A 180,285-nucleotide genomic window follows, 5' to 3' on the forward strand; every position below is an offset into this window, starting at 1 on the left:
CGCCAGCCCAGCCCAGCAGTGCCCCGGCTGCCAGCACGACAATGGCGTAGTAGCCGAGGGCGACCTTGGCCGGCGCCGACCGCGTCGCCTCGGGCTGATCGACCGATGAGCGGCTGGTGTCGATGACGTCGACATGAGTGATCGTGAGGTAGACAACCGCGGCCGCGATGGTGATCAGGAAGATCGCACTGGTTATGCCGTATCCGAGCCCGAGCCCGTGATCGGTTACCGGCGAGGCGAACCAATCGCCGAGATTGGCGCCGAGCGGCCGGGTCAAGACATACGCGGCCCAGAACGACAGCACCGCATTCACCCCCAGACGCCACCCGATGACGACCGCGACGATGAGTCCGGCAGGGACAAGAACCGATACCCCGGGGCTCCATCCGGTAGCCGCCAGCGTCCAGTCGCCGGCGGCAGTACCCAACGCGAAGGTGACCAGCACGGCCAGCCAATAGAACAGCTCACGGGGCAACGTGATGATGCTGTGGATGGACAGCGTGCGCTCCCGCGCGAACCACACCCCGAACACCACCGCCAGCACGCCTGCGAAGACGCTCGTGCTCAACGCCAGAGGCACCCCGAATTTTTCGGTGAGAATGTCGGTGTACAGGGTGCCGGTCACGCTGAGCACCACAACTGTCAGCCAATACACCAGCGGCACATAGCGATCCAGCCTCAGCTGAACGGCCAACGTCACAGCGAGAACCACGGTGAAAATCAATGCCGTCCACACCAAGCCGACGCCAAGGCCGGTGTTCACCCAGTCGGCGAAGCTCTCCCCGACCGTGGTGCAAAGGACCTTGATGAGCCAGAACCAAACGGTGACCTCAGGTACCTTGCTCAGCGTCACGCGTCGCATGCGAGGCTGTCGCGCATCGGTCATGCCCACCGAAGGTAGATATCGGTTCCTGAACCGACGCTGAGGGACTCGACATCAGGCACACTGCAATTGGTAGCGACGGCATTCAGGAGGTCGCGTGAGAATTCTTCTAGTGGAGGACGAGCCCGGGCTGTCGACGGCTCTGTCCGCCGGGTTGAAGGCCGACGGCTTCGTGGTGGCCACAGCCTCTGACGGCATCGAGGGCCTGCACGAAGCCGCCTCCAACGCCTACGACGTGGTAGTGCTGGACATCATGCTGCCCGGGCTCAGCGGCTACGAAGTACTGAGACAGCTACGGGCACAGCGTATTTGGACACCGGTACTGATGCTGACCGCCAAAGATGGCGAATACGACCAGACCGACGCCTTCGACCTTGGCGCCGACGACTATCTGACCAAACCATTTTCGTACAAGGTGCTGGTGGCACGGTTGCGCGCGCTGATCCGGCGGGGCGCACCTGAACGGCCGGTTGTTCTCACCGCGGGGACGTTGCTGCTCGACCCCTCCCGCCGCGAAGTGGTCCGTGGAGAAACTTCGATCACATTGACTCCGCGCGAGTTCGGCGTGCTCGAATTCCTAATGCGACACAAAGACACCGTCGTGTCCAAGGCCGAGATTCTGCGCGGCGTGTGGGATGCGCACTACGCCGGGCCCGACAATGTGGTCGAAGTGTACGTCGGCTATTTGCGCCGGAAGATCGATATTCCGTTCGGCACCAACACAATTGATACCGTACGCGGAGTCGGATATCGGCTATTGCCGTGACGGCAATAGCACCCGCACCACCGTGCCGCCACCAGTCCGTTCCTCGATGACGACGCTTCCACCGTGCGCGGAAACGATCTCCGCGACGATCGACAATCCGAGTCCGGTGCCACCGCCGCGGCGCGAGCGCGCGGAGTCCAGCCGAACAAACCGGTCGAATACCCGAACTCGGTCGGCGGCGGGAATTCCCGGACCGTCGTCGCTGACCAGGAGTTCGGCAAGGTCGCCCTGGGTGTGCACCGATACCTCGACCATTGAGCGGGCGTGCAGGTCGGCGTTGTCCAACAGATTTCGCAGCACCCGGGTGATGGCCCCGGTATCGCCGAAAATCCGGGTGGGCAGCAGGTCGGCAGTGACGGTGTGGGCTGTTTCGCGTCGCAACCGCGCAGTCTGCTCCTCAGCCAGGACATCCAGATCGATCTCGTCGGCGCGCAGCGTCAGTCCCCGCTCGTCCGCCCTGGCCAGCAACAGCAGATCCTCGACGAGCGCGCGCATCCGGTAAGCCTCCGGGATAAGGGTTCCGGAGGTCAGCTCTGTATTGAGCAGTTCGGGATGCGCCTGCCCGACCTCCAGCGCCGAAATGATAGCCGCCAGCGGACTTCTCAATTCATGCGACGCGTCGCCGACGAATCGACGCTGAGCGGTATGGCCGGCTTCGATGCGGCCGAGCATCTCGTTCATGGTGGCCGCCAGCGCCGAGATCTCGTCGTGAGCCGACGGCATGGGCACCCGCTCGGTGAGATCTGACGTCGAGATGTCCGAGACCCAGTTACGGATGGCTTCCACCGACCGCAATGAGCGCTTCACCACCCAATAGCTGACGATGGCAGCTGCGGCGAAGATGACCGGCGCGGACACGACGAGAAGCAGCGCAACCGTTTTGAGCGTCGAGTCCACCGCCTCACTGCCACTGCCTACCAGAATTGTGTAGTCACCCGTCGGGGTCTGCGTGCGCTGGCCGCTGATCCGCATGCTGTTGTCGCTGCCGCCGGCCGCGACTCCGGTGCGTAGGCCCAGGCCGAAGTCGGCAGTCGGGGCCAGCGGTGTAGCCGGTGCGTGGGTTGAACGGCGCACCACTTGATCGGCCTGGTTGATCACCTGGACGGCGACCACCCGCTGACCGGTGGCAAACAACGAGGCATCCAACTCGTCAGGCGCATCATCGCGCAGCGCCGATATCAGGCTGCCGACGCGGTCAGCGGCCGCATAGTCCACACTCCGCAACAGCGTCGTGCTCAGAACCGCGATCAGCCCCAGGCCGGCGATCAACAGCGCGATCAACACCACCGATCCCGATACCACCGCCGAACGGGCGGCAATCCCCCAGTGTCGCGGCCCCCAGTATCGAAGCCCACCGCCGCTGCCCATGCCTGTGGACTGTAGGGCTGTCGGCGCACATCCGGTACCGCCGATCCGTTCTTGGCGATCTTTCAGCCCGCGCTTGCCAAACTCCACACGCCCGACCGCCTAACGCTGCGACCAGGGCCAGTTGAGAAGGAAGACGGAAGTAGCCATGCGGGCGATCACTCGAGGTACCAAGAATCTCTGCGTCCAGAGCGGGCGTGCATAGCGTGCACAAGCTCATTCGCGCCGTGGTCGGGTTGTGCCTGACCCTGACGGCCATGGTGGTCACTTGCACCGGCACCGCACAGGCCGGGTTGGACAACGAACTAGCTCTGGTTGACGGCCAGGATCGGACGTTGACTGTTCAGCAGTGGGATACGTTCCTCAATGGTGTGTTTCCGTTGGACCGCAACCGGTTGACCCGTGAGTGGTTCCACTCGGGCAGGGCCAAGTACAAGTGCGCGGGCCCGGGCTGCGACGAGTTCGCCGGCACCTTGGAGCTGGGTTACCAGATCGGCTTCCCGTGGTCGCTGGGTGTGGGCATCAACTTCAGCTACACCACGCCGAACATCCTGTTCGACCAGGCCAGGTGGTACGGGCCGACGCCGTTCAACTCGATCATTACGCCGAACCTGTTCCCGGGTGTGTCGATCTCTGCCGACCTGGGCAACGGTCCGGGTATCCAGGAGGTCGCGACGTTCTCGGTGGATGTCTCCGGCCCCGCTGGGGCGGTGGCGGTGTCCAATGCGCATGGCACGGTGACCGGTGCTGCCGGTGGGGTGCTGCTGCGCCCGTTCGCCCGCTTGATCTCCAAGGCCGGTGACTCGGTGACCACCTACGGCGAACCCTGGAACATGAATTGACCGCCCGCGCAAGTTCGCCGAATACGCCACGCATGCGAGCACACCCACTCGCGCCGTGGCCGGAAACACGCACCCGACACACAATCAGCAAACATCACGCGGTGCTGCTTCGGCCACGTCGTCGGCCAGGGTCGACGCTTCCGCGGTGACCACGGCAGCGAAGTCTGGAGAGCCAAACCGATTGAGTTACAAAATGGCCACGTACAGCCCATCTGCAAGTTTTCAGGAGCTGCCAAGCCAACTCCAGGCAATCATCTCCCCGGACACGCAGGAGGTGCGCAGACACCTCGGTGCCGGTAGGGTCTCAAGCAAACTTCACTTTGCTCGCTACTTTTCGCTTATTGCGACCGAATCTGCGAATTTCAGCAATTACTTAGGCCGTAAACAGCAAAATTTGCCGTTCAGTCAGGTATGACATACTGCAGCTTTGCTCTAGAGAAGGTGGTCGTCGCGTGAGGTCGCAGAAACATCTGGCTACCGCATGCGGGCTGATGGCCGTCACCTTCCTGGTCTGCGGTCCGAGCACCGCGGTGGCTTTCGCACATCCCAACAACGATTCCGGTGGCGGTTCATCGTCCCCGGGGTCCTCGGGTTCCTCAGGCGCGGCCGGGTCTGGGGGCAGCGCCTCCCACGGCGGCGCTTCCGGCAGTGATTCGTCGAGCGGCGGCACATCCAGCACCACCACATCGAGCACCGGTTCTGAGAGCGGCAGCACGAACGCGGCCGGCGGGACGGGTTCGTCCACCACGAGCACATCCACCCCGAGCATCTCGACCTCAGCCGGCAGCACCTCGTCGACCAATACCTCGACCAGCCCCGGGGCGCCGTCGTCGATCACGATGAGCCCGCTCGGCGGCATGACCGGTCAGTTCACGCACGTCGTCGGCCAGCTCAACACCCAGATCAACAACCAAATCAAAGACACGCTGCCGCGCCTCGCTGAGGCCGCACGCAACGCGGGCCCCAGCACCCCACTCACCACCAAGAGCAACTCGGCGGCGGCCAATGCCGGGTCGTCGCCAAACTCGTCCTCTTCTTCGTCGAACGCAACAGGCAGCGTCACTCAGCCTTCGACCACAACGTCCGCATCGGCCAACACCTCAACCGCGACGCCGTCAATTCCTGGCATCCCTCTCACCCCGGGAGCCGTCGAACAGGCGATCGTTTCCCAAGTTCCGTGGGCTGTCGCGTCAGTGCCGCTCACTGCCCTCGACCTGGTCAAGGTAGGGCTGCCTTTGGTGACCAACGCGATTCCGCTCCCCGGCCTGGCCGCGCTGCCGCTGTTCGCCGACGCTTTGATCATCAACCCGCTGGAGGCCACCGTCACCGGACTGGCCAGCGCCGCGTCGACGCTGCCGTTCTTCTCGCCCAACCTGCCGACAACCGTGACGACGGTACAGATGACCAACCAGAACTTCCCGCGTACGACCGCCCTCGCCACCTCACCCAACCCGCCGCTTGCGCCGAGTGTGGATGCGACCAGAATCAGCAACGCGCCGACGCCGGTGGCAACCGCAAAGGCACCAACCCCAACACCCGCGCCCGAACACGTCTTCGCCGCCGACAACCATGTCGTCGCGCAGCCCGAATTCCGCAGCGGTTACCCGGACTACCTGCGCGCGGCCGGTATCGGCGAGGTTGCGGCCGTCGCTGTGCCAGGTTTCGCCGGCATCATGACCATCACTGCAGCCGGCGGACTCCTCGGATACCGTCAGGCTCGGGCCGGGCATGCCGCATCGCCCAGCAACGCAGCACGTTTCATGAGCTGACCAGCCAGGAATACCGGCGCCGCCCAGCCGGTTGGGACTCGTTATGACCGAACACGCTGAGCTGAGCCCCACCGACTGGGTACGCGAGCAGACCGAACGTATTCTGGCCCAAGGCACCACCGATGGCGTCGAGATCCTCGACCGCCCGGTGGTGCTGTTCACCACCACTGGTGCCAAGTCTGGCAAGAAGCGGTTGGTGCCCCTGATGCGCGTCGAACACGACGGTCATTACGCGCTGGTGGCCTCCAAGGGCGGAGCCCCTGAGCACCCGTCGTGGTACCACAACGTCAAGGCCAATCCCGCGCTGACAGCGCAGGACGGCGACAAGGTCGTGGAACTGACCGCCCGCGAACTCGAAGGCGACGAGCGACAGGTGTGGTGGGGCCGTGCCGTCGCCGCCTACCCGCCGTATGCCGAGTACCAGACCAAGACCGACCGACTGATCCCGGTATTCGTCGCGGAATAGTCGTCAGAGGGATATCTGGCTGGCGGACTCCAGCAACGCCTGTTCAAGCTGGCTGTCCGGCACGTCCTGCAGGCCGGGGTCCATGGCACTGCCATAAATTCCGGCAATGAGGAGCGACATGGCCACCCTGGTTCGGGTGTCTTCGTCCGCCATGCCTAGTACCTTCTTGAATCGCTGATTGATGGCGTCGCACTCGTCGTTGGTGCTCACCAGGGAGTCGATGGCCGGGTCGCGGTAAAAGATAGCGGTGACCCGACGGTGCCGGACGGCTAGTTCAACCAACCCGGCGACGGCGGCCTTGCGCCTCGCCGGCCCGGCCGGCGAGGCCTCCACCTCTGTGATCAGTTGGTCGATTTCGGCATACATCGGGCGGATGACGGCCAGGACTATGTCGTCCTTGCAGTGGAATTGGTAGTAGACGGATGCCTTACTGACGCCAAGGTGGTCCGCAATCATCTGCAACGAGGTCCCGTTGACCCCGTGCTCAGCGAAGAGGACCAGCGCCGCGTCGATGACGCGCGCCCGCGCCGACCCGCGCGGTGATACCGACTTGGCCAATCAACTCTCCGTTGCCCTCGAAGTTTCCCCGGTCACGCCGGATAACAGGCTGTCACGTGCATCACATAGATGCCTCAATGTGGTGGTCGACCTGCTGAAATTCATTCGATTAACTTGTCTAAGTTTACCTTGGTGGCTACGCTAAATCTGCCGATCGGCAGATTAGATGTCACGGGCGGCGACGACGCAACACCACGTGCCATCGCCCCTGTCCGGGCGATCCGCGGGGTGCGCGCCTGGCAGATTGTCAGGCGGTTCGACATACGGGAGGCCAGCAATGACCAGAGTGATGACCGCATGAGCCGCGTGGTCAAGCGCATGTGGATCCCGCTGCTGATCCTGGCCGTGGCCCTGGTCGCCGGATTCACCGTGCAACGCGTACGCACCTACTTCGGCCAAAACCCCGTCATCGTCACCCCGCGCAACTTCGCCGACGACGCCAAACCGTTCAAGCCCAAGGTCGTCACCTACGAGATCATCGGTGAACCCGGCGCCTACGCCGACATCAACTACCTTGACCTGGACGCCAAGCCTCAGCGCATCGATCATGCAGAGCTCCCGTGGAAGCTGACCCTGTCGACCACTGCGCCGGCCGCCTCGCCCAACATCGTGGCCCAAGGCAACGGCGACTCCATCACCTGCCGCGTCACCGTCGACGATGAGCTCAAAGACAACCGGACGTCCAACGGCGTGCACGCCCAGACCTTCTGCCTGGTGAAATCTGCATGAGCACCCACACCCATAACAACGCCGACGTGCCCACGGTCCTGATCCCGAAAGCTGAGCCCCAGCGCCACAGCGGTATCGCGCGACTGATCCGCACGATAGCCATCCCGGTCATCATCGGCTGGATCGCCGTCATCGCCATCCTGAACACCGTCGTGCCGCAGCTCGAAGCGGTCGGCAAGATGCGCTCGGTGTCGATGTCACCGGCCGACGCGCCGTCGATGATCGCGATGAGGCAAGTCGGGTCGGACTTCAAGGAGTTCGACTCGGACAGTTCGGCCATGGTGGTGCTCGAGGGGCAGCAGCCGCTCGATGCCGCTGCGCACGAGTACTACAACAAGATCGTCGCCAAGCTGCAGGCCGACCCCGCGCACGTCGAACACGTCCAGGACTTCTGGAGCGACCCGCTGACCGCCTCGGGCTCTCAGAGCGCCGATGGCAAGGCCGCCTACGTGCAGGTCTACCTGCGCGGTAATCAGGGCGAGACCCTGGCCAACGAGTCGGCCGAGGCCGTCGAGAAGATCATCAACAGCGTCCCGCCGCCACCCGGCGTCAAGCCCTACCTCACCGGTGCCGCGGTTCAGGCCTCGGACATGAACGTGGCCGGCGACCGCAGCATGCAGATGATCGAGGGCGTCACGTTCGCGGTCATCATCGTGATGCTGCTGCTGGTGTACCGATCGATCGTCACCGTGCTGATTGAACTGCTGATGGTCGTGCTGCTGCTGTCGGCGGCCCGCGGCGTGGTCGCCATGCTGGCCTTCTACAAGATCATCGGCCTGTCGACCTTCGCGGTGAACCTGCTGGTCACCCTGGCCATCGCGGCAGCGACCGACTACGCCATCTTCCTGATCGGGCGCTATCAAGAGGCGCGCGGTGCCGGCGAGGACCGGGAAAGCGCGTACTACACCATGTTCCATGGCACTGCGCACGTCATCCTGGGCTCTGGCCTGACCATCGCCGGTGCCACTTACTGCCTGCACTTCACCCGGTTGCCCTACTTCCAGACACTCGGTGTGCCACTGGCCATCGGCATGGTTGTCGTGGTGTTGGCCGCCCTGAGCTTGGGCCCCGCCCTCATCACCGTGTTCACCAAGTTCGGCAAGACACTCGAACCCAAACGTGCCATGCGGGTGCGCGGCTGGCGCAAGATCGGCGCTGCCATCACCCGCTGGCCCGGGCCGATCCTGGTCGGCGCCATCGCACTATCGCTGGTCGGCCTGCTAACCGTGCCGGGCTATCGCACCAGCTATGACGACCGCAAGTACCTGCCCAAGGATCTGACGTCCAACGAAGGTTTCGCGGCCGCCGACCGGCACTTCTCCCCGGCCCGCATGAATCCGGAGCTGCTATTGGTCGAATCCGACCACGATCTCCGCAACTCGTCCGACTTCCTGGTGATCAACAAGATCGCGAAAGCTGTTGTGGCCGTGCCGGGTATCGCCCAGGTGCAGGCCATTACGCGGCCGCAGGGCACGCCGATCGAGCACTCGACCATCCCGTTCACCCTCGGTATGCAGAGCACGGTTCAGGTGATGAACCAGAAGTACCAGCAGGACATGATGAAGGACATGCTCAAGCAGGTGTCCGACATCCAGGTGAGCATCGACACCATGACCAAGATGCAGGGCATCACGGTTCAGATGGCCGCCATCATGCACAGCATGGTCGGCAAGATGCACGGCATGGTGGCCGACGTCCAGGACCTGCGGGACCATATCTCGGACTTCGACGACTTCTTCCGTCCGATCCGCAACTACCTGTACTGGGAACCGCACTGCTACGACATCCCGGTCTGCCACTCGATGCGCTCGATCTTCGACACCCTCGACGGCATCGACACCATGACCGACGACATCCAGAGCATCCTCCCGGACATGGACAAGATGGATGCCCTGATGCCGCAGATGGTCGCGATCATGCCGCCGCAGATCGAGACCATGAAGAACATGAAGAAGTACATGCAGATCATGTACGCCACCCAGAAGGGCCAGCAGGATCAGCAGGCCGAGGGGTCGAAGAACTCCAGCGCCATGGGTGAGGCCTTCGACAAGTCCAAGAACGACGACTCCTTCTACCTGCCGCCCGAGGCCTTCGACAACCCCGACTTCAAGCGCGGCATGAAGAACTTCATCTCGCCGGACGGCAAGTCGGTGCGGTTCATCGTGCAGCATGAAGGAAACCCCCTGACACCAGCGGGAATTCAGCGCATCGACGCCATCAAGCAGGCCACGAAGGAGGCGATCAAGGGCACCCCGCTGGAGGGCTCCAAGATCTACCTGGCCGGTAGCGCCGCGACGTTCAAGGACATGGCCGACGGTTCGCAGTACGACCTCTTGGTGGCCGGAATCTCCGCGCTGGCACTGATTTTCATCATCATGCTGATCCTCACCCGCTCGGTGGTGGCAGCGGCGGTGATCGTGGCGACGGTGGTGGTGTCACTGGGTGCGTCGTTCGGCCTGTCAGTGCTGATCTGGCAGCACCTCGTCGGCCTGGAGCTGCACTGGATGGTGCTGGCCATGTCGGTGATCATCCTGTTGGCCGTCGGCGCGGACTACAACCTGCTGCTGGTGTCCCGGTTCAAGGAAGAGATCCACGCCGGGCTCAATACCGGCATCATCCGCGCCATGGGCGGCACCGGTTCGGTGGTCACCTCGGCCGGTCTGGTGTTCGCGTTCACCATGATGTCCATGGCGGTCAGCGAGCTGCACGTGATCGGCCAGGTCGGAACGACCATCGGTCTGGGTCTGCTGTTCGACACCCTGGTCATCCGCAGCTTCATGACGCCGTCTATCGCGGCGCTGATGGGCAAGTGGTTCTGGTGGCCGCAGATCGTGCGTCAGCGGCCCAAGCCGGTGCCGTGGCCTTCACCCAAGAAGGTGGCCGAGCCCGTCACAGTTGGCTAGCCCTTCGCCGCTGTTGCGGTTTGTGACGAAATTCAGCAGATTTTCGTCATAAACCGCAACGTCGGCGGAGCAAGCTCACCACTGATCCCAGGGCACGCTCCAGTCGCCGTTCTGCCACAACTGCAATGGCTTGCCGCCTGTGTTGCGCACCTCCACGACGTCGCCAGGTACCGAGAAGTTGTAGAACCACACGGCGTTGTCGTGGTTCAGATTCAGGCAGCCGTGGCTGGTATCGGTGTTGCCTTGCGCCCACACAGTGGCGTCGAGCTCGTGCAGATAGATCCCATCGGTGCTGACTCGCACCGCATACGGAATGGACTCCTTGTAGCCCAGGTGCGAATTGATCGGCAGCCCGTACGTAGACGAATCCATGACCACCGGGTTGGTCTTGTCCAGCACCGTGTAGGTACCCGGCTGAGTCCAGAAACTCAGTGACTTGCCGTTGACGGTTTCGGTGCCGCCTCGCCCCATGGACGTCGGCATCTTGCGCACCAATGTGCCACCGTCGAACACGCTGACCTGCTTGGTGGCATCGTCGGCGATCGCCAGATGCGAGGCACCGATGGTGAAAGTCGGTCCGCCGCCGACGGATACCACCGTGCCCGGCTCCCAGTACTGCGGCGGACGGAAGTGCGCGGTCTCATTGTTGACCCAGTGCCACGCGCCGGCCACCGGCGGATTGGCTGTCACCGCCATCTGCTGTTCGGCAGCTGCATGATCAACCGGACCGTCGAAATGCGCCACGATAACCGTTCCCACCCCATAGGTCGCGCCGTCCCGGATCGGCGCACCGGAGGTCATCGCGAACGACACCGGCGGCGGGCCAGGAGGCGGAGCATCGTCATCGGCGAAGGCCACCCCTGCGGGTGCCCACAAGACCAGAGCCGACATGACCACAACCGACGCACGCGCTATCTGCATGGCGTAACAGTACCGATGAGATAGGCCCGCAACGGCCGGCGACACCAGCGCCGAGAGTGCCGTTCATGACGAAAATCCCCTGTATTTCATGACAAACCGCAATGTCAGTAAGGCCGACTTCTCACAGCGCGTAATGCTGGCGGGACCTGCGGGCAGGTGACAGACTCACCGACGTGCCAACAACCGGCCCGTACTCGGCCGCGCGGGGTTCCACCCGTCCGGCCGAACAGGCGCTTGCGCACACAGCTGGACCAGCACTTACCCGCCGTGGCTTCCTGGCCCTGACCGCCGCTACCGCACTGCTGGCAGCCTGCAGCAAACCGGAACCGTCGGGCACCGTCGCCGGCGACGGTTCGGTGACCATCAGGCACATCTTCGGAGACACCAACATCCCCGGGCCACCCAAGAAGGTGGTCAGCGCCGGGCTCACCGGCCAGGACGAACTGCTGGCGGTCGGGTTCGTGCCCATCGCGGTGACCGAATGGTTCGGTGGTCGGCCATCGGCGGTGTGGCCATGGGCCGAAGCACAACTCGGCCAGGCCCAACCGACTGTGTTGAACCTGGCCGACGGTATCCAGGTGGACCAGATCTCCGCGCTGAAGCCCGATCTGATCATCGCGACCAACGCCGGGCTGGATTCGGATACCTACCAGAAACTCTCGACTATCGCGCCGACCGTCGCACAGTCTGGGCAGGACGCCTTCTTCGAACCGTGGAAGGACCAGGCCACCGCGATCGGCCAGGCTGTCTCCAAGGCCGACGAGATGCAGAAACTCATCGACGGTGTAGGCGCCAAGTTCACCAACGCAGGTAAGGCCAGCCCGGCACTGAATGGCCGAAAGGTATTCCTGGTCAGCGGAATTCCCTCACCGGCCGGCGTCGAGGTGGTACCGGCCGGCTGGCGCACCGAATTCCTCACCGAGATGGGCATCGGCACGCCTGCCGGGCTTGACCCATTCACCCATGGGCAGCACGCAATGGTCCCGCACGACCAGATGGCGAATGTGTTCAGTGGCGCCGACGCCTTGATCTGGACCGTCGACGCCGACGACCAGCAGACCGCAATCCTGGCGGACCCGACCGTAGCGCAACTGAGCCAGGTCAAGAACAACCGCATCGTGTTCGCGGGCAAGGACTTGTCCGCGGCAATCGCGTTCGCCTCGGTGCTGTCCTACCCCGCCGTCGCCGACCAATTGCCGCCGTTGCTGACCAAGGCGCTCCGATAGCTCGCGGCCCTGCCAAAATGATGCAGTGACCGACACCCAAACCCCCGAGCAGCACGCGCGCTTCGCTCAGGTCGGATCGGCTTATTATCCGGCGCTGGTAGCGGTATTCACCGCCTTGGTGATCATCTCCAACGTCACCGCTACCAAGGGCGTCGCGTTCGGCCCGATCATCACTGACGGCGGCTTCATCGTGTTCCCGCTGACCTACATTATCGGCGACGTGCTGTCCGAGGTGTACGGCTTCAAGGCCGCACGACGGGCGATCTACCTCGGGTTTGCCATGAACATCCTTGCAGCGCTTACCTTCTGGACAACCATCTATCTGCCGGCAGCCGACTTTTACCCGAATCAGGCGCATTTCGAGAACGTGGTGCACGCCTATACCCAACTGATCGTGGCCGGTCTGGCCGGCTTCATCGTCGGGCAGACCATCAACGCGTGGGTAGTTGTGGCCATCAAGGAGCGAACCAAGGAAAAGCACCTGTGGGCCCGATTGGTGGGGTCGACGTTCGCCGGACAGCTCGGCGACACCCTGGTTTTCTGCGCCATCGCCGCCAACGCCATCGGCATCAGCACGTTCCACGACTTCGCGATCTACACCGGGCAGGGCTGGCTGTACAAGACGGCTGTCGAGGTGGTGTTTCTGCCGGTGACCTACCGGTTGATCGGCTATATCAAGCGGCGCGAACCGACCTACCTGGCCGCGGTATGAGCAGGCACTAAGGCTCTTCTGGCGAGGTCCTAAAGAAATCGCTAAACGTGCCTACTCGCGAGTAGGTTGATGTGATGACCGTCACAACAGAAGTGGTGAGCACGACAATACTCGGCACCGTCCGTGACTATGGTGATCAAGCGCTGCTGCTCGAATTCGACAGCACCGCTCAGGTTTTGGCCTGGACCGACACTCTGCACAAGGCCGGGCTACCCGGTGTGCTCGACATCGTGCCAGGCGCCCGCACCGTCCTGCTGAAACTGGCCAGCCCGGGGCACCAAACCCCTACCCGGCAGCGGTTGTCCAAGCTCCGCCTCGACGGGCCCACAGCCGAGTCCAATGCCCCTCATCAGGCACCGCACCGTCCCGACATCGTCATCGATGTCAGGTACGACGGCGAAGACCTCGACGCGGTAGCGCAGCTGACGGGCCTCCCGGTGGCCGAGGTCATCGCCGCGCACTCCGGCACCCCGTGGCGCGTCGGATTCGGCGGATTTGCACCAGGTTTCGCATATCTGGTGGGCGGTGACCCACGCCTGCACGTACCGCGCCGATCCGAGCCGCGCACCCGCGTCCCAGCCGGGTCGGTAGGCCTGGCAGGCGAGTTCAGCGGCGTTTACCCACGGGAGAATCCGGGCGGCTGGCAGCTGATCGGCCGCACCGACGCCGTCATGTGGGACATCGATCGGGAGCAGCCCGCATTGCTGACACCCGGCATGTGGGTGCAGTTCCGGGCGACGGCGGTGCCGTCAATGCGTCCGGTAGGGGGAGTCCGATGAGCGCGACGCTGGAGATTCTCAAGACCGGGCCGCTGGCCCTGCTCGAAGACCTGGGCCGGCCCGGCCTGGCGCACATGGGCGTCGGCCGGTCCGGAGCGGCCGACCGTCGGTCACACACCCTGGCCAACCGCCTGGTGGCCAACCCGCACGACGGGACCACCATCGAGGTGACGTTCGGCGGCTTCTCGGCACGGGTCCGCGGTGGCGGGAAGGAAGGCGTCGCCATCGCCGTCACCGGAGCAGACGCAAACCCGTCGGTCAATGGAATCCCCTTCGGCACCAACAGCATTCACTACGCCCATGACGGTGAAGTGATATCGCTCGGAGCGCCACACACCGGCCTGCGCAGCTATGTGGCGGTCCGCGGCGGCTTCCAGGTCGACCCGGTGCTGGGTTCGCGCAGTTACGACGTGATGTCGGCGATCGGGCCGCGCCCGCTGCAGGTCGGCGACGTGCTGACGATCGGCGAGCACACGTCGGATTTCCCGGAGGTGGACCAAGCCCCGGTCGCTGCCATCACCGATAACCTGCTGGAACTGCTGGTGGTACCAGGCCCGCGCGATGACTGGTTCATCGACCCTGATGCGCTGGTGCATACCGAGTGGGTGGCCACCGACCGCAGCGACCGGGTAGGCATGCGCCTGAGCGGCCGTCCGCTGCAACTCCGGTGGCCAGACCGGCAACTGCCCAGCGAAGGCGCATCTCGCGGTGCAATCCAGGTGCCGCCCAACGGTTTACCGGTGATCCTGGGTCCCGACCACCCGGTAACCGGAGGCTATCCGGTGATCGGAGTGGTGGCCGACCAAGATATCGACAAGGTGGCCCAAATGCGACCCGGGCAGCACGTCCGGATGCACTGGTCTCGGCCACGCCGCCCGTTCGGCGGCTGAAGGCTGGCGGGTCGCCACGCAACCCTGTAGAACCAGAGGTGTGCACCCCACGGATACCTCGCGTGCTCGCTCGGTCCACACCGCGCGGTTGATCCACACCTCTGATCTTGATGCCGAGACCCGCGAGGGCACCCGGCAGATGGTCATCGAGGCGTACGAGGGGTCGTTCTCAGATGCGGACTGGGAACACTGCCTGGGCGGCATGCATGCGCTGATCGGCCACCACGGCGCTGTCATCGCGCATGGTGCGGTGGTGCAACGCCGGCTGATCTACCGCGGCACTGCGCTGCGCTGCGGCTATATCGAAGCCGTTGCGGTGCGCGAGGATTGGCGCGGCAGAGGTTTGGCCACCGCCGTGCTCGACGCGCTCGAGCAGGTGATCCGCGGTGCCTACGAGATGGGCGCGCTCAGCGCCTCCGAGACCGCGCGGCACATCTATACCAGCCGGGGCTGGAAACCCTGGCAGGGCTCGACGTCGGTGTTGGCGCCGGCTGGGGTCAACCACACACCCGAAGGCGACAACTCGCTGTTTGTGCTGCCAGTCGCGGTGCAAGTCGACACCACGGCCGAGATCACCTGCGATTGGCGAGAAGGCGACGTCTGGTGAACCAGATGTGACCAGCGACTCACCTCCACGCGCGGGTAGACACGGTCGGGCAATGGCCGGGTAACCGCACCGAAACACGTCATCAGTTCACTAGACGCATGAGTGAGCTCGATCAGGCCCCGCTCACCGGATTCCGGGTGGCGGTGACCTCTGCACGCCGCGCCGATGAGCTGAGCACATTGCTGCGCCGCCGCGGTGCGACAGTCGTCGCCGCCCCGGCGATCAGCATGGTTCCGCTGCCCCACGACGAAGAGCTGCGGACCAACACCCGCGCCCTGATCGATATCCCACCCGACATCTTGATCGCGACGACCGGAATCGGCTTCCGCGGCTGGATATCGGCCGCCGACGACTGGAATGCCTCCGACCCGTTGCTCAACGCCCTGGGCCGGGCCCGCATCGTGTCCCGCGGCCCCAAGTCGACCGGTGCCCTGCGTGCCGCGGGTTTGCCCGAGGAATGGTCAGCGGAATCCGAGTCGTCCCGTGAGGTTCTGGAATACCTGCGACGCGACGACCTCTCGGGTCTGCGCATCGCCGTCCAGTTGCACGGAGCTACTGACGAATGGGACCCGTTCCCCGAGTTCCTCGACGAATTGCGCAATGCTGGAGCACAAGTCGTGCCGATCCGGGTATATCGGTGGCAACCGGTACCGCTCGGCGGTCCGTTCGACGCACTGGTGTCCGACATCGCCGAACGGCGGTTAGACGCGGTCAGTTTCACCTCGGCGCCGGCGGTCGCGGCGACCCTGATGCGCGCCACCGACCTCGGAATCAGCGAACGGGTGCTCGATGCGTTTCAGACCCAGGTGCACGCCATGTGCGTCGGCCCGGTGACCGCACGTCCGTTGGTGCGGCTCGGGGTACCGACATCGGCTCCGGAACGCATGCGGCTGGGAGCCCTGGCCCGCCACATCGCCGACGAACTGCCGGTACTGCAAGCGCGGCAGTTGCGGGTGGCAGGGCACCGGTTGGAGATTCGCGGCAGCTGCGTCCTGGTCGACGGCGTGGTTCGCGAACTGTCTCCGGCCGGCATGGCCACCATGCGCGCTCTCGCTGTGCGCCCCGGCACTGTAGTGTCCCGCCGGGAGCTGCTGGCCGCGCTGCCGGGCAGCGGATCGGACACCCACGCCGTCGAGACCGCGGTGCTCCGGCTGCGAACTGCCTTGGGCGACAAGCACATTGTCTCGACGGTTGTCAAGCGCGGCTATCGGCTGGCCGTCGACGAGTTCCCGGCGGGTGTGGCATGAACCCGGTTCTGGTAGCCCACGGCACCCGCAAAGGTTCGGGCGTCGCGATGATCGAGTCCTTGTCCACGTGCGTCAGTGAATTGCTGGGCCGGGAGGTACGGACGGCCTTCGTCGACGTGTTGGGTCCCAGCCCAGCCGAGGCACTGGCTGCGCTGCCATATGGACCTGCCGTGGTGGTTCCCGCCTTCTTGTCTTCGGGGTATCACGTGCACGTCGACATCCCAGCGGGCATCGCCGCCAGTGGTCACCCGGATGTGACGGTGACCCCCGCTCTGGGCCCGGCCGTTGAGATGGCTCGGGTGCTGTCCGACCGTTTGATCGAATCTGGTTGGCAGCCTTCGGATTCTGTGGTCCTGGCCGCGGCCGGCACCACTGATCCGCGGGCCCTGAGCGATCTACGCCGGGCGGCCGCGATGCTGTCGGCGACGGTGGGCAGCCGGGTCGAATTGGCATTTGCGATCCAGGGCACGCACTGGGTGGCTGATGTGGTGGCCCGGCTGCGGGCACGGGGCTCCCGGCGTGTGGTCGTCGCGTCATACCTGTTGGCGGACGGGCTGTTTCAGGACCGGCTGTACAGTTCGGGAGCCGACGTGGTGACCTCGCCGCTGGGCGGGCATCCCGGGGTGTCGCGGTTGGTCGCGTCGAGGTTCCGGATGGCAAGGGTGTCGCTGGCGGCCTGAGCCATGTGGTTCGCGGGCGAAACCCCGGACACCTGACAATACTCGAGGCATGGCCGAGCGGCTCAATGGCGAACCCGCTGACGACCCGGATGGCGATGTTGCCCTGGACACCTACCGGTTCCTCCGCGGCGGTCTGGTGGTCATGGTGGTCATGCTGGCCGGCTCACTGCTCGTGGAGCGGTCACATGCCACCTGTTGGCAGACCTCAATCAGCGCTTACTACTTCACCACCGCGCACGCCATCTTCATCGGCGCACTGTTCGCCATCGGTGCCATGCTCATCGTGTATCAGGGCACCAGTGACACCGAGAACACGCTACTGAACCTCGCCGGCGTCCTGACCTTCGTGATCGCGACAGTACCCACCACGCGACCCGTATTGCTGTGCAACGCTGACGATCCCACGGTGAGCACCAGCAGCACCGCGATACTGCTCAACATCTGGACGGTCGCGGTGACACTCGCGTTGTCACGTGTCGCTTCGTGGTGGTTGTTCGGGCGCGGTCGGACTCCGCGGCGCGACAGGCTCGCCACGGCCGCAATCTGGCTGCAGCGCATCATCCTCGGAGTCGGAGTCGTCGTGCTCGTGGCGGCACCCGACTGGTTCCGCGCCAACGGTCATGGCATCGCCGCAACGGTGATGTTCGCTGCGATCGTCCTGACCGTCGTCAACACCGCATTCGGCACCCGTCCCACGTGCGGGCCGCACTACCGCCGTATCTACCAAGCCATTTCAATCATCATGGCCGTCACCTTGGTGACCACGGTGGTTCTGCATCAAGTCTTGGACGGTTTCAACCATGCCGTGCTGGTCGTGGAGGTGGCGTTGATCGTCGAGTTCGCCGCGTACTGGGTAGTGCAGACCATTCAGGATGACCACTGCACGCGGTGACGCATGCTCACGCCGCCAGATCGTCGGCGGGCAACTGCCCGATCTCGACCAAACCGGCCCATACCCGCACCGGATACACCGGCAGCCGCACCTCCGGGTCGTCCAGGCACACACCGTCGTCAAGAGCGAAGGCCTGCTTCTTGATCGGGCTCTGCACGCACGCCCGGCCCGACCGGTCACCGACGATACCGCGAGACATCACGGCGGCTCCGGAGAACGGGTCGATGTTGCCGACCGCATGCAAGGACCCGTCGTGCAGCCGGAATAATGCAACCTGACTGCCGTCGGGCATCAACACCCCGGCGCCGCGACCCGGCACCAGGCCGTGATACGAACAGGCCGCAGTCCAGACCGAATCATCCTGTGACTTGACGGTTTCTCCGAGATCAAGAATGGTCATGATGGTCTCCTAATCTGCTTTGACGGGTCGGAGGGTGGGCATGCCGATCGGCACCTTGCGGCCGTTGTGCTTGGTGAATTCGATGGTGGGGTCAGCCACCCCCGGAGCGTTGACGAACGAGACGAACCGGGTCAGCTTCTCCTTGTCCTCGAGCACGCCTTTCCACTCGCATGAGTAGCCCTCGACGTGCCGGGCCATAGCTGCCTCGAATTCGCTTGCCAGCCCGAGAGAGTCGTTGCAGACCACATCACGCACGTGGTCCAGACCCTGCGCCTCGACCCAGGGTGCTGTGCGCTGCAACCGGTCGGCGGTGCGGATGTAGAACATCAGGAACCGGTCGATGTAGCGAACCAGCGTCTCGTCATCCAGGTCGCCGGCCAGCAGTTGGGCATGGGCGGGGGTCATGCCGCCGTTGCCGCCGACGTACAGGTTCCAGCCGTTCTCGGTGGCGATGACGCCGACGTCCTTGCCCCGGGCTTCGGCGCACTCCCTGGCGCAGCCGGAAACCCCCATCTTGATCTTGTGCGGGGAACGCAGACCGCGGTAGCGCAGTTCCAGGTCGATGGCCATCTGCACCGAATCCTGTTGTCCGTACCGGCACCAGTCGCTGCCCACGCAGCTCTTGACCGTCCGCAACGACTTGCCATAAGCCTGCCCGGATTCCATGCCGCCGTCGACCAGCCGGCGCCAGATTTCCGGCAGTTGATCCACCCGAGCGCCGAACATATCGATACGCTGACCACCGGTGATCTTGGTGTAAAGACCGAAGTCCCTGGCGATCTCGCCGATCAGGATCAGCTGCTCCGGCGTGATGTCGCCGCCGGGCACCCGAGGCACCACCGAGTAGCTACCGTTCTTCTGGATATTGGCCAAGAAGTGGTCGTTGGAGTCCTGCAGCCCGGCCTGCTCGCCGTCCAGGATGTGGCCGCTACTGGTGGACGCCAGGATCGAGGCGATCGCGGGTTTGCAAATGTCGCAACCCTTTCCAGTGCCGTAGCGTGCGATCAGCCCGGAGAAGGTCCGCAACTCAGTCGCCGAGATGATCTGGAACAGCTCGGCACGGGACTGGCTGAAGTGCTCACACAGCGCGGTGGACTGCTCGACACCCTGGGCCTCGAGCAGCTGCTTGAGCAGCGGAACGCATGAGCCGCACGAGGTTCCGGCCTTGGTGCACGATTTCAGTGCTGGAACGTCGGCGCAGCCGCCCTCGATCGCGGAGCACAGGTCACCCTTGGTGACGTTGTTGCAGGAGCAGATCTGCGCGGCATCCGGCAGGGCGCCAACGCCCAGTTGCGCTGTACCCGAACCGGACCCGGCCGGTGCGATCAGAGACAGCGGATCACCGGGCAACTGCTCGCCGACCATGGGACGCAGCACGCCATAGGCCGACGCGTCGCCGACCAGAATGCCACCCAGGAGCGTCTTGGCATCATCGGACAGCACCAGCTTGGCGTAAGTCTGGTTGACCGGGTCGTTGACCACGACCTGCAGGCTGTCGGCCGTAACGCCTTGGGCGTCACCGAAACTGGCGACATCGACACCGAGCAGCTTGAGCTTGGTGGACATGTCCGCTTCGGGGAATTCGGCACCGCCGCCCAACAGCCGGTCGGCCACCACCTCGGCGGTCGTGTACCCGGGCCCCACCAAGCCATAGCACCGCCCGTCAACCGCGGCCACCTCACCGACGGCGTAGATGTCGGGATCGCTTGTCACACAAGATAGATCGGTCAGCACACCGCCGCGCTCAGCCATCTCTAGACCGGCGGCGCGAGCCAGCTCGTCACGTGGGCGAACCCCGGCCGCGAAGATCACCAGGCCGGCATCGATCAGGGTGCCGTCGTCGAGCAGAACCCGAACCTCGTCACCCAGTTCCTCGATGGCATCGGTGCCGACACCCAGATGCACCGTGATGCCCAGATTGCCGATCATCCGGGCCAGCAGAGCACCACCGGCGTCGTCCAGCTGCTGGTTCATCGGACGCGGCGCCCGCTCCACGATATGAGCCTGTAAACCCGCCTGCCGCAAAGCATTTGCCGCTTCCAGACCAAGCAGGCCGCCGCCGATCACCACACCGGTGGCATTACCGCGTTCGGTGGCCCGGGCCATGTCGGCACGGATGGCGTCCAGGTCGTCGAGAGTCCGGTAGACGTGGCAGGCACTATGGTCGTGGCCCGTCACCGGCGGCACGAAGGCATAGGAACCGGTGGCCAGCACCAGTTTGTCGTAGCCGATGCGCCGCCCGGACTCGGTCAGCACCGTCTTGGCGGCCGGGTCGATGCTGGCTGCTTTGTCGCCGAGCACCACCTCGACCAACGCGTCACCGGCATAGTCGTTGCCCGGCAAGGCCAGTCGTGCCCGATCCCAGTGCTCGGTGTAGGCGGTCAACCCGACCCGGTCGTAGGCGGCGTCGGCTTCCTCGGACAGCACTGTGACGAGCCACTGCCCGTCACCGTCGCGGGCGCGCAGGGCTTCGACGAGTCGGTGCCCGACCATGCCGTGGCCGACGACCACAAGGTTCTTCGCTTCCATGCCATGAAAGGTAGGAAGCCGATATTGCGGTTGATGGCGCCGAGTGTGAATCGACCGTCACGCTCTTCTCACCGCTCACGCGGCCCCGGTGTGAGCCGGCGCGCCGAAAACGACGCTTTGGCTGCTTTTTCTCGCACTTTGCGGCCCGTTTGTCCCTTTCGGCGGGAAAGGGCGGGAATTAACCCACGCCGGCTGGGGGGACGGTGGTGTTGGGAGCGTACGGGTTGTAAATCGTGGTGGCCGTGGTCGTGGTTGTAAACGGATAGGTGCTGGTTGGCGACACCGAGGTCGTCGAGGACTCCGAAGTATCGGTGTCCGTGGTGGTGGTCTCGCTCGACGTGGTGGTTGGCGTCGTCGTGGTCGTCGTCGTTGTTGTCGTGGGAATTCGTGAGGTGGTCGAAGAATGCGTTGCCGTCGGGACCGGCCCCACCGGCCCTTGCTGTTCGGAATCCTCCGAGGTCTGAACCACCTGGTAGATCAGCACGATCAGCAGCACCGCCGCGGCAATGCCGCCGACCCATGCGAGGGCCTCTTGGCCCTGGTCGTCATTGCCCATCGTCCGGATAGTACGGACAGCTACAGACCTACGGAAACGCTCCACACCGCCGGCAGCTACCAGGGCAGTGCAAAACAGCTAACGCCAGCGGGCCAGAATCTCCTCGGCCCGGGCGGACAATGCACGCTGCAGGAACGGCCCGAAGCTGATGCGGCCAACACCCAGCGGCCCGAAGGTGGCCGGGTCGTCCGCATCCGGAACCGCAATGGCGTTGACCGGCAACGGCAGTTCGGTGGTCAGCCTCTGCAGCGTTTCGGCGTCGTGTCGGCCGACCGGGTAGAGGCAGTCGGCCCCGGCCTGCGCGCACAACTTCAGCCGCGCCACCGCTCGCTCCACCCGGTCAGCTTCGTCGCCGTCCTGCCGCAGAAACAGGTCGGTGCGGGCATTGATCACCACATGAACACCGGACGCATCTGCCGCTCTTCGCAACTCGGCGACCAGGTCGGCATGCTCCTGCGGTTCGCGCAGACGCTTGCCCTCCTTGTGCACGGTGTCCTCAATGTTGAGGCCCACCGCGCCTGCAGCCAGCAAACCGTCGATGATCCGCTGCGCCGGCTCTCCGTACCCGGATTCGACGTCGACCGACACCGGCACCGGCACTGCTGAGGTGATCTGCCCAACCCGCGTGGTCAGGTCCTCGAACAACATGCCCTCGCCATCGGGCTTGCCCACCGAATCCGCCACTGGGTGGCTGCCGACGGTCAGCGCCCGGAAGCCGCAGGCCACCGCTAACGTCGCCGACCAGGCATCCCACACCGTCGGCAGGATGACCGGGTTACCCCGCTTATGCAGCGTCAACAGCGCCGCAGCGCGCTGTGCCAAGACCTCATTCGACATGGACCCAACCTACCTTCAACGTGATCCGTCTCACTTTCATCTCCGGTTGTGACTAGCATCCGGTGTCGTACTGTGATCCGTGACACCTTCAGCCCAAGGAGGTCGCCCTGATGTCCACCACTACCGAGCTCGCCGAACTGCACGAACTCATCGGGAGTCTGCGTCGCTGCGTCACCTCGCTGGCCGCCAAATACGGGGATTCCCCCGCTATGCGGCGCATAGCGAACGACGCTGAACGCCTGCTCAACGATATCGACCGACTCGATATCGATACCGAAGAACTGGAGTTCAGCCGAGGTATCAAGCATCAGCATCAGGCCACGGAGAAAATCGGGATACCCGATCACGACTACTCCAGCGACTTCTGGCGCGACGTCCAAGACGGCGGTGTCGGCGGCTGATCGCCGCCAGGCGGGGCCGGGCAGACAGAGTTCGGCATGGCCCCGTACCACCATCCACCACCGGAAGCTGACACAGCTCAGCGCGACCGCAATTGGAATCGAGGCTTTCACTAGTGAGCGCACCCGCCGCCAACCGTCCCGGTACCGGCGTCTTCTCCCCGACGCGTGCGCAGATTCCAGAGCGCACCCTTCGTACTGACAACTGGCTGAAATCCCCGATCCTCATCGACCTGGGTTTCGCCGCCTTCGTCATCTACGCGACGGTGCGGGCCTTCCTGCAGCAGAACTACTACGTCAAAGAGTTCCACTACCTGACGCCGTTCTACTCGCCGTGCGTCAGCAAGGGCTGCATCCCCGAGGCCAGCCACTTCTGGCCACAATTCCTGCCCGATGTGTGGTGGCTGCCGTATGCGGCGCTGTCCCTGCCCTTCCTGCTGCTGTTCCGGTTGACCTGCTACTACTACCGCGGCGCCTACTACCGCACGGTGTGGCAGTCCCCGACGGCCTGCGCTGTCGCCGAACCGCACGCCAAGTACACCGGTGAGACGCGGTTCCCGCTGATCATCCAGAACACGCACCGGTACTTCTTCTACATCGCCGGCCTCATCTCGGTGATCAACACCTACGACGCGATCATCGCCTTCCAATCGCCGCAGGGCTTCGGCTTTGGTCTGGGCAACATCGTCTTGCTCGTCAACGTCGTGATGCTGTGGGTGTACACCCTGTCCTGCCACTCGTGCCGCCACGTCACCGGTGGCCGGCTCAAGCACTTCTCCAAACACCCTGTGCGGTACTGGATTTGGACTCAGGTCAGCAAGCTGAACACCCGGCACAAGCTGTACGCCTGGATCACCCTCGGCACGCTGATGTTCACGGACTTCTACATCATGCTGATCTCGATGCACCCCAACTGGGATCTGCGATTTGTCGGGCACCTCATCTAAACCCCTTGAATCTCAACGCAATTCACAACTATTTGGAGTTATTTCATGGCTGAACTCGAACGGCACGAATACGACGTTGTCGTGATCGGCGCCGGCGGGGCTGGACTGCGCGCTGTCATCGAGGCCCGGGAACAGGGCCTGCGCGTCGCGGTGGTGTGCAAGTCCTTGTTCGGAAAGGCCCACACCGTGATGGCCGAGGGCGGCTGTGCCGCCTCGATGCGCAACGCCAACGAGAAGGACAACTGGAAGGTGCACTTCGGTGACACCATGCGCGGCGGCAAGTTCCTGAACAACTGGCGGATGGCCGAGCTGCACGCCAAAGAGGCTCCGGACCGGGTCTGGGAGCTGGAAACCTATGGCGCACTGTTCGACCGGACCAAGGACGGCCGGATCAGCCAGCGCAACTTCGGTGGCCACACCTACCCGCGACTGGCGCACGTCGGTGACCGCACCGGCCTGGAGATCATCCGCACCATGCAGCAGAAAATCGTCTCGCTGCAGCAGGAGGACTACGCCCAGACCGGCGACTACGAGGCCCGGATCAAGGTGTTCCACGAGTGCACCATCACCGAGCTGGTCAAAGATGGGGACAAGATCGCCGGCGCGTTCGGCTACTGGCGCGAGTCCGGCCGCTTCGTACTCTTCGAGGCACCCGCGGTGGTCCTGGCGACCGGCGGTATCGGCAAGTCGTTCAAGGTGTCGTCCAACTCCTGGGAGTACACCGGCGACGGACACGCCCTGGCGCTGCGCGCCGGCGCCACGCTGATCAACATGGAGTTCATCCAGTTCCACCCGACCGGCATGGTCTGGCCGCCCTCGGTGAAGGGCATCCTGGTCACCGAAGGTGTGCGCGGCGACGGCGGAGTGCTCAAGAACTCCGAGGGCAAGCGCTTCATGTTCGACTACATCCCCTCGGTGTTCAAGGGGCAGTACGCCGAGACCGAAGAAGAAGCCGACCAGTGGCTCAAGGACAACGACTCCGCGCGCCGTACCCCCGACCTGCTGCCCCGCGACGAGGTGGCCCGCGCCATCAACTCCGAGGTGAAGGCCGGTCGCGGCACCCCGCACGGCGGCGTGTACCTGGACATCGCTTCGCGTATCCCCACCGACGAGATCAAGCGGCGGCTGCCGTCCATGTACCACCAGTTCATGGAGCTGGCAGAGGTCGATATCACCAAGGACGAGATGGAGGTCGGTCCGACCTGCCACTACGTCATGGGTGGCATTGAGGTGGACCCGGACTCCGGCGCAGCCCGGACCCCGGGCCTGTTCGCCGCGGGTGAGTGCTCCGGCGGTATGCACGGCTCGAACCGGCTCGGCGGCAACTCCCTGTCCGACCTGCTGGTGTTCGGCCGGCGGGCCGGCCTTGGTGCAGCCGAGTACGTCAAGGCACTGCCCGAGCGGCCGACGGTGTCCGACGAGGCGCTGGCCACCGCATCGCAAGAAGCGTTGGCGCCCTTCGACGAACACCCCAGCGCGGAAAACCCGTACACCCTGCACACCGAGCTGCAGCAGGCGATGAACGACCTGGTCGGCATCATCCGCACCAAGGACGAGATCGAGCAGGCGCTGCTGAAGCTCGATGAGCTCAAGCACCGCATGCACAACATCACCGTCGAAGGACACCGCCAGTTCAACCCCGGCTGGCACCTGGCCGTCGACATGCGCAACATGCTGCTGGTCAGCGAATGTGTTGCGCAGGCCGCGCTGGCTCGCACCGAGAGCCGCGGTGGCCACACCCGCGACGACTATCCGGAGATGAATGCCGACTGGCGCAACACCCTGCTGGTGTGCCGGGCCGATACAACGGGAGCCGGGGACTCGATTGTTCCCTCGGTCACCGTCACCCCGGAGCAGCAGCTGGCGATGCCCGTCGAGCTGCAGGCCTGCTTCGAGCTGTCCGAACTGGAGAAGTACTACACCGACGCCGAACTGGCCACCCATCCGGAATGGAGCAAGTGATGAGCACCAGCTACCAAGCCAACCTGCGGGTCTGGCGCGGCGACGACACCGGCGGCGGACTCGATGACTTCAAGGTCGAGGTCAACGACGGTGAGGTGGTGCTCGACATCATCCACCGCATCCAGGCCACGCAGGCGCCCGATCTGGCGGTCCGGTGGAACTGCAAGGCCGGCAAGTGCGGGTCGTGCTCGGCCGAGGTCAACGGCCGTCCGCGGCTGATGTGCATGACCCGGATGTCGACGTTCGATCCCAACGAAACCGTGACCATCACCCCGCTGCGGGCCTTCCCCGTGATGCGCGACCTGGTGACCGACGTGTCGTTCAACTACGAAAAGGCACGCCAGATACCGTCTTTCGCGCCGCCGAAGGATCTGAAGCCGGGCGAGTACCGGATGCAGCAGGAGGACGTCGAGCGGTCGCAGGAGTTCCGCAAGTGCATCGAGTGCTTCCTGTGCCAGAACACCTGCCACGTGGTGCGTGACCACGAGGAGAACAAGCAGGCGTTCGCCGGGCCCCGGTTCCTGATGCGTGTCGCCGAACTGGACATGCATCCGCTGGACACCCTGGACCGCAAGGACATGGCACAGGACGAGTTCGGTCTTGGCTACTGCAACATCACCAAGTGCTGCACCGAGGTGTGCCCCGAGCACATCAAGATCACCGACAACGCGTTGATCCCGATGAAGGAGCGCGTCGCCGACCGCAAGTACGACCCGATCGTCTGGCTGGGCAACAAGCTGTTCAGGCGATAGCTTTTCGGCGGCACGCCTGCCGGTGTGTCGCCACACCCGAGACGGCTGCGAGGGTCATTGACTCTCGTAGCCGTTTCATTTTCCGAGGTGGCGGGTATTGCTGATCGGCGTAGGCTCGAAACCACTTGAAGTCCAGTGCTTGAAGTGCAGCCAATCCGCAAAGAAGGCAGCCGTATGAGCCAAGAAACCAAGAGCGTCAACGATATTCGGACCGCGATCCGCGAACTTTCGCTCCGCGCGGACCTAGCCCGCAAAGAAGGCAGGCCCGACGACGCCGCCGAACTCGAGCAGCGCGTTGCCGGCTACCGGCAGGAACTGGCCGCCCGTCCCTGACAGTGATTTGTGCACTATTTAGCTCCGTGAGCGCACTTTTTCGTGCACAAATCGCACGGTTGGTTACGCTTCCAGCCGCCGGAATGCGCTGCGGTGGAACACAATCGGCGCAACGTCCGGATTGGCGACGATGTCGCTGATCGCCAGCACCACGATGGTGTGGTCGCCGGCCGGGACAAGCTGCGCGATTGAGGTCTCCAGCCAGACGCTGGTGCCGTGGATGAAGAGCGCCCCGCTTTCCCGCGACTCTGTCTCCATACCGGCGAATCGGTCACCGGTCTTGGCGGCGAGGGTGCGAGCCACCTCGTGGTGCCCCTCGCCCAGCACGCTGATGCCCAGCGCCGGCAGGTCCTTGAGCTTGGGCCAAGTGGTCGAGCTGTTTTGGATACAGAACGACACCAGCGGCGGATCCAGAGAGACCGGGACAAAGGTGCTAGCAGCCAGCCCCACCTTGATCCCCTCGACTTCCGCGGCGATGGCGACGACCCCGATCGGGAAACATCCGAACGCCTCGCGCAGGGTGGTCGGGCTGAGATCTGTGCCGTTCATGACACGACCATATTCACTCGCATCGGCGGACGCTCGACAGGGTCCCACTGCGCGGGCGCAGAACGGATCATCAAGCGCGCAGCGCTTAGATGACGTCCCCGCGTCAGCACATGGGGGCAGTAACCTGGCTCCTCATGTGGATCCCGCTCCTGGTGATGGCCGCCGCGGTCAGCCTGGAACCATTCCGTGTCGGGATGGCGATCCTGATGCTCAACCGGCCACGGCCGCTGCTGCACCTACTCACCTTTTTGGCCGGCGGTTTCGCCATGGGCCTCACCGTAGGCGTGACGGTGCTGTTCGTCCTGCGACCGGTTTTGCGGTCCGCACACTTCACCCTGCCCAGAGTGCAATTGGTGGTGGGTGCGTTGGTGCTGGCGCTCGCTGCCGTGGTCTACGCAAGCGCTGCGACCGGCCTGGGGCGGCCAAGCCCCGACAGGGAGCCCGGACGGTTCGAGGCGCGCATCCGACTCATGGCGGGTAACCATTCACCGTGGACGTCTGGGGTTGCAGGCCTCGGTATCGCGCTGCCGTCCGTCGACTATCTGGCCGCGCTGACGCTCATCGTCGCCTCCGGCGCCGCGGCCAGCACCCAGTTCGGTGCCCTGCTGCTGTTCAACGTGGTGGCGTTCGGACTGGTGGAGATGCCGCTGATCTCCTACCTGGTGGCCCCGGACCGCACCCGCGACGCACTGGCTGTCTTGCACAACTGGCTGCGGACGGAGCGCCGACGTCGCGTCGCCACACTGATGGCCATCGTCGGCGCTGTGCTGCTGCTCGCGGGGTTTGCCGGTCTGTGAGTGCACCTTCTGGGTGGTCCTGACCTCGCCGGCCAAACTACGAGACCACCATTGCCGAGTCAGCACAACGATTGTGGGTAGCCTGGCGCCATGCCGAACGCGTCAATCCTGTCAGTACTTCGCGAACGCGCTGACCGCACTCCAGACGAACTCGCCTTCAGGTTCACCGAGTACGACATTGACCCCGACGGCGTCGCCGAAACCCTCACCTGGTCACAGCTTTACCGCCGGACCCTGAACGTCGCGGACGTTGTCAGCCAAAATGGTTCGCCCGGTGACCGGGCGCTGATCATCGCACCCCAGGGGCTGGCTTACATCGTGGCGTTCCTCGGTGCGATGCAGGCTGGTTTCATCGCGGTCCCGTTGTCGGTTCCGGTGCCGGGGTCGCACGACGAGCGGGTCAGCGCCGTGGTCACCGACACGTCGCCGACGGTGGTGCTGACCACCTCCGCAGTGTTCGAGATAGCCGCGCAGTATGTGGACGACGGCGCCGCCGTGATCGCCACGATCGCCGTGGACACCCTGCATCTCGACGCGGACGCCCCTGTCAGCTCGGAGGTACCCGAAGGCCCGGATATCGCCTACTTGCAGTACACCTCGGGGTCGACGCGGCTGCCGGCCGGCGTGATGATCTCGCACCGCAACCTGCACATAAATTTCGACCAGCTGATGGCCGAGTACCTGGCCCACTACGGTGGCCGGTTCCCGCAGGGAGCCAGCCTGGTCTCCTGGCTGCCGTTCTATCACGACATGGGACTGATGCTGGGGATCGCTGCACCGATCCTCAGCGGGCACCTGGCCGATCTGATGAGCCCCATCGCGTTCCTGACCCGCCCGGCGCGCTGGCTGCACACCATGGCCCGGCACGAGAAACCCTGGTCGGGCGCGCCCAACTTTGCTTTCGACCTCACCGCCAGGCGGACCACCGACGCCGAGCTGGAAAACCTTGATCTCAGCGGGGTCATCGGCATCATCAACGGAGCCGAACGCATCCACCCGGACACCCTGGTCAAGTTCAACGAGCGTCTTGCTCCCGTCGGTTTCCGCCCTGAGATGGTGGCCCCGTCGTATGGGCTCGCCGAGGCCACGGTGTACGTCGCAAGCGGCGGTGGCGGCTTGGCCCCGAAAGTTGTCGAGTTCGACGCCGACGAGCTGTCCCAAGGCACCGCTGTGCGCAAACCCGGCGGTGCGCCGCTGCTGCAGTACCGGCTGCCGGCCTCACCCCTGGTGCAGATCGTCAACGCCGACACCTGCCAACCATGTCCGAACGGCATCGTCGGCGAAATCTGGACCCACGGCGAGAATGTCTCCGCGGGCTACTGGCGCAAACCCGAGCAGACCGGGTCCGCATTCGACGCGACGCTCGTGGCACCGCACGCAGAGGTCCCTGAGACTGGTTGGCTTCGTACCGGGGACCAGGGCTTCATCTCCGAAGATGATCTGTTCATCGTGGGACGTATCAAGGACATGCTGATTGTGCGGGGCCGCAATCACTACTCCGAGGACATCGAAGCGACGGTACGCAAGATCACCCGCGGCCGGGTGGCTGCCATCGCGGTGCCGGACGAGGAGACCGAGAAGCTGGTGACCATAGTCGAGCTGAAGAATCATGCGGGCAACGCCGGCGCGGAAGACCTCGACATCATCAAAAACGATGTGATAGCGGCGATTTCACGTTCGCACGGTTTGCAGGTCGCCGATATCGTGCTGGTCGAGCCAGGGTCGATCCCGACCACTACCAGCGGCAAGATCCGTCGTGCGGCCTGCGCGGAACAGCACCGGCACGATCAGTTCGTACGACTGGACGCATAACCGGAGTAGCGGGGCGTCGCGGCGCCCCGCTACGTGATCAATGGTCGCTGGGGCCGTGGTTCAGTACGTACTGCAAACTCGACATCAGCTGCGAAACCGGATCGGCACCGCCACCGAAGGCGGCCTGGGTGGCCGGCGCGGTGACCGCCGCAGGGTCATAGCCGTGCACCGGATCCACCTCGATCGGAGCGGTTGCCGGATCATCGTTACGCGAATATCCGGAATCGACCATGGGTTTCATGACCTGGTCGAGATGGTTCATGTCGGCTTCGGACATGCCGAGATACTTGAACGGCACCACCAACGGCAGGTGCTGCTCAGGAATCAGGTACGTCGTGGTTTTCGCGCCGCGCGAGTTGACAGTCGTCACCACGTTCTGCGGCGGCACATTGCTCGGATTGGTGAACGCCACCGCGGTGTGACCCGTCGCCAAACCGACGACCGCGTTCAACAGCGCCATCAGATTGTCCGGCCGGTCCGGCCAGTCGGCGATGCTGTCGTACGCGGAAACGAATTGGTAAGTGTCGTACTGACTTTCAACCGGTGGTTTCATCGTGTAGTCAAGTGCGGGCACGACGCTACCGACGGGGAAGTTCTGCTGAAGGAAGCTCTGACTCCAGGGATTGACCCCCAGCGGGTCGCCATATGTCGCAAAGGACAACTCGTTCTGCGGCGGAGCGGTCGGGTCACTTGCCAGCCTGTCCTGCACGGCGTGCAGCACCATCGCGCCCTCGGACAGGCCGATAGCGGTACCCTTCCCGCCGGACCGGATCGCGTTCTCCAGGTTGCCCTCACCGACATCGACCGACTCGCCGATGCTCGGGCCGTCCAGTCCGGCGACGGGCATCTGGGCATCGATTTTGTCGATACCCGGGATCAATCGGCCGAGCACGTGGCCCTGAACCTGCCCCGCCGGATAGTTGACGATCTGCCGATCCAGACCCGGGAACCAGGCCGCACCCGTTCGCCGGATGTATTCGTCGTAGGGAATTCCCATGACGTGCGCCCCGCCCAGCGCGTACCCCCTACCCGGCGTGCCCAGCGGTGACGCGCCGTCGGGTGACACCGGGTCCGTCAACCCGTCATCCGCCGCCGCGATCCCGAAAGCGAAAGGCCCTGCGGTACCTAGGGTCAACAGCGCGGTAACCGTGGCGACTAGCTTCTTCATGCCTGACTGCTCCCCTGCGATCTCGGTCGTGATGGCCACCAGTTCGCCTTTCCGACCAGCGTAGCCATAGCGGGCACCGTGATGGTCCGCACCAAGAAGGTGTCCAGCAGAATCCCAGCGCCGATGACGAACCCACCCTGAACCACGGTACCGATGCTGGAGGACAACAGGCCCCACATCGACGCGGCGAAGATCAAACCGGCCGCGGTGATGACACCGCCGGTCGAGGTCAGGGTCCGAATGATGCCGTAGCGCATGCCATGTGGAGATTCATCACGCATTCGTGAAACGAACAGCATGTTGTAGTCCGCGCCAACCGAGACCAGCACCACGAACGCCAAAGGTGGCACCGTCCAATGCAACGGCTGGTGTAACAGGAATTGGAAAGTCGCCACCCCGATGCCGAGGGCTGCGAAATACGAAATCACCACTGAGCCAACCAAATACAACGGGGCAACCAGCGAACGCAACAGCAGCATCAGGATCAGGAGAACGACCGCGACGGTCATGATGATGATGAACCTGATGTCGTCCCGGTAGTAGTCGCGGGTGTCCCGCAACGCGACCGGGTATCCGCCCATCGATACCGAGGCATCGGCCAGTGTGGTGTTCGGCTGTGCTCCGTGGGCGGTGTCCCGGATTTCGTTGACCTGATCCATCGCCGCGGAACTGAACGGATCGAGTTTGGTGAGCACCAGGTACCGCACCGAGTGCCCATCGGGCGAGATGAACATCTTGGCGGCCGACTTGAAGGCATCCAACTGCAGCACTTCCGGCGGGATGTTGAACCCTGCCATGGAAGGCCCGGCGGCATTGTGCTTCATGGACAGCAGGAACGCCCCCGCCTGTTCGAGCCCGGTACGCATCAGCTTGATCTGGTCGACGACTTCGTCGACCCCGTTGGACACTTCCCGACTCCCGCTTGCGGAGCGATCGGCGCCTTGCCGCAGCTTGGCCAGATTGGCCTGCGCACCCTCCGGGGTGTCCATCCCCATCGAGTGCATCACCTTGGTGAGGTTGGCCAGAGCAGCATTGAGTTGGTTCAGCGAGGCGTTGAGGCTCTGTTTGTCCTGCATGGACTGCAATTGCCCGGCCAGTTGGTTGATTTCGTCGATGGTTCCGTCTTGACGTGCGTCTTCCAGGCGCTGAAAATGGCCGCGGGTTTCGGCGCACGACGGATCCAGGTCGCAGGTGACGTTGCCCTGGAGGGCGGCCAGCACCGGACCCACCCAGGCGAACATGTCCTTGGCCGCGGTGTAGTTCAGGCCGAGGGTGTTGCCCAGCTTGTTGACAGAGTTGATGAGCTGGGCCGCGACCTCGACGTTCTTCACCAGTTTCTCGCCGCCATACTGGCCCTTCATCGCCGAGAACGCATCGATGGTCGACTGGATACTCGCGGCGATCTGGTTGACCTGGCCGCGCACATCACCGAGGTTGCTCGACAAGGTGTTGGCGCCCTTGGCCAGTCGGTTCAGATCACTGGCCCGCTGGGCGATCTGGTTCGACCCGTCGGAGAGTCGATCACCGACGATGCCCGCCTGATAGGTGGCCCGGAATTCCGGCGGCACCGTTCCCAGTGGGCGGGTAATGCCACTGACCATGGCGATATTCGGCAACTGGCTGATCCGGGAGGCCATCTGCTCCAAGTCGGCCAGCGCCTGGGGGGTGCGCAGGTCATGCGGAGACCGGACCAGAACGTACGACGGGATGGATTGGTTGAGGTTGAAGTGGCGTTCCAGCGCGGCGTACCCCACCGAACTCGGAGCCCCGGCCGCGACGGCCTTGCGATCGTCGTAGTTGTAGTGTGCGAAGCCCGCGAGACTGGCCAGCACGAACAGCACCAGCAGACTGGCGACAAGGTGCACTCGCGGCCGGCGCACAATGCGGATTCCGGAGCGGCGCCACAACTGCGCAGTCAGTTCCCGCCGCGGCTTGATCCAGCCCCGCGGTCCGACGATCACGAGGATCGCCGGCAGCAATGTGAGTGCGGCGAGATACGCAACCCCGACCCCGATCGCCGACGACACGCCGACAGTGGAGAACACCCCCATCCGGGCAAAACTGATTCCGAGAAAGGTAACTCCCACCGTCGCTGCGGAGGCGGTGATCACCTTGCCGACCGAGGTCAACGCCCATCGCACCGCATCATCGGTGTCGACATCGTCGGCGTCGACACTGCCGCCAGGGTCGGAACTTGCGCTCTGCCGCACATAGTCGTGATAGCGGCTGATCAAAAAGACGGCGTAATCCGTTCCCGCACCGGCGATCATCGCGCTCAGCAGGATGATCGCCTGGTTCGACACACCCAAGCCGGTCAGCTGGGACAACCCGGCGACCACCGACTGCGCGATCACCAGGGACATTCCGATGCCGGCAAGCGGCAACAGCATGGTGACCGGATTGCGGTACACAACCAAGAGGACGAGAAGCACCAGGACACCGATCGCGATCTCGATCGGCAACCGGTCGTGTTCGCCCGCGACGGTCAGGTCGGCGACGGTGGCCGCCGGTCCGGACAGATGTACTTCGAGCGGACTGCCCGCGGTCTGCTGCTTGACGATGCCGGCGACCCGATTGAAGGCCGCATATGACTGCGGAGTGCCCAACGCACCGGCCAACCCGACCGGCACGACCCAGGACTTGTTGTCCTTGCTCGTCATAAACGAACGCAGGGCCGGTGTCTCGACAAAATCCTGCAACATCACGACGTCGCGCTGATCGTCACGCAGCGCCCCCACCAACTTGCGGTAGGTGACCTCATGATTCTTGTCGAGGCCGCGCTCGTCGGTCAGGACCACTATCAGCAGATCATCTGAACCCGGTTCCTGGAATGCCTCGTTCATCTGCCGGGCCGCGACACTCGAGGGCGCGTCAGCCGGCAGCATGGACAGCGGATGTTTCTGCGCCATCTCGTTCAGGCTCGGGAAAGTCAAGGGCAGTGCAACGGCCAGCGCAACCCAGAGCCCGACCAGCGCCCATGGCCACCGCACCACGAAATCGGCTAGCCGTCGCACATCGCTCCCACCTTCGATCCGTGCAATCGGGTGGACCCGGTGCTCTCTGTCATGGGTTCTAGCCGCGCAATCCGCTCATAGGTGTCAGCAGCATGTCACCACTGCCCTGTGTCGGCGACCCGCTTACACACAGCCTTCATCACCGCTATGTATCGGGCGACCGACTTCTGGGCCACCGGGTTATCCGGGAACATGACCTCCATGACCGTGCCGCCGTCGTATCGGAATATATAGACCGTCAGTTGATACGAGAATCGTCCGTCGGAGTAGATCCCGATATTGTCGGCATAGCCCAACTCGGTCGCGGCGAGTATGGCATTGAGTGGCGCGGCGCCACCATGTAAGAAGTTCGAGACCGGAAAGTTCGGGCGGGGGTTGTCCAACCACGGCACCAATTCCAGAACGCGGTAGTACGGAACCCGCGCCAAGCTCTGACCTGAATCAAAAGAAGCCTGCGCAGTCCACGCTGCTTCAGCGAATGTGGTCGCGGCGATAGGGACGGTGATCGGCACCAAGCCGGTGAACCAACCCTGGGTCATGAAATTGTCCGTGGTCCTGCGTGTGTCCCTCGGGGTGAGGCCGTAATATGTTGCAGCCCCGGTTAATTCATGTTCTGCCATGGCCGTGCAGGCAAACAATCCGCCGACGAACCGGGCACTCGCCGCGGCGCAAGCCTCCTCGAATCTTTCGGTCTGTTCGGCGTCCAACAACATTTCTCCGACCATGTCTGCAACGGTCGGTTCAGTCGGGTCGCCCAGCGGCAACGGGAACTCGGGAAGAGTGCCATTGTTGTTCTCCGCAAACTCGACCCATGCTTGGACCTCAGGCGAATCCAGCGTCAAAACCGACGTGGACTCGCGCTCGTGGAGACAGAATTCGTCAAAGCTGCCGGCATCTGGCATCGCCATCGGTTGGCCAGTATCGGTCAATGAGGTGTACATACCGTGGGCCTCGAGCATGGTGATCCCGATCAACGCCGCATCCCCGTGAACGTGGTCGATACTTGCATAAAAATTAAAGCTGTCCTCGCCCTGAACAATGCCGAAAGAGAAGCAACCCCATTCCAGGGGACTCGGTATATCCACGATGTGGTTGCGCGCTTCTTCAGCGCCCATTTCACCGTTGACTATCGGCTCGAATTCAATATCGGAAGGATCGGGAATAGTGCGTCTGACAATGTCGCCGGAACCGTCGTACTCGAACCAACTCCGATACGTATCGTGGCGCCGCAAATATGCGTTGAGCCCCTGATTCATCGCTGAAATATCGCAATGACCAGCCACTTCACACGTAGCGATGATCTGCCGTGAATAGTCGAGCCCGGCAGCTTCCTGTTTGTAGACGCCACGAATATGCTGAGCCTGCATATAGCTGACCGGCACCGCACTGACAGGCGCTTGCCGCGCCTTTTCCATAGCCGCATTCGTCGGGTGCCAGGATGTCACAACCCCTGGCCTCGGCGACCAATCATCGATTGTGCCGATCGTAATCTTCCCGATCTGCAAGCTTCCCCTCCCGAAAATTTGAACGGCTGCCACTGTGGTCCGCAACGCTGCCAGCTTCATCAACATACCCCGGGATTGCGATGGCCGCCGCCACGCCCGGATCGGCATGGTGCGAATGTTAGCTGGGCTCAGCTCGATACAGCGGCATCCAGCTGAATCCGTCCTGACCGTCCGCTGCCAGGGCACTGCGACAACTGACAGGAAAGCTCCACCTTCAGCAACGCGCGTGCAATACTGACCCAACGGGAGGCGAGCCAGTCGTCGATATCGAAAGATGCGCTGGCCGTGGCCGTTCGGAAGATGGTTCTACCGCTGAAGCGGTCTCCTGCACGACATCGGCACTTCACCGAACCCGACGCAGGGGGACAATTTGATGGCAAACACCGAACCTCAGACGGAGCAGTCGTCGCGATTCGCGATCATCGGCTACGCGGCACGTTTTCCCGGGGCCGACGATACGGACGCATTCTGGGAAATCCTGCGCGACGGCAGGGACGCGGTATCCGAAGTCCCCGAAGACCGATGGAATGTCGACGAATTCTTCGACTCGGATCCTGACGCCCGCGGGAAGATCGTCACCCGCCGAGCCGGCTTCATAGACGACGCAACAGGTTTCGATGCGGCGTTCTTCGGAGTGTCGACCCGCGAAGCCAAGATGCTGGACCCGCAGCAACGGCTGCTACTCGAGATGGCCTGGCGGGCGGTGGAACACTCCGGTACGGCTCCCTCTGCGCTGGCCAACACCCGGACCGGCGTGTTCGTGGGACTGGCCACCCACGACTACCTGGGCATGGCCTCCAGTGAGTTGACCTACCCCGAGATCGAGGCCTACATGGCCATAGGTACCTCCGCTGCGGCCGCCGCGGGCCGGATCAGTTACCGACTGGGCCTGCAGGGCCCCGCGGTCACCGTCGACACCGCGTGCAGTTCGTCGTTGGTGGCCATCCATCAGGCATGCCAGGCGCTTCAGCTTGGCGAGTGCGACCTCGCACTGGCCGGCGGAGCCAACGTCATCCTCAGTCCCGCGACCATGATCACGTTCTCGCAGTCGCGCATGCTGGCTCCGGACGGCAAATGCAAGACGTTCGACGCATCCGCGGACGGTTACGTACGCGGTGAAGGCTGCGGCGTCATCGTGGTGAAGCGGCTGGAGGACGCGATTCGCGACGGTGACCGGATCCGGGCCGTCATCCGTGGCAGCGCCATCAACCAAGACGGCGCCTCCGGTGGCTTGACCGTGCCCAATGGTGTTGCCCAGCAACGGGTTATTGCCGCAGCACTCGACCGCGCCAAACTGGCGCCGGGCGACGTCGGCTACCTGGAGGCACACGGCACCGGCACCTCCCTGGGTGATCCGATCGAGGTCCAGGCCGCAGCCGCGGCATACAGTCCCAGACGCGACGCCGACCAGCCACTGCTGATCGGGTCGGTCAAGACGAACATCGGGCACCTGGAAGCTGCCGCCGGAGTCGCCGGGATCATCAAGGTGGTCCTGTCTTTGGAGAACCAGGAACTGCCGAAGCATCTGCACTTCCAGAAGCCGTCGCCACACATCCCGTGGGATCGGATCCCGGTGCGGGTCGTCGACGAGGCCACTGCCTGGGAACGCGGCGACCGGCCACGCGTCGCGGGCGTCAGCTCGTTCGGGTTCTCCGGCACCAACGCGCACGTCCTCATTGAGGAGGCTCCCGTCCCCTCAGGCGAGGCCGCCACCGAGCAACCCGACGACCGGCGGTTCATGGTGCTGCCGCTGTCGGCCCGCACGCCGGCTGCCTTGTTGCAGTCCGCCGAGGACTACCGCGACTGGTTGAGCGAGCATCCGGAGGCCACCTTGGCTGACGTGTGCCTCACCGCCGGAGCCGGTCGCGCCCACTTCGAGCATCGAGCCGCGCTGGTGGTCAATTCGACGGATTCAGCCCGCGAGTTGCTCGACGCACTTGCCGACGATCGCCCGGCAACAGGTCTGGTGCGGGGCAACAGTTCCGACAAACCGAAGACGGCCTGGCTGTTCCCAGGTCAGGGCAGCCAGTACGCAGGCATGGCAAAGGAACTGTTCGACATCGAGCCGATATTCGCCGAAACCATGACCCGGTGCGCGGACGAGGTTGCGGACATTTGCCGGGGCGAGCGAAGCGACGGTGGATATACAGGAAAGCCGTTGCTGGACATCATTTTCGACGCCGACGGGGAGGACACCCTGCGGCAGACCAACTACGCCCAGCCGGCACTGTTCGCGGTGGAGATGGGGCTCGCCCGGCTCTGGCAGTCCTGGGGCTTCGAACCGGATGTGGTGCTCGGGCACAGCGTGGGTCAGTACTCAGCGGCATGTGTTGCCGGGGTGTTCAGCATCGAGGACGGCGCGCGACTGCTCGCCGAGCGGGGCAGGCTGTTCGGAAATCTGCCTGCGGGTGGGCGGATGGCCGCAATCTTCGCTGCCGCCGAGCGCGTCGAGCGCCTTACCGATGAGCACCCCAGCCTGTCGGTGGCCGCCTACAACGGTGCCAACACTGTGCTGTCCGGGCCCGCGGCGGACCTGGAACGCGCGGTAGCCGGGCTGACCTCCGACGGTGTGCGGTGCGACTGGCTCGACACCAGCCACGCCTTCCACTCTGCGCTGCTGGATCCGGCACTCGACGAATTCGAGTCCTACGCAGGTCAATTCGAATTCGGCGCGCCGCAGCGGATTCTCGTGTGCAACCGGACCGGGGCGGCGCTGGGCCGTAACGCCAAACTGGACGGCGCATACTGGCGCCGTCATGCGCGGCAGCCGGTCGAATTCGCCAAGAGCGTGGCGACTCTGGCCGAACTCGGCTGCGCCGTGTTGCTCGAAGTCGGTCCGCAGCCGGTGTTGACCGCTGCAGCCTTGCGGGCCTGGCCGGACCCCGCGACAACCCCACAGGCGGTTGCGTCCCTGCGCCGTAAGGGCGCCGACCATCGCCAGGTCACCGAAGCCCTGGCCGCTGCCTACACCGCAGGCCACCTCCCCGACTTCGCGGCAGTCCGGCAGGGTTCCGCTCATAAGTTCGATCTGCCCACCTATCCGTTCCAGCGTCGGCCATTCTGGTTCCGCGACAAGCGGATTCAGCCGTCCACTACTGCTCAGCAGGGCGTGGGTATGCGCACCGATGCGGTCCGACTGCTCGAGGACGGGCAGATCGACGAGCTCGCCGCACTGCTCGATGGTTCAGGCACCAGCCTGACCACCGCGGAGGTGCTGAACAGGCTTGCTGCACAACATAATCAGCAACGCAACGCGCAGTCGATTGCCGATGCCCGCTACGAGATCCGTTGGGAACAGTCAGGGGCAGCCGCCGACGGCCGCGAAGGTTCCGCTTGGATCCTCATCGCCGACGGTTCCGAAGTTCCGGCGCCTCTGCTGGACGCGCTGTCTGGGCAGGGCCATCGGCACCGCGTGCTCGGACTGCCGGTGTCGGATACAGACGAGCAGCGACTCGAAGCGGAATTGCGCGCCGCGGTCGACGACGAGCCCACGGCCCGCATCCTGCACATCGCGGCACTCGACACCGAAGGTGCACCCTCGATGCAGTCGGTGCTGCGGATGCAACATCGCGTCCTCGGCGGCACCCAGCGGTTGTTGCGCGCCACGGCCGCAGCCGAACTGCGCTCGCCCATCTGGGTGATAACCCGTGGCGCGCAACGGGTTATCGACACCGATTCGGTGTCACCCGAGCAGACCAGCCTGTGGGGATTCTGCCGATCGGCCGCACTCGAATACCCGCAAATCTGGGGCGGCCTGGCGGATCTGGCCGGCACCAGCACCGACTCCGACAACTGGTCACGACTGCTCATGCAGGTGATCGCGGCGCCGCGCGGCGAGGACCAACTCGCGCTGCGGGCGTCCGGGGTTCATGTCCCCCGACTGGTTCGGCGTACCAGCCAGCCCAACCCCAAGACGCTGGAATTACGTTCCGATGCAACATATCTGATTACCGGCGGGCTTGGGTCCCTCGGTTTGGAAATCGCCGGTTACCTAGCTGCACACGGCGCCCGGCAACTGGTGTTGACCAGCCGACGAGCGCCCGGCGAAGCCGCACAGAGCCGCCTCGACGCGCTACGCGAACAGCACCAGTGTGAAGCCCGGGTGATCACGGCCGATGTCGCCAACCCGCACGACGTCGCACGCCTCCTGGCAACGGTGCGGGCCGATCTGCCGCCGCTGGCCGGCATCGTGCATGCCGCAGGTGAGAACAGCACCACCCCGTTGACCACCCTCGAAGACTCCGACGTGGATCGAGTGTTTTCCGGAAAGGTCTGGGGTGCTTGGTATCTGAGCGAGGCGAGCGCAGAGCTACAGCTGGACTTCTTCCTGTGCACCTCGTCCATCTCCGCGGTGTGGGGCAGCTACGGCCAGACGGCCTACAGCGCGGCCAACGCCTTCCTTGACGGGCTGGCCTGGCGACTGCGCGAGCAGGGGATCCCCGGGCTGAGCGTCAACTTCGGCCCCTGGTCGGCAGGTATGGCCGATGCCGAATCTCGCGCGCAGCTCGACCGCCGCGGGGTCCGCACCCTGCGGCCCGCCGATGCCCTGGCCGGAATGGCTGACGCCATGGCGGCCGACGGCACCGATCGGCCGGCCCAAGCTGTCGTTGCGCGGCTGGACTGGGCTCGGTTCCTGCCCATTTACCTGCAGGCCGGGCCGCGTGCACTGCTGGCCGGGCTGGCCGCCGAAGTTCCCGAATCGGTATCGGCGGTCGGCGCCACTGGTCCAACCGGCAACACCCGACTGGTCGAGCAGCTCATCGCAGCTCCGGTGCAACAGCGCAAGAAGCTCGTGCTGGAGTATCTGCGCGATGCCGTCGCTGAGGTGACGAGTATCGACGCGGCCGAAATCCGCGAGGAGACCGGCTTTTTCGACCTCGGCATGGATTCCCTGATGGCCATCGAACTGCGCCGCAAGCTGGAACATGCCTTTGGCGCGGGACTGCCGGCGACCCTCGCCATGGACCATCCGCGTCTGACCGACGTGGCGGACTACCTGCTCGACGACATACTCAACCTCAATGAGCGGGTCGGCGCCAAGGCCACCGCTCAGCCTGTCTCCCCCGCGACGGCCGCTGACGAGCCCATCGCAATCATCTCGGTCGCCTGCCGTTTCCCGGGCTCACCGAATCCAGATGCCTACTGGCAGGTGCTGTCTGACGGCGTCGACGCGATCCGCGAGATCCCCGAAGACCGCTTCGACATCGACGAGTTCTACGACCCGGATCAGCAGACACCGGGAAAGATCTACACGCGCTCGGGCGGATATCTCGACAGCGTCGACGGTTTCGATCCCGAATTCTTCGGTATTTCCCCGCGTGAGGCCATCTGGATCGACCCGCAGCAACGCCTGATGCTCGAAATCGCCTGGGAGGGCCTGGAAAGAGCAGGCTACGCACCAGCCTCGTTGCGCGGCAGTCGAACTGGCGTATTCATTGGCGTCGGCGCCAACGAGTACTCTCACCTGCTGTCGGGCAACTCCGTCGAGAACCTCGAAGCCCACTTCATCACCGGCAATGCGCTCAACGCCATCTCGGGCCGGGTCGCCTTCACCCTCGGCCTCGAAGGGCCCGCGGTTGCCGTGGACACGGCATGCAGCTCCTCGCTGGTCGCAGTCCACCAAGCCAGCCAGGCCCTGCGCTCGGGCGATTGCGACATGGCCCTGGCCGGTGGCGTGAACGTCCTGTTGAGCCCGGCGTCCATCGTTGCCGCCTCCCGCGCCCGGATGCTGGCACCCGACGGCCGGTGCAAGACGTTCGACGCCTCCGCCGACGGCTACGTCCGCGGTGAGGGCTGCGGTGTCCTCGTGCTCAAGAGGCTCAGCGATGCGCAGCGCGACGGAGACCTGATCTGCGCGGTCATCCGCAGCAGCGCGGTCAACCAGGACGGCGCATCGAGCGGCTTGACCGTGCCCAATGGTGGTGCACAGCAACGGCTTATCAACACAACGCTGGCGCGCGCCGGCCTCACCGGTGCCGACATCGACTACCTCGAAGCGCACGGCACCGGCACCCCTCTGGGCGACCCGATCGAAGTTCAGGCCGCTGCCGCCGTCTACGGCGCGGGCCGGGATCCGAACCGGCCGCTGCTGATGGGCACGGCCAAGACCAACATCGGGCACCTCGAGTCCGCAGCGGGTGTCGCCGGTCTGGTCAAGGTCGTGTTATCGCTGCAGAACGAACTGCTGCCGCAGAACCTTCACTTCCAGAACCCGTCACCGCACATTCCGTGGGACTCGCTGCCCGTTCAGGTCGTGGACCAGGCGACACCATGGCGCACCAATGGCCGCCCGCGGCGGGCCGGCGTCAGTTCCTTCGGATTCACCGGCACCAACGCGCATGTCCTGCTCGAAGAGGCCCCGGCACAGTCGACGACCCCGGGCGGGGATTTGCCGGCTGACGCACCGGAAACCACTGACGTCCAACGTGAGCCGGTTTGCATACTGCCGCTTTCCGCACGGTCTTCGCAGGGACTCGTGGCGTTGGCGCAGCAATACCAGGCGTGGCTGGACGCAAACCCAGAGGCCTCGATCGCCGATGTCTGCTATACCGCCGGCGCGGGACGATCGCACTTCGAACACCGGGCCGTGGTGGTAACCAACTCCGTTCACGAAGCCAAGGGACTGCTCCAGGATTTGGTGGCGAACCGCCTCCGGCCAGGTGTGCTCCGTGGCGAATGCACCGACCCACCGACCACCGCGTGGTTCTTCCCCGGACAGGGCAGCCAGTATCCCGGCATGGCGCGCGAGTTGTTCGACACCGAACCGGTCTTCGCCGATACCGTCCGGCAGTGCGCGGAGGCTGTCGACGGCATCCTCCCCCGCCCGCTTCTGGAGGTGATCTTCGATACCGGCCGGGAAGCCGCAGAAACCTTGCGCCACACCTCGTTTGCCCAGCCGGCGATCTTCGCCGTAGAAATGGGTCTGGCCCGGTTGTGGCAGTCGTGGGGCATCGAACCCGACGTGGTGCTGGGGCACAGCGTCGGCCAGTACGCGGCTGCCTGCGTGGCCGGCGTGTTCAGCCTCGAAGACGGGGCCAGGCTGATCGCCGAACGCGGCCGACTCTTCGGTAGCCTGCCCGCCGGCGGTCGCATGGTCGCGGTCTTCGCCGACCCCGAGTACGTGGAACGGGCCGCCGACGCGTTCCCGCGCGTCTCGGTCGGTGCTTACAACGGGCGCAACACCGTGCTGTCGGGCCCTGGCGAGGATCTGGAACAAATCGTCGCGGCTTGCAGCGAGGATGGCTCGCGGTGCACCTGGCTGGAGACCAGTCACGCCTTCCACTCAGAATTGCTGGATCCGGTGCTCGACGAATTCGAGTCGTTTGCAAAGCAATTCGAGTTCGCAGTCCCGACCCTGCCGTTGGTCTGCAACCGGACCGGGGCAGTGCTCACTGCCGGGACACCGCTCGACGCACCCTATTGGCGGCGGCACTCGCGCCAGCCGGTGCAGTTCACCGAAAGCGTTCGCACCGTTGCGGCGCTGGGGTGCTCGGTGCTGATGGAGATCGGTCCGCAACCGATCCTGACCGCAGCCGCTCTGGGTGTCTGGCCCGACTCCGCGGAGGCGCCCCGGGCGATCGCTTCACTGCGCAAGGGTGCCAACGCACAGCGGCAGATCGCCGAAGCGCTTGCCACGACCTACATCTGCGGGCACCGGCCGGACTTCGCCGCCAAGGGCCGCGCACAGGGACAGCGACTGGAACTACCCACCTACCCGTTCCAACGCCGCCGCTTCTGGCCCAAGACCACTGGTGTCGTCGGCATGAGTTCCGGCGCGGTGTCGGCATCCGGAATCCTGGGCAGTGCAAAGGATCTGGCGAGCGGTGACACGATCTACAGCAATGTGCTGTCGGTCAAGACGCAACCGTGGCTGGCCCACCACGTCATCTACGGCACCGTCGTCGTCCCGGGTGCGACCTACGCGGCGATGGCTCTGGCTGCGGCCGGAGCCCCGGCCCGGGTCAAGGAAGTCTTCTTCTACGAACCGATTATCCTGCCCGAGAAGGCTTCTCGCGAGACGCAGCTAACCCTGCGTCCGGTCGAGGACGGCTGGAAGTTCCAGGTGCACAGCCGACCCAACGGGGTTCGAGAAGCCGAGTGGTCGTTGAACGCCGATGGCACCTTGCTCAGCGGCGTTGACGAGGCTATTGCCACAGACGGCACACCCACCCCGGTGGACGAGGTCGTCGAGAAGTTCGAGCGACTCCGCCCGCAGCAACTGTTCGAGACTTTCAGCGACATGGAATTGTCCTGGGGCCCAACCTGGTCCACCTCGCTGAAGTCGTTGTGGGTCGGCGACAGGGAGGCCATCGGCGATGTCTCCATCGGTGACGAGCTCGCCGAACATCTGAGTTCCGAACCGATCCACCCAGTGCTACTGGACCTCTGCACCGGCGTTGCCTTCCCCGCATTCCCCGCGCTGCTCGCTGTCGAACACGGCATGCACGACCTGTTCTTGCCACTGCGTTACGGGCAAGTCGAGTTACGCGAGCGGATGCCACGGCGGTTCTACTGCCGGGCGCGTTGGCATGAGGCCGAGGTCACCGGCGAAACCCAGGTCTTCGACATCGATTTCGTGGATCGGGCCGGCAATCGACTGGGCGGCATCAGCGAGTTCACCGTCAAGCGTGCGCCTCGCGAGGCACTGCTGCGCGGTCTGGGCGGCGACACCACCCGACTGCTGTACACCGTGGGCTGGCAGGAGGGCGCCGCACCCGGCGGCGATGCCGGTGGCGCCAACAACGCCGGTGGCACCTGGCTGGTCGCCGGATTCGATGAACTCGCGACCGCCCTGCCAGGGGCAGTCGTCCTGGATCAGTCCTTGGATGCGCAAGCGTGGCAGCAGGCATTCGCGCAAGCCGCAGAACGCGGCGCACCGGTCACCGGGATCGTCTGGCGCAGTGCCGACCGTCCAGATACCGACGCGGCAACACCCGAACTCGAGGCACGTCTGGAGGCCGAGGTTGGCACGCTGCTCGGGGCAGTGCACAGCGCTCTGGCCGAAGACAAGCTGAACCTCAGCGGCGGGCTGTGGATCGTCACCGAACGAGCCGTGGCGACCGAGCCCGGTGAGCCGGTAGACCCCGCACAGGCCGCGCTCTGGGGCCTCGGGCGCACGATCATCGTCGAGCAACCGACCTTACGCTGCCGGTTGATCGACCACGACGGATGCGACGGCGCCGCGAACTGGCTGGCGGGTGTGCTGGGCACGCCGCTGAGCGAGTCCGAAATCGCGTTGCGGCAAGGGCGATTCCTGGTGCCCAGGCTGATGCATTGGTCGCGTAGCGGTCATCTCCCGATGCCCCGCTCGAGTGACTACGAACTGGCGCCTACCGAACGCGGTGCGATCGACAACCTGCGATTGACCGAGAAAGAGGTGACCCCGCCCGCCGCCAACGAGGTTCAGGTCCGGATCGAAGCCGCCGGCCTCAACTTCCGCGATGTGCTCAACGTGCTGGGTCTGTACCCGGGCGATCCCGGGCCGATCGGCGGTGACCTCTGCGGTGTGATCACTGAATTGGGTTCTGATGTAACCGGATTCGAAGTGGGACAACGGGTCTTCGGATCCATGCAAGGAGCATTCGCCAGCCGACTGAACGTGCCGGAGCAGTTGCTGGCCGTGGTACCGGACGGCATCACCGCAGTCGATGCCGCGACGCTGCCCGCTGCCGCCCTGACGGTACGGCTCGCGTTCGACTGGGCGAAGCTCAAGCCCGGCGACCGGGTACTGATCCATGCCGCCAGTGGCGGCGTGGGCCTGGCGGCGGTCCAAATGGCCCGACAGCACGGTGCGACAGTCTTCGCCACCGCGAGCGCCTACAAGCGCGCGACGCTGCGGGCGATGGGTGTGGAGCACGTCTACGACTCGCGCTCAACAGATTTCGCCGGTCAGATTCTCGCCGACACCAACGGCGAGGGCGTCGACGTCGTGCTCAACAGCCTGACCAATGCGGGCTTCATCGAGGCAACGGTGCGGGCCACCGCCAAGGGCGGCCGGTTCGCCGAGATCGCCAAGCGCGATATCTGGACTCCCGAACAAATGGCCGCGGTGCGTCCCGACATCGAGTACGAGGTCATCGCGCTGGACGTGACGATGATGACGGACCCCGAGCACATCCGAAAGCTGATGTCCGAGGTATCGGAGGGGCTGGCCAAGGGCGAATGGACGCCGGTGCCTGCCGAGGTCTATCCGCTGACCGAAGCCAAAACCGCGTTCCGCCGGATGCAGCAGGCGCGGCACATCGGCAAGATCGTCGTCCAGATGCCGAAACCGCTTGCCCCACGCGGTGATCGGAGTTATCTGGTCACCGGCGGCCTCGGCGCGCTCGGCTTGCATACGGCGGCCTACCTGGCTCAACTCGGCGCCGGCGACATTGTGTTGACCAGCCGGCGAGAACCGGGTGCCGACGCACAACGTGCCATTGCCGCCATGATCGAGCGCTTCCACTGCCGGGTTCACGTCTTGTCCGCAGACGTCGGCAACGAGGCCGAACTCACGAAGCTGCTGGACCAGATCCGGACGGAACTGCCGCCATTGGCCGGTGTGGCACACCTGGCCGGCGTACTCGACGACGCGCTGATACCGCAGCAGAATCTCGAACGATTCCGGACGACCTTGGGCCCCAAGGCCTTCGGCGCGCTTCACCTCCATCGGTTGACGCAGGACGACGACCTCGAGTTCTTCATCGTGTTCTCGTCGGCTTCGGCGGTGCTGGGTTCTCCGGCCCAGGCCAACTACGCCACCGCCAATGCGCTGCTCGACGGACTCGTTGCGCACCGTATGGCGCAGGGCCTGCCCGCGACCTCCGTCAACTTCGGGCCCTGGGGCCGCGGCGGCATGGCCAGCTCACAGGCCGCGATGGCCAATCTGAGCGCCCAAGGCATGATGCCGCTGGAGCCCTCGGCAGCCCTCAGCGCACTCGGCGAGGTGATCCGCCACGGCACCGGTCAAGCGACCGTCCTCAAGGCAAACTGGCAGCGCGCGGCAAAGATGCTCGGCGGGATCCGGCCGCCGCTGCTCGACCACGTGCTGCCCAGCGACGCTGCCGCGGCGACCGGCGACAGCGAGCTGCTTCGCCAGTTGCAGGAAATTCCCGTGAGCCAGCGGGCCGGATTCATCACAGAGTTCCTGCAGCGCGAGGTACAGGGCTTCCTGCGGCTCGCCCAGCCGCCCGCCGCAACCAGCCGGTTCCTGGATCTGGGGACCGACTCTCTGATGGCGGTCGAACTCCGCAACCGGTTGTTCGGCCAGTTCGGAGGCAAGTTCGACATCAGCCCGACCGCGATTTTCGACTACCCGACCCTGGGCGAGCTTGCGGGGCACCTCGCCTCTCAGCTGCCCGATTCGGATGCGCCGGCCGAAGCGCCATCAGAGGAGTCATTGCAAGAGCCAGAGGCAACCGAGTCTGCCGAACAGCCGACGGAAACCCCGGCCGCAGAGGCACCCTCGCTCCCTGCAGCTGAGTAGAAGGTGTCGAGACTGCGGTTTTTGGCGCGATTTCGATGATTTCGCGCCAAAAATCGCAGTCCCGTTGAAAGCAACACCTGCCCCACATACCCCATCTGAACCGCGTTTCCCGCCTGTCAAAAGTTTCCGGTGGCGGACGTCACATCATGGCTAAACTGCAGGTCAGTAGGCGTAAATTGGATCTCTAGCAGCCCCGCCCAACCACCTGGTCGGTTAGCTGCAGAAGATTTGCTCACAACAGCTTTGCGATGAAGTTACCGAGCGGTATAGTTCCGGGCAGTTACTGGTGGGTAACTTATTCCGAGTACCCAACCGCAAGTGGCGTTCTTATCAAGGAGGAAAAGTGGGCCACTACAAGAGCAATGTCCGTGACCAGGTGTTTACCCTGTTCGACGTCCTCGGTCTCGACAAGGCGTTGGGCGCAGGTTCGTTCGAGGACCTGGACGCCGACACCGCCAAGGAAATGATCAGCGAGATGGCCCGGCTGGCAGAGGGCCCGGTCGCCGAGTCGTTCGCCGATGGCGACCGCAACCCCCCGATCTTCGACCCCAAGACCCACACGGTGAAACTCCCCGAGTCGTTCAAGAAGTCGGTGGCCGTGACCATCGACGGCGGCTGGAACAAGGTGTCACTCAGCGAGGAGCTCGGCGGCGTGCCCGCCCCCAAGGCTCTGTTGTGGGCACTCAACGAGCACATCCTTGGCGCCAACCCCGCGGTGTGGATGTACGCCGGCGGCGCCGGCTTCGCGCAGATCTTCGCGCACAACGGCACCGATGAGCAGAAGAAGTGGGCCGCCATCTGTGCGGACCGGAACTGGGGCGCCACCATGGTGCTCACCGAGCCCGACGCAGGTTCGGACGTCGGCGCCGGCCGCACCAAAGCCATCAAGCAGGAAGACGGCTCCTGGCACATCGACGGCGTGAAGCGGTTCATCACCTCCGCCGAGGCCGACGACATGTTCGAGAACATCTACCACCTGGTTTTGGCCCGCCCCGAGGGCGCCGGCCCCGGTACCAAGGGCCTGTCGCTGTTCTTCGTGCCGAAGTTCCACTTCGACCATGAGACCGGCGAGCTGGGCGAGCGCAACGGCGTCTTCGTCACCAACGTCGAGCATAAGATGGGCCTGAAGGTCTCGACCACCTGCGAGCTGACCTTCGGCCAGCACGGCACGCCCGCCAAGGGCTGGCTGGTCGGCGAGGTCCACAACGGCATCGCGCAGATGTTCGACGTCATCGAGCAGGCTCGAATGATGGTGGGCACCAAGGCTATTGCCACACTGTCGACCGGCTACCTGAACGCTCTGGCCTACGCCAAAGAGCGCGTGCAAGGTGCCGACCTGACCCAGATGACGGACAAGGCCGCACCGCGCGTGACCATCACGCACCACCCGGACGTGCGCCGCTCGCTGATGACCCAGAAGGCCTACGCCGAGGGCATGCGTGCGGTCTACATGTACACCGCCACCTTCCAGGACGCCGAGGTCGCCAAGGCCCTGCACGACCTGGACGCCGACATGGCGATGCGGGTCAACGACCTGCTGCTGCCGATCGTCAAGGGCTTCGGTTCGGAGACCGCCTACGCCAAGCTGACCGAGAGCCTGCAGACCTTCGGTGGCTCCGGCTTCTTGCAGGACTACCCGATCGAGCAGTACATCCGCGACGCCAAGATCGACTCGCTGTACGAAGGCACCACCGCCATCCAGGCGCAGGACTTCTTCTTCCGCAAGATCATTCGGGACAAGGGTCAGGCCCTGGCCTACGTCGCGGGCCAGATCGACTCGTTCATCAAGAACGAGACCGGCAACGGACGCCTGAAGGCCGACCGCGCCCTGCTGGCCACCGCGCTGGAGGATGTCCAGGGCATGGCCGCCACCCTGACCGGCTACCTGATGGCCGCGCAGGAGGAACCCAAGAGCATCTACAAGGTGGGTCTGGGTTCGGTGCGGTTCCTGTTGGCTGTCGGCGACTTGCTGACCGGCTGGCTGCTGCAGCGTGAGGCCGCCGTAGCCATCGAGCGTCTCGACGCGGGTGCCACCGGTGACGACAAGGCGTACTACGACGGCAAGGTTGCGGCCGCGTCGTTCTTCGCCAAGAACATGCTGCCTTTGCTGACCAGCACCCGCACCGTCATCGACACCCTCGACAACGAGGTGATGGACCTCGAAGAGGCTGCCTTCTAAGAACCGCTCATACGAAGTGGCCCCTGGGTTGATCCCGGGGGCCACTTCGTTTTTGACCACCGCTTGTGGCCGATCACATTTCGCAAGGACCTGCGTTGTTCGTGTCACTATCGCGTCGTCGGCGGCGGCGGATCATGCTTGAGATATGACCAACCTCGCCAACAACTTGACCGCTGCGGCACAACGCAGCCCGGCCCTCGTGGCCCTGCGGTGCGATGATCAGACATACACCTACGAAGAGTTCGACCGCGCCGCAGCGCGAATGGCCACCTTGCTGGGGCAGCTGGGCGTCGGCGTGGGTGACCGGGTCGGCATCATGCTGCCCAACACACCTGCTTTTGCCATCGTGTTCTACGGCGCCATGTGCGCCGGCGGCGTAGCGGTTCCCATGAACCCGTTGCTGAGCGCCCGGGAGATCGAGTTCTACCTGTCGAACACCGGCGCCAAGGTACTGTTCGCCACCCCGGCGTTCGCCGGCGCCGCACGCGAAGGCGCTGAGCGCGCCGGCGCGATCTGCGAGCTGGTCGACGACGAAACCCTGCTGGCCCAGATCGCCGATCTGCCCGAGCGGGCCGGCGCAGCCGAACGAGCCGACAACGACACCGCTGTCGTGCTGCACACCTCCGGCACCACCGGTCACCCCAAGGGCGCTGAACTCACCCACGGGGGCCTGGGCCGCAACGCCGAGGTATGCATCACGACGCTGTTCGGCACCGACGGCAACGACGTCATCATGGGCTGCCTGCCGCTCTTCCACGTGTTCGGCTTGACCTGCGGCCTCAACAGCGCAGTCCTGGCCGGGGCCACACTGACCCTGATCCCGAGGTTCGATGCGGCCAAGGCCCTTCAGGTGATCGAGCGCGACGGCGTCACCATCTTCCAGGGCGTCCCGACCATGTACTCGGCACTGCTCGCGGCCGCCGCCGAACTGCCCGAGGACAAGGTCAAGAAGGCCGTCAGCACGCTGCGACTGTGCGCATCCGGCGGTGCCGCCATCCCGGTCCAGGTGATCCGCGACTTCGAGAACGTCTTCGGCTGCGCGATCCTCGAGGGCTACGGCTTGTCCGAGACCTCCCCCGTCGCCTCGTTCAACCACCCGGACAAGCCACGCAAGGCCGGTTCGGTGGGCACGCCGGTGCAGGGTGTCGAGATGCGCGTGGTCTTGGAGGACGGGACAACGGCACCGCAAGGCGAACCGGGCGAAATCCAGATTCGTGGCCACAACATCATGAAGGGCTACTGGAACCTGCCCGAGGCCACGGCCGAGGCGATCAATCCCGAGGGCTGGTTCTCCAGCGGCGACATCGGCAAGGTCGACGAAGACGGCTACTACTACATCGTCGACCGCAAGAAGGTGCTGATCATTCGCGGCGGCTTCAATGTCTACCCACGTGAGGTCGAAGAGGTGCTGTATTCACATCCGGACGTCGCCGAAGCTGTCGTCGTCGGCATGCCGCACGAAACGCTCGGCGAGGAGGTCGGCGCCGCCGTCACCCTCAAACCGGGCGCCACCGCCGATGCCGACGCCTTGCGCGAGTACGTCAAGGGTCAGGTGGCCGCGTACAAGTACCCGCGCCGCATCTGGTTCGTCGATGCCCTGCCCAAGGGGCCGACCGGGAAACTGCTGCGTCGCGAAATTAAAGTTCCCCCAGTCGAATCCGCGAACTGAGCCGGGGTCAGGTGACCAGACCGCCTACCAGGTCACCGATCAGGTAGGTGGTCGCCAGCGCCAGTGCGCCACCAATCACGTTGCGCGCCACAGCTTTCCCTGCGGGAGCACCGCCCAATCGGGCGGACAGCACCCCAGTGAGGGCCAGTGCCAAGAGCACTGCAGCCATGGTCACCGGCACCCGCAACGACACTGGCGGCAACAGGATCGCGACCAACGGCAACAAGGCACCTGCCGTGAACGAGAGGGCCGATGACGCCGCTGCTGCCCACGGGTTGGCCAGATCGCCTGGCGCGATACCCAATTCGACCGCTGCGTGCGCGGCGAACGCATCGTGATCGGTCAGTTCCTTGGCTGCGGTGCGGGCCGTCGCTACCGACAGACCTCGGCCTTCCAGAAGTCCGGCCAGCTCGTCGAGTTCAGCCTCAGGGTCCTCGTGCAGTTCGCGGCGCTCCTTGGCCAGCAGCGCACGTTCGGTGTCTCGCTGGGTGCTTACCGACACGTACTCGCCCAGCGCCATCGACACCGCACCCGCAACCAGACCGGCCACGCCGGCGGTGAAGATAGGACCGCGCTCGACCGTCGCGGCAGCAACACCGACCACGATGCCCGCTGTCGAGACGATGCCATCGTTGGCGCCGAGGACACCTGCGCGCAACCAATTCAGCCTGGACGAGACCGAACCGCCGTGGGGCTCGGCCGGGTGCGACAACCTCGCCATAACCGAAACGCTATGCGCCCGAGCGCAAATCCGCTAGCAATCGAAGGCTTGCCAAACTCGGCTTGCCAAACTCACTAAGAATCGAGGGGCTTGAGCACCGCGCGGGTCCGGGCGCGACCCTCGGCATCGGGGTCGAATGTCACACCGACATATTCATCGACGCCGGCGGCCTTCAGTTCGGCAAGCCGGTCCCGGACTGTCTGTTCATCACCGATGATCGCGACGTCCTCGGGGCCGGCGTAGCCCTCGCGGTCAAGCATGGCGCGGTACGACGGCAGGTGCCCGTACATGGCGAACTGTTCGGCGGCTTGTTTACGAGCAGCGTCGACGTCGTCGGTGACCGAGATCGGGATGGCCGCCACGACACGCACCGCGTCAGGCCGGCCTGCATCGGCTGCGGCTTGGCGCAGGGTCGGGCCGATGTGACCACCCAGGGTTTTCGGCCCGGTCATCCAGGTCACCGTGCCCGCAGTGCGACGCCCGGCGATCTTCAACAGCTGTGGGCCCAGCGCGGCGATGTACACCGGTGGGTTCGGTGCACCGGGAATCATCAGCGAGCCCCGCGCGGTCACTGTCTCACCGGTGGCGTTGACCTGCTCGCCGGCCAGCAGTGGCAGCAGTCCGTCGAGGTACTCGCCCAGTCGGCGCACCGGCTTGTCCCACGGGATTCCCCACATGCCCTCGGTGACGGCCTGATGCGTCATACCGAGTCCGAGCAGCAGTCGCCCGCCGGACATCTTGCTGATGGTCAGCGCGCGCTGCGCCAGCAGCATCGGGTGTTGATTCTGGATGGGCAGCACGCCGGTGCCCGCTTCGATGCCGTCGACCTGGTGTAGGGCGACGGCCAGAACCGTGAGAAGGTCCGGCTCATAAGGCATCTGGGCGAACCAGACCCGGCGGAAACCCTCGTCGCGCAGCTGGGCGAGGAATGCGATCGTGTCGTCGACCGGGGAACTGAGGCCGCTCAACGAACCGAAAATGCTGATCTGCATGAGACGCTCCTTCAGACAGGTCTGAGTCACCTCTGAGTATCGAACCATGAACAGTCAGCGACTAGCGAAGGCGGACGGCGCGTGAGTACTCAGCGAGTAGCGAAGGCGGATCGTGCGTGAGTAGCGCCACCGCAGAAACGGCCCGGCTGCAGTACCTCGGACCCAACTGGTTCGCCTCGGTGATGGGCACCGGCATTGTGGCCACCGCAGCGGCGACGCTGCCAGTCCAGTTACCCGGGCTGCGGGCGTTCACCGAGGTGGTCTGGGTGATCGCCTCGGCACTGCTGGTGGTCTTGCTTATCGCGGTGGCGGTGCAATGGATCCGGCATCCCACGGTGGCCCGCGGCCAGGTCCGTAATCCGCAGATGGCGCATTTCTACGGGGCAGCGCCAATGGCCCTGCTGACCGTCGGGGCCGGTGCCGTGCTGGTCGGCCGGGACCTGATCGGCCAGCGCCTGGCAGTGGACCTGGACTGGGTGCTGTGGACCGCGGGCACGGTCGGCGGCCTGTTCACCGCGATGAGCATCCCGTACCTGATGTTCACCCAGCTGGAGGTCAGCCCGGACGCAGCGTTCGGCGGCTGGCTGATGCCGGTGGTGCCGCCGATGGTCTCGGCGGCCACGGGCGCCATGCTGATCCCGCATATGGCACCAGGCACCGGTCGCACCACCATGTTCTACGGCTGCTTCGCCATGTTCGGTCTGTCCCTGGTCGCGGCGCTGGTGATCATCACCCTGATCTGGAGCCGGCTGGCGCACTACGGCACCTCGGGTTCGGCCCGGGTGCCGACGCTGTGGATCGTGCTCGGGCCGCTGGGACAGGGCATCACCGCGGCGGGCCTGTTGGGCTCGGTGGCGGCAATGGCCGTGACACCCGAATTGGCTTCCGGGATGAACGTTTTCGCTGTGCTGTTCGGTGTGCCGGTGTGGGGTTTCGCGGTGCTGTGGATCAGCATTGCCACCGCGTTGACGGTGCGCACGATGCGTCGAGGCATGCCGTTCGCGTTGACCTGGTGGAGTCTGACCTTCCCGGTCGGCACATTCGTCACCGGAACCTCACAACTGGCCTTGCACACGGGGTTACCGTCATTTCGGGTGGCCGCCGTGGTCACCTACGTCTGCCTGCTGTCCACGTGGACTCTGGTGGCGGTGCGCACGTTGCGCGGCAGCGTCAGGGGCAGCTTGTTCGCCCCGGCGGGCGGACCCGATGCGGCACAAAAGGACCCGAGATGATCCCCACTGCCCGGGTGTACGACCCGATCGACCCTGCTCAGCCGGCCCGGGTATTGGTAGACCGGTTGTGGCCCAGAGGAATTCGCAAGGACGATCCGCGGGTGGGCACCTGGATGCCGACCGTCGCGCCGTCCAGCGAGTTGCGCACTTGGTATCACCACAACCCGGATCAGTACGACGACTTCGCCGCGCGGTACCGCGAGGAGCTGGAGACCGATCCGGCGCTCGAGCAGCTACGGGCGCTGCGTCCGGTCACCCTGGTAACCGCGAACCGGGACGTCGCGCACAGTCATGTCCCGGTGCTGGCGTCGATGCTCGAGTAAAGACGTAAGAGCCCCGCGTTGCTTGCCAGGTCGGGGGGGTCGGATAGCAACGCGGGGCACTTGGGGTATCGCTGCGCGTCCGCCGGGCGTTACACCGGTCTCAAACGCACTGAAAATTGGTGCGAATCACGCCTCCAAAATCGCAGTCACGCCTTGCCCGCCGGCGGCGCAGATGGAGATCAGGCCGCGCACCGGCTGTCCTGTCTCCTTCTTCTTCTCGGCGAGTTGCTTGGCCAGCTGGGCCACGATGCGCCCACCGGTCGCGGCGAACGGGTGCCCCGCAGCCAGCGACGAGCCGTTGACGTTGAGTTTGGACCGGTCGATTGCCCCCAGCGCACCGTCCAGGCCGAGCTTGTTCTTGCAGTAGTCGTCGGACTCCCAGGCCGTCAGCGTGGCCAGCACCACGGAGGCGAATGCCTCGTGAATCTCGTAGAAATCGAAGTTCTGCAGCTTCAAGCCGTTGCGCGCCAACAGTCGCGGCACTGCATAGGTCGGCGCCATCAGCAGACCATCGGAGCCGTTGACGTAGTCGACCGCTGCGGTCTCCGAGTCGACGAAGTAGGCCCGCACCGGGATGTCGCGCTCGGCGGCCCACTCTTCGGACGACAGCAGCGCCACCGACGCGCCGTCGGTGAGCGGGGTCGAGTTGCCGGCGGTCATGGTGGCGTCGCCCAGCTTGACCCCGAAGACGGGCTTGAGCTTGGCCAGCTTTTCGGTCGATGAATCTGCGCGCAGGTTGTTGTCCCGATACAGACCCAGGAACGGGGTGACCAGGTCATCGAAGAAGCCGCGGTCGTACGCAGCGGCCATGTTCTGGTGGCTGGCGGCGGCCAGCGCATCCTGGTCAACCCGCTTGATGCCCATCTCCTTGGCGGTGATGGCGGCGTGTTCCCCCATCGACAAGCCGGTGCGGGCCTCACTGTTGACCGGGATTTCGACGCCCACTGCGGCGGGCAGCTTACCGACCAGTTTGAGCCGGTCGACGTTGGACTTGGCCCGGCGCACACCCAGCACCACGCGGCGCAGGTCGTTGCCGAAGGCGATGGGCGCATCCGAGGCAGTGTCCACACCACCGGCAGCGGCCGCCTCATAGCGGCCGGCCGCGATGCCGTCGGCTGCGGCGATGGCCGACTGCAGACCGGTGCCGCAGGCCTGCTGCAGATCGAATGCCTGGGTGTAGGGCGAAAGCGAGGTGCCCAGCACGCATTCGCGGATCAGATTGAAGTCGCGACTGTGCTTGAGCACGGCGCCGCCGATGACCGCGCCCAGGCGTTCGCCTTTGAGGTTGAACCGGTCGATCAGGCCGTCCAAGGCGGCGGTGAACATGTCCTGGTTGGAGGCATTGGCATAGGCGCCGTCGGATCGTGCGAAGGGAATGCGATTACCGCCGAGGATCGCTACCCGGCGTCGGCTGTTGGTTTCGGCCACGGTTTTCTCCAGTTCTCTGGCGCGGAATTGACAAGGCAGGATGGACGATTGAAGCTCATAGTACCCACGGTTCTTACTCCGGAGTAAGTTCGTCCCCGACACACGCCCCACAGAAAGGCTCGCAGTGGCTGACGTCCTCTCCCAACTCCTGACCTCTGGCCCGGGTTCGTTCCTGGCCAAGCAACTCGGTGTGCCGCAGCCCCAGACGCTGCGCCGCTACAAGGCCGGCGAGCCGGCCCTGGCCGGCCCGCTGCTGATCGGCGGGGAGGGCCGCGTCGCTGAGCCGCTGCGCGCCGCACTTACCGACGACTACGACATCGTCGGTAACAACGTGGGCGGCCGCTGGGCCGACTCGTTCGGCGGGCTGCTGTTCGACGCCACCGGAATCACCAAGCCCGAACAGCTCAAAGCGCTGCACGAGTTCTTCACCCCGGTGCTGCGCAACCTGGCAGCCAACAGCCGCGTCGTCGTCGTCGGCACCACGCCGGATGAGATCAGCAACATCGACGAGCACATTGCCCAGCGCGCGCTGGAAGGCTTCACCCGCTCACTGGGCAAGGAACTGCAGCGCGGCGCCACCATCGGCCTGGTCTACCTGTCGGCCGACGCTGCGCCCGCCGCGTCGGGTATCGAGTCCACCGTCCGCTTCCTGTTGTCGGGCAAGTCGGCCTACGTCGACGCCCAGGTCTTCCGGGTAGGCGCAGCCGACGCACAGGCCCCGGCCGACTGGGACAAGCCGCTGGCCGGCAAGGTCGCACTGGTGACCGGCGCTGCTCGCGGCATCGGTGCCGAGATCGCCCGGGTGTTCGCCCGGGACGGCGCCGCCGTGGTGGCCATCGACGTCGAGGCAGCCGCCGACGCGTTGTTCGAGACGGCCGCCGCTGTCGGCGGCACCGCGCTGACGCTCGACGTCACCGCCGAGGACGCGGTCGAGAAGATCGTGGCACACCTTGCGGAGCACTTCGCTGATCACAACGGCGGCAAGGCCGACATCCTGATCAACAACGCCGGCATCACCCGCGACAAGCTGCTGGCCAACATGGACGACGCGCGCTGGAACTCGGTGATCGCGGTGAATCTGCTTGCCCCGCAACGGCTTGCTCAGGGCTTGGTGGCGGGCGGCACCATCGGTTCCGGCGGCCGAGTGGTCGGCTTGTCCTCCATGGCCGGTATCGCCGGCAACCGCGGCCAGACCAATTACGCCGCCACCAAGGCCGGCATGATCGGCATGACCGATGCACTCGCACCGGTTTTCGCCGAGAAGGGCGTGACCATCAACGCCGTCGCGCCTGGCTTCATCGAGACCAAGATGACCGACGCCATCCCGCTGGCCACCCGCGAGGTGGGCCGTCGGCTCAACTCGCTGTTCCAGGGCGGGCTGCCCGTAGACGTCGCCGAGCTGATCGCGTACTTCGCCAGCCCCGCGTCAAATGCGGTGACCGGCAACACGATTCGGGTCTGCGGCCAGGCCCTTCTGGGGGCGTGACGATGAGCGCTTGCGCGAAGAGCAAGGGGCACTGATGGCACAACCGAATGGTCTTTTGAACATGGCACGGGCGGTGGCGGGTGCGCTGCCGTTCGTGTCACGCGGCGATTCCTTGCCAACCCGCACCGCGACGGTGTCCGGTCTGCGCATCGACCCAGCCAACGTGGCCGCATATGCCGCCGTCACCGGGCTCCGGTTCGGCGACACGGTGCCGCTGACCTACCCGTTCGCGTTGACCTTCCCGACCATGATGTCGCTGGTCACTGGGTTTGACTTTCCTTTTGCTGCAATGGGTTCGGTGCACACCGAGAACCACATCACCCAGCACCGGCCCGTCAAGGTAACCGATGTGCTGGACGTCGCGGTGCACGCGGAGAACCTGCGGGAGCATCGCAAGGGCCTGCTCGTCGATCTGGTCACCGACATCAAGGTGGGCAACGATCTGGTGTGGAGCCAGGTCACGACGTTCCTGCACCAGCAGCGCACCAGCCTGTCCGACGAGCCGAAGCCGGAACCGGCCAAGGCGCCAAAGCTGCCGCCGCCCAACGCGATTCTGAGCATCACGCCAGGCCAGATTCGGCACTACGCCGACGTCGGTGGGGACCACAACCCGATCCACACCAGTTCGATCGGCGCCAAACTGTTCGGCTTCCCGACCGCTATTGCACACGGAATGTTCAGTGCTGCAGCGGTTCTGGCGAACATCGAAGGACAGCTGCCAGACACGGTGCAGTACTCGGTGAAGTTCGGCAAGCCGATTCTGTTGCCGGCCAAGGTCGGGTTGTACGTCGAGCAGACCCCCGAGGGGTGGGGTCTGGCTCTGCGCAACCTGTCGAAGGGTTATCCGCACCTGACCGGGACTATTTCCTAACGACGAGTGTTGGCTTGTGTTCGATGACCTGCTGATTTTCGAACGCAAGCCAACATTCAGCCTTGACCCACACCGAGATCGACGAAATGGCCGGATCTAGTCGGACAAATCGGCCGATACGTCCGTTTGGGCGGGGATAGAACCAGCTTCGGCGCGCCTGCCCTTCAGGCCGCGCCAGAACAGGTTGATCATCAGCTCGGCGGCATCGTTGGCCGAGGTGTCACCCGCGCTGACGCGCGTGGCGATGGCCTCACCGGCCCCCACCAGCGCCACGGCCATCATCTCGAAGTCGCTGTCCGGGTCGGGGTTTCGGGTGCCCGCGCTGAGCAGGCGGGCGACCAGATCGATGATCCGGTCTCGACCCTCACGCACGGTGTGCGCGAATGCTTGCGAGCTGGTGGCCTGCGTGTACAGCACGATCCAGGACGCCCGATTCACGTCGATGTAGTTCATGAACGAGAGCACTGCATTGCGCAGTAGTTCGCGCGGAGTCAGCGTGAAATCGATGTCGCCGCGGACGGTCTCGACGAAGCGGTTCAACTCCCTATCCAGGCACGCGCTGAACAGTTCTTCCTTGGAGCCGTAGTACAGGTACAGCATCGGCTTGGAGATCTCGGCTTGTCCCGCGATCGCATCCATGGACGTTTCGTGATAGCCGTTGATCGAGAACATCTGCACGGCGGCGTCGAGCATCTGTTGTTCGCGAACGGCCCGGGGCAGCCGCTTGGTTCCACCTGCCATCAGATCACCTCACACATTTGGTGCTCGGGCCCTTCATCGTGGCCACGCGCACAAACGACCGATCGACCTGGCCCCGGTCCAGTTCGTCGGCATTGACTGCCTTTTCCAACCCATCCAGCACTGCGGGCACCTCGTCGGTGGTCACCCACAACGCGATATCCGCACCCGCCTGCAACGCCTTCAGCACGGCCGCAGCCACGCCGTACCGCTCGTTGATGGCGGCCATGCTGGACAGATCGTCGGTGAAGATGACCCCACTGAAAGGCGGTCCGCCGTCCCAGCCGTGCCGCAACAGGTCGTAGGCAGGCTTGCTGAGGCTGGCCGGGTCATCACCGGTCAGGCCCGGCACTTCCAAGTGCCCGACCATCACCGCAACCGGCGCCTGGGTGGCCAGCGTCCGGTACGGGACCATGTCGTTGGTCTTCAGCTCATCCAGCGGCGGCGTCGTCACCACGCCGGCGGTGTGCGAGTCGCCCGACCCGTGCCCGTGGCCCGGGAAATGCTTGAGCACCGGCAACAGCCCGGCGTCGCGCAGCCCCTGGGCGTAAGCGCCGGCGAACTTGGTCACCTGGTCCGGCGTCGAACCGAACGACCGGTCACCGATCACCGCGTCATCCGGCTCGTCGGTGACATCGGTCACCGGTGCCAGGTCGATGGTGATGCCCATGCTCTTCATCTTGACGCCACGGTCCCTGGCGATGTCGTGAACTTGCTCAGGTGTCTGGGTCTGCGACAACACCCGCGGCGAGTCCTGCGTCCCGATCCGCTTCTTCAGCCGCGAGACCCGGCCGCCCTCTTCGTCCACGCTGACCGCCAACGGCAGCGCGCCTTCGGCCTGCAGCGCTGGCAGGGTGCCGTCGTCGAAGATCGACAGGTCGGTCCAGCTGCCGATGAATATGCCGCCCACCTCTTGGTTAGCGACCACCGCACGGGCATCGGCCGAGTCCTTGACCCCCACCATCAGCAACTGTGCGAGCTCCTGGCGCAGCGTCAGCTTGCCGATCAACGCCTGCGGGTCGCACGGGGGCGCACTGGGCGGCGCCATCTGCTTGGTCGTAGCGGCCTGACCACTCGGCGAAGTCGGCGCCGCGGGATGGTTGGTGGACTGTGAGCAACCGGCCAACAAACCGGACACCAATGTCAGTACGCCGAGAGCGCGGGGCAGGAACATGGGTTTCGAGCCTAACCGGTCACCGGGGCCGCACGACGGATCGTGCTAGTTTGAGCCGCATGGACCGCTACCTCGTGCCCGCCGGAGCCAGCATCGTGGTCGGTCTGCTGCTCGGTGCGGCAGCGGTCTTCGGAACCACGCTGATGCTGCAGCAAGACACCAAGCCGACGCTGCAATCGGGCGATCCAGCGTCATCGGTGCTCAACCGCGTCGAATACGGCAATCGCACCTGAATCCGCCGCGCCGCTGTCGCGGCGCTGGTTGTGGGTCGTCAGCGCGGCCGCACTGGTCCTGACGTTCGCCCAGTCACCGGGCCGGGTCTCGCCAGACACCAAACTCGATCTCACCGCTAATCCCGCGCGTTTCCTGGCGCGGGCAGCCGATCTCTGGAGCAGCGACCTGCCGTTCGGGCAGTCCCAGAACCAGGCGTACGGCTACCTCTTCCCGCACGGCGCGTTCTTTCTGATTGGTGACGTCCTCGGGCTGCCCGGTTGGGTGACGCAGCGGCTCTGGTGGGCGCTGCTGCTGGTCGTCGGGTTCTGGGGGCTGCTGCGGGTGGCCGAAGCATTAGGTATCGGCAGTACCTCGTCCCGTGTCATCGGAGCGCTGGCGTGCGCCCTGTCCCCGCGAGTGCTGACGACGCTGGGCGCGATCTCGTCGGAAACCCTGCCCATGATGCTGGCGCCGTGGGTACTGCTGCCGGTGATCCTTGTGTTTCGCGGGGATCCTCGGGTTCGAATGCTGGCTGCGCGCTCGGCGGTGGCCGTCGCACTGATGGGTGCGGTCAACGCGGTCGCGACCCTGACCGGGTGTCTGGCCGCGATCCTCTGGTGGGCCGCGCACCGCCCCAACCGGCTGTGGTGGCGATTCACCGCGTGGTGGTTCGGGTGCACTCTGCTGGCCGTGCTGTGGTGGGCGGTGGCGCTGGTGCTGCTCGGCCGGATCAGCCCACCGTTCCTGGACTTCATCGAATCCTCGGGCGTCACCACCCGGTGGCTGTCACTGACCGAGGTGCTGCGCGGCACCTACGGTTGGACCGCGTTCGTCGCCACGAACGCCACCGCGGGGTCCTCACTGGTCACCGGTTCGGTGGCGGTTCTGGCTACGACGTTGGTGGCCGCCGGTGGCCTGGCCGGTCTGGCCATGCCGACCATGCCCGCGCGCGGTCGGCTGATCACCACGCTGCTGGTCGGGTTGGGCCTGCTGGCGGTGGCCTATTCGGGCGGGCTCGGTTCTCCGGTGGCCCACCAGGTTCAGGTGTTTCTCGATGCCGGCGGCACCCCGCTGCGCAACGTGCACAAGCTCGATCCCATACTGCGGCTGCCGTTGACCTTGGGCCTGGCCCACCTGCTGGGCCGACTGCCGCTGCCGGGTACCGCTGCGCGGCGCGATTGGCTGAATGCGTTCGCCCATCCGGAGCGGGACAAACGCGTAGCGGTGGCGATGGTGCTGCTGACCGCGTTGGTCGCGGGCAGCTCGCTGGCCTGGACCGGGCGCCTGGCCGCGCCCGGTGCGTTCCGGGCTATTCCGCCGTACTGGCACCAGACCGCCGACTGGCTGGACGCCCACAGCGCCGACCATCCGGGCCGCGTACTGGTGGCCCCGGGTGCGCCGTTCGCCAACCAGGTATGGGGCAACACACATGACGAACCGCTACAGGTGCTCAGCCATGGCCCATGGGGTGTGCGCGACTCGATTCCGCTGACCCCGCCGGAGACCATCCGTGCACTGGATTCGGTGCAGCGCCTGTTCGCCACGGGCCGACCGTCGGCGGGGTTGGCTGACACCCTTGCCCGACAAGGCATTTCGTTTGTGGTTTTGCGCAACGACCTGGACCCCGACAACTCCCGGTCAGCCCGTCCGCTGCTCGCACACCGAGCGATCGAGGGTTCACCGGGACTGACCAAGGTGGCCCAGTTCGGCGACCCGGTCGGCCCGGGCAAGGTCCCCGGTTTCATCGCCGACAGCGGCCTGCGTCCGCGCTACCCGGCGGTCGAGATCTATCGAGTGGACATCTCTGGCACCACCGGCCCCTACCTTGCCGACACCGAGGCCATGGCCCGTGTCGACGGCGGACCAGAGGCCTTGTTGCGGCTCGACGAACGTCGTCGTCTCATGGGTGAAAAGCCCTTGGGCCCAATGCTTTTGACAGCCGATGCGCAGCGTGCGGAGCTACCGGTCCCCCTCGTCACCGTCACCGACACGCCGTTGGCCAGAGAAACCGACTACGGACGGGTGGACGACCACTCGTCGGCGATCCGCGCACCCGGCGACCCGCGACGCACCTATAACCGGGTCATGGACTACCCAAGTCCCGGCGCCGACACCGTGTTCGGACAGTGGCCGGGTGGGCGGATCACCACCTCGAGTTCGTCGTCGGACTCCACGGCACTGCCCAATGTGGCTACCGCGGCCGGCCCGGCTGCGGCCATTGACGGCGACCCGTCCACAAGTTGGGTGTCCAACTCGCTGCAATCGGCTGTGGGGCAATGGCTTCAGGTCGACTTCGACCATCCGATCACCAATGCTACCGTCACGCTGACCCCGAGCGCGACAGCAGTGGGTGCCCAGGTGCGTCGCATCGAGGTGTCAACTGCGCACGGCACCAGCACAATTCGGTTCGACCAACCCGGAAAGCCGCTGACCGCGGCCCTTCCCTACGGCGAGTCCTCCTGGGTGCGATTCACCGCAACCGGTACCGACGACGGCAGCCTGGGCGTGCAGTTCGGCATCACCGATTTCTCCTTTACGCAGTACGACGCGTCGGGCTTTGCCCATCCGGTGAGCTTGCGGCACACCGTCGATGTACCCGGACCGCCCGCGGGATCAGCTGTGGCCCAATGGGATTTGGGCAGCGACCAGCTGGGCCGGCCGGGTTGCGCCGATAGTCACAACGGAGTTCGGTGCGCCGCGACCATGGCTGAGGCTCCCGAGGAGCCGGTGAACATGAGCCGCACGCTGACGGTGCCCACGCCGACCACGGTGACGCCGACTGTGTGGGTGCAGCCGCGACAAGGGCCGCACCTGGCAGACCTGGTCCACCAGCCGGGCACCACGCGGGCCATCGGCGAGGCCGACGTCATCGACGTCGCCGGCTCGGCCTATGCGGCCACCGACGGCGACCCCCGCACCGCGTGGGTGGCCCCGCAGAACATCGTGCAGTTCCGCACCGCTGCCAACCTGACTGTGAAGCTGCCATCCACGACAACCGTTGCCGGACTGCGCCTTTCACCGAGTCAATCGGAACTGCCCGCTCATCCGACACTGGTGGCCGTCGACCTCGGTAGCGGACCTCAGGTCCGCCGGCTCACCGGTGACGGTCCGCAGACCCTGTCACTCAAGCCGGCCTCGACCGACACCGTAAAGCTGTCGATCCTGGACTGGCGCGACGTGATCGACCGCACCGCACTGGGATTCGATCAGGTCAAACCACCCGGCCTGGCCGAGGTCAGCGTGCTGGACTCGCACGGGGCACCGATCGCACCGGCCGATGACGCCACCAACCGGCGGCGTGAGATCACGCTGCCCTGCGGGCGCGGTCCGATCGTCGCGATCGCCGGGCAGTTCCTACAGACCTCGGTGCACACCACCGTCGGTGCACTGCTGGACGGACAGCCCATCACCGCGCAGCCGTGTCAGTCGGGACCGCTGAACCTACCTGCCGGACAGCAGGAGTTGGTGATCAGTCCCGGACCGGACTTCACCGTCATCGGTGCCCGCCTCACTGCATCGTCGACTCAATTGTCCAGTGCGACAACCACACCTGCGCACGTCGAGCAGTGGACCGCCGACCATCGGGAACTCCAGGCGCCGCAGTCTCCGGTGCAGCGGGTCCTGGTGGTGCCCGAGAGTGTCAACCCCGGTTGGACCGCCCACACCGCCAACGGGGTAACCCTCAATCCCGTGACGGTCAATGGCTGGCAGCAGGGTTGGGTGCTGCCGGCCGGGACGTCCGGGACCATCACGCTGACCTTCGCCTTGAACACGCCGTATCGAATCGCGTTGTTCGGGGGCCTGGCGCTATTACCCGTCCTGGCACTGCTGGCGCTCCTGCCGGCACGCCGTCGCAGCCCGGATGACCCGCCGCCACGCCCCTGGCAGCCGCCGCGGGCCGTGGTGATTACCGTCCTGCTCGGCTTCGGAGCACTGGTGGCCGGTGCGGTCGGTGCTGCGGTGGTGGCTGCCGGTATCGGTGTGTGGCATCTGCTGCGGACCCGGCCGCGGTGGCTGAACGCCTGGACGGTGGGGGCCGCGGCCGGAGGTTTGATCATCGCCGGCGCGGTGCTCAGCGTGTATCCGTGGCGTTCCGTCGACGGCTACATCGGCCATTCGTGGCGCGTGCAATTACTGGCGCTGATCTCGGTGACGACGGTCGCGGTGTCACTGCTCAGCGAGCAGGGACCGGCTCCGGAAGATCAGTGATCGAGCTGTCCAAAGGTGTTGGCACACCACGGGATTTTCGCAACTCCCAGCGGCGCAACGCTTCCCGGCAGGGGGACTCGATCAGTGCGTAGCTGACCGCGGCGATCGCCCATCCGAACAGCAGCGTCAGCGTCAGCACAGTCGGCATGTGCCCGTTGAAGGGGAACTCACCGATCACCGGGAACACCATGGCCAGGGCAGCCAGGTGCCAGATGAATAACCCGTAGGACCAGCGGCCCAACGTCACCATGACGGTGCTGCCGAGAATTCGGTGCGACGTGCCCGGGGCATCGAGCACCAGCGGAGCCAGCAGGCTGCCGGCAACCACCGCACCCATCGAGGTCTTCACCACCACCTGGCTGACAGTGCCCGGGGCCAGGCCGATGTTGCCGGCCAGCGGCGTTGCGGCGATGACGAACGCGACGGCAGTGATGGCCGCCAACACCCAACGACGACGCGCCAGCCGGTGCGCCCAGCCGACCGGCTCCACGGTCAGTTCCGCCAGCAGCATTCCGGCGGCGAACCAGGAGAACAACGCCGGCAACCAGTTCATCTGGTTGACCCCGAACGGCAGATGCCAGGGCAACGCCGGCCAGGCGAAGCTGGCCACCCCCAGCAGCGCGATCGTCGGGATCCGTGCTCGCACCGGCAGTTGCCGCGCCAGCAAAGCGAGGATGGGCAGCACCAGGTAAAAGCTGACCTCGACGGCCAGGCTCCACATCTGTGTCAGCCCCGAGGTCAGGGTCAACGGCACGTACACCTGGGTCAGCGTCAGGTTGGCCAGCCACACCGTCAGGTCCGCATCGGCGTCGGGCAGCAGCGTGAGGATCACCACAACGGCGACCACGTACGCGGGCATGATCCGGACCAGCCGGGACCTCAGATAGTGCCCCGTCGGCGGCCGGCGTCGCAGACCGCGGGCCGCGGCCGCATGGCCACGCCACAGCAGGAAACCCGACAGTGCGAAGAACACCGCCACAGCCAGGTCGAAGCGGGTGAACAAGCGGCCGTACCAGCCACTGCTGTTGCCGGTCTGGAACGCCACGTGAGTCAGCACCACGCCCATGGCGGCCGCGGCTCGCATGCCCTCCACAGCGGGCAGGAAGCTGCGGGTGCCACTCACCTGATCGCCGATTCCTGCATGCTGCACGTGCTCCAGTGTGCCGGTCGAAACGCGTTCGGCCGAACCGGCCACCCTAGGCTGTCCTCCACTCAGGCCCCGGACTCGACTCTGAGCGTCAGCCTTACCTTCGACTGTTAGGGTCAGTCGGATTGCTATGTGGCTGGCAGAGGAAGTAAGGAGCACGGTTTGAACCGCGCCGTTGGGCCGCGTATCGCGGCCTGCGTCTTGTTGGGGCTTGGTGCCGCCCTACTGATCGCCGCTCTGCTGTTGACTACCTACACCTCGGGCAGAATTGCCAAGGTGCCGTTGGATATCGACACCACGTTGGTCAGTAACGGCACCGGTACTGCGCTGGACCCGGCGTCGCTGCTCGGCGAGAAGTTCGTCATCAACAAGAACGTTCCGCTGGCTATGCAGCAGCAGATCAGCGTCGAGTCGCCGGCCAACGCCGACGTGGTGACACTGCAGGTCGGCAGCACGGTGCGACGCACCGACAAGCAACAGGACAACGGCCTGTTGCTGGCACTGGTCGACACCGTGACCATGAACCGCAGGACGGCTATGGCGGTGTCCGGCGCGACCGGCTCGGTGCAGAAGCCTCGGACCATCGAGGACCAGAACCCGCCGACCAACGTCGCGCTGCCGCATCAGGGGCTGACGTACCGGTTCCCGTTCAACACGGAGAAGAAGACCTACCAGGTCTTCGACCCCATCGCGCAGAAGGCATACGACGCCAACTACGAGGGTGAAGAGGACATCAACGGGCTCAGCGCCTTCAAGTTCACCCAGAACGTCGGGTATGACGCCGACAACAAGCTCGTTGAGCCGATCAAGTACGCCTCGCTGTATGACAGGGACGAAGACAGCTCGGTGACCGCCCGCGCCTCACTGTGGGGTGTGCAGTCCGCCGACCCCGAAGAGCAGATCACCATGCAGCGCTACTACGCGGCGCAGCGCACCTACTGGGTGGATCCGGTGTCCGGCACCATCATCAAACAGAAGGACCACGGGTTCCACTACTACTCCCGGGATCCGCTCAAGCCTGAGGTGCCGTTCGCCGACTACACCGTGACCTCTACCGAGCAGACGGTCGAGTCGCAGGTGGCCAGTGCCCATGGTGAGCGCGACCGGCTGGCTCTGTGGGGCCGGATTCTGCCGATCACATTCGGCGGGCTGGGTCTGGTGACCCTGGTTGGCGGTGCGTTGCTTGGCGTCTACGGCCTGCGGTCACAAGCCGCCCTGATCGACCCGGGTCTCGACGCTGCCGGGCACGGCTTCTTCGGCCGACGTGAGATGGATTCTGGACCGATGCCGGCCGCCGAGGCGAAGACCGAGAAGCTGCCGACCCAGCGTCCAAGCGATCTGCCACCGGACCGGATCTGATCGTTTTTCGTCGTGCCCTGCCAGCGCTGTACGCGCTGGGGCTGACGCTCGCAGTGACGGCGCCGCTACTGGCGCCCGGATACCTGCTGCTGCGTGATGCGGTTTCGACGCCGCGGTCGTATCTTTCGGACTTCGCGCTGGGTTTGTCCGAATCCGCGCCACGGGCACTGCCGCAGGATTTCCTGGTGGCCGTGCTGTCGCACGTGGTCGACGGCGGCGTGGTGGTCAAGGTCCTGCTGATCCTGGGGATCTGGCTGGCCGGCTGGGGTGCGGCGCGGCTGGCTGCTTGGGTTGTCGACGCCGGTCTTGGTGGACAGCTGGTGGCTGTGACCGTGGCCGTGTGGAATCCCTATGTCGCCGAGCGGCTGTTGCAGGGGCACTGGAGTCTGCTGGTCGGCTACGGCTGCCTGCCCTGGGTCGCGGTTGCGGCGTTGCGTCTTCGCGATTTGTGCACGATTTCTGGCGCTGAGCGCACCAAAACGTGCACAAATCTCGTGTTTTGGATTGCTTTGGCGGGGCTGACGCCGACCGGATTGCTCCTTGCGGCCATCGTGGCGCTGGTGTGCTGCCGGACTTGGCGGTCTGTTTGGGTGGTTCTGGCGACTTCGGTGGCTGCTGCCCTGCCGTGGTTGGTGGCGACGGTGGTGGCCAAGTCCGTGTTGCCGGTCGCCAGCGCCGGGGTGTTGGCCTTCGCGGCCCGCGCCGAACCCGGGCTGGGGACGCTGGGCAGCCTGGCCGGGCTGGGCGGCATCTGGAATTCCGCTGCGGTACCGGCCTCCCGCACAACGCTTCTCGCTGCGGTGGGGACGGCGGCACTGCTGATCGTGGTGGCGTGCGGTTGGCGTCGGGCCTGGAGTTCGCGGGCTCGGCCACTACTGGTGATGGCGGTTTGTGCGGTGGTGTTGCCGGCACTGCTGGCGACCGACGCCGGGTCTTCATTCCTGGATTGGGTGATCCGGCTGGCGCCGGGAACCGGCGTACTGCGCGACGGACAGAAGTGGGTGGCGCTGGCAATGCCAGGCTATGCGGTGACCGGCGCGGCCGCAGTAAAGGTGCTACGGCGTTGGCTGCCAGCGACTTTCGCTGCTGCGCTCTGCTGCATCGCGGTCTTGGCAGGACTGCCCGACCTGGCCTGGGGCGTGGGCGGCCAAGTTCGATCGGTGCACTATCCGGCTGGTTGGTATGCGGTTGCGGCCCAGATCAATGCCGATCCACGACCGGTCGCGGCGCTGCCACCTGATGTGATTCGCCAATTCCCTTGGGCCGGAACAGCTCCTGCGTTGGACCCGTTACCACGCTGGGTGTCGGCCGAGGTGCTGGCCACGGGCGATCTGATGATCAGCGAGCGGACGGTGCCCGGTGAAGGAGCCCGAGCGCGGAATGTCCAAGGACTGCTGTTGCGCGGAGCGTCGGCTGCTCAGCTGGCTTCCGCTGGGGTGGGCTGGGTTGTGGTGGAGGGCGACGCGCCGGAGTTGTCACTGCCGATAACCTACCGGGACAAGGACATTGCGCTGTATCGAGTGGGCGGGTCTACACCCGGCGCGTCCGGACGGGGACTGTTGATCGCCGCGCACCTGGTGTGGTTGGGCATGCTGGTCGCTGGATTGGTGGGGATGGCTACCGCACGGGTTCGCCGCAGCTGATCCCGTCAGTCGATCGGCGTGCGGGCAGGCGGCGCGTGCGCCTCCCGCCAGACTGCGTCAAACGCACCGAGTACATCGACCATGCCGACTAATTCTATTCGGGGCCGGTGGCGCTCCGGGCGCCAATTTCGGAGCTCATCAAACCGGGCCGTGGATAGACCCCGTCAGACCACCCCGTTGACGAACGTCCCGGCCTGTACCGCCTCTGCAACGGACAGCATCGCCGAAGCACTTTGCGGCCAAGAGAATTCACCGGCGCGAAGCTGAGCTTTCACGCCCAACTGCTCTCGCAACACCGCGTCAGTCAGCAGAGTCTCCAACGCCGACACCAATCCTCGGTGGTCGTCCACCAGCAGACCAGTCACGCCGTCGACCACAGAATCAGTCAGCCCACCCGAGGACCGGTAGCCGACGGTGGGCACACCGTGCTGCGCGGCTTCAATCACCGCAAGCGCCCAGCCCTCTTTGCGCGACGGCAGCGCGTGTACCCAAGCCTGTTGCAGCAGATGGTGTTTGACGGATTCAGAGACGTGCCCGTGAAAGGTCACCGCCGAATCGATACCCAACAACGAAGCATGCGCCTCCAGCCGATCCGCCCACCAACCGTTGCCCACCACGTCCAGATGCAGCCCGGGCACTGACGGCAACAACTCAGCGACGGCGTCCAGCACATCTTCAATCTGCTTGTGCGGTACCAATCTTGAGAGCACCACGATGCGCGGGGCGGTTGACCGCAGCACCGACAAGGACGCAGCGGGTGCCTGATCTACGCCGTTGCGCACCACGGCAATCCGCGAGGAATCCACACCCAGATCAACGAGATCCCGGGCCGAGGGCAATGACACCGTCACGTACTGATTGCCCCGGTGCAGGCGTGGGGAGAGCCGGGATTCGACGAACCAGCCGAACCGGCTCATCAGCCGACCAGCCATCGGCCACTGGTCACGGTGGCAGTGGTGCACCAACACCACCGAGCGCCGACCGTAGGCCAGCCGAGCCAGGAAGGGGATGCCGTTCTGCGAATCGACCACTACGTCCGGCCGCACCCTGCGCAGCGGCCCCAGCCCGACCCGAGCCAGGACCATGGCCAAGCCGGCCCAGATGTACACGGTGTGCCGGCCGCCGCCGCGGCTGATCCGCACCCCGTCGACCACCTCGCGACGCCGTGAGCCTGGGTACCGGGCGGTGCGCAGCGTCACCTCAACACCTGAGTCCGCCAGCAGCGCACCGATGCGCTGTAGATAGGTTTCACTGCCGCCACCCTGGGGGTGGCCGGTGTCCCGCCAGCAAAGGAGCAAAACAGACCGGACCTCAGCAGGAGATCCGGCGAGCTGGTTGGGACGCTCAGGCATCGGGCATCTCATGCAGGGTACCGGCCAGTACGGTTGCCAGATGCACAGCTCCACGGCTCGACGGGCGACGCTGGCCCGTTCCGTCCGGCTGCTGAGTGAGTTCAAATACGAGCAACCCGACCCGGCCCGGTTCTACGGCGCACTGGCCAAAGACACCGTCGAGATGGTCGATGCGCTCTGGCACGACGCGACCGGCACGTCCCCGACGAACACCATCGTGCTCGATATCGGCGGCGGCCCTGGCTATTTCGCCACCGAGTTCTCTGGCGCCGGCCACAGATACATCGGCGTCGAGCCCGACCCTCGCGAAATGCACGCAGGCCCGGCAGGTCAGCCCGACGGTGCCGGCACCTTCATCAGGGCCTCCGGCATGGCATTGCCCATCGCCGACGGCAGCGTCGACATCTGCCTGTCCTCAAATGTCGCCGAGCACATCCCCGACCCCTGGCTGATGGGCCGGGAAATGCTACGGGTCACCCGGCCCGGCGGGCTGGTGATCCTGTCGTACACGGTGTGGCTGGGCCCCTTCGGCGGCCACGAGATGGGGTTGACGCACTACTTGGGCGGGCGACGGGCCGCCGAGATGTACACCCGCAAACACGGCCACCGGCCCAAGAATGACTACGGCTCGTCACTCTTCGCGGTGTCGGCGGCCGACGGACTCGCCTGGGCCCGCAGCACCGGGGCTTTGCTGACCGCATTCCCGCGCTACCACCCACAATGGGCATGGCGGGTGACGTCTCTACCGGTGTTGCGGGAGTTCCTCACGAGTAACTTGGTGCTTGTTCTCCGGCGGTGAACTGCAACAGGTTCTCGTTTTGCAGGATCCTGAGTAGTGTGACGCTCATGACACCGGCTACGCGAGGAGCACACCGATGACCCAGAGCACGACCTTCAAGACCGAGTGGGACCAGCTGTTCATCGGCGGTCAGTGGACTCAGCCGTCGACGGCTGAGGTCATCGAGGTGCACTCCCCCGCCACCGGGGAACGGGTCGGCAAGGTGCCGCTGGCCTCGGCGGCCGACGTCGACGCTGCCTGCGCCGCTGCCCGCAAGGCCTTCGACGAGGGCCCTTGGCCGAAGATGTCGCCCGCCGAGCGCGCCGCCGTGATCACCGAAGCGGCCAAGCTCATGACCGAGCGCGCTGACGAGTTCAAGCATCTGCTCGCCGCCGAGACCGGCCAGCCGACGACCATCGTCGACATGATGCAGTACGGCGCCGCCATGTCGTCGTTCAATTACTACGCCGCGCAAGCCGCCGAGAAGTTCCAGTGGAGCGACATCCGCGACGGCATCTACGGCCAGACGCTGGTCACCCGCGAGCCGATCGGCGTGGTCGCCGCGATCGCCGCCTGGAACGTGCCGTTCTTCCTCGCCGCCAACAAGCTGGGCCCGGCGCTGCTGGCCGGTTGTACCGTCGTGCTGAAACCCGCCGCTGAGACTCCGCTGTCAGTGTTCGCCATGGCCCAGGCTTTCGCCGACGCCGGCCTGCCCGAGGGCGTGCTGTCCATCGTCCCGGGTGGTCCCGAAACCGGCCGAGCCCTGACCGCAAACCCGGAAATCGACAAGTTCACGTTCACCGGCAGCTCGGCGGTGGGCAAGGAGATCGGCAAGATCGCCGCCGAGAAGCTCAAGCCGTGCACGCTGGAGCTCGGTGGCAAGTCCGCCGCGATCATCCTCGAGGACGCGGACCTGGACTCGACACTGCCGATGCTGCTGTTCTCCGGCCTGATGAACAGCGGCCAGGCGTGCGTCGGTCAGACCCGCATCCTGGCACCCCGCTCCCGCTACGAAGAGATCGTGGAAAAGGTCGCCGCGGCAGCCGCCGGCATGCAGTGCGGTCTGCCCGACAACCCCGCCGCCATGATCGGCCCGCTGATCAGCGAGAAGCAGCGTGAGCGCGTCGAGAGCTACATCAAGAAGGGCATCGAGGAAGGCGCGCGCGTCGCCGTCGGCGGCGGCCGTCCCGAGGGCCTGGATTCCGGCTGGTACGTGCAGCCCACGGTGTTCGCCGACGTCGACAACTCGATGACCATCGCCCAGGAAGAGATCTTCGGGCCGGTGCTGTCGATCATCCCGTTCGACACCGAGGAAGACGCCATCCGGATCGCCAACGACTCGGTGTACGGGTTGGCGGGCAGCGTCTACACCACCGACATTCCGAAGGCCATGAAGATCGCCGCGCAGATCCGCACCGGCACCTACGCGGTCAATATGTATGCGTTCGATCCGTGCGCGCCGTTCGGCGGTTACAAGAACTCAGGCATCGGCCGGGAGAACGGACCGGAGGGCATTGAGGCCTACTGCCAGGCCAAGAGTGTGCTGATGCCGTTCGGCTACAGCCCGGAGTAAAACTTGATCGTCCGGATGGCCATCCGTACCCGCGCCCTTCGCCCCTCGGAGGACTCGGACGGGTGGCCATTCGGCTTTTGATTGCCAGGTTCCTCACACCTCGACAACCTGTCCGTGACTGGTAGCGTCACGCGCGTCCATAGCTCGTTGCTGTAATCACCTGGAGGAACACACGGCAGTCTCCGTTGATCTCGAGAAGTCGCTGGACAAGGCGTACGAAGACAAGTCGCTCAAGGACATCCTCGACGCATCGCCCGCCGCCCTGGCCGGGCTGACCGACAAGCACGCCGAGATTCTTGCCGAGTCATTCCACATCAAGACCGTTCGTGACCTGGGCTCCAACAAGTTCTTCAAGCTGGCCGCCGCGCTGGCCGCACTGGAGCACGCCGGCTGAGCCACGCCGTCAACCACCCAAGGGGCGCTGAGTCTACGAAAGAATCAGCGCCCCTTGTTAATTCAGATACGAGCTCGACGGACCGCCCTCTAGGCTCCGATCCGGCACCAGAAAGCATCCCCGGCCCGATTACTGTTGCCCGGTGAGCGAATTCGATGCGCTACGGGCCGACGACAGCGAACTAGCCGTGCTGCGCGACAGGTTGCGCAAGTTCTTGGCCGACGATGCCGAACAATTCGGCTGGGAGCCCGCGGTCGACTGCTGGCTGTCGAGATGGGACACCGAGTTCAGCGCCCGACTGGCCCAAGCCGGCTTCATCGGGCTGACAATTCCGGTCGAATACGGCGGACAGGGACTTAGCCACCTGCACCGCTACGTCGTGACCGAAGAGCTTTTGGCGTGCGGCGCTCCGGTGGGGGCGCACTGGATCGCCGACCGACAGGTCGCGCCGGCCCTGCTGACCTACGGAAACGAGGAGCAGCGCCGCCGACTGCTGCCCCGAATCGCCTCGGGCACTTGGTTTTCCGCAATCGGGATGAGTGAACACGGCGCGGGCTCCGACCTGGCCGCAGTCACCACCCGGGCCACTCGCACCGATAACGGCTGGGTGCTCAACGGCTCCAAGGTATGGACCAGCGGCGCGCACCTCGCCCACCAGATCGTCGTGCTGGCACGCACCAGCCCATTGGACCCGAACCATCGGCACGCCGGGTTCAGCCAGTTCATCGTGCCCACCGACACCCCCGGCGTCACCATCGAACCGATCATCCAGATGAACGGCGAACACCATTTCAACGAGGTGCTGTTCGACGACGTCGTGCTGACCGATGCCGATCTGCTCGGCGAGGTCGGCAACGGCTGGCACCAGGTGACCGCGGAGCTGGGCTTCGAGCGCAGCGGCCCCGAACGCTTTCTGTCAACGGCCACACTGCTTTTCGACATCATTCAGGCGTTGAACGACCGGACCTGCACCGAGGTCGGCGACTTGCTGGCCAGGCTCATCTCGCTGAGGCAGCTTTCGATCTCGGTGGCGCGAGAACTGACCGCGGGCCGCGACGCGTCGGCCCGCGCGGCCATGGTCAAAGACTTGGGCACCCGGTTCGAGCAGGAATCCGTGGAGATCGCCGCGGAACTGCTGGATCGCTATGAAGGACCCAGCCAGCCCCGGTTGCAAACCATGCTGGACACCGCGCGGGTGCACTCGCCGCTGTTCACCCTGCGCGGCGGCACCAACGAGGTACTCCGCGGCATCGTGGCTAAGTCGGCCGCCAGATCCGCAGGGCAGCAACCGGTTACAGGCGATTTTGCCGAACTCCAGCAATTGGCCGATCAGATCGGGCTACGCGGCCTGGACACCCGGACGCTGCCGGCGGTCTTCGATGCGACGTTGTGGCGCAACGCCGAAAGCTCTGGGCTGACCCGACTGATCGATACCGAGGGCGCCGGGCCGGCCGCGTCGGCGGTCGTGTTGGGCACCTTGGCCCAGCATGCAGCCGCGGTACCGCTGGCCGAAACAGACGTGCTGGCAACGTGGTTGGCCGCCCAGGCGGGACTCACCGTTCCCGATACCGGACCGCTGACGGTGGCCTATGCCCGCGTCGACAGCTACCGACCGGTCGGCTCAGCCGACGGCGACCGACTGGTCGGCTCAGCCGACGACGACCGACTGGTCGGCTCAGCCGAAGGTGTCCCGTGGCCGCGCAGCGGGCCGGTAGTGCTGGCCGTCCGCGCCCCCGATGCACTGCATGTCGCGGTGCTGAACAGCCCCGACATCACCGCAGAGCACCACAACCTGGCCGGCGAACCACGCGGCACCATCGAATTCGACCTCATAGCTGCCGAAACCGTCCGACTGCCAGTGACCGTTGCCGACGAACTGTTGGTCCGCGGCGCCTGGGCCCGGTGTCTGCAGATCATCGGCGCGTTCGATTCGGCCGCCGCGTTGACCGTGACCCATATCGGGGCACGCACTCAATTCGGCAAGCCGCTCGGCGCCTTCCAGGCCGTCCAGCATTCGGTGGCGACCATGCTCGGGGAGATGGAACAAGCCCGGGCCGCTACCCGACTGGCGGTGCAAGCCGCCGACGACTTCGGGTTCGGCGATGCCCGCACCGGCTACGCGGTGAACGTGGCCAAGGTTGCCGTCGGGCGCGCCGTCAGCCCCGTCACCACCATTGCGCACCAGCTACATGGCGCCATCGGCACCACAGCCGAACATCCTTTATGGCTCGCCACCTTGCGGGCGCGCAGTTGGGCCGACGAATTCGGCAGCACCGGCTGTCACGCCCGCCGACTCAGCGAACTCACTCACGCCACGCAACCCTGGGATGTGACGGTGGGACGCATCCGGCCCTGACTGTGACTCAGGCCTAAATCCGCTGTCGATGTGCTGTTCGGCGGACTGTGACGTCAGCTACTGCGACACCAGCGGTAACACGCAACCATTGGCACATGCGAAAAATCAGCAGCGCGCTAATTGCCACTGCCATCGCTGCAACCGCCCCAGCAACGGCAGTGCTGGCCGGAGCCGCACCGGCATCCGCCGCCACCGTGCATCGAATGACCCTCTTCACGGCGATGTACACCTGCGACTTCCAGCACTTGGACTACGTGAGCTTCGCCCATCCGGGCACGTCGACCGCCGAGATCACGTCCGACGGGAACACCGCCGTCGCACACATCAACATGACTTCGGGAACCAACGATGCGCAGTACGCGGTCCGGCTCATCCCCGCCCCGCACGGCGCAATGGGCTGCCAGGCCGGTGACCCAAGCATCACAACCGGCACACTGCAGACCGACAGCTTCGGCAACGGCAGCGCCACGGTGCAAGCCCCAGTGCGGTCCGGCACCACCGGCATGTGGGTCGCGGTCGATATGCCGTCGGCGCACTCACAGACGCCATCCGAGAGCTACAGCTCGAATTTCATCGCCCCGGTCTAACCCCGCTGGCCAATGTCGGCAGGCACCCGGTAAGAAAGGACCCATGTCCTACCGGGAGACAACGACTGTGCGCCGATCGCTTGGCCGCAGCAGTGTGACACTGGCCGCGCTACTTTTGATCGCCGGTTGCTCCGGCCACAAGACCGCGACGCAGCCGACATCCACGCCTTCAGATACGGCCGGCCAGAGCGCAGCGGCCGCGCCGAACCTGCCGCCTGGCGTCACGCCGCCTGCCGGCCCGCCGTCGGGTCCATCGGACTCGGGTCAGTTGGACGGTGGCACATGCCTGCAACTCACCGGCGCCGTGGTGAACCTGGTCTCGGGAGCGACCGGCGACGACACCGCCAAGGCCGCTGACACCATCAAGGGCTTCAACCCGCCGCAGGATGTGCTGGCAGCCGTGGCGCATTTCGTCGGCACCAACGGCCTGCACACCGACGACCCGGACCGCAATCAGTACAGCCGGGCCATCAACAATTGGGTGGAGAAGAAGTGCCCGGTGTAGTCGGTCGCGACTAGCTGCCCTTCACGTCGGCCATGCCTTTCGGTGACCGCTCCGCAACCACCAGCGGACTGCTGGCGGTGATGCTGATCACTCGTGCCCAAACCCCGTCAGCGGACCATTACCATAGAAATTAGAACGTGTTCTAATTTTTCTCGGCGTCTGGAGGAAACCCGTGGTCAAGCTCCCCGAAATCACCAAATTCGACCCGGGCCTGACCGAGAAGGTCATGGGGATTCTCCGACCGCTGCTGAAGGCCTATCACCGCACCGAGGTCCGCGGGCTGGAGTACATTCCACTCGGCGGCGCGCTGGTGGTCAGCAACCACTCCGGCGGCATGATGCCGGTGGACGTACCGATCTTCTCGGCGCACTTCTATGAGAAATACGGCTACGACCGGCCGGTCTACACCCTGAGCCACGCCATGTTGATGATGGGCCCGACGGGAGACTTCTTCCGCAAGACCGGCTACATCCTGGCCAGCCATGAGAACGCCGACGAGGCCCTGCGCTCCGGCGGCCTGGTCGTGGTGTTCCCCGGCGGCGACTACGACGTCTACCGGCCGTCGACGGATGCCAACACAATCGATTTCGACGGGCGCAAGGGATACGTCAAGGCCGCGATCAATGCCGGTGTGCCGATCGTGCCGATGGTCGGCATCGGCGGCCAGGAGACCCAGCTGTTCCTGACCCGTGGCGAGGGGATCGCCAAGGCACTCGGCCCCATCGCGCGCGCGGCGCGCACCAAGGTGGTGCCGCTGTCCTTCGGCTTCCCGTTCGGGTTGTCTGCCGTGCTGCCCGTCAACCTGCCGTTGCCGTCGAAGATCGTCATGCAGGTGCTGCCGCCCATCGACATCGAGGCGGAGTTCGGCGAACAACCGGACATCGACGCCGTCGACGCCAAGGTCCGCGCTGTTATGCAGGAGACCCTCAACGAGCTGGCCGAAGAGCGCCGCTTCCCGGTCGTGGGCTGACCACGTGGGCATCACCGACGACCTGGCCGACGCCGCAGGCCTGGTCAGCACCATGGTCCGCGCCGGCATCATCGCGCCGCTGCGCCCGGACAAGTACCTGCGCATCGCCGCCGCGATGGCGCGGGAGAACATGGGCATCACGTCGGGCTTCGCCAGCTCGGCGCAGCGGTGCCCGGATCGCCCTGGGCTCATCGATGAGTTGGGCACACTGACCTGGGCCCAAATCGACCGCCGGGCCGATGCCCTGGCCGCCGCACTGCAGACCCTGCCGTCGGCGAAAGTCATCGGCATCATGGCCCGTAACCATCGCGGGTTCGTCGAGTCGCTGATCGCCGCCAACCGGATCGGCGCAGATGTGTTGCTGCTCAACACATCTTTCGCCGGGCCGGCGATGGCCGAGGTGGTCACCCGGGAGAAGGTCGACGTGGTGATTTACGACGAGGAATTCACCGCAACGGTGGACCGGGCGCTGGCCGACCAACCGATGACCGCACGGATTGTCGCCTGGACCGATACCGACGACCACCCGCTCACCGTTGAGCAGCTGATCGCCGACCACCTCGGGCTGACACCGAAACGCGCCGGACACAAGAGCCGAGTGATCCTGCTGACCTCCGGCACCACGGGAACCCCCAAGGGCGCCAAGCATTCCGGCGGCGGACCCGACACGCTGAAGGCGATCCTGGACCGCACACCCTGGCACGCTGAGGAAACCACGGTGATCGTCGCGCCGATGTTCCACGCCTGGGGTTTCTCCCAGCTGGCGTTCGCCGCGTCGATGGCGTGCACCATCGTCACGCGCCGCAAGTTCGACCCGAAGGCCACCCTGGCCCTGGTGGACAAGTACCAGGCCACCGGATTGTGCGTGGTCCCAGTGATGTTCGACCGGATCATGGAACTGCCGGACTACGTTCGCAACCGCTACAGCGGACAGTCACTACGGTTCGCCGCGGCATCAGGCTCGCGGATGCGCCCCGACGTGGTGATCTCCTTCATGGATCAGTTCGGCGACGTCATCTACAACAACTACAACGCCACCGAAGCCGGCATGATCGCCACTGCAACCCCGGCCGACCTGCGGGCAGCACCGGACACCGCGGGCCGACCTGCTGAGGGCACCGACATCCGCATTCTCGACGCCGAACGCAATGAGCTGCCGACCGGCGAGGTGGGCACCATCTTCGTGCGCAACTCCACCCAGTTCGACGGCTACACCTCAGGTGCCACAAAGGATTTCGATGCGGACTACATGTCCTCGGGTGATATCGGTTACCTGGATGCGGCAGGCCGACTGTTTGTGGTGGGCCGCGACGACGAGATGATCGTGTCGGGTGGAGAGAACGTGTATCCGATCGAGGTGGAAAAGACCCTCGCGGCACACTCCGACGTCGCCGAGGCTACGGTGCTGGGTGTCGATGATGAGCAGTACGGGCAGCGCTTGGCGGCGTTCGTCGTACTGTCCGGCGACACCACCCCGGACGAATTGAAGGCGCACGTGCGAGAGAACCTGGCCAATTACAAAGTGCCGCGATCGATCACGGTGCTTCCCGAACTTCCGCGCAACAGCACCGGCAAGATCGACCGGCGCGAACTGAAGGGCCTGATCAATGGCACGTAAACGAACCATCCTGCGAGCCTGCGTCGAGTTGCTCAACGCCGCCAACGCGGCCACTCCCCTGACCCGCTCCGGAACCCTTGGCCTATACGCCTTTTCGTATGGCTGGCCGACCAGCGAGGCCGCCCCGCTCGTACTCGGCGCCTCCGCACTGTCCGCCGCTCGTCGCGGTCGACGCGGCGCCTTCAGCGGTACCGGCGGCCGCATTGCGTTGGCTATCACCGCGGCCTCATGGGCCGTGCTGGCGTTCATCACCGCCCGCGACCGACGTTCCAAGCGCGCGTTCGAAGAGCCGCTGCGCGAACTGATGGGTCCGGACTATGCGGACCTGGCGGAAGCCGGCGCACCCCGCCCGGTCGGCCTGCTGCGCACCATGTGGCGGTTGCGACGCAAGTACAACGCGCACACCGTGCAGTACGGCCCCCATCGTGCCAACACCGCAGACATCTGGCGCCGACCAGACCTGCCACTGGACGGCAAAGCGCCTGTGCTGCTGCAGGTTCCCGGTGGGGCGTGGATGATCGGCAACCGGCGGCCCCAGTCCTACCCACTGATGAGCGAGATGGCCGAACGTGGCTGGATCTGCGTGTCGATCGGCTACCGAATCAGTCCGAAGCATGCCTGGCCGGCGCACATCATCGACGTCAAGCAGGCCCTGGCCTGGGTCAAGGAGCACATCGCCGAGTATGGCGGCGACCCCGATTTCGTGGCCATCACCGGCGGCTCTGCCGGTGGGCATCTGTCCTCGCTGGCAGCCCTGACGCCCGGAGACCCGCAGTGGCAGCCGGGATTCGAAACCGCCGACACCTCTGTGGTGGCCGCGGTTCCGCTGTATGGACGCTACGACTGGTTCAGTTTCGACGGCCCCGGGCGCAAGGAGATGATGGACATCCTGCAGCGGGTCATCGTCAAGAAGCGATTCAAGGCCGAGCCGCAGGTGTTCCGGGACGCCTCGTCAGTGGCCCGGGTTCACCCTGATGCCCCACCGTTTTTCGTGCTACACGGAGAAGACGACACGCTGATCCCAGTGGTCGAAGGCCGGGAGTTCGTGGCGGCCCTGCGCGCGGTGTCCAAGGCGCCGGTGGCCTACGCCGAGATTCCGCACGCTCAGCACGCATTCGACTTCTTCGGCTCGGCGCACGGGCATTACACCGCGGACGCGATCGCGCACTTCCTTGAGTGGGTCCGCGCAGGCAAAGCCAACTAACCGCCCAATCGGACAAACGGGCCGCAAAGTTCGACTGGAACCGGCGATTTCGACGGTTCCGGTGTCAGTCGCCCCGCGGGCTGTAACTCGCGGCGTGGGCCGCCGGCGGCGCGGCGGCCGGCTCTACTGCGCCATAGCGGTCTCGATGACCGTCAACTCCTCGGAAAGCCCTGCGACAGCACGGATTTTCTTGAAATCGGCAACCATCGCGTCGGTGACCTCGTGCGGGTCGTCAACGGTGGCGCCGTCCGAGATCACCGAGATGTTGAGCTGGTCGACATAACTCCAGACAGTTATGTTCAGCCCGCTGCCGGCGGTCAGCGGCCCCACTGAATAGATCTCCGTGACCGTCGCCCCGCCCACCTTGCCGATTTCCCGCGGACCCGGCACGTTCGAGATGTTGAGGTTCAGCACCTTGTTCTGGCCGTCCTTTTCCGACAGCCTGCGGAACAGCGACTCCACCGGCGCCGGCGGCATGTACGCCGCCCACCGGGCCACCAGTTCCGGGCCGATCAGTTGGTGACTCTCCTTGGCCAACATCGCCGCCTCGCGGGCCTGCTGCACCCGCTGTGCGGTGTCCTCGACGTCCACCGGCAGCGCCACCAGCACACCGCTGAACCTGTTGCCGGAGATACGATCCGGCGAGAAGTCGAAGCTCATCGGTACCGAGGCGAGCAGTGGGTGATCGGCGGCGCCGTCGTACTTGAGCAGCAGTTCGCGCAGCGCGCCCGACGACATCGCGAGCACCAGGTCGTTGATGGTCACGCCCAGCTTCTTGCTGGTTTCTTTGACGTCCGCCAACGCCAATGTGGCTGTGGCAAAACGTCGTTCGGGCGTGAGCATGTGGTTCATGAAGCTCGGCGGCGGGGTGAACGGACGGGTCAGCTCCGGGGACAGCTTGCGTGAGCTGCGGCGTACCCGCCCCATGCCGTCGGCGGTGTACTTGACGACGCCCGGGAACCGCTTGATCTGCCGCATGTGGTCTGCGAATGCCGAGCGCACCAGCTCACCGTTGCTGGGCGCAGGGTCAGTGAGATACGAATCCTGTTCGCGCTGTGGACCTTCCGTTATGTCCATACCGCGGGCCAGCAGGTTCGCCGACGCGACGCCGTCGGCCAGAGCATGGTGAACCTTGCCGACCACGGCGATGCGCCCGTTGGCCAGGCCCTCGACGAAGTACATCTCCCACAACGGCCGGCTACGGTCCAGCGGGCTGCCGGCGATCTGGCCGATGGCTTCATCCAGTTCGCGTCGGCCACCTGGAGCGGGCAGCTGCCATGGCCTGATGTGGTAGTCCAGGTCGACTTCGCAGTTCTCCCGCCACATCGGGTGATGGAACTTGAACGGGATGTCCACCAGCTGGTAGCGGAACGGTTCAAGCTTGTGCAACCGGCTGTGGATCACGTTGCGGAAGTCGTCGATCCCGAACGTCCGCCCATCCAGGCGAGCCAGGTCGATGATGGCAATCTTGAGGGTGTGCATGTGCACGTTGGAGGTTTCCGTGTACAGCAGGAATGCATCCCAACCGCTCAGTCGCTTCACTCGAATCTTCCTGTCGGGAGGCTAGATAACGGCTTCGACGCTGCGCTGAGTCTGGTTCCGGTGTACCTCGTTGAGGAACAACCCTATGGCAGTGGACATCGATCCGGTGCGAGCACCGTCGGTCATGTCGAAGCCATGCCCGGCACCCGGCATCTCGATGTAGCTGACCGGCGCCTGCGACACCCCGCGGAGCCGTTGCACGAAGTCCCGCGCCTGGGCCACCGGGATGACGGTGTCGCCGCTGCCATGGATCACCAGGAACGGAGGCGCATCCCGCCGTACCCGAGCGATCGGTGATGCGGCGCGGTAGATCTCGGGGTGTTTGTCGATCCGGTGTCGGACGACGACCCGCTCCAGAAAGTCCACGAAGTGCTCCCGCTCGGGCGTCGACCGGTCTTCCCAGTCGTAACGGCCGTAGATGCCCACCACCGCGTCGACGGAGGTGTCCGAGCCCTCCGGCAGATCAGCCTGCAGTTCCGGATCGTTTGCAGTCAGGCCAGCCAACGCGGCCAGGTGCCCGCCGGCCGAACCACCTGAAATGGCAATGAAATTACGGTCGCCGCCGAACTTGTCCACATTCGCCCGGGCCCACGCTATCGCGGTCTTCACATCGGTGATGTGTTGCGGCCAGCGGTGATTCGGCGCAACCCGGTAGTCGATCGACAGACACACCCAGCCCCGTTCGGCCAGGTGGCTCATCAAGGCGTAGCCCTGCAGCAGGCGGCTGCCGTGCACCCAAGCCCCGCCGGGCAGGTAGATCAGCACCGGTGCGGGCGCGCTTGGCAGTTCGTCGGACCGCCAGACGTCCAGCAGCTGCGCAGGATCGTCGCCGTAGCGCACCGACGTCCGGTGGACCTGGCGGCGGTGCTCAAGCGCCTTCAACACCGGCGGGGTGCGCTCGGGCCGCGGCCAGGTGATGTCCAGGTCGGCGGCGGGCACCACGCCCTGCAAGGCGGCCCGCGCCACCTCGGCGACACTGTCGCGCTCCTGCTTGCGAACCTCGGCGATGCCGGGGGTCAACAGGGTCCGGGCCGTCGACGCCCAGAAACCGGGGACCTGCCGCATGCCCCACAGCGTCATGGCCGTGGCGCCGCCAAACGGTTCCAGGTGTTTGCCGATAACGGGCAGTGACGCTGCAGCCACACTCATGGCCAGCAGGTGGTCCGACGGCCCGGCCCGCAACAGCCAGCGAAGGCGCGTTGCCAGTGTCGGTCCGGGATCGCGGGCGTCCGGTCGAGCCGTCATTGCGCGAGCGTACACCGGGGACCCGGTCCAGATTGGGCAGCTTCGGCAGTTCCGGCATAGTTCGCTGGGACACTTCAGCGCCGCGCCGAAGTGTGAACTGCATCACAGCTGGTACGGGCTGGTTCCACGGCTTCCCGTCGTGTTTACAGTTGACTCGTGGGCAACTCAGCACTGGCAATTACCGACGAACACAACGACCTGGCGGACTCCGCATCCGGCCTGCTCAAGCGGCTGGGCAGTCGCGCAGCGGCCCGGGCCAGCCTGGACGGCGGCTCGTCGCACCCGGCCGAATTCTGGACCGCTGCGGCCGGCCTGGGATGGCAGGGCCTGGCGATCCCCGAGGAGTTCGGCGGATCCGGCTTCGGGCTCCCCGAACTTGCCGTGGTGCTGGAGGTGCAGGGCCGCGAACTGTGCCCCGGCCCGTTCTTGCCCACGGTGGCGGCCGCCACGGTGATCGACCGCTGCGCCCCGGATTCGGTTCGCGCCCAACTGCTTCCCGGCCTGGCCGATGGAAATACGGTGGCCGCCTTGGGATTGTCCGGGCGGGTGCACATCAACGCCAATACGGTCTTCGGTGAGAGTCATGCGGTGCTCGGCGCTCCGGACGCCACCCTGCTGGTTCTGGTGGCCGGCGATGACGTGGTGATCGTGGATGCCAAGGCCCCTGGAGTCAGGGTCACCCCGCTGGAGTCCATGGACACCACCCGCAGCATCGGTTCAGTCTCCCTGGAACAAGCTGCCGCAACAGCAATACTGCACGGGGCTGCGGCTCAGGCGCGCACCGCTTTTCGTATCCTGGCGGCCGCGGAGGCGGTCGGAGTCAGCTGGGCCGCGCTGGACATGGCCGTCGAATACGCCAAGGTGCGTGAGCAATTCGGCCGTACCATCGGCACCTTCCAGGCGGTCAAACATCACGCCGCCAACATGCTGGTCAACGCCGAACTGACCACCGCCGCGACCTGGGACGCGGCCCGCGCCGACAATCTGGACGATGCCCACTTCGGGGCCGCGGTGGCTGCGGTACACGCCGTTCGTACCCAAATCTTCAACACCGAGAACAACATTCAGCTCCATGGCGGCATCGGATTCACCTGGGAACACGATGCACACCTCTACCTGCGCCGGGCCCGCACGCTGGCCGCAGTCACTGCCGACGGTGCCGATGCCTTGGCCGAGATCGTCGAGGCCCAGCGCGCCGGACAAGCCCATGGCGCATCTTTCGCACTGCCCGAGGAGGCCGAGGCACACCGGACGGCAGCCCGCGAAGCCGTGGCGACCCTGCGTTCACTACCCGAGGACAAGCGGCGCGACTTCCTGGTCGACTCAGGCTATCTGGTGCCGCACTGGCCCAAGCCGTGGGGCCGCGACGCCGGGGTGCTCGAGCAGTTGGCCATCGAAGAAGAGTTCGCCGGCGTTGAGCGCCCCGACATGGGCATCACGGGCTGGGTCACTCTCACCATCGCCCAGGCCGGCACCGACGACCAACGCGAACGCTGGGTGTACCCGGTGCTGCGGGGCGAGATCATGTGGTGCCAACTGTTTTCCGAGCCCGACGCCGGCTCCGATGCGGCGGCCGTGCGCACGAGCGCCAAGAAGGTCGATGGAGGCTGGCTGGTGACCGGCCAGAAGGTGTGGACCAGCTTGGCGCAGCATTGCCAATGGGGTCTGGCAACAGTGCGTACCGACCCGGACGCACCCAAGCACGCTGGTGTCACCATGATGGCGATCGATATGAAAGCCCCTGGTGTCACGGTGAATCCGCTGAAGGGGTTGACCGGCAACGCGCACTTCAACGAGGTGTTCTTTGACGAGGTGTTCGTACCCGACACCGACGTGGTGGGCGACGTGAACTCCGGCTGGCTGGTGGCCCGGGCCACGCTGGGCAACGAGCGACTCTCCATCGGTGGCGGCTCAGGCTCCCAAACCGGTTTTACCGCTGACGATCTGATCAAGCTGCTGGATTCGACGTCTGATATTGACAGGTACCTGCAGCGGGCCGGTGAGGTGATCGCCGAAGGGCACACTCTGCGTCTGCTCAACCTGCGCCGGATCAGCCGGGCCATCGCCGGTACCGGACCCGGCCCGGAGGGCAACGTCACCAAGCTGGTGGTGGCCGAACAAGGTCAGCGCCTCACCGAGCTGGCCATGAAGTTGGCCGGCCCTGCTGCGGTGACGGGTCAGATGCCGGTGCTGGCCCAGTCCTACCTCGGCTATCGCGCGATGACCATTGCCGGCGGCACCTCCGAGATCACCCGCAATACCATCGCCGAACGCATCCTGGGGCTGCCCCGCGATCCGTTGCTGAAATAGCATCCGGACGCGCCCGGCGACCCGCATCACGACTCGATGGAGATCAACACCCTTCGTGGCGCTCGGTCGCCGGGTATGTCAGGCTCTAAATATGACGAGCGAGCGCAGCTGAGACCGGTGGCCCCGGAGCAAACGCCGCCGCTCGACGATCCCGGCACAGCCGGCGATCTTGACGCCGCCGTGGCAGCTCTGCGGGCCAAGTGCCCGCAGCCCGCAGCAAAGCCGCACAACTCCAAGACATCCCATCGGGGCCTGCTGGCTTTGCTGCTCTGCGCTGAGTTTGTCGGCGGCGTGTTCGCGTTGTTCGCCGCCAACCAGGAAGCTCGCCCGTCGGCCTCCCCTGATAGCCAGGCCAATGGGGTGTACGTCAATGCGCACAGCGGAAGTTGCCTGGTGTGGCCGCCCGATGCGCCCGAACGCCCGTCGTTTGTCCAGTGCGCCGGTCCGCACCTGTTCGAGGTCGTCAAGACCGTCGACGTCGGCAGCGACCCGGAGCCGTGTGAACTGGCGGTGCGCCACTACCTGGGACCGCACTACGACCCGAACAGCCGGTTCACCCCGGCAGTGTTAAAGGCCGGCGAATCGGGCGGTTCGGTCGGCGGTGACCGAAAGTTGTTGTGCGGACTGCAACTCCTGGGGCCCGACGGCAAGCCGGTGCCGTTCAGCGGGCAGATCGCAGGCCAGGACCAGTCACGCACCTGGCCGCCGGGCACCTGCCTGGGCATCGACCCGCAGACCAACTCGCCCACCTCGGCTGCCGTCGATTGCTCCGAACCGCACTCGCTCGAAGTCGTCGGCATGGTGAATCTCGGTGAGCGGTTTGCTGGTACGCCGTCGGATGCCGACCAGCAGGCCGAATTAGGTGAGCAGTGCACACAGCTGGCCAAGGCGTATCTGGCACCAAAAACGTTGTCGGCCACGGGCTGGGAGGTGACCTACCATGCGATCACCCCGACCAGCTGGGCGGCGGGCAGCCGCCAGGCGTCATGCTCATTGGGTCCTGAAACCCCCGAAGCGGTCACCGGAAGCGTGAAGTCGCACGCCACCGCACCCGGTTTCACCGAGGAGCCCACTGCAACCCCGACGACGAGCACATCCGCTCCTCATCGCACCACCACTGAAACCACCACCGCACCAACGGTTTCCGCGCCCGCGACGACCGCGACTGCTCCTGCTACGACGACCGCACCGGTCACTGCGACCACCGCGCCCGCACCTGTGCAAAATCCTGCGCAGTCACCGACCACCCAGGTCCTGAACGGGCCGCCGGGCGGATTGCCGCAGCAGGTCATCCAAATTCCCGGGTTGCCGCCCGTCACCGTGCCTACCATGCCCGGCTGACCTGCCCACCCAAACGGAGGGGCCTAGCGGATAGCACGCTCCAAGTCCGTCAGCGCATCTTCCAGATGACCCAACAGTCTCTGCAAGCGCGGCACACTGTGCCGACAGCCCACCAGGCCGAAGTCGAGATTGTCGGCGTTGTTGGACATCGTGATGTTCAGCGCCAACCCGTCGAGCGCAATGGACAGCGGGTAGTTCCCGTCCAGCCGCGCACCCTTCATGTACAGCGGTGCGCGTGGCCCGGGCACGTTGGAGATGACGATGTTGAACGGCGGCGGCGTGGCGGCTACGAACCCGGGCACCGCGGCCAGCCCCAGCGGGGCAATCATCAACGCCGACAACGCCATTCCCTCAAGCTTGGGCAACTCGGCGAATAGCTTCTTGTTGCCGCTCATCGACTCGTTGACCTGCTTGAGACGCTCGGCCGGGTCGGCGACGTGGGTTGCCAGGTTGCACAGAACGGTGCCCACCTGGTTGCCCCCGGAATCGGTGTCGCCCTTGGCACGGAGGCTCACCGGCACCATGGCTATCAGTGGGGTGTCGGGGAGTGAATTCTGCTCCAGCAGGTAAGCCCGCAATGCACCGGCACACATCGCCAGCACCACGTCGTTGACGGTGACACCGGCTGCATTCTTGATGTCCTTGACCCGCTCCAACGGCCAGGACTGCCCGGCGACCCGACGCGCACCGCCGATCTTGACGTTGAACATCGTCTTGGGTGCGCGGAACGGCAGCGTCAGTTGCTGCTCCAGTAAGGCTGCCCGGGCGATCTTCAGCGTCGAGGGGGCAAACCCGCCGACCGCGCTGATCGCATCGGTGAGCGAGCGACGCAGCGACGAGTCCGGTCGTATTCGCTTGCGGTGCGGCAGATCCCACGGAACTCGCAGCTCTGTGTCATTCGGGTCCTCGGACAGTGAGCGCTGCGCCAGACGCTGCGCCGAGATGCCGTCGATCAACGCGTGGTGGAACTTGGCGTACACCGCGAACCTGCCGTCGGCCAGGCCCTCGATGATGTGCGTCTCCCACAACGGGCGGTGCCGGTCCAGCAGGCTGGTATGCAGGCGCCCGGCGAGCGCGAACAGTTCACGAACCCGACCCGGTGTCGGTAGCGCAGAGCGGCGAAGGTGGTAATCAGTGTCGACATCGTCGTCGTAGGTCCACGCGAAGTTGGTGATGCCGCCAAATATGGCCGCCGGATGTTTGCGGTACGCCGGCTGAAAATTCTTGTGGGACAACATGTCCTGGTAAACGTCGAGTACGAATTCGGGCCCAGCGCCGTCCGGTGGGGTGTACAGCTGCAGACCCGCGACGTGCATCGGGTGCTCGCGGGATTCACCGACCAGGAACATCGCGTCGGTCGGGGACATCAGCTCCATCGGCTAAGTGTCACACGCCCATATTCATCGGCGGGCACAGTTGCTCGGCACGGTGCCGAGATCGACGAAATGGCGGGTTTTATTCGCACAAAGCGGCCCATTTGTGGAGCTTGACGACGGCCGGTGCAGTAGCAGCTCACCGAGAGCCCGCAGGATGAAGAACACGAACAGACCGCAGACTGCGTAGACGAGGAACAAGCCAGGTCCGGCGTTCTGCAGTCGGCCACCGGCACCCAGAAACAGCCCGGTTCCGATCGCGCCGCCGATTGCGATCATCTGCAGCTGACGCGGCTTGAGGGTGTGGTGGTAGCCCTGGTCCTCGGCGGTCAGGCCGGGCGCAAACGAACTGGGTGTCGTCGTCATGGCGATTCAGTGAACACCCATGACCCCGCGCACGCAGGAAAACCCGCCGGGGACCCCACGGCCGAAGCGATGGCCAGTATCGTCGTTGACGTGCCTCGTCAAGCAGATGCCCTCGCCTTCCATCCTGAGCTGGAAAAAGCCGCCCGGTTCCTGCCGCGCCGCACTTTCACCCCGGCCACGCTGCGGGTCGTCCGCGCTTTGACGTCATTGATGGACCGCAAGACCCCCGATGGTGTCGAGGCACTGACGCTGACCTCCGGGGTCGGCGTGCGGCTGCACCGGCCGCCGGCCGGCTCCGACCGCGGCGGCGCACTGTTGTGGATTCACGGGGGCGGGTACATCGGCGGCAGTCCGGCGCAGGACGACGTACCGTGCCGGCGGTTCGCAAGCGAACTCGGGATCACCGTCGCCGCGGTGAAGTACCGGCTGGCACCGGAGCATCCGTACCCGTCTGCGTTGGAAGACTGCTACGAGGCGCTGCGCTGGCTGGCCGCACTGCCCGGCGTGAACCCGGCGCAGATGGCCATCGGCGGTGCCAGCGCCGGCGGCGGCCTGTCTGCAGCACTGGCACAGTTGGCTCTCGATCGCGGTGAGATTCCTTTGTTGGCACAGCTTTTGGTGTACCCGATGCTCGACGACCGCTCAGCCACCGCACCGGGCATGGACCACCCCCTCCATCGCCTGTGGACCCAGAAAGCCAACGGCTTCGGCTGGAGCGCCTACCTCGGTAATGCCAACCCCGACGTAGCCGTCCCCGCCCGGCGTGCCGATCTGTCCGGCCTGCCGCCGGCCTGGGTCGGTGTCGGCACCCTGGATCTGTTCCACGATGAGGACGTCCGGTACGCCGAGCGGCTACGGGCCGCAGGTGTGCCATGTGAGCTCGAAGTGGTGCCGGGTGCGTACCACGGATTCGACGGCATCGCTGCCAAAACGCAGGTAGCGCGGTCATTCTTCGCCAACCAGGTCCAGTTCCTACGCAGCGCGTTTGCCTCCGCCGCTGTCAGTTGACGGGCACCCGGTAAGCATTCCTTCTGGCGCCTAGAAGCAGACCTTCAAGTCGTCCTGCCTCCTGGGAGAAGCTCGCCGCCGAAAACGGTTTGCGCAAGCCGACATTGGCGGAACTGGTCGGTGCTGGAGATCAACACGCGGACTTTGCCTTCGCCTACGGCGCACCCGCGGGACCGACGGGCTTCGTCAGCACGGTCAAGCTGCGGCAGGCCGGCTTCGCCGGCGAGGTCGACACCACCACGTCGTTCCAGCGCGCGCTGCAGACCGTGATCGATCAGAAATTCCTGCCTTCGGATGGCTAGCAACGTCCCATTGACCCCCGCACCGGCCTACACTCTTCTCGGCGACGAGTTCAAGATCACTGGTCAAGGCCGGGGTGTAGGCGATGGTGCGTTCGTACGGTGTGGTGTCCGCAGCTATTGTCGGCTGCCTTGTTCTGGTGCTGACATGTGCCACTCACGCCGTCGTCCAATTGGCGGCCTACACCGCATTGATCATGGGTGGCACCTGGGACCCCGTACCGGATGCCGGCTACGTGTCGAACGTGGACTCGGTGTACATCGCACCTAATTTCCCGAAGTTCAGCCCGGCCAACCCCACCTACACCGGGACGAGCTTGTACACCCCCGAACAGTTCTGGCCGGCGACCGGACCGACCGACATGACCGAGAACCAGTCGGTGGCCGCCGGTCTGATCGACCTGCAGAACGCGATGGCCAGCCAGTTCGCTTCCGGCAACAGCGTGGCGGTCTTCGGCTACTCGCAGAGTGCCGAGATCGTCACCATGGAAATGAACCACCTGGCCACCCTGCCGGCCAACCAACAACCCAATCCGACTCAGCTGTCGTTCGTCCTCGTCGGCGACCCCAACAATCCGAACGGCGGGCTGCTGACCCGCTTCCCCGGCTTCTACATCCCCATACTCGATGTGTCCTTCAGCCCGGCGACCCCGCCTGACTCGCCCTACGCCACCGCCGTCTACACCCTGCAGTACGACGGCATCAGCGACGCTCCGCAGTACCCGCTCAACCTGCTCGCCGACCTGAACGCATTCCTCGGCTACTTCTACGTGCACGGAACCTACCCGGGTCTCACCTCAGCGCAGCTGGCCACCGCCCAGAAGCTCCCCACCTCACCGGGATACACCGGGAACACCTCGTACTACCTGATTCCCACGACCACCCTGCCGCTGCTGGATCCGCTGATCCAGATCGGAGTGCCCAAGCCGGTGATCGACCTGGTCCAACCGGTGCTCAAGGTCCTGGTCGATCTGGGTTACGGCAACGGGTACGCCGACGTGGTCACGCCCGCCGGGCTGTTCCCGAACGTCAACCCGCTAACCGTGCTGACGAACCTGTCCCAAGCCGCCGTCCAGGGCGTCACCGCGGCGCTGGCCGACATCGGAATCCAGCTACCCGCAGCAGCCACCCCGACAAAGCCGATCAGCACCACCAGCCCGGCAGCCGCTGTCGCCGGAAAGACCCTCGCCACGGCAACGACCCCCGCTCTCAAGCCGCTCGCCCCCAAGGCCCTCACCGCGAAAACACTGAACACGCCGACCGCGTCAACGACGCCGACCAAAACCGCGACAGCCGTGCCGCCCGCGCCCAAGGACACCCTCGCCGCACCCGCCGTCAGCGTGGCGCAGAACCGCAGTTCAACCAGTCAGGCCGACACCACCAGTTCGTCGCACACGTCGCACAAGCTGCAGGATCGCAGCCAGCACACCGACCCGGGCACCCACCCCAACACGCAGAACGACAAATCCCACTCCAACCACAGCCAGCACTGACGCGCCATACTCTCCCAGTGGAACTCCGCGAGTTACGTGCCTTCCTGGCCGTCTCCGAAGAGGGTGGTTTCTCGGCCGCGGCCCGGCGGCTGCATATCAGTCAGCCCGCCCTGTCGCAGGCGATCGCCGGTCTGGAACGCCAACTCGGCGTGCAACTGCTGACCCGGCAGAGTTCGGGCGTCATACCCACCGAGGCAGGCCTGACACTGATCACCGAGGCTCGCGCCGTGCTGGCCCGGCACGACCAGGCTGTGGCTGCGCTGGCACGACACACCGGATCGCCGGACACCGCATTACGCCTCGGCGTGCCCATCGAGCTCCCGACCGACCTACTGACAGCCCCGCTGGCTGCACTGACCGCCGCACACCCGGACATTCGCGTGCTGCCGCGGCACCTGTCCACCACCGCGCAATTCGAGGCGCTGAGCCGCAGCGAACTGGACGTGGGTCTGGTCCGCGAACATCCGGTGGGGGCTGAGCTGGACGCGTATCTCGTTGCGCGCGAACAACTCGGGGTCCTGGTGTCGCCACAGATCGCCGCCTCCTGCGCCAGCCCCGACGGGATCCGGCTCGATGCCCTGGCGGGGCTGGACTGGGTGGGTTTCCCCCGGTCCGGCAGCCCCGCCTGGTACGACGAGATCATCGCCATCTTCCGCAGCCACGGCGTGCAGCCGGGGCTCGCCGAGCAGACCGTGACAGCCGCGATCGCCGACGTCAAGATCGCCGCTGTCGCCGCGGGCGGGGCCTTCGCCCTGGCGCCGCCCGACTGGTCTCAGCCGATTCCGGACACAGTCAAATGGCAACCGCTCGCCGGCCATCCGCTGATCCGGCGGACCTGGGCGGTGTGGCCGGCGCAGTCGCACCGCCGCGACATCGCTACCTTCGTGGCCGGCTTCGGCGGCACCTGAAATACCGTCGCCGTCTCCGGCAACACACGAGCTATCGCCCTACCTTTTGGGTGCCATCGGATACATCGATGGCACAACGGATTACCCCTGGTACAGCGGCGTTGATCTCCGGTGCAGGACAACCCCGAACCCGGAAGGACCGCACTGTGACCATTCAAACCAACCGCACCGCCGCGGTAGTGGCCAAGCTCCCCGTCATCGATACCATCGCCGCGGTGCTGGGTCGTTACGGCTTGGTGGCCGTCATCGGCTGGATCGGCGCATTGAAGTTCATGAACTTCGAAGCCCACCAGATTCAGCCCCTGGTTGCGCACGCACCGCTGATGGGCTGGCTCTACGACGTCTTCTCTGTCCGTACGTTCTCGACACTGCTGGGCTTCTTCGAGGTCACGGCGGCGGTACTACTGGCCGTCAAGCCGTTCGCCCCGAAGATCTCGATCCTGGGCAGCCTGATGTCAATCCTGTTGTTCCTGAACACCATCAGCTTCCTGTTCAGCACCCCGGGTATCGGGGAACCCGCTGGAGGCGGCTTCCCCGCCATCTCTATGGTGGGCGAATTCCTGTTGAAAGATGTTCCGCTGCTGGGGCTCTCGTTCTGGACCCTGGCCGACGCGATCCGCGCCGCCTACCGCCGGGACTAGCTGGACCAACTTCGCCGAAAAGGTGAGGGCCGAGTACGCGCCATTGCGCACCCGGCCCTCGTCGCTGCGTATCGATCAGCGCGCCCGCTCGGCGAGGTTGCGGTCCACTTCTTCTTTCCACAAGCCGAAAGCGTGTTTGGTGTCGACTTCCAACTCGAAGCGTGCCGTCATGTCCTCGGTGACGTCGGCGGCATCGACGTAGAACTGCTCGTACCACCGTCGATGCTGATACACCGCACCGTCTTCCTCGGTGAGCAACGGATTGTCAATGCGGGTCTTGTGCTTCCAGATTTCGACGTCCTCCATGAAACCTTCACTGAAGGACCGGTTCATCGCCGCGGCCAGACGGCCCGCCTTGTCCACCGGCAGGCCCGGCATCTCCTGCACAGCGACACCCCATTGCAGCACAAAGGAATTGTGGCTCACCGGGTAGTGGCAGTTGATCAACGCCACCTCGACGGTGAAGTCCGGGCCAAGATCGTTGTGCAGCCAGTTGATCATGTAGGCCGGGCCGAAATACGTTGCCTCAGAACGCAAATATGTCCCGTCCCAGACGTTGTCCGGGTCGGCCATGTAGTCCGGTCGCGGCTTGGACTCCATGAACTGGCTGGCGGTGTGGCCCTCGATGACGTTCTTGAAGAACGTCGGGTAGGCGTGGTGGATGTAGAAGAAGTGCGCCATGTCGACGTTGTTGTCGACGATCTCGCGACAGTGTGACCCTTCGATCAGGATCGAATTCCACTGCCACGGAGACCATTTCCCTTCGAGGTAGCCCTCGATGGTGGGCGGCGTCAGCTCCGGGCCGGGTGTCGAGCCCTCCGGATCGTTCCAGATCAGCAGCTGGCCGTTGACCTCAGTGGTCTGCCAGGCCCGGGTGCGGGCCAGCCGCGGAGTGCGCTTGGCGTACGGCACCAGCTTGCACTTGCCGTCACCGCCCCAGCGCCAGTCATGGAACGGGCAGGCGACCTCGTCGCCCTTGATGGTGCCCTGCGACAGATCGCCGCCCATGTGCCGGCAGTAACCGTCGAGCACCTTGAGCTCACCGTTCGAGTCGGCGAACACCACCAACTTGGTGCCGAATGCCTCGATGGAATGAGGCTTGCCGTCCCGGAACGTCTCGGCCAGGCCGATGCAGTGCCAACCCCGGGCGAACCGCGTCATTGCGGTGCCCGAGTCGATTACGCGGACCTCGGTTTCGGTCATGGCTCCAGTCCTCTGTTCTTCGCGCGAGCGCTCATTGCTCTCTCTAGCTCTCTAGCATGTCGCGGACCGCCAAGTGGCTGAACAGCATGCTGGTGCCGATCGGATTGCCGCCGCCCGGGTACGCGTACCCGCTGGGCGCGGCCATGGTGTTGCCCGCGGCGTACAGCCCGGGGATCCGGTTGCCGTCGGTGTCCAGCACATTGCCGGTGGTGTTGGTCCGCAGCCCGCCCTTGGTGCCCAGATCGGAGATACCGAACTTGGCGGCGTGGAATGGGGCCTTGTCGATCCGGACCATCGGGCAGGCGCCGCCCGAGAATGCCCGGTCGTAGGCCTCGCCCCCGCGGTCGAAGTCCGGATCTTGTTGGGCGTCGGCATATTCGTTGAACTGGGCGACCGTGGCGAGCAATTGTTCGGCGGGCGCGCCGATCTTGCCGGCCAGTTCCTCAAGTGTGTCGGCGGTGTGCCAGAGCCCGGCATCGACGTACTTCTCGGTTTCCACCATGGAGACGTTGGTGGCCTTGACGGGAGGTACCTCACCCTCACGGTCGTCGTAGATCATCCAGAACGGCAATGTTATTGCGCCGCTTGCCATCCGGTCCACTACGATCCGGCCGATCCGGTCGTAGGCCGCAGACTCGTTGACAAACCGCTTGCCGTCCTGGTCGACGAAGATTCCGCCGGTGAAGCACAGCGCGAACGCGCTGCGGCCGTCCGGATGGGTCAAGCCGGGTGACCACCACGCCTGCTCCATCAGGTCGGTGTCGGCACCGGCGGCGATCCCGGCCTCGTGAGCCTGCCCCAGATTTCCCCAGGGCCCCATGGTGTCTCGGGATTCACCCGGCACACCGTACTTCTGCCGCAATGCGTCGTTGCACTCGAAACCGCCGGCCGCCAGCAGCACACCCTTGCGGGCCTTGATGGCCCGGCGTTGTCCGTCGGTCTCGACGATGGCACCGACTACGCGGCCGCCCTCAGTGATCAATTCGACCAATGCCGTGTTGAGTTCGGTTGTAGCTGCCGGGTATTGCTGCAGCGCCTTGAGAAACCGGGCGATCAGCGCCCGGCCGCCGATGTAGTAGTCGCCGGGCTGTTCGGCTCCGAGCCGGTCGGAATCCAGTGGACCACGCACCAATTCGCGAAATTCGGGAGCCTTCTCCACCTTGAGCGGCCGAGCGGCGATGTGCCGCTGGCCGTCCTGGCGGGCCTTGGGCGCCTTGCCGAAGTAGTCCGGCCAGGGCAGCATGTCGAACTTGAGGTTCGGGTCGGCTTCCAGGTACTCGATCAGCGGAGCACCACCGCGGACGTAGGTGTCCTGCAGTTCGCGGGGCGTACGGTCGCCGACGACGGCGTGGTAGTACTCCAACGCGTCGTCGATGGTGTCGTCAGTCCCGGCCCGCTGCAGGACCGGATTGCACGGGAACCACACCCCGCCGCCACCGGAGTAGGCGGTGGTACCGCCGAACTTGTCCGTCGCCTCGACCAGCAGCACCTCCAGTCCCTCACGCGCCGCGGTGTAGGCTCCGGTGACTCCGCCACCACCGGACCCGGCCACCAGCACGTCGTACTGTGCGTCCCACTCCATGTCTGAACTCCTACTTGGTGCTAGAGATACCGCTGCCGTCCGTAGTGCGCGAACTCGTTGTCCAGCACGCGCTTGGCATCGTCTGTCATGGTGTCGTACTCCGGAATACCCCGGCCCACCCAGCGGTACACCGATTCGCCGGTGTGCCAGCGCTGCGCCTGCAACTCCCGCTTGAGCACCTTGTTGGAGCCGGTCACCGGCAGACTGCCCGATACCCGCAGGAACCTTGGCGTGCCCTTGCGGCCCAGGTCATCCTGGCTGCGCAGATACTTGGCGAACTGCTCGGGATCGAACGCGGCCGGGTCAGCCACCTCGATGGCGGCCATCACCTGATCGCCCGAACGCGGGTCCGGCACCGCGTAGACGCCGGCCGCGATCACGTCGGGGTGACGGCGCAGGACCCGCTCGATGGCCAGCGCCGAGGTGTTCTCGCCGTCCACCCGAATCCAGTCGCCGCGTCGTCCGGCGAAGTAGATGAAGCCATCGGCATCCAGGTAGCCCAGGTCGCCGGTCCAGTACCAGCCGTTGCGGATCCGGTCGGCGTCGGCGGCTTCGTTCTTGTAGTAGCCCTCGAACTTCTTGGTGCCGAGCCGGTCGATGATCTCGCCGACCGCATCGTCAGGGTTCAGCAGCCGGCCATGTTCATCGAGAACCGCTGCGGCACAGTCCTGCAACGTCTCCGGGTTGACGATCGCCACCCCGGGATGCGCCGGCCGGCCCAGCGCTCCGGGCGGTTGGCTGGGGTCCAGTGCCACCGCGCCGCCGCCCTCGCTGGAGCCGTATCCCTCGTAAAGTTCAGCGCCGAACCGGCGGCGGAACTGCACCTGGTCCTCAGGTGAGGCCTCGGTGCCAAAGCCGCGGTTGACTTGGTTGTCGGCGTCGTCCGGCAACTCCGGGGTTGCCATCAGGTAGCCCAGTGCCTTGCCGACGTAGGTGAAGAACGTCGCCCCGAAATACCGGACGTCGGGCAGGAAACCCGACGCGCTGAACGTCGGGGTGAGGCAGACGGTGGCTCCGACCGCCAGCGCCGGCGCCCAGAGCGCCATGATGGCGTTGCCGTGGAACAGCGGCATGCAGCAGTAGTCGACGTCGTCGCGAACGTGCCCGTACTTGTCCACCGCCGCGTAGGCCACCCAGGCCAACCGGCCCTGGCTGCACTTGACGGCCTTGGACGCCCCGGTGGTGCCCGAGGTGAACAGGAGCAGGAACAGCGAGTCTGGGCCAACCCCGTCCGCTGCCGTGATTTGTGCACGATTTTCCGCGCTCGGTGCACCTTTTCGTGCACAAATCGCGTCTTGGTAGGCGGGGTCGTCGATGACCAGGAATCGGTCCGGGGCCAGGCCGAGGTCCAGTTCGGAAAGCCGTTGCCGCCCAGCAGAATCGGTGACGATCAGCTGGCAGTCGGCGTGTCTGATCTCACCGGCCAGCTCCTCCGGACCACGGGTCGGGTTGATGCCGACGATGGTCGCTCCGGCCAACGCGGCACCGCCGAGCCAGAAGATGAAGTCGGGCACGTTGTCCAGCATCACACCGATGTGGAAGGGACCGTCCGCCCGCAGCTCTGCGGCCAGCACACCGCGGGCAGCCGACTCGCGGACCACCTCGTCCCACGTCCAGTCCTGGTCCCGGGTGCGCAAGCCCAGCCGCTCGTCGCCGAGTCGGTCCAGCAGCAGTGAGGCGATGTCGTCGCGAGGGTCAGGCATTGGCTTCGGCGGCAGCACTGTTCTTCTGGTCGATGTATTTCTGCGGCAGGTCCTCATGGCTCAGCTTGGTCACGCTGACCGGGCCGGTCTGGTAGGCGTCCTCACCCAGGATCAGACCATCGGCGTCGATCGGCCAGTTGATGAGCTGACGGAACAGCAGCAGGTAGTCGCCGTTCGGGTCGTCGACCTCGACGCCGATCGCCTGAGCGGCCGCGCCCGGGTAGATCATCTTCATCCAGCCTTCCGTCATCACCAGATCATCGTCGACGGCAAGGCGATCGATCTCGAAAACGAGGTGGTTGGCGCCACTGGCCACGAATGCCTCGTAGTACGCCCGCACGCCTTCGGTGGTCTTGGGGCCCATGTCCATGTTGGCGTACCAGAAGTGGTAGTCCGGGTTCGGAGCCAACGTGGCCATCAGGCGATCCATATCGGGCTCGGCTTCGGCCTTCATGTGCTCGAGGACGACGCTGAGCACTTGACGATGCCGCTCGTTGGTGGTGACGGCGAGGCGCTCCTCCACGGGAACCCAGGTCCGGGTGGGGTCGATGATGGCCATGCGGATAACTCCTTGAAGCTGGGACTGAGCCTGGGGATGTTCAGGCTGCTGTGGTCATCATTACGAAGGCGGGCACTCCGGGTCATCCGACATCCGTCGGGGACTCCGACGATCTGATCCGACGATCGTCGGGTTTGACCGGACTGGCATCCCGCACGTCGGATGCGGCCGTCAACTCGGCAGATGACAACGCGATTCGCCGGACCATCAGGACCAGCGTCGCGGAGAACCTGTCCAGCGGATCGTCCAGGTCCCAGCCGAGTTCGGCTTCGACCCTGGCCAGCCTGGCGGCCACGGTGCTGTGATGCAGGTGCAGTTCCTCGGCGGTGCGCCGTAGTGATCCGAACACGCAGAACGCCTCAGCCGTTTCCACCTGCAACTTGCCGGACGGAGTCGAGGCAATCGCATTCAGCTTCTGCAACACCGGATTTCGCAATGCTGTATCCGGCGGCAACTCCGCCAACAGCTCCAGCGCGCTCAGCCGTTCAAAGGCCACTGCTCGCCGCCCGAATCCGGTGGACGAAGCAAATTGCAAGGCGCGCAACGCCTGCGCCCAGGAGTCCGGTGCGGAGAACACGTTGCCCGCCGCGCCGATGCCTACCCAGGGTCCGCGATCCGCACCCGTCGGCAGCGGCGCCGGGAAGGTCGTCACGATCATCTGGTCCAAGTCGTCGGACAACGCGCGGGTCTCGCCAGGCCCCTGACACAGCACCGCTGTCGCAGCGCCGAGTTCGGCCGACCGCAGAGAATGCCCGGCTAGCACAGCGGCTATGGCCCGCAACGCTTCTGGTGGTGACGGCGCCGATATCGCGAGCACCCGCACCTCCCGAGCCTCATCCAGCCCGAGCAGCCGGATGGCCCGCGCCCGGTCCTCGACACGCTCCCGGCCCGACAGCACCACCTCGACCAACGCGGGGTCACCCAGTCGTGGCGTCATCCCGCCGCGCACCGCCTCGAGCGTGTGCCGCAAGCGATCCCGAAGCACACCGTCGAGCGGATGCTCCGGGCCCTCCCGAACCACGGTCACCTCAGCGCCGCCATCCCAGCGAACCGGGCACCCCGCCACCTGCTGGGCCGCCCGCAGGACGGCCTCGGTACTTTCGTTGGACGCGGCCAGCTCATCGAAGAATCTGACCAACTGCAATACCGCCTGGGGATCACTACCCAGGTCGCTCATTTGCAAGTCGCTCATGGCTTTTCGTACACCACGCGACCTTCGACCATAGTTGCCGCGACCAGCCCGCCGTCCAGCGCGCCGAGCACGTCATCCGGCGGTGCGGCCAGCACACACAGGTCGGCCGGAGCGCCCACTGCGACGGTGCGCGGCCTCGTCGGCTGCTCATAGCAGCCGTGAAACATGACCAAAGCCGTTGCCGCGTCGATACGTTCGGCGGCGCCGAGGACCCGGCCCGACGCCGTGGTCCGGTTCACCGCGGCCCGCATGACGGCCCACGGATCGGGGTCGCCGAATGGCATATCGGTGGATAACGCAACGGGTATCTGTGCCTTACAGAGCGAATCGACCCGCCACAGCTGATCGTGTTCGTGCTCCGGGACGTCAATCAAGTACTGATCACCCCGCTCAGCGACGAAGTTCGGCTGGGTCACCACCGTGACGCCGAGTTCCCTGAGGTCGTCCAGGCAGTCCTCGGGGATAATGGCACCGTGTTCGATCCGGTCACCGGGGCGCGGCCCGGCATCGCGCAACGCACCGAGGGCGACGATCAGCTGCATGGCGGTAACACAGTGCAGCGCAACAATTCCGCCCTGAGCATGGCGTGAAGCAATCCACTCGGTCAACGCGCCGAGGTCCAGGTCGTCGTCATGCAGGATGCGCTTGCCCGGCGCCAGCACATCCACCCGCTGCAGCAGCTCGCCGTGCCGACCGGCCTCGGTGAAAACGACCACATCGTTGACGGTCAGGTCCGGCGTCGCATCCGTGACGCCGGTTACCCCGAATGCCGCTAGCTTCCGACTGATCTCTGCCAGCCCGGTTTCCCTGCGCCGCAAGGTGTCCGACCAACCATGGTCGGCGCTGCGCAGCCGCCCGTCGGGATGGTCGGGCAGACCCACCGCGGATAAGCCGGCCGAATTCAGGGTCCACAGCACACCACTGCGGTGTTGCACTCTGACCGGAACATTGGGCGAAATATCATCCAGCACCGCCCGATCCAGCGGGCCCGCCACGGCCTCGTGGTAGCCCACCGCACGAATCCAGCCGTCCTCGCCGACTGCTGCCCGGGCCAGCGCCGCACGCAGACCATCGCGGCTACGCACCTCGCCGGGGCTGACTTTAATCGAGCTCAATGCGGCTGCGGCAGAACGCAGGTGCACGTGGTGATCATGCAGACCTGGCATGACGGTACCCCCGGCAGCGTCGAGCACCTGCTCGCCCGCCCGCGGCTCGAGTCGCTCGGCGACCTCGTCGATTCGGTGGTCGAATCGAATATCCACCACGCGCCCATCGAACAGGGCAGCACGCTGAATCAGCATGAGGTACAGCTCCTTTCCCGGATCAGGAGCGATACCACGGGGTTGTCGGCACCGAGACCGTGGGCCGGCGGCGAAGGCAGCGCTGGCGCAGGCGGCAAGAAATCGACTGCGGCGCAGTCCACCTGATCTACGACCGGGAGTGCCGCGTAGGCCGCGGCCGTGGCCGCCATCGACACCTCGACCACTTCGGCCCCGCCGCGTTGCAATGATTCGGCGACCGCCACCACGGCGTGCAGTCCGGTGAGCGGGTCGGCGATAGCGTCTGCGCAAAAGACCGGTTGCCCGGTCTGCACCGAGCCCACCAAACCGCCCGCCACCGCAGCGTCGTCGCCGAAGCCCACCCAGTTGGCCCGTTCGCCTCCGCTGCCGTGCGCCATAACGCGCAGCCACACCCGTCCGTCGCGGCCCGGCACGTCGTCCGGCCCCAAGCCGCGTTGCCTCAAGGCCCCAGGGCGGGACGACTCGATCACCACGTCAGCAGCGGTCAGCAGCTCGCGCAATTCCGTCGGGTTATCGAAATCTGCTGAATAGCAATACTTTCCAGAATTCATCCAGTCGAAGAAGCGCTGATCGCCCTGGCGAGTGCCATCGGGCCGAGTCGCGCTCTCCACCTTGACGACGGTGGCACCGGCCCGAGCCAGCAGCTGCCCACACAACGGACCGGCCCACATCGAAGACAGATCCGCCACCAGTAGTCCCGAGTAGCCGGTGAATGCCGTTGACTTCCCCACGCGCCGCCGCACCGGTGCTGCAGCGGGGGTCTCGCCGAGCACCCCGACCGGTAGCCCCAGCAGCCGAGCCCGGTCGGCAATTGCGGCAACATCGCGGGCGGCAGCCCAGCTTTCTATCGCACCCCACGGGTCGAGCGCGTCATCCTCGATCAATGCCGGGACGGCGTCGATGTCGTCGGGCCGGGACAGGGTCAGCGCAAACCAGCCGTCATGCCCTGGCAGCAGGCGGGTGGCCCCGCCGGCACTGATCTGGCCACGTCTGGTCAGCCCCAGCAACCCGGCTCGCCCGGCCAGCAGTTGGGCGGCATCCGCTGAGACCCCCGTGAGTGTCCGCAGTCTGTCGGTGACGCCGCGCGCTTCGGCCAGGACCGCCGCCCGACTGACGTCGGGCGGGCCGTCCGGCGAGCCGGTCAGCGCAGCCAGTCCGCTGGCCGCCCAGTCCCGCACCGCTTCGTCCACCTGCCCGACCATACGTGCATTCTGACAACGCCCAGTGCGATTTCGGCGCGCACCGTCTCTCTGAGCGTGACAGAACCCGACGAAATCACGAGGAAATAGCGTCGACCAGACCCCACTGGAGAGCTGTCTCCGCATCCAGCGTCTCTCCGGAAAGCACCAGATAGGCCATACGCCAACGGCCTATCCGCCGGGTGATGCTGACAGTGCCGCCGGCTCCGGGTATCAACCCCAACGCCAACTCCGGCAGCCCCAGCACCGCATCGGGGCGGGCGCTGACGTGCCCGCAGTAAGCCGCCATCTCTAGCCCGCTGCCCAGCACCTGCCCGTGCACCACCGCCCGACACGCCGTCCCGAGCCGCCGGGTGATCTCATCGAGCACCAGCGCCGGGCTGTACCGAGTCCGGGCCAGGTGCGCCGACGCCGGATCGTCGAAGGAGCCGAACTCGGCGAGATCGCCTCCGCTGCAGAATGATCGGCCATTACCGGTCAGCACCAGACCGGTCACCGACGGGTCCAACCGCGCCACCTCCAGACCCTCGAGCAACGCAGCTCGGGCATCGGTGGTAAAGGCGTTGTGCCGCTGCGGCCGATTGAAGGCCACATGCAGCACGTCGCCTTCGCGGCGGGAAAGCACCGGATCAGCGATGACCGGAACGGTGGCGGGTCCGCGCTCGGCAAGCCATCGCGCGAACTCCGGGCCGGACTGCAACGTCGAGTAGGCCAGTGACTCGGTGATCACCCCGGCGAACGCCGGGGCCTGTGGGTCCAGCGCCCGCAGTACGTCATCGCACACCGCGGAGGTCTGCGGCCAGCGTGTCACCCGCTGTTCGATGGCCTGCAGCGCCGCGGCGGCATCGGGCACCGTCACCGCGCGACGGTCCGCTGACTGCATCTCGGTCAGCGTGAATGCCGCCTCGTCGCAAGGCTTTTCGAGTGAAACTAGGATGCCGGCGGGCAGTTCGACAAGGCTCACGAATATTTGTCGATCAACGACTGCTTGTACAACTTGCCGGTGTCGGTGCGCGGCAACTGCGGCTCGAACGAGAGGCTCCGCGGACACTTGTAGTGCGCCAAGCGATCTCGTAGCCAGGCCAACAGCTCGTCGCCGAACAGGTCGGTGGCGTCGTCGGGGTTGACGGTCTGCACGACGCCCTTGACCGCCTGCCCCATCTCGGCATCGGGGATGCCGAACACCGCGGCGTCCATCACCCGCGGGTGGGTGACCAGCATGTTCTCGGCTTCCTGCGGGTAGATGTTCACCCCGCCGCTGATGATCATGTGGTGGCGCCGATCGGTGAGGTACAGATAACCCTCGTCGTCGACATAACCGATGTCCCCCACCGTCATCCAGCCGTGCTCGTCGCGCGACGACGCCGTCTTGCCCGGATCATTGAGGTACTCGAAGGTGTTGGCGCCTTCGAAATAGATCTCGCCGGCCTCCCCGGTGGGCACTTCCTTTCCGTTCTCGTCTAGGATGTGGATGTTGCCCAGCATCGCCTTACCCACCGAACCCGGATGCTTCAACCAGTCTTCGGCAGTGATCAAGGTGGACCCGATGGCCTCGGATGAGGCGTAGTACTCGTCGACGATCGGGCCCCACCAGTCGATCATCTGCTTCTTGATCTCGACCGGACACGGCGCGGCGGCGTGCATGACCCGTTGCAGCGTCGACAGATCGTATGAATCACGCACGGCCTGAGGAAGTTTCAGCATGCGAGTGAACATCACCGGGACGAACTGGCCGTGCGTGACGCCGTGCTTCGCAATGGCATCCAGACAGCCTTCGGCGTCGAACTTCTCCATCACGACGGTGGTGATGCCCTCGGCCTGAGCTTGCATGGACCACACCGACGGCGCTGTGTGGTACAGCGGCGCTGGGCTGAGGTAGACCGATTCGGGCGTCATCCAGAAGCTGACCAGCATCTTCATCAGACCGGGCGCCTCAGCCGGTGGTACGCGCGGCAGTTGACGTTTGATGCCCTTGGGCCGCCCGGTGGTGCCCGAGGAGTACTGCAGCAGGTCGCCTTCGATCTCGTCAGCGATGGGCGTAACCGGTTGGTCGGCAACACATTCCGGGTAGCGCGCCCAGCCGTCCAGATCGCCGGAAGAATCCTTGGCTGCGATCAGCAGCAGCTCGGGCAGGGTGACGTGCTCGGCCAGTCCCGCGCAGGTCTGCCGTAGTGCGGCCGAGCCGATGATCGCCTTGGCGCCGCAGTTGTCAATGATGTACGCCGCTTCGGCCGCGGTGAGGTGCACGTTGATGGGCACGTAATAGAGCCCGCTGCGCCGCGCCGCCCACATGACCGCGTGCATGTGCTCGTTGTTCTCCATCAGGATGGCGACCGCGTCGCCTTCCACCAAGCCGTGCGCGCGGAAATGATGCGCCAGCTGATTCGCGCGGGCTTCCAACTCGTCGAACGTCACCACTGTGCCAGACGGGTACAAGATGACAGCTGGTTTGCCGGAACCTACGTGGTCGCGAATCTGCATGCGTGAACTCTACGGTGCGTCACTTGACACGTGTCAAGTGATCTGGATCACTTCCGGACGGCGGACAACTCGCGATCGCTGTCGGGCAACTCAACGTCGTCATCAGCGTCGACGAATGGTGCACGCAGCGTCGCAAGGATGTGCTGCCGGTTGATGATCAAGCCGACCACGGCGAACGTCGCGTAGACGGCGCACAGAACCAGTCGGCCCGTCGTCGAAGTGACCGGGAACTGGATCACGAACAGTGCCAGCAGCGCCCACGCGGTGTTGCGGTGGAACCGCAGCGCCAGGATCAGCGCGACACCCATCATGGTCTGGGTTGCCGTCAGCAAGACCTCTTCGATCTGGCGGGCATCGAGAAGCAGCGGACCGCTGCCGCCACCGATCCGGTACGCGATAGGCAGCGAGCCCACCAACAGCGTCCACTGGTTCACCTTCGACGCGATCAGGGTGCCGATGGCCGCAGTGCTGTTGCCGCGCGTGGCGAAGATGATCGCGATGATGAACTCGGGAGCCTCCGAGGCCAGCGGTGCCAGCCACTGCACCAACAGGAAGCGGTCGACGCCCAGTTGCGAACCTGCGGTGACAAGGCTGTCGGCGAATGGCTTGGCGCACATCAGGATCACCACGCCGGCAACCACGAACATGGTCACGACGGTGATGCGACGGGCACGGTCCGGCAACTCGCCGATAGCGGCGGCGGTGCCAACCAAGTCCGGCTCCTCCGGCTCGCCGCGAGTCAGCTTGTAGAGGTAGAAGCCAAACCAGGCGAGCATCGCGACGCCGAGGACCAAGTGGATGCGGCCGGTGGCGGGGATGATGAAGGCCACCAGGCCGGCGATGAACAGGAAGCCGAGCTCAATCCGGTTGCCGGGTTCCAGCGGCAGCACCGATTTGCTGACCCCATCCCTGGCCGCGGACGTCTTCTGGGCGACGTACAGGCCCACGATCACCACAACCGGCCAGCCGATACCCATGAGCAGCCGGTTTGAGCCGGTCATATTGGCCGCGGCGTACTGCACGTACTCGGCGTTATGGCCGGCGACGTAGGCGTAGTAGAGGTCGACGGCGTACTCGGGCAGCACCGCGATCAGGGCCAGCACCGCAATGGCCAAGCCGCCCGACACATCGATCTGCGCGGACTCGGCGGCCCAGGCCAGCACGAAGCTCGCAGCGACGACGGCGGCGCCGAAAACCAGCAGAGCGATAACCGGGTCGGGGTGAATACCGGAGACGCGCAGCACGACGGCCGGGGTAATGAAGAGCACGGTCAGCAGCAGCGACCTGGCGAGCCGCCCGGTGGGGCGAGTCTGCAAGGCGTTGGTCACGTCGAGGTCCTTCGGTTGGGCGGTCCGGACCTTGTCGGGATTTATGTGCGACGAGACTCGGACCGACAACGGTGTGCCGGCCGAAGGTCTCGCTCGCCGGGCGATACCCGGTGGATGACCGGGCAGCTACATTGCCGCCAGTGTGTCGACCATCCGCAACCGCGGTACATGACCGCGGGAGGAACTACTCCCCTTCGCTGACGTCGAGGGTAATGCCATTCTCGACATTCAGCAACTTCGAGTTGCTTCGAATCGATGCGGCACAGTGCCCTGAATTTGCTGGTCAATGGCCCTGAAATTAGAGTTCGACTACCCAAAATTCTAGATTCGATTGCACATAGCAAATTCACGGCGCTGATGCGGGTGTTTCACGAGTGATTTCTACCTGCCGCGGTCAATGGCATCGAATGCCGCCTGCGCCCGCTCGAATGGCACGGACGTAACGCCGATCTGACTGCCGAACGGGTGGTCGAGGGTGTAGACGATGAACAGCAGCAAGCCCAATAGAACGGCGACCACGCCGGTCAACCCGACGTGCCCGCGAACGCTGGGCAGCTGCAAAAACCCGGTGAGCCCGACAAGTACGACACCGCCGAAGATGAGGCCGAACCATAACAACCACGGCACCCGAGGCTGGGCATCGAGAATCCGCTCATTGCGGGCCGACGCCAGTACGGTCAGCTGGCTCTGAAATTCTTGGCTGGCGGCACTGGACTCGCCTTGGTGGCTACCGAGTACCCGGTACATCTCGTCGATCGCCCCGCGGGCAGCCTCACTCGCCACGCCCCCCGATTCGGACCATTCCCGGTCTTTGACCGCGACCGCGTAGTCCCGGAGCAGTTTGCGCAGGTTCGCTTGCTCCGATTGCGGCATACCGACGGTCTGTCGATACATCGTCGTCAGGGTCGACGCCTCATTACCGACATTCGTCTCGGCCGACGAAAACTGTTCCCACGCAACGACAACGGTGAATCCGAGCAAGGCGCCATATACCAGCGCGACGATGGTGATGAAAGGATCCAGCGATGAGTTGATCTCCCCACGCGCCCTATCGCCGAGGATTCGATTCGCCAGCCAGATGACCCCGACGGCCACCAGCGTCGACACCAGTGCCACTGCTGCAAGCACCAGCCAAAGCCCGAACAACCCCAGCCCGATCATCATCGACCTCCCAGGGCAAGACGCGCCTGGTCAAGATGACAGTCGGCGCTCAGCTCACCGGCATTGGACGGTTAGATTCTGACAGACCATTCCGACGCCTCCCCATTTCGACACAGCCACACCGGCATCGTGGGGATTTGTCGAGATAGCGGGCGTCGAGGTGACCAACTGATCGATGATGGACGGGGCCACCGGCAGCGAGGGAGCCGGCTGCGCGTGGGCGATACCGACGGCACAGGTCATCCCCAGCGCACCCAGCGCGCTGGCGAACAACCTGAAAATCCACCGACGACGTTCCATCACCGCTTCTTCGTGCCTCGCTATGTCTTTCGCTACCTCTTATCCAGGATATGCCGCCCAACCCTTGCGTGTCGAAGTCGCATATCGATCACGAATACAAAACAACCTGGATTTGGTCGCACCACGTCGGCCATCCGAGGACCTCCCGGCCCACTACGGTATGCGCCGTGAAGCCGGTATTCGTGCTTTTCCGCCGTGCTGTGGTCTTCGCCATGTGCGTTGTTGTCGCCGCAGCGGCGGCACCGTCGGCAGTCGCCGAGCCCACCACCGCCGATCCTGCTAATGCCCCCACGCCGCCCGACGCCGCTCCCGACGGAAAAGTGGCCTCCGGAGCCCCGGCCACCGTGAAAACACCCGACGGCTGGACCCTGACAGTCGGCGCCAAAGACGAGTCGCAGGTGCCGGTGGCGCCCTTGACCACCGCAGTCTCGTCTCGCGAGTACCTCGCCAGCGGCACCTTCACCGCATCGCTGGTCGGGCCCGAGGAGCCGCGAGGCGTACTCGAAGTCGGTTACGAAATCGGCTGCGGCATCGATATGAGCACCTCAAACGGTGTGACGATGGCGGGCAGCACGGGCGTCACGCCTTCGGTCGGCATTTCCGGGCCGCTCGGCGCGTTGCCGACCGCCATCCTGCCGCTGATCGCCACGCCGGTGAACGGGGTCATCACGGTGGGCCTGAAACCGGGAATCGTGGTCGTGGTCCCTGTCGACAAAAAGGAATTCAAGAGCGCCGCTCCGTGGATCATGATCAGCAATTTCCACGTCAAAATCGACGGCTGCGTCGGCCAATCGTTCATCCGCTCGTACGCGGTGTTGACACGGCAGACCGATGAGAGTGACGTCGTGCTGTCTTACGTCGGGGTGACCACCACTGTCTGACCGCCAACTGTCCTGACCCCCAACGCTAAAGCGCCCCAACCCGTGCGGGTTGGGGCGCCTTTTCTGCAGAGTTAGTTCTGCTCAGCCAAGCGGTGCTTGAGCGCGTCGAACTCGTCCTTGATGCCGGTGGGCAGCTTCTCGCCGACGAACTCGAACCACTCCTGGATCAGCGGCACCTCATTGCGCCATTCCTCGGCGTTGACGGCGAGCGCCTCGTTGACGTCAGCGGCGTCCACATCCAGACCCGACAGGTCCAGGTCTTCCGCGGTCGGCACGATGCCGATCGGGGTGCTCTTGCCCTCGGCCTGGTGCTCGATGCGCTCGATGGCCCACTTGAGCACCCGGCTGTTCTCGCCAAAGCCCGGCCACAGGAAGCGGCCGTCGTCGCCACGGCGGAACCAGTTGACGAAGAAGATCTTCGGCATCTTGGACTCGTCGGCGTTCTTGCCGATGTTGATCCAGTGCTGGAAGTAGTCGCCCACGTGGTAACCCAGGAACGGCAGCATGGCCATGGGGTCGCGGCGCACGGTGCCGACCTTGCCCTCAGCAGCGGCGGTCTGCTCGGAGCCCAGAGTGGCGCCGATGAACACACCGTGCTGCCAGTCGCGGGCTTCGGTGATCAGCGGGACGGTGGTCTTACGACGGCCGCCGAACAGGATGGCCGATATCGGCACACCCTGCGGGTCGTCCCACTCGGGGGCCAGCGTGGGGCACTGCGAGATGGGCGTGCAGTACCGCGAATTCGGGTGCGCCGCTTTGGTTTCCGTCTCGCGCAGGACCCAGTCCTGGCCCTTCCAGTCGATCAGGTGATCGGGCTCGCCTTCCAGGCCCTCCCACCAGACGTCGTTGTCGTCGGTCTTGGCGACGTTGGTGAAGACGGTGTTGCCGGCGGCGATGGTCTTCATCGCGTTCGGGTTGGAGTCCCAGTTGGTGCCGGGGGCAACGCCGAAGAAGCCGAACTCGGGGTTGACGGCGTAGAGCCGGCCGTCCTTGCCGAACCGCATCCAGGCGATGTCGTCACCGACGGTCTCGGCGCGCCAGCCCGGGATGGTGGGCTGCAGCATCGCCAGGTTGGTCTTACCGCACGCCGACGGGAACGCCGCGGCGACGAAGTAGGCCTTGTTCTCCGGAGAGATCAGCTTGAGGATCAACATGTGCTCGGCGAGCCAGCCCTCGTCGTGGGCCATGGCCGAGGCGATGCGCAGCGAGTAGCACTTCTTGCCCAGTAGGGCGTTGCCGCCGTAGCCCGAGCCGAAGCTCCAGATCTCGCGGGTCTCCGGGAAGTGGGTGATGTACTTGGTGGCGTTGCACGGCCACGGGACGTCCGCCTGGCCCGGCTCCAAGGGCGCACCGATCGAGTGCAGCGCCTTGACGAAGAAGCCGTCATCGCCGATCTTGTCCAGCGCGGCCTGTCCCATGCGGGTCATGGTGCGCATGGAGACGACGACGTACTCCGAGTCGGTGATCTCCACGCCCAGCTTGGGATCCTCGGCGTCCAGCGGGCCCATGCAGAACGGGACCACCCACATGGTGCGGCCGCGCATGGAGCCGCGGTAGAGGTCGGTCATGATGCCGCGCATCTGCGCCGGGTCCATCCAGTTGTTGGTCGGACCGGCGTCCTCTTCACGCCCGGAGCAGATGTAGGTGCGCGACTCGACACGCGCGACGTCGGACGGATCCGACAGTGCCAGATAGGAATTCGGCTGCTTCTCTTCGTTCAGCTCCTGGAAGGTGCCGGCCTCGACGAGCTGCGCGGCCAGGCGGTCGTACTCCTCGGCCGAACCATCGGCGAACATCACCCGATCAGGTTGTGTCAGCTCCGCAACTTCGCGAACCCAGGCGAGCAGCCCCGCATGTTTCGTCGGCGCGCTGTCCAGACCGGGAATGGTCGCTGAGGTCATCAAATTCTCCTGATCGCGATCGGCGGCATAACCTAAATAGAGGTTAACGTGAGTGAGATACGCGTGGGGAATCGGGATAGTGTCCGATCTCTCACTAAAACGATTCAGTCGATATCCCCGAAACCCCTGGTAGCCCGTGCGGCTCTGGCGCACCGCAGTTACTGACCGGTAACCGGTGGTGCAATTTGCCAATCGGCCAATTTGCCTATTCGTGATGTGCGGGCTTGCACCTCCAAAAATCGGCACACCAACTCTTCCTCGGCGGCCTGTCGCACCGCCCCGACCGACTCCCCGATCCAGCGTTCCAATACCGCCCGGCGCTGCAGCCGAACCCGCAGACCGATCACCCACAATGCCAACGCCAGACCCGCTACCAGCCCGACCACCGCGCCCGTCGACTCCGGTAGGGCGGCGAGCCCCGCAAGCAACCGGCTGGCACCCAAGGCCGCCCCCAGGCCGAAGCCGACGCCCAGCACCGCGCCGAGCCACATCTCGTCGCGCCGCAAGCCAGACACCGGCCCGGGGATCACCGGACGGCGCCACCTCGGGCTCCCCGCGAGAACGCCCAGCCGCGAACCGCACGCCGCCTCGGCCGCGGCGAACTCCTCAGCCAATCGATGCCGGGCATGCACCTCGAAATCCGCACTGCCTGTCGCGCAGATGGCGAGCAGTTCAGTCCGCAGGTCCGTGCACCGCTGCCGGCCCTGGCGGATCAGCTGGAAGCGCGCCCGCTGCAACTCCAAGCGTTGGTCAGCGAGCCGCGGCGGTCGGGACAGCAACCGCAGCCAACCGCGGCTGAGGTCCCGGGCGCAGTTCCGGTGCAGCTCGGTCACCGGCCCCCGACCGTAATTTCGCCAGTACACCGCACGTTGCCGATGCCGCCCGGGGTCTTCGAGGTCCGCCCCGCGGGATGCCGGCAGACCATCGGCCTCGAGCACCGCAGCGGCCGCGGCCATGACGAGCAGCACCGTGGCGTCGGCCGTCAACCACGCCGCGACGCGCTCATCCGCCAATTCGCCTGCCATTACGGTGATTTCGGCCAGCGCCCGCTGTATCGCACGATATTCGGCGGCCGGTTCGGCCACACCGGCCCGGCGATGCAGCTGTTGCGCGATGGGCCGCAACTCCGGAACATCGGCGGCCAGCAGCTGCAGTTGGCCGGCAAATCGCGGCAAAACGTCCGTCGCCATGACACCCCCGACAGCCATCGTCGCACCCGGGAACGGGCACGTCCGACGCCAGTTTCAAGACAACTGTTGGGTATCAATCTGCACCAGGATGACAGTCCTTCCGCCGTGATGAGAGACGATGGACAAATGCATGCCCAGCGCGAGGACGCGGCCGACGCCGCTCCGGAGCCGGACTCGGCGCACAAACACCGCCGTGTGACCAGCTTCCGGTCCCGCCGCTCGTCGCTGTCGGCAGGCCAGCAGAATCTGTGGGACCGGCGGTGGCCCGAGCTGGGAGCACTCGCCCGCGACGACGACGGCGTGCCGGCCGGACTTGTGGACCCCGCAGCCTGGTTCGGCCGCTCTGCTCCGGTGGTGCTGGAGATCGGCTCGGGCACCGGCATCTCGACCCTGGCCATGGCGCAGGAGGAACCGGACCTGGATGTGATCGCGGTCGAGGTGTACCGCAAAGGCATAGCGCAACTGCTCGGCGCCGTCGACCGGGCCGGCCTGACCAATGTGAGATTCATCCGCGGCGACGGTGTTGATGTGCTTGAACACATGATCGCGCCGGGCAGTCTGACCGCGGTGCGGGTGTTCTTTCCGGACCCGTGGCCGAAAGCCCGCCACCACAAGCGCCGGCTGCTGCAACCGGAGACGGTCACGCTGATCTCCAGCCGGCTGCGCCCTGGCGGCATCCTGCACGCCGCCACCGACCACGCCGACTACGCCGTACAGATCGCCGAGGTGGGTGACGGCGAACCGACGCTGCGCCGCACGTCGATGGACGTAGACCTGCCGGTGTCGGTGCAACGCCCCACAACCAAATACGAAGCCCGGGGCATGCGCCTCGGCAGCCCGATCACCGAGCTGATCTGGGAGCGATTGCCATGAGCGTCACCGAGGCCATTCCACAGATCAAGCCGTACTCGCCCGCACCGCTGCCCGGCCCACGGCCACACCGGGTACTGCTGGTCTGGGACGCACCCAACCTGGACATGGGCCTCGGATCCATCCTCGGCGGTCGACCGACCGCCGCACATCGCCCCCGCTTCGACGCGCTGGGCCGGTGGCTGCTGGCCCGCACTCACGACATCGCCAGCGAGCGTCGCCCCGACCAGCCTCCGGTCTCCCACGAGCCCGAGGCGACGGTGTTCACCAACATCGCGCCCGGCAGCGCCGACGTGGTCCGACCGTGGGTGGAAGCGCTGCGCAACGTCGGGTTCGCGGTGTTCGCCAAGCCGAAGACGGACGACGACAGCGACGTGGACGCCGACATGCTGGCCCACATCGCGCTGCGCCGCGGCGAGGGTCTGGCGGGCATCTATGTGGCGTCCGCAGACGGGCAGGCATTCCGGCAACCACTCGAAGACATCGCGCGCAGCGGCATCCCTGCGACCGTCGTTGGATTTCGCGAACATGCGAGTTGGGCGTTAGCGTCGGATACCTTGGATTTCGTCGACCTGGAAGACATCCCTGGTGTCTTCCGGGAGCCACTGCCGCGGATCGGCCTGGATTCGCTGCCTGAACAGGGCGCGTGGTTACAGCCGTTCCGGCCGTTGTCCGCGCTGCTGACCTCGCGCGTATAGGAATAACTACACATGATGTGTGCGGTGGCTAGAAATGCCAGAGATAAGAAAATCGTGAGGAGCTGACGTGTTCGCCTGGTGGGGTCGAACGGTGTACCAGTACCGGTACATAGTGATCGGTGTCCTGGTGGCGCTGTGCCTGGGTGGTGCCGTGTACGGGTCCTCTTTGGGCTCGCACGTCACCCAGAGTGGTTTCTACAACGAAGGCAGTCAGTCCGTCGAGGCCTCGGTCCTGGGTGACCAGGTGTACGGCCGCGACCGGACCAGCCTGGTGGTGGCCATCTTGACGCCCCCGGACAACAAGAAAGTCGATGACCCGGCCTGGCAGAAAAAAGTCTCCGGGGAACTCGATGCCTTCGTCAACAACCACAAGGACCAGGTGGTCGGCTGGGTCGGCTGGTTGAAGGCCCCGACCACCGACAACCCGACAGTCCTGGCGATGAAGACCCCGGACCTCAAACACACGTTCATCACCGTCCCGCTCAAGGGCGACAACGATGACGCGATCCTGAAGACCTACCAGGCGGTGGCCCCGGACCTGCAGAAGGTCAATGACGGCAACATCAAGCTGGCCGGCATGGAGCCGCTGGCCAGTGAGCTGACCGGCACCATCGGCACCGACCAGAAACGCGCCGAGTTCGCGATCGTCCCACTGGTCGCGGTGGTGTTATTCTTCGTGTTCGGCGGCGCCATAGCGGCCGCACTGCCGGCCATCATCGGCGGCCTGACCATCGGCGGTGCCCTGGGCATCCTGCGCTTCACCGCCGAGTTCGGGCCCGTGCACTTCTTCGCCCAACCCGTGGTGACCATGATGGGCTTCGGTATCGCCATCGACTACGGCCTGTTCATCGTGAGCCGGTTCCGTGAAGAGCTTGCCGAGGGTTACGACGTCGAGGCCGCAGTACGCCGCTCTGTGATGACCTCAGGGCGCACTGTGGCGTTCTCCGCGGTGATCATCGTCGCGTCGTCGCTGCCGCTGCTGCTGATCCCACTGGGCTTCCTGCGGTCCATCACCTACGCGATCATCGCGTCGGTGCTGCTGGCGGCGTTCCTGTCCATCACGGTGCTGCCCGCGGTGCTGGGCATCCTGGGCGCCAACGTCGACGCGCTGGGCGTGCGCACCCTGCTGAAGGTGCCGTTCCTGGCCAACTGGCCGTTCTCGCGCCGCATCATCGACTGGTTCGCCGAGAAGACCCAGAAGACCAAGACCCGCGAAGAGGTCGAGCACGGCTTCTGGGGCCGGCTGGTCAACGTGGTGATGAAACGGCCACTGGCGTTCGCGGTGCCGATCATCATCGGGATGATCCTCCTGGTCATCCCGCTGGGGCAGCTGGCACTGGCCGGTATGAGCGAGAAGTACCTGCCGCCGGACAACCCGGTCCGGATGGCGCAGGAGGAGTTCGACAAGGTCTTCCCCGGCTTCCGCACCAACCCGCTGACGCTTGTGATCAAGAGTGACAACGGCCAGCCGGTCACCGATCAGCAGATCGCACAGGTCAAGGCCAACGCCGCAACCGTCGACGGGTTCATCGCCCCGAACAACGACAAGTCCAAGATGTGGACCGAGCGGACCTATCAGGACGGCGGCACCAAGAACCCGGCTGTCCGGGTGTTGTCCAACGGTCTGGCCAACAGCAACGACGCAGCCCAGAAGATCGATGCGCTGCGCCACCTGCAGCAACCACACGGGCTCACCGTGCTGGTCGGCGGGGCTCCGGCGCTCGAGCAGGACAGCATCAGCGTGCTGTTCGAGAAGCTGCCGCTGATGCTGGTGATCCTGGTCGCCACGACCACGGTGCTGATGTTCCTGGCGTTCGGGTCGCTGGTGCTGCCGGTCAAGGCAGCGCTGATGAGCGCACTGACGCTGGGTTCCACGATGGGCATCCTGACCTGGATGTTCGTCGAAGCCGGACACGGCTCAGGGTTGATGAACTACACCCCGCAGCCGCTGATGGCGCCGATGATCGGCCTGATCATCGCGGTGATCTGGGGTCTGTCCACCGACTACGAGGTGTTCCTGGTGTCCCGCATGGTGGAGGCCCGCGAGCGCGGCATGTCCACCGCAGAGGCCATCCGGATCGGTACCGCGACCACCGGTCGACTGATCACCGGTGCCGCGCTGGTGCTGGCTGTGGTTGCCGGCGCCTTCGCGTTCTCCGACCTGGTGATGATGAAGTACCTGGCCTTCGGCCTGCTGATCGCGCTGCTGCTCGACGCAACCGTCATCCGGATGTTCCTGGTGCCGGCGATCATGAAGCTGCTCGGCGACGACTGCTGGTGGGCACCGGCCTGGATGAAGCGGATCCAGCAGAAGCTAGGCCTTGGCGAGACCGAGTTGCCCGACGAACGCAAGCGTCCCGTGGTCCGCGACCCCGAGGAGCCACGTGCGTTGGTCGGCGTGGGCGCACCGTCCCGGCCCCCGCACGATCCTGGCCATCCGGGGGCACCGCGGGCCGTTCCCGCGCGGATCACGCCCGGCGTCCCGAGCCAGGCACCGACCAGCCGCATTCCGTCGCCGCCTGCGCCGGCCAGTGAGCCGTCGACCACTCGGTTCGCCGCCGCAGCCAAGGGTGCCTTCAAGAACGTGATGTCGAACGTGAGCCGCGCTGCCAACCAGTCGGGTCGCGAGCCACAGCAGGCCCCGGTGAACGCAGGCGAACCCGCCACCACCGCGTTCCGGGCACAAGGCAGCCGCTCGGGTGCGGCCGGACAGCGCGGCGGACCGCGACCGGCCAGCAACCGCGAGATCGAGTCCTGGCTCGGTGAACTGCGCGGAACTCCGAGCAACCGGCCGTCACCCCAGAATCAGCCGTCTCCGGGAAGCCCTGGGAACGAGCCGACCACCGCGTTCCGGGCTCAGCCCGACTCCACCGAGAAGACGGACACCCGGGACAAGCCGCGTCGTGGCGGCGGGGTTAGCGCTCAGGATCTGCTGCGCCGAGAGGGCCGCCTCTAACGGCGGTCAGACCGCTGGCACAAGCAGATCCGCGAACTTGGTGACGGCCTGGTTGTATCGGACGTTGTAGCCCTCGACCACGGCGGCTTCCAACACGGGCACCTGCACGTCCCGCTCCAGTCGAGGTGACGCGATTCCCCCCCAGTCCTCATAGTTGGAGACGATCACGTCGAGATAGACGGGTTGTCGAAGATGCTTGCCGATCAACAGCTTCTGCAGTGCGTCGGCGACAGCCGGATACGGCGTGAATTCGGCATTCTGCAGCCAGTCGCGCAGATCGGCCTCGGGCACGCTGAAATCGATGCCGAGTGCACCCAGACGACTGAGGACCGGGCCCGGCGCAGGGACCGCGGATGGGACAGGCGCAGCGCCCGGGGGCGTCACCGGGAACGGCTGATGGTTCCAGCCCTGATCCGGTGCGGCGTCCCACCATTGGGTGCCGATCGCGCCGTCGGGCCGTACCCAGAAGACGTCCAGATGCGACGCCAGCCGTCCGACCGAGGTGATCGACGATCCGGGACTTGCCGATCCCGGCGGTGCGATAGCAAACGGGCGGTGGTCGGCCCAGCTGTGTCCCGCTGCCGCATGCCACCACTGGGTGCCGACCGACCCGTCCGGGGCCACCCAGAAGACATCCAGGTTGTTGGGCGTGCGGGCCGTCGCGCTCACCCCGCCCGCTGATGCCACGGCGCCGGGCGACGTGACGGTGAACCAGCCGTGGTCGGCCCAACTCGCACCGGCTGCGGCAAACCACCAGTTCGAGGCGACCGATCCGTCCGGGGTAACCCAGAACACGTCGAGGTTGTCCGGTGTTCGGGCGACGACGCTGAGCGCTGATCCCGGCCGCGCAGATCCGGCGGGCGCGAGTCGGAAGGCGCCGTGGTCGGCCCAACTGCTGCCGGGGGCCGCGGTCCACCAATTCGACGCCACCGCTCCGTCCGGAGTCACCCAGAACACGTCCAGATGATCGGGCATGCGCGCCACGACGGCGATTGCCGAGCCGTGCTCCGCCGAGCCGGGAGGCGCGACGTTGAACGGGCCATGATCACCCCAGCCGGCACCCGGCGCAGCCGCCCACCACTGGCTCGCGACCGCGCCGTCGGGCCGCACCCAGAACACGTCGAGATTGTCGGCGGTACGGGCGACCGCAGCGATCGCCGAGCCCGGCTGTGCCGACCCGGGCGGTGCGATGGGGAAGGCCGCACCGTGCTCGAACCACCCGCCGTTGGTAGCGCTGACCCACCACTGGGTCATCACGGATCCATTCGGCGCGACCCAGAACACGTCGAGGTTGTCCGGCGTGCGAGCCACCGTGGTGACCATCGCGCCCGAGACGGTCGCACCTGCCGCCACCACGTCCGTCGGAGCGTGGTCGGCCCAACTCTGACCCGCTGCGCCGGCCCACCACTGAAATCCGATCGAACCGCTGTTTCGGGCCCAAAACAGTTCCAGCCGAAGCGAATCGCGAGAAACCACATCCAGTGCCGATGACGTGGTGGCGCGCAGATTCGCCCGTGCCTCATCGGGCGGGGTGTGATTGATGACGTCGTTCCAGACGTAGCGGTAGTACGGGTTCTCCTGGTCCATCTCCTTGTACCGGGAGCTGTGACCGGTGCCGCCGAACCACTGATCCACGATCGCGCCCTGTTGCTCGGCATTGAATTTCGACCAAGGCTGACCCGGTGCGCCGTACTCATAGACGTTGTCACCCATGGAGTAGTTCGCCTGGTTCACCAGACCGCTGCACATCAGGCCCGGCAAGGACCCGGTGTGGGCGATCTGCCAGGCGTGGGTGAGTTCGTGGATCAGGGTTTGCCCGTGTTTCGGATACGCGGTCCCGCCCGTTCCCAGCGTGTCGTCATAGGTACGCCCGAGATTGACGTAGGTCTTGCCGTCGACGCCAGGCGCGGTGAACGGCCGGCCGCCCATGCCGGCGAGGTTGGTGATGATGACGTCCTGATAAGGCACCGAGTTGCCGAATACCTGTCGGGCGAAGGCGATTTCGCCGGCGTTGAGGGGCCGGTATTTGATCAGTGCGTTCGTCACGGCACCGATCGCCACCCCGGCGACGACGCCGAGGATCAACGCAGTTCCGACACCTGCGCCCGCCACGGTCGCCACGGCGAACACGACGACTCCTCCGACCACACCGAGCGTGCCGCCCGGCCCGAGCGTGGTGCCCAACCAGCTGATGGCCTCGCGGGTTGCCCCGATCACCACGCCCAACGCCGCGCCCACTGCTCCCGCGGTCACGTCGATGATGTCGTTGACGAGTTCGGCGATAGTGCCGATGACCCCGCCCCATTTGTAATCCTTGGCGACTCCATACGTGGCGTTCGCATCCAATGCCGACCAGTACAGAGCCAGCAGCGGACTGTGGCCGCTCTCCTCACGGTTCCACTTGTCGACGCCGGAGACATGTCCGCTCTGGATGAAGGCCATGGTCGGGAATCCGGGTGCCGTCAGGTAGGCGCGGAGATTGAAGTCGAAGTTGCCCGCGATGCTGCTGCTGTTCATGTGGAAATGCACGTGGTAGTCGCCGTTGTCGCTTACCTGTACATCTACCCATCCCCCCAAGGGGGTTCCGGAGGGGGTGGTGACGACGCCATGGAATGTGCGAGTTGCCATTCTGCGAACCCTTCGATCGACCGGTTGCCTTCCGGCCGAGCTTTCAGCAAGTTCCCAGGGGGTCGATAGAGTAGTCCGTTACTCGATTTCGCCCGACCAACCGGTCGACGTACGCGGCGGTTAGCCCTCGCTATCGCTGCCCGGATCAGCCCCGTCGGGATCGGCCTCGGCCAGAATCTCGGCCTCCACCGCGGCCGGGTCCTCGGCGACCAGCACGCGGACCGCGCTGTTGAGGAACGCGACCGTCGGCACCGCGACCAGCGCGCCGATGATGCCCGCGGTGACGCCGCCTGCGGCGATGGCAAGCACGACGGCCAGCGGATGCACCGAGACCGCTCGGCCCATGACCACGGGCTGCAACACATGCGCCTCGAGCTGTTGGACGGCGATGATCAGGCCCAGAGCGATCAGCGCGTAGACCCAGCCCTTGGCGATCAACGCCACGACCACCGCCACAGCGCCGGTCAGCACGGCACCAACCAGCGGGATGAACGCACCGAGGAACACCAGCGAGGCCAGCGGCAGCGCCAACGGAATCCCCATGATGGCCAGGCCGGTGCCGATGCCGACGGCATCGACCAGGGCGACCACGAACGTAGCGCGCACATAACCGACCAGCGAGCCGAAGCCGGCACGTCCGGCGTCGCGCACCCGTTCGCGCACCGAAGCCGGGAGGATCGCGGTGATGAACGCATAGATTTTCCGGCCATCCTGGAGCAGGAAGATCAGGGTGAACAGGGTCAGCAGGGCACCGGTGATGATCTCGGTGAGCGCGCCGGCCGTGGAGAACACGCCGCTGGTGAGCTTGGACTGATTGTTCTTCAGCGCGTCGATGGCGGTCTGGCCGATGTTGTTGATCTGATCGCTGCTCAAATGCAGGATCGGCCCTTCGGTCAGCCACTTGCGGGTGCCGTCGATGCTTTTGGCGACCTGATCGACCAACGCGGGTGCGCCGTCGATGAACTGGCTGACCACGAACGTCAGGATGCCGCCCACCCCGACAATGGCGGTCAGCAATATGATTGCGACAGCTGCTCCGCGTGGCAGCCCGCGCCGGTCCAGAAAGTCGACGGCCCGCAGTAGAAATGCAGTTGCCAAGGTAGCCAACAGAATTGGCACCACGATGAATTCCAGTTTGACGACCAGCCACAGCAGGGCCAGCACGCCGCCGAAGATCACCAGCAACCGCCACGACCACGCTGCCGCCCGACGCACCAATGGATCGACCGCAGCGTCAGCCCCGGAGTCCAGGGAGAAGCCCGTTAGTTGTGCCTCCGGCATGCGCGTCAGCGTAGTCCCGAACAAGGACCGCGAGCGGTGTCCGGGGCGCGCGCGCCGCGCCGTGAATCGCGACACGCCGACTACGCTGTTGGGCGTGTCGTACAACGCGCCCCCCGGCACGTGGACGGCTCGCCGTCGTGGCACATGGACGGCCCGCCGACGTGGCGGCGCCCGTCTGCAATCGGGCCGGACGCGCGGAAAATACTGGTGGCTGCGCTGGGTTTTGATCGCCGCAGCCGCCACCGTGCTGGCCGTCGAGATCGTGCTGGTGTGGGACCAACTGGCCAAGGCGTGGCACAGTCTGCTGTCGGCAACCTGGTGGTGGGTGCTGGCCTCGGTGGCCTGTGCGCTGGCGTCGATGCACAGCTTCGCGCAGATTCAGCGCACGCTCCTGGCCTCGGCCGGGGTCCATGTGCGGCAGTGGCGTTCGGAGGCCGCGTTCTATGCCGGAAACGCGCTGTCGACCACTCTGCCGGGCGGCCCGGTGCTGTCAGCCACCTTCGTGTACCGCCAGCAGCGACTGTGGGGCGCCTCCCCGCTGGTCGCGTCGTGGCAGTTGGTGATGTCCGGTGCGCTGCAGGTGGTGGGCCTGGCCCTGCTCGGCCTGGGCGGCGCGGTCCTGCTGGGTGCCAGCAAGAACCCGCTGTCGCTGATCTTCACCATTGGCGGGTTCATCGTGCTGCTCGTGCTGGCCCAGACCGTGGCAGCCAACCCACAGCAGATCGATGGCATCGGAGTGCGCCTGCTGTCGTGGTTCAACTCATTTCGCGGTAAGCCCGCCGACACCGGGGTGGAAGGTTGGCGCCGGATTCTCTGCCAACTGGAATCGGTGAGCCTGAGCCGTCGGACCCTGACCGTCGCGTTCAGCTGGTCATTTTTCAACTGGGTGGCCGACGTTGGCTGTCTGGCCTGCGCGGCGTACGCCACCGGTGGGCGCCCGTCCCTGGCTGGGCTGACGGTGGCCTACGCGGCCGCCCGCGCCGTCGGGTCCATCCCCTTGATGCCCGGCGGCCTCCTCGTGGTCGAGGCCGTGCTGGTGCCCGGCCTGGTGTCCAGCGGCATGACCCTGGCGTCGGCCATCTCCGCCATGCTGATCTATCGAATGGTCAGCTGGATATTCATTTCGGCCATCGGCTGGGTGGTGTTCTTCTTCATGTTCCGCACCGAGAAAGACATCGACCCCGACGCTCCGACACCGGAAACCCCGTCAGCGCAATGAATTTGTACGATCTGAACGTGATGCACCATGGATAATGACCTGGACACAACGTCGCCGAACGCTGAAATCGGTTCGACGGCAACGGCTTTGCGTGCCCTACTGATCGACGCGGTATGCGTGGTGATCTTCTGCACCATCGGCCGGCGTAGTCACGCTGAGGGCATCACCGTGGTCGGGGTGGCGCACACCACCTGGCCGTTCCTGACCGGGACGCTGCTGGGGTGGGCGCTGTCCGCCGGCTGGCGGCGGCCGTCGGCGCTGGTGCCGACCGGTTTGACCGTCTGGGTAAGCACGGTCGTGGTCGGAATGTTGTTGCGCAAGGCCACGTCCCAGGGCGTCGCGGTCAGCTTCGTGATCGTCGCGTCCGTGGTGACCGCGGCCCTGCTGCTCGGCTGGCGCGGCGCCGCCGTGCTGTTGCGTCGGCACTGAGTACAGCGCCGACGCAGGCAGCAGCGGTATTTACTACGACTCGTTGTCCGCAGACATGCCGGTCGCGCCGCAGCGCTCCCGCTGATCGACCAGTGGCTGGCGAATGCCCTGCAGGTCGGCCTTCGCGGTGGGGTTGTCGTTGAAGTACTGCTTGACCTTGGGCTTCATCTCCTCACGGGTCAGCCCCTTGAGACTGGTGAAGAACCCGTTGACGTCCGGATGGCTGAACAGGTACGCCGAGGTGGAGGCCGCCACACCAGCGGCGACCCCCGCCAGATCCGCGGCGGTGCAGTTGGGGGGCGGCGGCGGGTCGTCCGCCAGAGCCGACGGCAGCGCACCGAACATCGTCGAACCGGCGATGACGCCCGCGCCGATGGCGCCAGCGACCAGCCGGCGTGCCCTATGGGCCGAAAGCACCATGGTCAATCTCCTTCATCGAAAGCTCCAGCGCCCGTAACCGATTGGCTACTGACAGTAAGAAGCTAAGCAGACTCTGGGGAGAACTTCCCAGGTTGGCGCCAAATCGCCGGCGCGCCCAATTGTGCTAGTGCGCCGCGGGCGCGGCTGCAGCAACAGACGGCGCCACCAGACCGCCGGCTGGCGCCGATACGGCCTGCGCCGGCGGCACCGCGCCCGAACCGGTGGTCACGCCGGGCAGCGCACCCGGCAGGGTCGGCAGCCCGCTGGGAAGTCCCCCGCCCTGCGCGGACTGCATCAGGCCCATCAACTGCGGCAGGGTCAGCGGCAACTTGCACCGGCTGGACAGTGTCACCAACGGCTGCTGAAGCTGCTGGATCGCGGAACCCTCCTGGGGATGGGCGTCGAAGTAGGTCTTCAGCACTGTCACCGACTGCGGACCCGGCTGCTGCTGCGACACCGCAGTAAGGGCCTGGTTGGCGTCGGGGTGCGAATCGAGATAGGTCCCGGTGGAGGTGGCCACCATGCCGATGCTCTTGGCGACCTCGCTGGCCGAGCAGGGATCCACGCCAGCGGTAGCCGTCGGCTGGTACGTCAGCGTGAGCGCGACACCACCCGCAGCGGTCACAGCGAACACCGCGGCAACCCGACGACGGGTCCGGGCAGCACCTGTTTTCATCACGCATCTCCTCACGGCTCACGCAACCTCGACCGGCGCGTAAACACTCAGCAAACTCTGGATTCCACGGGAGCGCCCGGCGGGCGACCCGGCCCCACCCCCGGAACCGGTCGACGGCCATCTTGCCATCAGAATTGAGCACCCGCCCAATTCATCCAGCAAATACGCAGGTCAACACCAAAGAGATGGATGGCATCAGGTCACAAATTAGCCAGCGATCAACGTTGCTGGGCGTCAGCTGTGACAACACCGCAGAATGGCACCGTGCATCACCCGAGCGCCCTCGCGAGCGGGTCACCTTACCGCATACTGGGGTAGGGTCGGGCTACGCAACGCCCGGTTACTCCGGCGGTCCGTCCGGACCATTAGGAAGGTCGCAGGGAGAGGGTTCACCATCCAGCAGTTGATGATGCGGTTGAGTGGCACCCTGCGCCGTTGGCGCTGGGCGGTCTTCGCCGTCTGGCTGCTGCTCATGGTGCCGTCGCTTTACCTCGCCGCAACCCAATCCAGCAATCTTTCCGGCGGCGGCTTCGAGGTTGCAGGTTCGCAGTCCCTGCACGTCCAATATCAGCTCGAGGACCACTTCCCGGATCAGGGCGCCTCCCCGCTGGCCCTGGTCGCCGCGCCCAACCCCGGCGCCTCCCAGCAGGACATGACGGCCGCCGTCGACCGTCTGGAACGGATCGCCGCCGACACCACGAGCGTCAAGGTCGTCCGCAACACGCAGCAGCCGCCTCCGCAATCCGGACGTCCGTACGTGGTGACGCTGCAGCTGGACTTCAACAACAGCGGCGCGGTCGACATCGCCAAGAAGCTGCGGGCGGCGGTCGGCATCAACGGCGAGAAACCGGGCCAGAGCGAGGACGGCAAGGTCCGGTTCTACGTCATCGGCCAGGGCGCGCTCGGCGCGGCGGCCAGCCAGGCCACCAAGCACGACATCGCCGCCGCCGAGAAGTGGAACCTGCCGATCGTGCTGATCGTGCTGCTGGCGGTGTTCGGCTCGCTGGCCGCGGCCACCATGCCGCTGGTGTTCGGCCTGTGCACGGTGGTCGTGACGTTGGGTGTGGTGTACCTGCTGTCCATCTGGGTCACCATGAGCGTGTTCGTCACCTCGACGGTGTCCATGTTCGGCATCGCGCTGGCGGTCGACTACTCACTGTTCATATTGATGCGGTTCCGCGAGGAATTGCGCGCCGGCCGGGACACCGACCAGGCCGCCGACGCCGCAATGGCCACCTCAGGCCTGGCCGTCCTGCTGTCCGGGCTGACCGTCATCGCCTCGATCACAGGCATCTATCTGATCGATACGCCCGTGTTGTCCTCGATGGCCACCGGCGCGATCCTGGCCGTCGCGATCGCAGTGCTGACCTCGACCAGCCTGACTCCCGCTGTGCTGGCCACCTTCGGTAGGCGGGTGGCCAAACGCTCCCCCTGGCTGCATGTCACCCGGCGCCCAGACACCACCCAATCCCGGTTCTGGACCCGCTGGACCGACCGCACCATGCACCGCCCCTGGTTGTCGGCGCTGCTGGCCGCGACCCTCCTGGTCATCATGGCCGCGCCCGCCTTCTCGATGGAGCTCGGCAACAGCATGCTGCGCCAGTTCGAACCGACGCATGAGATCCGGGGCGGCGTCAGCGCTGCCGCCGAAGCGCTCGGCCCTGGTGCGCTGGGACCGGTCCGGGTGCTGGTCACCTTCCCCGATGCGACGGCTTCCGATCCGCAGCGCACCGCCGTATTGGATGCCGTGCACCAGACCCTGACCCAGGCACCAGACGTGGTCACGGTGGCCCCGCCGGTGTTCGGCAACGACAACCGCAGCGCCCTGTTCTCGACGGTGTTGTCGGTCGATCCAGAAGACATGGTCGCGCGGGACTCGATCAAGTGGATGCGCCAGCACCTGCCGAACGTGGTGGAGCCGGAAACCACCGTCGATGTCGGCGGCCCGACCGCGCTGATCATGGACTTCGACGTACGAGTAGCGGCCACCCAGGGACTGGTGTTCGTGTTCGTCGCGGTGATCGCCTTCGTGATGCTGCTGATCTCGATCCGCTCGGTCGTGCTGGCATTCAAGGGCGTGCTGATGACGGTGCTGTCGGTGGCCGCGGCCTACGGCAGCCTGGTGGCGGTGTTCCAGTGGGGCTGGTTGCAGTCGCTGGGATTCAAGCCGCTGGAGTCGCTGGACAGCACCATCCCGCCGTTGGTGCTGGCGATGACCTTCGGGTTGTCCATGGACTACGAGATCTTCCTGCTCACCCGGATCCGGGAGCGGTTCCTGCAGTCCGGCGACACCCGCGACTCGGTCACCTACGGCGTCAGCACCAGCGCCCGCACCATCACCAGCGCGGCGCTGATCATGATCGCGGTGTTCATCGGTTTCGCCTTCGCGGGCATGCCGCTGGTGGCCCAGATGGGCGTGGCCTGCGCGGTGGCCATCGCCGTGGATGCCACGGTCGTGCGCCTGGTTCTGGTGCCCGCCTTGATGGCGATGTTCGACCAGTGGAACTGGTGGGTACCACAGTGGCTCGACCGCATTCTGCCGTCGGTCGATTTCGAGAAGCCGCTGCCCAAGGCCGAGACCGGCAACCTGGTCATCATCCCCGAAGAGTTCGCCTCGCTGGCCGACGTGGCGCCGTCCGGAGCCGAGTTGCGGACCGTCGTCAGGTCCGCGGCAAAGCTGAAGCACCTCGCGCCCCAAACCATCAACGTGTCCGACCCGTTGGCGTTCAGCGGTTGCATGCTGGCCGGACAGCCCATCGAGATGACACTGAGCGGCTCCGATGTGCCGCGCACACTCAAGGGCGGACCGCGGGCCGTGCCGCGGCGGATCGCCCCGGCTTCGACAGACCGGCGCCACGACGGCCGCAAGCCCTCCGACCGCGACGGTGATAACACCGTGCGGTCAGGTGTGGCCGTGCTTCGCCGCACCAGCACTGACGCCCGACCGGCCGACGGCGTGCGGCCGGTGACCTTGTGGGGTGGACGACTGTCGGTGGCTCTGGACGCGCTGTCCCTGGCCACCGACACCTCGTCGATCAAACGCCTCAGCCCTATGGAGACCACCAACGTGCTGCTACCCACCGGTGACCGACTGGAGATTCCGACCGGCGCCGAGACCCTGCGCCTCAAGAGCTACCTGGTCATGTGCCGGAACAGCGCCCAGGACTACTCCGAGCTCGCTGATCTGGTGTCTTACACAGATGTCAATACCGCGGCTGCGGTGCTCACCGGAATGGATCAGTACTACTCTGGACACACGTCGCAGAGCCAGTGGGTAGCCACCCAACTGGTCCGGCGGTTGGCCGATCCACACCCGTTCGACGACAACGAACCCGGTGGGTCGGGCACCGGCGACTGGGTCGACGTCAAGGAGCGCTGCCTGGCGGTGGCAGTGGCGATGTTGGAGGAGACGAGGTGACGTTGACATCCGGAGTTCGGGGCACCCCTGGCCCAGCCGGCGATTCGTCACCGACCACCGTGATTCCGGTGCAATCCGCGGATTCCCGGCCGGTCGAGTTCTGGTCGACTGCAGCCATCCGCGCCGCACTCGAGACCGACGACCTGTCGGTGTGGCAGCGGATCGTCGTCGCCATCAAGCGGGACCCATTCGGCCGCACCGCCCGGCAGGTCGAAGAAGTACTTGCAACCTCCCGCCCGTACGGCATCTCCAAAGCTCTCGCCGAGGTGCTGGTCCGGACCCGCGCCCATCTGGAAGCCAACGAATGCGCCGAGGTGGCCCGTCAGGTCCGGCTGCTGCTGGAACGCTCCGGCTTGAGCGATGTGGAGTTCGCCTCACGCATCGGCGCAGCCGGCGACGAGCTATCGGCGTATTTGGAGGGCACCACCAGTCCGTCAGCGTCGATGCTGGTGCGCATGCGCCGCCTGTCGGACCGTTTCGCGCGGGCCCGCCCCGGCCGCGACTCCTAATTCTTTTCCCGTCCAAACGGACAGACGGGCCGCAAAGTGCGAGTAAAAGCGGCCCATTCGTCGATCTCGGCGCGCACGCAGGCGCAGTTAGCGAGCGCCGATCGGCGTCACGTCCATCACCAACCAGCGGCCCGACTGCTTTGTCAGGGTGACCCGCAGCGCTAGCACGGCAGTCTGCTGGGGCTTGCCGGGAGCATTCTGCGTGCCCCGCATGACGACCGCGACGCTGGCCATGTCTGGGCCGATGGCCTCGACACCGGCCGAGATGGTGCTGGCCTGACCGGACACCCCACGGCTGGTCAGATCCTTTGCCACCGCAGTGAATTCATTGCGGTAGGCCGCGGCCCGCTGCGGCGCCATCAGCGCGGTGGCGCGATCGATCGACGCGTTCGGAGTGGCCGGGGTGAACGTCGCAGACGCCTCGGAGACGCTGCTTGCGATCCCCACGACCTGGGCGATGTCATTGCTCATCGCGTGATCCTGCTGTGTCCAGCGGAGGTAGCCAACCGCCACCGCGGCAACCAGAGACACCACGGCCAGACCTGCCACGACGGTACGCAGCCGAGGCCCGTCGTCATCGGTGCCCATGGTGACGCCGTCGCGGCGGAACAGGATGAAGTTGACCACCGAACCCTGCACCACCAGGACGCCGAGCACCGTCGCCACCGCCGCCCACCACAGTGGCCAGCCGAGCGCGAACCCGATGTACGCCAACGCCGCGAGCACCGCGAGGGGCGCCAAGATGTCGAACGCCGCGACCCGCCACACATTCCTCATCGCAGCGTCTCGAGTCGCGAGATCAGCAGCTTGCCGTCGACATCGGAGACGCCCAGCCGCAGCCGCCAGCGCACCGTCTGCGGCTTGTTGTCGGCGACGTTCTGGCTGACCGAGGTAGCCAGCACCAGCACCGTCGTGGTGCTGGAAGCAACGGCCGCCAACTCCGGCTGAACCTGCGGCTTGCCTTCTTCGCCAGGTTGCGGGTGGTGCAGTGACTCCACGGCCACAGAATCGATCTGGCCGGCCGTCTTGCTCTGCAGCTTCTGCACCAGCTGGGTGAACGGCGCCACCGTCGACTCGAAATCGGCGTTGAGCTGGCCGACGGTGCCGTCGTGCAGCTTCTGCACGCTGGAGGTCACGTTCCCGGCATTCATGTTGATGAGCACGCCGGTCCAGTCCGCGGCGGCCTGCATCGCCCGGACTTCGTGGTCGCGTTCGTCGGCGTCGTTGCGGTGTCCCACATAGATCAGGGTGGCCAGGACCACGGCCACCACTGCTACCAGCCCGAGCAGCGCCGAGGCCACGCCGTACCCGGTGAAGATGCCGCCGGAGTTCCCGTCACTGCGATCCGTGGCGGGTGCGGCAGCCGTGTGCGCATCGCCTGTTGTCCGGGCTTCGGCTTTCGCGGCGGCGTCGTCGCTGCGCTCGTCAGGCATGGCCGTGAGGGTACCTGCCATAGCCGGACCGTATTTCAGCGGCGATGGCAGGATGGCTGGGGTGACGCTTGAAGCCGCTTCTCCCCGCTCCGGTATCGATCTGAGTTTCGTCGACTCCGACTCCCGCCCCCAGGACGATCTGTTCGGCCACGTCAACGGCCGCTGGTTGACCAACTACGACATTCCGGCCGACCGGGCCACCGATGGCGCCTTCCGGCTACTGGCCGACCAGGCCGAAGAGCAGGTTCGCGAGCTGATCACCACGGCATCGGGCGCAGCCGGAACCACCGCGCAGCAGATCGGCGATCTGTTCGCGAGCTTCATGGACACCGATCGCGTGCGCGAGGTCGGCCTGGCTCCACTACTGGCCGAGTTGGCTGTGATCGAGGACGCCGCGGATGTCGACGCGCTGGCCGTGGTGGTTGGCGGGCTGCAACGCACCGGTATCGGCGGCGGCACCAGCGTGTACATCGACACCGACTCGAAGGATTCGACGCGCTACCTGCTGCACCTGTCGCAATCCGGTTTGGGTCTGCCCGACGAGTCCTACTACCGGGACCCGCAGCACGCCGCGGTGTTGGCGGCCTATCCCGAACACATCGGCCGGATGCTTTCCCTGGTCCACGGTGGTTCGGCTGAATCACATGCCGAGGTTGCATCCCGCATCGTCGCGCTTGAGACCAAAATCGCAGCGGCACACTGGGATGTGGTCAAGCGCCGCGACGCCGATCTGAGCTACAACCTGCGCTGGTTCGCCGAGCTGCCCGGCGAGGCACCCGGATACGACTGGAACGGCTGGCTGGTCGCCTTGGGCGGTACCGCCGAGAAGGCGGCCGAAGTCGTTGTGCGCCAACCTGATTTCTTGACTTCCTTCGCCGCCCTATGGGCCGCCGAGCCGCTGGCCGACTGGAAGGCTTGGTTGGGTTGGCGGGTGATCAGCGGGCGCGCGCCGATCCTCACCGACGAGTTGGTCGACGAGAATTTCGACTTCTACGGGCGCACCCTGTCGGGCACCGAGGCCATCCGCGAGCGCTGGAAGCGTGGCGTCGGAGTGGTCGAGGGGCTGATGGGTGACGCCGTCGGAAAGCTTTATGTGGCAGAGCATTTCCCGCCGTCCCACAAGGCCCGCATGGACGAGTTGGTGGCCAATCTGCGCGAGGCCTACCGCGTCAGCATCACTTCGCTGGACTGGATGACCCCGGAAACCCGCGAGAAGGCGCTGACCAAGCTGGATAAGTTCACCCCGAAGATCGGCTATCCGGCACGCTGGCGCGACTATTCGGCACTGGTGATCGATGCAGGTGACCTGTACGGCAACTACCGGCGCGGCCGCGCTGTCGAGTACGACCGCGAACTGGCCAAGTTGGGCGGCCCCGTCGACCGCGACGAATGGTTCATGACGCCGCAGACCGTCAACGCCTACTACAACCCGGGCATGAACGAAATCGTCTTCCCTGCAGCCATTCTGCAGCCGCCGTTCTTCGACGCCGAAGCCGACGACGCGGCCAACTACGGCGGTATCGGCGCGGTGATCGGCCATGAGATTGGACACGGTTTCGATGACCAGGGCGCCAAGTACGACGGCGACGGCAACCTGGTGGACTGGTGGACCGACGCCGACCGATCTGAATTCGGCCTGCGCACAAAGGCTTTGATCGAGCAGTACGAGGCCTTCACGCCGCGTGCACTCGATGCCTCACATCACGTGAACGGGGCATTCACCGTCGGTGAGAACATCGGCGACCTGGGCGGCCTGTCCATTGCGTTGCTTGCCTACGAGCTGTCACTGGGCGGCCAGGAAGCGCCGGTTATCGACGGGCTGACCGGTGTGCAGCGGGTGTATTTCGGATGGGCCCAGGTATGGCGGACCAAATCCCGTGACGCCGAAGCGATCCGACGGCTGGCGGTGGACCCGCATTCGCCGCCCGAGTTCCGGTGCAACGGCGTCATCCGCAACATCGACTCGTTCTACGAGGCGTTCAGCGTCGGCGAGTCAGACGAGCTGTACTTGGAACCCGCTGCGCGCGTGCGCATCTGGAACTAACGCGCCTCTAGGTAAATGCCCCCGCACGCTCGGCGTGCGGGGGCATTTACGTCTGGTCGTGGACTATCTCGACGACGACGAGCCCGAAGCGCTGGACGAAGCCGCAGTGGAACTGGCGGCAGGGGTCGTCATACCCCACTGCCAGTCATCGGCGCCGTCGGACTGGTTGTAAAGGCCGGTCGAGTTCTTCACCACGATCGGGTCACCGCTGCCGAACTGGTCGTAGAACCACTTGGCGTTGTCCGGCCCAATGTTGATGCAGCCGTGACTGACGTTGCGTCTGCCCTGGTCAGCCACCGACCACGGCGCGCTGTGCACGAACGCACCGCTGTTGTCGATCCGGACCGCGTTCTGCACGTTCACCTTGTATCCCTGCGGGGAGTCCGAGGGCACGCCGAAAGTCGCCGAGTCCATCACCACGGTGGGGAACTTCTCCAGCACGTAGTAGGTGCCGTTCTTGGTCTCGTCGCCGGCCTTGCCCATCGACATCGGGAAGCTCTTCTCCACCACGCCATTTCGGCTGACCGTCATGGTGTGCGTTGCGTTGTCGGCGGTCGCCACCAGTGAGTCACCGGTTCGGAAGCTGGACTTGGTGCCCGCCGCGTCGATGTTGACGACGGTGTTGGCCGGCCAGAAGGCTATGGGCCGCCAGCGAAGCTGGGTGTCAGTGACCCAGTAGAACATGCCGGCCACCGGCGGATTCGATGTGATGTGCACGGCGTCCTGGGCCATCCGCTGGTTGGCGATGGGCCGCTGGAAGTTGATGTAGATCGGCTTGGCCACGCCCACCATGGAGCCGTTCACGGGGTTGAACGACGGCGGCAGGAACGGCGGCTGCCCGACGAACGGCGTCGGGTTCTGGCCGGCCGGGGTTCCCGCTGGGATGGGCTCGGCTACGCCGGGGATGGGCGCGGTCGGGTCGGCCGGTGCCACCGGAACGGCGGCCGGCACCGGTGCAACCGGCGGAGCAGGCGGCGCCAGTGGGTCAGCAGCGGGAGGTGGAGGAGGCGGCGCAAACGGGTCACCGGCTGGTGGCACGGCTGCCACCGGCTGATCAACGACTGGTGCACCCGGGTCCGGTGCGTCCGGATCGGCCAGGGCTGAGGGGGTCACTGTGACCATTCCCGCGACCATGGCGGCCGCGGCCGCCATGTTGATTAGCCTGCTCTTCTTCCACTGCGGCATACGCCACCTCCAATTCACAAACTGCCTCCAGTGTCGCACAGCGACCTGACCGGCAACGGGTTCTGACCTGCGTCAGCAGCCCACTTCAGGGCAGCTGTATACGCCCAGACCTGCACTGTCCATCGTCTGCCCACCGATGTTTGTTACTGCTCCAGCTAGGACCGCACCAGCCGGGCAATGGCCGCGGAAGCCTCGGCCAGCTTCTTCTCGGCCTCGTCTCCGCCCTCGGCGACGGCGTGCGTCACGCAGTGCCCCAGGTGCTCGTCGAGCAGGCCCAGCGCCACCGATTGCAACGCGCTCGTGACCGCGCTGATCTGGGTGAGCACGTCGATGCAGTACTTGTCCTCGTCGATCATCTTGGCGATGCCGCGGACCTGCCCCTCCACTCGGCGCAGCCGCTTGGCGTAATTCTCTTTATTTGGCGAATAGCCGTGCGCGGCAGCGCTGTGCTCGGGAGCCGCTCCGGCTGGGGTGTCTGCCGTCATGAACCAAGTATAGAGCATACCCCCAAGGGGTATTTTTGATCGGCGGCGAGCGGCTCCGCTGCCGAAATTAAGCCTGACCAGGCTCAAACCGATTAGACGGCCTGCGCATACTTGAACCATGAGCGAAGCCCCGCCTGCCGACAAATCCGTCGATATCAAACCCCGCAGCCGCGACGTCACCGACGGCCTGGAGAAGACCGCCGCCCGCGGAATGCTCCGCGCGGTAGGCATGGGAGACGACGACTGGGCCAAGCCGCAGATCGGCGTCGGTTCGTCGTGGAACGAGATCACCCCGTGCAACATGTCACTGCAGCGCCTGGCCCAGTCGGTCAAGGACGGCGTGCACGAGGCCGGTGGCTACCCACTGGAATTCGGCACCATCTCCGTCTCCGACGGCATCTCGATGGGCCACGAGGGCATGCACTTCTCGCTGGTGTCGCGTGAGGTGATCGCCGACAGCGTCGAGACCGTGATGCAGGCCGAGCGCCTCGACGGCAGCGTGCTGCTGGCCGGCTGCGACAAGTCCATCCCCGGCATGCTGATGGCCGCGGCCCGCCTCAACCTGGCGAGCGTGTTCCTCTACAACGGCTCGATCATGCCCGGTGTGGCGAAGCTGACCGACGGCACCGAGAAGGAAGTCACCATCATCGACGCCTTCGAGGCTGTCGGCGCCTGTGCTCGAGGGTTGATGTCCCGCGAAGACGTCGACATCATCGAGCGCGCCATCTGTCCCGGAGAGGGTGCGTGCGGTGGCATGTACACCGCCAACACCATGGCATCGGCTGCCGAGGCACTCGGAATGTCGTTGCCGGGCAGTGCATCTCCGGTTGCCGTCGACAAGCGCCGCGAAGAGTACGCACGCAAGTCCGGCGAGGCCGTCGTCGAGATGCTGCGTCGTGGCATCACCTCCCGCGACATCCTGACCAAAGAAGCGTTCGAGAACGCCATCGCGGTGGTCATGGCCTTCGGCGGCTCTACCAACGCGGTGCTGCACCTGCTGGCCATCGCGCGCGAAGCCGAAGTCGAGCTGACCCTGGCCGACTTCACCCGGATCGGCAACAAGGTGCCGCACCTGGCTGACGTGAAACCCTTTGGGCGCCACGTGATGAAGGACGTCGACGAGATCGGCGGCGTGCCGGTGGTGATGCGTGCGCTATTGGATGCCGGTCTGCTGCACGGCGATTGCCTGACCGTCACCGGAAAGACCATGGCCGAGAACCTGGCCCACATCGCCCCGCCCGACCCGGACGGCAAGGTGCTACGCGCCATGGACAACCCGATCCACCCCACGGGTGGCATCACCATCCTGCACGGGTCACTGGCCCCCGAGGGTGCCGTGGTCAAGTCGGCAGGCTTCGATTCAGACGTGTTCGAAGGCACCGCAAGGGTTTTCGAGCGTGAGCGGGCCGCGCTGGACGCACTCGAGGACGGCACCATCACCCACGGCGACGTCGTGGTGATCCGTTACGAGGGCCCCAAGGGTGGGCCGGGCATGCGCGAGATGCTGGCCATCACCGGCGCCATCAAGGGCGCCGGCCTTGGCAAGGACGTGCTGCTGATGACCGATGGCCGGTTCTCCGGCGGGACGACGGGCCTGTGCGTCGGGCACATCGCGCCGGAGGCTGTCGACGGCGGGCCCATCGCCTTCGTCCGCGACGGTGACCGGATTCGTCTCGACGTCGCCAACGGCACGCTCGACGTGCTGGTCGACGAGGCCGAATTCAATGCCCGCAAAGAAGGTTTCAAACCGCTGCCGCCGACCTACAACACCGGCGTGCTGGCCAAGTACACCAAGCTGGTCCAGTCGGCCGCCGTCGGCGCGGTCTGCTACTAGCTGCAGCCAGGCGGCGGCGGGGCGTCGGGCGCATAGAACTGCCCGACGTCGCCGCCGCTGCACGCCTGAGGGTTGATCAGCCGTGCCGCGAGCTGGAGTTGCGTACACGCATACCCAGATAGGCCGCGTACAGACCGAGCAGGATGACCGCTGCGCCACTGAGCACGTGGGACCAGATCATGCCTGCGGTAGGCCCGCTCTCGAAGATCCACGGCGAAATGACGAGCCATACACCGAATAACGGCAATGTCCAGGTCATACCGTGGCTGCGGTCGAGGGCACAACCGAAGCACATGGCCAGCAACCCGATGGTCCCGCCGACGAGCAGGTCGTTGACCGACAGCCGAGTCGTGGCGTTGTAGCCGATGATCCAGGGCGACAACGCCACGTAGACCGCGGCCATCAGCGTCAGACCAAAGGTCGCCTGCGCTGTCATCGACTCGGCGACGCGGTCATAACCGGCCCGTAACGACATGATGTCGGGGTGTTGGTCGATTGACGAATGGACTGTAGTCATTTCTACTCCTTCCGGTACACGGCAAGGGGTTCGGCCTTGCCGCACCCATCCATCCATTTCCAGATTACGCGGGTTGGCAGCCGATCGTTCCCTGAGATTTCATCGACCGACCAACCGCGGGCGCCGGTCTGCCGCAGTGTGGGTGGCGGCTTCTGACCAGCCCTATTCCGCCACCAGCACCGCGCGGTCACCGACCGGACCACCAAGTGGCACAACGATTTTGGCTGGCGCAACCAGCGTCATGCACATGCGGCCGACCGTGTCCGGACGCTGCCCTCCGGTCAACGTGACCTGGACCGTCTGATCGGTTTCCTGCACAGTGACATGCGCGCCGACGCAATTCTGCGAGCTGCTCAAGAAGTTGAGGGTCAGCTGCGGGGCGGGGTCCATTCGGCTCCAGGACTCGATGTGCAGCAGTTGCGGGCGGACGATCTGCGGATTGTCGGTGAACATCGCGCCGTCGGCGGGCAGCGGCACTTCCGGCAGCACCGTCGGATCAGCCGACGCTGTCGGCGTGACAGCGACGGCCAGCACGGCGCTGGCTAAGACAAGAGCAGTGGCCAAGCGCATCTGGCCACCCTAACGCGGCCGACTTGTGCACGTCAGGGTGCGCCAAGCGCCCCAAATCATGCACAAATCACTCACCCGAAGCGCGCATGCAGCGCGGGCAGAAACCCCGCCAGGTGGTTCATCTCTTGCGCACAGTGCACCAGCAGGTCACGCGGATCCGGAAGCAGCCGGGCTGCGATGGGTCGTAATGCCTTTTCGGCCAACGATGCTCCGGATCTCAGAGCGACATGTCTACCGCCCAGCCAGAATCGTGAGCGCATCTCGGCTCCATCAGCGATGGGCCGGACTTGGTGTACCAGCCAGCCGATGTCCACCGGAATATCCGGGGAACCCAACCGCGCCGTGATAGCTACCCCGGTGTGCCCCAACACCGACGGTTCGACGAATTGGATTGCCGCCCTGGTAAATGACGAACCGAGGTATTCCCGCACGATCGAGGTGCGGCCGACATAAGTCTCATCATCTCGGCCGTCACGCCACTGTGCCGAGACGTGTGCGCGGGGATGCCACAGCTTGTACCGACGGCTATCGCAACCATGCCATCCGAACCACCAGTCCCACATGGCAGGAGTTACGCCGGGCATGTCGGTACGCACCGCCACCGTGAAGCCACCGTCCCTCAACCGCCCGTAGCCGTTCTCGGTCTGCTGGTAACCTACCGGCTCCAATCGCTCGTCGTAGTCTGGCAACACCGGCCCGGCCTGGGGTCCGTGTTCCAGCGCCTGCACTACATGTCCGGGCAATGGCGCCATTTCCGGATCGAAGAACTCTGCGAACGGAGCGGCGGCGTCATCGCGCCGGTAGCCGAGATAACCGCTCATGACGGCAACACCTGCTCCCCCACCCGCGCGACGGCGAAACCGTCCCAGCCTTTGGTGCCGACCGTCTGGATCGCGGCGGTCTGCAGTCGCGGATGGTTACCCATCAGCTCCAGCATGTCGCGGACCCCGCGGGCTTGTAGATCGTCGGCGGCCGGATCGAGCACCCGGCCCATCCGGGTGATGTTGTCCACGACGATCACCGCTCCCGGAACCGCAAGCTGTACTGCCCATTCCACGTATGCGCTGTTGTTCTCCTTGTCGGCGTCGATGAAGAAGAAGTCGAACCGCTCGCCGCGCTGTGCCAGTTGCGGCAGGGTGTCCAACGCAGCTCCGACCAGCACCTCCACCTGGCCCCCGACACCGGCCGCCTGAAAGTTGGCCCGTGCAACCTCCGCGTGTGCCGGCGAGTATTCCAGCGTGATCACCCGACCGGACGGGCCGACCCCGCGCGCCAGGTTGATGGTGCTGTAACCGGCCAGGGTGCCGATCTCCAGCACCCGGCTGGCGCCACTGACAGTTGCCAACAGCGACAACAGCTTTCCGTGCTGCGCGGACACTTCGATGGCCGGCATACCTGCCGCCACCGCGGATTCGCGGACAGCGGCCAGCACCTGGTCCTCGGTGTGCAGCACCTGGTTGAACATTTGATCGACGGTCTGTGGATCGGGTCCGCTCATGACCTCAGGCTAGGCGATTTCGCTGTGCTCATGGGTGCTCATCAGGGACGGACGTCACCCCCGAGCACACCGAACTCCCTCCTTGGCGTACACCACCCGCAATACATGCCCCACTTCCGGACCCATCACCACCTCGCACAGCTCGCACAGCGTCGCGGTGAAAACCGGCCCATGCACCGGAACATCGTCCGCGAGGTGGTGCGCGATCTCATGCAGAACCACCAATTCCCTTAGTGCCCAGGTGGTTTCATGCTCCGGGACCGCGATGACACCGCCACCATCCAGGCGTTCGTAGTGCGCAGCGGCCACTCCGCGGCGGGCCCGCACTGCCAGCGCACCGGCCGTCGGCCAGCGTGCAGCCACGGTAGGCAACGCCAGCACATCGGTCACATACCGCCGCACCGACTCCACCGAACCGAACCGGGCCTCGGGCGGCAAGGTCAGTTGCGTGCCGAAGAAGTCGACGACGGGATTGCCCGAACCGCCCGCACGGTCGAACACGGTCCGGACGAATTGTTCCGCGGCGTAAACGGCCGCCCGTTGCGAATCCCGGGTCATCTCTCCAAAGCCGTATGCGCACCGGATAACTCGGTGCTGGGCCCCAAGCGGGCCTGGCGTCCCGCCCGGTCACCAGCGCGTCGCGCCGCTGACGAATACCCCGCCGACGCGCTGGTGGCCCGCCAGCTCCCGCGCGCGCTGGAGGTCTGCTTGTAGAACGACACCAGCTCAAGGTCCTTGTTACGCAGCGCGATTGTGGTGCCCGGTTGGTCGGTACGGTCGGCCGTCGCGGCCCGATGAGCCTCCTCGCGCGCGTCGGACAGCCGCTGCCCCACGCGTGCCCCGAAGGCCAGTTGGAAGTTCAGCCGAGCGGTGATGGTCGGCGTCGGCCGGTGCGCGCCGGTCACGATGTACCCATCGGACGCCTTGACCATCTGGACCACCAGGCTGGCGTACAGCGCGTGGGTGGCGTCGATGTCCTCGGTGAACCCGTAGGCGTAGACAAACGTCGAGTTGGACGCGATATCGCACCGCACATCGTTGGCCCGGGCGATCACCACGAACAGTTGCACGAAGGTGCGCAGTCCACGGGTGCCTGCCTCGCCGATGGTGATGGTGCGCTGGATAGGTGTCTGTGCAGCGGTGCGGGTGACCGAATGCGCCCGCGCCACCGCCAGGTCGATGGACGTGGTGGTGGCCAGCCGTTGCGCGGCGGCCATGAATGCCTCCGCCTCGTGCACATTGTCAGTGTTCTCGGCCTGACGCAGCAACGCGGCGATGCGGACCAGCATCCTGTCGTCACTCATGGCACCAACCACCGTGTCCGACAAGAACTTTCATGCCTGAACTACCATTTCTCTCCCCCATGGCCGAAGTCTACGACTAGCTACCGACAAACCCGGAGAGCGCACGCACCAGCTGCGGAGACAGTGGCGCGCCGGAGGCGTAGTTGGCGACGTTGTCGGTCGGGTCGTCGCGCAGCACATGGTTGACGCCCTTGAGGGCCGCCACGGTCAATCGCGTGTGGGCCAGTGCGGCGATCAGCGGCTTCTCCGCCTCGCACGAGGCCTGCGCATCCGAATCCGAGCACGTCAGCAGGACCACGGTCTCGGCCGGAACCCTGGCCGCCAGAGCCAGCGGATCAATGGCGTCGGTCTCGAGCACCGCCTTGATGTTGCCTGGATTCAGAATGGCGCCAAGGCCTTCGGGCAGTTTGTCCGGCACAGTCCCGGCGGACCTCGCCTGGGCCACGGCAGCTGTCCAGGTCGCCATCACCTGATCGGCCTGCTGCTGGGTCTTCGCCCCCGCCTTCACGTCAGCGTCAACGGACAAGCGCACCCGGGTGGTAATGATGTCCAGGTACCGCCCGGACAGCGGCTGCAACAGTGCCAGCGAATGGATTTTCGGCGCATCCGCCGAGGTGTCCACAACCAGGTTCAGCGCATGTACCGACCCCTCGCCCAAGCCGTACACCGAGATTCGCGATTTGTCGGTGCCGGGTTGACCGGCCAGGAACCGCATCGCGGCCTTGGCGCCGGTGGTGTACACCGCGCTGCCGACGTCCTTCGGGTTCTGCGCGTACGGACCCAGTCCGGTCTTGCCGGTGCCCACCTTGTCGTAACGCAGGCTGTTGACGTTCTTGCCAGACAGGAACTCTGCGAGTTGACGCATGTTGCCGACCTTGCCGGCCACCGCATTGTCACCGTCGCGGTCAGTCTTGCCGCTCTCGGAGATCAGCAGGACCGCCGGCGCCGCAGCCGCGCCAGGCTGGTGCCGGTAGCTGCCGTGGATGGTCAGCCCGTCAGCGACGAAGCTGACCTGCTCGTCCGTCCAGGGTTTACCGCCACCCGAGCTGCAGCCGGCAACCAGCAATGCCGTCAGCCAGACCAGAAGGCGGACAGCGTGTTTCACAGATGAACCTCGATCCAGCTCACGACGTCGTCGAGCACCACCGCTTGCTCGGGCTCGTTGAACACCTCGTGGTACAGCCCGGGATAGACCTTCAGCGAAACGTCTTTGGAGCCGACGCACTCGACCAGCTTGCGGCTGCCCGCAACCGGAATCAGCTTGTCCGCCTCACCGTGCTCCACCAGCAAGGGTGCGGTGATCGCCGCGGCCCGCCGCGGCATGGTCTCGCCGACTCCGATGAGCGCCTTGGCAATTCCGGCGGGCAACCTGCCGTGATGCACCAGCGGGTCGGCCTCGTAGGCAGCGACCACCTCGGGGTCCCGCGATACCGCGTCGGCGGGCAGGTTCTGCACTGGCAGCCCCGGAGCAATGGTCCCGGCGATCTTGGCCACCGCGGCCAGCATTGGCGACACCGAGGCGCGGGCGTCCACGGCCGGGCCGGACAGCACCATCAGGTGGTAGTCGTCCGGGTGCTCGACGCCGTAGCTGAAGACGATGCCGCCGCCCATACTGTGCCCCAGCACGATCCGCTTCAAATCCGGGTACTCGGCGGTGGCGATGCCGACCAGATGGTGAAAGTCGCCGGTGTACTCGGAGATGTCGCGGAGGTACACCCGCCTGCCGCCCGAACGGCCGTGGCCGCGGTGATCCAGCGCGAAAGTGATCAGCCCGGCCTGACCGAACCGTGCGGCCACATGGTCGTAGCGGCGGGCATGCTCGCCGTAGCCATGCGACAACACCACCACGCCGGTCGGGTCGGTATTCGGCACCCAGACGTCGTAGACGATGTTGGTGCCGCCTACACCATCGAAGTTGCGCTCACTGCGGGTGGTGACCATGCAGGCAAGACTAACGGGGCTCGTAGCGACACCACAGAACTTGTCACTCCCCCCGCGTACTCTCGCGCAGGTGAGTGTTCTCGCCGAAAATTCACCGGGGTCCTCCGCTCGCGACGCGTTCCTCGCTGATGCCCAACGACATCGGCGTGAGCTGCTGGCGCACTGCTACCGGATGACCGGTTCGCTGCACGACGCCGAGGACCTGGTGCAAGAGACCTACCTGCGGGCGTGGAAGTCCTATGACGGGTTCGAGGGCAAATCGTCGGTGCGAACTTGGCTGTACCGGATCGCCACCAACACCTGTCTGACCGCGCTGGACGGGCGGGCGCGGCGGCCGTTGCCGTCTGGGCTGGGGCAACCTGCCGCTGACCCGCACGCCGAGATCACCTCACGCCCGGAGATCGGCTGGCTCGAACCGCTTCCCGATGTTCACGATGTGTCCAGTGACCCGCAGACCATCGTCGGCTCACGTGAGTCCGTCCGGTTGGCTTTTATTGCTGCGCTGCAACATCTTTCGCCGCGTCAGCGGGCCGTTCTGGTGCTGCGGGACGTGCTGCAGTTCAAGGCCGCGGAGGTGGGTGAAGCGGTCGGGACGTCGACGGCCGCGGTCAACAGTCTGCTGCAACGGGCCCGCACCCAACTCGACGCCGTCGGGCCCAAGCAGGACGACACCCTGGCTGAGCCGGATTCCGACGAAGCGCGCTACCTGCTGACCCGGTACATCGATGCGTTCGAAACATACGACATCGACGCCCTGGTCAAGCTGTTCACCGCCGACTCGGTGTGGGAGATGCCGCCGTTCGACACCTGGTACTCCGGGCCGTCGGACATTGGCGCTCTGTCGCGCGACAAGTGCCCGGCGGAGAAAGCCGGCGATATGCGGTTCGTGGTGACGACGGCCAACGGCCAGCCCGCCGCCGCCATGTACCTGCACAACCCGGACACCGGCCGACATGAGGCATTCCAGCTACACGTCCTGGACATCAAGCCCGACGGCATCGCTCACGTGGTGGCGTTCATGGACCCGACGTTGTTCGAGAAGTTCGGGCTGGCTCCCAATATCTGAGCAGCCGTGATGGCTACCGAGCGTGCGATATTCGAGAACCACGCACTACTGGCCATAGCCTGGCTACTCCCTAGACGATATCTTCTGGATTGGTATTTACGCAGCTCATAGCCACTCTATACCACCGTTTTGTAACGTGTTCTCGATTTTTGGCTATGATCTGCGCCATGAAGACCAAGGGCGCTCTGCTGTGGGAAGTGAATTCACCGTTCAAGGTCGAGGAGATCGACCTTGGCGACCCTGTCGCCGACGAAGTACAGATCCAGATGCATGCCGCCGGCATGTGCCACTCCGACTACCACCTGACCACCGGGGCCACCCCGATGCCGCTGCCGTGCCTCGGCGGGCACGAGGGCGCCGGCGTGGTAACCAAGGTCGGAAAGAACGTCACCGGTATCGAAGAGGGCGACCACGTCATCCTGGCTTTCATCCCGGCCTGTGGCACCTGCCCGCCGTGCATGAAGGGCCTCCGCTCGCTGTGTGACCGCGGTGCGGTCCTGCTGGGCGGCAAGGCCATCGCCGACGGCACCAACCGAATTCACGCCGCGAACGGCCGCGAAGTCGCCGCGATGAACCTGCTGGGCACCTTCGCGCCGTACATGACGGTGCACAAGGACTCGGTGGTCAAGATCGACAAGGACATTCCGTTCACCTCGGCCGCCATCATGGGTTGCGCCGTGCCCACCGGCTTCGGCTCGGCCACCAACGTCGCCCAGGTGCAGGCGGGTGAGACGGTCGCGATCATCGGTGTCGGCGGCATCGGCATGAGTGCGCTGCAGGGCGCGGTGATCTCCGGCGCCAGGCACGTCATCGCCATCGACCCGAACCCATGGAAGCGCGAGCAGGCGCTCAAGTTCGGTGCCACGCACGTCTACCCGTCGATGGCCGAGGCCATCGCCCCGATGATCGACCTGACCTACGGACTGATGGCTGACAAGGTCATCATCGCGGTCGGCGAGATGAAGGGCGAGTACATCGAAGAGGCCATGATCCTGACCGCCAAGACCGGCACCTGCGTGGTCACCGGCATGGGCTCGATGATGGACGCGGACGTCAAACTGAACCTCTTCCTGTTCACCATGTTGCAGAAGACGTTGAAGGGCAACATCTTTGGTGGCGGCAGCTCGCACATCGAGACCCCGCGGCTGGCCGCGCTGTACAAGTCCGGCCTGCTGAACGTCGACGACATGGTCACCCGGACCTACAAGCTTGAAGACATCAACCAGGGCTACCAGGACATGTTGGACGGCAACAACATTCGCGGTGTAGTCACCTTCGACGAATCGGACTGGTAAGCAGTCAGCCGGGGTGCCCGGCCTGGTAGGCAGCGCGCAGCGTGTCCGCCGATGCCAGCAGGCCGTGCAGTTCGTCGTCGGCAACCGGAACCTCAAGCACGTCGCCGGCACCGTCGGCGGTCACCACAGTCGGAAGCGACAGACAGACATCGGTGAGTCCGTAGGCGCCCTTCTGCACCGTGGAAACCGGCAGTACCCGGTGCTGGTTTCCGCGGATCGCTTCGATGATCCGGGCGGTCGAGAGTCCGATCGCAAGGTTGGTGGCGCCTTTTCCCTCGATGATCTCGTAGGCGGCCCTGACCACGTTCGTGGTGATCTGTGTCCTGGCGGCTTCGTCGAAGATCAGCTCACCGTGTAGCCGGAAGTGCGACGCCGGCACGCCTCCGATGGACACGCTGGACCACAGCGCGATCTCCGAATCGCCGTGCTCACCGACGATGAACCCATGCACATTGCTGACAGCCAGGTCGGCGTGTTCGGCGATGAGATAGCGAAACCTGCTGGAGTCCAACACAGTTCCCGATCCGAAGATGTGCCCCGGTGGGGCATCGACCGACGCCGCGGCGGCATAGGTGATCACATCAACCGGATTGGTGACGAACACAATGACCGCGTTCGGTGACAGTTCGAGCAGTTTGGGCGTGAGGTCTTCGGCCATGGACACGTTGCTGGTCAGCAGTTCCAGCCGAGTCTGACCGGGCTGCTGTTTGGCGCCCGCGGTGACGATGACGATCTGGGAATCAGCGGTGACGGCCAAGTCGTCGCCCCCGTATACCGGGCAATGCGGGACGAACTGGCTGCCGTGGTTCAGGTCGAGCACCTCGGCGCGAACCTTCTTGGCGAAGATGTCGTAGAGCGCCAGCGAAGCTGCCGATCCGCGGATGAGACACGCGAAGGCGATTGCGGTACCGACGCTACCAACGCCGACGATGGAGACCTTGCCATTGCGGTGTGCGGCCACCGGTCCATCATCGCGCAACGACCAACATCCTGCGGCTCAAATGGAAACTGCCCACTTCCAAGTGAAAGCGGGCAGTTTCGACGCCTGTTGGTGTGGCAGACGCTACTTCGGTGGCATCCGGATGCCGCCGTCCACGCGGACGACCTCAGCGTTCATGTACGAGTTGGTCAGCAGCTCGACGACCATGGAGGCCAGCTCGTCGGGCTTGCCCAGGCGGTGCGGGAACAGCACAGACTCGCCGAGCTTGGCCTTGAATGCCTCGGAGGCCTCGCCCTCGCCGTAGATCGGGGTGTCGATAAGTCCGGGTGCGACGGTGTTGACTCGAATACCCACTGCCGACAGGTCGCGGGCGACCGGCAGAGTCAGGCCGACGACGCCACCCTTGGACGACGAGTACGCAGCCTGGCCGATCTGCCCGTCGAACGCCGCGACGCTGGTCATGTTGACGATGGCGCCACGCTCACCGGTCTCGGTGAACTCGTTCTTGCTCATCTGGGTGGCTGCGATGCGGATGCAGTCGAAGGTGCCGACCAGGTTGATGTCCAGCACCTTCTTGTACAGGCCCAGGTCGTGCGCCGAGGAGAACTCGCCGTCCTTGCCGATGGTGCGCTGGGCCCAGCCGACGCCGGCCGAGTTCACCAGTGCGCGCAGCGGGCCCAGGTCCGCGGCTGTCTTGACTGCGTCGATGATCTGGTCGGTGTTGGTGACGTCGACCGTGACGAAGACGCCGCCGATCTCCTTGGCGAGAGCCTCACCCTTTTCAGCCTGCAGGTCGGCGACGACGACCCGGGCACCCTTGGCAGCCAACTGGCGGGCAGTGGCCGCGCCGATTCCTGATGCGCCACCGGTAACGATCGCGCTTGCTCCATTGATATCCACGGTGAACAGCGTAGGTGCCACCCAACCACCCGGTTGATGCAGGTCCGCGTGCACTACCGCAGCCGATCTGCCCCTTCGCCGCCGAGTTCGCCACGCTCCTGTCGGGCCAGGGCTCGTACGGTGCTCATGCCGCTCAGTCTGGCAGGGCCAGCCGACCGAGCACTGCGGCCAACCAGCCCGCTACCGCCCGCGTCTGGGTTGCGCTCATGTCGTCGAAGACCAGCGAGCGGACCAGCCCGGCGTGGCTCGGCGCGGCGGCCACGAGTGCGGCAGCACCGGCCTTGGTGAGGTCGACCTGGGCGCCCCGCCCATCAGCGGGACTGGCGCTGCGCTCCACCAGGTCCCGGCCCTGCATCCGGCGCAGCTGGTGCGATACCCGGCTCTGCTCCCACCCCAGCCGGGCGCCCAGCTCGTTGATCCGGCAGCCCCGACGCTCGCTGATGGCGACCAGCACGTCGTAGTCCGATAGTGACAGTCCGTGGTCACGCTGCAGCTGACGGTTGAGCGCAGCCTGCAAGCGGCCGGTCATGGCCAGGTAGTCGCGCCACAGGGCTTGTTGTTCGTCGGTCAACCACATGAAATATATGACACATCATTTATGTTGTGCAGTCCAGCACCAGCCACCTCGACATCCGCATTAGGCTGGCCACAACGACAGGGGTACGACATGACCGGTACTGAAACCGTCGACATCCGCCGCGCAGGCGACCGCGCCGCCACCAAGATTTCGTGGCTGGACTCCAAGCACTCGTTCTCATTCGGCAGCCATTACGACCCGGCCAACACCCACCACGGCCTGCTGCTGGTGAACAACGACGATATCGTCAAGGCGGGCACAGGCTTTGAAACGCACCCGCATCGCGACATGGAGATCGTCACCTGGGTTCTGCGCGGTTCACTGGTGCATCAGGACTCAACCGGGAACTCCGGTGTCATCTATCCCGGCCTGGCCCAGCGAATGTCGGCCGGCCGCGGCATCATGCACTCGGAGAAGAACGACTCGTGGCGGCTCACCGGATCGGAATCGCATAGTGAACCAGTGCATTTCGTACAGATGTGGGTGGTCCCCGACGAGTCGGGAATCACCCCCGGCTACCAGCAACTGGAGATCGACGACGAGCTGATGCGCGGGCGCCTGGTGACCATCGCGTCCGGAATGCCCGCCCACTCAGGAGATGCCGCCATCACCATCCGGCAACGCAACGCCGCCTTGCACGGTGCACGCCTGAATCCCGGTGAGCACGTCGAACTTCCGACGGCGCCGTATCTGCACCTGTTCGTGGCTCGCGGCGAGGTCTCCATGGAAGGCGCCGGCGCGCTAGACGAAGGCGACGCGGTCCGGATCACAGCGTCGGGCGGTCAGCGGGTCACCGCCACCACCCCGGCCGAGATCCTGGTGTGGGAGATGCACTCCGGCCTGCTCGCTGCCTGATCTCTCTCCTGGCCGAGAATGACGAAATGGTCCCTACCGCCCACCGCGGCAGTGACCATTTCGTCGTTTCGATACTGCGCGCTGCAGGTCTATAGCCGCGGTGTCAGATCCAACTGGGTCAGCGCGGTCATGTGATCGATCAGCCAGTCCCCGCCTTGCCTGGTCAAGGTCAGCCGGTAGGACTGGTACCGCAGCGCCGGGATGTTCTTGCTCAGCGGACTGGTGGCCACCGAATTGGTATATACGATGGCGACTGCATCGGAGGGCCCGATGGACTCGACCGCAGCACCCATCACCTTGGTTTTGTTGGTGATCTGCGCCTGCTTGTTGCCGGCCGCGATCCTGTCGATCTCCTCGCGGTACTCGGTGGCGAACTGCTTGGCCAGGTACTTCTGCGACCGATCCGGCAGCTTCTCCATGTCTTCCGGGGTGTAGGTCCACAGCGCGGTGACCGCGGCAGCCGCGGTCTGCGCCACCTCAAACTTGTTGTGCACCAAGGCCCGGTCAGCAAGGTACGGCTGCAGTGCCGCACCGGCGAAAGCCGTGGCGCCGACGACCAACGCCCCTGCAGCGATGCCCGCGATGATCAGCTTCCGCCCGACCGGACGATGCGGCACCATCGGGCGGTCGCCGTCCTCGGCCGCGCCGACCGCGTCGTCCTCGCCGGATTCGTTGCCCACAACGGCCGCGCCGTCCGACTCAGCTACCTCCGACGATTTTTCCTGCGCTTCAACGGCTTCCGTCTCATCCACCGACGCGTCGCCAACCTCCTCGCCGGCTGATTCGTCATCGTCCTGCGAATCACCTTGCGAGTCTGCGGGTTTGACCAGCTGGTGACGCAGGACCTGATGCTTGTGCCGGGCCGCCTTGCCTTGCGGCGCCCCGGCCGGCGCACCCTCGGCGGTCAGATCACCTGGTTCATTCGGCTGATCTTCCACTGCCGTCCTTCCTGAGAAGCCGTTACCACCCAACGGGATCCACTCTCGACCGTCGACTTGCCGTTCGGGCTCGTCGTGGTCATCTTCATCGCGATCAGCACGTCGGCACTGTCGTCGTCATTCCATCGCTGTACCCCGGCCGCCTCGACAGCCCCGCGTGCCGGTTGTGCCTGCGCCACCTGCAGGAGGATCTGGTCCTTCTTGTCCTTGAACTGCTTGGCAAAATCGCCGGTCGCCTGGGTCTGAATACGGTCGACGTAGTCATTGGCGTGGTACGGGTCGAGCGCGGTGAAGCCCGTCATGAACTCCTGCACGTACCCCAGCACCGATGCAGAGCGGGCCTGGCCGGCGGCCTCCCGCTCATGCTGGACCAGCAAGAACGTGCTGGCCGCGACCGCCGCGATCACCACGAGCGCGGCGATGCCCGCGACGACGGGCAGGCCCCAGCTCCGTGGCGTGGGCGGCACGTCGGTGAAGTACTCCCCGGCGACGAAGCGTTCGGCCGAATCGACCTTGCGACGCGGGCTCATCGACCGCCTCCCGGAGACGGTTTCAGCACGGCCAGGTTGGACAACTGCCACCGGCCGTCGTGCGACCTGACGAAATCCACTCGCACCGTTGCGGTCATGAACTTCAACGAACTCGCATCGACACCGCGCTGTCCCCGCAGGGCAACCAGCATCGACGCCCGGTCCGGGACGGTAAGCGGTTCCAGTACTGCACTGCTGACCGCGAAATACTGATTGGTGGTCGGGTGCTTGGCGGCCGCCTGCTGCTGCTTGACCAACTGATCGCGGTAACTGTCGGCGACCAGGGTCAGCGCATGCTGGAAATCCTTCTGGTAACTGTCCAGGCCGTAGCTCAGGATCTGCTCGACGATCCTGGGCCCCTGCTCTGAAATCTGTTGGCGGGCTTCACCGATCGCCTGGTCCTGACGGAACTGTGTGCCATAGCTCAGCCCGACGGCAGCGACGCTGATCAGGGCCGCCGCCAGCAACACCGCTCCGGCCCGTCCTCGGGTGTCCCGGCGCGGAGCGTCTATGACGTGAACCTCGGTGCGCAGCAACATGTCTGCGAACGTGCGGTGCCGCGCATCCCACAACGGCCACAGCCAGCCCAGGCACAGGGCGAAGGTATCCAGCAGATGAGCCAGATCGCGCAGAATCAGCCGCCCGATTCCCACTCCGGTTCCGTCCGGACCCGACAACTGCACCCGGATCGCGAACAGCGAACGCCCCAGACTCCACCCGGTCAGCGCCGGCAGCAGCCATCGGTTCACCAGAGCCGCGGCGGCGATCACCGTCGCTGCCGACGCATAGGCCCACAGCAACCAGCTGTCCCGGGCGGCATAACCCAACAGCGCCATCACTGCAACGACAGCCACCCCGAGCAACACGTCCACCGAAAACGCACCGGCACGAGCCGGCCAGGACGCCAAGTCGCTCGCGTCCCGTGCCGATTCTGCTGCTGAAACTTCGGGGTCGATGTTCGGCGCATCCAAACCGACCGTCACGAGGTGACCTGGTCGAGCTTGGCCACCTTGTAGGTGCCGTCCACCGGCGCCATCTGCGCCCGCATCCGGTAACCCACTTCCTTGTCCTTCTGCGTGCTGTTGCTGATCTTCACCCGGAACGCCACCAACACGTCCATGGAGCCGTCATCGTTGTGCTTCTCGACGGCGGCACGCATCTCCGTCACCTGCACCTTGGCGTTGGCGGCCTGGTAGGCCTCCAGCATGATGCCGCTCATGAACGACGCCTGCGCGCCATAGCCCCCGGTGGAGCATTCGATGATCTTGGTCTGCGCGGCGACCATCGCGGCGGTGTCCGGCGCCTGCGTCGCGGTGACGCAGTCCTTGGCAGCCTTCACCGCGACCGCTTCGTTGGCCGCGATCGCCTGACTCTCCCGGTGCGATTTCAGCGCGAAATAGCCACCGAGGCCGGCTGCGGTGGCGAGCGCCAACAGCAGCAGGCACACGGACAGCGCGATGCCCCGGCCGATCCGGGTGGCGCGCGCGGCGCCGACGGATTCGTCCGATGCCTCGTCGGCTACGTCGATCGACTCTTCGGAAGGCGGTTCCGTCGTCACTACGTCCTGCGACGTGACGTCCTGATCATCGGTGGGGTTCAGCTGGCTGGTGCCAGCATCTCCTTCCATCCGTCGTCTCCTGGGTTGCTCTGGTTGTTGACGGAGTACTTGACACCGTTCGGTCCGTCCACCTGACCGCTTTGCGGGTTGTAGATGGCCCCGGGGCCTGTCGGCGTGTAGATACACGGGTTGGGCTGCTGCCCACTGCAGGCGACAGTACCCTGCCCGGGTGTGCTCAGCGGGTCACTGGTGGGAGCCGAAGCGCGCTCGGGAGGTGGCAGCAGGTTCGCCGGTATCGGGTTCATGCCGTTGTTGATCGACGGCGCCGGAATCACCTTGCCGGGGTCAACCGGCTGGTCACAGCGCGCGGCCGGAGCCGGGCAGTTCACGATCTGGTCGGGATCGCCGTACCACGGGTTGGTACCCAACGGCTCATACGGCTTGTTGTCCCGGCAGTCCGTCGGCGTGGCCGCACGCTTGCCCGGCACGTCGACACACGGAAGGTTGCGTGACCCACGGACGGTGTTCTGCGCGTCCTTCGGAATTCGGCAGTACAGGCCGGACGCCAACGGAGCCGTCGAGGTGTCCGCCGGGGATCGCCACTCCGATGCCGGCAGGAAGCCGGTGAGGCACGGCGGCGGCGAGTTGAGGTCGAAAAGCGCCAGTTGGATCGGGATCTCGTTGGAGTAGACCGCGGTCAGGGAGTCGACGATCGGGCCCGCCATCGGCAGCACCACCAGCACCTGTTCCAGGCCCTTGTTGTACCGCTTCAACATGTCCAGCACGATCTCGACGTTCGCCAGCGATTGCGGCAGCGCGTCCTGTACCTGGCCGAAGACCGAGTTCAGCTGGTCGGCCGTGGGCGCGCCCTGTTGGATGGCGCCGCGCAACGCAGCGTCCTCCTGAGCGGCCTGTCCCGCCAGCACGTTCAGGTTCCGTGCCCACCGCTCGATGGCGCCGCCCGAATTGACCTGGCTGTCGAGGATCGGCCCCGAGTTATCGACAACGTCGTTGACCGAACTCAGGTTGGCTTTGAAGTCACCCGCGATGGCCTGGGTGCCGTCCACCAAGTGCTGCAGCGACGGACCGAGTCCGCCGATGGCTTGCGAGGTGTAGTCGAGCAGCGCCCCGATCTTCTCCTTGGGCAGCGCCTGCAGTCCGTTGTTGGCGGAGTCCAGTGCGGGTCCGACCTCCTTGGGCACAGAGCCCTTGGTGATGGTCTGCCCAGCACTGAGGAACTGGTTGGGCTGGTCCGGCGACACCAGGTCTATGAACTGCTCACCGACCGCCGACACCGAGTGCACATTGGCCACCGCGTCAATCGGAATCTTGTATCTGTCGAAGATGTCCATCTTGACCCGGGCGCCGGTTACGGTCGGCTCCACCGACAGCACCTTGCCGATCTTCGTGCCGCGGTAGGTGACGTTGGCGGTCTTGTACAGGCCGCCCGAGGCCGGCAGATCGGCATACAGCCGGTACATGCCCCAGCCGAGATAGGTCGGCATCTGCAGGTAGACCACCGACAGGACGAGCAACCCAGCCACCGTCAGCAGCGCGAAGATCACCAGCTGCACTTTGAGAAAGCGCGTCAACATCGCTCAGTAGCCCCTTTCCACCCGTGGGCCACCCGGTGCGTTGAGCGGGTTCGGCTGGAACCTGGCATCCGGGATCATGGTCGCCGGGTCACGGCCCCAAGACTGCTCGAGCGCACGCAACAAACCGGAGACTCCAGTTCCGGTGAGGATGCCGTTGTCGATGGCACTCAACGTCAGATCCAGGTGCAGCGAGATGTTCATGTAGTCGCCGCGGATGATCTTCGGGATGTTGTCGATCGGGAACGGCAGGGTGAGCAACAGCCGCATGGCCGGCACCAGGTTTGGTGACGTCTTCGCGATCTGCTTGAGCGCCCGCTGCAGGTCAACCAGGTTGGTGTGCAGGTTCGCGTTGCTGCCCGACAAGGTGGCGTCGGCAGCCTTCGACAAGCGGCCCAACGCCAGCACCGCGTTGGTGAACAGATCCTGGGTTTTCGCGAAATGCTCGATCAGCGGCGGGAACTCGGTCAGCACCCGGTCCAGCGTGTCGTTGCGCTTCGCCACGACGGACAGCAGCTTGTCCGTCGACTGGATTGCCCGGGTGATGTCATTGCGCTGCTGGTTGAGCTCGTCGGTGAAGGTGTCCAGCCGGTTCAGGAACTCACGGATCTGGTCTCCGCGCCCGTTGAGGATGTTGTAGACCTCGGACTGGATCTTTTCGAGGTTCGGCACACCGCCGCCGTTCAGGATGCCGGAGATGCCTGCCAGCGTCCGCTCGATGGTCGGGTAGGCCGACGAGTTCTTCAACGGGATGGTGTCGCCGTTGCGCAGTGGCTCCGGTGACGGATTGGGCGGCGGATCCAGCTGGACGTGCTGTGAACCCAGCAGGCTGGTCTGGCCGACCTTGGCCAGCACGTTGCGCGGCAGGTGAATGCCCGGATCCAGGTCGATGGTCAGCGTGGGGATCCAGTTCTTCAACTCGATGGCCCGCACCCTGCCGACGAACACGTCGGCCACTCGGACCCGGCTGTTCGCGTTGAGCGCCAAGGTATCCGGCATCTGGACGTAGATGGTCGAGTGGCCCTTGCCGGTGCCGGGACCACCTGGCAGCGGCATGCTGGCGACACCGCGCCAGCCGCACGAACTGAGAATCAGCATCGCGGCCGCGAGTGCGCCGGCCCGGCGGGCGTTACGCGCCCACCGCCGCGGCGTCGGCTTGGTCAGCCCGGTCATCATTGGCCTCCAGCTTCAGCAGGCAGGGCAGGTCCAGCAGGAGCTGGTGCCGGCCCCGGCGCCGGCCCGGCGCCCATCGGACTCGGATCAGGCGGGTTGTTACCCGGCAGCGGCGGTGACACCGGCCCCGGCTGCGGGTACCACGGCGGCGGTAGCGGGCTGCTCTCGTTGTAGGCGTCCGGCGGCCCGGCCATGTTCTGGCCACCCGTCGGCGGCACGATGTCCGGCCCACCCATGAGCTCACTCAGCGAATCCGGGGTCAGCAGATCCTGGGTGGATTGCCCGAGCTTCAGCCCCTGCATTCCGGGAGCCGTGATCCAGCCCGGCTCATGCTGACCGTGCGACCACGGGGTATCCCGCGAGAACACACCCGGCACCGTGGTGTCCTTGAAACCACCCGGCGGCTGCAGCCTGGGCTCCGAGTAGGCGACCGCCTTGGGCAAGGTCATGGCCGTGACCGCCATGTTGTTGCCGAAGGGCAGGGAGTTGAACTTGATCGCGTCCATGATCGGCCCCAGATACTGCGCGCACAGCTCCGCCGAGTCCTGGTAGCCCAGTCGGCTACCGGCCTGGATCGAACTGCAGACGAACTGCATCGGGTTGGAGAAGTTGGTCAGACCCGGGCTGATGGGCATGGAGATCAACCCGCCGGTTGCCGGCGAGTAGATGTTCACCAAGTTGGCCAGGAAGTTCGGGTAGGCGTGCAGCGCCCGCTCCAGACCGTCACGCGGCTCCGGCTGCAGGATGGCCGTCGTCGCCTCGGAGACATCGTTGATGTCGTGGGCCAGCACGTCGCCGTTCTTGTCGAGGAAGCTGCGGGTCGTCGTCATCAGCTGGTTCAGGCTCTTCAACGCCGTCGCCAGCTCCTGATCGTTGTTGGTGAATTTATTGGTGAACGAAGCCAGGTCATTGTTCAGCGCGGTGAACTGCTGATCGCTCTTGTGCAGCGCGTTGACGAACACGGCCAGGCTCTTGATCACCTGGAAGAAATCGCCCCGCCCCTGGTTCAGGGTGGTCACCGCATCGGACAAACCCTTGAGGGTCCGGTTGATCTGTTCGCCTTTGCCCTGCAATCCGTCGGCAAACGCTTCGATGACGTCACCGAACGGACCCTTGGGCTGTTTGGGGGTTGGGCCCAAGTCGTCCAGGATGCGTGTCAGCTGGTTGCGCAGCTCGTCATACTCGATCGGAATCTGGGTCCGCTCGATCGGGATGACGGCGCCATCCTGCATGACCGGTCCGCCCGTGTAGGGCGGCGACAGCTGGATCACGCGGGACGCGACAATACTCGGATTCAGTACGGACGCCGAGGCGTTCTCGGGAACCGAGTACTTGCTGGCGTAGTGGAAGACCACCTTCATCTTGTCGCCGGAGGTCTCGATGGAGTCGATTTTGCCGACCTCGACGCCCATGATCTGGACCGCGTCGCCGGGGTACAGCGCCAGCACCTCAGGGAAGTAGGCGGTGACCGTTGTGGTGGTCAACTTCCGGTAGACGTGCACGCCGATGACGCAGGCAGCCACCACGGCAATCAGCGCGAGGGTGCCCACGATCAGTGTGGTCCGGGTCAGCTTCGGCATCTTGATGTTGCGGATGCTGTAAACAGTCGACATCGTGGCGGCCCTATCCTTGCGACCCTGGCGGGAGGAACGGCGGGTTACCCGGTAGCGGAGGCGTGCCGACCGGGCCCGGGTTCGGCCCCGGCCCCGGGGGTGCCGGCGGCGCGTTCAGCGGACCGGGAATCGGAGCGAATCCCGGGGCAATGTCGTTTTCACCAGGCCCTGTCAGCGGCTCGGTCCGCGCACCCACCGGCGCCGGCGGCAGCGGCACCGCGGTACCCGGCACGTCCGGCGAGGGCTGGCCGGGGAACGTGGCGGCAGGGACGCCCGGACCCGTCGGGACACCGGCCGGGTTGGGTGCCGAAACGACGGCGTCCGGCGGCCCGTAGTTGGCACCGAACGGGTTGTTCCCGAACGGGCCGACGCCGACGTGCGCACACGGCAGCGGGTCCCCCGGAGTCGGATCAGCACCGGGCCCGGGGGTGTACGAGCACGGTGAACCCGGCGGCACCGCGGGTCCGGGATGCTCCGGCGTGCCTTCCAACAATGTCGGAGGCGGTGGCGGTGCCCCGTTGGGGAAGCGCTTGCCGTTGGGATCGGGCCACTTCGCCTCCGGCAGACCGGCGCTGCGCCAGAAGTCCTGCGGGTCCAGACCGCGCTTCTTGAAGGCGGCGTCCACGAACGGCTGCATCAGCTGCGGCGGCAGGAGGTTCTCCACCATGACCTTGAAGTACGGGCCCGACGCGATGGCCTCGGACAACGCGGCCACGAACTTGCCTGCAGAGATCAAGGTGTCGGCCAGGTCCTGCTTGCGCGCCACCAGAATGTCGCCGATGGTGCGCAGCTGCTCCAGCACGTGGTTCAGGTTCGGGTTCTCGGCGATGAAGGCCTGCAACTGGTTGGACACCTTGGTGACCCGGTCCAGCAGCAGACTGACCGCCTGGCCGCGCTGGTTGAGCGCGTGCAGCAGGGTCTGAGTGTTGACCAGCAGGGCATTGACCTGCCCGCTGCGGTCGCCCAGCACGGTGGCGATCTTGTTGGCGTTGCCCAGCAGCGCCCTGACTTCCTCGTCGCGCTTGCCGATGGTGTCGGCAAACCGGGCCACTCCGTCGAGCGCGGCGCTCAGGTGCGGTGACGTCTTGTTCGCAGTCTCGGACAACACGTCCAGCGACTGTTTGATGGTCTTGGTGTCCCAACCCTGCGATGCGCGCGTGACGTCGAAGATCGCGTCGTAAATCTGATAGGGCGTAGACGTCTGACCGATGGGCAGCACGCCGCGTGGCGGCAGTATGTGGCTGCCTTTGGGCTCGATCTCGATGGCTTTGCGGCCCAGCAGGGTTTCGGTCTTGATCACTGCACGGCTGTCAGTGCCGACGGTGTTTGTACCGAGTTGGAAACCGATGCGGACCCTGTCCCGATCGATGTCCATGCTCCTGACGTCGCCGACGTTGACGCCTGCGATACGCACCGTGTCGCCGACTGCCAGACCGCCGGTATCAGCAAACTGCGCATAGTAGGTCGGCTTTGCAAAGATCATCGGCACACTGGTGAAAGTCGCTCCGACTGCCGTGACCATGGCGACGGCAACCACTCCCATCAGGCCTCTGCGGACCCGGTCCGATCCCTCAATGGTCCTCACCTCGGCGTGCACCTCCCCGATGGCTGCGACGTGAGCCGCACCGTGCGCACCGGACCACCCGGCTGCAAACCGTTCAGCTTCAATTCGATGTCACAGATGTAGAAGTTGAAGAAGTCACCGTAGATACCGCCGGCACGACCCAGAATCTTCAGCGCTTCGGGGACCTTGTGCAGGTTGTCGTTCAGTTGATCCTTTTGGTCGACGAGGGACTGGTTGGTGGCCTCCAGATAGCCCAGGGTGTCGTGCAGCAGCGGACGGTTATCGCTGAGCAGATCGCCCAGCGAGCCGGCGGCATTGCTGATGTCGGCCACCGAATCGGCGATCGGGTCGGCGCGATTCCTGAGCCCTGTCACCAGAGCCTCGAAGTTCTTGATCGTGTCGTCGAACTGCTTCTGGTGCTTGACCGTGGTGTCCAGCACTGTGTTGAGGTTCTTGATCACCTCGCCGATCGCGTGGTCCTGGTCGGCGATGCTCGACGTCAGCTGCGAGGTCTGGTCGAGGATGTCGTTGATGGTGCCGCCCTGGCCTTGGAAGATCGTGACGATCGACTGCGAGATCGCGTTGACCTTCTCCGGATCCAACGCCCGGAACAGTGGCCGGAACCCACCCACCAGAGCGTCCAGGTCCAGTGCCGGCTCGGTCCGTTCCACCGGAATGGTGCCACCCGGTGGAAGCAGCTCATTGCTGTCACCGCGTTTCAAATCCATATACCGGTTGCCCAGCAGATCCAGATACCGGATCGAGGCAGAGGTCTGCTGGAAAAGCGGCACGGACTTGTCGACGTTGAAGTGCACCTTGACCTTGGTGCCGCCCTCGATCAGCTCGACCTTGGTGACCTTGCCGATCTCCACGCCGGAAGCCCGGACGAACTGATTTGCCTTGAGCCCGCTGGTGTTGTTGAAGATCGCGAAGTAGTCGTTGTTCCGGCTGAACCGGAACTGGCCGAACACGATGAAGATGCCCGCGGTGAAAGCCAGCAACACCGCGGAGAAGATGGCGAGTTTGACTGCCGTGCCCTTGATACTCATGGGTTGATCGTGTTCTCCCCGTCTTGGCGACCCCAGACATACTCGACCGCAAACGGTGAACCGAGACCGAAGTGGTTGTACGGCGCGATGGAAGCGCCGGTGTCCATCACCATGTACGGCATCGGCAGGATGTCCTTGGTGACCGTCCAGCAACCGGGCCGACCCAACGGACCGCCCGAGGCGTTGATGCGGGGCAGGTTGTCCGGATACACGTAGGGGTTCCCGGCACCGACGAGTTCGGTGTGGGTCACCAGCGAGAACCCGTTACCACCAAGGCCCTTGGCCGCGGCCGGCGCGCCCTTGGCGAAACCCCGGACCAGGCAGTCCAATTCGGGGCTGTATTTGTCCAGCAGACGCGACGTCGGCAGCAGATCCTGGGCGCCACGCACCAGGTATGGTCCGCCCCGCTCGAAGATGTCGCCGCCCGTGTTGCCGAACCCGACCGAGGCCATCAGCGCCTGGTCGAGGTTGCCGCGCTGCGCGTTGAGGGTCCGTGCCGTCGTCACCGCGCTCTTGAGGCTGTCCCACAAATCCGGCGATGCCTTGGCATACACCTCTGCCAGGTCCGCGAGTGCCTTGGTGTCGTGCCGGAACGCCGGCATCCGCGGATTCAGATCGCCCAGGATGTCGTTGGCGTTGACCAGGGACTGACCGAACTTGTCGCCCAGCCCGTCAAGCGCCTGTGCAGCGGCGGTCAGGGTCTGGTTCAGCTTGATCGGATCGATCTGCTCGGAGATCGAGGTGATGGTCTCGAACAGCGTGTTGAACTCGGTGGAGACCCCTTCGGCGTGCACCGTGTCACCACTCTTGAGCCGCTCTGGCAACGGGTTCGGCGGCGAGGTGAAGGAGACGTACTTGTTGCCGAAGACCGTGGTGGCCAGCAGTCTCACGTCCACATTGCCCGGCAGCAGGTGAAGGTACTTGGGGTCGACGTCCAGCACCAGCTTGGCTTGCGGCGCCTGATCGTGGCCGGTCACCGCCTGGGCCTCATTCACCCGACCGATCGGCACCCCGTTGAAGGTCACTTTCGATCCCGTGTCCATCGCCAGCCCGGAGCGGTTGTACAGCACGTACACCCGGGCCTTGGTCTCGAAGTCCCCGCGGAACTGCACCCAGGTCAGGGCCAGCACCAGGACGGCGAGCAAGATCATCACGATCCCGCCGATCTTGTACGGCGGGGTGCGGTCCGTGTTGAGCGGGGCGTGCACCTGTCCTTCGGCGATGGGGTGCTCAGGAATCGTCATCGCATCACACCGTCAGGTTGAAGTTCGGGTCGGTGCCGTAAAGCGCCAACGAGAAGAGCAGCACTACCGTGACGATGGCGATCAGCGACGTGCGCATGGACCGGCCCACCGCCTCGCCCACGCCTACGGCACCGCCGCTGGCGTAGTAACCGAAGTACGAGTGATTGAGCAGCACCACAACGGCCATGATGATGACCTGCAGGAACGACCACATGACGTCGTCGACCCGCAGGAACGTGTGGAAGTAGTGCTCGTATGTACCCACCGACTGCCCGTAGAACACCGTGGTGACCAGCTGCGCCGACAGGAATGACAGCAGGATTGCCATGGCATACAGCGGGATGATGACCACCATGCCGGCAACGAGTCGGGTGGACACCAGGTATGAGATGGACTTGATGCCCATCACTTCCAGGGCGTCAACCTCCTCGCTGATCCGCATGGCGCCGAGCTCGGCGGTCGCCCCAGCGCCGACGGTCGCGGCCAGCGCCTGGCCGGTGACCACCGGGGCGACCACGCGAATGTTGGCCAGCGCGGCGAAGAAGCCGGTGAACGCGGCCACACCGATGTTGCCCAGGGACGCGAAACCCTGGATGGCGATCAGTGAGCCGGCGGCCAGGGTGACAAAGCCGACGATGGCCACCGTGCCGCCGACGACGGCCATGGCGCCCGTGCCCATGCCGATCTCGGCGATCAGCCGCAGGATCTCTCGGCGGTAGTAGCGGAACGCGTGCGGGATGTGCCCGACGGCCGTCATCACGAACCAGGCGACGTGACCGAGGCTGTCCAGCAGTTTGGCGGGCGCAGAGGCCAACTCGGCCAGGCTGGAGAAAAACCGGGGGAACCGGGAGCGCAGAACAGTCGATGTGCTCATGCCGCTACCCGTTCTGCGTTCCGAACTTGACGCCGATGGTCGTGAGCACGACGTTGACCGCGAACAGCGCGACGACGCAGAGCACCAGCGTTTCGTTCACCGCCGTACCGACACCCTTGGACCCGCCGGACACGGTCAGTCCTCGGTAGCAGCCGACCAGGCCGGCGATCAGACCGAACAGGGTCGCTTTGACCACCGAGATGGTGACCTCGGGGAAGCCGGTCACCAGCGTCAACGTCGACACGTAGGCGCCGGCGTTGACGTTCTGGATATAGACACCGAAGAAGTAGCCACCGACAAGTCCGATGACGATGACCGCGCCGTTGAGCAGGAATGCGACGAACGTCGAAGCGACTACCCGCGGCACCACCAGGCGCTCGATCGGGTCGATGCCGAGCACCTCCATGGCGTCGATCTCTTCACGGACGGTACGGGCGCCGAGGTCGGCACAGATGGCCGTTGACCCGGCACCGGCGACCACCAGCACCGTGACCAGCGGGCCGAGCTGGGTGACCGCACCGAGAGCGGCACCGGCGCCGGAGACGTCGGCCGCGCCGAACTCATTGAGCAGGATGTTCAGCGTGAAGATGATCAGCACCGTCAGCGGAATGGACACCGCCAGCGTGGGCAGGAAGGCCACGCGGATCAGGAACCAGGCCTGAAGGATGAATTCCTTCCACTGGAACGGGCGGGAGACCAACGCCTTGAAGGTCAGCACGCTCATCTTGACGAAGCCGCCGACCTTGACCAGCGGCTTGTCGAGTTGGCTCTTCAGATAGCCGACGACGCTATCGTCCGGGGCCGTCACAGACGATCCTCACGAAACGGAAATCGGCTGTGGTGCAACGGCATCACGTGTTACCTGCCCCCTTCTTCGCCGGCCCCGAACCTGGTGATTGCCGTCTCCGTTACTGGTGAGTAGTAAGACGGACCACAGGAGAGTACCCGATACGTCCGGTACCCGGTGACGCATCGGGGCGATTGTCTGATCGCGATTCAGCAAACTTCGGGCGAAGCATCTCCCCTCCGCTGTGACCATCGAAATCGTTGCGACAGCGTCAATTTGCCGCTATCACGATGTACTTCTATCACCGAATCGCGCGCGCAGTTCGGTTTTGAGTACCTTTCCCGATGGGTTTCGCGGCAGTGCCTCAACGATTTCCAACGCCTTCGGATGTTTATAACGAGCCAATCGCTCGGTCATGAAGCCATCCAGGTCAGCCAGGGTCAGCTGGCTGCCGTCAGAGCCTCCGGGTCCCGCGACCACAGCTACCACCGCGACCGGTACTTCACCCCATTTTTTGTGCGGACGTCCAATGACAGCTACTTCTGCAATGGCCGGATGTGCAGCGAGGATATTTTCCACTTCGGCGCAGTAAATGTTTTCGCCACCGGAAATGATCATGTCCTTTTTACGGTCGACCACCCAGATGTAACCGTCGGTGTCCTGGCGAACCAAGTCACCTGAATGGAACCAACCGCCAGCGAAAGCCTCCGCAGTTGCTCGCGGGTTGTTCCAGTAGCCCGCCATGAGAGTCGGAGCGCGGTAGACGATCTCGCCGACCTCGCCGACAGGCACGTCATTCATGTTGTCGTCGACGATCCGGGCGGACACCGTCGGGATAACCCGGCCGACCGAGCCGAGTTTGCGCCGCGCATCTTGCGCCAACAGCATGCAGGTGACCGGTGACATTTCGGTCTGCCCGAAGGCGGCGAGTATCTCGGTGCCGGGAAAAGTCTCCGCCATCTCGCGTAGCAGGGTGTCCGACGCCGGAGCAGCGCCCCAGGACAGCACCCGCAGTTTGAGCTGGCGCGGCTGGGCGCGCTGCGCGGCGCAGACCGCCTGCCACTGGGCAGGAACAAGGAAGATGCCCGTCACCGCTTCGGCTTCGAGCACGTCCAGCAGGGCGCCCGGGTCGAATGCACCCACCGGATAGAGCACCGTCGGGCGGCCGAGGAGCAGGCCGGTGATCATGTTGCCGATACCGGCGATGTGGAACAGCGGGACGCCGATGAAGCCGACATCGTTGTTGATGTCCGCGCCGCTGGTGAACAGGGCGGTCAGGGCCTGGCCGGTCAGATTGATATGGGTGAGCACTGCGCCCTTGGGCCGACCGGTAGTGCCCGAGGTGTACATGATCAGCGCGGGCGAATCCTCCGGAATGTCAACTGGCGCGGGCGGATCCCCGGCCTCGGAGATCAGATCCTCGTAGCCGAGCACCCCGTCCTCGCTGCTGCCGCCGGCGACGATCACGGTGTCCAGTGACGGTTCCAGCGCACGCACCGCGATCGCCACCGGGGCCAGCACCGTCTCGGTGATGATGACCTTCGGATCGCAGTCGGCCACCAGGAAGGCGATCTCCGGCGGCGTCATTCGGAAGTTGACCGGCACCGCGATCGCGCCCAACAGATTGACCGCCAGGAACCCCTCGACGTACTCGCTGCGGTTGAGCATGAGGAGCAGCACCCGGTCGCCGAAGCCGACCCCTCGACGGCTCAACGCGCCGGCCAGCGCAGTGACACGACGGTCCAATTCAGCCCACGTGGTGGTGCGCCCGACATAGCGGAGTGCGGTTGCCTCCGGTTGCATCAGGGCGTGGCGGGCCAACTGGGTGGTCGAGTTCTGCCTGCGGGCCAGGTAGGGCTGTTCAACTGCGGTTGGTCGCACTGTCACCGGGTGCTGCTCCTGGTTCGTGATCGGCCCGGTTTGCACGACGCCGATCTGGATGTTGATATTTGATCAAATATCGTTTCTCCGCGGTCACAATATGACGGTGGTATCCGCGGAACAAGATCGGGCCACGAACTCGGCCCGGCTACAAGCGAGCAGAGAGGGATCGGCGTGAACGTCTCCGTGCATCGCCATGCCCGGCGGGAGCAGTTGTCCGATGAGGTCGCGGCCCACCTGCGCACAGCGATCATGTCCGGGGCATTGCGCCCGGGCACGTTCGTCCGACTTGACGAGACCGCCGCAGCCCTGGGTGTCAGCATCACACCGGTACGCGAAGCGCTGCGCACCTTACGCGGCGAAGGCATGGTGCAGCTGGAACCCCATCGGGGACATGTGGTTTCGGCATTCAGCCGGGAGGACATCGCCGATATCTTCTGGCTGCAGGCCACCATCGCCACCGAAATCGCCAGGACGGCCGCCACCCGCATCTCCGAGGCCGAGATCGATGAACTGGCCGCCCTGACCGATCAGTTGGCCGCCGCCGTGGACGCCCGCGATACCGAAGTGATTGCCTTGGTGGAGTTCATGTTCCACCGCGTATTCAACCGGGCCGCGGACCGGATCAAGCTGGCCTGGTTCCTGTTGCACGCCACCCGGTACCTGCCAACGTACATCTATGCGTCCGACCCGCAATGGGGCGCGGGCGCGGTGGACAATCACCGGCAGTTGGTCGAAGCCTTGCGGCGCAACGATATTGACCAGGTGGTTGCGCTGACCCGCAGCCAATTCGACGACGGCGCACGCAGGTTGACCGGCCGCCTCGACGAACTAGCGCTATGGCCTACCCCTGATACCACCCAAACGGACGAACGGGCCGAAAAGTACAAGTAAACCCGGGCATTTCGTCGATCTCGGCGCGGCGGGCCGAGCGTGTTGGCCCACGGCCGACTAGCCGGCCAGTTGCTCGGCGCGCGTCTTGAGGTTGCCGGCCAGGTGGTCAAGTGCGTCGTTGACGACCTTCTTGACCATCATGTTCGGCACGCCGGGCATGTTGACCTCGACGTCCATGTCCACGGTCAGCAGCGCCGAGGCTCCCATGTCGACCACAGAGAACAACTGCTCCTGCTTGGTGAACAGGTTGCCCTGCTGCATGACGGTCTGAATCTGGCCATCGCCCGGGTAGTAGACAGCCTGGATGTAGGAGCCGTCCATGCCCTGAATCTTGGTATCGAGGCGCAACTGGCTGGGCCGACCGTCGTTGTAGCGGTGCAGAATCCAGCAGCCGGTGACTTCTTCGTTCCACTGCGGGTAGGCCTCGAAGTCAGCGACGATCGCCATGATGGTGGCTGCGGGGGCGGAAACTTCGAGGGTCTTGCTCACGAGCGGCATGACGCCGAGCATATCGAGCGGCGATCCCCGCGCGGCCGGGTGTCAGCTGACGACGGCGTTGGCCAGCAGTTCGCGAATCGGATCCGGGATGGGAACCGGGCGTCGGGTGGTGCGGTCGACGTAGACGTGCACCCAGCTGCCCACAGCAGCGGGCTCGACGTCACCGTCGGCCCACAGCCCCGTTCGGTACGTCACACTGCTGTTTCCCAACCGCGTCACTGCCAGCCCCACCACCAATTGCGACGGGAACGCGAGCTCCGCGAAGTACCTGCACCCCGACTCGGCGACGACGCCCAGCCATGGCGCGTTCACCGAGTCGATCCCGCAATTGGTGTTGATCCAGGCGTTGATCGCGGTGTCGAATAGTTCGTAATACACCGCGTTGTTCAGATGACCGAACATGTCGTTGTCGGTCCACCGGGTCTGCACGGGCCAGTGCACGGGGAAATCACCTGCAGTCCGCTCCATGGGCCCAGTCTGTCAGGCTGGAGTCATGAAGATTCGTGGTGCGGTACTCGAGGAGGTCGGGCGCCCCCGCCCCTACGCCCAGACGCGACCACTAACCATCAGCGAGCTGGAACTGGACGGCCCGGGCGACGGCGAACTGCTGGTCCGTATCGAAGCTGCCGGTTTGTGCCACTCGGACCTGTCTGTGGTGGACGGCAATCGGGTACGGCCGGTACCCATGCTGCTCGGCCACGAAGCCGCCGGCATCGTTGAGAAGGTCGGCGGTACTTCGGATTTGCGAGCCGGTCAGCGGGTGGTGATGACCTTCTTGCCACGCTGCGGGCAATGCTCGTCGTGCGCGACCGACGGTCTGGCGCCATGCATCCCGGGCAGCGCCGCCAACGGGTCCGGCACCCTGCTGAGCGGTAGTATTCGCCTAACCCGTAGTGGCACAACGGTTTTACATCATCTCGGGGTGTCCGGTTTCGCCACCCATGCGGTGGTGGACCGCCGCTCGGTGGTGCCAGTGGACAACGACGTTCCAGCTGTCGTGGCCTCATTGCTGGGCTGCGCGGTACTGACGGGCGGCGGCGCAGTGCTCAACGCCGCGCAACCCAAGCCCGGGCAGACGGTCGCAGTCGTCGGTATGGGCGGGGTCGGCATGGCCGCCATGCTGACCGCACTGGCCCATGACGACGTCCGCGTCGTCGCGATAGACCGTTTGACCGACAAGCTGGATCGCGCACTGGAGCTTGGCGCGCATGACGTGTACACGCCGGATCAGGCTGCCGATGTCCGGGCCGACGTGGTGATCGAGGCCGTCGGGCACGCCGCCGCGCTGGAAGACGCGATCGCCATGACGGCTCCCGGCGGCAAGACCATCACCGTCGGGTTGCCGCACCCCGATGCCCGAATCACGTTGTCGCCGTTGGCTTTGGTCGCCGACGGTCGATCGCTGATCGGCAGCTACCTGGGCTCGGCGGTGCCGGCCCGTGACATTCCGCGCTTCGTCGACCTGTGGCGGGCCGGACGTTTACCGGTCGAAGCGCTGGTGTCGAACACCATTTCGCTGGACCAGATCAACACCGGCATGGACGCCCTGGCCGAGGGCCGCGCGGTCCGTCAGATCATCACGTTTTAGGTTCGGCGCCTGGCGAATTGGCTGCGAAGGTAGCCAGCGGTAGCAGGTAGTTCCGCACGTATTCGCGGGTTTCCTCAATGGTGGTGAGCTTGATACCGGTATGCGGTGTCACGATGAACGACAGCGTGAGCCTGGTGTTCAACTCGGCGACGGTGCGCAGATGCCGTTCCTGGGCAGCGGTGATGGCGGCCGTCCCGTATAGCTCGCTGCGGAGCAGAGCCGCCGAATGATCGGTGGCGAAATCGATGATGGCGCCTGCGTCGACGGTGAGGCTAGGTAGCAGATTTTCAGGTTCGGTGCGCAGCAGTTTCTTGAGCAGCGCGTGTTCTCGCATGAAGGCGACCGTGAACACCGTGCCGTAGACCATGCGGTCCTCAAAATTCTTCCCCTGGGCCCGCGCCCTGGCACTGCCTTCCAGAAAACGCCGGGCCTCGGCCAACACGATGGCATCGTTGAGCGCGGACTTCGTGGGGAACCGCCGGTAGAGCGTGGCCCGGCCGACTCCACTGCGTCGCGCCACGTCCTCCATGGTTGACCGGCGCATCCCAACCAATTCCGCCTGCTCAATGGCGGCCCGCAGGATGCGCGTGGTGATGTCGTCCGGGTTGTCCACAAGAGCCGCCACCGCGGGGTCGGGTTCGGCTAGGCGACGCACGAAATCTTCTGTTCGGCTGGATGTCACGCGATTTCTCCTTGCCCGCCCGGACTTCCGGTCGTACTGTGATCATAACCGAGCGAGACAATGAGTGTCTCAATGTCTCGCATGTCTCTCTACATCGTTCACGGAAGGTGACCACGATGCGAGTTGGCCTCTGGTCTCGTTGGTTGGCATTACACGGCGCTCCCCGCGCATTCCTGTCGGTGCAGGCGCGGTTCGGAGACCCGATGGCCAGGCTGCTGGCCAATCACGGCCACGGCGCCGACCCGTACCCGTTCATAGAAGACATCCGCGCCCAAGGCACCCTGGTTCGAAAGCGCTTCGCCTGGGCGACCGCCGATCACGCAGTATGCCGGGACATCCTGCGGGACAGACGATTCCAAGTTACCGATCCGACTCAGATGGAATTGCCTCGCCCGCTTCGCGCTCTCATCTCGCGGACTGATCCCGGCGTTGCCAATCCGGTCGAACCGCCGGCCATGGTCGTTGTCGACCCGCCCGACCACACCCGCTACCGGCAGTCGGTGTCACAGAGCTTCACGCCGCGCGCGATCGACCGGCTCAGCGCTCGCGTGACCGAGGTGACAGCGGAACTCATCGAGCAGCTGGCCGACTCAGAGCAGCCCGATCTGATCGCCGATTTCGCGGCGCAGCTGCCGGTCGCGATCATTGCCGAGATCCTCGACCTACCGGCCGACAGCTATCCCGAACTGCTGGAGTGGGGACACTGCGGCGCGCCCTTGTTGGACGTCGGAATCCCCTGGGCGACATACCGCACCGCCATCGACGGCCTACGCTCCGCCGACAGCACCTTGAACGCGCGCTTCCACGAGGTTCGTCACGGCGACCCCGGCGACAATCCGTTCACCCGATTGGCCGCCAACAATTCCCTCACCGCAAGAGAATTCACCGCCAACGCCGCCCTGCTGATCGGTGCCGGCTTCGAGACCACGGTGAACCTCATCGGCAACGGCATCGTGCTGCTGCAACAGAACCCCAGCCAGTTGGACCGGCTACGTGATGAACCCGAACTCTGGCCGAGCGCGGTCGAGGAGATCCTCCGGATCGACAGTCCAGTTCAGATGACCGCCCGGACCGCCGGTAGTGACATCGAGATCGCCGGGCAACAGATCGCCGCCGGCGACATGGTTGCCCTCTTCCTCGGCGGCGCCAACCGTGACCCAAAGGTGTTCGCCCAGCCCGATCGATTCGACATCAGTCGGGCCAACGCCCGCGACCACCTGGCGTTCGCCTCGGGGATTCATGCCTGCCTCGGTGCCGCGCTCGCGCGGATCGAAGGTGTCACCGCACTGCGCGCGCTCTTCGACGCATTCCCCGACCTGCACCTCACCGACACACCAAACCGGCGGGGCCTGGTCAACCTGCTCGGATTCGCCTCACTCCCAGCACAATTGGGTAGTCGACGGACGGTACCCGCCTAGAACCAGCCGTCGCGCATCTCGAGCGTGGTCCGGTCCAGCGACGCCAGCAGGTCCAATTGCGGTGCGGTCCTGGGTAGCTCGAAGCGGTAGAAGTACCGCGCCGCCTGCCGCTTGCCGTCGTAGAAGTCGCCGTCCTTGCCGTAGGCGGCGACGAACTGCTCCAACCACAGCCAGGCAATCACGATGTGCCCGAACGCTTCCAGGTAGACGTGGCTGTTGGCCATCACCGCGGGGACATCGCCGGAGCCGAACATGCCCGCGGTGACGGTGACCAGTCGCTGCCAGGACGTATCCAGCGCAGCACCCAGTTCGGCAGCCTCACCGCCGAGCGCAGCCGCCGCCTCCACGGTCGATGCAATGGCCCCGCCGAGCACCGCCAGGCTGGCGCCGTTGCCCTGGGTCACCTTGCGGCCCAAAAGATCCAGACTCTGGATGCCGTTGGTGCCCTCGTGGATCGGGTTCAGCCGGTTGTCCCGGTAATGCTGTTCGACGTCGTATTCGCGGGTGTAGCCATAACCGCCGTGCACTTGGATGGCCAAGTTGTTGGCCTCCAGACACCACTGCGACGGCCAACTCTTGGCGATCGGCGTCAGGATATCCAGCAGCAACGCGACTCGGTCCGCTTCGGTATCGGACTGCGCACTGTGCTGCAGGTCCACCAGCCGGGTACAGTACAGCCCCAGGGCCATCCCGCCTTCAACATATGCCTTCTGCGCCAACAACATTCGCCGAACGTCGGGGTGCTCGACGATCGGCACCTGCGGCGTAGTCGGGTCTTTGACCGTCAGGGGCCGGCCCTGCGGCCGTTCGCGGGCATACTGCACCGACTTGAGGTATCCGGTGTAGCCCAGTGCCACCGCGCCCATGCCGACAGCCAAGCGAGCCTCGTTCATCATCTGGAACATGTAGACGATGCCGCGGTGTGGTTCGCCGACCAGGTAGCCGACCGCACCAGGCTTGCCGCCCGGGTTGACTTGTCCCTCACCGAAGTTCAGCACGGTGTTGGTGATGCCGCGCTGGCCCATCTTGTGGTTCAACCCGGCAATGGCGACGTCATTGCGTTCCCCGATCGAACCGTCCGGGTTCACCAGGAACTTGGGCACGATGAACAGCGAGATGCCTTTGGTACCGGCAGGTCCCCCAGGGATCTTGGCCAGCACCAGGTTGACGATGTTGTCGGTCAGCTCATGTTCGGCGCCGGAGATCCACATCTTGGAGCCGAATAGGCGATAGGTGCCGTCGTCTTGCGGTTCGGCTCTGGTGGCAACGTCGGCCAGTGAGGACCCCGCCTGGGTCTCGGACAGTGCCATGGTGCCCGAAAAGTGGCCCGCCAGCATGGGTTTGACGAAGGTATCAACCTGTTCCCGGGTACCGAACTTGGTCAACAGATTGGCGTTGGCGATGGTCAGCATCAGGTAGCCGGACGTCGACACGTTGGCCGCGGCGATCCACGCAAAAGCGGCCTGGGCCACCACCGCGGGCAGTTGCGCCCCACCCACGGAGGCGTCCATCGACATCCCGATCAGGTCGGCGCCGACAAAGGCGTCCCAGGCCTGCTTGACCTCCGGGATGAGCTTCACCTCATGACCGTCGAATGTCGGCTCATTGGCGTCGCTGGTCTTGTTGTGCGGCGCGAAATACCGTTCGGCCAGTTGCTCACTGAGCTCAAGCACACCGTCGAAGGTCTCACGGGAGTGCTCCGCGAACCGTGGCCTCGAGGTCAGCTCATCGACCCGAAGCCATTCGTACAGCAAGAATTCCAGGTCCCGGCGCGAGATAAGTACAGATTTCATCGGATCGTGCTCACTCCTCCGTCGACCGGAATCACCGCACCCGTGATGTACGCACTGGCGCGGCTGGCCAGGAACACCGCGATTCCGGCCATGTCGTCAGGTTGGCCGACCCGCCCGAGTGGCATCCCGGCCCCTACTGCTTCTTCGCCCGCAGTCAGCATCACCTTGGTCATCCGCGACGGAAACAGGCCCGGCGCAATGGCATTGACCAGAATTCGGGGTGCCAGCTCGCCGGCCAGGTGGTGGGTCAGCATGTGTACAGCGGCCTTGCTCGCGCTGTAGGAGAAGTTGTCTCGGCCCCGCCCCGGGGCGACGATGCCGTCGATGCTGCCGGTGTTGATCACCCGCGCCGGATCATCTTGTGTCGCAGCAGCATTGAGCAGCGGCACCAGCGCCCGGGTGAGCATGAACACCCCCTTGACGTTGACGTCGAAGACCTTGTCGAAACCGGACTCCGGAAACTCGTCGAACGGCTGCCCCCAGGCTGCACCAGCGTTGTTGAACAACGCGTGCACCTTGTCTTCCTTGGCTGCAATCGCGTCGGCCAGGACCTGAACACCGTCGGAGGTGCCCAGATCCGCAGGCACCGTCACGACCTCACCCTGCCCGGACAGTTCCACCACCGCGGCCTCCAACTCGGCGGCCTTGCGCGCCGCCAGGTACACCTTGGCCGCCCCGGCCTCCAACAGCCCGCGCGCGATCATCACCCCGATACCGCGGCCACCACCGGTGACCACCGCCACCTTGCCGTCGAGCCGGAACAGATCAGTCATGCGCAGCGCCTCCCAGCGGATCGTCGATGCGGACGGTCTCGTCCCGGATGAGCCCCCGCAGCAGCGCGGTGCTGAACTCGACGGCGATCTCCGAGGCGGTCCGCCGGCCGTGGGGACGCAGCCAGCGGTAGGCACCCAGCGTCATCCCGATATAGCCCAGAGCCAACACGTGCGAGTCGCAGTCGTGGAATTCACCGCTGGCGATGCCGCGGTCGATCACGTCGCGGACGTGTTCGTAGACGGTGGTCTCGGCCTTGCGGATGTAGGCGACCTGTTCCTCGGTGAACCACTCGGTGATGTACGGCCCCTCCTGGAAGTACACCGCCGCCGCGGGCAGATCGTTCGCGACGCCGACCAATAGTCGCCGGGTGAAGTTGAAGATCGTCTCGCGCGCCGACGCCGTCGGGTCGTCGTGCAGCGCTTCGACGGTGAAGTCCGCGGTGGTCTTGTAGATGTCCCAGAGGATCAGCGACTTACTGGCGTAGTAGTGGTAGACCGTCGCCTTGTTGAGTCCGACGGCATCGGCGACGTCGTCCATGCGGGTGCCGTGGTACCCGCGGGCGGCGAACAGCTTGGCGGCCACTGCCAGCAGCTCGTCGCGGCGCGACGTCCCGTTCGAACCTACTGCCGACCCCTTTGCCGACGACTCTGTGGACATCAACTACTCAATTCGCGCGGCCGGGCCACGCCCGGGAACCCAATCAACTGGTTGGCCAGTCTAAGCGCAGGGCAGGTCACGAACCGCTGGGAATGGCCCGATCCGCCGCTTTGGGTCTTGGCCCACGGGATAAACTCGCCAGTAACAAGCGTCACGGTGGGAGGTAACGATGGATCCGAATCCGGATTACGACGCGAGCGACGAGGTCGAGTACTTCTTCAACTGGGTGCCCTGGGGCATCCGCGGCGTCTACCCGCCCCCGGCCTATCCCCCGGTGTAACTCCATCCGGTCGTTTTTCGCATCGTTCTTCACACCGCGCCCACCGTCCCAACGAACTGTCCGGCTGGACCGTGGTTGACTGCACAGCCATGGCCTGTTCGGTGCGGGGACGCGTGTGGCGGTCCGGAGAACCCCAGGACGACTTCGAGTTCTCGAAGATCCCGACCTATCTAGCCACCGAAGACACTCTGGTCTGGGCCGACATCTTCGACCCCGATCACGAGACACTCGAAACCCTGGCCGCTGAACTGGGCCTCAACATCTGGTCGGTCGAGGACGCGCTGGCACCGCAAGAACGCACCAAAGCCTCGATCTACCACACACATACGTTCTTCACGGTGTACGCCGTGGACACCCGTATCCCGGACAGCGACACCGTCTCGGTGTTGGTCAAACACCGCATCTCTGCCTTCGTGCTCCCGCGCGGGCTCATCACGGTCCGGCTCCCATCTGCCAATCCCGCCGCCGGCGAATTCGACATCGACCTTGTGTCGCGGCGTTTCGACGAGCTGGGCGGGCAGGAGTACGGCGTGGGCGCGTTGGTCCACGGCGTGCTCGATGTCGTGGTCGACGGGCACTTCGAGGCTGTCCAGGTTCTCGACGACGCCGTCGAACTTCTCGAAGACGAGTTGTTCGCTGAACGTGGGCCGCGCAAGGGCCTGCAGCGGCGCACTTTCCGATTGCGCAAAGACCTTGTTCAGTTGCGTCGGGTGGTCCTGCCGATGCGAGAGGTGGTCAGCAGCATCCAGCACCGCAGGCTCGACTCGCTGTCGGCTGCCACGCTCGATCCGCTCTACGCCGATCTGTATGACCATGTGCTGCGGGCTTCTGAGTGGACCGAATCGCTGCGCGACCTGGTCAGCGCGGTGTTCGAGACCAATCTGTCGCTACAGGACGCACGCCTGAACACTGTGATGAAAAAGCTCACCGGCTGGGCGGCGATCATCGCGGTGCCGACCGCCATCACGGGCTTCTACGGTCAGAATGTCGTGTACCCGGGCATAAACACCGTGGCCGGATTCATCGCCAGCTCCGCGCTGATCGTCGTACTCGTGGTCCTGTTGTACGTCATGTTCAAGCGTCGCGATTGGCTCTAACCCGCAGACCACGCGAGTTTCCGTAGGTTGGTACGCCACTTTCCGTAGGAGGGGCCTACGGGTTACCACGCAGTAGATGCAACACTCTTCCAGATCCAACCAACAGATCGGACCACAGTCGATGATCATCGGGATACCGCGCGAGTCGCAGCCTGGCGAAACTCGCGTTGCTGCGACACCGCAGACCGTAGGGCAGATTATCAAGCTGGGTTACACCGTCGTCGTAGAGTCCGGCGCTGGTGTCGCCTCCAGTTTCTCCGATGCTGCCTATGTGGCGGCCGGCGCCAGTGTCGGATCATCCGAACAGGCACTGCACGCCGACATCGTACTGAAGGTCAACGCACCCGACGATGGTGAGATCGCGGCCGTCAAAGACGGCACGACCCTGGTCAGCCTGATCTCGCCGGCACTCAATCCTGAGTTGGTTGCCAAGCTCGCCACCCGGCCGATCACGGTGCTGTCCATGGATGCGGTGCCGCGCATCTCGCGGGCCCAGTCGCTGGACGTGCTGTCCTCGATGGCCAACATCGCCGGTTACCGCGCCGTGGTCGAGGCCGCACACAGCTTCGGCCGGTTCTTCACCGGTCAGGTCACCGCCGCAGGCAAGGTGCCGCCGGCCAAGGTTCTGGTCGTCGGTGCCGGTGTGGCCGGTCTGGCTGCCATCGGCGCCGCCGGCAGCCTGGGCGCCATTGTGCGGGCGACCGATCCGCGGCCCGAAGTTGCCGATCAGGTCGCCTCGCTCGGTGGGGAGTACCTGTCGATCGAAGATCCCGAAGCCGAGGTGTCGGCCACCGGTTACGCCAAGGAGATGGGCGACGACTACAAGGCCCGCGAGGCGGCCCTGTACGCCGAGCAGTGCAAGGACGTCGACATCATCATCACCACGGCGCTGATCCCGGGTAAGCCGGCGCCCCGGATCATCACCGCCGACATGGTGGCCTCGATGAAGTCCGGCAGCGTGATCGTCGACATGGCCGCGGCCAACGGCGGCAACGTCGAGGGCACGGTCAAGGATCAGGCGATCCTCACCGACAACGGCGTCACCATCATCGGCTACACCGACCTGGCCGGCCGACTGCCCGCACAGGCCTCGCAGCTGTACGGCACCAACCTGGTCAACCTGCTCAAGCTGCTGACCCCGGAGAAGGACGGCAAGCTCGTCCTCGATTGGGACGATGTGGTGCAGCGGTCCATGACGGTGGTCCGCGACGGTGAGACCACGTGGCCGCCGCCACCGGTACAGGTCTCGGCCGCTCCGGCGACGCAGCCCGCGGCCGTGGCGCCCGTCGTCAAGAGCCAGAAGCATCCGATGTCCACCGGACGCCGGCTCGGGGTCACCTTCTCGGTCGCGGCAGCGATCTTCGCCCTGATCGCGATCTCGCCGACGGCGCTGCAACTCCACCTGACGGTCTTCGCGCTGGCGATCGTGATCGGCTACTACGTGATCGGCAACGTGCACCACGCGCTGCACACTCCGCTGATGTCGGTGACCAACGCGATCTCCGGAATCATCGTGGTCGGAGCGCTGCTGCAGATCGGCCAGCGCAACCTTCCGGTCACCGTGCTTGCCTGCCTGGCGATCCTGCTGGCCAGCATCAACGTATTCGGCGGCTTCGCGGTGACGCGTCGCATGCTCGCGATGTTCTCCCGCAGCTAGATCTGCGCGCCCACAAAGACTTTGGAACGGATTCCATGCTCACCTTAGAAAACGTTGCATCGGCGGCCTACGTCGTCGCGGCTCTGCTCTTCATCCTCGCACTGGCCGGGCTCTCGAGGCACGAGACATCCAGGGCCGGTAACACGTTCGGCATCGGCGGCATGGCGGTGGCGCTCATCGCGACCATCGCGCTGGCGATCGACCGAAAGATCGAGCCGCTGGGCCTCTCGCTGCTGATCGGCGCGATGATCATCGGCGCCGCAATCGGTCTGTGGCGCGCCAAGGTCGTCGAGATGACCGGCATGCCCGAACTGATCGCGCTGCTGCACTCGTTCGTCGGTCTGGCCGCGGTGCTGGTGGGCTGGAACGGCTACCTGCACGTCGAGAACGATCTCGCGGGCGCCGAGGCCGCCAAGCTGACCAGCGAACACATGCTCGGCATTCACTCGGCCGAGGTGTTCGTCGGCGTGTTCATCGGCGCGGTGACGTTCACCGGCTCGATCATCGCCAACCTCAAGCTCTCGGCGCGTATCAAGTCCGCACCGCTGATGCTGCCCGGCAAGAACTTCCTCAACATCGGCGCGCTCGTCGCGTTCGCGGCGCTGACCGTGTGGTTCGTCGTCGAGCCGCACCTGTGGCTGCTTGTGGTGGTCACCGTGCTGGCTCTGTTGCTGGGCTTGCACCTGGTCGCCTCGATCGGCGGCGGCGACATGCCCGTGGTGGTCTCGATGCTCAACAGCTACTCGGGTTGGGCCGCAGCCGCATCCGGCTTCCTGCTGGGCAACGACCTGCTGATCATCACCGGCGCGCTCGTCGGCTCCTCCGGTGCGTACCTGTCCTACATCATGTGCAGGGCCATGAACCGGTCCTTCATCTCTGTTATCGCCGGCGGCTTCGGCATCGAAGCCGGCCCCGCGGAGGACAAGGACTACGGCGAGCACCGCGAGATCAACGCGGAGGGCGCGGCTGAGCTGCTCAGCGGGGCCAGTTCAGTGATCATCACCCCCGGATACGGCATGGCCGTCGCTCAGGCTCAGTACGGCGTCGCCGACCTGACCCGCAAGCTGCGCGAGCGTGGCGTCAACGTCCGCTTCGGCATCCACCCCGTCGCAGGCCGCCTGCCCGGTCACATGAACGTGCTGCTGGCCGAAGCCAAGGTGCCGTACGACATCGTGCTCGAGATGGATGAGATCAACGAGGACTTCGACGACACCGACGTCGTGCTGGTGATCGGTGCCAACGACACCGTCAACCCGGCCGCCTCCGAGGATCCGGGCAGCCCGATCGCCGGCATGCCGGTGCTGACGGTGTGGAACGCCAACAACGTCATCGTGTTCAAGCGGTCCATGGCCTCGGGTTACGCCGGCGTGCAGAATCCGCTGTTCTTCCGGGAGAACAGCCAGATGCTGTTCGGTGACGCGCGGGACCGCGTCAACGACATCTTGGCTGCGCTGTAATTTCTCTGCCGAGCAGACGCTAAACCCCCAAATCCCACGGGATTTGGGGGTTTTTGCGTCTGCTCGTGGGGGAAGGGGGGCGGCTACCCCGGTATATCGAGCGAGGGGCAGGGAGCTCGGTAGTCGATGGTCGGCGATACCCATTCGGACCATTCCACTCGGGTCATATTCGAGGTGAGTTTGTGACAGAGTTCGTCACGCCAACCATTGGGGCCCGGCCATAGCATCCATCCGTCCTGTCCATGGGACACGATGTGCTTGCCGTCGGCAGTGAACTCGACGCTCCATACGCTGCCGGCATGCCCAACCATGGGGCTGCCAATCAAGCGACCAGTCTGTGCATCGCGAAGCTGGAGCGCCGACGTCTTCGCATCGGCGGAAACCGCATAGGCACCGTCGGAGCTCAAGCCCAGACTTGTAACCGCGGTGGTGCCATCGGTGGTACCTGGCCAAGGCTCGCCGACTGATTTCCCCGTAGCCGAATCGTACGGGCGCAGCGCCTTGGCTGTGCCCACCAGAACGCGTCGGCCGTCCGGGGTGATCGCGGCAGTGGAGAGCGGCAGGTCGGGCACATTATCCGGGAGTTCCATCAAGTCGGTCATGCGGCCGCCGCGCCCGACTACGGGCGGACCTACCAGCCTCCCGGAGTCGGTTTCCCAGACCCGGACAGCGGAAGTCGTCATATCGGGAGCATCAAAAACATTGCCCGTCTGCAAGGTCTTATCGCCGCCTGGCACATGATGCATCGGTGCAAAGGTCATCAATCGATGGCCGTCGGCGCTGAAATTCGCCTTCCCTACGAATTCGTCTCCCACATTCAGGGCGGCACCTTGAGGCGGAGTCGCCGAGATATCCCAAAGCCACGGATTGGAGTCGACGATAAGGGCAGCCAGGTGCCGCCCATCCGGGCTGAACGACAACCCGACAGTAACCGCAGCGGGTCCGGTCAACGTCGGGCCCTCGGGCTTGCCCGTCTGTGTGTTCCAGAACCGGACCGTCTTATCGGACGCGTCGGCCGCAGCAAGTACTTTGCCATCCGGTCGCCACGCCAGCGCTGAGACGGGACCGAGCTGGCCGGTCTGAATCGTACGGATGGGCGCGCCAGTATCCACGTCCCACAAGGCAATGTTGGATTGGTTGTTGACGTCACGAGTCGTGACGATACGTCCGTCAGGACTAACTGCCGCAGGCAGCGCGCCAGCCGAGGTGAATCCGGGAAGTTGCGTTCCGATCGACCGAACAGGCTCGGCCTCCCACACGTGGATTGTGTGGTCGCCGGCGCTGACGATGCGGGTGCCGTCATCGCTGTACACGACGGTGTCGACGGGTCCGGTATGACCGGTCAACGACTGCCCCACCGCCTCTCCGGTATCTGCATCGCGCACGCGGATTCTGCCGTCGGAGCTTCCGATAGCGATGCGTCGGCCATCCGGACTGAACGCCAAAGAGTAACCCCCATAACCGATTTCGGTTATCCCGTCAACGATTGGCCTGCCGGATGAATCGTCGGTGACGCGCAACTGTGTCGCATCCGTTGGATTGCCTCCGTTGTCTCCGACGAGATAACTCATTGACGCGATGCGTCGGCCGTCACGGCTGAAGTTCACACCGATGACGGGTCCCCGATGGGAGGGCAGCAACTGGTTCGCCCGCGAATGAGTGCCGACGTTCCACAGTTCCAGCGCGCCATCATTACCGCCGGTAACCAACTGATTGCCGTCAGGGCTGAATGCCATCGCCAGCACCCAGGGGTCGTGTCCGCGCATAGGCTCACCGATCTGCTTGCCCGTTCGCACGTCCCACAGGCGTATCGCGCCGTCATGATTCGCCGTGGCGAACACGGTGCCGTCGTAGCTGATCACGCCCATTTTCACATCATCGCGCTCAGTAGCCATCACATACAGCGACGCGCCGGTGTTCGCGTCCCAGATGCGGACCGTCCAATCTGGAAACGACGCCGAGGCAATCCAGCGCCCGTCCCGCACGTACGTCGCACCGGCTTTTCCGGTTTGTCCCGTTAGTGGATCGCCAACCGGCTTACCGGATTTCAGGTCCCACCTGCGAATAAGCCCGTCATCCCCGGACGACACCATCTGTCGCCCATCGGGACTGACATCGGCGTTGGTGATGTTGGTCTGCAATGAGATGACCCGTACCAATCGCCGGGTATCGATCACGGTATTGAGCACGGATTCCGGATCCGTGCCGGGCGCTAATGCCTCCGCCGCCAGCATCTGCTGGATCGCGCGCCGATCACCACCCAACCTGTTGTCGCCCAACATCGCTCGTGACTGCGCGACAAGTTTGGCAGCGACCGCCCGGCGTTCTGCCTCCCGCGCACGGTTGAAGCCGACAAACGCAACCCCCGCAACGACAACGATCACCGCCAACAACGCGGCAAGTATCTGTGAGCGCCGCCGCAGTGAGCGCGCATGCGCTTGCGCTGCCGCCTTGTCGTGTTCCAGCTTGTCGTTGACTCGACGCCGCGATGCCAGAACGAACTCAGCCGTAGGCTGTAGTCTCGATCCGTATCCCGTTCGTGCACTTAATGTTTCGGCTCCAGTCAGCCGCGCACCGTCAAGCAGCCAATCGTCGTGACGACTGCTGCGCTCCCAACCGACCGCGGCGCGTTCCACCGCATCGGCTTCGCGCAAATCCGACACTTCGTCCCGTAACCACTGCGCCAACTCATCCCATTGATCCAGCAGGCTCTCCAGAGCCACCTCAACAACGGTCTGACCGTTGCGCTCGCTCTTGACCAGCAGTCGCCGACCGACGAAAGCGTTCAACAGTGCGTGGCTGTCCTCGGGCAAGTCAGCCCAGCGCGCGATTCGCCGCATCGGTTGGTCGGTATCCGAATTCACCGTCGCCAACCAGGGAATGAATGCGTCATGCAGTCGATCGAGCTGTTCGGAGCGCTGCGCCGGATCCGCCGACAGCAAGCTGTCGATTTCGTTCTGCACCACCCCGCGCATACAGCCCATCGCCTCGTAGCGTTCGACGGTGACGGCGCCCTCGCTGCCGGCGTAGTCCTCGTACAGACGCGACAAAGTCAACGCCAGTAACGGTAATGTGTCGGCACCGCCGGACGCATCCTGAGCAAGTCGGTCAACGAGTTCCGGAGCAATGTCGAATCTCGACCCAGACTCTGCTGCCCTTCGGGCGGGCCCACAAATGACCTCAGTGAACTGTGCGGGCGGCATCGCCTTCAGCCGGTCGAACAGGTGACTCTGTACAGCCGACAACTGCGGAGCCGTTTGCAGTGGCTCAAACCGATCCGAGCGAATCGTTGCAACCACGATCATGTCCAGCCCGGTCGTAGCGGCACCGCTCAACAGCCGACCAACGAGCTCTAGAAATGCCGGCCCCTCGTCCCCCGCATCGACGCCGAACAACTCCTCGGCCTGATCAAGCGGCAGCACCAGCGTCGGCCGCTTCTCGGACGGCTCGGCGTCGAGGAACCGGAGGCGCGCGGCGCCGGCGGCCTCGACCAGCCAGGCGCACACAGTGCCCGCGTCGGAGATAGCGTTCTTGATCTCCCCCAGGCTCTGCCCCCTCAATCCGACCTCCGTACGGAGGTCATGAATCGAGCGCGCCAGGCCGGTCTCACCCGTCAGCGCATGCCGCTGCGGGCGCACCACGCTCATCGTCAAGAAACGTCGATCGTCGCGATACAAGCGCGGCAACAGGCCGGCCCTCAGAAACGAGGACTTGCCGACGCCCGAGGGTCCCAGGATGACGAACATCCGCTCGCGGCCCACGCCACGCATCTCGCGCAGGTCGTCCAAAGCACGGACGATCTGCGCGTCGCGCCCGAAATAGACTGCGGCATCAATAGATTCGAGCGGTTGCCAACCGCGATACGGCGAACGATTCGGATCCCTCTCAGGCGGCCACTCGAAACTGTCTGCACCGATTCCCACCGCGCGTAGTCCCGCCAGCAACCGTTGCAAGCCGTCGACCTGCAGTCTCACGGGTTGCTCGACACCGTCGACACGGATCTCTTCCGCAGGACCATCACCGAACAGGTCGCAGCCCTGCCACGCCCGAGTCACGTCGTCCTCGGTGAATGGTTCGATTCGCACGCAGAAGATTGGCTTGTGCATGCCCTCGGCCTGGCGGTACTCGGCACGACACTCCGCAGAGTTCGCCCAGTTGCTGGATACAAGGCAAATCACCGCCTCACAGCGCGCATTCGCCTGCCACAGCGCTTCGGTCCACCGCACACCAGTGCGGACACCCGTATCCGGATCCACATCAAGGTAGATCTCACCGACCAAACCCGGCTCGGCTTGTTCAAGCCAACGCTTGAGCGCAACCGCTTGATGACCGTCGCGCCTTGAGTAACTCAAGAAGACGCGCGACACGAGATCACACACCAGCCGTTTGACTTCCACCTCGCCATCGGTATCCCCACTTTCGTCCACGCACCGGTGTTTAGTTCGGCAACAACTCTCATACTGAGCACTAGGCCCACGCTGGACATAGGTACACGACTACTCAAATTTCGTGAGCCCTCAACAAGCAACATCGCCAATAATTGGTCACGCGCTGCCATACTCCGACTTCAAACAGCCCGAGACGTCGCCACCCTGCATGCAAACGCCAAATCGCTATGCACGTCTGCTCGCGGGTCCGGGTCAGTGAACAAAATCGCTTGTAGCCGATAGGAATTGGTCGGGCTTCTCCACCATGGGACTGTGCCCTGAGCCTTCGATGATGTGCGGTGGCAGACCGACCGCAGTGTAGCGCGCGACGTTGGCCCCCGTCGGTGTCAGCACATCCCGGTCACCCCGCAGCACCAACACCGGCTTACCCAACCGCTTTAGAGTCTCCGCGACAGGACGGCCGGTTGCCTTCGAGTCGCACACCCCGGCGTAGGCCAACTGCTCCAACGAGCGGTGCGCGAACTGCGGAACGGGGAAATCTGCGGCAAAGCCAGTCTGCAGCGAGCTGTCGATGATCGCATCGACGCCACGAAATCGATCCATCGCCGGCCCGACCACCGGCCAGCACACCATCCGACCGAGCAACGGCATGGCGGCCAGATCATCAGCCGCCAGCGTATCCGAAACCACAACCCGCCCAACCATTTCCGGGTACTCTGCGGCAAGGGCAGCCGCAACTTTCCCGCCCATCGAATGCCCGACCAGCGCGGTGTGCCGGACGCCCAATGCCTGCAATGCGCGATGCACCGCGTCAGCCTGACCGTCGGCGTGATAGGGCGCGGCATCGGTCGGCGCCTCGGATCCACCATGGCCGACGAAGTCCACAGCAATCACACGCCCGTTGGCGGCCAATGCCGGCGCGACCTTCTCCCACCACTCGATGGATGCCGAATACCCGTGCAGCAGAACGACAGCACGGTCACCGGGTGGTCCGTATTCACGGACATTCAGATCGGGTCCGTCCAACGCCAGCACGTGGCCACCCCCGAAGGGAGCCGCACTGCGACCGATGTGCGTCACGACCACCGCGTTCACCAGCAAGACCACCACCGCCGCCGCCACCTGCAGCCAGCCCAGAATGCGCAGTTTCATGGTGCGACGCTACCGCCGCCCGGAGGTGACGAAATAGTCACTACGCCAATGTGACTGGCGACCATTTCGCACTTTTGGCGGACTTCTGTTTCCAGCAACACTGCAACTACGCTCTGGGCTTTCCGGGACACACGTCCTTGTAGGGAGTGTCCGGGGATACCCAAGCTTTCCACTCGTCGTCATTCGGGTTGGTGATCAGTTTCTGGCATAGCGCGTGTTCCCACTCGGCCGGGGCAGGTAGCCGCCAGATTGAACTGTGACCGGCGGTAGGTCCGCTGCCGGCCAACGTCATTCCCTGCGCAATAACGTAAATCCAATGTCCGTCTTTACTAAAGTACACATAGGCGGCCTTGCCCATGGGTACGGTGCTCACTGGTTCACCGATTTCGCGTCCAGATTTGAGATCCCAGAACCGCAGCGTGTCATCGGTACCGGCGTTTCCGACGGAAACTAGATAGCGGCCGTCGGGACTGTAGTCGATATCGTTGACCTCGTCGGGGTGGCCTTTCAGCGGAAGACCTTCCGCCGCAGCGCTGCTCACATCCCACTGTTGGATGGTTCCCTTCCCTGACGCCGTTGCGATGTGCCTGCTATCCGGGCTCACTACCATGGCTGTGAATGCATCGGGACTGTCCGGACCACCGATCTGCTTAGCCTTCGGCGGCCTTATCGTCGTGTCCCAAATCCAGACCGAACCGTCGTGGCCACGGGAGAACAGGTGGGTACCGGTCTCGCTGAACATCAGTTGCACAACCGGGCCATTGTGTGCGTTCAGCGGCTCGCCGATCTGCTGACCTTTGCGCCAGTCCCATATACGTAATGTCCCGTCTTTGCTGGCGGATGCGATGGTGTTGCCATCGGGACTGAACGCAACTGCGTTTATGCGGTCGGTGTGCCCCTTCAGCGGAGAACTCGCTACTTTCCCCGTCGCAGCGTCAACGACGCGAATAATGTTGTCTTGCCCCACAATAGCGAGCGACCGGCCGTCACGGCTTCGTTGTACACTTAACGCCGAACCGAATGTGTCGCTGGAAATGTGCTCGACGTGCTGCCCAGTGTCGACATTGAAGAACTGCAGCACGTTGCCCCGGAGCACTTCGATCTTCAGTGAGTCTGTGGTGCCATCCAAACCAAAAAGTTCGTAGTCACCCACGGCAGCTTTCAGGCTACCCGCCGTCTCCACCGGCAGACGGGCATCGGGATCGCCCGCCAAGATCTCGACATCATCTCCTGAGACCGCCACGACGGTGTTTCCACGATCGGTGAAAGCCACGGATCGAACCTGCGATTGGAAACTCTGCGGATTACGGATGGGCTCCCCTGTGCCCGCGTCCCAGAGTTGCACCGTCCGCTCATTGCTACTAGTGGCGATCCTGCGCCCATCGGGACTGAATGCCAACGACCTAATCGTCCCGTAATTGCCGGTCTTTGGTGTCGCGACCAGCCGACCGGTGTTGGTGTTCCAGAGCCGAAGCGGCTCACCACCACTAATGGGCCCGAGACCATAACTTTGCCCGCCCGCAGCCACGACGCTGCCGTCCGGACTGAACGCAAGGCTTTCGATCATGTCGCCGGGGCCGATTTGATCATCCACAGACTGTTCGGTTTCAAGAAGTGCCGCACCGGTTTCCGCGTCCCATAGCCGCACGTTATCCTCGCCGCCCGCCGTGGCCAGGTGGTGCCCGTCTGGACTGAACTCCAGGGTATAAACTATCGCGTCAGGTTTGATCTGCAGCGTGTTGATCAACCGCCCACTCGTGGTGTCCCACAACCGCACGGTGTATTTGTTGGTGTCCACAGCCGCGACCCGGCGCCCGTCAACACTGACCGCGATATCCCACACGTCATCCTGCGTACCGAGCATCTGTTGCCCGATATAACTTCCCGCATCAAAATCCCAGACCCTGATCCCTTTGTCGGCGTCGGCGTTGAAGCTTGCGAGATAGCGTCCGGTAAAGCTGAGGCCCGTCAGAGTCCGATGCAGATCGGTTAACGGAGGGCCGATCGACTTCCAGGTCTGTGTGTCAACCAACTGAATTCCCTTGGCTCCGCGGTATGCAACACGCTGACCATTACCACTCACCGCGCGAACAGCCGGATAGATTGCCTGCACGCGCGGCGCATCGTTGAGCGCATCGAGCAACCCACCGAGATTCGTGTGTTCCGGAGAGATATGCTGTGCAGCAATGAGTTTGACAAATGCCGATAACTCACTGCCTGGCTGTTTGCCTGCTAAAATAGCCTCCCCTTCTGCGGTGAGCCGGTCTGTGTCGGCCTGACGCGTTTTCTCTTCAACTTCCTTTCGCTCGTGCCACGCGTTGTGCCATCCGAATCCCGCTATGACGACTGACACCAAGGCCACGACCAGTGCGAGACACAGCGCCCGGGTGCTCTTCTTGAGTTTCTGCGCTTGCTCCTGAGCCTCGATCTTGGCGCGTTCTTCGACCGCTGTTTGCTCTTGGGCGATACGTTCGCGCTCCTCCGCCTGCTCGGCGGCTTTGGTAAGCGTCGCCTTTTCTTCCTCAACTCGCCGCCGGTCTCGGTGTTCGCGCACAGCTGGGGTGAGTACGTCATGAGTCAACTCAATGCGCGGTGCGTCGTAACGATCTTCGAGCCTCAGCAGCCGCGAACCGATCAGCTCGTTGAGTTCGTCCTCGGAAAGGTGCGCAGGCACTGCATCCTCGAGGACGTAGTTGTTGCGGAACCCTTGTTCGCTGATCAGTTCTGACTCGATGAAGCGGGCGACGCTTGGTGGCAAATTCCGCACGCACGACGCGTAGTAGTTGGACAACGTGTCATGTTTGGCGTCTTCGACGAGCCGTTCATCGAACTTCGCCTGTCCGCGTCGCTTGCGTTCTTCGTTGAGCTCGCTACAGAACAAGCTGAGCAATGCCGGCTCGACACCTGACTCAACATGAGGACTTGGGCTACAGTCGGCACTCGTCGGAGCAGCGGGCAGATTCTGACCGGCGAGGATCTCGACCACTCTGCGCGCTAGCTCGTCGGTCATCATATGGGTCTGCTGCACGATCAGGTGACAGTTTTCTCACGCGGCTTGTCTGGCCGGTGCGGTCATGATTGCTTCGAATTCGATCGGGGTCAACCGGCCT

The 180,285-nt window shown here is 65.1% G+C and carries 143 protein-coding genes and 5 pseudogenes (1 of these 148 running past the window's edge); 69 read left to right on the forward strand and 79 right to left on the reverse strand.

The genetic code is table 11. The features are described 5' to 3' along the window. Positions 1-886, reverse strand: partial view of a hypothetical protein gene (locus M2432_RS04780; RefSeq protein WP_280825601.1) — the 5' portion only. 371 nt of this gene lie to the left of the window's left edge; only the first 886 of its 1,257 coding nucleotides appear in the window; the start codon lies at positions 884-886; its stop codon lies beyond the left edge, outside the window. A gap of 94 nt (positions 887-980) precedes the next feature. On the opposite strand from M2432_RS04780, the gene M2432_RS04785 reads away from it, so the two are divergent. After that, entirely contained in the window at positions 981-1,649 is a 669-nt protein-coding gene (locus tag M2432_RS04785; protein ID WP_280825602.1) for a response regulator transcription factor, read from the forward strand. Here M2432_RS04785 and M2432_RS04790 read toward each other — a convergent pair. After that, positions 1,638-3,017: an ATP-binding protein gene (locus M2432_RS04790; RefSeq protein WP_280825603.1), complete on the reverse strand. Its 1,380-nt coding sequence runs from the start codon at positions 3,015-3,017 to the stop codon at positions 1,638-1,640. The genes M2432_RS04785 and M2432_RS04790 overlap by 12 nt on opposite strands. Positions 3,018-3,271: 254 nt before the next feature. On the opposite strand from M2432_RS04790, the gene M2432_RS04795 reads away from it, so the two are divergent. Next, positions 3,272-3,856 carry an MspA family porin gene (locus M2432_RS04795; protein ID WP_280825753.1) on the forward strand — a complete coding sequence of 195 codons (585 nt, stop codon included), beginning with the start codon at positions 3,272-3,274 and terminating at the stop codon, positions 3,854-3,856. A gap of 373 nt (positions 3,857-4,229) precedes the next feature. Here M2432_RS04795 and M2432_RS04800 read toward each other — a convergent pair whose 3' ends face one another. Further along, positions 4,230-4,715: a hypothetical protein gene (locus tag M2432_RS04800; protein ID WP_280825604.1), complete on the reverse strand. Its 486-nt coding sequence runs from the start codon at positions 4,713-4,715 to the stop codon at positions 4,230-4,232. On the opposite strand from M2432_RS04800, the gene M2432_RS04805 reads away from it, so the two are divergent. Next, entirely contained in the window at positions 4,714-5,625 is a 912-nt protein-coding gene (locus tag M2432_RS04805) for a hypothetical protein (RefSeq protein ID WP_280825605.1), read from the forward strand. The two genes, M2432_RS04800 and M2432_RS04805, sit on opposite strands and share 2 nt — an antisense overlap. A gap of 43 nt (positions 5,626-5,668) precedes the next feature. Further along, the gene (locus M2432_RS04810; protein WP_280825606.1) at positions 5,669-6,091 is read left to right on the forward strand and encodes a nitroreductase family deazaflavin-dependent oxidoreductase; all 423 of its coding nucleotides are present in this window, start codon (positions 5,669-5,671) and stop codon (positions 6,089-6,091) included. Positions 6,092-6,094: 3 nt separating this feature from the next. Here the strand turns inward: M2432_RS04810 and M2432_RS04815 are convergent, their stop codons facing one another. After that, on the reverse strand, positions 6,095-6,649 hold the full coding sequence (locus M2432_RS04815; RefSeq protein WP_280825607.1) for a TetR/AcrR family transcriptional regulator: 555 nt from the start codon (positions 6,647-6,649) through the stop codon (positions 6,095-6,097). A 297-nt stretch (positions 6,650-6,946) separates the two neighbouring features. On the opposite strand from M2432_RS04815, the gene M2432_RS04820 reads away from it, so the two are divergent. Together M2432_RS04820 and M2432_RS04825 are read left to right on the forward strand one after the other, a co-directional pair. Then, on the forward strand, positions 6,947-7,378 hold the full coding sequence (locus tag M2432_RS04820; protein WP_280825754.1) for an MmpS family protein: 432 nt from the start codon (positions 6,947-6,949) through the stop codon (positions 7,376-7,378). Beyond that, a complete protein-coding gene (locus tag M2432_RS04825; protein ID WP_280825608.1) occupies positions 7,375-10,281 on the forward strand; it encodes an MMPL family transporter in 2,907 nt (968 codons plus the stop codon). Before M2432_RS04820 ends, M2432_RS04825 begins: the two co-directional genes overlap by 4 nt. 75 nt (positions 10,282-10,356) lie before the next feature. Here the strand turns inward: M2432_RS04825 and M2432_RS04830 are convergent. Next, positions 10,357-11,079, reverse strand: a pseudogene (locus tag M2432_RS04830) (L,D-transpeptidase); the annotation flags it as partial. A gap of 398 nt (positions 11,080-11,477) precedes the next feature. On the opposite strand from M2432_RS04830, the gene M2432_RS04835 reads away from it, so the two are divergent. The 8 genes from M2432_RS04835 to M2432_RS04870 all read left to right on the forward strand — a co-directional run bounded on the left by M2432_RS04835 (position 11,478) and on the right by M2432_RS04870 (position 18,235). Further along, a complete protein-coding gene (locus M2432_RS04835; RefSeq protein WP_280825755.1) occupies positions 11,478-12,428 on the forward strand; it encodes an ABC transporter substrate-binding protein in 951 nt (316 codons plus the stop codon). Between the two features lie 25 nt (positions 12,429-12,453). Continuing rightward, positions 12,454-13,140: a queuosine precursor transporter gene (locus M2432_RS04840; RefSeq protein ID WP_280825609.1), complete on the forward strand. Its 687-nt coding sequence runs from the start codon at positions 12,454-12,456 to the stop codon at positions 13,138-13,140. Between the two features lie 74 nt (positions 13,141-13,214). After that, positions 13,215-13,919 (forward strand): allophanate hydrolase subunit 1, encoded by a 705-nt coding sequence (locus M2432_RS04845; protein WP_280825610.1) that lies wholly within the window; start codon positions 13,215-13,217, stop codon positions 13,917-13,919. Beyond that, complete coding sequence (locus M2432_RS04850; RefSeq protein WP_280825611.1) at positions 13,916-14,809, forward strand: 5-oxoprolinase/urea amidolyase family protein; 894 nt, start codon at positions 13,916-13,918, stop codon at positions 14,807-14,809. The genes M2432_RS04845 and M2432_RS04850 overlap by 4 nt, the downstream gene beginning before the upstream one ends. A gap of 40 nt (positions 14,810-14,849) precedes the next feature. Continuing rightward, positions 14,850-15,416 carry a GNAT family N-acetyltransferase gene (locus M2432_RS04855; protein WP_280825612.1) on the forward strand — a complete coding sequence of 189 codons (567 nt, stop codon included), beginning with the start codon at positions 14,850-14,852 and terminating at the stop codon, positions 15,414-15,416. Between the two features lie 98 nt (positions 15,417-15,514). Beyond that, positions 15,515-16,663 (forward strand): uroporphyrinogen-III synthase, encoded by a 1,149-nt coding sequence (locus tag M2432_RS04860; protein ID WP_280825613.1) that lies wholly within the window; start codon positions 15,515-15,517, stop codon positions 16,661-16,663. Continuing rightward, positions 16,660-17,343, forward strand: a complete 684-nt coding sequence (locus M2432_RS04865; protein ID WP_280825614.1) for a sirohydrochlorin chelatase — start codon at positions 16,660-16,662, stop codon at positions 17,341-17,343. The genes M2432_RS04860 and M2432_RS04865 overlap by 4 nt, the downstream gene beginning before the upstream one ends. A 49-nt stretch (positions 17,344-17,392) precedes the next feature. Further along, positions 17,393-18,235: a hypothetical protein gene (locus M2432_RS04870; protein WP_280825615.1), complete on the forward strand. Its 843-nt coding sequence runs from the start codon at positions 17,393-17,395 to the stop codon at positions 18,233-18,235. A 7-nt stretch (positions 18,236-18,242) separates the two neighbouring features. On the opposite strand, the gene nirD is transcribed toward M2432_RS04870, so the two are convergent. From nirD to M2432_RS04890, 4 genes are all read right to left on the reverse strand, one after another. Then, on the reverse strand, positions 18,243-18,635 hold the full coding sequence (nirD, locus tag M2432_RS04875; protein ID WP_280825616.1) for a nitrite reductase small subunit NirD: 393 nt from the start codon (positions 18,633-18,635) through the stop codon (positions 18,243-18,245). 9 nt (positions 18,636-18,644) lie between these two features. Further along, positions 18,645-21,164 (reverse strand): nitrite reductase large subunit NirB, encoded by a 2,520-nt coding sequence (gene nirB / locus M2432_RS04880; RefSeq protein WP_280825617.1) that lies wholly within the window; start codon positions 21,162-21,164, stop codon positions 18,645-18,647. 178 nt (positions 21,165-21,342) lie between these two features. Further along, entirely contained in the window at positions 21,343-21,720 is a 378-nt protein-coding gene (locus M2432_RS04885; RefSeq protein ID WP_280825618.1) for a hypothetical protein, read from the reverse strand. Positions 21,721-21,798: 78 nt separating this feature from the next. Beyond that, the gene (locus tag M2432_RS04890; protein ID WP_280825619.1) at positions 21,799-22,557 is read right to left on the reverse strand and encodes an isocitrate lyase/phosphoenolpyruvate mutase family protein; all 759 of its coding nucleotides are present in this window, start codon (positions 22,555-22,557) and stop codon (positions 21,799-21,801) included. A gap of 110 nt (positions 22,558-22,667) precedes the next feature. Here M2432_RS04890 and M2432_RS04895 point away from each other — a divergent pair, with 110 nt between their 5' ends. The 5 genes from M2432_RS04895 (at position 22,668) to M2432_RS04915 (ending at position 26,949) form a co-directional block, all read left to right on the forward strand. Further along, positions 22,668-22,958: a hypothetical protein gene (locus tag M2432_RS04895; protein ID WP_280825620.1), complete on the forward strand. Its 291-nt coding sequence runs from the start codon at positions 22,668-22,670 to the stop codon at positions 22,956-22,958. Between the two features lie 113 nt (positions 22,959-23,071). Next, complete coding sequence (locus M2432_RS04900; protein WP_280825621.1) at positions 23,072-23,902, forward strand: hypothetical protein; 831 nt, start codon at positions 23,072-23,074, stop codon at positions 23,900-23,902. Between the two features lie 45 nt (positions 23,903-23,947). Then, entirely contained in the window at positions 23,948-25,864 is a 1,917-nt protein-coding gene (locus tag M2432_RS04905; RefSeq protein ID WP_280825622.1) for a fumarate reductase/succinate dehydrogenase flavoprotein subunit, read from the forward strand. After that, the gene (locus tag M2432_RS04910) at positions 25,864-26,616 is read left to right on the forward strand and encodes a succinate dehydrogenase/fumarate reductase iron-sulfur subunit (protein WP_280825623.1); all 753 of its coding nucleotides are present in this window, start codon (positions 25,864-25,866) and stop codon (positions 26,614-26,616) included. Before M2432_RS04905 ends, M2432_RS04910 begins: the two co-directional genes overlap by 1 nt. 174 nt (positions 26,617-26,790) lie before the next feature. Next, entirely contained in the window at positions 26,791-26,949 is a 159-nt protein-coding gene (locus M2432_RS04915; RefSeq protein ID WP_280825624.1) for a hypothetical protein, read from the forward strand. Positions 26,950-27,012: 63 nt separating this feature from the next. Here the strand turns inward: M2432_RS04915 and M2432_RS04920 are convergent, their stop codons facing one another. Then, entirely contained in the window at positions 27,013-27,498 is a 486-nt protein-coding gene (locus tag M2432_RS04920; RefSeq protein ID WP_280825625.1) for a flavin reductase family protein, read from the reverse strand. 134 nt (positions 27,499-27,632) lie between these two features. Between M2432_RS04920 and M2432_RS04925 the strand changes: the two genes are divergently transcribed. Together M2432_RS04925 and M2432_RS04930 are read left to right on the forward strand one after the other, a co-directional pair. Then, positions 27,633-28,295: a GAP family protein gene (locus M2432_RS04925; RefSeq protein ID WP_280825626.1), complete on the forward strand. Its 663-nt coding sequence runs from the start codon at positions 27,633-27,635 to the stop codon at positions 28,293-28,295. A 90-nt stretch (positions 28,296-28,385) separates the two neighbouring features. After that, a complete protein-coding gene (locus M2432_RS04930; protein ID WP_280825627.1) occupies positions 28,386-30,107 on the forward strand; it encodes an AMP-binding protein in 1,722 nt (573 codons plus the stop codon). Positions 30,108-30,144: 37 nt separating this feature from the next. Here M2432_RS04930 and pe read toward each other — a convergent pair whose 3' ends face one another. The 3 genes from pe to M2432_RS04945 form a co-directional block, all read right to left on the reverse strand. Further along, entirely contained in the window at positions 30,145-31,275 is a 1,131-nt protein-coding gene (gene pe, locus M2432_RS04935) for an acyltransferase PE (protein WP_280825756.1), read from the reverse strand. Continuing rightward, positions 31,272-34,289: an RND family transporter gene (locus M2432_RS04940; protein ID WP_280825628.1), complete on the reverse strand. Its 3,018-nt coding sequence runs from the start codon at positions 34,287-34,289 to the stop codon at positions 31,272-31,274. The genes pe and M2432_RS04940 overlap by 4 nt, the downstream gene beginning before the upstream one ends. A 95-nt stretch (positions 34,290-34,384) precedes the next feature. Further along, positions 34,385-35,794 carry a condensation domain-containing protein gene (locus M2432_RS04945; protein ID WP_280825757.1) on the reverse strand — a complete coding sequence of 470 codons (1,410 nt, stop codon included), beginning with the start codon at positions 35,792-35,794 and terminating at the stop codon, positions 34,385-34,387. Positions 35,795-36,167: 373 nt separating this feature from the next. On the opposite strand from M2432_RS04945, the gene M2432_RS04950 reads away from it, so the two are divergent. The 3 genes from M2432_RS04950 to M2432_RS04960 all read left to right on the forward strand — a co-directional run bounded on the left by M2432_RS04950 (position 36,168) and on the right by M2432_RS04960 (position 51,109). Further along, positions 36,168-47,261 carry a type I polyketide synthase gene (locus tag M2432_RS04950; protein WP_280825629.1) on the forward strand — a complete coding sequence of 3,698 codons (11,094 nt, stop codon included), beginning with the start codon at positions 36,168-36,170 and terminating at the stop codon, positions 47,259-47,261. 343 nt (positions 47,262-47,604) lie between these two features. Further along, entirely contained in the window at positions 47,605-49,440 is a 1,836-nt protein-coding gene (locus tag M2432_RS04955; protein WP_280825630.1) for an acyl-CoA dehydrogenase, read from the forward strand. A 145-nt stretch (positions 49,441-49,585) separates the two neighbouring features. Continuing rightward, entirely contained in the window at positions 49,586-51,109 is a 1,524-nt protein-coding gene (locus tag M2432_RS04960; protein ID WP_280825631.1) for a long-chain fatty acid--CoA ligase, read from the forward strand. Positions 51,110-51,116: 7 nt separating this feature from the next. On the opposite strand, the gene M2432_RS04965 is transcribed toward M2432_RS04960, so the two are convergent. Both M2432_RS04965 and M2432_RS04970 read right to left on the reverse strand, forming a co-directional pair. Then, complete coding sequence (locus tag M2432_RS04965) at positions 51,117-51,830, reverse strand: VIT family protein (RefSeq protein WP_280825632.1); 714 nt, start codon at positions 51,828-51,830, stop codon at positions 51,117-51,119. A 74-nt stretch (positions 51,831-51,904) separates the two neighbouring features. Continuing rightward, positions 51,905-52,822 carry a TIGR03564 family F420-dependent LLM class oxidoreductase gene (locus M2432_RS04970; protein ID WP_280825633.1) on the reverse strand — a complete coding sequence of 306 codons (918 nt, stop codon included), beginning with the start codon at positions 52,820-52,822 and terminating at the stop codon, positions 51,905-51,907. Positions 52,823-52,938: 116 nt separating this feature from the next. Here M2432_RS04970 and M2432_RS04975 point away from each other — a divergent pair, with 116 nt between their 5' ends. Both M2432_RS04975 and M2432_RS04980 read left to right on the forward strand, forming a co-directional pair. Further along, entirely contained in the window at positions 52,939-54,054 is a 1,116-nt protein-coding gene (locus tag M2432_RS04975) for a TDT family transporter (RefSeq protein ID WP_280825634.1), read from the forward strand. Then, positions 54,051-54,377, forward strand: coding sequence for a DUF488 family protein (locus M2432_RS04980; RefSeq protein ID WP_280825635.1), 327 nt, complete (start codon positions 54,051-54,053; stop codon positions 54,375-54,377). Before M2432_RS04975 ends, M2432_RS04980 begins: the two co-directional genes overlap by 4 nt. Positions 54,378-54,503: 126 nt before the next feature. Here M2432_RS04980 and M2432_RS04985 read toward each other — a convergent pair whose 3' ends face one another. Beyond that, a complete protein-coding gene (locus M2432_RS04985; protein ID WP_280825636.1) occupies positions 54,504-55,805 on the reverse strand; it encodes an acetyl-CoA C-acetyltransferase in 1,302 nt (433 codons plus the stop codon). 124 nt (positions 55,806-55,929) lie between these two features. Here M2432_RS04985 and M2432_RS04990 point away from each other — a divergent pair, with 124 nt between their 5' ends. Beyond that, on the forward strand, positions 55,930-57,291 hold the full coding sequence (locus M2432_RS04990; RefSeq protein ID WP_280825637.1) for a 3-oxoacyl-ACP reductase: 1,362 nt from the start codon (positions 55,930-55,932) through the stop codon (positions 57,289-57,291). Between the two features lie 31 nt (positions 57,292-57,322). Then, complete coding sequence (locus M2432_RS04995) at positions 57,323-58,162, forward strand: MaoC/PaaZ C-terminal domain-containing protein (RefSeq protein WP_280825758.1); 840 nt, start codon at positions 57,323-57,325, stop codon at positions 58,160-58,162. A 96-nt stretch (positions 58,163-58,258) separates the two neighbouring features. On the opposite strand, the gene M2432_RS05000 is transcribed toward M2432_RS04995, so the two are convergent. After that, on the reverse strand, positions 58,259-58,903 hold the full coding sequence (locus M2432_RS05000; RefSeq protein ID WP_280825638.1) for a TetR/AcrR family transcriptional regulator: 645 nt from the start codon (positions 58,901-58,903) through the stop codon (positions 58,259-58,261). 4 nt (positions 58,904-58,907) lie between these two features. Then, positions 58,908-60,074: a glycoside hydrolase family 3 N-terminal domain-containing protein gene (locus tag M2432_RS05005; protein ID WP_280825639.1), complete on the reverse strand. Its 1,167-nt coding sequence runs from the start codon at positions 60,072-60,074 to the stop codon at positions 58,908-58,910. A 59-nt stretch (positions 60,075-60,133) separates the two neighbouring features. Here M2432_RS05005 and M2432_RS05010 point away from each other — a divergent pair, with 59 nt between their 5' ends. Beyond that, the gene (locus M2432_RS05010) at positions 60,134-60,307 is read left to right on the forward strand and encodes a DUF2613 domain-containing protein (RefSeq protein ID WP_280825640.1); all 174 of its coding nucleotides are present in this window, start codon (positions 60,134-60,136) and stop codon (positions 60,305-60,307) included. A gap of 28 nt (positions 60,308-60,335) precedes the next feature. After that, a complete protein-coding gene (locus tag M2432_RS05015) occupies positions 60,336-64,496 on the forward strand; it encodes an alpha-(1->3)-arabinofuranosyltransferase family protein (protein ID WP_280825641.1) in 4,161 nt (1,386 codons plus the stop codon). Here M2432_RS05015 and M2432_RS05020 read toward each other — a convergent pair. After that, a complete protein-coding gene (locus M2432_RS05020) occupies positions 64,462-65,580 on the reverse strand; it encodes an acyltransferase (protein ID WP_280825759.1) in 1,119 nt (372 codons plus the stop codon). The two genes, M2432_RS05015 and M2432_RS05020, sit on opposite strands and share 35 nt — an antisense overlap. Positions 65,581-65,805: 225 nt before the next feature. On the opposite strand from M2432_RS05020, the gene M2432_RS05025 reads away from it, so the two are divergent. Next, the gene (locus M2432_RS05025; protein WP_280825642.1) at positions 65,806-67,002 is read left to right on the forward strand and encodes a DUF3068 domain-containing protein; all 1,197 of its coding nucleotides are present in this window, start codon (positions 65,806-65,808) and stop codon (positions 67,000-67,002) included. A gap of 17 nt (positions 67,003-67,019) precedes the next feature. Further along, on the forward strand, positions 67,020-68,645 hold the full coding sequence (locus tag M2432_RS05030) for a hypothetical protein (protein ID WP_280825760.1): 1,626 nt from the start codon (positions 67,020-67,022) through the stop codon (positions 68,643-68,645). A gap of 164 nt (positions 68,646-68,809) precedes the next feature. On the opposite strand, the gene M2432_RS05035 is transcribed toward M2432_RS05030, so the two are convergent. Then, on the reverse strand, positions 68,810-69,997 hold the full coding sequence (locus M2432_RS05035; RefSeq protein ID WP_280825643.1) for a glycosyltransferase family 4 protein: 1,188 nt from the start codon (positions 69,995-69,997) through the stop codon (positions 68,810-68,812). A gap of 40 nt (positions 69,998-70,037) precedes the next feature. Between M2432_RS05035 and M2432_RS05040 the strand changes: the two genes are divergently transcribed. From M2432_RS05040 to M2432_RS05085, 10 genes and pseudogenes are all read left to right on the forward strand, one after another. Continuing rightward, entirely contained in the window at positions 70,038-70,796 is a 759-nt protein-coding gene (locus tag M2432_RS05040; protein ID WP_280825644.1) for a class I SAM-dependent methyltransferase, read from the forward strand. A 76-nt stretch (positions 70,797-70,872) separates the two neighbouring features. Further along, positions 70,873-72,348: an aldehyde dehydrogenase gene (locus tag M2432_RS05045; RefSeq protein ID WP_280825645.1), complete on the forward strand. Its 1,476-nt coding sequence runs from the start codon at positions 70,873-70,875 to the stop codon at positions 72,346-72,348. A 160-nt stretch (positions 72,349-72,508) separates the two neighbouring features. Then, entirely contained in the window at positions 72,509-72,742 is a 234-nt protein-coding gene (locus M2432_RS05050) for a hypothetical protein (RefSeq protein WP_280825761.1), read from the forward strand. Between the two features lie 142 nt (positions 72,743-72,884). Next, a pseudogene (locus tag M2432_RS05055) lies at positions 72,885-74,003 on the forward strand (acyl-CoA dehydrogenase family protein); the annotation flags it as partial. A 612-nt stretch (positions 74,004-74,615) separates the two neighbouring features. Next, positions 74,616-75,098 (forward strand): annotated as a pseudogene (locus tag M2432_RS05060) (acyl-CoA dehydrogenase family protein); the annotation flags it as partial. Between the two features lie 95 nt (positions 75,099-75,193). Further along, positions 75,194-75,685, forward strand: coding sequence for a hypothetical protein (locus tag M2432_RS05065; protein ID WP_280825646.1), 492 nt, complete (start codon positions 75,194-75,196; stop codon positions 75,683-75,685). A 43-nt stretch (positions 75,686-75,728) separates the two neighbouring features. Then, a complete protein-coding gene (locus M2432_RS05070; protein WP_280825647.1) occupies positions 75,729-76,190 on the forward strand; it encodes a hypothetical protein in 462 nt (153 codons plus the stop codon). Positions 76,191-76,416: 226 nt separating this feature from the next. Continuing rightward, the gene (locus M2432_RS05075) at positions 76,417-77,160 is read left to right on the forward strand and encodes a lysophospholipid acyltransferase family protein (protein ID WP_280825763.1); all 744 of its coding nucleotides are present in this window, start codon (positions 76,417-76,419) and stop codon (positions 77,158-77,160) included. 22 nt (positions 77,161-77,182) lie between these two features. Beyond that, the gene (gene fadD12 / locus M2432_RS05080) at positions 77,183-78,778 is read left to right on the forward strand and encodes an acyl-CoA ligase FadD12 (RefSeq protein WP_280825764.1); all 1,596 of its coding nucleotides are present in this window, start codon (positions 77,183-77,185) and stop codon (positions 78,776-78,778) included. Further along, positions 78,768-79,982, forward strand: coding sequence for an alpha/beta hydrolase (locus M2432_RS05085; protein WP_280825648.1), 1,215 nt, complete (start codon positions 78,768-78,770; stop codon positions 79,980-79,982). The genes fadD12 and M2432_RS05085 overlap by 11 nt, the downstream gene beginning before the upstream one ends. A 123-nt stretch (positions 79,983-80,105) precedes the next feature. Here the strand turns inward: M2432_RS05085 and M2432_RS05090 are convergent, their stop codons facing one another. Next, positions 80,106-81,524, reverse strand: a complete 1,419-nt coding sequence (locus tag M2432_RS05090) for a wax ester/triacylglycerol synthase family O-acyltransferase (RefSeq protein ID WP_280825649.1) — start codon at positions 81,522-81,524, stop codon at positions 80,106-80,108. A gap of 21 nt (positions 81,525-81,545) precedes the next feature. Continuing rightward, complete coding sequence (locus M2432_RS05095; RefSeq protein WP_280825650.1) at positions 81,546-82,769, reverse strand: alpha/beta hydrolase; 1,224 nt, start codon at positions 82,767-82,769, stop codon at positions 81,546-81,548. Positions 82,770-82,925: 156 nt separating this feature from the next. Between M2432_RS05095 and M2432_RS05100 the strand changes: the two genes are divergently transcribed. Next, a complete protein-coding gene (locus tag M2432_RS05100; protein WP_280825651.1) occupies positions 82,926-85,079 on the forward strand; it encodes an acyl-CoA dehydrogenase in 2,154 nt (717 codons plus the stop codon). Between the two features lie 117 nt (positions 85,080-85,196). Beyond that, positions 85,197-86,420: a septum formation family protein gene (locus M2432_RS05105; RefSeq protein ID WP_280825652.1), complete on the forward strand. Its 1,224-nt coding sequence runs from the start codon at positions 85,197-85,199 to the stop codon at positions 86,418-86,420. Between the two features lie 23 nt (positions 86,421-86,443). Here M2432_RS05105 and M2432_RS05110 read toward each other — a convergent pair whose 3' ends face one another. After that, positions 86,444-87,796, reverse strand: a complete 1,353-nt coding sequence (locus tag M2432_RS05110) for a wax ester/triacylglycerol synthase family O-acyltransferase (RefSeq protein WP_280825653.1) — start codon at positions 87,794-87,796, stop codon at positions 86,444-86,446. 111 nt (positions 87,797-87,907) lie between these two features. Next, positions 87,908-88,159, reverse strand: a pseudogene (locus tag M2432_RS05115) (L-asparagine permease); the annotation flags it as partial. Between the two features lie 90 nt (positions 88,160-88,249). Here M2432_RS05115 and M2432_RS05120 point away from each other — a divergent pair. From M2432_RS05120 to M2432_RS05140, 5 genes are all read left to right on the forward strand, one after another. Further along, complete coding sequence (locus tag M2432_RS05120) at positions 88,250-89,167, forward strand: alpha/beta hydrolase (RefSeq protein ID WP_280825654.1); 918 nt, start codon at positions 88,250-88,252, stop codon at positions 89,165-89,167. An 89-nt stretch (positions 89,168-89,256) separates the two neighbouring features. Beyond that, positions 89,257-89,469 carry a hypothetical protein gene (locus tag M2432_RS05125; RefSeq protein ID WP_280825655.1) on the forward strand — a complete coding sequence of 71 codons (213 nt, stop codon included), beginning with the start codon at positions 89,257-89,259 and terminating at the stop codon, positions 89,467-89,469. Positions 89,470-89,552: 83 nt separating this feature from the next. Then, positions 89,553-90,959, forward strand: coding sequence for a PE-PPE domain-containing protein (locus tag M2432_RS05130; RefSeq protein ID WP_280825656.1), 1,407 nt, complete (start codon positions 89,553-89,555; stop codon positions 90,957-90,959). Positions 90,960-90,976: 17 nt separating this feature from the next. Beyond that, positions 90,977-91,867: a LysR substrate-binding domain-containing protein gene (locus M2432_RS05135; protein ID WP_280825657.1), complete on the forward strand. Its 891-nt coding sequence runs from the start codon at positions 90,977-90,979 to the stop codon at positions 91,865-91,867. 179 nt (positions 91,868-92,046) lie between these two features. Then, complete coding sequence (locus tag M2432_RS05140; RefSeq protein WP_280825765.1) at positions 92,047-92,508, forward strand: DUF417 family protein; 462 nt, start codon at positions 92,047-92,049, stop codon at positions 92,506-92,508. A gap of 75 nt (positions 92,509-92,583) precedes the next feature. Here the strand turns inward: M2432_RS05140 and M2432_RS05145 are convergent, their stop codons facing one another. From M2432_RS05145 to M2432_RS05200, 12 genes are all read right to left on the reverse strand, one after another. Beyond that, on the reverse strand, positions 92,584-93,711 hold the full coding sequence (locus M2432_RS05145) for a Rieske 2Fe-2S domain-containing protein (protein ID WP_280825658.1): 1,128 nt from the start codon (positions 93,709-93,711) through the stop codon (positions 92,584-92,586). Positions 93,712-93,754: 43 nt separating this feature from the next. Continuing rightward, positions 93,755-95,293 carry an FAD-binding protein gene (locus M2432_RS05150; RefSeq protein WP_280825659.1) on the reverse strand — a complete coding sequence of 513 codons (1,539 nt, stop codon included), beginning with the start codon at positions 95,291-95,293 and terminating at the stop codon, positions 93,755-93,757. A 20-nt stretch (positions 95,294-95,313) separates the two neighbouring features. Beyond that, the gene (locus M2432_RS05155; protein ID WP_280825660.1) at positions 95,314-96,996 is read right to left on the reverse strand and encodes an AMP-binding protein; all 1,683 of its coding nucleotides are present in this window, start codon (positions 96,994-96,996) and stop codon (positions 95,314-95,316) included. Then, entirely contained in the window at positions 96,989-97,555 is a 567-nt protein-coding gene (locus M2432_RS05160) for a nuclear transport factor 2 family protein (protein WP_280825661.1), read from the reverse strand. Before M2432_RS05160 ends, M2432_RS05155 begins: the two co-directional genes overlap by 8 nt. A gap of 82 nt (positions 97,556-97,637) precedes the next feature. After that, positions 97,638-98,747, reverse strand: a complete 1,110-nt coding sequence (locus tag M2432_RS05165) for a helix-turn-helix domain-containing protein (protein ID WP_280825662.1) — start codon at positions 98,745-98,747, stop codon at positions 97,638-97,640. Then, positions 98,744-100,048 carry an amidohydrolase family protein gene (locus M2432_RS05170; RefSeq protein WP_280825663.1) on the reverse strand — a complete coding sequence of 435 codons (1,305 nt, stop codon included), beginning with the start codon at positions 100,046-100,048 and terminating at the stop codon, positions 98,744-98,746. Before M2432_RS05170 ends, M2432_RS05165 begins: the two co-directional genes overlap by 4 nt. Beyond that, a complete protein-coding gene (locus tag M2432_RS05175; RefSeq protein WP_280825664.1) occupies positions 100,042-101,250 on the reverse strand; it encodes a CoA transferase in 1,209 nt (402 codons plus the stop codon). Before M2432_RS05175 ends, M2432_RS05170 begins: the two co-directional genes overlap by 7 nt. 73 nt (positions 101,251-101,323) lie before the next feature. Beyond that, positions 101,324-102,211 (reverse strand): enoyl-CoA hydratase/isomerase family protein, encoded by an 888-nt coding sequence (locus tag M2432_RS05180; protein WP_280825665.1) that lies wholly within the window; start codon positions 102,209-102,211, stop codon positions 101,324-101,326. Further along, entirely contained in the window at positions 102,208-103,728 is a 1,521-nt protein-coding gene (fadD4, locus tag M2432_RS05185; protein WP_280825666.1) for a fatty-acid--CoA ligase FadD4, read from the reverse strand. The genes M2432_RS05180 and fadD4 overlap by 4 nt, the downstream gene beginning before the upstream one ends. Positions 103,729-103,775: 47 nt before the next feature. Next, positions 103,776-105,056: a sodium:proton exchanger gene (locus tag M2432_RS05190; RefSeq protein ID WP_280825667.1), complete on the reverse strand. Its 1,281-nt coding sequence runs from the start codon at positions 105,054-105,056 to the stop codon at positions 103,776-103,778. 381 nt (positions 105,057-105,437) lie between these two features. Beyond that, a complete protein-coding gene (locus tag M2432_RS05195) occupies positions 105,438-106,217 on the reverse strand; it encodes a DUF4239 domain-containing protein (RefSeq protein ID WP_280825766.1) in 780 nt (259 codons plus the stop codon). A gap of 54 nt (positions 106,218-106,271) precedes the next feature. Then, positions 106,272-106,517: a hypothetical protein gene (locus M2432_RS05200; RefSeq protein ID WP_280825668.1), complete on the reverse strand. Its 246-nt coding sequence runs from the start codon at positions 106,515-106,517 to the stop codon at positions 106,272-106,274. A 182-nt stretch (positions 106,518-106,699) separates the two neighbouring features. Here M2432_RS05200 and M2432_RS05205 point away from each other — a divergent pair, with 182 nt between their 5' ends. Further along, a complete protein-coding gene (locus M2432_RS05205) occupies positions 106,700-107,398 on the forward strand; it encodes an MspA family porin (RefSeq protein ID WP_280825767.1) in 699 nt (232 codons plus the stop codon). A 71-nt stretch (positions 107,399-107,469) separates the two neighbouring features. On the opposite strand, the gene M2432_RS05210 is transcribed toward M2432_RS05205, so the two are convergent. Together M2432_RS05210 and M2432_RS05215 are read right to left on the reverse strand one after the other, a co-directional pair. Next, complete coding sequence (locus M2432_RS05210; protein ID WP_280825669.1) at positions 107,470-109,299, reverse strand: phosphoenolpyruvate carboxykinase (GTP); 1,830 nt, start codon at positions 109,297-109,299, stop codon at positions 107,470-107,472. A gap of 158 nt (positions 109,300-109,457) precedes the next feature. Further along, complete coding sequence (locus M2432_RS05215) at positions 109,458-110,489, reverse strand: hypothetical protein (RefSeq protein WP_280825670.1); 1,032 nt, start codon at positions 110,487-110,489, stop codon at positions 109,458-109,460. Between the two features lie 126 nt (positions 110,490-110,615). Here M2432_RS05215 and trmB point away from each other — a divergent pair, with 126 nt between their 5' ends. From trmB to M2432_RS05230, 3 genes are all read left to right on the forward strand, one after another. Beyond that, positions 110,616-111,362: a tRNA (guanosine(46)-N7)-methyltransferase TrmB gene (trmB, locus tag M2432_RS05220; protein ID WP_280825671.1), complete on the forward strand. Its 747-nt coding sequence runs from the start codon at positions 110,616-110,618 to the stop codon at positions 111,360-111,362. Continuing rightward, positions 111,359-112,057, forward strand: a complete 699-nt coding sequence (locus M2432_RS05225; protein ID WP_280825672.1) for an NYN domain-containing protein — start codon at positions 111,359-111,361, stop codon at positions 112,055-112,057. The genes trmB and M2432_RS05225 overlap by 4 nt, the downstream gene beginning before the upstream one ends. Before the next feature lie 67 nt (positions 112,058-112,124). Continuing rightward, entirely contained in the window at positions 112,125-115,013 is a 2,889-nt protein-coding gene (locus M2432_RS05230; RefSeq protein ID WP_280825673.1) for an MMPL family transporter, read from the forward strand. Between the two features lie 6 nt (positions 115,014-115,019). Here the strand turns inward: M2432_RS05230 and M2432_RS05235 are convergent, their stop codons facing one another. Both M2432_RS05235 and M2432_RS05240 read right to left on the reverse strand, forming a co-directional pair. Then, positions 115,020-117,641, reverse strand: coding sequence for a hypothetical protein (locus tag M2432_RS05235; protein WP_280825674.1), 2,622 nt, complete (start codon positions 117,639-117,641; stop codon positions 115,020-115,022). Between the two features lie 120 nt (positions 117,642-117,761). Then, positions 117,762-118,922 (reverse strand): AI-2E family transporter, encoded by a 1,161-nt coding sequence (locus M2432_RS05240; RefSeq protein WP_280825675.1) that lies wholly within the window; start codon positions 118,920-118,922, stop codon positions 117,762-117,764. A gap of 175 nt (positions 118,923-119,097) precedes the next feature. Here M2432_RS05240 and M2432_RS05245 point away from each other — a divergent pair, with 175 nt between their 5' ends. After that, positions 119,098-120,141, forward strand: a complete 1,044-nt coding sequence (locus M2432_RS05245; RefSeq protein ID WP_280825768.1) for a YbhN family protein — start codon at positions 119,098-119,100, stop codon at positions 120,139-120,141. Positions 120,142-120,168: 27 nt separating this feature from the next. Continuing rightward, positions 120,169-120,570 (forward strand): DUF3054 domain-containing protein, encoded by a 402-nt coding sequence (locus M2432_RS05250; protein WP_280825676.1) that lies wholly within the window; start codon positions 120,169-120,171, stop codon positions 120,568-120,570. A 33-nt stretch (positions 120,571-120,603) separates the two neighbouring features. Here M2432_RS05250 and M2432_RS05255 read toward each other — a convergent pair whose 3' ends face one another. Beyond that, positions 120,604-120,990: a heme-binding protein gene (locus M2432_RS05255; RefSeq protein WP_280825677.1), complete on the reverse strand. Its 387-nt coding sequence runs from the start codon at positions 120,988-120,990 to the stop codon at positions 120,604-120,606. A 124-nt stretch (positions 120,991-121,114) separates the two neighbouring features. Beyond that, positions 121,115-121,666: a hemophore gene (locus M2432_RS05260; RefSeq protein WP_280825678.1), complete on the reverse strand. Its 552-nt coding sequence runs from the start codon at positions 121,664-121,666 to the stop codon at positions 121,115-121,117. 406 nt (positions 121,667-122,072) lie between these two features. Between M2432_RS05260 and M2432_RS05265 the strand changes: the two genes are divergently transcribed. After that, a complete protein-coding gene (locus M2432_RS05265; protein WP_280825679.1) occupies positions 122,073-125,084 on the forward strand; it encodes an MMPL family transporter in 3,012 nt (1,003 codons plus the stop codon). A gap of 59 nt (positions 125,085-125,143) precedes the next feature. Further along, complete coding sequence (locus M2432_RS05270; RefSeq protein ID WP_280825769.1) at positions 125,144-125,593, forward strand: helix-turn-helix transcriptional regulator; 450 nt, start codon at positions 125,144-125,146, stop codon at positions 125,591-125,593. Between the two features lie 87 nt (positions 125,594-125,680). Here M2432_RS05270 and M2432_RS05275 read toward each other — a convergent pair whose 3' ends face one another. Then, positions 125,681-126,370, reverse strand: coding sequence for a hypothetical protein (locus M2432_RS05275; RefSeq protein WP_280825680.1), 690 nt, complete (start codon positions 126,368-126,370; stop codon positions 125,681-125,683). Next, on the reverse strand, positions 126,367-127,047 hold the full coding sequence (locus M2432_RS05280; RefSeq protein ID WP_280825681.1) for a hypothetical protein: 681 nt from the start codon (positions 127,045-127,047) through the stop codon (positions 126,367-126,369). Before M2432_RS05280 ends, M2432_RS05275 begins: the two co-directional genes overlap by 4 nt. Positions 127,048-127,087: 40 nt before the next feature. Between M2432_RS05280 and M2432_RS05285 the strand changes: the two genes are divergently transcribed. Continuing rightward, entirely contained in the window at positions 127,088-129,070 is a 1,983-nt protein-coding gene (locus M2432_RS05285) for a M13 family metallopeptidase (RefSeq protein ID WP_280825682.1), read from the forward strand. A gap of 63 nt (positions 129,071-129,133) precedes the next feature. Here the strand turns inward: M2432_RS05285 and M2432_RS05290 are convergent, their stop codons facing one another. Both M2432_RS05290 and M2432_RS05295 read right to left on the reverse strand, forming a co-directional pair. After that, positions 129,134-130,255 carry a L,D-transpeptidase gene (locus M2432_RS05290; RefSeq protein WP_280825683.1) on the reverse strand — a complete coding sequence of 374 codons (1,122 nt, stop codon included), beginning with the start codon at positions 130,253-130,255 and terminating at the stop codon, positions 129,134-129,136. Between the two features lie 155 nt (positions 130,256-130,410). Beyond that, a complete protein-coding gene (locus M2432_RS05295) occupies positions 130,411-130,740 on the reverse strand; it encodes a metal-sensitive transcriptional regulator (protein WP_280825684.1) in 330 nt (109 codons plus the stop codon). Between the two features lie 118 nt (positions 130,741-130,858). On the opposite strand from M2432_RS05295, the gene ilvD reads away from it, so the two are divergent. Continuing rightward, positions 130,859-132,574 (forward strand): dihydroxy-acid dehydratase, encoded by a 1,716-nt coding sequence (ilvD, locus tag M2432_RS05300; protein ID WP_280825685.1) that lies wholly within the window; start codon positions 130,859-130,861, stop codon positions 132,572-132,574. 76 nt (positions 132,575-132,650) lie between these two features. Here the strand turns inward: ilvD and M2432_RS05305 are convergent, their stop codons facing one another. From M2432_RS05305 to M2432_RS05340, 8 genes are all read right to left on the reverse strand, one after another. Beyond that, complete coding sequence (locus M2432_RS05305; RefSeq protein WP_280825686.1) at positions 132,651-133,091, reverse strand: SPW repeat protein; 441 nt, start codon at positions 133,089-133,091, stop codon at positions 132,651-132,653. Positions 133,092-133,253: 162 nt separating this feature from the next. Beyond that, the gene (locus M2432_RS05310; protein ID WP_280825687.1) at positions 133,254-133,661 is read right to left on the reverse strand and encodes a hypothetical protein; all 408 of its coding nucleotides are present in this window, start codon (positions 133,659-133,661) and stop codon (positions 133,254-133,256) included. A 71-nt stretch (positions 133,662-133,732) separates the two neighbouring features. Continuing rightward, a complete protein-coding gene (locus M2432_RS05315; protein WP_280825688.1) occupies positions 133,733-134,482 on the reverse strand; it encodes a hypothetical protein in 750 nt (249 codons plus the stop codon). Further along, a complete protein-coding gene (locus M2432_RS05320) occupies positions 134,479-135,159 on the reverse strand; it encodes an O-methyltransferase (RefSeq protein ID WP_280825689.1) in 681 nt (226 codons plus the stop codon). The genes M2432_RS05315 and M2432_RS05320 overlap by 4 nt, the downstream gene beginning before the upstream one ends. A 54-nt stretch (positions 135,160-135,213) precedes the next feature. After that, positions 135,214-135,717: a TIGR04338 family metallohydrolase gene (locus tag M2432_RS05325; RefSeq protein ID WP_280825690.1), complete on the reverse strand. Its 504-nt coding sequence runs from the start codon at positions 135,715-135,717 to the stop codon at positions 135,214-135,216. Next, a complete protein-coding gene (locus M2432_RS05330; protein ID WP_280825691.1) occupies positions 135,714-136,463 on the reverse strand; it encodes a DUF2786 domain-containing protein in 750 nt (249 codons plus the stop codon). The genes M2432_RS05325 and M2432_RS05330 overlap by 4 nt, the downstream gene beginning before the upstream one ends. A 76-nt stretch (positions 136,464-136,539) precedes the next feature. Beyond that, positions 136,540-137,568 (reverse strand): hypothetical protein, encoded by a 1,029-nt coding sequence (locus M2432_RS05335; protein WP_280825692.1) that lies wholly within the window; start codon positions 137,566-137,568, stop codon positions 136,540-136,542. After that, positions 137,565-138,404, reverse strand: a complete 840-nt coding sequence (locus M2432_RS05340; RefSeq protein ID WP_280825693.1) for an alpha/beta hydrolase — start codon at positions 138,402-138,404, stop codon at positions 137,565-137,567. The genes M2432_RS05335 and M2432_RS05340 overlap by 4 nt, the downstream gene beginning before the upstream one ends. Before the next feature lie 40 nt (positions 138,405-138,444). Between M2432_RS05340 and M2432_RS05345 the strand changes: the two genes are divergently transcribed. Next, on the forward strand, positions 138,445-139,470 hold the full coding sequence (locus tag M2432_RS05345) for a sigma-70 family RNA polymerase sigma factor (protein WP_280825694.1): 1,026 nt from the start codon (positions 138,445-138,447) through the stop codon (positions 139,468-139,470). Between the two features lie 167 nt (positions 139,471-139,637). Beyond that, positions 139,638-140,765 carry an NDMA-dependent alcohol dehydrogenase gene (locus M2432_RS05350; RefSeq protein WP_280825695.1) on the forward strand — a complete coding sequence of 376 codons (1,128 nt, stop codon included), beginning with the start codon at positions 139,638-139,640 and terminating at the stop codon, positions 140,763-140,765. Positions 140,766-140,769: 4 nt separating this feature from the next. Here the strand turns inward: M2432_RS05350 and M2432_RS05355 are convergent, their stop codons facing one another. The 3 genes from M2432_RS05355 to M2432_RS05365 all read right to left on the reverse strand — a co-directional run bounded on the left by M2432_RS05355 (position 140,770) and on the right by M2432_RS05365 (position 143,182). Further along, on the reverse strand, positions 140,770-141,726 hold the full coding sequence (locus M2432_RS05355) for an L-lactate dehydrogenase (protein WP_280825696.1): 957 nt from the start codon (positions 141,724-141,726) through the stop codon (positions 140,770-140,772). 102 nt (positions 141,727-141,828) lie between these two features. Beyond that, positions 141,829-142,605, reverse strand: coding sequence for an SDR family NAD(P)-dependent oxidoreductase (locus M2432_RS05360; protein WP_280825697.1), 777 nt, complete (start codon positions 142,603-142,605; stop codon positions 141,829-141,831). A gap of 133 nt (positions 142,606-142,738) precedes the next feature. Beyond that, a complete protein-coding gene (locus M2432_RS05365; RefSeq protein WP_280825698.1) occupies positions 142,739-143,182 on the reverse strand; it encodes a MarR family winged helix-turn-helix transcriptional regulator in 444 nt (147 codons plus the stop codon). 90 nt (positions 143,183-143,272) lie between these two features. Between M2432_RS05365 and M2432_RS05370 the strand changes: the two genes are divergently transcribed. Next, positions 143,273-144,037 carry a pirin-like bicupin family protein gene (locus M2432_RS05370; RefSeq protein WP_280825699.1) on the forward strand — a complete coding sequence of 255 codons (765 nt, stop codon included), beginning with the start codon at positions 143,273-143,275 and terminating at the stop codon, positions 144,035-144,037. A gap of 89 nt (positions 144,038-144,126) precedes the next feature. On the opposite strand, the gene M2432_RS05375 is transcribed toward M2432_RS05370, so the two are convergent. The 13 genes from M2432_RS05375 to fadD5 all read right to left on the reverse strand — a co-directional run bounded on the left by M2432_RS05375 (position 144,127) and on the right by fadD5 (position 158,870). Beyond that, positions 144,127-144,975, reverse strand: coding sequence for a mammalian cell entry protein (locus tag M2432_RS05375; protein WP_280825700.1), 849 nt, complete (start codon positions 144,973-144,975; stop codon positions 144,127-144,129). Beyond that, positions 144,942-145,505 carry a mammalian cell entry protein gene (locus M2432_RS05380; RefSeq protein ID WP_280825701.1) on the reverse strand — a complete coding sequence of 188 codons (564 nt, stop codon included), beginning with the start codon at positions 145,503-145,505 and terminating at the stop codon, positions 144,942-144,944. The genes M2432_RS05375 and M2432_RS05380 overlap by 34 nt, the downstream gene beginning before the upstream one ends. Next, positions 145,502-146,488, reverse strand: coding sequence for an RDD family protein (locus M2432_RS05385; protein ID WP_280825702.1), 987 nt, complete (start codon positions 146,486-146,488; stop codon positions 145,502-145,504). Before M2432_RS05385 ends, M2432_RS05380 begins: the two co-directional genes overlap by 4 nt. Continuing rightward, complete coding sequence (locus M2432_RS05390) at positions 146,485-147,132, reverse strand: hypothetical protein (RefSeq protein ID WP_280825703.1); 648 nt, start codon at positions 147,130-147,132, stop codon at positions 146,485-146,487. Before M2432_RS05390 ends, M2432_RS05385 begins: the two co-directional genes overlap by 4 nt. Then, positions 147,102-148,658: an MlaD family protein gene (locus M2432_RS05395; RefSeq protein WP_280825704.1), complete on the reverse strand. Its 1,557-nt coding sequence runs from the start codon at positions 148,656-148,658 to the stop codon at positions 147,102-147,104. The genes M2432_RS05390 and M2432_RS05395 overlap by 31 nt, the downstream gene beginning before the upstream one ends. A 3-nt stretch (positions 148,659-148,661) precedes the next feature. Beyond that, a complete protein-coding gene (locus M2432_RS05400) occupies positions 148,662-149,831 on the reverse strand; it encodes a virulence factor Mce family protein (protein ID WP_280825705.1) in 1,170 nt (389 codons plus the stop codon). Then, a complete protein-coding gene (locus M2432_RS05405) occupies positions 149,828-151,441 on the reverse strand; it encodes a virulence factor Mce family protein (protein WP_280825706.1) in 1,614 nt (537 codons plus the stop codon). The genes M2432_RS05400 and M2432_RS05405 overlap by 4 nt, the downstream gene beginning before the upstream one ends. 10 nt (positions 151,442-151,451) lie before the next feature. Next, entirely contained in the window at positions 151,452-153,026 is a 1,575-nt protein-coding gene (locus tag M2432_RS05410; RefSeq protein WP_280825707.1) for an MCE family protein, read from the reverse strand. Then, on the reverse strand, positions 153,023-154,054 hold the full coding sequence (locus M2432_RS05415) for a virulence factor Mce family protein (RefSeq protein WP_280825708.1): 1,032 nt from the start codon (positions 154,052-154,054) through the stop codon (positions 153,023-153,025). The genes M2432_RS05410 and M2432_RS05415 overlap by 4 nt, the downstream gene beginning before the upstream one ends. Beyond that, the gene (locus M2432_RS05420; protein WP_280825709.1) at positions 154,051-155,298 is read right to left on the reverse strand and encodes an MCE family protein; all 1,248 of its coding nucleotides are present in this window, start codon (positions 155,296-155,298) and stop codon (positions 154,051-154,053) included. The genes M2432_RS05415 and M2432_RS05420 overlap by 4 nt, the downstream gene beginning before the upstream one ends. A gap of 4 nt (positions 155,299-155,302) precedes the next feature. Then, entirely contained in the window at positions 155,303-156,172 is an 870-nt protein-coding gene (locus M2432_RS05425) for an ABC transporter permease (protein WP_280825710.1), read from the reverse strand. Between the two features lie 4 nt (positions 156,173-156,176). Continuing rightward, positions 156,177-156,947: an ABC transporter permease gene (locus tag M2432_RS05430; protein ID WP_280825770.1), complete on the reverse strand. Its 771-nt coding sequence runs from the start codon at positions 156,945-156,947 to the stop codon at positions 156,177-156,179. 297 nt (positions 156,948-157,244) lie between these two features. Further along, positions 157,245-158,870, reverse strand: a complete 1,626-nt coding sequence (gene fadD5 / locus M2432_RS05435; protein ID WP_280825771.1) for a fatty-acid--CoA ligase FadD5 — start codon at positions 158,868-158,870, stop codon at positions 157,245-157,247. Between the two features lie 144 nt (positions 158,871-159,014). Here fadD5 and M2432_RS05440 point away from each other — a divergent pair, with 144 nt between their 5' ends. Continuing rightward, positions 159,015-159,734, forward strand: coding sequence for a GntR family transcriptional regulator (locus tag M2432_RS05440; protein ID WP_280825711.1), 720 nt, complete (start codon positions 159,015-159,017; stop codon positions 159,732-159,734). 57 nt (positions 159,735-159,791) lie between these two features. Here the strand turns inward: M2432_RS05440 and M2432_RS05445 are convergent, their stop codons facing one another. Both M2432_RS05445 and M2432_RS05450 read right to left on the reverse strand, forming a co-directional pair. Beyond that, positions 159,792-160,232 (reverse strand): SRPBCC family protein, encoded by a 441-nt coding sequence (locus M2432_RS05445; protein WP_280825712.1) that lies wholly within the window; start codon positions 160,230-160,232, stop codon positions 159,792-159,794. A 42-nt stretch (positions 160,233-160,274) separates the two neighbouring features. Further along, entirely contained in the window at positions 160,275-160,700 is a 426-nt protein-coding gene (locus M2432_RS05450; protein WP_280825713.1) for a thioesterase family protein, read from the reverse strand. A 25-nt stretch (positions 160,701-160,725) separates the two neighbouring features. On the opposite strand from M2432_RS05450, the gene M2432_RS05455 reads away from it, so the two are divergent. Beyond that, positions 160,726-161,820, forward strand: a complete 1,095-nt coding sequence (locus M2432_RS05455; protein WP_280825714.1) for an alcohol dehydrogenase catalytic domain-containing protein — start codon at positions 160,726-160,728, stop codon at positions 161,818-161,820. On the opposite strand, the gene M2432_RS05460 is transcribed toward M2432_RS05455, so the two are convergent. Further along, positions 161,810-162,502: a TetR/AcrR family transcriptional regulator gene (locus M2432_RS05460; protein WP_280825715.1), complete on the reverse strand. Its 693-nt coding sequence runs from the start codon at positions 162,500-162,502 to the stop codon at positions 161,810-161,812. The two genes, M2432_RS05455 and M2432_RS05460, sit on opposite strands and share 11 nt — an antisense overlap. Before the next feature lie 116 nt (positions 162,503-162,618). Here M2432_RS05460 and M2432_RS05465 point away from each other — a divergent pair, with 116 nt between their 5' ends. Then, complete coding sequence (locus M2432_RS05465; protein ID WP_280825716.1) at positions 162,619-163,920, forward strand: cytochrome P450; 1,302 nt, start codon at positions 162,619-162,621, stop codon at positions 163,918-163,920. On the opposite strand, the gene M2432_RS05470 is transcribed toward M2432_RS05465, so the two are convergent. The 3 genes from M2432_RS05470 to M2432_RS05480 are packed head-to-tail and all read right to left on the reverse strand — an operon-like array spanning position 163,917 to position 167,144. After that, entirely contained in the window at positions 163,917-165,713 is a 1,797-nt protein-coding gene (locus tag M2432_RS05470) for an acyl-CoA dehydrogenase (RefSeq protein WP_280825717.1), read from the reverse strand. The two genes, M2432_RS05465 and M2432_RS05470, sit on opposite strands and share 4 nt — an antisense overlap. Beyond that, positions 165,710-166,486, reverse strand: coding sequence for an SDR family oxidoreductase (locus M2432_RS05475; RefSeq protein WP_280825718.1), 777 nt, complete (start codon positions 166,484-166,486; stop codon positions 165,710-165,712). Before M2432_RS05475 ends, M2432_RS05470 begins: the two co-directional genes overlap by 4 nt. After that, positions 166,479-167,144 (reverse strand): TetR/AcrR family transcriptional regulator, encoded by a 666-nt coding sequence (locus tag M2432_RS05480; protein ID WP_280825719.1) that lies wholly within the window; start codon positions 167,142-167,144, stop codon positions 166,479-166,481. Before M2432_RS05480 ends, M2432_RS05475 begins: the two co-directional genes overlap by 8 nt. A gap of 163 nt (positions 167,145-167,307) precedes the next feature. On the opposite strand from M2432_RS05480, the pseudogene M2432_RS27950 reads away from it, so the two are divergent. The 4 genes and pseudogenes from M2432_RS27950 to pntB all read left to right on the forward strand — a co-directional run. Further along, a pseudogene (locus tag M2432_RS27950) lies at positions 167,308-167,424 on the forward strand (hypothetical protein); the annotation flags it as partial. Positions 167,425-167,513: 89 nt separating this feature from the next. After that, positions 167,514-168,521: a magnesium transporter CorA family protein gene (locus M2432_RS05485; RefSeq protein ID WP_280825772.1), complete on the forward strand. Its 1,008-nt coding sequence runs from the start codon at positions 167,514-167,516 to the stop codon at positions 168,519-168,521. A 121-nt stretch (positions 168,522-168,642) separates the two neighbouring features. Then, positions 168,643-170,178: a Re/Si-specific NAD(P)(+) transhydrogenase subunit alpha gene (locus M2432_RS05490; protein WP_280825773.1), complete on the forward strand. Its 1,536-nt coding sequence runs from the start codon at positions 168,643-168,645 to the stop codon at positions 170,176-170,178. 35 nt (positions 170,179-170,213) lie between these two features. Next, the gene (pntB, locus tag M2432_RS05495; protein ID WP_280825720.1) at positions 170,214-171,635 is read left to right on the forward strand and encodes a Re/Si-specific NAD(P)(+) transhydrogenase subunit beta; all 1,422 of its coding nucleotides are present in this window, start codon (positions 170,214-170,216) and stop codon (positions 171,633-171,635) included. 83 nt (positions 171,636-171,718) lie between these two features. Here the strand turns inward: pntB and M2432_RS05500 are convergent, their stop codons facing one another. The 3 genes from M2432_RS05500 to M2432_RS05510 all read right to left on the reverse strand — a co-directional run bounded on the left by M2432_RS05500 (position 171,719) and on the right by M2432_RS05510 (position 180,188). Beyond that, entirely contained in the window at positions 171,719-176,062 is a 4,344-nt protein-coding gene (locus M2432_RS05500) for a TIR domain-containing protein (RefSeq protein ID WP_280825721.1), read from the reverse strand. A 213-nt stretch (positions 176,063-176,275) separates the two neighbouring features. Beyond that, positions 176,276-177,175 (reverse strand): alpha/beta hydrolase, encoded by a 900-nt coding sequence (locus M2432_RS05505; protein ID WP_280825722.1) that lies wholly within the window; start codon positions 177,173-177,175, stop codon positions 176,276-176,278. 106 nt (positions 177,176-177,281) lie between these two features. Further along, complete coding sequence (locus tag M2432_RS05510; RefSeq protein WP_280825723.1) at positions 177,282-180,188, reverse strand: hypothetical protein; 2,907 nt, start codon at positions 180,186-180,188, stop codon at positions 177,282-177,284. Between the last annotated feature and the right edge of the window lie 97 nt (positions 180,189-180,285).

Source organism: Mycobacterium sp. OTB74, from assembly GCF_029892685.1.
Lineage (GTDB): Bacteria > Actinomycetota > Actinomycetes > Mycobacteriales > Mycobacteriaceae > Mycobacterium.

What these genes read in the sequence shown, in the direction of transcription:
- M2432_RS04790 (WP_280825603.1), bottom strand. Translation starts at nt 3,017, where the DNA reads ATGGGCAGCGGCGGTGGGCTTCGATACTGGGGGCCGCGACACTGGGGG.
- M2432_RS04795 (WP_280825753.1), top strand. Translation starts at nt 3,272, where the DNA reads ATGGTGGTCACTTGCACCGGCACCGCACAGGCCGGGTTGGACAACGAA.
- M2432_RS04805 (WP_280825605.1), top strand. Translation starts at nt 4,714, where the DNA reads ATGACCGGTCAGTTCACGCACGTCGTCGGCCAGCTCAACACCCAGATC.
- M2432_RS04800 (WP_280825604.1), bottom strand. Translation starts at nt 4,715, where the DNA reads ATGCCGCCGAGCGGGCTCATCGTGATCGACGACGGCGCCCCGGGGCTG.
- M2432_RS04810 (WP_280825606.1), top strand. Translation starts at nt 5,669, where the DNA reads ATGACCGAACACGCTGAGCTGAGCCCCACCGACTGGGTACGCGAGCAG.
- M2432_RS04820 (WP_280825754.1), top strand. Translation starts at nt 6,947, where the DNA reads ATGAGCCGCGTGGTCAAGCGCATGTGGATCCCGCTGCTGATCCTGGCC.
- M2432_RS04825 (WP_280825608.1), top strand. Translation starts at nt 7,375, where the DNA reads ATGAGCACCCACACCCATAACAACGCCGACGTGCCCACGGTCCTGATC.
- M2432_RS04845 (WP_280825610.1), top strand. Translation starts at nt 13,215, where the DNA reads ATGACCGTCACAACAGAAGTGGTGAGCACGACAATACTCGGCACCGTC.
- M2432_RS04850 (WP_280825611.1), top strand. Translation starts at nt 13,916, where the DNA reads ATGAGCGCGACGCTGGAGATTCTCAAGACCGGGCCGCTGGCCCTGCTC.
- M2432_RS04860 (WP_280825613.1), top strand. Translation starts at nt 15,515, where the DNA reads ATGAGTGAGCTCGATCAGGCCCCGCTCACCGGATTCCGGGTGGCGGTG.
- M2432_RS04865 (WP_280825614.1), top strand. Translation starts at nt 16,660, where the DNA reads ATGAACCCGGTTCTGGTAGCCCACGGCACCCGCAAAGGTTCGGGCGTC.
- M2432_RS04870 (WP_280825615.1), top strand. Translation starts at nt 17,393, where the DNA reads ATGGCCGAGCGGCTCAATGGCGAACCCGCTGACGACCCGGATGGCGAT.
- nirD (WP_280825616.1), bottom strand. Translation starts at nt 18,635, where the DNA reads ATGACCATTCTTGATCTCGGAGAAACCGTCAAGTCACAGGATGATTCG.
- nirB (WP_280825617.1), bottom strand. Translation starts at nt 21,164, where the DNA reads ATGGAAGCGAAGAACCTTGTGGTCGTCGGCCACGGCATGGTCGGGCAC.
- M2432_RS04885 (WP_280825618.1), bottom strand. Translation starts at nt 21,720, where the DNA reads ATGGGCAATGACGACCAGGGCCAAGAGGCCCTCGCATGGGTCGGCGGC.
- M2432_RS04890 (WP_280825619.1), bottom strand. Translation starts at nt 22,557, where the DNA reads ATGTCGAATGAGGTCTTGGCACAGCGCGCTGCGGCGCTGTTGACGCTG.
- M2432_RS04895 (WP_280825620.1), top strand. Translation starts at nt 22,668, where the DNA reads ATGTCCACCACTACCGAGCTCGCCGAACTGCACGAACTCATCGGGAGT.
- M2432_RS04905 (WP_280825622.1), top strand. Translation starts at nt 23,948, where the DNA reads ATGGCTGAACTCGAACGGCACGAATACGACGTTGTCGTGATCGGCGCC.
- M2432_RS04910 (WP_280825623.1), top strand. Translation starts at nt 25,864, where the DNA reads ATGAGCACCAGCTACCAAGCCAACCTGCGGGTCTGGCGCGGCGACGAC.
- M2432_RS04915 (WP_280825624.1), top strand. Translation starts at nt 26,791, where the DNA reads ATGAGCCAAGAAACCAAGAGCGTCAACGATATTCGGACCGCGATCCGC.
- M2432_RS04920 (WP_280825625.1), bottom strand. Translation starts at nt 27,498, where the DNA reads ATGAACGGCACAGATCTCAGCCCGACCACCCTGCGCGAGGCGTTCGGA.
- M2432_RS04925 (WP_280825626.1), top strand. Translation starts at nt 27,633, where the DNA reads ATGTGGATCCCGCTCCTGGTGATGGCCGCCGCGGTCAGCCTGGAACCA.
- M2432_RS04930 (WP_280825627.1), top strand. Translation starts at nt 28,386, where the DNA reads ATGCCGAACGCGTCAATCCTGTCAGTACTTCGCGAACGCGCTGACCGC.
- pe (WP_280825756.1), bottom strand. Translation starts at nt 31,275, where the DNA reads ATGAAGAAGCTAGTCGCCACGGTTACCGCGCTGTTGACCCTAGGTACC.
- M2432_RS04950 (WP_280825629.1), top strand. Translation starts at nt 36,168, where the DNA reads ATGGCAAACACCGAACCTCAGACGGAGCAGTCGTCGCGATTCGCGATC.
- M2432_RS04960 (WP_280825631.1), top strand. Translation starts at nt 49,586, where the DNA reads ATGACCAACCTCGCCAACAACTTGACCGCTGCGGCACAACGCAGCCCG.
- M2432_RS04965 (WP_280825632.1), bottom strand. Translation starts at nt 51,830, where the DNA reads ATGGCGAGGTTGTCGCACCCGGCCGAGCCCCACGGCGGTTCGGTCTCG.
- M2432_RS04970 (WP_280825633.1), bottom strand. Translation starts at nt 52,822, where the DNA reads ATGCAGATCAGCATTTTCGGTTCGTTGAGCGGCCTCAGTTCCCCGGTC.
- M2432_RS04980 (WP_280825635.1), top strand. Translation starts at nt 54,051, where the DNA reads ATGATCCCCACTGCCCGGGTGTACGACCCGATCGACCCTGCTCAGCCG.
- M2432_RS05000 (WP_280825638.1), bottom strand. Translation starts at nt 58,903, where the DNA reads ATGGCAGGTGGAACCAAGCGGCTGCCCCGGGCCGTTCGCGAACAACAG.
- M2432_RS05005 (WP_280825639.1), bottom strand. Translation starts at nt 60,074, where the DNA reads ATGTTCCTGCCCCGCGCTCTCGGCGTACTGACATTGGTGTCCGGTTTG.
- M2432_RS05010 (WP_280825640.1), top strand. Translation starts at nt 60,134, where the DNA reads ATGGACCGCTACCTCGTGCCCGCCGGAGCCAGCATCGTGGTCGGTCTG.
- M2432_RS05020 (WP_280825759.1), bottom strand. Translation starts at nt 65,580, where the DNA reads ATGCGAGCCGCGGCCGCCATGGGCGTGGTGCTGACTCACGTGGCGTTC.
- M2432_RS05035 (WP_280825643.1), bottom strand. Translation starts at nt 69,997, where the DNA reads ATGCCTGAGCGTCCCAACCAGCTCGCCGGATCTCCTGCTGAGGTCCGG.
- M2432_RS05040 (WP_280825644.1), top strand. Translation starts at nt 70,038, where the DNA reads ATGCACAGCTCCACGGCTCGACGGGCGACGCTGGCCCGTTCCGTCCGG.
- M2432_RS05045 (WP_280825645.1), top strand. Translation starts at nt 70,873, where the DNA reads ATGACCCAGAGCACGACCTTCAAGACCGAGTGGGACCAGCTGTTCATC.
- M2432_RS05065 (WP_280825646.1), top strand. Translation starts at nt 75,194, where the DNA reads ATGCGAAAAATCAGCAGCGCGCTAATTGCCACTGCCATCGCTGCAACC.
- M2432_RS05070 (WP_280825647.1), top strand. Translation starts at nt 75,729, where the DNA reads ATGTCCTACCGGGAGACAACGACTGTGCGCCGATCGCTTGGCCGCAGC.
- M2432_RS05075 (WP_280825763.1), top strand. Translation starts at nt 76,417, where the DNA reads ATGGGGATTCTCCGACCGCTGCTGAAGGCCTATCACCGCACCGAGGTC.
- M2432_RS05085 (WP_280825648.1), top strand. Translation starts at nt 78,768, where the DNA reads ATGGCACGTAAACGAACCATCCTGCGAGCCTGCGTCGAGTTGCTCAAC.
- M2432_RS05095 (WP_280825650.1), bottom strand. Translation starts at nt 82,769, where the DNA reads ATGACGGCTCGACCGGACGCCCGCGATCCCGGACCGACACTGGCAACG.
- M2432_RS05110 (WP_280825653.1), bottom strand. Translation starts at nt 87,796, where the DNA reads ATGGAGCTGATGTCCCCGACCGACGCGATGTTCCTGGTCGGTGAATCC.
- M2432_RS05130 (WP_280825656.1), top strand. Translation starts at nt 89,553, where the DNA reads ATGGTGCGTTCGTACGGTGTGGTGTCCGCAGCTATTGTCGGCTGCCTT.
- M2432_RS05145 (WP_280825658.1), bottom strand. Translation starts at nt 93,711, where the DNA reads ATGACCGAAACCGAGGTCCGCGTAATCGACTCGGGCACCGCAATGACG.
- M2432_RS05150 (WP_280825659.1), bottom strand. Translation starts at nt 95,293, where the DNA reads ATGGAGTGGGACGCACAGTACGACGTGCTGGTGGCCGGGTCCGGTGGT.
- M2432_RS05155 (WP_280825660.1), bottom strand. Translation starts at nt 96,996, where the DNA reads ATGCCTGACCCTCGCGACGACATCGCCTCACTGCTGCTGGACCGACTC.
- M2432_RS05160 (WP_280825661.1), bottom strand. Translation starts at nt 97,555, where the DNA reads ATGGCCATCATCGACCCCACCCGGACCTGGGTTCCCGTGGAGGAGCGC.
- M2432_RS05165 (WP_280825662.1), bottom strand. Translation starts at nt 98,747, where the DNA reads ATGAGCGACTTGCAAATGAGCGACCTGGGTAGTGATCCCCAGGCGGTA.
- M2432_RS05170 (WP_280825663.1), bottom strand. Translation starts at nt 100,048, where the DNA reads ATGCTGATTCAGCGTGCTGCCCTGTTCGATGGGCGCGTGGTGGATATT.
- M2432_RS05175 (WP_280825664.1), bottom strand. Translation starts at nt 101,250, where the DNA reads ATGGTCGGGCAGGTGGACGAAGCGGTGCGGGACTGGGCGGCCAGCGGA.
- fadD4 (WP_280825666.1), bottom strand. Translation starts at nt 103,728, where the DNA reads ATGCAGATTCGCGACCACGTAGGTTCCGGCAAACCAGCTGTCATCTTG.
- M2432_RS05195 (WP_280825766.1), bottom strand. Translation starts at nt 106,217, where the DNA reads ATGATCGGGCTGGGGTTGTTCGGGCTTTGGCTGGTGCTTGCAGCAGTG.
- M2432_RS05200 (WP_280825668.1), bottom strand. Translation starts at nt 106,517, where the DNA reads ATGGAACGTCGTCGGTGGATTTTCAGGTTGTTCGCCAGCGCGCTGGGT.
- M2432_RS05210 (WP_280825669.1), bottom strand. Translation starts at nt 109,299, where the DNA reads ATGACCTCAGCGACCATTCCCGGTCTGGACAGCGCGCCGACGAAACAT.
- M2432_RS05215 (WP_280825670.1), bottom strand. Translation starts at nt 110,489, where the DNA reads ATGGCGACGGACGTTTTGCCGCGATTTGCCGGCCAACTGCAGCTGCTG.
- trmB (WP_280825671.1), top strand. Translation starts at nt 110,616, where the DNA reads ATGCATGCCCAGCGCGAGGACGCGGCCGACGCCGCTCCGGAGCCGGAC.
- M2432_RS05225 (WP_280825672.1), top strand. Translation starts at nt 111,359, where the DNA reads ATGAGCGTCACCGAGGCCATTCCACAGATCAAGCCGTACTCGCCCGCA.
- M2432_RS05235 (WP_280825674.1), bottom strand. Translation starts at nt 117,641, where the DNA reads ATGGCAACTCGCACATTCCATGGCGTCGTCACCACCCCCTCCGGAACC.
- M2432_RS05240 (WP_280825675.1), bottom strand. Translation starts at nt 118,922, where the DNA reads ATGCCGGAGGCACAACTAACGGGCTTCTCCCTGGACTCCGGGGCTGAC.
- M2432_RS05250 (WP_280825676.1), top strand. Translation starts at nt 120,169, where the DNA reads ATGGATAATGACCTGGACACAACGTCGCCGAACGCTGAAATCGGTTCG.
- M2432_RS05255 (WP_280825677.1), bottom strand. Translation starts at nt 120,990, where the DNA reads ATGGTGCTTTCGGCCCATAGGGCACGCCGGCTGGTCGCTGGCGCCATC.
- M2432_RS05260 (WP_280825678.1), bottom strand. Translation starts at nt 121,666, where the DNA reads ATGAAAACAGGTGCTGCCCGGACCCGTCGTCGGGTTGCCGCGGTGTTC.
- M2432_RS05265 (WP_280825679.1), top strand. Translation starts at nt 122,073, where the DNA reads ATGATGCGGTTGAGTGGCACCCTGCGCCGTTGGCGCTGGGCGGTCTTC.
- M2432_RS05275 (WP_280825680.1), bottom strand. Translation starts at nt 126,370, where the DNA reads ATGAGGAATGTGTGGCGGGTCGCGGCGTTCGACATCTTGGCGCCCCTC.
- M2432_RS05280 (WP_280825681.1), bottom strand. Translation starts at nt 127,047, where the DNA reads ATGGCAGGTACCCTCACGGCCATGCCTGACGAGCGCAGCGACGACGCC.
- M2432_RS05290 (WP_280825683.1), bottom strand. Translation starts at nt 130,255, where the DNA reads ATGCCGCAGTGGAAGAAGAGCAGGCTAATCAACATGGCGGCCGCGGCC.
- M2432_RS05295 (WP_280825684.1), bottom strand. Translation starts at nt 130,740, where the DNA reads ATGACGGCAGACACCCCAGCCGGAGCGGCTCCCGAGCACAGCGCTGCC.
- ilvD (WP_280825685.1), top strand. Translation starts at nt 130,859, where the DNA reads ATGAGCGAAGCCCCGCCTGCCGACAAATCCGTCGATATCAAACCCCGC.
- M2432_RS05305 (WP_280825686.1), bottom strand. Translation starts at nt 133,091, where the DNA reads ATGACTACAGTCCATTCGTCAATCGACCAACACCCCGACATCATGTCG.
- M2432_RS05310 (WP_280825687.1), bottom strand. Translation starts at nt 133,661, where the DNA reads ATGCGCTTGGCCACTGCTCTTGTCTTAGCCAGCGCCGTGCTGGCCGTC.
- M2432_RS05315 (WP_280825688.1), bottom strand. Translation starts at nt 134,482, where the DNA reads ATGAGCGGTTATCTCGGCTACCGGCGCGATGACGCCGCCGCTCCGTTC.
- M2432_RS05320 (WP_280825689.1), bottom strand. Translation starts at nt 135,159, where the DNA reads ATGAGCGGACCCGATCCACAGACCGTCGATCAAATGTTCAACCAGGTG.
- M2432_RS05325 (WP_280825690.1), bottom strand. Translation starts at nt 135,717, where the DNA reads ATGACCCGGGATTCGCAACGGGCGGCCGTTTACGCCGCGGAACAATTC.
- M2432_RS05330 (WP_280825691.1), bottom strand. Translation starts at nt 136,463, where the DNA reads ATGAGTGACGACAGGATGCTGGTCCGCATCGCCGCGTTGCTGCGTCAG.
- M2432_RS05340 (WP_280825693.1), bottom strand. Translation starts at nt 138,404, where the DNA reads ATGGTCACCACCCGCAGTGAGCGCAACTTCGATGGTGTAGGCGGCACC.
- M2432_RS05350 (WP_280825695.1), top strand. Translation starts at nt 139,638, where the DNA reads ATGAAGACCAAGGGCGCTCTGCTGTGGGAAGTGAATTCACCGTTCAAG.
- M2432_RS05365 (WP_280825698.1), bottom strand. Translation starts at nt 143,182, where the DNA reads ATGTGGTTGACCGACGAACAACAAGCCCTGTGGCGCGACTACCTGGCC.
- M2432_RS05370 (WP_280825699.1), top strand. Translation starts at nt 143,273, where the DNA reads ATGACCGGTACTGAAACCGTCGACATCCGCCGCGCAGGCGACCGCGCC.
- M2432_RS05380 (WP_280825701.1), bottom strand. Translation starts at nt 145,505, where the DNA reads ATGAGCCCGCGTCGCAAGGTCGATTCGGCCGAACGCTTCGTCGCCGGG.
- M2432_RS05390 (WP_280825703.1), bottom strand. Translation starts at nt 147,132, where the DNA reads ATGGAAGGAGATGCTGGCACCAGCCAGCTGAACCCCACCGATGATCAG.
- M2432_RS05395 (WP_280825704.1), bottom strand. Translation starts at nt 148,658, where the DNA reads ATGTTGACGCGCTTTCTCAAAGTGCAGCTGGTGATCTTCGCGCTGCTG.
- M2432_RS05400 (WP_280825705.1), bottom strand. Translation starts at nt 149,831, where the DNA reads ATGATGACCGGGCTGACCAAGCCGACGCCGCGGCGGTGGGCGCGTAAC.
- M2432_RS05405 (WP_280825706.1), bottom strand. Translation starts at nt 151,441, where the DNA reads ATGTCGACTGTTTACAGCATCCGCAACATCAAGATGCCGAAGCTGACC.
- M2432_RS05415 (WP_280825708.1), bottom strand. Translation starts at nt 154,054, where the DNA reads ATGAGTATCAAGGGCACGGCAGTCAAACTCGCCATCTTCTCCGCGGTG.
- M2432_RS05420 (WP_280825709.1), bottom strand. Translation starts at nt 155,298, where the DNA reads ATGACGATTCCTGAGCACCCCATCGCCGAAGGACAGGTGCACGCCCCG.
- M2432_RS05425 (WP_280825710.1), bottom strand. Translation starts at nt 156,172, where the DNA reads ATGAGCACATCGACTGTTCTGCGCTCCCGGTTCCCCCGGTTTTTCTCC.
- M2432_RS05445 (WP_280825712.1), bottom strand. Translation starts at nt 160,232, where the DNA reads ATGCCGCTCGTGAGCAAGACCCTCGAAGTTTCCGCCCCCGCAGCCACC.
- M2432_RS05450 (WP_280825713.1), bottom strand. Translation starts at nt 160,700, where the DNA reads ATGGAGCGGACTGCAGGTGATTTCCCCGTGCACTGGCCCGTGCAGACC.
- M2432_RS05455 (WP_280825714.1), top strand. Translation starts at nt 160,726, where the DNA reads ATGAAGATTCGTGGTGCGGTACTCGAGGAGGTCGGGCGCCCCCGCCCC.
- M2432_RS05465 (WP_280825716.1), top strand. Translation starts at nt 162,619, where the DNA reads ATGCGAGTTGGCCTCTGGTCTCGTTGGTTGGCATTACACGGCGCTCCC.
- M2432_RS05470 (WP_280825717.1), bottom strand. Translation starts at nt 165,713, where the DNA reads ATGAAATCTGTACTTATCTCGCGCCGGGACCTGGAATTCTTGCTGTAC.
- M2432_RS05475 (WP_280825718.1), bottom strand. Translation starts at nt 166,486, where the DNA reads ATGACTGATCTGTTCCGGCTCGACGGCAAGGTGGCGGTGGTCACCGGT.
- M2432_RS05480 (WP_280825719.1), bottom strand. Translation starts at nt 167,144, where the DNA reads ATGTCCACAGAGTCGTCGGCAAAGGGGTCGGCAGTAGGTTCGAACGGG.
- M2432_RS05485 (WP_280825772.1), top strand. Translation starts at nt 167,514, where the DNA reads ATGGCCTGTTCGGTGCGGGGACGCGTGTGGCGGTCCGGAGAACCCCAG.
- M2432_RS05490 (WP_280825773.1), top strand. Translation starts at nt 168,643, where the DNA reads ATGATCATCGGGATACCGCGCGAGTCGCAGCCTGGCGAAACTCGCGTT.
- pntB (WP_280825720.1), top strand. Translation starts at nt 170,214, where the DNA reads ATGCTCACCTTAGAAAACGTTGCATCGGCGGCCTACGTCGTCGCGGCT.
- M2432_RS05505 (WP_280825722.1), bottom strand. Translation starts at nt 177,175, where the DNA reads ATGAAACTGCGCATTCTGGGCTGGCTGCAGGTGGCGGCGGCGGTGGTG.
- M2432_RS05510 (WP_280825723.1), bottom strand. Translation starts at nt 180,188, where the DNA reads ATGATGACCGACGAGCTAGCGCGCAGAGTGGTCGAGATCCTCGCCGGT.